Annotated in this window: 213 protein-coding genes, 6 tRNA genes and 1 pseudogene (2 of these 220 only partly in view); 137 read left to right on the top strand and 83 right to left on the bottom strand. The window is 65.5% G+C overall.

The features are described 5' to 3' along the window. The 5 genes from H292_RS0101620 to H292_RS0101595 all read left to right on the top strand — a co-directional run. A protein-coding gene (locus tag H292_RS0101620; protein ID WP_020110214.1) for a glycerol-3-phosphate dehydrogenase/oxidase crosses the window boundary here: on the top strand, window positions 1–1009 show its 3' portion. Its footprint begins 560 nt before the window's first position; the window shows 1009 of its 1569 coding nt (coding positions 561–1569); its start codon lies beyond the left edge, outside the window; its stop codon occupies window positions 1007–1009. A 22-nt stretch (window positions 1010–1031) separates the two neighbouring features. After that, window positions 1032–2180 carry a glycosyltransferase gene (locus H292_RS0101615; protein WP_027498550.1) on the top strand — a complete coding sequence of 383 codons (1149 nt, stop codon included), beginning with the start codon at window positions 1032–1034 and terminating at the stop codon, window positions 2178–2180. 23 nt (window positions 2181–2203) lie between these two features. Beyond that, entirely contained in the window at window positions 2204–2398 is a 195-nt protein-coding gene (locus H292_RS0101610; RefSeq protein ID WP_019664112.1) for a DUF3046 domain-containing protein, read from the top strand. 210 nt (window positions 2399–2608) lie between these two features. Further along, complete coding sequence (recA, locus tag H292_RS0101600; RefSeq protein WP_019664110.1) at window positions 2609–3643, top strand: recombinase RecA; 1035 nt, start codon at window positions 2609–2611, stop codon at window positions 3641–3643. A gap of 16 nt (window positions 3644–3659) precedes the next feature. Beyond that, the gene (locus H292_RS0101595; protein ID WP_019664109.1) at window positions 3660–4208 is read left to right on the top strand and encodes a regulatory protein RecX; all 549 of its coding nucleotides are present in this window, start codon (window positions 3660–3662) and stop codon (window positions 4206–4208) included. A 94-nt stretch (window positions 4209–4302) separates the two neighbouring features. On the opposite strand, the gene H292_RS0101590 is transcribed toward H292_RS0101595, so the two are convergent. The 4 genes from H292_RS0101590 to H292_RS0101575 form a co-directional block, all read right to left on the bottom strand. After that, complete coding sequence (locus H292_RS0101590) at window positions 4303–5184, bottom strand: amino acid ABC transporter permease (RefSeq protein ID WP_019664108.1); 882 nt, start codon at window positions 5182–5184, stop codon at window positions 4303–4305. Then, window positions 5184–5861 (bottom strand): amino acid ABC transporter permease, encoded by a 678-nt coding sequence (locus H292_RS0101585; RefSeq protein WP_026347608.1) that lies wholly within the window; start codon window positions 5859–5861, stop codon window positions 5184–5186. The genes H292_RS0101590 and H292_RS0101585 overlap by 1 nt, the downstream gene beginning before the upstream one ends. Window positions 5862–5943: 82 nt before the next feature. Beyond that, complete coding sequence (locus H292_RS0101580) at window positions 5944–6771, bottom strand: glutamate ABC transporter substrate-binding protein (protein ID WP_019664106.1); 828 nt, start codon at window positions 6769–6771, stop codon at window positions 5944–5946. Between the two features lie 98 nt (window positions 6772–6869). After that, window positions 6870–7598 carry an amino acid ABC transporter ATP-binding protein gene (locus H292_RS0101575; protein WP_196806149.1) on the bottom strand — a complete coding sequence of 243 codons (729 nt, stop codon included), beginning with the start codon at window positions 7596–7598 and terminating at the stop codon, window positions 6870–6872. Between the two features lie 237 nt (window positions 7599–7835). On the opposite strand from H292_RS0101575, the gene miaB reads away from it, so the two are divergent. Then, entirely contained in the window at window positions 7836–9359 is a 1524-nt protein-coding gene (miaB, locus tag H292_RS0101570; RefSeq protein ID WP_027498549.1) for a tRNA (N6-isopentenyl adenosine(37)-C2)-methylthiotransferase MiaB, read from the top strand. Next, window positions 9356–9964: an Rv2732c family membrane protein gene (locus tag H292_RS0101565; RefSeq protein WP_019664103.1), complete on the top strand. Its 609-nt coding sequence runs from the start codon at window positions 9356–9358 to the stop codon at window positions 9962–9964. The genes miaB and H292_RS0101565 overlap by 4 nt, the downstream gene beginning before the upstream one ends. A 182-nt stretch (window positions 9965–10146) precedes the next feature. Here H292_RS0101565 and H292_RS0101560 read toward each other — a convergent pair whose 3' ends face one another. Then, window positions 10147–11532, bottom strand: coding sequence for a DUF349 domain-containing protein (locus H292_RS0101560; protein WP_019664102.1), 1386 nt, complete (start codon window positions 11530–11532; stop codon window positions 10147–10149). 209 nt (window positions 11533–11741) lie between these two features. On the opposite strand from H292_RS0101560, the gene H292_RS0101555 reads away from it, so the two are divergent. The 5 genes from H292_RS0101555 (at window position 11742) to H292_RS0101535 (ending at window position 16980) form a co-directional block, all read left to right on the top strand. Continuing rightward, a complete protein-coding gene (locus H292_RS0101555) occupies window positions 11742–12476 on the top strand; it encodes a hypothetical protein (RefSeq protein ID WP_230594238.1) in 735 nt (244 codons plus the stop codon). Next, entirely contained in the window at window positions 12473–13399 is a 927-nt protein-coding gene (gene miaA / locus H292_RS0101550; protein WP_019664100.1) for a tRNA (adenosine(37)-N6)-dimethylallyltransferase MiaA, read from the top strand. Before H292_RS0101555 ends, miaA begins: the two co-directional genes overlap by 4 nt. A 10-nt stretch (window positions 13400–13409) precedes the next feature. Beyond that, window positions 13410–14279 (top strand): diaminopimelate epimerase, encoded by an 870-nt coding sequence (dapF, locus tag H292_RS0101545; RefSeq protein ID WP_020110208.1) that lies wholly within the window; start codon window positions 13410–13412, stop codon window positions 14277–14279. Between the two features lie 219 nt (window positions 14280–14498). Further along, complete coding sequence (gene hflX, locus H292_RS0101540; RefSeq protein WP_027498548.1) at window positions 14499–15947, top strand: GTPase HflX; 1449 nt, start codon at window positions 14499–14501, stop codon at window positions 15945–15947. A gap of 40 nt (window positions 15948–15987) precedes the next feature. Next, window positions 15988–16980, top strand: coding sequence for a hypothetical protein (locus H292_RS0101535; RefSeq protein WP_020110206.1), 993 nt, complete (start codon window positions 15988–15990; stop codon window positions 16978–16980). 4 nt (window positions 16981–16984) lie between these two features. Here H292_RS0101535 and H292_RS0101530 read toward each other — a convergent pair whose 3' ends face one another. From H292_RS0101530 to H292_RS0101515, 4 genes are read right to left on the bottom strand one after another with little or no spacing between them, the layout of a single operon-like run. After that, window positions 16985–17242 carry an HPr family phosphocarrier protein gene (locus tag H292_RS0101530; RefSeq protein WP_019664096.1) on the bottom strand — a complete coding sequence of 86 codons (258 nt, stop codon included), beginning with the start codon at window positions 17240–17242 and terminating at the stop codon, window positions 16985–16987. A gap of 55 nt (window positions 17243–17297) precedes the next feature. Continuing rightward, complete coding sequence (locus tag H292_RS0101525; RefSeq protein WP_020110205.1) at window positions 17298–19352, bottom strand: PTS fructose transporter subunit IIABC; 2055 nt, start codon at window positions 19350–19352, stop codon at window positions 17298–17300. A 10-nt stretch (window positions 19353–19362) separates the two neighbouring features. Further along, window positions 19363–20379, bottom strand: a complete 1017-nt coding sequence (locus H292_RS0101520) for a 1-phosphofructokinase family hexose kinase (RefSeq protein ID WP_019664094.1) — start codon at window positions 20377–20379, stop codon at window positions 19363–19365. Then, window positions 20376–21143, bottom strand: coding sequence for a DeoR/GlpR family DNA-binding transcription regulator (locus tag H292_RS0101515; protein ID WP_020110204.1), 768 nt, complete (start codon window positions 21141–21143; stop codon window positions 20376–20378). Before H292_RS0101515 ends, H292_RS0101520 begins: the two co-directional genes overlap by 4 nt. Before the next feature lie 188 nt (window positions 21144–21331). Between H292_RS0101515 and ptsP the strand changes: the two genes are divergently transcribed. The 3 genes from ptsP (at window position 21332) to H292_RS0101500 (ending at window position 25574) form a co-directional block, all read left to right on the top strand. Continuing rightward, window positions 21332–23041 carry a phosphoenolpyruvate--protein phosphotransferase gene (gene ptsP / locus H292_RS0101510; RefSeq protein ID WP_020110203.1) on the top strand — a complete coding sequence of 570 codons (1710 nt, stop codon included), beginning with the start codon at window positions 21332–21334 and terminating at the stop codon, window positions 23039–23041. A gap of 23 nt (window positions 23042–23064) precedes the next feature. Beyond that, window positions 23065–24330, top strand: coding sequence for a uracil-xanthine permease family protein (locus H292_RS0101505; RefSeq protein WP_020110202.1), 1266 nt, complete (start codon window positions 23065–23067; stop codon window positions 24328–24330). Between the two features lie 101 nt (window positions 24331–24431). Next, window positions 24432–25574, top strand: coding sequence for an acyl-CoA dehydrogenase family protein (locus tag H292_RS0101500; protein ID WP_019664090.1), 1143 nt, complete (start codon window positions 24432–24434; stop codon window positions 25572–25574). A 128-nt stretch (window positions 25575–25702) separates the two neighbouring features. On the opposite strand, the gene lexA is transcribed toward H292_RS0101500, so the two are convergent. Beyond that, window positions 25703–26401: a transcriptional repressor LexA gene (lexA, locus tag H292_RS0101495; RefSeq protein WP_019664089.1), complete on the bottom strand. Its 699-nt coding sequence runs from the start codon at window positions 26399–26401 to the stop codon at window positions 25703–25705. Between the two features lie 438 nt (window positions 26402–26839). Between lexA and H292_RS0101490 the strand changes: the two genes are divergently transcribed. Both H292_RS0101490 and nrdR read left to right on the top strand, forming a co-directional pair. Continuing rightward, entirely contained in the window at window positions 26840–27253 is a 414-nt protein-coding gene (locus tag H292_RS0101490) for a hypothetical protein (RefSeq protein WP_020110201.1), read from the top strand. A 127-nt stretch (window positions 27254–27380) separates the two neighbouring features. Next, entirely contained in the window at window positions 27381–27845 is a 465-nt protein-coding gene (gene nrdR / locus H292_RS0101485; RefSeq protein WP_026347603.1) for a transcriptional regulator NrdR, read from the top strand. An 11-nt stretch (window positions 27846–27856) separates the two neighbouring features. Here the strand turns inward: nrdR and hrpA are convergent, their stop codons facing one another. Then, a complete protein-coding gene (gene hrpA / locus H292_RS0101480; RefSeq protein WP_027498545.1) occupies window positions 27857–31756 on the bottom strand; it encodes an ATP-dependent RNA helicase HrpA in 3900 nt (1299 codons plus the stop codon). 84 nt (window positions 31757–31840) lie between these two features. Between hrpA and H292_RS0101475 the strand changes: the two genes are divergently transcribed. Together H292_RS0101475 and H292_RS0101470 are read left to right on the top strand one after the other, a co-directional pair. Continuing rightward, on the top strand, window positions 31841–32485 hold the full coding sequence (locus H292_RS0101475; protein WP_019664085.1) for a Pr6Pr family membrane protein: 645 nt from the start codon (window positions 31841–31843) through the stop codon (window positions 32483–32485). 10 nt (window positions 32486–32495) lie between these two features. Then, window positions 32496–33755, top strand: a complete 1260-nt coding sequence (locus H292_RS0101470) for an aminotransferase family protein (protein ID WP_019664084.1) — start codon at window positions 32496–32498, stop codon at window positions 33753–33755. Here the strand turns inward: H292_RS0101470 and H292_RS0101465 are convergent. Continuing rightward, on the bottom strand, window positions 33739–33963 hold the full coding sequence (locus tag H292_RS0101465) for a hypothetical protein (RefSeq protein WP_019664083.1): 225 nt from the start codon (window positions 33961–33963) through the stop codon (window positions 33739–33741). The genes H292_RS0101470 and H292_RS0101465 overlap by 17 nt on opposite strands. A 139-nt stretch (window positions 33964–34102) precedes the next feature. Between H292_RS0101465 and H292_RS0101460 the strand changes: the two genes are divergently transcribed. Further along, window positions 34103–34765: a hypothetical protein gene (locus H292_RS0101460; RefSeq protein ID WP_019664082.1), complete on the top strand. Its 663-nt coding sequence runs from the start codon at window positions 34103–34105 to the stop codon at window positions 34763–34765. Here the strand turns inward: H292_RS0101460 and H292_RS0101455 are convergent. Further along, window positions 34755–35432: a PhzF family phenazine biosynthesis protein gene (locus H292_RS0101455; RefSeq protein WP_020110199.1), complete on the bottom strand. Its 678-nt coding sequence runs from the start codon at window positions 35430–35432 to the stop codon at window positions 34755–34757. The genes H292_RS0101460 and H292_RS0101455 overlap by 11 nt on opposite strands. Window positions 35433–35510: 78 nt before the next feature. Between H292_RS0101455 and H292_RS0101450 the strand changes: the two genes are divergently transcribed. Next, entirely contained in the window at window positions 35511–36446 is a 936-nt protein-coding gene (locus H292_RS0101450; RefSeq protein ID WP_020110198.1) for a LysR substrate-binding domain-containing protein, read from the top strand. On the opposite strand, the gene H292_RS0101445 is transcribed toward H292_RS0101450, so the two are convergent. The 4 genes from H292_RS0101445 to sthA all read right to left on the bottom strand — a co-directional run bounded on the left by H292_RS0101445 (window position 36434) and on the right by sthA (window position 42838). After that, window positions 36434–38944, bottom strand: coding sequence for a DEAD/DEAH box helicase (locus H292_RS0101445; protein WP_020110197.1), 2511 nt, complete (start codon window positions 38942–38944; stop codon window positions 36434–36436). The genes H292_RS0101450 and H292_RS0101445 overlap by 13 nt on opposite strands. 60 nt (window positions 38945–39004) lie before the next feature. After that, window positions 39005–40042, bottom strand: coding sequence for an alpha/beta fold hydrolase (locus H292_RS0101440; protein ID WP_020110196.1), 1038 nt, complete (start codon window positions 40040–40042; stop codon window positions 39005–39007). Window positions 40043–40259: 217 nt separating this feature from the next. Next, window positions 40260–41237 (bottom strand): proteasome assembly chaperone family protein, encoded by a 978-nt coding sequence (locus tag H292_RS0101435; RefSeq protein WP_019664077.1) that lies wholly within the window; start codon window positions 41235–41237, stop codon window positions 40260–40262. Window positions 41238–41422: 185 nt separating this feature from the next. Next, window positions 41423–42838 (bottom strand): Si-specific NAD(P)(+) transhydrogenase, encoded by a 1416-nt coding sequence (gene sthA / locus H292_RS0101430; protein ID WP_019664076.1) that lies wholly within the window; start codon window positions 42836–42838, stop codon window positions 41423–41425. A 154-nt stretch (window positions 42839–42992) separates the two neighbouring features. On the opposite strand from sthA, the gene H292_RS0101425 reads away from it, so the two are divergent. The 4 genes from H292_RS0101425 (at window position 42993) to H292_RS0101410 (ending at window position 46823) form a co-directional block, all read left to right on the top strand. Next, the gene (locus tag H292_RS0101425) at window positions 42993–44078 is read left to right on the top strand and encodes an S-(hydroxymethyl)mycothiol dehydrogenase (protein WP_026347600.1); all 1086 of its coding nucleotides are present in this window, start codon (window positions 42993–42995) and stop codon (window positions 44076–44078) included. Further along, entirely contained in the window at window positions 44075–44701 is a 627-nt protein-coding gene (locus tag H292_RS0101420; protein ID WP_019664074.1) for an MBL fold metallo-hydrolase, read from the top strand. Before H292_RS0101425 ends, H292_RS0101420 begins: the two co-directional genes overlap by 4 nt. 216 nt (window positions 44702–44917) lie before the next feature. Then, a complete protein-coding gene (locus H292_RS0101415; protein ID WP_020110194.1) occupies window positions 44918–45562 on the top strand; it encodes a DUF5642 family protein in 645 nt (214 codons plus the stop codon). A 148-nt stretch (window positions 45563–45710) separates the two neighbouring features. Then, window positions 45711–46823 (top strand): DUF4192 domain-containing protein, encoded by a 1113-nt coding sequence (locus H292_RS0101410; RefSeq protein ID WP_020110193.1) that lies wholly within the window; start codon window positions 45711–45713, stop codon window positions 46821–46823. A 27-nt stretch (window positions 46824–46850) separates the two neighbouring features. Here H292_RS0101410 and galE read toward each other — a convergent pair whose 3' ends face one another. Together galE and H292_RS0101400 are read right to left on the bottom strand one after the other, a co-directional pair. Beyond that, complete coding sequence (gene galE, locus H292_RS0101405) at window positions 46851–47834, bottom strand: UDP-glucose 4-epimerase GalE (protein ID WP_020110192.1); 984 nt, start codon at window positions 47832–47834, stop codon at window positions 46851–46853. A gap of 14 nt (window positions 47835–47848) precedes the next feature. Then, window positions 47849–48535: a metal-dependent transcriptional regulator gene (locus H292_RS0101400; RefSeq protein ID WP_019664070.1), complete on the bottom strand. Its 687-nt coding sequence runs from the start codon at window positions 48533–48535 to the stop codon at window positions 47849–47851. Window positions 48536–48693: 158 nt separating this feature from the next. On the opposite strand from H292_RS0101400, the gene H292_RS0101395 reads away from it, so the two are divergent. Next, complete coding sequence (locus H292_RS0101395) at window positions 48694–49965, top strand: acetoin utilization protein AcuC (RefSeq protein ID WP_026347599.1); 1272 nt, start codon at window positions 48694–48696, stop codon at window positions 49963–49965. After that, entirely contained in the window at window positions 49958–52636 is a 2679-nt protein-coding gene (locus tag H292_RS0101390) for a bifunctional acetate--CoA ligase family protein/GNAT family N-acetyltransferase (RefSeq protein ID WP_020110191.1), read from the top strand. The genes H292_RS0101395 and H292_RS0101390 overlap by 8 nt, the downstream gene beginning before the upstream one ends. 120 nt (window positions 52637–52756) lie before the next feature. Here H292_RS0101390 and H292_RS0101385 read toward each other — a convergent pair whose 3' ends face one another. From H292_RS0101385 to H292_RS0101375, 3 genes are all read right to left on the bottom strand, one after another. After that, window positions 52757–53728 carry a sigma-70 family RNA polymerase sigma factor gene (locus tag H292_RS0101385; RefSeq protein ID WP_019664067.1) on the bottom strand — a complete coding sequence of 324 codons (972 nt, stop codon included), beginning with the start codon at window positions 53726–53728 and terminating at the stop codon, window positions 52757–52759. A 105-nt stretch (window positions 53729–53833) separates the two neighbouring features. Further along, complete coding sequence (locus H292_RS0101380; protein WP_020110190.1) at window positions 53834–55378, bottom strand: N5-glutamine methyltransferase family protein; 1545 nt, start codon at window positions 55376–55378, stop codon at window positions 53834–53836. Window positions 55379–55409: 31 nt separating this feature from the next. Continuing rightward, on the bottom strand, window positions 55410–55778 hold the full coding sequence (locus H292_RS0101375) for a DUF3099 domain-containing protein (protein WP_019664065.1): 369 nt from the start codon (window positions 55776–55778) through the stop codon (window positions 55410–55412). Between the two features lie 82 nt (window positions 55779–55860). On the opposite strand from H292_RS0101375, the gene H292_RS0101370 reads away from it, so the two are divergent. Further along, the gene (locus tag H292_RS0101370) at window positions 55861–56097 is read left to right on the top strand and encodes a DUF3039 domain-containing protein (RefSeq protein ID WP_019664064.1); all 237 of its coding nucleotides are present in this window, start codon (window positions 55861–55863) and stop codon (window positions 56095–56097) included. Here H292_RS0101370 and H292_RS0101365 read toward each other — a convergent pair. Then, entirely contained in the window at window positions 56070–57239 is a 1170-nt protein-coding gene (locus tag H292_RS0101365; RefSeq protein WP_371828077.1) for a YihY/virulence factor BrkB family protein, read from the bottom strand. The two genes, H292_RS0101370 and H292_RS0101365, sit on opposite strands and share 28 nt — an antisense overlap. A 205-nt stretch (window positions 57240–57444) precedes the next feature. Here H292_RS0101365 and H292_RS0101360 point away from each other — a divergent pair, with 205 nt between their 5' ends. Next, entirely contained in the window at window positions 57445–59181 is a 1737-nt protein-coding gene (locus H292_RS0101360; RefSeq protein ID WP_020110188.1) for a DEAD/DEAH box helicase, read from the top strand. 101 nt (window positions 59182–59282) lie between these two features. On the opposite strand, the gene H292_RS0101355 is transcribed toward H292_RS0101360, so the two are convergent. Then, the gene (locus H292_RS0101355; RefSeq protein WP_019664061.1) at window positions 59283–59477 is read right to left on the bottom strand and encodes a DUF7455 domain-containing protein; all 195 of its coding nucleotides are present in this window, start codon (window positions 59475–59477) and stop codon (window positions 59283–59285) included. 249 nt (window positions 59478–59726) lie between these two features. On the opposite strand from H292_RS0101355, the gene H292_RS0101350 reads away from it, so the two are divergent. Beyond that, window positions 59727–60086, top strand: coding sequence for a DUF952 domain-containing protein (locus H292_RS0101350; protein ID WP_019664060.1), 360 nt, complete (start codon window positions 59727–59729; stop codon window positions 60084–60086). A 30-nt stretch (window positions 60087–60116) separates the two neighbouring features. Here the strand turns inward: H292_RS0101350 and H292_RS0101345 are convergent, their stop codons facing one another. The 4 genes from H292_RS0101345 to ppgK form a co-directional block, all read right to left on the bottom strand. Further along, entirely contained in the window at window positions 60117–60758 is a 642-nt protein-coding gene (locus tag H292_RS0101345) for a response regulator (protein WP_020110187.1), read from the bottom strand. Beyond that, window positions 60755–62023 carry a sensor histidine kinase gene (locus tag H292_RS0101340; RefSeq protein ID WP_020110186.1) on the bottom strand — a complete coding sequence of 423 codons (1269 nt, stop codon included), beginning with the start codon at window positions 62021–62023 and terminating at the stop codon, window positions 60755–60757. The genes H292_RS0101345 and H292_RS0101340 overlap by 4 nt, the downstream gene beginning before the upstream one ends. A 123-nt stretch (window positions 62024–62146) precedes the next feature. After that, complete coding sequence (locus H292_RS0101335; RefSeq protein WP_019664057.1) at window positions 62147–63562, bottom strand: RNA polymerase sigma factor; 1416 nt, start codon at window positions 63560–63562, stop codon at window positions 62147–62149. Window positions 63563–63685: 123 nt separating this feature from the next. Continuing rightward, the gene (gene ppgK, locus H292_RS0101330) at window positions 63686–64525 is read right to left on the bottom strand and encodes a polyphosphate--glucose phosphotransferase (protein WP_020110185.1); all 840 of its coding nucleotides are present in this window, start codon (window positions 64523–64525) and stop codon (window positions 63686–63688) included. A gap of 234 nt (window positions 64526–64759) precedes the next feature. Here ppgK and H292_RS0101320 point away from each other — a divergent pair, with 234 nt between their 5' ends. Beyond that, the gene (locus tag H292_RS0101320; RefSeq protein WP_020110184.1) at window positions 64760–65656 is read left to right on the top strand and encodes an inositol monophosphatase family protein; all 897 of its coding nucleotides are present in this window, start codon (window positions 64760–64762) and stop codon (window positions 65654–65656) included. Window positions 65657–65733: 77 nt separating this feature from the next. Here the strand turns inward: H292_RS0101320 and cei are convergent, their stop codons facing one another. Next, entirely contained in the window at window positions 65734–66414 is a 681-nt protein-coding gene (cei, locus tag H292_RS0101315; RefSeq protein ID WP_027498543.1) for an envelope integrity protein Cei, read from the bottom strand. A 540-nt stretch (window positions 66415–66954) separates the two neighbouring features. Between cei and H292_RS0101305 the strand changes: the two genes are divergently transcribed. Further along, window positions 66955–67257, top strand: a complete 303-nt coding sequence (locus H292_RS0101305; RefSeq protein WP_019664051.1) for a DUF4193 domain-containing protein — start codon at window positions 66955–66957, stop codon at window positions 67255–67257. A gap of 93 nt (window positions 67258–67350) precedes the next feature. Here the strand turns inward: H292_RS0101305 and H292_RS0101300 are convergent, their stop codons facing one another. After that, complete coding sequence (locus H292_RS0101300) at window positions 67351–67821, bottom strand: DUF3093 domain-containing protein (protein ID WP_019664050.1); 471 nt, start codon at window positions 67819–67821, stop codon at window positions 67351–67353. A 226-nt stretch (window positions 67822–68047) separates the two neighbouring features. Here H292_RS0101300 and dut point away from each other — a divergent pair, with 226 nt between their 5' ends. Then, window positions 68048–68560 (top strand): dUTP diphosphatase, encoded by a 513-nt coding sequence (gene dut / locus H292_RS0101295; protein WP_027498542.1) that lies wholly within the window; start codon window positions 68048–68050, stop codon window positions 68558–68560. A gap of 2 nt (window positions 68561–68562) precedes the next feature. Then, window positions 68563–69417: a DUF3710 domain-containing protein gene (locus tag H292_RS0101290; protein ID WP_020110180.1), complete on the top strand. Its 855-nt coding sequence runs from the start codon at window positions 68563–68565 to the stop codon at window positions 69415–69417. A gap of 21 nt (window positions 69418–69438) precedes the next feature. Here the strand turns inward: H292_RS0101290 and H292_RS0101285 are convergent, their stop codons facing one another. Then, window positions 69439–70140, bottom strand: coding sequence for an alpha/beta hydrolase (locus tag H292_RS0101285; RefSeq protein WP_027498541.1), 702 nt, complete (start codon window positions 70138–70140; stop codon window positions 69439–69441). A gap of 175 nt (window positions 70141–70315) precedes the next feature. Between H292_RS0101285 and H292_RS0101280 the strand changes: the two genes are divergently transcribed. Together H292_RS0101280 and H292_RS0101275 are read left to right on the top strand one after the other, a co-directional pair. Next, window positions 70316–70693: an OB-fold nucleic acid binding domain-containing protein gene (locus H292_RS0101280; RefSeq protein WP_019664046.1), complete on the top strand. Its 378-nt coding sequence runs from the start codon at window positions 70316–70318 to the stop codon at window positions 70691–70693. 103 nt (window positions 70694–70796) lie between these two features. After that, complete coding sequence (locus H292_RS0101275) at window positions 70797–71393, top strand: DUF3159 domain-containing protein (RefSeq protein ID WP_230595733.1); 597 nt, start codon at window positions 70797–70799, stop codon at window positions 71391–71393. Window positions 71394–71411: 18 nt separating this feature from the next. Here the strand turns inward: H292_RS0101275 and H292_RS0101270 are convergent, their stop codons facing one another. Together H292_RS0101270 and H292_RS0101265 are read right to left on the bottom strand one after the other, a co-directional pair. Continuing rightward, window positions 71412–72080, bottom strand: coding sequence for a potassium channel family protein (locus H292_RS0101270; protein ID WP_019664044.1), 669 nt, complete (start codon window positions 72078–72080; stop codon window positions 71412–71414). A gap of 49 nt (window positions 72081–72129) precedes the next feature. Continuing rightward, window positions 72130–72795: a potassium channel family protein gene (locus H292_RS0101265; RefSeq protein WP_027498540.1), complete on the bottom strand. Its 666-nt coding sequence runs from the start codon at window positions 72793–72795 to the stop codon at window positions 72130–72132. A gap of 192 nt (window positions 72796–72987) precedes the next feature. On the opposite strand from H292_RS0101265, the gene H292_RS0101260 reads away from it, so the two are divergent. The 3 genes from H292_RS0101260 to H292_RS0101250 all read left to right on the top strand — a co-directional run bounded on the left by H292_RS0101260 (window position 72988) and on the right by H292_RS0101250 (window position 77325). Continuing rightward, window positions 72988–74991 (top strand): APC family permease, encoded by a 2004-nt coding sequence (locus H292_RS0101260; RefSeq protein WP_019664042.1) that lies wholly within the window; start codon window positions 72988–72990, stop codon window positions 74989–74991. Then, a complete protein-coding gene (locus H292_RS0101255) occupies window positions 74988–76268 on the top strand; it encodes a class I SAM-dependent RNA methyltransferase (protein ID WP_020110176.1) in 1281 nt (426 codons plus the stop codon). The genes H292_RS0101260 and H292_RS0101255 overlap by 4 nt, the downstream gene beginning before the upstream one ends. 67 nt (window positions 76269–76335) lie before the next feature. After that, window positions 76336–77325 carry an iron-siderophore ABC transporter substrate-binding protein gene (locus H292_RS0101250; RefSeq protein WP_020110175.1) on the top strand — a complete coding sequence of 330 codons (990 nt, stop codon included), beginning with the start codon at window positions 76336–76338 and terminating at the stop codon, window positions 77323–77325. A gap of 16 nt (window positions 77326–77341) precedes the next feature. On the opposite strand, the gene H292_RS28300 is transcribed toward H292_RS0101250, so the two are convergent. Further along, window positions 77342–77494, bottom strand: coding sequence for a hypothetical protein (locus tag H292_RS28300; protein ID WP_019664039.1), 153 nt, complete (start codon window positions 77492–77494; stop codon window positions 77342–77344). A 26-nt stretch (window positions 77495–77520) separates the two neighbouring features. Between H292_RS28300 and H292_RS0101240 the strand changes: the two genes are divergently transcribed. Beyond that, window positions 77521–78045 (top strand): CGNR zinc finger domain-containing protein, encoded by a 525-nt coding sequence (locus tag H292_RS0101240; protein WP_027498539.1) that lies wholly within the window; start codon window positions 77521–77523, stop codon window positions 78043–78045. An 8-nt stretch (window positions 78046–78053) separates the two neighbouring features. On the opposite strand, the gene H292_RS0101235 is transcribed toward H292_RS0101240, so the two are convergent. Then, window positions 78054–78890 carry an ABC transporter permease gene (locus H292_RS0101235; protein WP_019664037.1) on the bottom strand — a complete coding sequence of 279 codons (837 nt, stop codon included), beginning with the start codon at window positions 78888–78890 and terminating at the stop codon, window positions 78054–78056. Next, complete coding sequence (locus H292_RS0101230) at window positions 78887–79879, bottom strand: ATP-binding cassette domain-containing protein (RefSeq protein WP_170945344.1); 993 nt, start codon at window positions 79877–79879, stop codon at window positions 78887–78889. Before H292_RS0101230 ends, H292_RS0101235 begins: the two co-directional genes overlap by 4 nt. A gap of 125 nt (window positions 79880–80004) precedes the next feature. Here H292_RS0101230 and H292_RS0101225 point away from each other — a divergent pair, with 125 nt between their 5' ends. Both H292_RS0101225 and H292_RS0101220 read left to right on the top strand, forming a co-directional pair. Then, on the top strand, window positions 80005–80745 hold the full coding sequence (locus tag H292_RS0101225) for a sigma-70 family RNA polymerase sigma factor (protein WP_019664035.1): 741 nt from the start codon (window positions 80005–80007) through the stop codon (window positions 80743–80745). After that, entirely contained in the window at window positions 80742–81533 is a 792-nt protein-coding gene (locus tag H292_RS0101220) for an anti-sigma factor (RefSeq protein WP_019664034.1), read from the top strand. Before H292_RS0101225 ends, H292_RS0101220 begins: the two co-directional genes overlap by 4 nt. A gap of 33 nt (window positions 81534–81566) precedes the next feature. Here H292_RS0101220 and glsA read toward each other — a convergent pair whose 3' ends face one another. Further along, complete coding sequence (gene glsA / locus H292_RS0101215; protein ID WP_020110173.1) at window positions 81567–83393, bottom strand: glutaminase A; 1827 nt, start codon at window positions 83391–83393, stop codon at window positions 81567–81569. Window positions 83394–83647: 254 nt separating this feature from the next. On the opposite strand from glsA, the gene dxs reads away from it, so the two are divergent. Then, on the top strand, window positions 83648–85528 hold the full coding sequence (dxs, locus tag H292_RS0101210) for a 1-deoxy-D-xylulose-5-phosphate synthase (protein WP_027498538.1): 1881 nt from the start codon (window positions 83648–83650) through the stop codon (window positions 85526–85528). A 4-nt stretch (window positions 85529–85532) separates the two neighbouring features. On the opposite strand, the gene H292_RS0101205 is transcribed toward dxs, so the two are convergent. From H292_RS0101205 to H292_RS0101190, 4 genes are all read right to left on the bottom strand, one after another. Next, complete coding sequence (locus H292_RS0101205) at window positions 85533–85817, bottom strand: YciI family protein (RefSeq protein WP_020110171.1); 285 nt, start codon at window positions 85815–85817, stop codon at window positions 85533–85535. 20 nt (window positions 85818–85837) lie between these two features. Then, window positions 85838–87235, bottom strand: coding sequence for a sugar porter family MFS transporter (locus H292_RS0101200; protein WP_019664030.1), 1398 nt, complete (start codon window positions 87233–87235; stop codon window positions 85838–85840). A gap of 132 nt (window positions 87236–87367) precedes the next feature. After that, entirely contained in the window at window positions 87368–88111 is a 744-nt protein-coding gene (locus H292_RS0101195; RefSeq protein WP_020110170.1) for an SDR family oxidoreductase, read from the bottom strand. 52 nt (window positions 88112–88163) lie between these two features. Continuing rightward, entirely contained in the window at window positions 88164–89027 is an 864-nt protein-coding gene (locus H292_RS0101190) for a helix-turn-helix transcriptional regulator (protein WP_027498537.1), read from the bottom strand. Between the two features lie 103 nt (window positions 89028–89130). Here H292_RS0101190 and H292_RS0101185 point away from each other — a divergent pair, with 103 nt between their 5' ends. Further along, complete coding sequence (locus H292_RS0101185) at window positions 89131–90021, top strand: SDR family NAD(P)-dependent oxidoreductase (protein WP_231383729.1); 891 nt, start codon at window positions 89131–89133, stop codon at window positions 90019–90021. 70 nt (window positions 90022–90091) lie between these two features. Here H292_RS0101185 and H292_RS0101180 read toward each other — a convergent pair whose 3' ends face one another. The 4 genes from H292_RS0101180 to H292_RS0101165 all read right to left on the bottom strand — a co-directional run bounded on the left by H292_RS0101180 (window position 90092) and on the right by H292_RS0101165 (window position 95456). After that, entirely contained in the window at window positions 90092–92197 is a 2106-nt protein-coding gene (locus H292_RS0101180; RefSeq protein ID WP_020110167.1) for a 3-hydroxyacyl-CoA dehydrogenase NAD-binding domain-containing protein, read from the bottom strand. Then, on the bottom strand, window positions 92194–93453 hold the full coding sequence (locus H292_RS0101175; protein WP_020110166.1) for a thiolase family protein: 1260 nt from the start codon (window positions 93451–93453) through the stop codon (window positions 92194–92196). The genes H292_RS0101180 and H292_RS0101175 overlap by 4 nt, the downstream gene beginning before the upstream one ends. 70 nt (window positions 93454–93523) lie before the next feature. Then, the gene (locus H292_RS0101170; RefSeq protein WP_020110165.1) at window positions 93524–94795 is read right to left on the bottom strand and encodes a ribonuclease D; all 1272 of its coding nucleotides are present in this window, start codon (window positions 94793–94795) and stop codon (window positions 93524–93526) included. Between the two features lie 64 nt (window positions 94796–94859). Then, entirely contained in the window at window positions 94860–95456 is a 597-nt protein-coding gene (locus H292_RS0101165; protein ID WP_019664022.1) for a DUF3000 domain-containing protein, read from the bottom strand. A gap of 109 nt (window positions 95457–95565) precedes the next feature. On the opposite strand from H292_RS0101165, the gene hemE reads away from it, so the two are divergent. The 5 genes from hemE to H292_RS0101140 are packed head-to-tail and all read left to right on the top strand — an operon-like array spanning window position 95566 to window position 101699. Next, a complete protein-coding gene (gene hemE, locus H292_RS0101160) occupies window positions 95566–96645 on the top strand; it encodes a uroporphyrinogen decarboxylase (protein ID WP_020110164.1) in 1080 nt (359 codons plus the stop codon). Further along, window positions 96642–98003, top strand: a complete 1362-nt coding sequence (locus tag H292_RS0101155; protein WP_020110163.1) for a protoporphyrinogen oxidase — start codon at window positions 96642–96644, stop codon at window positions 98001–98003. Before hemE ends, H292_RS0101155 begins: the two co-directional genes overlap by 4 nt. 5 nt (window positions 98004–98008) lie before the next feature. Then, on the top strand, window positions 98009–98704 hold the full coding sequence (hemQ, locus tag H292_RS0101150) for a hydrogen peroxide-dependent heme synthase (protein ID WP_019664019.1): 696 nt from the start codon (window positions 98009–98011) through the stop codon (window positions 98702–98704). Beyond that, window positions 98701–99387: an HAD family hydrolase gene (locus tag H292_RS0101145; protein ID WP_020110162.1), complete on the top strand. Its 687-nt coding sequence runs from the start codon at window positions 98701–98703 to the stop codon at window positions 99385–99387. The genes hemQ and H292_RS0101145 overlap by 4 nt, the downstream gene beginning before the upstream one ends. An 11-nt stretch (window positions 99388–99398) precedes the next feature. Then, a complete protein-coding gene (locus tag H292_RS0101140; RefSeq protein WP_179276862.1) occupies window positions 99399–101699 on the top strand; it encodes a molybdopterin-dependent oxidoreductase in 2301 nt (766 codons plus the stop codon). Here the strand turns inward: H292_RS0101140 and H292_RS0101135 are convergent. The 6 genes from H292_RS0101135 to H292_RS0101110 form a co-directional block, all read right to left on the bottom strand. After that, window positions 101680–102138: a MaoC family dehydratase gene (locus H292_RS0101135; RefSeq protein ID WP_027498535.1), complete on the bottom strand. Its 459-nt coding sequence runs from the start codon at window positions 102136–102138 to the stop codon at window positions 101680–101682. The two genes, H292_RS0101140 and H292_RS0101135, sit on opposite strands and share 20 nt — an antisense overlap. Before the next feature lie 94 nt (window positions 102139–102232). Next, window positions 102233–103045: a polysaccharide pyruvyl transferase family protein gene (locus H292_RS0101130; RefSeq protein ID WP_143545126.1), complete on the bottom strand. Its 813-nt coding sequence runs from the start codon at window positions 103043–103045 to the stop codon at window positions 102233–102235. A gap of 100 nt (window positions 103046–103145) precedes the next feature. Next, window positions 103146–103583, bottom strand: coding sequence for a peptide-methionine (R)-S-oxide reductase MsrB (gene msrB / locus H292_RS0101125; protein WP_020110158.1), 438 nt, complete (start codon window positions 103581–103583; stop codon window positions 103146–103148). Window positions 103584–103598: 15 nt separating this feature from the next. After that, on the bottom strand, window positions 103599–104849 hold the full coding sequence (locus tag H292_RS0101120) for a glycosyltransferase family 87 protein (protein WP_019664014.1): 1251 nt from the start codon (window positions 104847–104849) through the stop codon (window positions 103599–103601). Between the two features lie 102 nt (window positions 104850–104951). Beyond that, complete coding sequence (locus tag H292_RS0101115) at window positions 104952–106517, bottom strand: alpha/beta hydrolase (RefSeq protein WP_020110157.1); 1566 nt, start codon at window positions 106515–106517, stop codon at window positions 104952–104954. Window positions 106518–106599: 82 nt separating this feature from the next. Then, window positions 106600–107391, bottom strand: coding sequence for a pyrimidine reductase family protein (locus H292_RS0101110; RefSeq protein WP_020110156.1), 792 nt, complete (start codon window positions 107389–107391; stop codon window positions 106600–106602). A 34-nt stretch (window positions 107392–107425) separates the two neighbouring features. Between H292_RS0101110 and zapE the strand changes: the two genes are divergently transcribed. Then, complete coding sequence (gene zapE, locus H292_RS0101105; protein ID WP_019664011.1) at window positions 107426–108442, top strand: cell division protein ZapE; 1017 nt, start codon at window positions 107426–107428, stop codon at window positions 108440–108442. Between the two features lie 2 nt (window positions 108443–108444). On the opposite strand, the gene H292_RS0101100 is transcribed toward zapE, so the two are convergent. The 9 genes from H292_RS0101100 to H292_RS0101055 form a co-directional block, all read right to left on the bottom strand. Then, window positions 108445–108975, bottom strand: coding sequence for a GNAT family N-acetyltransferase (locus tag H292_RS0101100; protein WP_019664010.1), 531 nt, complete (start codon window positions 108973–108975; stop codon window positions 108445–108447). Next, window positions 108972–109244 (bottom strand): hypothetical protein, encoded by a 273-nt coding sequence (locus tag H292_RS0101095; protein ID WP_019664009.1) that lies wholly within the window; start codon window positions 109242–109244, stop codon window positions 108972–108974. Before H292_RS0101095 ends, H292_RS0101100 begins: the two co-directional genes overlap by 4 nt. A gap of 55 nt (window positions 109245–109299) precedes the next feature. Further along, window positions 109300–109959, bottom strand: coding sequence for an alpha/beta hydrolase family protein (locus H292_RS0101090; RefSeq protein WP_019664008.1), 660 nt, complete (start codon window positions 109957–109959; stop codon window positions 109300–109302). Next, a complete protein-coding gene (locus H292_RS0101085; RefSeq protein ID WP_020110155.1) occupies window positions 109952–110188 on the bottom strand; it encodes a hypothetical protein in 237 nt (78 codons plus the stop codon). Before H292_RS0101085 ends, H292_RS0101090 begins: the two co-directional genes overlap by 8 nt. A gap of 123 nt (window positions 110189–110311) precedes the next feature. Beyond that, window positions 110312–110386, bottom strand: a tRNA-Val gene (locus H292_RS0101080). 16 nt (window positions 110387–110402) lie between these two features. Continuing rightward, window positions 110403–110474, bottom strand: a tRNA-Gly gene (locus tag H292_RS0101075). Between the two features lie 109 nt (window positions 110475–110583). After that, window positions 110584–110658 (bottom strand) — tRNA-Val (locus H292_RS0101065). Window positions 110659–110698: 40 nt separating this feature from the next. After that, window positions 110699–110769: transfer RNA gene (locus H292_RS0101060), tRNA-Cys, on the bottom strand. A gap of 84 nt (window positions 110770–110853) precedes the next feature. Continuing rightward, a tRNA-Gly gene (locus tag H292_RS0101055) sits at window positions 110854–110925 on the bottom strand. 253 nt (window positions 110926–111178) lie between these two features. Here H292_RS0101055 and H292_RS0101050 point away from each other — a divergent pair. The 9 genes from H292_RS0101050 (at window position 111179) to pdxS (ending at window position 119343) form a co-directional block, all read left to right on the top strand. Then, a tRNA-Val gene (locus H292_RS0101050) sits at window positions 111179–111250 on the top strand. A gap of 140 nt (window positions 111251–111390) precedes the next feature. Then, window positions 111391–111783 carry a TIGR02611 family protein gene (locus H292_RS0101045; protein ID WP_026347589.1) on the top strand — a complete coding sequence of 131 codons (393 nt, stop codon included), beginning with the start codon at window positions 111391–111393 and terminating at the stop codon, window positions 111781–111783. Window positions 111784–111917: 134 nt separating this feature from the next. Continuing rightward, on the top strand, window positions 111918–113972 hold the full coding sequence (thrS, locus tag H292_RS0101040) for a threonine--tRNA ligase (RefSeq protein ID WP_094620658.1): 2055 nt from the start codon (window positions 111918–111920) through the stop codon (window positions 113970–113972). A gap of 2 nt (window positions 113973–113974) precedes the next feature. After that, complete coding sequence (locus H292_RS0101035; protein ID WP_019664004.1) at window positions 113975–114517, top strand: HIT family protein; 543 nt, start codon at window positions 113975–113977, stop codon at window positions 114515–114517. A 25-nt stretch (window positions 114518–114542) separates the two neighbouring features. Further along, a complete protein-coding gene (pgsA, locus tag H292_RS0101030; RefSeq protein ID WP_019664003.1) occupies window positions 114543–115229 on the top strand; it encodes a phosphatidylinositol phosphate synthase in 687 nt (228 codons plus the stop codon). After that, complete coding sequence (locus H292_RS0101025) at window positions 115226–116131, top strand: phosphatidylinositol mannoside acyltransferase (RefSeq protein ID WP_020110153.1); 906 nt, start codon at window positions 115226–115228, stop codon at window positions 116129–116131. Before pgsA ends, H292_RS0101025 begins: the two co-directional genes overlap by 4 nt. Further along, window positions 116128–117252, top strand: a complete 1125-nt coding sequence (locus tag H292_RS0101020) for a glycosyltransferase family 4 protein (RefSeq protein WP_020110152.1) — start codon at window positions 116128–116130, stop codon at window positions 117250–117252. Before H292_RS0101025 ends, H292_RS0101020 begins: the two co-directional genes overlap by 4 nt. Beyond that, window positions 117252–118277, top strand: a complete 1026-nt coding sequence (locus tag H292_RS0101015) for an NUDIX hydrolase (protein WP_020110151.1) — start codon at window positions 117252–117254, stop codon at window positions 118275–118277. Before H292_RS0101020 ends, H292_RS0101015 begins: the two co-directional genes overlap by 1 nt. Before the next feature lie 118 nt (window positions 118278–118395). Then, entirely contained in the window at window positions 118396–119343 is a 948-nt protein-coding gene (gene pdxS / locus H292_RS0101010; RefSeq protein WP_019663999.1) for a pyridoxal 5'-phosphate synthase lyase subunit PdxS, read from the top strand. A gap of 4 nt (window positions 119344–119347) precedes the next feature. On the opposite strand, the gene H292_RS0101005 is transcribed toward pdxS, so the two are convergent. Beyond that, the gene (locus H292_RS0101005; RefSeq protein ID WP_020110150.1) at window positions 119348–119914 is read right to left on the bottom strand and encodes a hypothetical protein; all 567 of its coding nucleotides are present in this window, start codon (window positions 119912–119914) and stop codon (window positions 119348–119350) included. 121 nt (window positions 119915–120035) lie between these two features. Between H292_RS0101005 and H292_RS0101000 the strand changes: the two genes are divergently transcribed. From H292_RS0101000 to H292_RS0100945, 12 genes are all read left to right on the top strand, one after another. Then, window positions 120036–120887, top strand: coding sequence for an acyl-CoA thioesterase (locus H292_RS0101000; RefSeq protein ID WP_019663997.1), 852 nt, complete (start codon window positions 120036–120038; stop codon window positions 120885–120887). Next, window positions 120884–121486 carry a pyridoxal 5'-phosphate synthase glutaminase subunit PdxT gene (gene pdxT / locus H292_RS0100995; RefSeq protein WP_020110149.1) on the top strand — a complete coding sequence of 201 codons (603 nt, stop codon included), beginning with the start codon at window positions 120884–120886 and terminating at the stop codon, window positions 121484–121486. The genes H292_RS0101000 and pdxT overlap by 4 nt, the downstream gene beginning before the upstream one ends. Window positions 121487–121587: 101 nt before the next feature. After that, window positions 121588–122343: a YebC/PmpR family DNA-binding transcriptional regulator gene (locus tag H292_RS0100990; RefSeq protein WP_019663995.1), complete on the top strand. Its 756-nt coding sequence runs from the start codon at window positions 121588–121590 to the stop codon at window positions 122341–122343. Window positions 122344–122435: 92 nt separating this feature from the next. Next, the gene (ruvC, locus tag H292_RS0100985) at window positions 122436–123065 is read left to right on the top strand and encodes a crossover junction endodeoxyribonuclease RuvC (RefSeq protein WP_027498533.1); all 630 of its coding nucleotides are present in this window, start codon (window positions 122436–122438) and stop codon (window positions 123063–123065) included. After that, entirely contained in the window at window positions 123062–123670 is a 609-nt protein-coding gene (gene ruvA, locus H292_RS0100980; protein WP_019663993.1) for a Holliday junction branch migration protein RuvA, read from the top strand. Before ruvC ends, ruvA begins: the two co-directional genes overlap by 4 nt. Beyond that, entirely contained in the window at window positions 123667–124743 is a 1077-nt protein-coding gene (ruvB, locus tag H292_RS0100975; RefSeq protein WP_020110147.1) for a Holliday junction branch migration DNA helicase RuvB, read from the top strand. Before ruvA ends, ruvB begins: the two co-directional genes overlap by 4 nt. Window positions 124744–124893: 150 nt before the next feature. Beyond that, window positions 124894–125310: a preprotein translocase subunit YajC gene (gene yajC / locus H292_RS0100970; protein ID WP_019663991.1), complete on the top strand. Its 417-nt coding sequence runs from the start codon at window positions 124894–124896 to the stop codon at window positions 125308–125310. 143 nt (window positions 125311–125453) lie between these two features. Further along, window positions 125454–127211 carry a protein translocase subunit SecD gene (secD, locus tag H292_RS0100965; RefSeq protein ID WP_026347585.1) on the top strand — a complete coding sequence of 586 codons (1758 nt, stop codon included), beginning with the start codon at window positions 125454–125456 and terminating at the stop codon, window positions 127209–127211. Between the two features lies 1 nt (window position 127212). After that, entirely contained in the window at window positions 127213–128406 is a 1194-nt protein-coding gene (gene secF / locus H292_RS0100960) for a protein translocase subunit SecF (RefSeq protein WP_020110146.1), read from the top strand. Then, a complete protein-coding gene (locus H292_RS0100955) occupies window positions 128406–130118 on the top strand; it encodes an ABC transporter substrate-binding protein (RefSeq protein WP_020110145.1) in 1713 nt (570 codons plus the stop codon). Before secF ends, H292_RS0100955 begins: the two co-directional genes overlap by 1 nt. After that, entirely contained in the window at window positions 130115–130660 is a 546-nt protein-coding gene (locus H292_RS0100950; protein WP_019663987.1) for an adenine phosphoribosyltransferase, read from the top strand. The genes H292_RS0100955 and H292_RS0100950 overlap by 4 nt, the downstream gene beginning before the upstream one ends. 143 nt (window positions 130661–130803) lie before the next feature. Further along, window positions 130804–133173 (top strand): RelA/SpoT family protein, encoded by a 2370-nt coding sequence (locus tag H292_RS0100945; RefSeq protein ID WP_026347584.1) that lies wholly within the window; start codon window positions 130804–130806, stop codon window positions 133171–133173. A gap of 49 nt (window positions 133174–133222) precedes the next feature. Here the strand turns inward: H292_RS0100945 and H292_RS0100940 are convergent, their stop codons facing one another. After that, window positions 133223–134020: a peptidylprolyl isomerase gene (locus H292_RS0100940; RefSeq protein WP_027498532.1), complete on the bottom strand. Its 798-nt coding sequence runs from the start codon at window positions 134018–134020 to the stop codon at window positions 133223–133225. After that, complete coding sequence (locus tag H292_RS0100935; protein ID WP_019666419.1) at window positions 134017–134874, bottom strand: peptidylprolyl isomerase; 858 nt, start codon at window positions 134872–134874, stop codon at window positions 134017–134019. Before H292_RS0100935 ends, H292_RS0100940 begins: the two co-directional genes overlap by 4 nt. 220 nt (window positions 134875–135094) lie before the next feature. On the opposite strand from H292_RS0100935, the gene H292_RS0100930 reads away from it, so the two are divergent. Genes H292_RS0100930 through H292_RS0100920 form a run of 3 tightly spaced genes read left to right on the top strand, consistent with a single transcriptional unit; the run spans window position 135095 to window position 137677 of the window. Then, a complete protein-coding gene (locus H292_RS0100930) occupies window positions 135095–135787 on the top strand; it encodes an MBL fold metallo-hydrolase (RefSeq protein ID WP_019666418.1) in 693 nt (230 codons plus the stop codon). A 2-nt stretch (window positions 135788–135789) separates the two neighbouring features. Continuing rightward, a complete protein-coding gene (gene hisS, locus H292_RS0100925; protein WP_027498531.1) occupies window positions 135790–137061 on the top strand; it encodes a histidine--tRNA ligase in 1272 nt (423 codons plus the stop codon). Continuing rightward, window positions 137051–137677: a hypothetical protein gene (locus tag H292_RS0100920; RefSeq protein WP_019666416.1), complete on the top strand. Its 627-nt coding sequence runs from the start codon at window positions 137051–137053 to the stop codon at window positions 137675–137677. The genes hisS and H292_RS0100920 overlap by 11 nt, the downstream gene beginning before the upstream one ends. A gap of 3 nt (window positions 137678–137680) precedes the next feature. Here H292_RS0100920 and H292_RS0100915 read toward each other — a convergent pair whose 3' ends face one another. Then, window positions 137681–138148, bottom strand: coding sequence for a DUF3237 family protein (locus tag H292_RS0100915; protein ID WP_019666415.1), 468 nt, complete (start codon window positions 138146–138148; stop codon window positions 137681–137683). Between the two features lie 105 nt (window positions 138149–138253). Here H292_RS0100915 and H292_RS0100905 point away from each other — a divergent pair, with 105 nt between their 5' ends. Continuing rightward, entirely contained in the window at window positions 138254–139285 is a 1032-nt protein-coding gene (locus tag H292_RS0100905; RefSeq protein ID WP_020110142.1) for an Rv2578c family radical SAM protein, read from the top strand. A gap of 21 nt (window positions 139286–139306) precedes the next feature. Here H292_RS0100905 and ypfJ read toward each other — a convergent pair whose 3' ends face one another. Beyond that, window positions 139307–140233 carry a KPN_02809 family neutral zinc metallopeptidase gene (ypfJ, locus tag H292_RS0100900; RefSeq protein ID WP_019666412.1) on the bottom strand — a complete coding sequence of 309 codons (927 nt, stop codon included), beginning with the start codon at window positions 140231–140233 and terminating at the stop codon, window positions 139307–139309. Between the two features lie 178 nt (window positions 140234–140411). Here ypfJ and aspS point away from each other — a divergent pair, with 178 nt between their 5' ends. Next, on the top strand, window positions 140412–142223 hold the full coding sequence (gene aspS, locus H292_RS0100895; RefSeq protein WP_019666411.1) for an aspartate--tRNA ligase: 1812 nt from the start codon (window positions 140412–140414) through the stop codon (window positions 142221–142223). Window positions 142224–142286: 63 nt separating this feature from the next. On the opposite strand, the gene H292_RS28025 is transcribed toward aspS, so the two are convergent. The 3 genes from H292_RS28025 to H292_RS26665 form a co-directional block, all read right to left on the bottom strand. Next, on the bottom strand, window positions 142287–143456 hold the full coding sequence (locus tag H292_RS28025) for a hypothetical protein (RefSeq protein WP_143545125.1): 1170 nt from the start codon (window positions 143454–143456) through the stop codon (window positions 142287–142289). A 144-nt stretch (window positions 143457–143600) separates the two neighbouring features. Then, entirely contained in the window at window positions 143601–144599 is a 999-nt protein-coding gene (locus H292_RS0100885; protein ID WP_020110140.1) for a hypothetical protein, read from the bottom strand. Window positions 144600–144741: 142 nt separating this feature from the next. Next, entirely contained in the window at window positions 144742–145392 is a 651-nt protein-coding gene (locus tag H292_RS26665; RefSeq protein WP_027498529.1) for an RDD family protein, read from the bottom strand. Between the two features lie 206 nt (window positions 145393–145598). Between H292_RS26665 and H292_RS0100875 the strand changes: the two genes are divergently transcribed. The 13 genes from H292_RS0100875 (at window position 145599) to aroB (ending at window position 164181) form a co-directional block, all read left to right on the top strand. Continuing rightward, window positions 145599–148997 (top strand): transglutaminase family protein, encoded by a 3399-nt coding sequence (locus H292_RS0100875; protein WP_020110138.1) that lies wholly within the window; start codon window positions 145599–145601, stop codon window positions 148995–148997. Between the two features lie 48 nt (window positions 148998–149045). After that, window positions 149046–151781: a circularly permuted type 2 ATP-grasp protein gene (locus H292_RS0100870; protein ID WP_020110137.1), complete on the top strand. Its 2736-nt coding sequence runs from the start codon at window positions 149046–149048 to the stop codon at window positions 151779–151781. Continuing rightward, window positions 151778–152686 carry a transglutaminase family protein gene (locus H292_RS0100865; protein ID WP_020110136.1) on the top strand — a complete coding sequence of 303 codons (909 nt, stop codon included), beginning with the start codon at window positions 151778–151780 and terminating at the stop codon, window positions 152684–152686. Before H292_RS0100870 ends, H292_RS0100865 begins: the two co-directional genes overlap by 4 nt. Window positions 152687–152766: 80 nt before the next feature. Beyond that, window positions 152767–153945 carry a hypothetical protein gene (locus H292_RS0100860; RefSeq protein ID WP_019666404.1) on the top strand — a complete coding sequence of 393 codons (1179 nt, stop codon included), beginning with the start codon at window positions 152767–152769 and terminating at the stop codon, window positions 153943–153945. A 7-nt stretch (window positions 153946–153952) separates the two neighbouring features. Then, window positions 153953–155359, top strand: coding sequence for a replication-associated recombination protein A (locus H292_RS0100855; RefSeq protein ID WP_020110135.1), 1407 nt, complete (start codon window positions 153953–153955; stop codon window positions 155357–155359). Between the two features lie 55 nt (window positions 155360–155414). Further along, a complete protein-coding gene (gene alaS / locus H292_RS0100850; RefSeq protein WP_027498528.1) occupies window positions 155415–158084 on the top strand; it encodes an alanine--tRNA ligase in 2670 nt (889 codons plus the stop codon). A 2-nt stretch (window positions 158085–158086) separates the two neighbouring features. Further along, the gene (gene ruvX, locus H292_RS0100845; RefSeq protein ID WP_019666401.1) at window positions 158087–158659 is read left to right on the top strand and encodes a Holliday junction resolvase RuvX; all 573 of its coding nucleotides are present in this window, start codon (window positions 158087–158089) and stop codon (window positions 158657–158659) included. Continuing rightward, entirely contained in the window at window positions 158656–159981 is a 1326-nt protein-coding gene (locus tag H292_RS0100840; protein ID WP_020110133.1) for an endolytic transglycosylase MltG, read from the top strand. Before ruvX ends, H292_RS0100840 begins: the two co-directional genes overlap by 4 nt. Before the next feature lie 3 nt (window positions 159982–159984). Then, window positions 159985–160794: a shikimate dehydrogenase gene (locus H292_RS0100835; protein ID WP_020110132.1), complete on the top strand. Its 810-nt coding sequence runs from the start codon at window positions 159985–159987 to the stop codon at window positions 160792–160794. A gap of 115 nt (window positions 160795–160909) precedes the next feature. Further along, window positions 160910–161335 carry a prepilin peptidase gene (locus H292_RS0100830; protein ID WP_230594246.1) on the top strand — a complete coding sequence of 142 codons (426 nt, stop codon included), beginning with the start codon at window positions 160910–160912 and terminating at the stop codon, window positions 161333–161335. A gap of 13 nt (window positions 161336–161348) precedes the next feature. Continuing rightward, the gene (aroC, locus tag H292_RS0100825; RefSeq protein WP_026348018.1) at window positions 161349–162536 is read left to right on the top strand and encodes a chorismate synthase; all 1188 of its coding nucleotides are present in this window, start codon (window positions 161349–161351) and stop codon (window positions 162534–162536) included. Then, on the top strand, window positions 162533–163063 hold the full coding sequence (locus H292_RS0100820) for a shikimate kinase (RefSeq protein WP_019666396.1): 531 nt from the start codon (window positions 162533–162535) through the stop codon (window positions 163061–163063). The genes aroC and H292_RS0100820 overlap by 4 nt, the downstream gene beginning before the upstream one ends. A gap of 5 nt (window positions 163064–163068) precedes the next feature. Further along, complete coding sequence (gene aroB, locus H292_RS0100815) at window positions 163069–164181, top strand: 3-dehydroquinate synthase (RefSeq protein ID WP_027498527.1); 1113 nt, start codon at window positions 163069–163071, stop codon at window positions 164179–164181. 83 nt (window positions 164182–164264) lie between these two features. Here aroB and H292_RS0100810 read toward each other — a convergent pair whose 3' ends face one another. Further along, window positions 164265–164885: a B-4DMT family transporter gene (locus tag H292_RS0100810; protein WP_019666394.1), complete on the bottom strand. Its 621-nt coding sequence runs from the start codon at window positions 164883–164885 to the stop codon at window positions 164265–164267. A 73-nt stretch (window positions 164886–164958) separates the two neighbouring features. Here H292_RS0100810 and H292_RS0100805 point away from each other — a divergent pair, with 73 nt between their 5' ends. The 17 genes and pseudogenes from H292_RS0100805 (at window position 164959) to H292_RS0100725 (ending at window position 183208) form a co-directional block, all read left to right on the top strand. Next, on the top strand, window positions 164959–166062 hold the full coding sequence (locus H292_RS0100805; protein ID WP_027498526.1) for a M24 family metallopeptidase: 1104 nt from the start codon (window positions 164959–164961) through the stop codon (window positions 166060–166062). A 48-nt stretch (window positions 166063–166110) separates the two neighbouring features. Further along, window positions 166111–166674, top strand: coding sequence for an elongation factor P (efp, locus tag H292_RS0100800; RefSeq protein WP_019666392.1), 564 nt, complete (start codon window positions 166111–166113; stop codon window positions 166672–166674). Window positions 166675–166717: 43 nt separating this feature from the next. Then, window positions 166718–167206 carry a transcription antitermination factor NusB gene (gene nusB / locus H292_RS0100795; RefSeq protein WP_026348015.1) on the top strand — a complete coding sequence of 163 codons (489 nt, stop codon included), beginning with the start codon at window positions 166718–166720 and terminating at the stop codon, window positions 167204–167206. Window positions 167207–167337: 131 nt separating this feature from the next. After that, window positions 167338–167925, top strand: a pseudogene (pyrR, locus tag H292_RS26660) (bifunctional pyr operon transcriptional regulator/uracil phosphoribosyltransferase PyrR); the annotation flags it as partial. A 113-nt stretch (window positions 167926–168038) separates the two neighbouring features. Next, a complete protein-coding gene (locus H292_RS0100785; RefSeq protein WP_019666389.1) occupies window positions 168039–169010 on the top strand; it encodes an aspartate carbamoyltransferase catalytic subunit in 972 nt (323 codons plus the stop codon). After that, a complete protein-coding gene (locus tag H292_RS0100780; protein ID WP_019666388.1) occupies window positions 169007–170344 on the top strand; it encodes a dihydroorotase in 1338 nt (445 codons plus the stop codon). The genes H292_RS0100785 and H292_RS0100780 overlap by 4 nt, the downstream gene beginning before the upstream one ends. Continuing rightward, window positions 170344–170856 (top strand): PH-like domain-containing protein, encoded by a 513-nt coding sequence (locus H292_RS0100775; protein WP_019666387.1) that lies wholly within the window; start codon window positions 170344–170346, stop codon window positions 170854–170856. The genes H292_RS0100780 and H292_RS0100775 overlap by 1 nt, the downstream gene beginning before the upstream one ends. Then, window positions 170853–171989: a glutamine-hydrolyzing carbamoyl-phosphate synthase small subunit gene (gene carA, locus H292_RS0100770; RefSeq protein ID WP_019666386.1), complete on the top strand. Its 1137-nt coding sequence runs from the start codon at window positions 170853–170855 to the stop codon at window positions 171987–171989. The genes H292_RS0100775 and carA overlap by 4 nt, the downstream gene beginning before the upstream one ends. Beyond that, on the top strand, window positions 171989–175330 hold the full coding sequence (gene carB / locus H292_RS0100765) for a carbamoyl-phosphate synthase large subunit (protein ID WP_020110128.1): 3342 nt from the start codon (window positions 171989–171991) through the stop codon (window positions 175328–175330). The genes carA and carB overlap by 1 nt, the downstream gene beginning before the upstream one ends. Further along, window positions 175327–176151, top strand: a complete 825-nt coding sequence (pyrF, locus tag H292_RS0100760) for an orotidine-5'-phosphate decarboxylase (RefSeq protein WP_026348014.1) — start codon at window positions 175327–175329, stop codon at window positions 176149–176151. Before carB ends, pyrF begins: the two co-directional genes overlap by 4 nt. A gap of 160 nt (window positions 176152–176311) precedes the next feature. Next, a complete protein-coding gene (gene mihF, locus H292_RS0100755) occupies window positions 176312–176632 on the top strand; it encodes an integration host factor, actinobacterial type (protein ID WP_019666383.1) in 321 nt (106 codons plus the stop codon). Window positions 176633–176650: 18 nt separating this feature from the next. After that, window positions 176651–177247 carry a guanylate kinase gene (gmk, locus tag H292_RS0100750; protein WP_019666382.1) on the top strand — a complete coding sequence of 199 codons (597 nt, stop codon included), beginning with the start codon at window positions 176651–176653 and terminating at the stop codon, window positions 177245–177247. A gap of 64 nt (window positions 177248–177311) precedes the next feature. Then, window positions 177312–177617, top strand: coding sequence for a DNA-directed RNA polymerase subunit omega (rpoZ, locus tag H292_RS0100745; RefSeq protein WP_019666381.1), 306 nt, complete (start codon window positions 177312–177314; stop codon window positions 177615–177617). 22 nt (window positions 177618–177639) lie between these two features. Continuing rightward, a complete protein-coding gene (gene coaBC, locus H292_RS0100740) occupies window positions 177640–178914 on the top strand; it encodes a bifunctional phosphopantothenoylcysteine decarboxylase/phosphopantothenate--cysteine ligase CoaBC (RefSeq protein ID WP_020110127.1) in 1275 nt (424 codons plus the stop codon). A 99-nt stretch (window positions 178915–179013) separates the two neighbouring features. Continuing rightward, on the top strand, window positions 179014–180231 hold the full coding sequence (gene metK, locus H292_RS0100735) for a methionine adenosyltransferase (RefSeq protein WP_019666379.1): 1218 nt from the start codon (window positions 179014–179016) through the stop codon (window positions 180229–180231). Window positions 180232–180275: 44 nt separating this feature from the next. Next, window positions 180276–182264, top strand: a complete 1989-nt coding sequence (locus tag H292_RS0100730) for a primosomal protein N' (protein WP_020110126.1) — start codon at window positions 180276–180278, stop codon at window positions 182262–182264. Between the two features lie 92 nt (window positions 182265–182356). Next, entirely contained in the window at window positions 182357–183208 is an 852-nt protein-coding gene (locus tag H292_RS0100725; RefSeq protein WP_020110125.1) for a cyclase family protein, read from the top strand. Here the strand turns inward: H292_RS0100725 and H292_RS0100720 are convergent. Beyond that, a complete protein-coding gene (locus tag H292_RS0100720) occupies window positions 183124–184911 on the bottom strand; it encodes a GGDEF domain-containing protein (protein ID WP_020110124.1) in 1788 nt (595 codons plus the stop codon). The genes H292_RS0100725 and H292_RS0100720 overlap by 85 nt on opposite strands. Window positions 184912–185069: 158 nt before the next feature. Between H292_RS0100720 and H292_RS0100715 the strand changes: the two genes are divergently transcribed. The 20 genes from H292_RS0100715 (at window position 185070) to H292_RS28295 (ending at window position 205067) form a co-directional block, all read left to right on the top strand. Beyond that, window positions 185070–185708 carry a PadR family transcriptional regulator gene (locus H292_RS0100715; protein WP_081631833.1) on the top strand — a complete coding sequence of 213 codons (639 nt, stop codon included), beginning with the start codon at window positions 185070–185072 and terminating at the stop codon, window positions 185706–185708. An 87-nt stretch (window positions 185709–185795) separates the two neighbouring features. After that, window positions 185796–186719, top strand: coding sequence for a methionyl-tRNA formyltransferase (fmt, locus tag H292_RS0100710; RefSeq protein WP_027498524.1), 924 nt, complete (start codon window positions 185796–185798; stop codon window positions 186717–186719). Between the two features lie 41 nt (window positions 186720–186760). Continuing rightward, window positions 186761–188191, top strand: coding sequence for an RsmB/NOP family class I SAM-dependent RNA methyltransferase (locus tag H292_RS0100705; RefSeq protein WP_027498523.1), 1431 nt, complete (start codon window positions 186761–186763; stop codon window positions 188189–188191). Window positions 188192–188242: 51 nt separating this feature from the next. Continuing rightward, window positions 188243–188578, top strand: coding sequence for an MmcQ/YjbR family DNA-binding protein (locus H292_RS0100700; RefSeq protein WP_176458839.1), 336 nt, complete (start codon window positions 188243–188245; stop codon window positions 188576–188578). Window positions 188579–188641: 63 nt separating this feature from the next. Next, window positions 188642–189319 (top strand): ribulose-phosphate 3-epimerase, encoded by a 678-nt coding sequence (rpe, locus tag H292_RS0100695; protein ID WP_019666370.1) that lies wholly within the window; start codon window positions 188642–188644, stop codon window positions 189317–189319. Beyond that, window positions 189319–190341: a bifunctional diaminohydroxyphosphoribosylaminopyrimidine deaminase/5-amino-6-(5-phosphoribosylamino)uracil reductase RibD gene (ribD, locus tag H292_RS0100690; RefSeq protein WP_020110119.1), complete on the top strand. Its 1023-nt coding sequence runs from the start codon at window positions 189319–189321 to the stop codon at window positions 190339–190341. Before rpe ends, ribD begins: the two co-directional genes overlap by 1 nt. Before the next feature lie 28 nt (window positions 190342–190369). Continuing rightward, on the top strand, window positions 190370–190984 hold the full coding sequence (locus tag H292_RS0100685) for a riboflavin synthase (protein WP_019666368.1): 615 nt from the start codon (window positions 190370–190372) through the stop codon (window positions 190982–190984). 81 nt (window positions 190985–191065) lie between these two features. Continuing rightward, on the top strand, window positions 191066–192319 hold the full coding sequence (locus H292_RS0100680) for a bifunctional 3,4-dihydroxy-2-butanone-4-phosphate synthase/GTP cyclohydrolase II (RefSeq protein WP_019666367.1): 1254 nt from the start codon (window positions 191066–191068) through the stop codon (window positions 192317–192319). Next, window positions 192316–192813 (top strand): 6,7-dimethyl-8-ribityllumazine synthase, encoded by a 498-nt coding sequence (ribH, locus tag H292_RS0100675; protein WP_020110118.1) that lies wholly within the window; start codon window positions 192316–192318, stop codon window positions 192811–192813. The genes H292_RS0100680 and ribH overlap by 4 nt, the downstream gene beginning before the upstream one ends. Beyond that, window positions 192810–193265, top strand: coding sequence for a PH domain-containing protein (locus H292_RS26650; RefSeq protein ID WP_019666365.1), 456 nt, complete (start codon window positions 192810–192812; stop codon window positions 193263–193265). The genes ribH and H292_RS26650 overlap by 4 nt, the downstream gene beginning before the upstream one ends. A 41-nt stretch (window positions 193266–193306) precedes the next feature. Then, on the top strand, window positions 193307–195433 hold the full coding sequence (gene uvrC / locus H292_RS0100660; protein ID WP_080733959.1) for an excinuclease ABC subunit UvrC: 2127 nt from the start codon (window positions 193307–193309) through the stop codon (window positions 195431–195433). Window positions 195434–195489: 56 nt separating this feature from the next. Continuing rightward, window positions 195490–196416: an RNase adapter RapZ gene (gene rapZ, locus H292_RS0100655; RefSeq protein ID WP_442978513.1), complete on the top strand. Its 927-nt coding sequence runs from the start codon at window positions 195490–195492 to the stop codon at window positions 196414–196416. Continuing rightward, entirely contained in the window at window positions 196413–197411 is a 999-nt protein-coding gene (locus H292_RS0100650) for a gluconeogenesis factor YvcK family protein (RefSeq protein ID WP_019666362.1), read from the top strand. Before rapZ ends, H292_RS0100650 begins: the two co-directional genes overlap by 4 nt. After that, a complete protein-coding gene (gene whiA / locus H292_RS0100645; RefSeq protein ID WP_019666361.1) occupies window positions 197402–198385 on the top strand; it encodes a DNA-binding protein WhiA in 984 nt (327 codons plus the stop codon). Before H292_RS0100650 ends, whiA begins: the two co-directional genes overlap by 10 nt. A 157-nt stretch (window positions 198386–198542) precedes the next feature. Then, a complete protein-coding gene (gene gap, locus H292_RS0100640; protein WP_019666360.1) occupies window positions 198543–199562 on the top strand; it encodes a type I glyceraldehyde-3-phosphate dehydrogenase in 1020 nt (339 codons plus the stop codon). Between the two features lie 4 nt (window positions 199563–199566). After that, window positions 199567–200778 (top strand): phosphoglycerate kinase, encoded by a 1212-nt coding sequence (locus H292_RS0100635; RefSeq protein ID WP_019666359.1) that lies wholly within the window; start codon window positions 199567–199569, stop codon window positions 200776–200778. Between the two features lie 3 nt (window positions 200779–200781). Then, window positions 200782–201567 carry a triose-phosphate isomerase gene (gene tpiA / locus H292_RS0100630; RefSeq protein ID WP_019666358.1) on the top strand — a complete coding sequence of 262 codons (786 nt, stop codon included), beginning with the start codon at window positions 200782–200784 and terminating at the stop codon, window positions 201565–201567. 127 nt (window positions 201568–201694) lie between these two features. Next, complete coding sequence (secG, locus tag H292_RS0100625) at window positions 201695–201928, top strand: preprotein translocase subunit SecG (protein ID WP_019666357.1); 234 nt, start codon at window positions 201695–201697, stop codon at window positions 201926–201928. Between the two features lie 90 nt (window positions 201929–202018). After that, window positions 202019–204850, top strand: coding sequence for a phosphoenolpyruvate carboxylase (gene ppc / locus H292_RS0100620; RefSeq protein WP_037187859.1), 2832 nt, complete (start codon window positions 202019–202021; stop codon window positions 204848–204850). Window positions 204851–204914: 64 nt separating this feature from the next. Next, window positions 204915–205067, top strand: coding sequence for a hypothetical protein (locus H292_RS28295; RefSeq protein WP_020110115.1), 153 nt, complete (start codon window positions 204915–204917; stop codon window positions 205065–205067). A 45-nt stretch (window positions 205068–205112) separates the two neighbouring features. Here the strand turns inward: H292_RS28295 and pgl are convergent, their stop codons facing one another. Genes pgl through tkt form a run of 5 tightly spaced genes read right to left on the bottom strand, consistent with a single transcriptional unit; the run spans window position 205113 to window position 211547 of the window. Then, window positions 205113–205862: a 6-phosphogluconolactonase gene (gene pgl / locus H292_RS0100610; RefSeq protein WP_019666354.1), complete on the bottom strand. Its 750-nt coding sequence runs from the start codon at window positions 205860–205862 to the stop codon at window positions 205113–205115. Further along, entirely contained in the window at window positions 205855–206763 is a 909-nt protein-coding gene (gene opcA / locus H292_RS0100605; protein WP_026348006.1) for a glucose-6-phosphate dehydrogenase assembly protein OpcA, read from the bottom strand. The genes pgl and opcA overlap by 8 nt, the downstream gene beginning before the upstream one ends. Beyond that, window positions 206760–208316: a glucose-6-phosphate dehydrogenase gene (gene zwf / locus H292_RS0100600; RefSeq protein ID WP_019666352.1), complete on the bottom strand. Its 1557-nt coding sequence runs from the start codon at window positions 208314–208316 to the stop codon at window positions 206760–206762. Before zwf ends, opcA begins: the two co-directional genes overlap by 4 nt. Before the next feature lie 3 nt (window positions 208317–208319). Further along, on the bottom strand, window positions 208320–209444 hold the full coding sequence (gene tal / locus H292_RS0100595) for a transaldolase (protein ID WP_020110114.1): 1125 nt from the start codon (window positions 209442–209444) through the stop codon (window positions 208320–208322). Between the two features lie 3 nt (window positions 209445–209447). After that, on the bottom strand, window positions 209448–211547 hold the full coding sequence (gene tkt, locus H292_RS0100590; protein WP_019666350.1) for a transketolase: 2100 nt from the start codon (window positions 211545–211547) through the stop codon (window positions 209448–209450). A 293-nt stretch (window positions 211548–211840) separates the two neighbouring features. Between tkt and H292_RS0100585 the strand changes: the two genes are divergently transcribed. Then, the gene (locus H292_RS0100585; protein ID WP_020110113.1) at window positions 211841–212872 is read left to right on the top strand and encodes a heme o synthase; all 1032 of its coding nucleotides are present in this window, start codon (window positions 211841–211843) and stop codon (window positions 212870–212872) included. Between the two features lie 7 nt (window positions 212873–212879). Here H292_RS0100585 and H292_RS0100580 read toward each other — a convergent pair whose 3' ends face one another. Next, the gene (locus H292_RS0100580; RefSeq protein WP_027498519.1) at window positions 212880–213845 is read right to left on the bottom strand and encodes a quinone oxidoreductase family protein; all 966 of its coding nucleotides are present in this window, start codon (window positions 213843–213845) and stop codon (window positions 212880–212882) included. A gap of 73 nt (window positions 213846–213918) precedes the next feature. Between H292_RS0100580 and H292_RS0100575 the strand changes: the two genes are divergently transcribed. Beyond that, the gene (locus tag H292_RS0100575) at window positions 213919–214302 is read left to right on the top strand and encodes a hypothetical protein (RefSeq protein ID WP_019666347.1); all 384 of its coding nucleotides are present in this window, start codon (window positions 213919–213921) and stop codon (window positions 214300–214302) included. A 120-nt stretch (window positions 214303–214422) separates the two neighbouring features. Here the strand turns inward: H292_RS0100575 and H292_RS0100570 are convergent, their stop codons facing one another. Genes H292_RS0100570 through mptB form a run of 4 tightly spaced genes read right to left on the bottom strand, consistent with a single transcriptional unit; the run spans window position 214423 to window position 218871 of the window. Next, window positions 214423–215406: a COX15/CtaA family protein gene (locus H292_RS0100570; protein WP_033189746.1), complete on the bottom strand. Its 984-nt coding sequence runs from the start codon at window positions 215404–215406 to the stop codon at window positions 214423–214425. Window positions 215407–215462: 56 nt separating this feature from the next. Continuing rightward, window positions 215463–216263 (bottom strand): ABC transporter permease, encoded by an 801-nt coding sequence (locus H292_RS0100565; protein ID WP_019666345.1) that lies wholly within the window; start codon window positions 216261–216263, stop codon window positions 215463–215465. Then, the gene (locus H292_RS0100560) at window positions 216260–217192 is read right to left on the bottom strand and encodes an ABC transporter ATP-binding protein (protein ID WP_026348004.1); all 933 of its coding nucleotides are present in this window, start codon (window positions 217190–217192) and stop codon (window positions 216260–216262) included. The genes H292_RS0100565 and H292_RS0100560 overlap by 4 nt, the downstream gene beginning before the upstream one ends. Window positions 217193–217218: 26 nt before the next feature. After that, window positions 217219–218871, bottom strand: coding sequence for a polyprenol phosphomannose-dependent alpha 1,6 mannosyltransferase MptB (mptB, locus tag H292_RS0100555; RefSeq protein WP_230594255.1), 1653 nt, complete (start codon window positions 218869–218871; stop codon window positions 217219–217221). Window positions 218872–219140: 269 nt separating this feature from the next. Here mptB and H292_RS0100550 point away from each other — a divergent pair, with 269 nt between their 5' ends. The 7 genes from H292_RS0100550 to H292_RS0100520 are packed head-to-tail and all read left to right on the top strand — an operon-like array spanning window position 219141 to window position 225630. Further along, complete coding sequence (locus H292_RS0100550) at window positions 219141–219965, top strand: helix-turn-helix transcriptional regulator (protein WP_020110109.1); 825 nt, start codon at window positions 219141–219143, stop codon at window positions 219963–219965. A 35-nt stretch (window positions 219966–220000) separates the two neighbouring features. Continuing rightward, entirely contained in the window at window positions 220001–221407 is a 1407-nt protein-coding gene (gene sufB, locus H292_RS0100545; protein WP_441347086.1) for a Fe-S cluster assembly protein SufB, read from the top strand. After that, the gene (gene sufD, locus H292_RS0100540) at window positions 221408–222625 is read left to right on the top strand and encodes a Fe-S cluster assembly protein SufD (protein ID WP_020110108.1); all 1218 of its coding nucleotides are present in this window, start codon (window positions 221408–221410) and stop codon (window positions 222623–222625) included. It begins immediately after the preceding gene. Window positions 222626–222654: 29 nt separating this feature from the next. Beyond that, complete coding sequence (gene sufC, locus H292_RS0100535) at window positions 222655–223431, top strand: Fe-S cluster assembly ATPase SufC (protein ID WP_020110107.1); 777 nt, start codon at window positions 222655–222657, stop codon at window positions 223429–223431. Between the two features lie 2 nt (window positions 223432–223433). After that, entirely contained in the window at window positions 223434–224738 is a 1305-nt protein-coding gene (locus tag H292_RS0100530) for a cysteine desulfurase (protein ID WP_020110106.1), read from the top strand. Further along, window positions 224738–225229 (top strand): Fe-S cluster assembly sulfur transfer protein SufU, encoded by a 492-nt coding sequence (gene sufU, locus H292_RS0100525; RefSeq protein ID WP_020110105.1) that lies wholly within the window; start codon window positions 224738–224740, stop codon window positions 225227–225229. Before H292_RS0100530 ends, sufU begins: the two co-directional genes overlap by 1 nt. A gap of 11 nt (window positions 225230–225240) precedes the next feature. Then, on the top strand, window positions 225241–225630 hold the full coding sequence (locus tag H292_RS0100520) for a metal-sulfur cluster assembly factor (RefSeq protein WP_019666336.1): 390 nt from the start codon (window positions 225241–225243) through the stop codon (window positions 225628–225630). An 87-nt stretch (window positions 225631–225717) separates the two neighbouring features. Here the strand turns inward: H292_RS0100520 and ku are convergent, their stop codons facing one another. Genes ku through H292_RS0100505 form a run of 3 tightly spaced genes read right to left on the bottom strand, consistent with a single transcriptional unit; the run spans window position 225718 to window position 228616 of the window. After that, window positions 225718–226659: a non-homologous end joining protein Ku gene (gene ku, locus H292_RS0100515; RefSeq protein ID WP_020110104.1), complete on the bottom strand. Its 942-nt coding sequence runs from the start codon at window positions 226657–226659 to the stop codon at window positions 225718–225720. A gap of 53 nt (window positions 226660–226712) precedes the next feature. Continuing rightward, complete coding sequence (locus tag H292_RS0100510) at window positions 226713–227831, bottom strand: lycopene cyclase family protein (RefSeq protein ID WP_020110103.1); 1119 nt, start codon at window positions 227829–227831, stop codon at window positions 226713–226715. Beyond that, the gene (locus tag H292_RS0100505) at window positions 227828–228616 is read right to left on the bottom strand and encodes an SDR family oxidoreductase (RefSeq protein WP_019666333.1); all 789 of its coding nucleotides are present in this window, start codon (window positions 228614–228616) and stop codon (window positions 227828–227830) included. The genes H292_RS0100510 and H292_RS0100505 overlap by 4 nt, the downstream gene beginning before the upstream one ends. Window positions 228617–228782: 166 nt before the next feature. On the opposite strand from H292_RS0100505, the gene H292_RS0100500 reads away from it, so the two are divergent. Next, window positions 228783–230414, top strand: a complete 1632-nt coding sequence (locus H292_RS0100500; protein ID WP_019666332.1) for an ABC-F family ATP-binding cassette domain-containing protein — start codon at window positions 228783–228785, stop codon at window positions 230412–230414. A gap of 105 nt (window positions 230415–230519) precedes the next feature. Next, window positions 230520–230686: the 5' portion of a helix-turn-helix domain-containing protein gene (locus H292_RS28495; RefSeq protein ID WP_020110102.1), read on the top strand. The gene runs 79 nt beyond the window's last position; only the first 167 of its 246 coding nucleotides appear in the window; the start codon lies at window positions 230520–230522; its stop codon lies beyond the right edge, outside the window.

The raw sequence follows: 230686 nt of genomic DNA, 5'->3' as shown, positions 1-230686 counted from the left end.
GTTGGTCGACGACGCCCGACTCGTCGTGGCCGTTGCGCGTACAGCCGCGTCGTACGGGGCCTCCGTCCTGACCGGACTCGGCGCATCCGACGTGGACCGAACGTCGGCTCGGATCACCGATACCGAGTCCGGAGAGAGTACTCGCATCAGGGCGCGGATCGTCGTCAACTCCGCAGGGGTGTGGGCTGGTGAGATCGACTCCCGAATCACCCTGCGTCCCAGCCGCGGGACGCACCTGGTCTTCGACGATTCGACGTTCGGCGGGCTGAACTGTTCGCTCACCATCCCGATACCCGGTGAGCGCAACCGCTTCGTGTTCGCACTTCCAGCGCCGCTCGGCCGCGTGTACGTCGGATTGACCGACGAGGCGACCTCGGGCCCGGTACCGGATGTCCCCGTCGCCTCGGACACGGAGGTGGACTTCCTGCTCGCAGTTCTCGGCACCGTCGTCGACCCGGCGCCGACGCGCGCCGACGTCATCGGATCCTTCGCCGGGTTGCGTCCGCTGCTGGCCTCGGGTGACGGCGCTTCGGCCGACCTGTCCCGTCGGCACGCCGTGCTCGACGACGGTGCCGGACCCGTCGGTGTGGTCGGCGGCAAGCTGACGACGTACCGGTTGATGGCCGAGCAGGCCGTCGACGTGGTGGCGACGGCTCTCGGTGAGACGCTCGGACCTTCGCGCACGGCATCGATTCCGCTCGTGGGGGCCGCGACGCAGCAGACCCTCGATGCCATCGACGCCCCGGTGTCCGTGGTCCGGCGGTTCGGTGCCGACGCCATGCTCGTTCGAGCGCTCGCGGACCGGATGCCTGGTGGGTGGGCACCGGTAGCGGAGGGGATCGACATCTGTGAGGCGGAGTTGGCCTTCTCGGTGCAGTACGAGGGTGCTCGGTCCGTGGGCGATCTCCTCGACCGACGCACGAGGATCGGGCTGGTGGACGTCGATCGGGCGCGAGCCGTGGACTCCGCGGAGCGAGCGCTCGAGAAGTTCCTGCACACGCGTCGGTGAACATCTGTGGCACGCTGAACCCGTGCGCGTAGCGGTAGTGGCAGGCCCCGACCCAGGCCATGCTTTTCCTGCGATAGCTCTGTGCCTGAAGTTCGTCGAGGCGGGGGACGAGCCGGTGTTGTTCACCGGTTCCAGGTGGATCGACGGTGCGCGGGCAGCCGGAGTGGACACCCGGTTGCTCGAGGGTCTCGCTCCGCGGCCCGAGGACGACGACATGGACGCGGGCCAGCGAATTCACTCGCGCGCCGCATTCGTCGCGACGGAGTTTCTTCCGGATCTTCGGTCTGTATCGGCCGATCTCGTCGTCTCCGACATACTGACTGCCGGAGGCGGTATGGCGGCCGAGAAACTCGGTGTTCCCTGGGTGGAGCTCTCACCTCACCCGCTGTACTCGCCGTCGAAAGGGTTGCCGCCCATCGGAAGTGGTCTCGCGTGTGGCGTCGGATTCCGCGGTAGGCTTCGCGATCGGATGATGCGCGCCGCGACCGGACGGTCGATCGCACAAGGCCGAGCGCAGCGCAGTGCGGCTCGGGTCGGTATCGGACTTCCCGCGGAGGATCCGGGGCCGAAGGCCAGACTGATCGCCACGATCCCCGCTCTCGAAGTCCCGAGGCCGGATTGGCCGTCGGAGGCGCATGTCGTGGGCCCTTTGCACTGGGAGCCGACCAACGAGGTTCTCGAACCTCCGCCCGGCGACGGTCCGGTCGTGATGGTGGCGCCGTCGACGGCGTTCACCGGAGCGGTGGGAATGCTCGAGATGACGTTGGAAGGAATGCAGGGCAGCGGTACTCGCGTGGTGGCGTCGATACTCGACGACCCTCCGTCGTCGTTGCCGACGTGGGCCGTAGCTGGTCTCGGGCGTCAGGACGCGCTGTTGCGCGCAGCCGACGTCGTGGTGTGCGGTAGTGGGCACGGTCTCCTGTCGAAGGCTCTGATCCACGGTGTTCCGGTGGTCGCGGTCCCGGGCGGCGGGGATCAATGGGAGCTGGCCAACCGCGCCGAGCGTCAGGGAAGCGCCATCGTGGTTCGTCCGCCGACCCCGGAGTCGATCGGATCCGCCGTGCGGGCAGTGTTGGAGGGCCCGTCCTACGCCCGCGCTGCTGCTGACGCTGCGGCAGGCGCGCACGACGTCGACGATGCGGTCGAGGTGTGCCGCGCTGCTCTCGCCTGACACGGTTTCGGTACGGTTGTGCGGTGCGATTGACTGAATTCCGTGAACTGCTCGTCGAGGAGTTCGGCCAGATTCGGGGTGACTCGATCCTGGTCGATCACGTCATCACCGGAATCGACGGGCTCACCGGCGCCGAGGCGATAGAGGCCGGGGTCGATCCGCGTGAGGTCTGGCGCGCTTTGTGCAAGGAGTTCGACGTGCCGCGTAGTCGCTGGTGACAATTCTCGGCCTTTCCGCGTGTCGGATGACGCAATCGAACACGTGTTCGCCTATGCTGGGTGTCATTCGGTTGGGCTCGTCGAGTGCGGCTGGATCGAACGTGTCGGTGGGTGGCTCTACGGTTACCGACAACACGCTGAACTACGAACCACGCTGACAGACCGCACCGATACAGACCACACGGATACAGACCACTCAAGGAGATCACGATGCCTGCATACGATCGCGACAAAGCGCTCGATCTCGCACTAGCGCAGATCGACAAGAACTTCGGCAAGGGATCGGTGATGCGGCTCGGTGACGAGGTTCGTCAGCCGATCGCCGTCATTCCCACCGGGTCGATCGCCCTGGACGTAGCGCTCGGTATCGGTGGACTGCCGCGTGGCCGAGTCGTCGAGATCTACGGCCCGGAGTCCTCGGGTAAGACCACCGTTGCACTGCACGCAGTTGCCAACGCGCAGCGCAACGGCGGTATCGCCGCGTTCATCGACGCCGAGCACGCGCTGGACCCGGACTATGCACAGAAACTGGGCGTCGACACCGACGCACTGTTGGTCTCGCAGCCGGACACCGGTGAGCAGGCGCTCGAAATCGCGGACATGCTGATCCGCTCGGGTGCGCTCGACATTCTGGTCATCGACTCGGTCGCTGCGCTCGTGCCGCGCGCCGAGATCGAAGGCGAAATGGGAGACAGTCACGTCGGTCTCCAGGCTCGCCTCATGAGCCAGGCGCTGCGAAAGATGACCGGTGCGCTCAGCAATTCCGGCACCACGGCCATCTTCATCAACCAGTTGCGCGAGAAGATCGGCGTCATGTTCGGTTCCCCGGAGACAACCACCGGCGGTAAGGCACTCAAGTTCTACTCGTCCGTTCGCCTCGATGTTCGCCGTATCGAGACGTTGAAGGACGGCACCGACGCAGTCGGCAACCGCACACGTGTGAAGATCGTGAAGAACAAGGTTGCGCCTCCGTTCAAGCAGGCAGAGTTCGACATTCTGTACGGCAAGGGCATCAGCCGTGAAGGCTCGCTCATCGACATGGGCGTCGAGCACGGGTTCATTCGCAAGTCGGGCTCCTGGTTCACCTACGACGGCGATCAGCTCGGGCAGGGCAAGGAAAATGCTCGTAAGTTCATGCTCGAGAACCCGGACATCCGCGACGAAATCGAGAAGAAGATCATGGAGAAGCTGCAGATCGGGGCCGACGTCACGGCCACCGACGAAGCCGCGCCCGTCGAGTTCTAAGTCTGGGTAGTTGTCGGTGGATTCAGGCGAAGGTGGTGGCACCGAAGCGCAGGCGCAGGATGTCTGCCTTCGGCTGCTGACCGACCGAGCACGCAGCAGACATGAACTCGAAACGCGTTTGGCGAAGAAGGGATTCACCCCCGCTGTCGCAACGGCAGTGCTGGACAGGCTGACCACAGCAAAATTGGTCGACGATGCAGCGTTCGCGGAGCAGTGGGTGCATTCCCGGCACACGTATTCCGGCAAAGGCAAACACGTCCTGAGTCGGGAACTGCGCACCAAGGGCGTCAGCGACGACCTCGCTCGCATCGCACTCGATCAGATCGATGTCGAAGACGAGCGCGAGCGCGCCAGTGAACTGGTACGGAAGAAGTGTCGGACCATGTCTCTCCCGGAGCCGGGGAGTCCCGATGCGCGGTCCGAGCGAGACAAGGTGGTGCGCAGACTCGTTGGAATGCTTGCGCGTCGCGGCTACTCGCAGGGAATGGCATTTGCGGTCGTGAAGGAACAGCTCGACCGTCTGGGAGCCGAAACCGAAGACTTCGACGGTGATGATCTCGGGTGATCGTCCACCCGTGACCAGCGCGTCCCGTCGAACACACGAGGCCCGCAACACCGATGGTGTTGCGGGCCTCGTCTTGTATCCGATCGACGCGAGGTCAGGCGGCGCCTGCGGGTCCTCCGCCGAAGTCGGCCGCCGGTACGACGGTACCGCCGGTCTTACGCTTCTTCTGTCGCATCCGACCCTCGACCACGGTCGCGAGCTTCGTCAGCAAGGAGTTGATGACGATCATGATGATCGCGACGATGATCAGCGACGGTAGGTAGTTGCCGTAGAACGCACCGACCTGCTGGCCGGCACGGACGACCTCGACGTATCCGATCAGGTAGCCGAGAGCCGAGTCCTTCAATGCCACGACCATCTGGGAGATGATCGCGGGCAGCATCGCGGTGACGGCCTGCGGCAGCAGAATCAAACTCATGACCTGGCCCTTGCGCATGCCGAGGGCGGACGCCGCTTCGGTTTGACCCTTCGGCAGCGAGTTGACGCCTGCACGAACGATTTCCGCGATGACGGATCCGTTGTAGAGGGTCAGGCCCGTGACCACGGCGGCCAGTGCCAGGTACTTGACCTTGAAGACTTCGTACTCGGCGTAGACCGCATACAGAAAGATCATCAGGATCAGCACGGGAACGGCGCGGAACAACTCGACGATGACGCCGCTGATCACGCGTACCGAGCGGTGATCGGAGAGCCGCCCGATGCCGAGAACCGCACCGAGAATCAGCGCCAACACGATCGACAGCGCTGCGGCTACGAGCGTCCCTTGGATGCCCGGTAACAGGTAGGTCGTCCACGTGGTGGATTCGAGGAACGGGTCCCACTTGTCCGCGGTGAGCTGACCTTTGGAATCGAGCGCGAGATAGATCAGGTAGGCGATGCCCAGCGAGACCAGTAGGACGACACCGGACAGAATTCGGTACCGGAGTTTGGCCTTGGGGCCGGGAACATCGTAGAGAACGGCTACGGCGTCACTCATCACTTCACCGCCAATCGCTTGCTGAGGTAGCCGAACAGCAGTCCGGTCGGGAGCGTCAGGACGACGAACCCGAGGGCGAAGATTCCACCGACGACGAAGATGGCGGCCTCGTTCTCGATCATCGTCTTCATCAACAACGACGCCTCTGCGACACCGATGACCGACGCGATGGTGGTGTTCTTGGTCAACGCGATCAACACGCTGCCCAGCGGGCCGATCACCGCACGAAATGCCTGGGGTAGCACGATGATCGTGATGTTCTGGGTGAAGGTCATGCCGAGGGAACGGCCGGCTTCGGCTTGTCCGACCGGGACGGTGTTGATACCGGACCGGAGCGACTCCGCGACGAACGACGCAGTGTAGATGCTCAAACCGAGCACAGCCAGGCGGAAGTTGTTGTCCACGAGAAACGTCGGCGAATCCTGCGGAGCCAGGGCGACGCCCATGGTCTGGTACAGACCGAACGACGTGAACAGGATGATCAGCGTCAAAGGAGTGTTGCGGAAGACCGTGACGTAACCGGTCGCGATGGCACGCGCGATAGGAATCGGAGACACGCGCATCGCGGCGATGATCGTGCCGAGGATCAAGGCGCCGATCGCGGACAGAACCGTCAGTTTGATCGTCATGATGAACGCGTCGACGAGTTGATCGCCGTACTTGCTCAATAGGTTCAAGGCAGGGGTGTCCAATCGGCTGGAGCGGACTCACCTGCGGGTGCACCCGAACGATCGGATGCCCCCGCAGGTAGGTGGTGCGTCAGTAGCGGTCGACGGTGGGCGCGGCCGGAAGCGTGTACCCCGACGCACCGACGGTGTCGTTGAACGCCTGCTCCCATGCGCCGCTCGAGATCATCTCTTCGATGGCGTCGTTGATCTGATTACGGCCTTCGGTGTCGTCCTTGGCCAAGCCGATGCCGTAGTTCTCCGTCGTGAACGGCTCGCCGACGACCTTCAACTCACCCGGGTACTGGGCGGCGTAACCGGCGAGGATGATGTCGTCGGTGGTGACGGCATCGATCGCACCGTTGCGCAGACCCTCGACGCACGCGGAGTAGGTGTCGTAGTTCTGCAGCTGAACGCCGGGGTACTCGTCGGCGATGTTCTGTGCGGGGGTGGATCCGGACACCGAGCACAGACGCTTGCCCTCGAGCGATGCCGGACCGGTGATGTCGGTGTTGGCGTCCGTGACGAGCAGTGACTGTCCTGCAACGAAGTACGGTCCGGCGAAACCGACCTTCTCCTTGCGAGTATCGGTGATCGAATACGTGGCGACGACGTAGTCGACCTCGCCGTTCTGGATCAGCGTCTCGCGCTGAGCGGACGGGGCTTCCTTGAACTCGATGTTCTCCTCGGACACACCGAGCTGACCGGCAACGTACTTGGCGACCTCGACGTCGAAGCCGCTGAAAGTGCCGTCGGGGTTGCGCAGGCCGAGACCCGGCTGGTCGTACTTGATGCCGACGATGAGGTTGCCGTCCTCCGCGCTCGACGACACACTGCGCTCTTCGTTGCCGCCACATGCGGTGGCCACGACAGCGAGCGCTGCGATTCCTGCTGCGACGCGGAGTGTGCGATTGATTTTCACGACTGTGTTCCTCCAGAGGTTGGTACTGCGAAATGTTCCAGCAGAGAGAGCGTTTCGAGTCAAGATGTTTACGAGCGGAGTCGGTGTTTCGAATGAAGTCAGTGGCCGAGGATTTTGCCGAGGAAGTCCTTGGCACGTTCGGATTCGGGGGCGGTGAAGAACGTCTCGGGATCGGTGTCCTCGACGACGGCGCCGTCGGCCATGAAGATGACGCGGTCACCTGCTTTGCGGGCGAAGCCCATCTCGTGCGTGACGACGAGCATCGTCATGCCTTCCTTGGCCAGGGACGTCATCACGTCGAGAACCTCGTTGACCATCTCGGGGTCGAGCGCGGAGGTCGGCTCGTCGAACAGCATCACCTTGGGGTTCATTGCGAGCGACCGTGCAATGGCCACACGCTGCTGCTGTCCGCCCGAGAGTTGAGCGGGATACTTGTCGGCCTGATTGGCAATTCCGACACGCTCGAGAAGCGCCTGAGCGGACTTGCGTACCTCGTCCTTCTTGAGCTTGCGGACCTTCTGCGGGGCGAGCATGACGTTCTCGAGAATCGTCTTGTGCGCGAACAGATTGAAGGACTGGAACACCATTCCCACCTCGGCGCGCAGGGCAGCAAGAGCCTTCCCCTCGGAGGGAAGTACGGACCCGTCGACCTCGATGGTCCCCGAGTCGATGGGCTCTAGGCGGTTGATCGTTCGGCACAGGGTCGACTTTCCGGAACCGGACGGTCCGAGAACGATGACGACCTGTCCGGCGGGAACCTCGAGATCGATGTTCTTGAGAACGTGCAGATCACCGAAATGCTTGTCTACCGATTTCAGAGAGATCATGGGGGGTCGATCGGCAAGAGCACCGGAAGCCGGCGCGTCGGTGGCGTGCGTCATAGAGCAGAACCCTATTCGTAGTTTGCTCGTCTTCACCGGTTTTCACCCGCTGATTCGGATTATGTAATGGAAACTTTACTGATGGTCGGTATCGCCCCAGGTGCCGAGTGACGTGTGACATGGCCCGATGCGCGCCGGCGTCGCAGAGCACGAGGTACGGCGCTGTTAGTCTGGTGTGTGTCGATGTTGAACGAAGAAGCTACACGGTCCGAGGCTCGGAGCTACGAGGTACGAACGCACGGTTGCCAGATGAACGTGCACGACTCGGAGCGACTCGCCGGACTCCTCGAAGAGGCGGGCTACGTGCCGGCCGACTCGGGGACCGACGCAGACCTGGTGGTCTTCAACACGTGCGCAGTTCGCGAGAACGCGGACAACAAGCTCTACGGCAACCTGGGAATGCTTCGGCCCGCCAAGGGGCGCAACCCTCGGATGCAGATCGCCGTCGGCGGATGCCTCGCTCAGAAGGATCGCGACACGGTCGTCAAGAAAGCTCCCTGGGTGGACGTGGTGTTCGGCACCCACAACATCGGATCCCTCCCCGTCCTCCTCGAACGCGCACGACACAACGACGAAGCCCAGGTCGAGATTCTGGAATCGCTCGAGGCGTTCCCGTCGACCCTTCCGGCGAAGCGTGAGTCCCCGTACGCGGGATGGGTCTCGATCTCCGTGGGCTGCAACAACACCTGCACTTTCTGCATCGTGCCCGCGCTGCGTGGCAAGGAAATCGATCGACGGCCGGGGGACATTCTCGCCGAAGTCCAGGCTCTCGTCGACCAGGGCGTCCTCGAAGTCACACTGCTCGGTCAGAACGTCAACGCGTACGGCGCGTCGTTCGCCGATCCGGCTCTGGCCCGTGATCGCGGAGCGTTCGCCGCTCTGCTGAAAGCCTGCGGAGCCATCGACGGGCTGGAGCGTGTCCGGTTCACATCACCTCATCCGGCCGAGTTCACGGACGACGTCATCGAGGCGATGGCGTCGACGTCCAATATCTGCCCCACACTGCACATGCCGCTGCAGTCCGGATCCGACCGGATCCTCAAGTCGATGCGCCGGTCCTACCGCCAGAGCAAGTTCCTGGGAATCATCGACAAGGTGCGTGCAGCGATGCCTCACGCCGCGATCACCACCGACATCATCGTCGGATTTCCGGGCGAGACCGAAGAGGACTTCGAACAGACACTCGAGGTCATGCGCCGGGCGAAGTTCGCCAACGCCTACACCTTCCAGTACTCCAAGAGGCCGGGCACACCGGCCGCGGACATGGACGGGCAGATTCCCAAAGAAGTGGTGCAGGAGCGATACAACCGCCTGATCGCACTGCAGGAGGAGATCGTCCTCGGCGAGAACCGTGCGCTGATCGGCACCGGCGTGGAGATCCTGGTCGCGACCGGTGAAGGCCGCAAGAACGCAGCCACCCACCGCAAGAGCGGCCGGGCACGGGACGGACGGTTGGTGCACTTCAGCGGCGAAGCCGAACAGCTCGCCGCAATCCGCCCGGGCGACGTGGTGACGACCACCATCACCGCAGCCGCGCCCTATCACCTCATCGCCGACGCAGGCGTCGCATCGCACCGCCGGACCGCCGCGGGCGATGCCTACGAACGAGGAACCGTGCCGAAGACGGCACCCATCGGCGTCGGATTGGGGTTGCCGTCCATCGGCGCCCCCGCCCCGCTGCCCGCCACGACAGGATGCGCACTATGACCGACGCCGACAAGAACCCCGAGCACGCAACCGACGACTACCGGGCCCCGGACTACGACCGAGCCGAAAAGCAGATCGACTCGGAGATCGACCCGGGTGTGCGCGCCGTCGTCGTCGCCTCGCTGGTGATGCTTCTGTTGCTGTCGCTGGCCCTGCCCCACACCGGCGCCGTCAACGGATTCGACGTACTGTCCGGAAACGACGCCGCCGTCGCCGACGCCATCGCACTGCCCTCGCGGATCTACGTCTGGCTCGTGCTCGTGTTCGCCGTGGTCATGTCAGTCCTCGCACTCGTCACCCGAATCTGGGCCCTCGCCTGGATCGCACTGGCCGGATCCGGAGTGGCATCGGTCTTCGGCATGCTGTCCATCTGGTCTCGTCAGACCCTGCCCGCCGACTCCGTCGGCAGCGGCCCCGGAATCGGCCTCGTCCTCGGATGGATACTCGTCGTCGCCCTGACGTTCCATTGGCTCAAGGCTGTCTGGAACAAAACCACCGCCCAGCTCGACGCCCAGGAACGCCGCCGCGCCGCATCGGTCGAAGCGGAGGAGAACAACCGCTGGGACGGCCCCATCCTCGGGCGTCCGACCGACTACGAACGCTGACGCCCGTCCCCGTCCCTTCCGACCCCCCCTTTCGCGGGACGCCCTCCTTTTCGAGACCGAATGTGCCGTTCGGTCACTCCAAGTGACCGAACGGCACATTCGCTCCGGGAGGGGGGCGCTCCGGGAGGGGGGCGCTCCAGTAGGGGGTGCGCTTCGCGACGGTGCGTGCTCTCGGGAGACGGCTAGAGCTCGCCGACTGCGCCTTCGGCGGCGTCGGCCCATTCGCGCCACTGCTGAGCCTGTTCGAGGGCGCGCTTGGCGTCCTTGTCCTTGCCCGCGGCGGATGCTTTGGCGGCCTGCTCCTCGAACTGTTCGACGCGTTCGCGGAACTGGGCGGCGCGGGCGAGGGCTTCGGGGTCGGTCCGACGCCACTGCGCGTCGACGGCGTCGCGAACCGATTTCTCGATGGCGCGCAGCTTGCCTTCGAGTTCTTGCATCTTGTCCCTGGGCACTTTGCCCAGTGCGTCCCATTTCTCCTGCAGATCGCGGAGTGATGCGCGGGCTGCGTCGAGGTCGGCGGCGGGGTCGATGCCGGCGTACTTCTGGAGGAGCTCCTCCTTGGCGACTGCGTTCGCCTCGAACTCGGCGTCACGTTCGGACGCTGCCGCGTTGCGTGCGGCGAAGAACACGTCCTGTGCAGCTTTGAAGTTCTTCCACAGTGCGTCGTCGGCGTCGCGAGGTGCACGTCCGGCGGCTTTCCATTCGGTCAGCAGGTCTCGGAACGCTGCCGCGGTGGGTCCCCAGTCGGTGGACGACGACAGTGCCTCTGCCTGCGCTACCAACTCCTCCTTGCGTGTCTTCGCGGCGCCGCGCTCACGGTCGAGATCCGCGAAGTGTGCGCCGCGGCGACGGTTGAAGTTCTCGCGAGCCTTGGAGTAGCGCTTCCACAGGGCATCGTCGACCTTGCGGTCGACTCCGCGGATCGTTTTCCACTCGTCGAGGATCTCGCGTAGGCGATCGCCTGCATGCTTCCACTGGGTGGATTCGGTGCCGATCTGTTCCGCTTCGGCGGCGAGTTCTTCTTTGCGTGCCGTGTGTGCGGCGCGCTCGGCTTCCTTCTCGTGGCGGGCAACGGCGGCGGCAGTCTCGGAGTGTTCGACGACGAGTTGCAGTCGCTCGGCGAGCGCGTCGAGGTCGCCGATGACCGCGGCGGTCGGCAGCGTCTCGGCCAGTGCTTCCGCGGCGGCCTTGGTCTTCTTCGCGTCCCCGGATCCGGCGGTGAGCCTGGCCTCGAGCAGGGCGATCTCGGTGGACAGATCGTCGTACCGGCGACCGAAATGTGCGAGACCCTCGGCCGCGTCACCGGCCTGCCACGACCCGATCTGTCGTTCGCCGTCAGCGGTCTTGACCCACGCGGTGCCGTCGTCGTCGACCCGTCCGAATTTGCTCGGGTCGCTCGGCGCCGCGAGTGCGGGCGTCACGGTCGCGACGTGTGTCGCCACCGGATGAGGCTTGGGGCCGCCACCTGGCTTGGGGCCACCGGGTTTCGGGCCGCCGGGCTTGGGGCCGCCGGGCTTGGGAGCGCCTGGAGTGTTCTCCCCGCTGGTGTGGCCGTCGGTGTCGGTCATCGTTCCTCATCTCTGCCGCGCGTCACGGCTGCCTGTATCGCGCTGTATCGAGTGCTTCACCACCATCGGTCGGTATCGACCGATCGAACCATTCAAACAGGTGCGAGCGAGGTTGGTGTGCTCGTCCGGCGATTACGACGCCGAGTGTCTTCGCATGCGGTCGCTGCCGCGTCGTCCGGGCACCGCGTCACCGACTAGCGTTGGGTCCCGTGTTACGTGCCGTGGCCTTGGTGCCGTCCCCGCCCCTCCTGGTGCCCGAATTGACGGGAAGCGGAGCTGCCGACTCGATCGACGTCCGTGCGGCTGCCTGCGACGCTGCCTCGTACCTGGCCTCGGTCGCCGATACCTGGGTGGCGATCGGTGTGGCCGACGTCGCTCGTCGGATCACGCACCCCGCCGCTGGGTCGTTCACGGGGTACGGCGTCGATGTGCGCGTCGATCTGTCCGACGGTGACTCTGCGTCCGATCCCGACATGCCGTTGCCCGCGCTGATCGCGGGATGGCTCCGTGGGCAGGCGTCGGCGGGGGAGGTGTCGCGCGAGATCACGGTCGATGTGGAGTTGGTCGCGGATCGCGGTGTCGTGGACGATCACCGACGACTCGGGGCGAACCTGAGGGCCGAGTTCGACGGGCGGGGAACCGATTGGGGGTTGTTGGTCGTCGCCGACGGTGCGACCACGCTGACTCCCAAGGCTCCTGGTTCCTTCGACGATCGAGCCGAGTCCGTGCAGCGTGACATCGACGACGCTCTCGCCGCAGCCGATGCAGGAGCATTGACGCGGCTCGACCCCGTGCTCTGCGGCGAGGTCGGGGTCGGCGGATTGGCTGCCTGGCAGACTGCAGCCGGTGTCGTCGGGGACGACGTCGTCGACGTGCGCACGCTCTACCGGGGCGCTCCGTACGGGGTCGGTTACTTCGTCGGCACGTGGACCCTCCCGCGATGACAGGCGAACACACCGAACGCCTGCGTCCGATCGCGGTGATCGGGCCGACGGCAACGGGCAAGTCCGATCTGGGTCTCGATCTTGCGGAAACGCTCGGCGGCGAGGTCGTCAACATCGACGCGATGCAGCAGTACCGCGGCATGGACATCGGCACGGCCAAGCTGGCGCCGGACGATCGTCGCGGGATTCCGCATCACCGGTTGGACGTCCTCGACGTGACCGAGACCGCGACGGTGGCGAACTACCAGAGCGCGGCGGTACGTGACGTCGAGGACATCATCGCGCGCGGCAACGTTCCCGTCATCGTGGGTGGGTCGATGATGTACGTGCAATCTCTGCTCGACGAGTGGTCCTTTCCCGCAACCGATCCCGATGTTCGCGCCAAATGGGAGAAGGTGTTGGCCGACGGAGGTACCGAGGCGGTCCACCGTGAGCTCGCGCTGAAGGATCCGGAGGCCGCGGCGTCGATCCTCGCCACGGACGGTCGACGCATGGTGCGGGCACTCGAGGTCGTCGAGATCACCGGAGCACCGTTCGCGGCCTCGGCACCGACCATCGGCGAGCCCCGGTGGGGAACGCGCTTGCTCGGCGTCGACCGGGAGACCACCGAACTGGACGAGCGAATCGCGCGTCGTACCGATCTGATGTTCTCCGCGGGCCTCGTCGACGAGGTGCGCGCGCTGATCGACGTCGGGTTGAAGGACGGTGTCACCGCCTCGCGCGCGATCGGTTACGCGCAGGTCCTGGCGTTTCTCGACGGCACGAGCGACCTCGACCACGCACGTGAACGGACGTTCATCGGCACCCGCCGATACGTACGTCGACAGCGCTCGTGGTTCCGGCGCGACCCACGGGTCCACTGGCTCGACGGCGCGAACCCGTCCCTGCTGGCGTCCGCGCTCGAGGCTCTGTCGCGCGGATAGACTTCCCGGCATGCACTTCGCGAAAGGTCACGGAACGCAGAACGACTTCGTCGTGCTGCAGGACCCGGATGTCCAGATCGAGCTACTCCGGCCCCGGGTCGCTGCTCTGTGCGACCGTCGTCGCGGTCTCGGTGCCGACGGGGTACTGCGCGTTGCACGGGCCGGGCAGTTGCGCGACGCAGGAGTGCTGGACCGGCTGCCCGCGGGTGTGTCCGCCGAGGACTGGTTCATGGACTACCGCAACGGTGACGGCAGCATCGCCGAGATGTGCGGTAACGGGGTGCGGGTGTTCGCCCACTACCTGCGGGCCACCGGGCTCGCGACCGAGGATCGATTCGTCGTCGGTTCACGAGCGGGAGCCAGGCCGGTCACGGTCCATCGCTTCGACGACACCACCGCCGACGTCACCGTCGAGATGGGCGACGTGCATCTGATGGGGTCGAGTGCTGCCGTACTGGGGGGCCGCCGCTTCGAGGGCATCGGTATCGACGTCGGCAACCCGCACCTCGCGTGCGTGGACCCCGACCTGGACGTCACCGCGCTCGGCGGGATGGACTTCTCGTCGGCACCCGAACTGGACGGTGATTTCTTCACCGCAGGCGCGAACGTCGAGATTCTCACCCGACTGCAGTTCGGCCGGGTGGACATGCGCGTGTTCGAACGTGGTGTGGGGGAGACTCGATCGTGCGGGACCGGCACGGTCGCAGCCGCGGCCGCGGCGCTGTCCTACGAAGGGCTCGACTCCGGCCAGGTCGTGGTCGGTGTGCCCGGCGGCGAGGTCACCGTGTCGATCGACGATTCCGGCGCGACGCTTCGGGGCCCGTCCGTACTGCTGGCGAGCGGCGACGTCGACGACGACTGGTGGCGGCGCATCGCATGAGCCGTTGATTCGGCACGGGCGGGAAACTCGCGTGCACACGCTGGGGATTTCGTGGATCATGGATGACGTTGGACAGAGAAGTTGTTGTGACAACCGGAATCGTTCGATTCCCGGACCTAAGGATTGACGGAAATAACGGACACACAGAATCACGACCACGCCGATGCACAGAACGGGTCGGCCTGGACGCGCGAAGAGAGCGAAGCGTGGTCCAAGCGGATCGCGCGCTCCCCGCTTCCCACGTCGGATCAGGGTGACGGCAGCTCCGACAGCAGACCGTCGACGGGCGACATGCAGCTCGAGGAGCGCACCGCTCTCCGGCGCGTCGCCGGGTTGTCCACGGAACTCGCGGACGTCACCGAGGTCGAGTACCGCCAGCTTCGGCTCGAACGCGTCGTCCTGGTCGGGGTGTGGACGACCGGAACCGCAGCGCAGGTGGAGAGCAGCATGGCCGAGCTCGCCGCACTCGCGGAAACAGCGGGATCCGAAGTGCTGGACGCCTTGGTTCAGCGGCGTGACAAGCCGGACACCGCCACCTACATCGGCTCGGGCAAAGCCCACGAACTGAGGGATGTCGTGCTGTCCACCGGTGCCGACACCGTGATCTGCGACGGTGAGCTCACACCCGCGCAGCTCAACGCGCTCGAGAAAGTGGTGAAGGTCAAGGTCATCGACCGGACCGCACTGATCCTGGACATCTTCGCCCAGCACGCGACATCGCGTGAAGGCAAGGCGCAGGTCGCGTTCGCGCAGATGGAATACATGCTTCCGCGTCTGCGCGGTTGGGGTGAATCGATGTCTCGTCAGGCCGGCGGCCGCGCAGGCAGCAACGGCGGTGTCGGCCTTCGCGGACCCGGTGAGACCAAGATCGAAACCGATCGCCGACGGATTCGCGAGCGCATGGCGAAGCTCCGCAGGGAGATCAAGGGCATGAAACAAGCCCGCGACACCAAACGCGAGAGCAGGCTGAAGAGCACCACCCCCAACATCGCGATCGTCGGATACACCAATGCCGGCAAGTCGTCGCTGCTCAACTCGCTGACGGGCTCGGGTGTCCTGGTTCAGAACGCACTGTTCGCCACCCTGGATCCGACATCGCGAAAGTCCACGTTGGAAGACGGGCGAGCCATCGTCCTCACCGACACGGTCGGCTTCGTCAGGCATCTCCCGACGCAGCTGGTCGAAGCATTCCGTTCGACACTGGAAGAAGTCACCGACGCCGATCTGCTTCTGCACGTCGTCGACGGGTCGGATCCGCTGCCCACGGACCAGATCAAAGCCGTGCGGGAAGTCATCGTCGACGTCGTCAAGGAACGAGACTCGACGATGCCGCCGGAGCTGATCGTCGTGAACAAGATCGATGCCGCAGATCCGGTCCAGCTGACCCAGCTTCGCGGGCTTCTGCCCGGAGCACGGTTCGTGTCGGCTCGTACCGGCGAGGGAATCGACGAACTGCGTGGTCACCTCGGTGAGATTCTGGCGTGGCCCGAAGCCGAGATCGACGTCCTCGTTCCCTACACGCGAGGTGATCTCGTCGCACGCATTCACACCGAGGGACGGATCTCCAAGTCGTCGCACGAGAGCGACGGCACTCGGGTCGAGGCGCGAGTGCCGACGGCACTGGCCTCCGTCCTGGCCGAGTTCGCGTACGAACCGGCTGCTGTCTGACATCGGCCTGCGTCCGGGTGTTCTCGCGGTAGCCGTCGCAGTGGCGGCGCTGACCGTCGGTGCCGGCGCACCGACCGCCCAGGCTCGGCCGGAGGTGCGGCAGGAACCGTCGGACATCTACTGCACTCCGACCGACCCGGCTCTCGAGGAGCTGTCGGGGATGGCGTTCGTCGACGGTGTGCTCTACGCGATCGGCGACAGTGGGACCGATCACCGGGTGGCCGTCCTGGACGACGGTTGCGCCGTGACACGGTGGCTCGACGTTCCGGTCGACCCGTACGACGTGGAGGACATGGCGTCGTACGACGGCGACCTGTGGTTGTCCGATACAGGCGACAATCAGAGCAGGCGTGACACCGTCGCGTTGACTCGGATGGATCCCGTCACCGGGCAAGGCGAGCTACACCGGTTGATCTACCCGGACGGGCCGCACGACGCGGAGGCCCTGCTGATCGAGCCCGGTGGTCGTCCGGTCGTCGTCACGAAGGAGCCGACCGGGGTGAGCGGAATCTACGTCCCCGCGGGTGGCGAATCCGTGGCCGAGCTGGCGTCACCGGGGCCCACCGCTCTCACGAAGGCCGGGGAATCGACGTTCGAGCGGACCGACACGGCCGGGGGTCCGCCGTTCATCATCGGGTCGATTCTCGCGACCGGGGGAGCGGTGAGTGCGGACGGGACTGTCGCTGCCGTGCGCACCTATACCGACGCCTACCTGTTCGCGGTGCCCGACGGCGATGTCGTTCGAGCTCTGTCCGGTGAGCCGGAAGTCATAGCTCTTCCTGCCCAGCCCCAGGGTGAGGCACTCACATTCGATTCGAACGGCAACCTGTTGATCGCCTCCGAAGCCGCGGGTGGGCCGGTTCCCCCCATCGAGGTGCTGAGCAGCGCAACAAGTCTCGTCGACACGCCGACACCGGCGACGGAAGCTCCTCAGCAGCCTGGTGGCCGATGGCCGCTGGGTGCGCTCGCCGTCGCCGGTGTCCTGGCGATCGTGTCGATCTTCTACACCGTCGGGGCAGCCCGACGGCGTTGACGGGTCAGGCGTCGAGGTCGGACGCGACGAGCGCCGCAACCTTGTCCAGAGCCGCCTGGTCCTCGCTCTCGACGGTCACCTCGGTGCCCTTGGCTGCACCGAGGGTCATGATCATCAGCGCGGATCCGGCGTCCACCGGTTCCTCGCCGTCCACGGCGAGAGTGACGTCGACGCCTGCGTCGGCAACGGCCTCGGCGATGATCGCTGCGGGTCGCGCGTGCAGACCGATTGCGGATCCGACGGTGACTGTGGTGCTGGGCATGAAGTGCTCCTTCTTCGTTGGGTGGTCAGGCGGTGATGATCAGGGGGGGTGACGATCAAGCGGTGACGAGGTCGGGGTCGATGGCTGCTTCCGAGGGGGCGTTCTTGCCCTTGGCGAACTGCTTGGCCGCAATCACGAGCACGGCGGCGACGATCGTGCCGACTGCGAGGGCCAGCAGGAACCACAGGATGCCACCGACGGCGAAGAACACGAAGATGCCGCCGTGCGGAGCGCTGAGCGTGACGTCCATCGCCATGATGAGCGCACCGGTCACTGCGCCGCCCGCCATCATCGACGGAATCACGCGAAGTGGGTCGGCGGCCGCGAACGGAATCGCACCTTCGGAGATGAACGCTGCACCGAGGAACCAGGCGGCCTTGCCGTTCTCGCGTTCGGCTTCGGTGAAGATCTTCGGGCGTACGGCCGACGCGAGAGCCAGAGCGAGCGGCGGCACCATGCCGGCGGCCATCACGGCAGCCATGATGCGCAGCGATGCGGTGTCGGTGACCGACAGGCCTGCAGTGGCGAATGCGTACGCGGCCTTGTTGACCGGGCCACCGAGGTCGAAGCACATCATCAGTCCGAGGATGATGCCGAGGATGATGATGGAGCTACCCGACAGGCCGTTGAGCCAGTTGGTCAGTCCGCTGGTGATGGCGGCGAGCGGCTTGCCGAGCACGAGGAACATGATGCCGCCGACGATCAGCGTCGCGAACAGCGGAATGATGACGACCGGCATCAAGCCACGAAGCAGAGCCGGGATTTTCCACCTGCTGATCCACAGCGCGACGAAACCGGCGATCAGACCACCGACGAGGCCACCGATGAAGCCTGCGCCCACCAGGACGGCCACGGCGCCAGCCGTGAACCCTGGTGCAAGACCGGGCCTGTCGGCAATGGCGTACGAGATGTAACCGGCCAATGCGGGAACCAGGAAGCTGAAGGACAGCGCGCCGATCTGGAAGAGAACAGCTCCGAGGTAGATCTTCAGACCACCGTCGGGCAACGCGGTGAGCGAGTTGTTGACGACGATGTCCTCGGCGCTCTCGGAGATGGTGTACCCACCGAGCAGGAAGCCGAGTGCGATGAGCAGACCGCCCGCCGCAACGAACGGAATCATGTAACTGACACCGGTCAGCAGGATCTGCCGAATGCGTGTGCCCCATCCGAGTTCGCCTGCGCCGGAGGACGCGGTGCCCGGATCGGCTGCCGTGCCGGAGACACGGGCCGCGTTCGGATCGTTCGATGCGCGCAGAGCTTCCGTGACCATCACGTCGGGCTCGTTGATGGCGCGTTTGACTCCGGACGAGATCACCGGCTTGCCGGCGAAGCGCTCCTTACCCTTGACCCCGACATCCGTGGCGAAGATGACCGCTTCCGCGCTCGCGATCAGCGCCGGGTCGAGCGGCGTGCTTCCGCTCGAGCCCTGAGTTTCCACGTGCACCGTCACACCGGCACGATCACCGGCAGCGACAAGCGAATCCGCGGCCATGTACGTGTGGGCGATACCCGTCGGGCACGCCGTGACAGCGACGATGTGCTTGGGCGTATCCGCGGCGGCGGCGTCGGGAACCTCGGGAGCGGAGTGCTTGGCAGTACTCACCGTGGCCCCGGCAGCAGGGGCAGCGGCGGCCTTGGGCGCGGGGTTGATGACACCGTCGACGAGAGCGACGACGTCCGCGGCCGTCGGAGCCTCGCGCAGAGACGTCACGAACTCCGGCTTGACCAGCGCCCTGGCCAGGCTGGAGAGCAGCTTCATGTGCGCCGAACCCGCACCGGCCGGCGCCGCGATGAGGAAGACCAGATCGGCCGGGCCGTCGGGCGCACCGAAATCGACCTTCGGGTTCAGACGGGCGAATCCGAGCGACGCCGTCGTCACGGCCTCGGCGCGACAGTGGGGGATGGCGATGCCGCCCGGCAGGCCCGTCGCCGACTGCGCTTCGCGGGCCAGAGCGGCGTCACGCAGCGGTTCGGCGTCGGTGGCGCGCCCGGCGTCGGCGAGCACGTTCGAAAGCCGAGCGATGACAGCGTCTTTCGATTCACCGAGGTCCGCGTCGAGGACTATGAGGTCCTCCGCGATGATCGCGGGATCGTTGGTTGGTGTGGACATGACGTCGCTCCTACGAGGTGAGGGTCTTCGAGCTGGGGGAGGGCTGTGGGTCGAGTGAGTTCGGTGACTGCACTGCTTGGACGGTCACCGAGTCGGGACGAGTCTGTTCGGGGGTGGGAAGGGTGGTGCCGGGTAGAGCCGTCGCCGCGGTGCCGTACGCCACTGCTCGACGGATCAGGTCGGCGGGTGGGCATCGCTCTATATCGGCGAGGATGTAGCCGGCGAGGGACGAATCTCCCGCGCCGACGGTGCTGATCGCGTCGATCTTGGGGGGCGAGGCGAACCACGCGCCCTCCTGGGTCACCAGGACCGCTCCCGCGCTGCCCAAGGTGGCGAGCACCGCACCGACGCCGCGCTCCAACAGGATTCGACTCGCGTCGATCGCCGCGGTCGGATCCCCCGCGGCTGCCGCACGCTCGAGGTTCTCGGCATCCGCTCCGGTGAGCTGCGAGAGCTCCTCGGAGTTGGGCTTGATCAGGTCCGGCGCGGAATGGGGGAACGACGCAGCGAGCGCGAGAAGCGGTGCATCCGAGGTGTCCACGGCAACCTTGCACGCCGTCGTGGACTTCAGTGCTGCTACGAGTTCCCCGTACCAGCCGACAGGTATGCCCGGGGGAAGCGATCCCGACAGTGCCACCCAGGTTGCATCTCGTCCCAGGTCGACGACCGTCTCGAACAGTTCTGTCCTGGCGGCCTCGGACAACTCGGCGCCCGGCTCGTTGATCTTGGTCGTGACGCCACCGGGCTCGCTGACGGTGATGTTGGTCCGAGCGAGCGCGCCCGTCGGGACGGCGCAATAGCGGACGCCCCGGGCGGACAGAGCCTCGAGCAACGGGTCGTGCTCGGATGCGGGAAGCACCGCCATGGCCTGCACGCCGGAAGCGGTGAGCACCCTGGCCACGTTGACGCCTTTGCCTCCCGGATCGCTCACCGACGCGCGCGCTCGATGTACGCCACCGCGCGCGAGCTCGGTATCCAACACCACCGTGCGGTCGATACTGGGGTTGGCGGTCAGTGTGACGATCATGCGATCACCACCTCGATTCCGTTGTCGGTCAAACTCTTACGATCGGATACCTCGATCTGGGCGTCCGTCACCACGACGTCGATGTTCTCGAGCCGGGCGAAGCTGACCAGATGCTCGCGGCCGATCTTGGACGAATCGGCAAGGACGACCACATGATTGGCAGAGCGCACCATCGCACGTTTCACGGCGGCCTCGTCGCTGTCCGGGGTCGACAGGCCGTGCCCGAGACTGAGTGCGTTCGTTCCGATGAACGCCACGTCCACCCGCAGCCACTCCAGCGATGTCAGTGCTTCCTCGCCGACGGCCGCCTGTGTCGCACCTCGAACTCGGCCCCCCAGCATACGAAGGCTGATTCCGGACAGGGGTGCAACTCTCGCTGCGATCGGAACGGAGTTGGTGACCAGGGTGAGCTCACGGTCGGGGCCGATCAACGCGGCCAATCGGCCCGTTGTGGTTCCGGCGTCCATTACGACGCTGCCTCCCGAACCCGGGAGGTACTCGACCGCGGCGGCAGCGATCGCATCCTTCTGTTCGGCTCGCGTGTATTCACGTTCACCGACGCCGGGTTCGGTGACCGTCAGAGCCGACGCGGGCACCGCACCGCCGTGAACGCGCCGAACGACACCGAGGCGATCCAGCATCGCCAGGTCCCGGCGAACGGTCTCCGTGGTGACCCCGAACGAGGTGGACAGATCGGCCACCGAGACACGTCCACGACTGGTGATCAGCTCTGCAATCGATTGTTGACGTTCCTCTGCGTACATCCGTTCCTCCTCTCCGTCGTGCGTACGGGCTGGGCTCTGATCCGATTACGTGTTGGTTTATGTTGTTTTACGCCCGTATCTGTTGACATGTCAAGAGCAAAGAGTAATCTGAGTCACAACAAGTCGATAACAGCGGATACGGACACACGCCCACTTCGCCGCGCGCACTTTTCGTTCAAGGAGGACACATGACGGGATCGCACCTCGCCGAGAACCGGGAGACCGGAGCAGCACTGGCCGGTTCGGCGGTTCTGACCGGCACGCCCGTCGTACCCGGAGTCGGCTACGGCCCGGTGATCAGGCCCGGCGGCCGGCCGGACGTGCCCGTCGACGACACGGTGCTGGACGAGCAGGCGCGCGGGCCCGAACTCGAGAAGTTCCGTGAGGCGACGTCCGTGGTGGCCGGTCGGCTTCGGGGCCGGGCAGAGTTGGCCACCGGAGCGGCATCGGAGGTGCTCTCGGCCAACGCGGCCATGGCTCAGGACCGCGGCTGGCTGAAAGCTGCCGAGAAGCACATCGCTGCGGGATCGTCCGCGACGTCGGCGACCAATGCCGCGACCGAACAATTCGTATCGATGTTCACCAAGCTCGGCGGCCTGATGGCCGAGCGCGTCACCGACCTGCGTGACGTCCGTGATCGGGTCGTCGCGCAGATACTCGGATCGCCGGAACCGGGCGTGCCGGCCCCGACGGTTCCGTCCATCCTTCTCGCCGACGACTTGGCGCCGGCCGACACCGCCGGGCTCGACCCCGACTTCGTCGTCGGGCTCGCGACGTCACTCGGCGGACCGACCAGTCATACCGCGATCATCGCCCGCCAGCTCGGAATCCCGTGTGTCGTAGCCGTGTCCGGTCTCGACGACGTGGCCGAGGGCACGCCCGTGGTGGTCGACGGCATAGCCGGCAGGATCGTGCTCGACCCGGACGCGGCGCTGGCGACACAGGCCGTCGCCGACGCGCGGGCAGAACTGGATCGTGTGTCGCGGTGGGCCGGACCGGGTTCGACATCGGACGGACACCTCGTGGACATCCTCGCCAACGTCCAGGACGGTGCCGGTGCCCGCGCGGCTCGCCGGACCGCGGCCGAAGGCATCGGACTGTTCCGCACCGAACTCTGCTTCCTCGACCGCGACGTGGAGCCGACGGCCGAGGAGCAGGCGGAGATCTACGGTGAGGTGCTCGACGCCTTCGCCGGCCACAAGGTGGTCGTCAGAACCCTCGATGCGGGCTCGGACAAGCCGTTGCGGTTCGCGAACCACGCCGACGAGGCCAACCCTGCCCTCGGAATCCGCGGTATTCGAATCGCCGCGCAGGACAGGGGAATTCTGCTTCGCCAGCTCGACGGAATCGCCGCCGCCGCGACAGCGACGGGGTCGACGCCGTGGGTCATGGCCCCGATGATCGCGACCGCGGCCGAAGCGGCAGCGTTCGCCGACGACGTGCGGGCACGCGGGTTGAAGCCCGGTGTGATGATCGAGATTCCCGCCGCGGCGTTGATGGCCGAGCACATTCTCGAACACGTCGACTTCCTGTCGATCGGTACCAACGACCTCGCGCAGTACACGATGGCTGCGGACCGGATGTCGCCGCAGCTGGCCGACCTCACCGATCCGTGGCAGCCGGCGGTCATCGCGCTCGTCGCCCACACGGCGAAGGCGGGTGCCGCAGCGGGCAAGCCCGTCGGGGTGTGCGGTGAGGCCGCGGCAGACCCACTGCTGGCGTGTGTGTTGGTGGGTCTGGGGGTCACCTCGCTGTCCGCGGCGTCCGCCGCCGTGGCGCACGTCGGGGCGAAATTGTCCTCCGTCACGCTCGACCAGTGCCGTGCCGCTGCCGACGCCGCCCTGAAAACGGACAGCTCGGCCGCGGCTCGTGCGGCGGTCACCGCGCTTCTGGCGTGAATGCCCTCTAGGATTCACTGCTTGTGAGTCGAAACTTCGGATGGACCCTGCACGGCGACGGAAAGACGCCCTCCGCGGGCGCAGTCGTGGCGCCCGACGAGCGGCTGTCATGGCCTCGCACGGTGGGTATCGGCATGCAGCACGTGATCGCGATGTTCGGCGCGACACTGCTGGTGCCGACGGTGACCGGGTTCCCGGTCACGACGACGCTGCTGTTCTCCGGAATCGGCACCGCCTTGTTCCTGATCATCACGCGGGGCCGGATCCCCAGCTACCTCGGTTCGTCGTTCGCGTTCATCGCACCGCTCAGCGCAGCGCAGGCGGATGGTCCGGCAGCTCAGCTCGGCGCCGTCATGTCCGTCGGAATCGTTTTGGCCGCAGTCGGATTCGTCGTGAAATTCGCAGGCGGGCGAGTGATCGAAGCAGTCATGCCGCCCGTCGTGACGGGTGCCGTGGTGGTGCTCATCGGCCTGAACCTCGCCCCCGCGGCGACATCGTCCTTCGAGGCGCAACCACTTGTCGCGGCAGTCACCCTGATCGCCATTCTCGTGGTGACCGTGGCCGGTCCAGGACTCCTCGGCCGCCTGGGCATTCTCGTCGGAGTCGTCATCGGCTGGGTGTTCGCGGCGGTGGTCGGACAGATCGACGCAGCGAAACTCGACGCCATGAAGGCCGCCTCGTGGATCGGAATGCCCGAGTTCCGTGGACCCACGTTCGAGCTGTCCGTCGTTCTGATCGCCCTGCCCGTGGTCATCGTTCTCGTCGCCGAGAACGTAGGCCACGTCAAAGCAGTGTCCGCGATGACGGGGAAGTCGCTCGACGACCTCGCAGGAGACGCACTCATCGCCGACGGGCTGGCCACGACGCTCGCGGGCGCCGCGGGAGGTTCTGGAACGACCACCTACGCCGAGAACATCGGGGTCATGGCCGCCACCCGCGTGTACTCCACAGCCGCGTACTGGGTCGCAGCCGTCACGGCAATCGTGCTCGCGTTCTCCCCGAAGTTCGGCGCACTCGTGTTCACGGTTCCCGACGGCGTCATCGGCGGCGCCACGCTCGTCCTCTACGGACTCATCGGCCTACTGGGAGTCCGGATCTGGTCCGACAACAAGGTCGACTTCACCGACCCGGTCAACCTCACCGTCGTCGCGGCCGCACTGGTCGCGGGAATCGGCGATTTGACCTTGACCATCGGATCGGTCGACCTCGGCGGCATCGCATGGGGCTCGGTGGGCATCCTCGTCGGCTATCCGGCTCTGCGCGCACTCAGCCGGCTCGCTACCCGCTAGTTCGGTCACCGATCCTGCGCGGCTCGGTCATCGACCGAGGTCGGGCGCGGTCGTAGTGTCGAGGGAACGCACGACAAGTGTCACCCTCGAAGGAGTAACCCGTGGACCGCACCCTGTTCGAACCCGAGCACGACCTCTTCCGCGAGTCGTACCGAAAGTTCCTGGACCAGCACGTCGCCCCCAACCATGCGCGCTGGGAAGAGCAGAACATCGTCGACCGTGACGTCTGGGTGGAAGCTGGCAAGCAAGGCTTCCTGGGAACGGCAGCGCCCGAGGAGTTCGGCGGCGGCGGGGTCAAGGACTTCCGGTACAACGCCATCGTCACCGAGGAAACCACCCGCGGCGGATACAGCGGAATCGGGTTCACCCTGCACAACGACGTCGTCGCGCCCTACTTGATCGAGCTCACCAACGACGAGCAGAAACAGCGCTGGCTCCCCGGATTCTGCTCAGGCGAACTCATCACCGCGATCGCCATGACCGAGCCCGGTACCGGCAGTGATCTGCAGGGAATCAAGACCCGCGCAGTTCGCGACGGGGACGAGTGGGTCCTGAACGGATCCAAGACCTTCATCACCAACGGCATCAACGCCGACCTCGTCATCGTCGTCGCGTGTACCGACCCGGAGAAGGGTGCGCAGGGCTTCAGCCTGCTGGTCGTCGAACGCGACATGCCAGGCTTCGAACGCGGACGCAACCTCGACAAGATCGGCATGAAAGCCCAGGACACCGCCGAGCTCAGCTTCACCGACGTTCGAGTCCCCGCAGCCAACCTCCTCGGCGAAGAAGGCATGGGCTTCATCTACCTGATGCAGAACCTGCCGCAGGAGCGCCTGTCGATCGCCGTCGTCGCAGCCGCAGCCATGGAATCCGCGCTGGACATGACCATCCAGTACTGCCGGGACCGCAAAGCGTTCGGCAAGTCCATCGGCAAATTCCAGAACACCCGCTTCGTGCTCGCCGAACTGGCCACGGAAACGACCGCGACACGCATCATGGTCGACAAGTTCATCGAACTCCTCAACGCCGGCACGCTCACCGTGCAGGAAGCCGCCATGGCGAAATGGTGGACAACCGAGAACCAGGTCAAGCTGATCGACAGATGCCTACAGCTGCACGGCGGCTACGGATACATGAAGGAATACCCGATCGCCAAGGCCTACATGGATTCTCGTGTGCAGACCATCTACGGTGGCACCACGGAAATCATGAAGGAGATCATCGGCCGAGGACTGGACCTCTGACCCCGTCGTAACCCCGAGCGCGCGCCGCCGCACCCCCTGAACGGAGCGAACGTGACGTTCGGTCACTTGAAGTGACCGAACGCTACGTTCGCTCCGTGTCGGTACGGGGGTGGTGGAACGAGCGCTGTTCAGAGCTTGCGCATCACGGTGACGACCTTGCCCAGGATCGCTGCGTCGTTGCCGGGGATGGGCTCGAACAAGGGGTTGTGCGGCATCAACCAGACATCACCCTTGGTTCGTTTGAACGTCTTGACGGTTGCTTCGCCCTCGATCATGGCCGCGACGATGTCGCCGTTGTCCGCGACGCTCTGCTGACGCACGACAACCCAGTCTCCGTCGCAGATCGCGGCATCGATCATGGATTCGCCGACGACTTTCAGCAGGAACAGGGACCCCTGGCCCACCAGTTCGCGGGGGAGCGGGAACACGTCTTCGACGGCTTCCTCGGCGAGGATGGGTCCACCCGCGGCGATTCGTCCGAGAACGGGCACGAAAGTCGGCGTGGGCAGCTGGTCCTCGGACGGAGCAGAACCGTCGGCGACTGCAGCCGCGTGATCCGCTTGCACCTCGTCGAGCCCCCGCACATCGACGGCCCGAGGACGATTGGCGTCTCGGCGGAGGAAGCCCTTGCGCTCGAGCGTGCGCAGCTGGTGTGCCACGGACGATGTGGACGTGAGCCCGACGGCATCGCCGATCTCGCGGATGCTCGGTGGATATCCCCGCTCGGTGACCGACGCCCGGATCACCTCGAGCACTTTGCGCTGACGCTCGGTGAGTCCGGCGTTGATATCCGTTCCCTCGCCCTCGAACGCCTTCGCCGTCGGCACGGCAGCAGGCTTGCCCGCCGCAGCCTTGCCGGCCGCACTTTTCGTCGCCGCGGTTTTCGGCGCAGCGGGCTTCCCAGCAGTCTTACCGTTCGACCCCGTGCCATTCGACCCCGTGCCATTCGACCCCGTGCCATTCGACCCCGTGCCATTCGACCCAGTAGAGGTCTCGTCTTTCATTCGTGCGTCCTCCTGCGTGATGCGTGCGTGTGCCGGAACTCGAACGTGCTCGAAGACCAGAACGCGTGGGATGGATGTGACGTGTGGTTTCTGACACGAACTTAGCCCGTAATCGCTGTTGGATCAAACATCTGTTCGATCCGTGTCGCGTTTTCTACTGACTTTGTCGGAGGTGCGTGATAGAACTTTCGAACAAGCGTTCATCGAACGCCTGATCGAATAGCGTTCGAATCCACGTCTCGTTCGACACCGGAGGTTCCGATGAGCATCACCACCGAGCGGCCCGTCCGTACGGAGCAGCACCAGCAGACTCGCCGTGCTGTCAGTACCCGTCAGACTGCGTCGCAGCGTCGTGCGGCGATGCAACGTCGGCGTCGTGTCGGCGCGTCCGCGGTGCGCGGCGGCCAGCACGACCGGCGGGCCGAGGGGTGCGCGGACCAGGCGCATCGTAGCCAGCGCATCACCGTGCTCGGCGCGGTGGCGGGAGTGGTGGGGACCGCACTGGTGCTGTTGGCGCTCGTCGGAATGGCGAACCTGCGCGCATCGTCGCTCGAATCGGTTTCTGCGCCTTCTGTTGCCACGGTCCAGGTCCAGAGCGACACGGTATTGGGCGACACGGTATCGGGCGACACGGTCTCGAACGGCACGGTCGTCAGCAGCACAGTAGGTCCGTAGCGCTGTGTTGTGTCTGCCTCGTCTGTCAGGGGACGGAGCCGGTTCGGTTCCGCTCCGAGTATCCTCGAAGCCTGCGCCTCCTGTGTGCCGTTCGGGGGTGCGTGACGGCTACGACGGAGGCTCAACCATGCATTGCCCGTTCTGCAGGCACCCCGACTCGCGCGTGGTGGATTCGCGGGAAGCAGACGAGGGCCAGGCTATTCGTCGTCGTCGTTCGTGCCCGGAATGTGGACGTCGGTTCACCACGGTGGAGACGGCGGTGCTGGCGGTGGTGAAGCGCAGTGGGGTGACGGAGCCCTTCTCTCGGGAAAAGGTAGTCAAGGGTGTGCGACGCGCATGCCAGGGCCGCGATGTCGACAACGATGCGTTGAATCTTCTGTCGCAGCAGGTCGAGGACGCGGTTCGAGCGTCGGGATCGGCCGAGATCCCCAGCCACGAGGTCGGTCTGGCCATTCTCGGCCCCCTGCGTGACCTCGACGAGGTCGCGTACCTGAGGTTTGCGTCGGTGTACCGCTCGTTCAGCTCAGCCGAGGATTTCGAAAAGGAAATCCTCGATCTTCGTGCGCACCGGCAGGCTGCGGCGGTCGACTGACGCTCGCCGGGTCACGATCGTGCCGCGACCTCCATGGCCCGCACGAGACGCTTCTCCGACACCGGATAGGCCGTGCGGATGCTCTGCGCGAACAGGCCGACTCGCAGTTCTTCGATCATCCAGAACACATCCTGCACCGCTGAAGTGTGGTGTTTGGTCTCCGGTAGCGAGCGGAGCATCCTGTCGTATGCCTCGTACACGCGGTCGAGGACGTCCATCCCTGCATCGTCACGTCCGGCACTGCTCGGCAGAGATTTCAGGCGTGCCGTCGCGGCGTCGAGATAGCGCGGGATATGGACGAGGCGCGTCGATCCGAACTCGAACACGAAACCGTCGAACACCAGTGAGGACAGCTGTTCTCGTACATCGTCGGCCGCGTCGCCCTGTAGAGGATCCAGTACGGAACGCAGTTCCAGTGCTGCGGTGAGAATCGGCCGGACCAGTCCGAGTATCTCGCTGGTTCGTCGAGCGGTGTCGGCACCGACCGCGGCGGCGAGAGCCGCGAACTTCTCGGGAGACCGGACAGGACCTCCGTGCGCGGTCATCGACTCGTCGACAGCAGTTTTCCTGCAGTCGTCGAGCAGGCTTTCGATGCTGCCGTAGGGGTTCTGGCCGAGGGCCAGTCGTTCACGCGTCGGGATGCCGGCAAGCAACGCCTTCGTGCCTCGTGGTGCCGACTCCAGAAGAAGTGCGCGCGTCCCTTCCCGCATCGCGGCGCGCTGAGCAGCTGGGGTGCTGAGAACACGGACGGCCACGCCGCCGTCCTCCCGGATGAGGGCGGGATATCCGGTCACCGTCTGTCCCGCGACCGATGTGGAGACCGTTGCGTCCAAGGTTCCCAGTGTCGACGACGTCCATGCCAGGGTCGCCGGTCGCTCGGCTGCACCCACCGCGCTCGCGACTTCACGATCGACGCGGGGCGCCAGTGCTTTTCGCAGTGCAACCAGGTCCTTGTTCGATCCGAGCGTCTTGCCGTCGGTGTCGACCGCAACGAACGTCATCCTCAGATGTGCGGGCAGAGAACCCAGATCGACATCGTCCGGGTCGATGCGTGTGGACCCCAGCCGCGAGAGTTCACGAGCCAGTGCTGTCACGATCGGCTCCGAGCGCGGTTTCATCGACGCCAGAGCGGCAGAGGCGAAGTCGGGTGCAGGAACGACGGTGCGCCGTTGGGCCTTGGGGAGAAGTTTGATCAAGGCCGTGACCAGTTCTGCGCGCATACCGGGCACGAGCCAGTCGAACCCAACCGGCTGGACCTGTGCGAGAAGTGCGATCGGGATCCTGGCCGTGACACCGTCGGCTTCGGACCCCGGTTCGAACTGATAGGTGAGGGGGAAGAGGATCTCTCCCTGTCGCCACGCATCGGGGTAATCACCGCCGAGAACCGACGCCGCGTCAGCATTCACCACCGTCTCGGTGGTGAAGTCGAGAAGATCGGGTGTACTCCGGCGAGTTTTCTTCCACCAGGTGTCGAAGTGACGAGCGGACACGGCCTCCGCGCCGATCCGTGCGTCGTAGAAGTCGAACAGTGCATCGTCGTCGACGACGATGTCGCGGCGGCGGGCCTTGTTCTCCAACTCGCCTGCGTCGTCCAGCAACTCACGGTTCCTGTGGAAGAACGGGTGCTGAGTCTTCCACTCACCTTGTACGAGTGCGTGCCGGATGAACAGCTCGCGTGACGCCTCCGGGTCGACGGTGTGATAGTTGACGGGCCTGCCCGCGACCAGTGGGATGCCGTAGAGGGTGACGCGCTCGTAGGCCATTGCGGATTGGCGTTTGGTGGACCAGTGCGGTTCCGAGTACGTGCGCTTGACCAGATGCGGTGCGAGCCTCTCGGCCCACTCCGGTTCGATTCGCGCTGCCATTCGGCCCCACAACCGTCCGGTCTCCACGAGTTCGGCCGCCATCACCCAGCGCGGAGGGTTCTTGAACAGTCCACTGCCGGGGAACACCGCGAAGTGAGTGCCGCGCGCACCGAGGAATTCTCGTTTGTCACCCTCGCGAAGGCCGATGTGCGACAGCAGACCCGAGAGAAGAGACTGGTGCAGAGCTGTCGGGGTCGACGGCGAATCGGGGATGCTCCACCCCATCCCTCGGGTGATCTGCCGCAGTTGACCGTGCAGGTCCTGCCATTCCCTGATGCGCAGGTAGTGCAGGAACTCGGCGCGGCACATTCTGCGGAACTGGTTGGAGGACAGATCGGTTCGCCGGTCCCGAAGGTACTTCCACAACTCGACGTACGCCAGGAAGTCCGAATTGGGGACGGCGAAGCGCGCATGCTGTTCGTCGGCGGCCTGCTGGTGTTCGGTGGGACGCTCCCGTACGTCCTGGATGGACAATGCCGACACGACGACGAGAGCATCGGCGAGTGCCCCGGTGTTGTTGGCTTCCACCAACATCCGACCCATTCGAGGATCCACGGGCAGAGCCGCGAGCTCGCGCCCGATGGGCGTGAGCTCCGATTCGCCGGTTCCGCTGGACGGTTTCAGCGCACCGAGCTCCTCGAGCAGGCCGATTCCGTCGCGAATGCTGCGGGGGTCGGGCGCTTCGACGAACGGGAACTCCTGGATCTTCCCCAGACCGAGGGACGTCATCTGCAGGATGACCGACGCCAGGTTGGTCCGCAGGATCTCCGGCTCGGTGAACTGGGGACGGGACTCGAAGTCGTCCTCCGAATAGAGCCGGATGCAGATTCCGTCGGCGACGCGTCCACACCGGCCTGCCCGCTGCCTGGCGGACGCCTGGGAGATGGGCTCGATCGGCAGCCGTTGGACTTTGGTCCGTAGTGAATAGCGGGAGATGCGTGCTGTTCCAGGGTCCACCACGTACCGGATGCCCGGAACCGTCAACGACGTCTCCGCGACGTTGGTGGACAACACGACTCGTCGGCCCGTGTGCTGGGTGAACACTCGATGCTGCTCGGCCGCCGACAGGCGCGCATACAGTGGCACTATCTCGGTTCCGCGGAACTGTCTCTCGCGCAGCGCATCCGCGGTGTCACGAATCTCGCGCTCGCCGGAGAGGAACACCAGGATGTCGCCGTCGCCCTCGCCGATCAGCTCGGCGACGGCGTCGCACGTGGCGTCGACGGGATCGAGATCCACGGTGCTGTCGTCGACATCGATGGACAGCGGACGGTACCGCATCTCCACGGGGAACGTGCGGCCGGACACTTCGACGATGGGCGCCGCAACGCCGTCCCGTGCGAAGTGCTGGGCGAACCGTTCCGGGTCGATGGTGGCGGAGGTGATGATCACCTTCAGATCCGGGCGGCGGGGGAGGAGCTGAGCCAGATAGCCGAGGATGAAGTCGATGTTGAGGCTGCGTTCGTGTGCCTCGTCGATGATGAGCGTGTCGTACTGCCGCAGAAGACGGTCACGTTGGATCTCGGCCAGCAGAATGCCGTCCGTCATGAGCTTCACGAGCGTCGAATCCGACGACTGATCGGTGAACCGGACCTTGTAGCCCACCGACTCACCGATCGATTCGCCGACTTCCTCGGCGATGCGTTCGGCGACGGTCCGTGCTGCGAGACGACGAGGCTGCGTGTGCCCGATCGATCCTCTGATGCCGCGTCCCAGTTCCAAGCAGATCTTGGGTATCTGTGTCGTCTTGCCCGATCCCGTTTCACCGGCAACTATCACGACCTGGTTGTTCGCGATGGCGTCGGCGATGTCGTTCTTGCGGAGACTGACAGGCAGTGACTCGGGATACTCGATACGGGGCAGCGCCGCGCGCCGGTTCGCGACCACCGCTTCCGCCTTCGCGACCTCACGTTCGACGGTGTCGACGGCGTCGGGTGTGCGGGCGCGGTCGAGTCTGCGACGCAGCCGGTGTTCGTCCCGAATCGAGACGTCGGCCAATCTGGTCGACAGTGCGCGACGACGTTCTGCGGTGGATGAGGTAGACATGCTGGCACAAGGATAGTTGCTGCAGCGTCCGCGGTGTCGGCGCGGTACACACCGATGGGTCGTCGGCCTGTGCAAAGATCGGCTATGCCTACCGATTCCACGTCGATAGTAATCAGAATTGCGAGGGTCGGGTTCGCTCTTCTGACAGCCGCAGCCCTGGCGACGATTCTCGCGAAAGGTGTCGGGACCGAAGGTTTCTCGGTCGCGAACTATTTCAGTTACTTCACCGTCCTGAGCAACGTGCTGACCGTCGTGGTGCTGGGTATCGGCGGCATCGTCGATCCTCCAGGCGAGGGATGGCAGTTGTTCCGGGGTGCCGTGACGCTGTACATGGTGATCACCGGGATCATCTATGCCGTTCTTCTGGCGAACATCGACGTCGGTGTCGCGGATCCGTGGACCAACAACGTGGTGCACAGAATCATGCCGGTGGTCCTGCTTCTCGACTGGGTGATCGTTCCCGCACGCAAGCGGATCTCGGAGGCGCGGTCTCTTCTGTGGCTGCTGTTTCCCCTCGTCTACGGGATCTACAGCCTGATTCGAGGCCCGATCGTCGACTGGTACCCCTACCCGTTCCTCGACCCCCGAGGGCAAGGTTATGTCGCGCTCGTCATCGGACTGGTGGTGCTGACCGTGGCATTCGTGTTGATGGCACTCGCCGTGAACGCCGTCGGCCGACTCGGCAGCAGATGGCGACTCGGCAGTGGCGCGGACGACCGCAGTGACTAGGCTTCGGAGCATGTCTTCCGCGACCGAACCGAGTTTCGAATCCAGACACTCCGCGCTGTGGCACGGTTTCGCCGACATGGGCGCAGTCACCGCGTCCGGGCCGTTCGTCGTCGCCCGCGGTGACGGCGCCTACATCTACGACCGCGACGGTAACGAGTACCTCGACGCCACCGCCGGACTCTGGTTCACCAACGTCGGGCACGGTCGTCGCGAGATCGCCGACGCGGTCGCGACCCAACTGTCTTCTCTTGCGCACTACTCCAACTTCGGAGACTTCGTGCCGGAGACCACGTCGGTCCTCGCCGAGCGTCTCGCCGAGATCGCACCGGTCGCAGGCAGCAAGATCTTCTTCACCTCGGGCGGATCCGACTCGATCGATACCGCGGCCAAGCTGGCTCGGCGCTACTGGCACGAGGTGGGCAGGCCCGAGAAGACGCTGATCGTGGGGCGGCAGAAGGCATATCACGGTATGCACGTCGCAGGTACCTCTCTCGCCGGCATTCCGGTCAACCACGAGAACTACGGCACGCTGATGCCCGACGCCAGGACTGTCGCGTGGGACGACGCGAAGAGCCTGTTGGCGCTGATCGAGGAAGTGGGGTCCGACAAGGTCGCTGCCTTCTTCTGCGAACCCATCATCGGCGCCGGTGGCGTCTACCTGCCGCCGGACGGCTACCTGGCGGAGGTCAGGCAGATCTGCCGAGACAACGACGTGCTGTTCGTCGCGGACGAGGTCGTCACCGGGTTCGGCCGGATCGGCGGATCGTGGTTCGCGTCCTCTCGGTTCGATCTCGCACCGGATCTGATGACCACCGCCAAAGGGCTCACCTCGGGATACGTTCCGATGGGCGCAGTGTTCATCGCCCCACAGATCGCCGAGCCGTTCTTCGCAGGCGGAGCCTGGTGGAGGCACGGGTACACCTACGGCGGCCACGCCGGTGCGGCCGCCGCGGCCCTCGCCAACCTCGACATCGTCGAACGCGAGAACCTCCTGCAGGAATCCGCCCGCCTGGAGTCGTCGTTGCACACCTACCTCGCGCCGCTCGCCGATCACCCGCGTGTTCAGGAAGTGCGCAGTGGGCTCGGTGCGGTGGCGGCGATCCAGCTCGCCGATCCAGCCGAAGCATTGCCGTTCGTCAAGACACTCCGCGAGCACGGAGTGTCCGGCCGCGCAGCCGGACAGGGAGCCATGCAGATCTCGCCGGCGTTCGTCATGACCGACGCCCAGGTGCAGGAGCTCGCGACTCGAATTCTCAGCGCGCTCGGCTGAATTTCGCCCGAAGGCGCTGCCCGCGAGTCGGTGTGGGCAGCGGCGGCGGCGGTTCGGTTTCCGCAGCCTCGGCGAACCGACGGTGCAACTGCGCGCGCACCTCGTCCGGTGCGTAGGCGCGGCGAGTGCGCTCCGACTTCACGACGAGTGCTCCGGTTGCCGCAACACCGACGACGCCCGCAAGGCCGAGTACCTTCCACAGCTTCATCGCCTCACCGTACTGGGATCGGGGGCCGGGAGTGGAGCCGGCAGGAACGACCCAGGAAGGCCGGGAGTGGAGCCGGCAGGAACGACCCATGAAGGCCGGGAGTGGAGCCGACAGGAGCGATCCCTTTACGCTGGGTCTCATGACTGTTTCGTCGATTTCGCTCGACACTGCTGTCGATGCCACTCGGACCGGTGACATCTGGATCTTCCGTGGGCATTCGGCGGCCGATCGTGCGATACAGACGTTGACCAACAGTCCGGTGAACCACGTCGGAATGGCCGTGGTCGTCGACGATCTACCCCCGCTGATGTGGCATGCCGAGCTGGGGAAGACGCTGCAGGACATGTGGACGGGCAACTTTCAGCGCGGGGTCCAGTTGCACGACCTACGGGCGGCGGTGCTGCAGTGGTCCGACAAGTACGCGCAGCGATGCTGGCTGCGGCAGTTGAGTGAGCCCGTGACCCGCGAGCAGGAGGATGCGCTGATGCGCACCATCGCGCGGATGGACGGAACAGCGTTCCCGACGACGGCGAAGTTGGCGGGCAGTTGGTTCAAGGGACGGGTACCGACGTTTCGTCGCCGATCCCGCGAGGACGAGGCCGCCGGATCCGCGGCCCTCGAAACCGCGTATTGCGCGGAAGTGGTTGCGATGACGTACGACTCGATGGGGTTGCTGACGGGCAACAAGAAGGCGAACTGGTTCGACCCCGGAAAGTTCTGGAGCGGCGATCGACTCCCTCTCGTGCCCGGCGTCACGCTGGGCGACGAGATCTTCGTCGACGTGTCCGCCGTCACACGCTGATGGTGTTCTCCGAAACGGTGCGGCCGCCCAGCTCGATCCAGTCCCCGTCGCGACCGGTGACGAGAACGGAACCGCGTCCCTGAGCGACGACGAGTCCTCGTCCGAGTACTCCGGTGATCCAGACTGCCGCCGAGCCGGTGGCCTCGTCCTCGGCAATTCCCATGCTGGGTGCGAACATTCGTGACCTGATGTGCCCTGCGCCTTCGTCCGTCCAGGCCCAGGCGTAGTGGTGATCGTCGGTGAACGACGCGGCATCGAGTTCGTCGACGTCGGCAGCGGAGTCCAGGTGATGCTCGACGAAGTGGGGCGTCCACTCGGGCTTGGCTCTGACCCAGGACACGTCACCGTCGTAGCGGACCGCGAGATCGGAAGCGGGTACGGTCAACACGTCGATCGGGGTGCCCTGTGCGCGCAGCCACCACGACAGTCCGACCGTGGGATGCCCGGCGAACGGCAGTTCCTGCGCCGGGGCGTAGATGGTCGCCTCGGCGCGAGCCGGATCGCTCGAACTACGGCTGTAGAAGATGGTTTCGCTGAATCCCAATCGATGCGCCAGTGCCTGTCGTTCGTTCTCGGGGACGTCCTGGGCGTCGACGATTCCCAGGGGATTGCCGTGGTTGCCGTCCTGATCGGTGAACACTCGCACTACCGACACGTCGATACCCATGGCGGCAGAGTCTACGCGAGCGCCGACGAGGACTCCGGGCGAAAGGTGTTGCCGATGAGTTGGCCTAGACTGATCGGTATGTCCGATCAGAGTTATCAGCCGACGCTGTCGCAGTTGCGCGCATTCGTGGCGGTGGCCGAGCACCGTCATTTCGGTACCGCGGCCGCACGGCTGAAGGTCAGCCAGCCGACGCTCTCGCAAGCGCTCGCATCGCTGGAGCAGGGACTCGGCGTCCAGCTGGTCGAGCGCAGCACGCGAAAGGTTCTGGTGACCACTGCAGGCAATCAGCTCCTGGGGCGGGCACGCGCCACTCTGGAAGCGGCCGACGGCTTCGTCACCGAAGCGTCCGGCTTGGGCAGCACGTTGGCGGGCCCGCTCAGGTTGGGCCTCATTCCCACCGTCGCGCCGTACGTTCTGCCTGCCCTGCTGCCGGCGATCGCCGCCGAGTATCCGGATGTCGTGCCGTTCATCGTGGAGGACCAGACCGAACGACTGCTCGCCTCGCTGCGGAGCGGTGCGATAGAGGCTGCCGTCGTCGCCTTGCCGACCGAAGAGAACGGTCTGGTCGAAATCCCTGTGTACACCGAGGACTTCGTCCTGGTCGTGCCGCCTGCCCACGACCTTGCGGGCCGAACCGGGCTCGCGCTGAACGTACTCGCGGGGCAGCCCATGTTGCTCCTGGACGACGGGCACTGCCTTCGCGATCAGACACTCGATCTGTGTCGATCCGTCGACAGCGCGCCGATGTCGAGCGACACGAGAGCCACGTCTCTGGCCACCGTCGTGCAGTGCGTCGCAGGCGGTCTCGGCGTGACACTCGTCCCGCGTTCGGCGGTGCACGTGGAAACGGGCAGGGGAGCACTCGGTATCGGAGAGTTCGCGGACCCCAAGCCCGGTCGCACCATGGGACTGGTTCACCGAGCCTCGAGTGCGCGCGGCGACGAGTATCGAGCGATCGCAAACCTCATCTCTCGCATCGGTGCTCGGGTAGCCGGCCCGAATCAGCCCGCCTGAACCACTATCTCGTCGAACACGATCTCACCCGCGGCATTCGATTCCTCGAGGTCGATCGTCCCGACGAGCGACCATCCCTGGTCCCCGTTGGGATCTTCGATGATCTGTCGCACCGTCGTCTCGTCCTTGCCGACGACGAGATCGAACAGGGCCGGGCCCCGCGCCGACGGGCCGGTGCCCATCTCGCCGTACTCCTCGAAGTACGGCTCCAGATCGAATTCCCAGTCGGGGCCGTCGTCGAGCTCGTCGAGAGCATTCCATCGGCGCCCGGCAGCGAGTTCGATGCGCTTGAAGACGGCGTTGCGGACCATGACTCGAAAAGCCCTGGGGTTGGCGGTGATCGGTTTCGGAGAATCCCCGCCGTACGCCTCCGGCCTGGTCTCCGGTTCCTCACCGGGGTCGGTCAGGTTCTCCCATTCGTCGAGCAGGCTGGAGTCGACCTGACGGACCAGCTCGCCCAACCATTCGGTGATGTCCTGCACCTCCTCGGTCCTGGCCTCGGGGGGAACCGTCTGGCGCAGTGCCCGATAGGCATCGGCGAGGTAGCGGAGAACGAGTCCCTCGGAGCGGCTGAGCCCGTAGTGACTGATCAGTTCCGCGAACGTCATGGTCCGTTCGATCATGTCGCGGACGACGGATTTCGGTGACAACGCAACGTCGTTCAACCAGGGGTGGCCTCCCCGGTAGATCTCGAACGCGGGGACGAGGAGCTCGGCCAAGGGCTTGGGCCACGTCACCTCTTCGAGGAGTTCCATCCGCTCGTCGTACTCGATGCCGTCGGCTTTCATCTGCGCTACTGCCTCACCGCGTGCGGCGTGCTGCTGAGCCATCAAGATCTGGCGTGGGTCGTCCAACGTCGATTCGATGATCGACACGACGTCGAGGGCGTGTGTTGCGGATTCCGTGTCGAGCAGTTCGAACGACGCCAGCGCGAACGGAGACAGCGGCTGATTGAGCGCGAAGTCCGGTTGCAAATCCATCGTCAAGCGGGCGTACTTCCCGTCGGCATCCGGCTCGGCCGATTGCTCGACGATCCCGGCGGCAACGAGCCCCCGGTAGAGGGTGATCGCCCGAAGGATGTGTTTGCGTTGGGCGGGGCGAGTCTCGTGACTGTCCTCGAGCAGATGGCGCATCGCGGTGAAGCAATTGCCGGGCCGAGCAATGACATTGAGAAGCATGGAGTTGTTCACCGAGAATCGGGACGTCAGCGGTTCGGGGCTTGCCGCGACGATTCGCTCGAACGTCGGCTCGCCCCAGGACACGAACCCGTCCGGTGCCTTCTTGCGTTGAACGCGCTTGAGCTTCTTGGGGTCGTCACCGGCTTTGGCGACCAAACGTGCGTTCTCGATGTCGTGTTCCGGCGCCTCGACGACGACGGTACCGAGGGTGTCGTATCCCGCGCGGCCCGCGCGGCCTGCGATCTGATGAAACTCGCGGGCGCGGAGTTGGCGGGTGCGAATTCCGTCGTACTTGGTCAGCCCGGTGAACAGCACCGTTCTGATCGGGACGTTGATGCCGACGCCGAGAGTGTCGGTCCCGCAGATGACCTTGAGCAGGCCGTCCTGAGCGAGTTTCTCCACGAGTCGTCGATACTTGGGGAGCATCCCTGCGTGGTGGACCCCGATGCCGTGGCGGACCAGCCGAGACAGCGTCTTGCCGAATCCCGTCGTGAAGCGGAACTGGCCGATCGCATCGGCGATCTGGGCCTTCTCCTGCTTGGACGCGACGTTGACGGACGTCAGAGCCTGAGCGCGTTCGAGAGCAGCTGCTTGTGTGAAGTGGACGACGTACACCGGGGCGAGGTGTGTCTCGACGAGTTCCGCGATGGTCTCGCTGATCGGTGTGGTGACGTACGAGAACATCAGGGGCACCGGTCGTTCCGTCCCGGACACCACCGTGGTGACACGGCCGGTGCGCCTCGTCAGATCGTCCCGGAAGAACGAGACGTCACCGAGGGTGGCGGACATCAGAAGAAACTGTGCGTTCGGGAGTTCGATCAGGGGGACCTGCCAGGCCCAACCGCGATCCGGCTCGGAGTAGTAGTGGAACTCGTCCATGACGACCTGCCCGATGTCCGAGTCCGCGCCCTGGCGCAGCGCCAGGTTCGCGACGATCTCCGCGGTGGCGCAGATGATGGGCGCTCCCGCGTTGACCGAAGCGTCACCTGTCATCATCCCGACGTTCTGAGCTCCGAAGATGTCGCAGAGCGCAAAGAATTTCTCACTGACGAGAGCTTTGATGGGAGCGGTGTAGAACGTTCGCCGCCCCGCTGCCACGGCCGCGAAGTGAGCACCGACGGCGACCATGGACTTGCCCGATCCGGTAGGCGTGGCCAGGATGACGTTGGATCCCGACACCAGCTCGATCAGCGCCTCTTCCTGCGCCGGGTACAGCGTCAGGCCGCGCTCGGCCGTCCACTCCTGAAAGATGTCGAACAGGGTGTCCGGATCCTGCGCCTCGTCGGTGGTGGGATCGGGGACGAGATCGAAGAGGAGCACCCCTACAGGTTATGGGTCGACGGGGACGTCGATGTCACCGGAGTCCTTCGAGCCCGGCCGTCACGTGGCGCTGCGCTCGTCCGAGCCCATCGCGCCGAGCACGGCCAGACGCGTACTCGCACTACCGGAAATCATGTCCTCTCCGACCCCGGTCGCGAGAAGGTGTCGCCACCGCGCCTCGTCGAACTCGAGCGTCGTCGTCTCCTCGAAGAACGCTTCGAGGACGCGGAGAAATCGAATGGGGTCGTCCCGAAACGGGAAGTGACCGGATCTGCGGAACACTTCGAGCTTCGACCCGGGCATCGCTGCGTGAGCGAGGCGCGCGTGGCTGATCGGAATCACCGAATCCTCGTCACCCCAGACCAGGAGGACAGGCAGGTTCTCGGTGAGATAGCAACGATCGAGCATCGTCACCACCTGTCCTCGCCAGTCGACGACAGCGCGAAGGGTGCGTAGATACGCCTCGGACGCAGTCGGATCCGGGAGTCCGCTCAGTACACGGACGAGGTCCGGTGTGTCGTGCAGCAGCCCGCCCGGTCGAAGCGGTGATCCGTTGACTCGGCCCACGACCGACCCCGCGAGCTTCACCAGCGACAACGCACCGGGGATGCGCAACAGCTTCACGGCCTCGCTGACGAGGGGGAGCGACGCGATCCTCAGGATCGGATGCACGTCCTTCGTCACGCCCCCGGACGCCACCAGGACGAGACGGTCGACCATGTGAGGGAACTGGTACGAGAACTGCATAGCGACGCCGCCGCCGAGCGAATGCCCGACCACCGTCACGTGCTCGATGCCGAGCACCGACAGGAGATCCCGCATTCCGTTGGCGTACGCGGCGACCGAATAGTCCGCGCGCGGTTTGTCCGATCGACCGTGCCCGAGCAGATCGGGTGCGATGACGGTGTAACTCTGAGCGAGGTGGGGGATGACGTCGTTCCACGTCTCGGAGTTGTCGCCGATGCCATGAATGAGCAACAGCACCGGGCCCTCGCCCGCGATCCGGTAGGCGCGCCTGTATCCGTGCACGGTGCGGAAGGCGAGCCGCGGTGCAGTGTCCGGCACCGGACGCAGCTTGCGTGTGCGCGGATTGCTCATCTCGCCTCCTTCGTCCGACGAACTCCGTCCTGCCGGGGCAGGGATGTCGCTTAAGACTCTCGCACGAGTTCGCGGCATCGGCGAGATATCGAGCGGATTTACAGTTACAGGTATGTTTCGGCTTGTCGGGGGCTGTTCGTTACACCGAAAAGGGCGGCGTCAGGCGTGAAACATCACACCCGACACCGCCCATGAAGAATCGATCACCGACAACCGGTCAGGGGTTGTCGTGGCCCTCGTCCGAGGAGTCCGCGTCGGTCGGGGAGCCGGACTCGGTGCCGAAACCGGTCTGCTCGGCGAGGAACTTCTCGAATTCCGCACCCAGTTCGTCACCGCTCGGAAGGTCCTGATCCTTCGCCAACAACGTCGACTGCTGCTCCTGGGCTGCGACGTACGTGTCGTACTGACGCTCGAGCGCGTGGACGACCGACTGGACTTCCTCGTTGCCGGTGATGTGCTCGTCGACCTGTTCCTTGACGCGAGCCGCAGCCTGCCCCAGCGCGACGAGGGGGAGGTCGAGCTCGCCGGCGGTGCTGACGTTCTCGAGCAAGGTCTCCGCGGCCGCCGGGTAATCCGTCTGCGCGAGGTAGTGCGGAACGTGAACGGAGAAGCCCATGGACTCGTGACCGTGCTGGGCCATCCGTAGTTCGAGCAGCGAGGAGGCGCTACCGGGAACCTGCAGCTCACCGGACCAGCTCTGATCCTCGGGAACCAAATCCTTGTTGGACGAATGGGCCGTCACACCGAGCGGGCGGGTGTGCGGGATCGCCATCGGGATCGAACCGAGACCGATGGTGCGACGGACCCCGAGTTGCTCGGCAAGAAGGCGTACCGCAGTGGTGAACTTCTCCCACCGCAGATCCGGCTCCATCCCGGACAACAAAAGGAACGGCGTGCCGGTGTTGTCCTTGACGGCGTACAGATTGAGCTCGGGAGCGTCGTAATCCGAGAAGTGATCGGACTTGAAGGACATCGTCGGGCGCCGCGACCGATAATCGATCAGCTCGTCCACATCGAACGACGCGACCAACTCCGTTTCCAGCGTCTCCCGCAGATGCTTCGTCGCCAACTTCACCGCATGACCGGCGTCGGAGAATCCTTCGAGACCGTGGACCAGGATCGGCCCCACTCCGTCGCTGGAAGAGATCTGTGGAGCCGGAAACTCCAGCTCGTACATACTCGACTTCTCGTCCATGCCGGACCCCTTTCGCTAGTTCGTTCGAGGCCCGGTGCGCGAGGAGGACGCCGAAACCGACTTCGAGACAGGATACTCGTGCGGTTCGGGCGGTAGCACCGGAAGTCGCTTTCACGACACCCACTCCCCAATGAACACCTCCCGTCGTGTCGTTCATTCCCTGTGACCGCTGGATGAGACTTCGGTCAGCCCCCGAAACTCTCGAGCGCGCGGATCTTGTTGGTGACGTCCAGGGCCGCGACCTTGTACGCCTCCGACAAGGTGGGGTAGTTGAACACGGCGTCGACCAGGTAATCGACGGAGCCACCGCACCCCATGACTGCTTGGCCGATGTGGATCAGGTCGGTGGCTCCCGAACCGAAGATGTGCACCCCCAGCAGCGACCTGTCCTCCGTCGACACGAGCAGCTTGAGCATGCCGTAGGAGTCGCCGGCTATCTGGCCTCGCGCCAGCTCCCGATAGCGCGAGACACCTACCTCGTACGGGACGGAGTTTTTCGTCAGCTCCACCTCTGTGGCGCCTACGTAGGAAACTTCGGGAATCGAGTAGATTCCGATCGGCTGTAGGTCCATCAGCCCTTTGCTCGGTTCACCGAACGCGTGGTACGCGGCCAGTCGTCCCTGATCCATCGATGTAGCGGCCAATGCAGGAAACCCGATGACGTCCCCGACCGCATAGATGTGATCGACCTTCGTCTGAAAGTTGTCGTCGACGAAGATGCGGCCCCGCGCGTCGGCTTCGAGTCCCGCGTTCTCCAGTGACAGTGCATCGGTCAAACCCTGGCGTCCCGCCGAGTACATAACGGCCTCGGCCGGTATGCGTTTTCCGCTGGCCAGTGTGGTCACCGTGCCGGACGGTCCGACGTCCACTGCCGTGACTGCTTCACCGAAACGGAACGTCACCGCCAGATCACGCAGATGGAACTGCAGCGATTCCACGATCTCGCGGTCGCAGAAGTCCAGCATGGTGTCTCGTTTCTCGACGACGGTCACCTTCGTGCCGAGTGCCGCGAACATCGACGCATATTCGATACCGATGACACCCGCACCGACCACGACCATCGAAGCGGGTATGAACTCGAGGTTCAGAATTCCGTCGGAATCGAGGACTCGGTAGTCGTCGAACTCGATGTCCGCGGGACGCGCCGGGGCGGTGCCCGTGGCGATCACGACATTCTTCGCCTTGACGGTGATCCGCTCGCCACGTTGGTCGTCGTCGATGTCGACGGTGTGGGCGTCCAGGAAGCGACCCGTGCCGGTGATCAGTTCGATTCGGTTCCGCAGCAGCTGCGAGCGGACGACCTCGATCTCCTTGCCGATCACGTGGGCCGTGCGAGCAAGCAGATCCGCCGGAGTGATGTTCGCCTTGACACGGTAGCTGGCACCGTACAGCTCTCTCTGATTCATTCCGGTGAGGTACAGAACGGCCTCGCGCAGAGTTTTCGACGGGATGGTCCCGGTGTTCACACAGACACCGCCGAGCATCTTTCCCTTCTCCACCATGGCAACCCGTTTGCCGAGCTTTGCCGCCGCGATGGCGGCCTTCTGCCCACCGGGTCCCGAGCCGATCACCACGAGGTCGTATTCCATCGATGCAGACATGGATCATGAATACTCCGCGTGCGCGAAGTTCGGATGCCGCTCCGGTCACAAGCACGTGAACACCGACCAGTTCGGCATGTACGAATGTCGCTACTCCTGCATGGGTTGTGGAAGTGTGATGTCAGGACATTTCAACCCGAGTGTGGAGGAAGCAATGCCGCAAACAGTGCGTGCCGTGGTCGCGAAGGCGAAGGGTGAGCCGGTCTCGATCGAGCAGGTCACCATTCCTGATCCCGGGCCCAACGATGTCGTGGTGAGGATCGCCGCGTGCGGGGTGTGTCATACCGATCTGCATTACCGCGAGGGCGGGATCAACGACGAGTTCCCGTTTCTGCTCGGCCACGAGGCTGCAGGCACCGTCGAGACGATCGGGGACGCGGTCACCCACGTGGAGGTCGGGGATTTCGTGGTGTTGAACTGGCGTGCGGTGTGTGGTGAATGCCGGGCCTGCAAGAAGGGCAAGCCCTGGTACTGCTTCGATACGCACAATGCGTCGAAGAAAATGACCCTGGCCGATGGCACGGAGCTTTCGCCGGCGTTGGGTATCGGTGCTTTCGCGGACAAGACGTTGGTGCACGAAGGGCAGTGCACGAAGGTGAATCCGGAGTCCGATCCTGCGGTGGTGGGGTTGCTCGGGTGCGGTGTGATGGCCGGGCTCGGTGCGGCGATGAACACCGGCAACGTCTCGCGTGGTGATTCGGTGGCGGTCATCGGGTGTGGTGGTGTCGGTGATGCGGCGATCGCGGGTGCGAAGTTGGCGGGGGCGACGACGATCATCGCTGTCGATCGGGACAAGGGAAAGCTCGAGTGGGCGAAGGATCTCGGTGCCACGCACACCGTCGATGCGTCGGCGGTCGATGCGACGTCGGCGGTGCAGGAGCTCACCGGTGGGTTCGGTGCGGATGTGGTGATCGATGCGGTGGGTCGTCCGGAGACGTGGAGGCAGGCGTTCTATGCGCGTGATCTGGCGGGGACGGTGGTGTTGGTGGGGGTTCCGACGCCGGAGATGACGCTGGAGATGCCGTTGATCGATTTCTTCTCCCGTGGTGGGTCGCTCAAGTCGTCGTGGTATGGCGATTGTCTGCCGGAGAGGGATTTTCCGTTGTTGGTGGATCTGTACGAGCAGGGTCGGTTGCCGCTGGAGAAGTTCGTGACCGAACGGATCGGGATCGAGGACATCGAGGCTGCGTTCGAGAAGATGCACAAGGGCACCGTCCTGCGATCGGTGGTCGAACTGTGAGCCTGCGTATCGACAAGGTGGTGACCTCGGGAACCTTCGCTCTCGACGGAGGTGAATGGGATGTCGACAACAACATCTGGCTGATCGGCGACGACAGCGAAGTGGTGATCGTCGATGCGGCTCACGACGCTCGCCCGATCATCGAGGCCGTGGCGGGCCGGACGGTGAAGGCGATCGTGTGCACACACGGCCACAACGATCACGTCACCGTGGCGCCGGAGCTCTCCCGCGAGCTCGACGCGCCGATCCTGCTCAACCCGGCCGACGACGTGTTGTGGGAGCAGACCCATCCCGGACTCGCGCACTCCACGCTCGAGGACGGTCAGCGAATCTCCGTGGCAGGTACGGAGATTCTGGCGCTGCACACACCGGGACACTCGCCGGGCTCGACGTGCCTCCATGTGCCCGAGGCACGTCAGTTGTTCTCCGGGGACACCCTGTTCTCCGGCGGGCCCGGCGCCACGGGGCGGTCGTACTCCGATTTCCCGACCATCATCGGCTCGATCCGGGATCGGTTGTTCGCGCTGCCCGCCGACACCCGTGTGAACACCGGACACGGTGACGGAACGAGCATCGGCGACGAGTCCCCGCACCTCGAGGAATGGATCAAACGCGGAAGCTGAGCCCCCGCCGTGTTCGCCCGGGTATCTCGGCGGACACGGGCGTGCCTTACGTCCGGTTCCACCCTCCGAATGAGAGGGTGGAACCGGACGTCTTGCCTGAGGTGAACCGGCGAGATTTCCGGTACTTTCCGTGGCCAAAGTCTGGAGGCTCTTCCCGTGGTGCGTCGTAACGCAGGACATCGACCGACTCTTCTCGGGATCGGCATCTGCGCCGCCGTGACGCTGGCTGCGTGCGGGTCCGACGTGTCCGGTACCCCCGAGCCGGCCGGCACCAGCGGGTCACCGTCGGTATCGGCCGAGGCCACGGACCTGAACGCGCTGTTGGTCGATCCGTCGGTGTTCCCCGCCCCGTACGAGGCCATCGTCCTTCCGCCACAGGCGATTGCGCAGGCATCACCGGACCTGACGGGAATCCCCGTCGGCGCCGAGGTGAGTCCGGCCGGTTGCAAACCGAAGGAAGTCCGACCGGGCGAAGCCGCCCTGATCGTCGGCACCGACAACACCGATCGCGCCACGATCTCGGTGGAACTGACCGCAACCGACGAGCCGTTGTCGGTACGGGAATCGCAACTTGCCGAATGCGCCGAGGTCCAGGCAACGAAATCCGGTGCAACGTCCACCATCCGCTCGACGGTCGTCCCAGCCCCGCCGATCGACGCCGACGACACCCTCGCTGTCCGCCAGACAGTGTCGTCGGGAACGGGTTCGGACACGGTGACACAGTCGATGTTGACGTTGCTCGCCCAGGTCGGAGACGTCAGGATCGCAGCGACCTACATGTCCTTCGAGCAGGGCGCGACCGACGGCGCGACGTTGGACGAGGTCTTCACCGCAGCGGTGCAGAAGGTGAAGGCCGGCTAGCACATCCCACCGACGTCACCCGTGCCGTCCCTTCTCGGATTGGCCGTCGACGCAGGTGGTTGTCCACAGGGTGCCCGTCATCCACAGGCTGTCTTCCGCCCCAGGTCGGAACCGAGACTCGGAGTTCGGCCCGGGCACGCTGTGCAGCATGACAACCGACTCCGGAACCCACCGACACCCGCCGATACCCGAGCGCATCCTCGGGCCGGGTGAACTCATCGCCGCGATCCCGGCCTTCCTTGGATTCACGCCCGAGCGTTCGCTGGTGTTGATGTGCCTCGACGTTCTTGCCGGGTCGACCCTGGAAGTCCAGACCGTGATGCGCCACGACCTGACCCTGCCGGACCGTTCCGAAGGGCAGTCGCTTTTCGAGTCGGGTGTGACCGAGGACATGCAGAGCGTTATCGAGCACTTCGCCGAGATGTGTGCCCAGTATCAGGTCAGGGCCGCACTGGCAGTCATCGTCGACGATCGCGGTGTCACCGTGGACGGACGGTTCAGGGGCCTCGCACATCGATTGTCCGACCAGCTGCGAGTTCGGGGGGTCGAACTCACCGAGGTGTACCTGATCGCAGAGGTGACCCGGGGGAGCCGGTGGAGGTCCGCGATCGGCGTCATGGAATACGGGTACCTCACCGACCCCAGAACATCGCCCGTTGCACTGGCATACATGCTCCAGGGTCGCGGAGTACACGAATCCCGCACCATGCTGGCAAGAACCGTTCGGCCGGTGGACGATCCGCTGTCGCGGACAGTCGCACGGACACTGGCGTCGGGCGCTGTCGTCGACGTCGGCAGCGACCGCGGACGTCTCCACTCGATCGTCGAACAACTGGAGGAATGGTCGGGGTACTCTCCCGACAACCCTGCCGTGGTCACTCTGCCGCCGGAACGGATCGCGGAGTTCGGAGCGGCGGTCCAGCACGTCATGGTGCGCGACAGCGTCCTCGCACTGGCGCTCACCGGTGTCGCCGGGCTGGCCGAACAGTTGTGGACTCTGCTGATGCGCACGTTGCCCGCGCCGGAACGGGCATGCCCGGCAACGCTGTTGGCGTTCAGTGCCTATACGCGGGGCGAAGGCGCGCTGGCGTCCGTTGCGCTCGACATCGCCCACCAGGCGGACGAGAACTACTCGCTCGCTCACCTGCTGAGCCGCTCGCTCGCCGCAGGCGCGCGGCCCTCGATGATCCGGGAGGTGGCGCTCAGCGGATATGCAGTGGCCGAGCTGTGCGGAGTCGCGCTCCCGCCGCCGGTGGACTGACCTGTACCGAAATGCCCCTACCGGATGCTACGGCCGTGCCGAATGCGCTCGATCGCCCAACTTCTGGAGGAAGTTCCACGCATCGGCGACGATGACATCGAGGTCGGTCCTTTGCGGCGACCACCCGAGTTCGGTGGTGGCGCGTTCGCTCGAAGCGATGAGAACCGCCGGATCACCTGCCCGGCGCGGCGCGTTCTCCACCGCAATGGGCAGTCCGGTGACGCGCTCGCAGGCGTCGATGACCTCGCGTACCGAAAAGCCTTGACCGCTGCCCAGATTGAAGATCGTGTGCGATCCCGGCGTTGCCGACTCGAGTGCGAGGATGTGGGCATCGGCAAGATCGAGGACGTGGATGTAGTCACGCACCGCGGTGCCGTCGGCAGTCGGCCAATCCGTTCCGAACACCGAGATCTTGGCCCGCTGACCGAGGGCGGTCTGCAGAACCAGCGGAATCAAATGCGTTTCCACGACTCGGTTCTCGCCGAAACCCGCATACGCGCCCGCGACATTGAAGTACCGCAGGCTGGTCGCGGCCAGGCCGTAGGCGTTCGAGTACGACGTGATGGCGTGGTCGATGGCCAGTTTGGTTGCGCCGTACGGATTGGTGGGCGCGGTAGGCATCGACTCCGTGATCGGAGTTCGCTCCGGCTCACCGTACGTCGCGGCCGTGGACGAGAAGACGAGCTTCGGTGTGCCCGACTCCCGGATCGCCTCGAGCAACGCGAGCGTGGTCACCACATTGCCCGACCAGTACCGATCGGGCGCCACCACGGACTCTCCGACGAGAGACTGCGCAGCGAAGTGCAGAACTCCGTCGAACCGGCCGTCGCCGAGAATCGACGACGCGACATCCTTGATGTCCGCCTCGACGAACTCGGCGCCTGCCGGAACCGCATCCCGATTGCCGGTCGACAAGTTGTCCACCACCACGACCTCGTGGCCGCGTTCGATCAGGACGGCAGCGCACACGCTGCCCACGTACCCGGCTCCACCGGTCACCAACAACTTCACGTCCGTGACTCCGCTCAGACCTGCTTCACCTGGACGGCGTGAGCCATCTCCTCGGAAATATCGATGCCGTCGTGGCCCGGGACCGTGATCGTCACCGTGCCGGGCTTGGCCTCCACCGTCACACGCGCGTCGGGCACGACGCCTGCATCGCGCAGCTGCGCGATGACCTCGGGGTCGGACTGGACGTGCTCCGCGAGGCGACGGACGACCACGGCCGTTGCGTTCCCGTGGGGCAGATCGGTCAACCTGATCAGGTCCTCCGGCGCGGCAGCCGGCTGACCGAGCCCGAGTTCGGCCAAGCCGGGGATCGGATTCCCGTAGGGCGAGGTCGTCGGGTTGTTCAGCACGGCCACGAGCCGACGCTCGACTTCCTCGCTCATGACGTGCTCCCAGCGGCACGCCTCGGCATGGACGTCTTCCCAGCGCAGACCGATCACATCGACGAGCAGCCGCTCGGCGAGCCGATGCTTGCGCATCACTGCGACGGCAAGGCTGCGGCCCTTCTCCGTCAGTTCCAGGTGGCGGTCACCCGCGACCGAAAGCAGCCCGTCTCGCTCCATTCGAGCGACGGTCTGGCTGACGGTGGGACCGCTCTGTTCGAGGCGTTCGGCGATACGTGCCCGCAGCGGTACGACGCCCTCTTCTTCCAAGTCGTAAATCGTCCGGAGGTACATCTCCGTGGTGTCGACCAGATCCTTCACACTCAACCCCTTCGTCGCAACGGATTCTACCGTTGATCGGCGCATAGTGGCGCCGTAGGCCATGTGCCCGCGTGCCGCGAATTCGTACCCGCCGGTAACCGACTACAACACCGAGGGACGCTCGCACAGTCCCGGCGGGACAAGTAGCGTTGCGTTTCATGGCAGATCAGGCGACGGCATCGCCACCACGAACTCCGGTGGCAGGCGACGACATCGTCGTCTGGAGCGCGGATTACCTCTCCTATCGGTGGAGTGCGGATCATCCGATGAACCCCACGCGTCTGGATCTGACGATGCAGCTCGCGCGACAGATCGGTGTTCTGGACGGAATAGAACTCGTCGAACCCACTGCGGCTCCGGACGAGGAGCTGCTCCGAATTCACACACCCGCCTACATCGAGGCGGTCAAACGTGCGCCGGAGAAGGGTACGGCGTTGGTGGACCCGGATCACGTGGAACACGGACTGGGATCGGACGACAACCCGGTGTTCGAGAAGATGCACGAAGCATCCGCGATGCTCACCGGTGGTTCACTGACCGCGGCACGGGAAATCGCGGCCGGACGGGCACGGCGGGCCGTGAGCATCGGCGGCGGCATGCACCACGCCATGGCCGACTGGGCGTCCGGATTCTGCGTCTACAACGACGCTGCGGTCGCCATTTCGTGGTTGCTCGACAACGGTTTCGACCGTATCGCCTACATCGACGTCGACGCCCACCACGGTGACGGTGTGCAACAGGCGTTCCTCGGTGATCCCCGAGTGCTGACGGTGTCTCTTCATCAACATCCCGCGACGCTGTGGCCCAACACCGGATGGTCGAGCGAAGTCGGCTCGGGACCGGCCGAAGGGACCGCGATCAACATTCCGCTGTTGCCTGGAACCGGAGACCGGTTGTGGCTGCGCGCGTTTCATGCGATCGTGCCGGGGGCCATCTCGGCGTTCCGCCCGCAGATCATCGTCAGCCAGTGCGGTGTGGACAGCCACCGGGAGGACCCGTTGGCCGACCTGGCGTTGACCGTCGACGGTCAGAATGCGGCATTCCTCGCCATGCGTGACCTCGCGGACAGGTACTCCGAGGGACGGTGGCTCGCGGTCGGCGGAGGTGGTTACGGTCTCGTGCGCGTCGTGCCCCGTGCATGGACGCATCTGATCGCTGCCGCTCTGGGCCGAAGCATCGACCCCGGCCTCGCTCTGCCCGAGCAGTGGCGTGACCGTGTGCGCGCCATCGCTCCGAGTGTCGATCTACCGCAGGTGATGGGAGACGGTGGCGACATCGACTATCCACCGTGGGACGGCCCGGGCGGCGCCGTGGCGGGGAGCGTCGAGGCCGCCGATCGTGCGCTCGAGCGTGTCGACTCGGCGATCATCGCCACCCGGCGAGCAAGCTTTCCCCTGCTCGGCCTCGACCCGGAGGACCCTCGTGACTGAACCCACCGCCAAAGAGCGCGAACGAGAACGTGCCGAGACATCCTTTCCCAAGCACTGGGTCGCCGACGTGTTGGCATCCGACGGGGGAGTGGTCCACCTGAGGCCGATCGTCCCGTCGGACGCGGATGCTCTCGTCGCCTTCCATGGGCGCCTCTCCGAACGCACGCGCTACCTGCGTTACTTCGGCCCCTACCCGACGATGCCGCAGCGAGACGTTCTCAACTTCACGACGGTCGATCATCACGCCCGAGTCGCGTTCGTGGCGATTCTCGGTGACGACATCATCGCCGTCGGTCGCTACGAGCGTCTGCCCGAAGGTGACGGCAATTCCGCCGAGGTCGCCTTCGTCGTCGCCGATTCCCACCAGGGCCGCGGACTCGGACCGATTCTGTTGGAGCATCTCGCCGGAGCGGCGGCCGAGAACGGAGTGACGATGTTCGTCGCCGAGGTTCTCGCCGAGAATCGAAACATGGTCACGGTGTTCCGTGAGGCCGGGTACCAGGTCTCACGCAGCTTCGAAGGCGGCGTTCTGCGGCTCGAGTTCGCGATCGACCCCAGTGAAGCTCTTCTCTCCGTGCGAAATTCACGCGAGCGAGCAGCCGAAGCGCGCAGTGTGAGAAACGTGCTGAGCCCGACGTCCGTTGCCGTGATCGGCGCGTCGACCGACAGTTCGAAAGTCGGCAACGCGGTGCTCGCGAACCTGCTCGCCGGCGGCTTCACCGGGCCGGTCTACCCGGTCAACGCCGACCACCGATCGGTTCGCGGAGTTCGGGCCTATCCGACGGTCCACGACATTCCGGATTCGGTGGACCTGGCGATCGCTGCGGTGCCTGCGGATTCGATCGACGAGGTGCTCGACGACTGTCTCGACAAGGGCGTGAAGGCGCTCGTGGTCGTATCCGCCGGATTCGGAGAGTCCGGTCCGGAAGGGCAGGAGAACGAACGTCGGCTCGTGCGCTCCGCGCGGGCCCACGGCATGCGGCTGGTCGGACCGAACGCTCTCGGTGTCGCCAACACCGACCCCGAATTCGCGCTGAACGCGACGCTCGCACCGTCCCTTCCCATGCCGGGTCACGTGGGGTTCTTCTGCCAATCGGGCGCACTGGGAATCGCTATTCTGGATCAGGCGACGAAACGCAGTCTGGGGTTTTCCACCTTCGTCTCGGCAGGAAACCGTGCCGACGTCTCCGGTAACGATCTACTCCAGTACTGGGATTCCGATCCAGCGACGGAAGTCGTTCTGCTGTATCTCGAAAGCTTCGGTAATCCACGGAAATTCACCCGAATCGCGCGGCGGGTGGCGCGGTCCAAGCCCATCGTCGCCGTCAAGAGCGGGCGCGGCGCGATCCCCCCGGCACTCGCCACCGGCCCCGACATCGACGATTCGATCGTGAAAGCGCTGTTCGAACAGGCAGGCGTCATCCAGGTCGACACCATTGCGCAGCTGTTCGACTGCGCAATCCTGTTCGGTTTCCAGCCTCTGCCCACCGGGCCACGTGTTGCGGTCGTCGGCAACTCCACCGCGCTCGGTGTCCTCGCCGTCGATGCTGCACGAGCCGAAGGACTGCACGCGGGAGCGCCCATCGATGTCGGACCTCAAGCTGGCCCACAGGAGTTCGCGGCGGCTGTGTCCGGCGCGCTGCAGGCGGGAGACGTCGACTCGGTGATCGTGGTCTTCGTGCCTCCGGTCGCGGTGACCGTCGAGCCCTTCGCCGAAGCGCTGGGCGACGCCGTCCGCGGCGCAGACAAGCCTGTCCTGACGACTTTCCTTGCAACCGAAGGTATTCCCGACGTGCTGGCGGTCCGAGGAGAGCAGGGGCAACCCGTGCGGGGATCGGTTCCGTCGTACTCCAGCCCGGAGCGTGCCGTGACAGCACTCGCGAAGGCGTGGCGCTACAGTGCGTGGAGAAGTAGGCCGGCGTCCACGCCGATCCGACCGAACGGCATCGACTCCGAACGCGCCTCGGCGTTGGTCCGTGGCTGGATGTCCGCCGACAAGGATCGATGGCTGTCGGATTTCGAATCTGCAGAACTGCTGTCCTGCTACGGAATCGAGGTCGTGGATTTCCGATCCGTCACCGACGAGGCCGAGGCGGTCGCCGCAGCAGAAGAACTCGGCTATCCCGTGGCCGTCAAGGCAACCGGGGAACTGTGGAAGCACCGGCCGGACCTCAGCGGAGTTCGTCTCGATCTTGCCGGCGCGGACGCGGTGCGTATCGCGTACCACACCCTCGCGCACGAGACGGGCGAACCACTCCTGCAGGTGCAGCGTATGGCGCCCAAGGGAATCGGCTGCGTGGTGCAGGTTCAGGACGACCCCAGCTTCGGGTCGCTCATCTCCTTCGGGCTGGCCGGCGTCATCTCGGACCTGCTGGGAGACCGTGCGTATCGCGTGCTCCCACTGACCGAGGACGAAGCCGTACAACTGATCGACGCGCCCAAAGCCGCGCCCCTGCTGTCCGGTTACAGAAATGCGGTCCCCGTGAACAAGAGCGCGCTCGTCGACCTCGTTCAGCGGGTCTCGGCAATGGCCGACGACATCCCCGAACTGCGGGAACTCGTCTGCGAGCCGGTCCTGGCGTCGGCGCGCGGGGCGGAGATCATCGACACACGACTGCGCGTCGGACCCGAACCCACCCGAGCAGATCTGGGCCCGCGTCGCCTGCGGTGAACACCGCGAGGTGAACACAAGCAGTAGCCGCCCCGAATGCACGAGCATTCGGAGCGGCCACTGCTTTGGGTGAGTCAGCGGGGCGACTCACCGCTGCACCACCTGACTTGGGGCTGGAGATCAGCTCGCGTAGGAGCGCAGCTTCTCGGCACGGTCTCCTTGACGCAGTTTCACCATGACCTCACGCTCGATCTGGCGAACACGCTCCCGCGAGAGACCGAAAAGCTTACCGATCTGGTCGAGAGTGCGCGGCTGACCGTCGTCGAGGCCGTAGCGAAGCCGAATGACCTGCTGCTCGCGTTCGTCGAGCGTTCCCAGCACAGTCCGCACGTCGGTGTGAAGGAGCCCGGCGATGACAGCGTTCTCGGCCGACGTGGCCTCGGAATCTTCGATGAAGTCGCCGAGTGGCGCCTCCTCGTCGGTACCGACCGGCATGTCCAGGCTGACCGGGTCACGGCTGTGATCGAGAAGGTCTGCGATCTTCTCCGCGGGAATTCCGGACTCGTTCGACAGTTCCTCGTCGGTAGCCTCGCGGCCGAGCTGCTGATGCAGCTCGCGCTTGATCCGGGCCAGCTTGTTCACCTGCTCCACCAGGTGAACAGGAAGCCGGATCGTGCGGCTCTGATCAGCCATGCCGCGCGTGATGGCCTGGCGGATCCACCACGTGGCGTACGTGGAGAACTTGAACCCCTTGGCATAGTCGAACTTCTCCATCGCTCGAATCAGTCCCAGGTTGCCTTCCTGGATGAGGTCGAGCAGAGGCATACCGCGTCCGGTGTATCGCTTGGCGAGCGACACGACCAGGCGGAGATTGGCCTCCAGAAGGTGGCTACGGGCTGCACTTCCGTCGCGCACGATGATGGCGAGATTCCGCTTCTTGGCGGCGGTCAACCGCTTGGTGTTCTCCAGCACGTTCTTCGCGTACAACCCCGCCTCGATCCGCTTGGCGAGATCCACTTCCTCATCCGCGGTCAGCAGAGCTGTGCGGCCGATTCCGTTGAGGTAGACGCGGACCAAATCTGCGGCCGGGCTCTGGGCGTCGAGGTCGGCATCGCTGGGGCGCGGGCGGGTCGTGGTGCTGGGGCTGGTCATGACTTGCCTCCTGATCGGTGGTGTCTCATAGTGCTCAACGTCCGGAAGACTTCGATAAGTTCCCGCGCTCCACCCTCTGATACCCGCCTGACCAGGCTCTATCCATTACTCGTCCTGAGAAGTTGCTGAGAAGCTTCTCTCGGTCGGAACTTGCCCCGACACGGCCCGAAAGCCTCGGGGCCTGATCAGGCCGTGACGAAAGAGATCGACCACCAAAGCCGTGGCTGCAGGCGTCAGGTCCTCCGGTTCCGCGTCGTGCGCGATCGCGAGCAGTTCGACCAACTCGGCCAGCGGCAATCCGCCCGGTGACATTCCAGCGAGCAGGGCAGCGCCCAGGTCGTCGATCTCGTGTTGCCAGTTGGGTCCGTTGCCGCGGTGCACGCGGGTCACCACCGGCGACCACCCCTCGTCTCCGGGCAGCGACACCTTCTCCAGTGCCGTCGCCGGATCCAGCTCGAAGACGGCAGTCTGGACGTCGTTCTCGCGTAGCCACGTCAATCGAGCGAAGTAGTCGATCGCCTCGTCGCCCAGCGGATCGTCGAACGCGTGCCGCAGGTCCTCGGCGAGAACATCGGTGGGAAGGTCGGTTCGGCGTAGATAGACGAACCCGAACCCGATGCCCGTCACGTCGGCCGATTCGAAGTGATCGAGCCACGCCTCGGCCTGGACCGCTCCGGCTCCGTCTCGCGGATCGACGCCGCCGTCCTTCATCCACGTCCCCACGTACAGAGCCGGATCGGCGACGTCACGTTGGAGGATCCACGCGTCGACGCCGTGCTCGGGCAACCAGGACGCCACCCGCCGTCGCCAGTCCTCGCCGTCGACGTGAATCCACGACGCGAGGACGGCAGCCGTGCCTCCGATGACGAGATGCGTCGGGGCCTGCTCGATCATGAGCCGGCTCGCGCCGTCCAGGTCGATCCCCGAGTCCCGATAGCTGTGGCTGACCGTGCCGAGCCCGACGACGAACGGCGGATTGGCGACGATTCGATCGAAGACACGTCCCTTCACCGGTTCGAACCACGACCCGCTAAGAAGCTCGACATCCATGTCGTTGAGAGCGAACGTGGCCGCGGCCAACAACATCGACCTTTCGCTGATATCGGTCCCGGTCACCGAGTCCGCATAGTGTGCCGCGTGGACGGCCTGCACCCCGCAGCCTGTTCCGACATCCAGAACCGACGGGACCGGTGTCGTCGGAGTCCCGCGCAACAGGGACAGAGACGCCTGGCCGACTCCGAGGACGTGGTCGGGTGCAGTCGGGGCGTCTCGCATGCTGCCGTCGAGATCGGACACGACCCAGCGGGTGCCCGATCCGGTGTCGAGCGGCCTGATGTCCACGGCAGCCCGAACCAGACCCGGGCCGCTGCGCCCGACGATCCCCGCCGCGACAGCGTCGTCCAGCGGCAGTGGTGCCAGTGCCGCCGACGCATCCGCCTCGGGAACGTCGTCGACGAGAAGAAACAGACGAATGAGCACGCCCAGATCCCCGAGCGCACGGGACGCCCGCCGAACCGGAACCGGCTCACTGCGACCGAGTGCGGAGTGAGGGTCGACGCCGAGGGCGTCGAGCAGGGCATCAGCGGAGTACCCGACCCGCAGGAACGCGTCGCGCAGCGGTGGGCAGGCCGAGAGCAGCGGTGCAGTCACATCGCTCAGTCTCTCAGGACGGAGCGAGCGTTCAGTCCTCGCCTGCCTCGATCACGTGGTGCGCGCGCGCCTCGATCGCGGGGTCCTCCTGTCGGCGGCCGTCGTAGCGACTCACCTCGTCCTTCGTGCGAGGCGGTCGATCGTTGGCGATCAACACCGCCATCCACGGAAGCGGGATGGACACACCGACGATCGCCATGGCAATCCACGGGTTGGCCCAGATGCTGTAGGAAACGGCGGCGAGCACCAGCGCGGGGATCCGAAACGACATGATGAACATGTACTTCTTCACGCGAGCACGATGCTGTTCTTCCACCGACGTTCGTGCTTCGGTGATCAGTGCGGGGTGACGGGCCGAGCCGCTGTCCGCCGGGTCGGAGAACCCGGATGTTCGCGTCATACCTCCACTGTGTCACTACGTTGCTCGGATTGCACTGAACGGTAGGTGGTCGTGGCTCGCTCCGGTGCGGAATAATCGGGGCATGAGCACTCAGACCAAGGAACGTCCCGATATCGCGCCGGACGAGACCACCGACGACGACCGGCCCAAATTCTTCCACTACGTCAAGAAGAACAAGATCGCCGAGAGCGCGGTCATGGGGACCCACGTGGTCGCGCTGTGCGGCGAGGTGTTTCCCGTCACCAAGTCGGCCAAGCCTGGTTCGCCGGTGTGCCCCGACTGCAAGAAGGTCTACGACGGTTTGAAGAAGGGCGACTGATCCGACCTTTCCGACCCACCGTTCTGCTGTGCAGACGGATGGGTCGGGCCGGTCTCGGGCGAGTCCGCGTGCGGCTCGGGTTCTGCTTGGGAGAACCCGGCCCGCTTGGGTCGTGACCGGTCGCCGGTCAGGCGGATGGGACCGGTGGCGAGACGCCAGGCGACGGCGGACACTGCCCCCGACTCCTCGTAAGCGGCCTGTGCGGCGAGCCACTCCCTCATCTGCTCGATCCTGGTGGCGCGCGCCGGAAAGAACTCCTGGATGGTCGCGTTGAATTCGGCGCCGAGCACCACGGCGAAGCCGAGAAAGAACGTGAAGAGCAGGAATGCGATCGGGGTCGCCAGCGCGCCGTAGGTGTAGCCCGTCCCGGTGACCCAGGTGAGATAGAACCGCAGCACGGCGCTCGCGATCATGAAGAAGACACCGGCCAGCAACGCGCCGCCCAGAAGTCGATGCCAGGGCAGAGACGTGTGCAACGCGACCTTGTACAGCGTGGTCAGCCCGGCGATCAACAGCAGGCCGACTGCCGGGTAGTAGAGGATGTCGATCAGTTCGCTACCGATCTCGAACCACGAATCGGGTAGCAACGCTTGAACGTACGTCGGCCCCAGTGCAACGAGCGGAAGCACGAACACCGCGACGATCAGGAAGGCGACGTACAGCAGGAGCGCGAAGATGCGCTGCCACACCGGATTGCGGGCGTCCTGCTGACCGTGGGCCTCGACGATGGAATCGACGAACGTCGAGATGGCCGACGACCCCGCCCACAGCGACAGAACGAAACCGCCCGAGACGATCTCGCCCCGACCTTGCTGCAGAATGTCCTGCACGGTCGGTTCGATGATGCCGTCGACGACGCTGTCGCTGAACAGCGTGCTGCTGAACGTGATGATCTTGGACTCGATGATGTCGATGGTGTTCGGACCGAACCATCCCGCGACGAATCCGAGACTTCCCAGGACGCCGAGCAGCAGGGGCGGCAGAGACAGGGTCTGCCAGAAGGCCGCGGTCGCGGACTTGCTGAATATCGAGTCGTCCCATGCCTTGCTCAGTGTGCGCAAGGTCACCACCCACACCAGCCGCACGGGGTGGCGAGCCGACAACTGCTCGGTCGGCGAGGGGGAAGCCGTCGATTCGCTCATGGTCACTCCAGCATTCCTGACGCCGGGCACGAGCGCTCGTTCCACCCCGCCCGCAGCCCTTCGGCGTGTCGTACGACTCCCTCTAGCTCGGCGATGAGGAATCGGTCGGTGCCGAGAGTTAGGCTCCACGGCGGACACTGCAAGGCGAGGCGAGAGCGCGAGGACATTCATCGATGCCAGGAATCGGCGGCCAGTGAGCGCTGACATGACCGACACGACAGACCCGATCGACGCCTCGACGGCACCCGCAGCAGGTGGTGCGCCGCTGCGCGCGTGGCAGAGGCGTGCTCTGACGAAATATCTGGTGTCCTCTCCGAAGGACTTCTTGGCGGTCGCGACGCCCGGTGCAGGTAAGACGACGTTCGCGCTGCGTGTGGCATCGGAGTTGCTCGCTCACCGGACGGTCGATCAGGTGACCGTCGTCGCACCGACGGAGCATCTGAAACATCAGTGGGCCGAATCCGCGGCACGAGTCGGCATCGCGCTGGACTCGCGGTTCTCCAACTCGACCGGTCAGACGTCGAGCGATTACCACGGTGTCGTCGTCACGTACGCGCAGATCGCGTCGCACCCGTTCAGGCACCGGGTCCGCACGGAGAGTCGTAAGACGCTCGTCATCCTCGACGAGATTCACCACGGCGGCGATGCGAAGAGTTGGGGTGAGGGCATTCGGGAGGCGTTCGGTGACGCCACTCGTCGCCTCGCGCTGACCGGAACTCCGTTCCGCAGCGACGACAGCCCCATCCCGTTCGTGAACTACGAGCCGGATCAGGACGGTCTGATGCGCTCGCGCGCGGACCATGCGTACGGCTACTCGGACGCGCTCGCCGACGGCGTCGTGCGGCCCGTGGTGTTTCTGGCGTACTCGGGCGAGGCGCGGTGGCGCGACAGCGCGGGCGAGGAGTACACAGCCCGTCTGGGCGAGCCTCTGAACGCCGAGCAGACCGCTCGTGCGTGGCGTACCGCGTTGGATCCTCAGGGTGACTGGATGCCTGCGGTCCTGCTGGCGGCCAACACTCGTCTCGGCCAGTTGCGCGCCGGTGGCATGCCCGACGCGGGCGGCCTGGTGATCGCGACGGATCAGACGGTCGCTCGCGCGTACGCGAAGTTGATCGAGGTCATCACCGGCGAAACTCCGTGCATCGTGCTGTCCGACGACCCGACTTCTTCCGCTCGGATCGCGGAATTCGGCAAGAGCGATCAGAAGTGGATGGTTGCGGTGCGGATGGTGTCCGAGGGCGTGGACGTTCCGCGTCTTGCCGTCGGGGTGTACGCCACCAGCGCGTCCACGCCGCTGTACTTCGCACAGGCCATCGGTCGATTCGTGCGATCCAGGCGGCCGGGGGAGACGGCCAGCGTCTTCCTCCCCTCGGTGCCTGTTCTCCTCGATCTGGCGAGCCAGCTCGAGGCGCAACGTGACCACATCCTGGGCAAGCCGCACCGCGAGAAGGACGGTCTCGACGACGACCTCCTGGCGGACGCGAACAAGCAGAAGGACGAGCTCGGCGAGGAAGAGAAGGCCTACACGTCACTCGGCGCCGACGCCGAGCTGGACCAGGTCATCTACGACGGATCCTCGTTCGGGACGGCGACGTTCTCCGGCAGCGACGAGGAAGCCGACTACCTCGGGCTTCCCGGATTGCTCGACGCCAAGCAGATGCGAGATCTGCTGCGGCAGCGGCAGCAGGAACAGATGGAGAAGCCGGCGGCTCCGGTTCCGGCGGTCCCACCGCCGGTCGTGTCGGACCGTGTGTCGACGGCGGGGCAGCTGGCCGCGCTGCGGCGCGAACTCAACTCTCTGGTTGCGGTGTACCACCACCGCACCGGGAAGCCGCACGGCGTCATTCACGGCGATCTACGACGTGTGTGTGGTGGCCCTCCGACGGCCATGGCCACGGCGGATCAGTTGAGCGAGCGGATAGCCCAGTTGCGCAAGATGTGACGGGACCGGTGAACCTGCGACCTGGACAGAGAAGAACGGGTGGCCGCTGATGCGGCCACCCGTTCTCGGTGTCGATGTTGTTGTCGGCAGGTTTACCGGCCCTACACCGTGGAGCCCGATTCGGTCATCACCGTTGCGTTCACTTCACGCAGACGGTCTTCGTGCTCCTTGGCGTGGTGACCGCAGAAGAGAAGCTCTCCTCCGGTCGCGAGCACAACACGTGCGCGAGCCCCTGCACCGCACCGGTCGCACCGGTCGGCAGCTGTCAACTGTGGGCTGGTCAATGTTCCGGGCATGACTCCTCCGTACTGGCGTTCGGTGTCACCCGATTGCCTGGGGCCGGTCCGCCGCGTCGGTATGGCGCGGTCCGTACACTCTTTCAGACGATTGGCAGTCACGTGTTGTTCCCGCGCGCGTTTCTTTGTGTTGTCACTAACACGAAACACGAGGAAACCTGCTGGCCGTGCGTGTGCAGCCTCGGACTGTTCGCTCACAGCTGATTTCGGTACCCCGCAGAACGGCCGCGCCTGGAACAATCGTCGATCGTGAGTGACACCTCGGAAACCTTGCTGCACATCTGCACTCTGGCGGACTGGCTGTCGGTTCGAGAGTCGCCGGGGATCGAGCCGGAGTCGCTGTCGGCCGTCGGTTTCGTGCACCTGTCGACGCCCGCACAGGTGCACTTGCCGGCGAACCGACTGTTCGCCGGCCGAGACGATCTGATTCTGCTCGTTCTCGATCCGGCACGACTGGGGTCACCGGTGCGCTGGGAGCCGGGCGTCCCGGGTGACCCGGACGCCATGGTCTTTCCTCACCTGTACGGGCCGCTGCCCACGTCGGCCGTGACCTCCGTCGTCGAATACCTGCCGGGCGACGACGGCACCTTCACACCGCCGCACCTGTAGATCTACCGGACCAGGGAATCACTGCGCCGTTCACCGTGGCCGTGACCGGGCGAGGATTGCAGCCTGCACGCGCGAGGTGACTCCCAGCTTGGTGAGCACTCTCGACACGTGCGTCTTGACCGTGGTCTCCCCGATGAAGAGCTCACGGGCGATCGCCGCATTGGACATGCCGTCGCCGAGGCACCGCAGCACATCGTGTTCGCGCTCGGTCAGCTCGGTCAACCCAGGAGGTCCGACCTTCGGAACATCGCGGCCGCCCGCTGCGAACGCGTCGATCACCGTCCGAGTGACTTCGGGCGCCAGCACACCGTCGCCGGCGTGAACGGCAGCGATGGCGTCGAGCAACGCGTCGGCGGACACCGATTTCAGAACGAAGCCCGACGCGCCCGCCTCCAGAGCACGGAACACGTAGTCGTCGATGTCGAACGTCGTGAGGACGAGAACACGGGCTAGATCGTTTCCGACGACGGCGGCGGTTGCCTCGATCCCGTCGATGCCCGGCATTCGAATATCCATCAGCACGACATCCGGCGTGTGCGCCCGCGCCTGGTCGATGGCGTCCTGTCCGTCGACTGCTTCGCCGACCACCGTGTATCCGGGCGCGGAGCCCACGATCATCGCCAGGCCCGAGCGAATTGCGGCATGGTCGTCGGCTATCAGTACTCGGATCACGGTGTCGACACCCCGGGCGTGGTCGACAGGGGCAGGACGGCTTCGACGACCCACCTACCGCCGTTCGAGCCGGCACGGAGATCACCGCCGAGAAGTTCGGCCCGCTGTGTCATGTTGGTCAGCCCCGCTCCAGTGTGTCCGGTCGTGTGCGTCGATGCTTCGGCCGTGGACGGTAGCGCGTTGACGACTTCGATTCGGAGTCTGCCGTGGTCGCACCGGAGGTCGAGCTCGGCCGGTTGGCCCGGCGAATGAACCACCGCGTTCGTCAACGCTTCCTGCACGATTCGAAACGCGGCGTGATCGACCGCCGCCGGAACGGACAGTGATGATGGTGCGCCCGGTGCGAAGTCACCGCTGACGGTGACCTCGGTACCACTGGCACCTGCGGAGGCGACGAGCCTCCCCAACTCGGCAATCCGTCCGGGGGAGCGGGTCTCGTCCACGCCTTCACCCCCGTTTCGCAGCAGTCCGATCATCGCTCGCATCTCGGTCAACGCATCGGTGCTGTTGGACCGGATGGACGACACGACGTCCGCAACACTGTGGTCCGCGACACCGTGGCTAGAGCCGGTGGAGACCACGGGCGAGTCGGCACAGCCTCGAGCTGCGACGACGCGCAGGGCTGCCTCGGACTGGATCGCGATAGCCGACAGATGCCCCGCGACGACGTCGTGCAGATCACGGGCCATCCGCGAGCGTTCCGCGTCGATCGCCGCGCGCCTGTCCAACTCCGCGATGACGGTCATGGCCTCGGCTCGCTCGCGTTCACTGTGCGCGATCTCCTTGTGCTGGCGGATGTTCAACGCCCACCCGAGCGGCGTGCCGAGGAACACCGCAGCGCCGCCCAGGGCGATGACGACCTCACGCCAGTCCGTCGTGAGGACGAGAACGACGGTGCACACCACCACGGTCAGAAGCACGGACAAGCGGACGATCCACACCGCCTGGCGTCTGCTGCCGTAGAGCGCGACGCAGTACACGAGGTCGGTCATGATCAGCCAGATCGGCAGCGACGCTCCCACGAGCAGATCCAGCGTGAACGGAAGCGTGGCCGTGCCGAGCGCGAGAACGGGTGCACGCCCCCTCCAGAGCGTGCACACACACAGCAAGGCGAGGATGCCGACCCTGACCCACAGCGGTGGAGGGTTCTCGACCGGAAGGAAGCTGAAGATGTTCGCCCAATACAGGACGATACCCACCGACAGGTACGCCGCCACGACGAGCACGTCTTTGCTCGTCGCCGATAGTTCCGACCAGCGAAGCATCACACCATCACAGCACACTCACCGCGCATCCACGTCCGACGAAGGGATGACCTTCGGTCGCCGGAACAAAGACGAAGCCGCCGTTCCCGAACGGGGAACGGCGGCTTCGTGGAAGGCGAACTGTCAGTCGAGGTAGTCGCGGAGAACCTGCGACCGCGACGGATGACGAAGCTTCGACATCGTCTTCGACTCGATCTGCCGGATACGTTCACGAGTGACGCCGTAGACCTGACCGATTTCGTCGAGCGTGCGGGGCTGTCCGTCCGTCAGGCCGAAACGAAGCCGAACGACACCGGCCTCGCGCTCGGACAGGGTCTCGAGGACGGACTGCAGCTGGTCCTGAAGAAGGGTGAACGACACCGCGTCGACGGCCACAACGGCCTCGGAGTCCTCGATGAAATCACCGAGTTGGCTGTCACCCTCGTCGCCGATCGTCTGATCGAGCGAAATGGGTTCACGCGCGTACTGCTGGATCTCCAGCACCTTCTCCGGCGTGATGTCCATTTCCTTGGCGAGCTCCTCGGGAGTGGGCTCGCGGCCCAGGTCCTGAAGCAGCTCACGCTGGATACGGCCGAGCTTGTTGATGACTTCCACCATGTGCACCGGAATACGGATGGTGCGTGCCTGGTCGGCCATGGCGCGCGTGATGGCCTGACGGATCCACCACGTCGCGTAGGTGGAGAACTTGTAGCCCTTGGTGTAGTCGAACTTCTCGACGGCACGGATCAAGCCCAGGTTTCCCTCCTGGATCAGATCCAGGAACGCCATTCCCCGACCGGTGTAGCGCTTCGCGAGCGATACCACGAGGCGAAGGTTGGCTTCGAGCAAATGGTTCTTGGCGCGGTTACCGTCCCGGCAGATCCACGTGAAATCGCGACGTGCCGCAACGGGGAGCTTCTCGCCCTTCTCGGCGAACTCGCGCATCTTCTCGGTGGCGAACAAGCCTGCCTCGATGCGTTTGGCGAGCTCGACCTCCTCCTCGGCGTTGAGGAGCGCGACCTTACCGATCTGCTTGAGGTAGGCGCGAACGGAGTCGGCCGACGCCGTCAGCTCCGCATCCTTTCGTGCCTGGCGAAGAGCCTCGGACTCCTCCTCGTCCCAGACGAAGTCGCCGGACGCCTTGTCCTCGGCGGTCGGCTCGGAGGTGGCGTCGTCGTCGGCGTCGTCTCCGGCTGCCACGACCTCGACCACATCGTTGGCGGCCGCAGCGATGTCGCCGTCGGAGATGTCGATGTCATCGATGCCGGGAGCGTCGTCGTCCCCGTCGGCGACCGGTGCTGCGTCGCCTGCCTTCTTGGCTGCGGCCTTCTTCGCCGGAGCCTTCTTGGCGGCCGCGCGCTTCGCGGGAGCCTTCTTCGCCGCAGCTTTCTTGGCCGGAGCCTTGGTTGCCGGCGCTGCCGGTGCCGCTTCTGCAGGGGCAGCGGTCGCGGAAGCGACGGCGGCCTCTCTGACGGTGCCGTTCGGTGCCTCCGCAGCAGGTGCAGGGTTCGCAGACTCTGTTGCTGAATCTACGGTCTGACGGATATCGGTGGCTGCCACGTACGCCCTTTCGTGACGGTGTCGTGCGGCGTCACGCCAGAGTGGTTTCCGGCGGAGAGGTCTTGTCGATTGTGCCGGCGTGCAGACCGGCATCAACCATTGTAACGACCCGTCGGGAGTTTGTTACCGAGCCAGTGCCGTATCGGCTGCTGTGTCGGCCGCGAGAGCTGCACCGACGATTCCCGCGGTGTTCAACAAAGTGGCCGCCACCACGGGCGTTCTGTTGGTCAGGTGCGGAATCCACTTCTCGCTCTTGCGGCTGATTCCGCCTCCGGCGATGAACAGATCCGGCCACAGCAGCGCTTCGAACGTCGCGAGAACCTTCGAGACCTCCTTGGCCCACTCCTTGTACGACAGGTCCTTGTTCTCCTTCACGGACGATGCCGCTCGGTGCTCGGCTTCCTTGCCGTCGACCTCGAGGTGACCGAACTCGGTGTTCGGCAGAAGTACCCCGTTGTGCAGAACTGCGGAGCCGATGCCCGTGCCGAACGTCAGCAGAATCACCACGCCGTTCTTGTCCTTGCCTGCGCCGTATCGGTCCTCGGCGACACCCGCGGCATCCGCGTCGTTCAGCACGACCACATTGCTGTGCCCCAACGCCGACGCGAACAGCGACTTCGCGTCGGTATCGATCCACGACTTGTCGATGTTGGCTGCGGAACGTGCAATTCCTCCGGTCACGACGGCAGGCAGCGTGACGCCCACGGGCCCGGTCCACTCGAAGTGACCGGCGATCCGGGCAACCACCTCCGCCACTGCCTCCGGCGTCGACGGTTGCGGCGTTTCGATCTTGTACCGATCGCCGACCAATTCACCGGTGACCAGATCGACGATTCCGCCCTTGATGCCACTGCCGCCGACGTCGACGCCGAAACCCTGCCGCTGCCGCGCGTCCGTCGGCGTGATGACGGATCCGGGTTGGATCACCGGATCGGTCTGTGTGTGCGGGCCTGACTGAGTCATGTGGAGTTCACTCCTGATCATCGGGGCATCTACTCGTGCACGTGCGGTGAAAAGCGTAGCCAAGCTGCGTACATCGACACTAGTGCCGCGACGGTGATTCGGCGGGTGTGACGCAGTCCGCACCGGCGACCGAGTGGTGCGATTCCCGCACACTGTGATCCGATGGAGAGCGTGCCGACTGCATCCGATGACGCCTTCCATCCGACCTCGACGTCCGCTGCGCCCACCCCTCGGGTGCCCGACTCACGCGTATCGGAGGCGGATCTGACTGCACTGTCGACGGTGGCACGTGACGTGGCTCGCGCAGCGGCGGCGCATGTTCGGACTCGGCGACCGCAGGTGTTCGGGCCGGGTGCACCCGCGGAGACGTCCGATTCCGGACACTCCGTCCACACGAAGAGCACTCCCACCGACCCGGTCACCGTCGTCGACACCGAGACGGAACAGCTTCTGCGGTCTCTGCTCGCCGAGTTGCGGCCGGACGACACCATTCTCGGCGAGGAAGGCGGTGGCCAGTCCGAATCGGTCGCTGGAGTTCGATGGGTGCTCGATCCCATCGACGGCACCGTCAACTTCCTCTACGGCCTCCCCGCATACTCGGTGTCGGTCGCCGTCCAGATCGACGGTGTGAGCGTCGTGGGGGTCGTCGTGGACGTCGCCCGTGACGTTCTCTACAGCGCATCACGGGGACACGGCGCCACGGCGGAGTACTCGGACGGCTCGGTGGAACAGCTCACGTGCAACCCCACCTCGGACGTCGCACTGGCGCTCGTCGCAACAGGTTTCGGCTACGGCGCGGCCAGGCGACGGGTGCAGGGCGCGATCATTGCGGAACTACTCCCGCGTGTCCGCGACATTCGCCGCGTCGGTTCGGCTGCACTGGATCTGTGCATGGTTGCCTCCGGCGCCGTGGATGCTCATTTCGAACACGGTCTGAGCCCATGGGACTGGGCCGCAGGATCGCTCATCGCCGAAGAGGCGGGCGCGACGGTGATCGCGCCGAGTCCGACGTCGACATCACTCGACGGCGCAGTGACCGTCGCCGTCGCACCGGGAATCGCACGAGAATTCGTGGCTGCACTCGGCGACGTGGGTGCGTTGGACGCGATCTCCGGCGCCGACGACGCCTGATCTGCGACGGACCGAGCGGCGAAAGACGCTGCGGCAGTCGAGATCCGCTCGGTCGGCGGACGCCGAGCGGATCCGGCTCAGCAGCGCGCGGTGCGCGCTGCTTCGAGCAGGCTGATGTCCAGCGGTGCAGGCGTCGAGCCCGGCGTCACGCCGGCCAGCGACTGCAGGACCGACTCGGCGTCGCCGTTGGGCTGCAGATTCTTGAAGTACGTTCCGAGCGCGAGATCGACGGTGTCGTCGGCGCGTGAATCCTGAATCAGTTCCGCGCAGGGGGCTGCGAGCCACACGGCACTGGCCGCTGCTCTACCGTTCTCGCCGAACCGAATCTGGCCCTGGCACTGCATGTTCTGATCGACGTACACGGGATCGTTGCCGACCTGTACGTCCGGTGCACTCGCGAACCCGTACTCGCTCAAGTCGGCGGCGACGGTCGCGGCCTGTCCGCGCTCGCCGTTCGCGTTGAACACTCGGACCTTGGTGGCGGACAGGGCTGCGGGCTCGGTGTCCAGAAGCGTCTCGCGATCGATTCGCTCGCCCAGTGCCACCGGGACTGTTCCGTCGTCGGCAGGGGCCGTCGACGGTTCGTTGCACTCGACGGTGGTCGCGACGGTCTCACCGGAGGTGAACACGCGGATCCACGTGAACACGCCGAGTAGTGCCAGTACGGCGAGCACCGCGACGATCGGCAGTGCTCGGCGTCGCCGGAAGGGCCGCCCACGATCGTCGAACGATGAGCCCTCGGTGATCAGTGAAACCACGGTGTCGATGCGCCTTTCGTTCGCGAGGATCGAACGCGCGGGCACACGAGGGTTCGGACCCGTGCTTGCGCGCGCCAGCCCACTGTAGTGCTCACCCGAGGAAATGGTCCCTCGCAGGCATGGAATGCCCGGCGTGTCCGAGGTGTTCAAGGGGTTTGTCAGGTGATTGTGGAGGAAGACGGTGAGGCGGTTTCGTCGATGTCGTTCGCTTCGGCTATTGTCTGGCGGCCCCGGTGCTGAGAAATCCGAGCAGTCACCGTGGTGGACGGCAGCGCTGTGTCGATGTCTCGATCGTGTTTCAACCTGGGACGTTCGGGCATTACCCGGGTAGTTTCTCGGGCACCTTGCATCGAGGTCGTCCGTTGTAGAGCAGTACCAGCGGTGTTCGGCCTGCATGTCCGGGCGAGCAGCACCCACAAATGAAGAGAACAGCCGCAGAGAATCAGACACGGTGGAGGCGGCTCGGGAGCAGGCCGAAGGCAACGATCGGCACGTGTCCACCCGCACAACACGCACGAGGACGAGGGGTAACAGAAGACAATGGCAACCGACTACGACGCACCGAGAAGAACAGAATCCGACGATGTGTCGGAGGATTCGCTCGAGGAGCTGAAGGCACGCCGCAACGAGGCGCAGTCCGCGGTGGTCGACGTGGACGAGTCGGACACGGCGGAGTCGTTCGAACTCCCGGGTGCCGACCTGTCCGGCGAAGAGCTGTCGGTCCGGGTGGTTCCGAAGCAGGCCGACGAGTTCACCTGTTCGAGCTGCTTCCTGGTCCACCACCGGAGCAGGCTTGCGAGCGACGCCAACGGCGTTCTCGTCTGCCGTGACTGCGCAGCGTGATTTCGGACGACAGGAATCGAACGACCTAGCTGAACCACGCCGACCGACGAGGTCACATAAATCAGGTGGTGCAGACGATGCGGCCGAGAGCGCTCAGGCGTGATCTCCGGGGGTGGGCCGCGTCAGAGCCGATACCAGCGCGTCGGGGCGTGAGGTACTGACCAACCAATAAGGTGTGGGATCGTCCGGATCATCGAGAACGACGAGAACCATCTGTTTGACCCAAGTGCGGTGTTGAACGAAGGCGAGAGGATCCAACTGCCTTCCCAGTGCCGCACTTTTTGCTGTCGCGGGCACGACAGCCGCGCGTGCGATCACGTCCAGCGGTAGGTGTGCCTTTCCGACGCGGAGCTCGCCGTCTCCTGCTGCGTCCCTCTCGACCTCGACCCGCATGCGGCTGAGCCAGATCAGAGCCCAGATCGGAAACGGTAGGACCAGGACGTACGGGAGCCAGGCCCTGAGACCCGGGGCGCCCATGTGCACCTCGGCAGCCAGCAGGACCCCGACGGCCACGGCAACCGGCCACCACCACAGCGGCACCCACAGTTTCTCGGAGTGCACCACGCGCCGACCGTCTCCGCGGTCGGGCGAAGCGTCGGGATGCAGGTCGCGGCGTGAGTTCTGTGACACGTACTCCAGAGTAGCTGGCGCCCGTACGGCGAGCGGTCGGTGCTCCGCTCGGGAAAGTTCCGCCGGAAGACGTACGAGGCCGAGTTCGGTCCGGGGTCGGCGCGTAGTCTCAGTGCACGTGAGTGACGATTTCAGCAGTGACGGCACGTTCGGTGCCGCGATGTCGGCGGATGCGCCCCTCGGGTCGGTCCGAGTGGTCCGTCTGGACAAAGAGTTACCCCTTCCGGTTCGCGCGCACGCAGGCGATGCGGGGGTCGACCTGCACATCACCGCAGACACCTCGATCGCGCCGGGGGAGCGTGTGGTCGTCGGCACCGGTATCGCGGTCGCACTCCCGTTCGGCACAGTCGGTCTCGTTCATCCCCGTTCGGGTTTGGCTGCGCGGTCGGGGCTGTCCATCGTCAACGCGCCGGGCACCATCGATGCCGGTTATCGAGGCGAGATCAAGGTCTGCCTGGTGAACCTGGATCCGCGCGAGGCGATCGACCTGGTCCGCGGTGATCGCATCGCCCAGTTGTTGGTGCAGCGCGTCGAACTCGTCACCTTCGCCGAGGTCGAGTCTCTCGACGAGACCAGTAGAGGTGACGGAGGCTACGGGTCGAGTGGTGGTCATTCCAGTCTGACGACCTCCGCGCCGACGGCAGACACATCGAGTCGAGAGGGAGTGAGCTGATCATGTTCGGACGTCGCAAGAAGGACGCAGACGCGGCGGGTGCCCCCAACGAGAACACCCGGGCCGACGACGCAGCGAGCGGCGCGGGCGGTCGAGATGCCGACGAGGCACTCGATCCACAGGATCGTGCCGCCGATCAGGGTCCGTTCGACCTCGAGGAACTCGACGAGGACCGCGAGACCCTTGCGGCGACTCGGTTGGACCTCGGTTCGGTTCTGCTGCCACTTCCGGCCGGCGGTCAACTTCAGGTGGAGATGACGCAGGCCGGTGCGCCGCAGGCCGTCCACGTGGTAACCCAGTACGGCCGCATCACCATCGCGGCGTACGCCGCCCCCAAGTCGCCGGGACAATGGCGCGAGGTCGCCGCGGACCTCGCAGGTTCGCTGCGAGGAGATCAGTCGGTGGTCTCCGTCGAGACCGGCCCCTGGGGACGGGAACTACACGGCGTCACCGCGAACGCGGACCTGCGTTTCATCGGCATCGACGGGTACCGGTGGATGGTTCGTTGCGTTCTTGCAGGCCCGTCGGGCGCTGTCGGTGCCGATTCGCCGCTCGTGGCGATCGCTCGCGACGTGCTGTCGCAGACGGTCGTCGACCGAGGCAGCGATCCCCATCCGGTTCGCACACCCCTCCCGGTAGTTCTCCCTCAGGCTCTGCTGGCGCAGTTGGCGGCCGCTCAACAGCAACAACAGGCCGCCGCACAGCAAGCAGGGACACAGCAAGCAGGGGCACAGCAAGCAGGGGCACAGCAAGCAGGGGGCCGAGTGGCGCCGCAGGCCGAGCCGCCGAACCCTGTCGGACCCACGGAAGGTCCCCGGCGTGGTACCTCCGGATCGGCGATGCAGCAGTTGGGTTGACGGAACGGTCGGTGGAGCGGCTCACACGCCGAGGGCCGACAGCCCCTCCACCGCCCGTCGACCGAGAACGGACGGATCCGCACCGATCTCGGTCAGCGTGACCGTCGCCAGCGACGATCGGGCGATGGCGCCGTGCCAGGCGATCGCCACGTCGTGTGGATGAACTGGATCGTCGACGGCCGCCACGATGGACGTTCTGATCGTCGATCGGGCGAGTTCGGACAGGTCCGGCGCCGTGTAGACAGCCGCTTCGTCGAGCGCCGACGGCAGATCCGGCCACTGCGAGGTCCACGACCGGCGCAGTGTCGAAGCGAGCCACGCGGGAGACGTGGCCGCCATGGCGTCGATGACAGCGCCGAGTCCGTCGTTCCGCAGCGCTGTCGCGGTGTACACCGCGCTGAGGGCGGCGGGCGCACCCTGCGCCGAACCGAGCCACGGAGGTAGCGCCGCCAGGATCCCGAAGACGTGCTCGGGATTGCGCAGAGCCCACGACGCCGCCACCGCAGCACCGATCGACACACCGCCGACGATGATGCGGCCGTACTGCAGGGCGGCCTCGTCGAGAGCGGCTTCGTACGACTCGACGACCCGGGTCGGGTCCGGTTCGATGGCGGTGCTGCGCGTCCCGGCGAGGGCGAGCGCGTCTGCGAACGCCTCGGCAGCGAATGCTGCGTCGGAACCGGTGCCGGGCAGGACGACGGCGTGCGCGGGCCAGGTATCCATGAATCGGAATTGTCCACGTCCGTCCGACATTGTCGACTCCCGAGGGGGCCGCGCGAGTCGTGAGCCCGAACGCAGCGCCGCGCGCTTGGACTTAATCGGCGCGCCGGGGTTACAGTGGCCAGGAGCCACGCCGCATGACGTGGCACAACTTCGTAGATGCTTTCAGGAGCGCACCATGGCACCCGCTGCCGCAGGGTATTTCCGCAAACTCACCCGGAAATTGACCGAGGACGTCGACAGCCTCGACGCACAGGAGATGGCGGAGTCGTCGGAAGCGTCCGGCGCTCAGCGCGCGTGTGATTGTTCCCGCGGTGACGAAGTCACCATGCTCGGACGTCTGCGCAGTGTGGAGGCCTGCTCCAAGGCCGCGAACGCCAACATCGAGGCGGAGTTCTTCGACGGAACCGACCCGGTGACGCTCGTATGGATCGGTCGTCGGAAGATCCCGGGCATCGAGCCGGGCAAGACCGTGCTGATCCGCGGCAGGGTAGGGGTTCGCGACGGCCGAAAGATCGTCTACAACCCGTACTACGAACTGCGCGACGACTCCTGACGCCCTTGCCGCCGTGCGCAGCGGACGGTGTGGCACCCTCGACATCGTGACCGAGAGCGACAGGCCAGAAGCCGAGGAACGCAAGCAGACCATCCTGGAACAGATGGGTGGGCTCAGTGGCCTGGTGGCGTCGACGCTGCCCGTCATCGCCTTCGTCCCGGCCAACAGCTTCTTCGATCTGACGGTGGCCATCTGGACCGCGCTGGGCGTTGCGCTCGCCGTCATGGTGTGGCGACTGGCCACCAAGGCGCCGGTTCAACCCGCGATCTCCGGATTCTTCGGGGTCGGTATCTGCGCGTTCATCGCGTACCGAACCGGAGATGCCAAGGGCTACTTCCTGTTCGGCATCTACACTTCACTTGCCTACGCCGGTGCATTCGTGCTGTCGATGATCGTCCGGTGGCCGCTCGTCGGCGTCGTCTGGGGGTATCTGAACGGCAAGGGCACCGCGTGGCGTCGCAGCAGTCGCGCCGTGGTCTCCTACGACATCGCGACGTTCGCCTGGGCGGTGGTGTTCGGCGCGCGGTACCTCGTGCAGTCGCAGCTCTACGACGCCGACCAGACGGGGTGGCTCGCAGCCGCCCGTATCGGCATGGGCTGGCCGCTGACAGGCGTCGCGCTGTTGGTGACGTTCTGGGCCGTGCGCCGGGCCGACAGGGCGCTCGACGACGAGTCCGCCGAGCACCGAGAGATCAAGTAGCTCAGCGGTAGTGGCGCGTCATCCCAACTTGGACAGGCCCACGGCGACACGCAACTCGTCCTCGACTTCCTTGGACGCGACGAACAACAATTCGTCGCCTCCCTCCAGCGGGTCGTCCTGCTGCGGAACGATGACTCGGCCTCCGCGCAGAATGGTCACCAGTGCGGCGTCGCGGGGCAGCGAGAGCTTGCGCACCGGCTTACCGGCGAGCGCCGTGTTCTCCGGAAGCGTGACCTCCACCAGGTTCGCCTGACCTTTTCGGAACGTCATCAGGTGAACAAGATCGCCCACCGACACCGCTTCCTCGACCAGCGACGCCAGCATTCGCGGGGTGGACACCGCGACGTCCACGCCCCACGATGCGTCGAACAGCCATTCGTTACGAGGATCGTTGACCCGCGCGACAACACGGTTGACGCCGAACTCCGTCTTCGCCAGCAGGCTCAGGACGAGGTTTGCCTTGTCGTCGCCCGTGGCCGCGATGACGACGTCGTACTGCTCGAGACGTGAGGCCTCGAGCAGCGCCAGTTCGCAGGCGTCGGCGAGAACCCATTCCGCCTCGGGAATCGCGTCGCGGTCGAGGTGATCGAGTTTGCGTTCGAGGAGCATGACGCTGTGCTCACCGCGAATGAGTTCGCGAGCAATGGATCTGCCGACAGCTCCGGCGCCGGCGATGGCAACTCTCATGGTGTCCTCAGTATCGGTGTCGTGTCGAGGGCGAATGTGGGGTGAGGCGTCAGTCGTCGGACGGTGGGGGATTGGACGCGAGCGCAATGGCTTCGGCGACCGTTCCGGACACCGCGGCCACGTAGATCTCGTCGTCGGACTGGATGACGGTCTTCTTGTCCGGTAGCAGTCCGGTGCCGAACCGAATGATGAACGCAGCCCGCGACCTCGTCGACTCCTCGAGGACGGATACTTTTCTCCCGATCCACCCCTCGTGGAAATCGAGCAGCACGACGGCGACGTTGCCCGACGGGTCACGCCATTTCGTCGTCGGATCGTCCCGCAGGAGGTTGTGCAGGAAACGGTCGGTCGCCCACGGGACGGTGGCCACCGTCGGAATCCCGAGCCGCTCGTACACCGCGGCGCGTTTGGCGTCGTAGATCCGTGCGACGACCCGCTCGACACCGAATGTCTCACGGGCCACGCGCGCGGAGATGATGTTCGAGTTGTCGCCGGACGACACTGCGGCGAACGCCTCGGCCCTCTCGATGCCTGCCTTCGTCAGAACGTCGCGGTCGAAGCCCATTCCGATGACTCGATGGCCGTCGAACGCGGGATCGAGTCTGAGAAACGCCGTCTCGTCACGGTCGATGACGGCCACCTCGTGGCCGATTCTCTGCAGAGCACCGGCCAGCGACGCGCCCACCCGCCCGCATCCCATCACCACTACGTACACAGATCCAACTCCATTCGGATTCTTCTTCTCGGCGCTCGCTCTGCACCAACGTAACGGTCGGGGACGCACGGATCGAGCGTCGGGATGCATCGGCCGTCGCCGAGTTGGACAAATCGGGTTGCGTGTCGAGCAATTCGGCGAGTTCGGGTGCACCGATGTCGTGATTCGATTCGGACGGCTTACGCTTTCACGGTGTCCAAGCTCTCGACCGCCGCGAAGCGGCTCGTGCTCGGTAGACCGTTCCGAAGCGACAAGCTCGGTCACACCTTGCTCCCCAAGAGGATCGCGCTGCCGGTGTTCGCCTCCGACGCCATGTCGTCGGTGGCGTACGCACCGGAGGAGATCTTCCTCGTGCTGTCGGTCGCCGGCATCTCCGCGTACGCCTTCACTCCGTGGATCGGGCTCGCGGTGTGCGTCGTCATGGCCGTCGTCGTCGCGAGCTACCGACAGAACGTGCATGCCTATCCGTCGGGCGGTGGCGACTACGAGGTCGCGACGGTCAATCTCGGGCCGACCGCCGGACTCACGGTGGGAAGCGCGCTGCTCGTCGACTACGTGCTGACCGTCGCGGTATCGGTGTCGGCGGCAGCGTCGAACATCGGCTCGGCCATCCCGTTCGTGGCCCAGCACAAAGTACTGTTCGCGGTTCTGGCGATCGTGCTGATCACGTCGATCAATCTGCGCGGCATCCGCGAGTCCGGAGCCGCGTTCGCTGTGCCGGTCTACGCGTTCATGATCGGAATGTTCGTGATGCTCGGATGGGGCCTGTTCCGCGTCTACGTGCTCGGGGACGAACTGCACGCCGAATCCTCGGGCTTCGAGCTGAAAGCCGAGGATTCCCACCTCTACGGCATCGCGTTCGCGTTTCTGATCGCCCGAGCCTTCTCGTCGGGTTGCGCGGCGCTCACCGGAGTCGAAGCGATCAGCAACGGTGTGCCTGCCTTCCGCAAGCCGAAGTCACGCAATGCGGCGACGACGTTGCTCATGCTCGGCGGGATCGGCATAGCGCTGTTGATGGGAATCATCCTTCTGGCCGAGAAGATCGGCATCAAGTACGCGCTCGAGCCGAGCGAACAGCTCGTCGGAGCGCCGGACGGCTACCAGCAGAAGACCCTGATCGCACAGCTCGCCGAAGCGGTCTTCCACGGGTTCCCGATCGGGTTCTTCTTCATCACGGTCGTGACCGCACTCATTCTCGTTCTGGCCGCCAACACCGCGTTCAACGGATTTCCGGTGCTCGGTTCGGTTCTCGCCCAGGATCGGTATCTTCCGCGCCAGTTCCACACCCGGGGTGACCGGCTGGCGTTCAGCAACGGAATTCTCTTCCTGTCCGCTGCCGCGATCGCGTTCGTCGTCGTGTTCGACGCCGAAGTGACCAAGCTCATCCAGCTCTACATCGTGGGTGTCTTCGTGTCCTTCACCCTGAGCCAGACCGGCATGATCCGGCACTGGACGCGGTTGCTGCGTGTGGAACAGGATCCCGAACAGCGTCGCCGGATGTTCCGTTCGCGCATCGTCAACAGTGTCGGCCTCGGGCTCACCGCCACGGTCCTCGTCATCGTGCTCATCACCAAGTTCGCGGCCGGAGCGTGGATCGCCATCGTCGCCATGTTCGCGGCGTTCGGACTGATGAGCCTGATCCGCAAGCACTACGACACGGTCGCCCGTGAACTCGAGGACGAGGAATGGGACGGTGTGCTGCCCAGCCGCACGCATTCGATCGTGCTGGTGTCCAAGCTGCACATGCCGACCCTTCGTGCGTTGGCGTACGCCCGCGCGACCCGCCCGGACACCCTGGAAGCGATCACCGTCAACGTCGACGAGCCGGACACCCGTCAACTGGTCAAGGAGTGGGAGGCCAGCGATGTCACCGTGCCACTCAAGGTGGTCGAATCCCCGTACCGGGAAATCACCAAGCCGGTCCTCGACTACGTCAAACGCGTACGACGCGACTCGCCGCGCGACGTGGTGACGGTGTTCATACCCGAATACGTCGTCGGTCACTGGTGGGAGCAAATTCTGCACAACCAGAGTGCACTGCGCCTCAAGAGCCGGCTGCTGTTCCAACCGGGAGTGATGGTGACGAGCGTGCCCTGGCAGCTGCAGTCGTCGGCGAAAGCGAAGCGCGAGAGCATCGAGAACGCGCCCGGCGCGTCGCGCCGCGGATACGAACCCCCGAGCGGACACGGCCGATGACCGACAGCTGGTTCGGCTCGACTGTCGAGGTCACTCTCGGTGCACCCGGGCACGGAGGATTCTGTGTGGCCAGGCACGACGGACGCGTGATGTTCGTCCGACACGGCCTGCCCGGGGAGATCGTGCGGGCGAAGGTCACCGAGGATCGGGGTGGGTCCTACTGCCGCGCCGACGCCGTCGAGATACTTGCCCCGTCGGCCGATCGCATCACTCCGCTGTGTCCCATCTCCGGTCCCGGCGGCTCGGGATGCTGCGACTGCTCCCACATCGACCAGTCCGCGTCGCGGGCCATGAAATCGGCCGTGGTGGAGGAACAACTGCGTCGGATCGGCGGTATCGACCGTGCAGTGACCGTCGAGGAACTGCCGTACACCGGCGACGGCACCGGCTGGCGGAGTCGTGTCCGACTGGCCGTCGACGCGGGCGGCCGCCCCGGCTTCCATCGATACCGCAGCGCCACCGTCGTCCCTGCCCTGAGCTGTCCGCAGGTCGTCGCAGGCGCATTCGACGGTCTCACCGACTCGACATGGCGTCCGGGCTCGGAGCTCGTGGTTGCCGTCGGCAGCTCGGGAGAGCGGCACGTCGTCGAGATATCACCTGCATCCGTGTCGCGCACGGGTCGACGATCCCCCGGCCGACGTGGCGCATCTGCCCGGCGGGCTGCATCATCGGCCCCACGTCCGGAGCGGGCCGTGGTCGGTAGCGGACGAGTACACGAATCTGTGTCCGGTCGTGACTGGGAACTGGACGCAACCGGATTCTGGCAGGCGCACCGAGGCGCCGCGCAGGTCTACTCCGACGTGGTGACCGAGTGGGCCGACGCCAGGCCCGGTGAGGTCGCGTGGGATCTGTACGGGGGAGTCGGAGTCTTCGCGTCGAGCCTGGCGACAGGAGTCGGCGCCACCGGCCAGGTCGTCAGTGTCGAGTTCTCGCGTAAGGCCTCGGCGGACGGAGCCCGTGCGCTCGCCGATCTCGAGCAGGTGCGATTCGTGCCCGGACGAGTCGAACGCACCGTCCGTGCGCTTCCCGCGCCGAACGTCGTCGTGCTCGACCCACCTCGATCGGGAGCGGGCAAAGAGGTCGTGGCAGCAGTCGCGGCATCGGCACCCGGCCGCGTGGTGCACATCGGCTGCGACCCTGCATCCTTCGCCCGCGATGCCCGGCTGTTCGTCGACGCCGGATATCGACTCGAACAGGTGCGTGCGTTCGACGCATTTCCTCTCAGCCATCACGTGGAGTGCATCGGCTTGCTCGTGCGAGAAGGTGGCACACCGTAGAGGTCGTGGGCTCGGTAGATTGAGCCGCGTGAAAAAGCGCCTCTCTCGTTTCCGTTGTGCCCGTACCGTGTCGATCATCGCCGCCGCGGCCGTTGTGGGTCTTGCCGTGTCCTGCTCGTCGACAGCAGACGACGCGGCGACCACCCCTGCGGCAGCGGGCGCTGACGAGGCGTTTCCGGTGTCGATCGACACCAAGTTCGGTGACGTCACCGTGCCCGAGCGTCCGCAGCGTGTCGTTGCCTTGGGATGGGCCGACGCGGAAACCGCGCTTGCACTCGGCGTGCAGCCGGTGGGCGCGAGCGATTGGCTGGCGTTCGGAGGCGACGGTGTAGGCCCGTGGGCCGACGGGCTGTACGACAGTTCCCCCGAGATCATCGGCACCCAGGAGCCGTCCTACGAGGCGGTCGCGGCTCTCGAACCGGACCTGATCCTGGACACCAAGAGCTCCGGCGATCAGGATCGGTACGACAAGTTGACCCGGATCGCGCCGACGGTGGCTCTTCCCGACGGCGCGGACAACTACCTGACCACCGTCGAGCAGCAGGTGACCATGGTGTCGGCGGCGCTGGGTGAATCGGAGAAGGGCGCCCAGCTGTTGGCCGACCTGGACGGTCGGTTCCAGACCGCAGCGGCGGAGCATCCGGAATTCCAGGGCAAGACCATCACGGTCGGAGCCTTCAGCGGAACCGGATACGGGGCGTACATCTCCGACAGCACGAGAGTCGTGTTCATGAAGAAGCTCGGTTTCGTGTCGAACCCCACGGTCGACGCGTTGACGGCGACGAGGACCGGCTCGACCGGATTCTCGGTGCCCGTATCGGACGAGGAACTGAACACGCTCGACGCCGACGTCGTGGTGATCTTCCCGGTACAGCGATCGGCCGACGACGTGACTAGTAATCCTCTCTTCCAGCAGATCCCTGCCGTTCGGGACGGACGCTCGCTGGTGTTCGACGATCCCGACGTGGCCAAGTCCTACTCGACCAATTCCATTCTGTCGGCGACGTACGCCCTCGACACTGTTGTTCCGTTGATCGCGGAGCGGGCCGAACGCTGACCGGACGGAGCTCCGGTCACCGAGCTTCGACGACGGCGACGGACGTGGCTGCGGCGGGTTTCGGGGCGCGGATGCGCTGGGAGCCGCAGGTGCACCGCTGGTAGGTGACGGTGCCTTCGCTGGTGTTGTGGCTGCTCTCGGTGGTCCAGGTGTGGGTGTGTGCGCTCATACCGTCAACTGTGCTGTAATGGTCTTGTGCATATCAACCCTTACGGAACGTATGCGGTGCAACTGGGAGTCGACCTGCTCAATTCGCCGCCGACGTCGGCGGACGAGCTCGGGCATCGGTGCATCGAGGGTGGACTCGTCCTCGACGCACCGGCAACCGATGCGGACGTCACCGCCACCGTTGCGTTTCTCCGCGAGTGGGAGGCGGTGATCGACGCCGATACCGAACAAGCACGGGCGGGCATCCTCAACGGACTGCTCGCGCAGGCGTCGGCGTACCCGCGCTTGACCAACCATGCGGGCGACGGATGGCACATGCACTACCGCGACCCGGACATCGATCTCGGGTCGGTGGTGCGGGCGTTGGTCAGCGTCGGGACGGCACTGCATCTGACCGGTCGCGGAATGAACAGGCTGGGCAGGTGCGCGGCGGAGGACTGCGTACGAGTGTTCGCCGACGTGTCGCGGACCGGCAGGCAACGGTACTGCGGCACTGTGTGTTCCAACCGAGACGCCGTACGTCGACACCGAGCTAAGACCGCCCCCGCATGACGAGCAGATCAGGTCTTGCGGTTGTACAGACGCATCGTGATCGGCCCGAACACGAGTAGGAAGCCGCCGCACATCGCGGCAGTGACCGCGAGCTTGGTGGCGTCCGGTTCCCCCGACATCAACGACCGGATGGACGTGACGAGGAAGCTCACCGGATTGACCTCGACGAACGCGCGGAGCCACCCCGGCATGGTCTGGGGGTCGACGAAGATGTTGCTGGCGAACGTCAACGGAAACAGGATGAACATCGACACGCCCATGACCGCGGCCTCGGTGCGCACGATCATCGCGATCATCGTCCACACCCAGGAGAGACAGAACGAGAAGATCAACAGCAGTGCGATCGAGGCGACGACGCCGAGGAGACCGCCGTCGGGCCGAAACCCGATCACGAGACCGAGGATCAGCACGATGACCGACGCCAGTGAGTAGCGGACGACGTCACCGAGGAGCGCGCCCACCAACGGTGACGGGCGCCAGATGGGTAGCGATCGGAACCGATCGAACACGCCCTTCTCGATGTCCTTGTTCAACGTCACGCCCGTATACATCGTGATCATCACGACGGTCTGCACCAGAATTCCCGGCAACAGGAACTGGATGTAGGCGGTGGTGGATCCGGCGAGAGCGCCTCCGAACAGATACGTGAACAGCAACGTGAACATGATCGGGAACATCGTCACGTCGAACAGTTGCTCGGGGACGTGCTTGATCTTGAGGAGCGCTCGCCACCCGAAGGACAGTGAGCTGGCGACGGCGTTCGGCCGCGGGGGTCGTGTTGCGCCGCTTCGTAGTACGTCCGCGACCGCGGCCTGCTCGGACGCGTCCTTCGACAGCGTTGTCATGATGATGTCTCTGTTCTCTCGGTGGCGTTCGTGCGGGCGGACTCGTCGTCCGCGGGGTGGCCGGTCAGCGCGAGAAACACTTCGTCGAGGCTGGGTTGGCCGATGGCGAACGAGGCCACCGCGATTCCCGCGTCCTCGAACGCGGGCAGAGCGGCAGCCACCGACGACGTCCGGTCCAGCCGAGCCGACAGCGCGACCGGATCTGCTTCCTCGGTCACCGACTCGGACAGAATCGTGCGAAGAATCGCTGCGGCCTCGGAGCGTCGAGCGGGATCCAGCACTCGCACGTGCAGCGAGCCCGCGCCGACCGACGCCTTCAGTTCGCCGGTGGTGCCTTCCGCGATGACCTTGCCGCGGTCGATGACCGCGATCCGTCCGGCCAGTTGATCGGCTTCGTCGAGGTACTGAGTGGTGAGCAGAACCGTCGTGCCGCCACCGACGAGAGCGCGGACGATGTCCCACACCTGATTGCGGCTGCGAGGGTCCAGGCCGGTCGTCGGCTCGTCGAGGAAGATCAGCTCGGGAGTGACGATGATGCTCGCAGCGATGTCGATCCGACGCCGCATACCGCCCGAGTACGTCTTCACCTGGCGAGACCCGGCGTCGGCGATCCCGAACGCGGTGAGCAGCTCGTCCGCTCGCGACCGCGCCGCCGGACGCGAGTATCCGTAGAGCCGGGCCAGCAGGATCAAATTCTCGGTACCGGTCAGATCCTCGTCCAGCGAGGCGAACTGGCCGGTCAGCGAGACTTTGCCGCGAATGGCGTCCGCCTCGGAGGCGACGTCGTGGCCGAGGACGCGCGCCGACCCGCCGTCGATCGGAAGGAGGGTCGCGAGCATTCGGATCGTGGTCGTCTTGCCTGCTCCGTTGGGGCCGAGGACACCGTATACACCTCCACTCGGAACCGACAGGTCTATTCCGTCCACCGCAGTGTTGTCGCCGAAGCGTTTGATCAGGCCCGATGTCTCGATCGCAGGCATGTGTCCCATTCCTCCAAGATTGTCCGAATCGACCTCGAAGTGCAATCGATTATCCCGCGCAGCCATCCGCGGCGCAGGGTGTACCGAATATGTTGTGCGGCGGGAAAACGCGGAGGTTTCGGTGTGAGAGCAACATGAGCACTACTCTCTTGATCAATGAACGCGATCAGAGTCGAATTCGTTGGGACATCGTCACGGTGAGCACGGACCCCACGCCGGGCTCGCAGTACCAGGGGCCACCGGATTCAGAAGACGACCCGTCGGCAGAACAAGGTGCGGCCTGTGCTGTGCCCAGTGCGCAGTTGCGCAACCTGCGAGCAGACGAGATGGAGCGGCTCCGCCGGCTGATGGCCGCGGTCGCCGGTGGTGACCAACGCGCCTTCGGCGAGTTGTACGACGCCACCAGCGCACGTGTCTACGGCATGGTGCTGCGTGTCCTTCGCGACCCGGGGTACAGCGAGGAGACGACGCAGGAGGTGTTCCTCCAGATCTGGAAGTCGGCACCCAACTACGACCCCAACCAGGGAAGCCCCCTGGCGTGGATCATGACGTTGGCGCACCGGCGCGCGGTGGACCGCGTGCGGTCCGAGCAGTCCGGGACCGACCGTGAAGCTGCGTACGGGGCGATCAGCCACACCCCGGAACACGACGAGGTGCTCGAGGCCGTCACCCAGCGACTGGAATCCGACGCCGTGGTTGCGTGCCTCGACACACTGACCGATACGCAACGCGAGTCGGTACGAATGGCTTATTACAGCGGTTGGACATACCGCGAAGTGGCGGAGCGGCTCGGGGTCGCGGTTCCGACGATCAAATCGCGAATACGGGACGGACTGATCAAGTTGAAGACATGTCTGGGGGTGACACCCTCATGAGCGAAGCAACGCGACAGCGGCTGCTCGACGCCGCCGAGGTGTACGCCCTCCATGCGGTGAGCGCCGCCGAGGAAGCCGACATCGAACGTGACCGTGCGGCGGTGGACGACACCGCCCGTGTGCAGTTCAACATCCTTGTCGGCGAGATACAGGAAACTCTTGCGCTGGTGTCCGTCCTGGATGCCGCGGAACCCCCGGCTCAGCTGAGAGATCGCGTGCTGCAAGAAATTCCGCGCATCACGCAGGACGTCGCCGAACCCGCACCCGCGACGGTGACCACTCTGCGCGGACACCGAGATCGCCGCGCCAAGCAGGAGCGGAGGGGGCGGAACGGCCCAGGGGCAAGTCGGTGGCGTACCACGATGCTCGCCGCAGCGGCAGCAGTCGTCGTGGCCGTCGGCGGCGGAGTGGTCGCCACCCAGGTACTGGGCAACGACCCGGCACCGACCCAGGCGGAACAGATCGTGGCAGCGCCGGACGCACGTGAGACCACCGCCGAGTTCCCCGGTGGCGGCACGGCGAACATCTCCTACTCCCGTGAGTCGGGTTCGCTCGTCGTCACGCTCGACGGCGTTTCCGCACCCGCGGCAGGCCAGGACTACCAGATGTGGTTCGTCGACGGCACGCCTCGGTCGGTCGGTCTGGTGACGACCGAACAGTTGGCCGACGGCGACGGCACTGTAATCGACGGCATGGGCGCGGCAACGAACTTCGCGTTCTCGCTCGAGCCCGCAGGCGGATCTCCGCAGCCGACAGAGGTTCTGACGATGGTGACACTCGACGCGTGACGCGTCGACGCCGGTCGAGTTCGATGTGGGGCCTCAGCGCCCCACATCGAACTGCCCGAGAGATTTGATCGCGGTGTTCATCTGCATGTACGCACCGGTCGCGAGGGTGGTGAGAAGCTCGAGCTTCACCGACGGTGCCGACTCGGACAACGCTTCGAAGTCTCGAACCGACATCACGGCGACCGACAACGGGGTGTCCGCCCGGAAATCGAGCAGGAACTCCGTTCGGGCCAGAAGGGGCATCTCGCCGAAACTCATCCCAGGCGACAGCGTCGAGATGCGGTGATGTCGGCCTCCCGGTGAGGTGAACGACGACGACACCTGCCCGGCCAGTACGAGAAACAACCCGGCGGCCGGTTGTCCGCTGGTCACGACGGTGTCGCCCCTTGCGTAGGTGTGCACGGTGAAGGCGGGTTCGACAGCGGCGTATTCGGCCGGGGTCAAGCCGTCGAGCACCGGGTGGTCCCGCAAGGCGATACGGTCGGGTTGGCGAGGTCCGACGCAGTACTTGTCGAGCAGAATCTCCTCGGCCCATTGAATGGCGGAACCCAGGTCGGCGAAGACGCGGCCGGATGCGCCGCCCGGATCGATGCTCGAACTGGTGCGACCCAGAACACCCGCAGGGTCGACGAGCGAGGCCCTGCAACCATGCTCGGACAGGTGACCGAGCACGCTGTCGAACATTCCGCGCGCCACGTCACTGACCTCGTCGACGCCGCGGACGTCGATGACCAACGCATCGAGCTGTTCGTCGAGGTTTCCGATCTCGCGAACCGCGGTCTCCGCCCCGGAGAACAACAGATCGCCGTGCAGCTCGTACACCCGAGCGCGGCTGCCGAACCGAGCGAGAGCGGCCTGCTCGACGTCGCTTCGTCGGCGACGCGACGGGGCCTCACCGACGGTGTACTTGCCGCGGATCGCGGACCGGGCCGCGCGCGTGACGTGCAGGAAGTGAAGTTCGAGCTTGCGTGACAGTTCTCGGCACGCCGCGACGCCGCGCACGCTGTTTCCGTGCGGGTCGAGCCGGGGGGAGTAGACCGCGATTCCCATCTGACCGGGCAGGACGGCCAGAATGCCGCCGCCCACCCCGCTCTTCGCCGGCATCCCCACTCGCGCGACCCAGTCGCCCGCACCGTCGTACATCCCGCACGTCGTCATCACACTGAGGACGCGCTCCACCAACGCCGGTGCGAGTGCACGTTCCTTCGTGCGCGGGTTTGAGCCGTTGTTCGCCATGGTGGCAGCCATCATGGCGAGGTCGACCGCGGTGACGTCGATGGAGCACTGGCGGAAGTACAGATCCACTGCGGCGTCGGGATCGTCGGTGATGATGTCGAACGAGCGCAGCATGTATCCGATCGCACGGTTCCGGTTGCCGGTGCGGGCCTCGGAGCGGTACACCGATTCGTTGAACGTCAGCGAGCGACCCGCGTACCGGGAGTAGGCCTGACGGATTCGTTCGAACCGATCCGCGGCCGACTTCCCGGCGATCAGCGACGCCGAGGTGATGGCTCCCGCATTGATCATCGGATTGCGTGGGCGTTCGGTGATCGGATCGAGACTGATCTCGTTGAACGGTTCACCCGACGGCTCGATGTCGATCTTCTGCGCGACGGCGTCCTCACCCCGGTCGGCGAGGGCCAGTCCGTAGGTGAAGGGCTTCGAGATCGACTGGATCGTGAACAGCGTCGACGTGTCGCCCACCTCGTACACGTACCCGTCGCTCGTCGCCAGGGCGATCCCGAAACCGTCGGGCGCGACCGCGGCGAGTTCGGGGATGTAATCGGCGACGCTGCCCGAGGTGTCGTCTCGGCACGCGTCGAAGACGTGTTGGAGTATTCGATCCACGACGCTCGACATGAGGCAACCCTATGCTCCGACCTCGGGGTTCGGTGTGATCATCGACGCGTGGGCGTGATGGTCGTGTTGCCCGGAGGTCACAGTATTGTCGGAGTCGGTACATGATTCTGCGGTGGTCGCGGTACGGCATCGGCGGTGTCGGTACGGCGTCTACGTTTCGCTACGTAGACTGTTCTGATCGAAGAAGTGTCGAGCCATCGACATCGAAGTACCGCACGTGTTGCCGAAGTTTCCGGCCGGAGGGAGCGATCTCGTTGGGTGTTCTAGCGCGCGTTCAGTCGCCTGAGGACCTGCGCCGTCTTTCGCCGGCGGAGGTGGTGGATCTGGCCGAGGAGATCCGTGAATTCCTCGTCGAGACGGTGTCGGCCACCGGAGGTCATCTGGGTCCCAACCTGGGTGTCGTCGAGCTGACGTTGGCCGTCCACCGCACGTTCGATTCTCCGCGTGACCCGATCATCTGGGACACCGGCCATCAGGCGTACGTGCACAAGATGGTCACCGGCCGCACCGCCGAGTTCGCGTCGCTCCGCAAGCAGGGCGGACTGTCCGGCTACCCCTCGCGCGCCGAGAGCGAACACGACTGGGTCGAGTCCTCGCATGCGTCGGCGTCCTTGTCCTACGCGGACGGGCTGGCCAAGGCTTTTCAGCTGACCGGGCAGAGCGACCGCCACGTCGTCGCCGTCGTCGGTGACGGTGCGCTGACGGGCGGGATGTGTTGGGAAGCACTCAACAACATCGCGGCGGGCAAGGATCGTTCCCTCGTGATCGTCGTCAACGACAACGGTCGCTCCTACGCTCCCACCATCGGCGGATTGGCCGAACATCTTGCCGCCCTACGCCTGCAGCCGGGCTACGAGCGCATTCTCGACAACGGACGCCGCATCGTCCGCAAGATTCCGTTGTTCGGCAAGACGGCGTACGCGATGCTGCACGGCATGAAAGCGGGCGTCAAGGACGCCATCAGCCCTCAGGTCCTGTTCACCGACCTCGGCATCAAATACCTGGGACCGGTCGACGGTCACGACGAGCAGGCCATGGAGTCCGCCTTGCGCCGAGCCAAGGCATACGGCGGCCCGGTGATCGTGCACGCAGTCACTCGCAAGGGTATGGGGTACGCCCACGCCGAGAACAACGTCGCCGACCAGATGCACGCCACCGGCGTCATCGATCCCCTGACCGGGCTCGCCCGCAAGCAATCGGCTCCCGATTGGACGTCCGTGTTCTCGGCCGAATTGATCGACCGTGCGGCCGAGCGTGAGGACATCGTCGCGATCACCGCGGCCATGGCGGGTCCCACCGGCCTCGCGGCGTTCGGGGAGAAGTACCCCACCCGTATGTTCGACGTCGGGATCGCCGAACAGCATGCAATGACGTCGGCGGCAGGCCTTGCGCTCGGTGGCCTGCACCCCGTCGTCGCCGTGTACTCGACGTTCCTCAATCGCGCCTTCGACCAACTACTGATGGACGTTGCGCTGCTGAATCTGCCGGTCACTCTCGTTCTGGACCGCGCCGGTGTCACCGGTGCCGACGGTGCCAGCCACAACGGCATGTGGGACATGTCGTTGCTCGGGATCGTTCCCGGCATGCGGGTTGCCGCACCACGCGACTGCGCCTCTCTCCGTGAGGAACTCGGCGAGGCACTCGCGGTGAGTGACGGGCCCACTGCCCTCAGGTTCCCGAAGGGCGCTGTCACGGAGGACATCCCGGCGCTCCGACGTCTCGACGGTGTCATCGACGTGTTGGCCGAGCCTGATTCCGCGGGCCGAGACGTGCTCATCGTGGCCGTCGGCGCCTTCGCAGGACTGGCGCTCGAGACGGCTGCCGCTCTGGCCGAGCACGGTGTGTCGGTGACCGTAGTCGATCCACGATGGGTGCTTCCGGTCCCGGAGGCCCTGCTGAAATTGGCCGAGGAGTACAAACTCGTCGTGACCCTCGAGGATTCGGGGGTGCACGGAGGCGTCGGATCGACGGTGTCCGCGGCGGTCCGGGCAGTCGGTGTGGACACCGCGTGCCGCGACATCGGAGTTCCGCAGCGATTCCTGGATCACGCGTCACGCGAGCAGATCCACCGTGAACTGGGGCTCACGCCGGAAGACCTGACGCGCCGCATCGCCGGGTGGCTCGGGTCGAACTGAGGCGTCAGTCGGCGTGTTCACCGATGGTGGGCGCCCACTGACTGATCCGCACGTCGGCCACCAAGCCGGCACGGTTGAACGGATCGTGTGCGAACAACCGGGCGACGGCGTCGCGGTCGGGGCATTCGACGATGAACATTGCGCCACTGTGGTCGGCCAGCGGCCCGGACGACCTGATGGTTTTTCGGCGAGCCATCTCGTGGATCCACGCTCGGTGGTCGGTTCGGTGGTCGTCTCGGCCGCCCGACGTTTCCGGCGTGTACGTGTATTCGACGACGAACATCGGCATGACGCGCCTCCTGACCGGAGTTACAGAACCATGTCCTCGAGCTCCATGCCCTTCGTTTCGCGGATCTTGAACTTGACGAAGAAGAAGGACACCAGCGCGAAGAACGCGAAGAACGAGTAGATGAAACCGAGGCCGATCGACTGAGTGAGCGGCGGGAACGCCAACGTGATCGCGAAGTTCGCTACCCAGTTGGCTGCAGTGCTGATACCGAGAGCAACCGCACGCATGTTGTTGGGGAACATCTCTCCCAACATCACCCACATGATCGGACCCCAGGTGGCGGCGAAGAAGATGACGAACAGGTTGGCGCCGATCAGCGCGATCGTTCCCCACGGCGTCGGGAGTGTCAGGTCGTCTCCGGTGCCGACGGCCTGAGTGAACGACACCGCAGCGAGCACCAGTCCCACGAACATTCCGACGGAACCGATCTGAAGCAAGTTCTTACGGCCGAATCGGTCGACGAACAGGATCGCCACGAACGTCATGGTGACGTTGATGACGGATGTGATCACCGAGGTGACGAACGACTGATTCTCGCTGAAGCCCACGGACTTCCACAGTGTCGTCGAATAGTAGAAGATCGCGTTGATGCCCACGAACTGTTGCAGGACCGCCATCGTGATGCCGACCCAGACGATCGGCTGCAGACCGAACTTCGGTCCGCGAATGTCGCCAAACGACGACTTCGCTTCGCGCCGCAGCGTCAGCCGGATTTCCTTCACGCGCTCGTTCGGGTTCACCTCGCCGGAGATCTCCCCGAGAATTCGGGCTGCTTCCTCGTCGAGGTGCTTGCCGACCAGATAACGAGGGGACTCGGGGATGAGCGTGGCCAGAAAACCGTAGACGAGCGCGGGTACGACGCCGACGAGGAACATCCATCGCCACGCCTCCATACCGAACCACAGATCGTTCGACGGCCCACCCGCGGCGTTCTGCAGCACCGCGTCGGACAGCAACGCGGCGAAGATGCCGACGGTGATGGCCAACTGCTGCAGCGACGCGAGACCACCGCGATAGCGTGCGGGCGCGATCTCGGAGATGTAGGCAGGCGCGATGACCGATGCGATTCCGATTCCGAGTCCGCCGAGCACTCGCCACAACATCAGGTCGGGGATGGAGAAAGCGAAACCGGAACCCACCGACGAGATGGTGAACAACGCCGAGCCCAACAGCATGACGCGTTTGCGTCCCCAACTGTCGGCGAGCCGTCCGGCGAACCACGCACCGACTGCGCATCCGAGCAGCGCGATCGCGACGGCGAATCCGGTGACGAACGAACTGAGGCCGAAGTTCTCCTGGATCGAGTCGACCGCGCCGTTGACGACCGACGAATCGAAACCGAAGAGGAAGCCACCGACCGCTGCCGCGACGGTGACTCCGATGACTTTCGCGGTATGGCGTTCTGCAGGTTGCGTCATGACGAACCCAGCTTTCTGACGAGCCAGCGTCGGTGGTGGTCATCGACATCATGGACCTGCTCCAGCCGGTCGGTGGCTGAAATCAGCGGATTTCATCCGAAGGGTTACCCCAGCGCGGAGGGTCGGGTTCCTTCAGCCGAGTCGATCCGCGAAGGTGGTCGACGCGTGGTCGGCATCGGCTCCCGGCACGAGGGTGCCGTCGCGCATGGCTCTCCCGTAGGCGCCTGGCACGGGGACCTCGACAACCCAGTGTCTGCCGTGGAGTGTGGCCACGTTGGTGCGGACCATGTCCACCATGCGTTCCTCTCGTGGTCCGCCGAGGTCCGGGACTTTGCCTGCGGGTGTGCCTTCGGCCAGTTCGACGAGTGTCCGCGCAACGTCTCGTGCCGCGACGGGCATGCACCGCATACGTGGTACGACGACGAGCGGACCGAGCGTGGTTCGCTCGACGAGTTGCTCGGCGAATTCGTGAAACTGCGTTGCGCGCAGGATGGTCCAGGGAATGTCGCCGTCTCGAATCGCTTGTTCCTGCGCGACTTTTCCCGCGTAGTACGAGTACGGCGCCTCGTCGACGCCGACGATGGAGAGCGCCACGTGATGCCGCACGCCCGCATTGTGCTCCGCCCGAAGGAGATGTGCGGTAACGCTCGTGAAGAACCGGACGGATTCCTTGGCAGACATTGTTCGCGTCGAGGCAACGTCTACGACGACGTCGACCCCGGCGAGAGCGTCGTCGAGGCCGGTTCCGTCGACGAGGTCCACGCCGTTGGAGCGGGTGAGCACGAGAACGTCGTGACCGCGTCCTCGTGCGAGGTCGACCACGTGCTTGCCGACGACGCCGGTTCCACCTGCAACTGCGATCTTCAGTGTGTTCATGTCCCTCTCGACGGCACAGCCCGCCGAAATGTATCGCGACGTGACGGCAATCTCAGTGCTCGGCTACGGCGACGCCTGCCGCGACCCGAAGAAAGTCGAGCTTGTCTGCATCTGCCGTGCCCGTCGCAGCGGTGTAGACGACAAGCCGGAGGTCGGTGCCGGGTGCGGTGAGAACGTCGCAGTCGAGGGTGATGTCCCCGACGGTTGCATGGTGGATCGTCTTGCGATCGGTGGCATGCTCGGCGGCGGTCCCCGAGCGCCACAGTGCATCGAAATACGAGTTCTGCGTACGTAATTCGGTGATCAACGCAAGCAGCGGTGCGTCGCGTGGGAACCGGACGGCTGCGATTCTGAGGTCGGCGACGAGTGCCGTCGCGAGATGCTCCAGGTCTGCCGTCGACGACGCGGGTGGATAGGCGGCTCGGCCGCGATCGTCGCTCCCGAACATCACCCGGACCAGGTTTCGGTGCGTCACGTCGATCGCCGTCGGATTGCCTTGCAGTGCGCTCCACATCGGGTTCCACGTCAGAAGGTCCCAATCCGCCGCGAACACGGCCACAGGCGTGTCCGCCAGGCGGCCGACGAGGCGCGCAATGCCGGGACCGACGTGTCGATCGATGCTTCCCGGGCCCGGTGGCAACAGGCCAGCGCAGCGGTACAGGTGATCTCGCTCGGCGCCGTTCAACTGCAAGGCTCGTGCCAAAGACGCGGTGACCTGCGCGGACGGCGTCGTGGCGCGGCCTTGTTCGAGTCGGACGAGGTAGTCGACGGACACTCCGGCCAGCTGTGCCAACTCTTCACGGCGTAGACCCTCGGTCCGCCGCCTCGGGCCCGTCGGCAGGCCTGCATCGACAGGTGAGAGTCTGTCCCTCCATCCGCGCAGGACTTCACCGAGGTCGGATGCCGTGTCGCTCATCGGTCCATCATCTCTCGCTTCGGCGGATGCATCCTGGTACTGCTGATCCCACCGTCTCACCGGGTGCTGGTTGTACTCCTGTGCCGGTGACAGCGTGGGTGCCATGACCCACAGTTCCGCACACACCATTGTCATGACCGGAGTCAGCCAGGGGATCGGCGCCGTAGCAGCCTCGAGGTTGCTTGTTGACGACCCTCATGCACACCTCGTCGTGGTCGGTCGAGGACCTGGCCCGACCTCTCCTCGGGTCACGTTCGTGGACGCCGACCTCGCTGACGTCGAGGCGACGAGAACGGCGGGCCGTCACATCGGCGCGCTGGTGCAGAACGGTTCGATCCCGAAACTCGACAGGTTCGTCGGAAACGCGGGCATCCAGTACACCGATGCCGTCACGACGACGGTCGACGGTCTCGAAGCGACCTTCGCGGTCAACGTAGTTGCCAACCACGTACTTCTGACCCAGCTCCGGTCCCACCTGACGGATTCCTCGCGCATCGTGATCACCGTCAGCGACACGCACTTCGGGGATCTCCGGCACAATCTCGCGCTGGTTCCGGCGCCCGTGTGGTCGGCTCCGGACGTCCTCGCGCGTCCCGGTGCCTTCGCCGAACCGGAGTCGGCCGCAGCCGGGAGAACCGCGTACTCGACCAGCAAACTTGCGGCGGTCCACCTCGTTCATGCATGGGCTGACGCCCTCGAACCGGGCGTCGACATCATCTCGTTCAACCCCGGTCTGGTCCCGGGGACCGGCCTGGCCAGACATGCAGGCAGGGGAGCGCAGCTGATGATGCGAGCGCTGGGTCCAGTGCTTAGTCTGACGCCACTGGCCACCACGTCCACGCAGGCAGGTGCGGCACTCGCTGACCTGGTGTCCGGCCGAACGCTCGCTCGCAGCGGCGACTACGTCGACCGCAACCGCGTTGTGTCGTCTTCCGCGGAGTCCTACGACCCCGCACGCGAATCTGAGCTCATGGCTTTTCTGGGCACGCTGTAACGCCGGCGAGATCGAAGTTGTGTACATGGTTCACGGTGACGACGTACACAACTTCGATCTCGGACTTCCGTCAGACGTTCGCGACGCCGTCGGCGAGGAATCGCCTGCCGGTCACCGCTTCCGAGGTGCCGGTTCGATCGAGGTACGGAGTGATTCCGCCGTTCCAGAATCCGAAGCCGCCGCCGAGGAGCAGGCAGAGGTCGATGTCCTCCGCCGCGGCTACGACGCCTTCCTCCAACATGATGTTGATCTCGTCGGCGAACGCTCGGCGGGTTCGATCCAGAACCTGCTCCGCCGTCGACGGTGAATCACCCTGCGGCCACAGCGCTGCCACCTCGGGGTCGACGATCTGGCCTTCGGGTCCGTAGGTCCAGACACCGGGCTTCTTGGCGTCGACGAGTGCGCGGAATCCGGCGGAGTCCTTGAACCGCTCGGGGTACGCCTCGGCGAGGGTCTCCGCGGTGTGCAGGGCGACGGCCGGTCCGACCAATGCCAGCAGGGTGAGCGGGCTCATCGGCATGCCGAGCTCGGCGACCGCCCCGTCGGCGACGTCGAAGGGCGTGCCCTCGTCGATCGCGGCGATGATCTCTCCGGAGGCGCGGGTGACGAGCCTGTTGAAGACGAATCCGGGCAGGTCGGCAGAGAGCACGGCCGACTTCTTAAGAGTCTTGGCCGTGGCGAATGCCGTTGCCAGCGTGGCATCGTCGGTCTTCTCGCCCTTGACGACCTCTAGTAGCGGGAGGACGGCGACGGGGTTGAAGAAGTGGAAGCCCACCACGCGCTCGGGGTGCTTCAGATCGGCTGCCATTTTCGTGATCGACAGCGACGAGGTGTTGGTGGCGAGAATCGTGTCGGGAGAGACGAATTCCTCGACCTCGGCGAACACCTTCTTCTTCACGTCGAGATTCTCGAACACGGCCTCGATGACGAAGTCTGCCTGTGCGAACGCCGCCTTGTCGATGGAGCCGGAGACCAGTGCTTTCAATCGGTTGGCGGCATCCGGGGACAGACGCTTCTTGCCGAGCAGCTTGTCGATCTCACCGTGAACGTAGCCGACGCCCTTGTCGATGCGCTCCTGGTCGATGTCGGTGAGGATCACCGGAACCTTCAGCTGCCGGACGAAGAGCAGAGCGAGCTGGCTGGCCATGAGACCTGCCCCGACGATACCGACGCCGGAAATCTTGCGCGCCAACGACTTGTCCGGTGCACCTGCGGGTCGCTTGGCCCGCTTCTGTACGAGATCGAATGCATAGAGGCCTGCACGCAGTTCGTCTTTCACGAGCAGAGTGGACAGTGCCTCGTCCTCGGCAGCGAATGCGGCGTCCAGCGAAGCCGAGTCGTTGATGTCGGTGTTCTTGGCGAGCTCGATCAGCTCGACAGCAGCGACCGGACCGGGAGCGAAGTTACCGGTCTTGCCCGCGACGATGCCCTTGGCGCGGGCAACGGCGTCATCCCAGGCCTGGCCACGGTCGATCTCGGGACGGGCGGGAGTGATGTCGCCCTTGATGACCTGGGCTGCCCATGCCAGCGACTGCTCGATGAAGTCGGCGCCGCCGAACACGGCGTCGGCGATACCGAGATCGAGCGCCTGCTGCGGCTTGAGGGTTCGGTTCTGGTTGAGCGAATTCTCGATGATCACCGTCACGGCGTTCGATGCGCCGATGATGTTGGGCAGCAACTGAGTTCCGCCCCATCCCGGAACGAGTCCGAGGAACGCCTCGGGCAATCCCAGTGCTGCCGCGTTGTCGGCGACGGTGCGGTAGTGCGAGTGCAGGCCGACTTCGAGGCCGCCGCCGAGAGCAGCACCGTTGATGAATGCGAACGTCGGGATCTCGGATTCACGCAGGCGCCGGAACACCTTGTGGCCGAGCTGACCGATCTGGAGCGCCTCGTCCTTGGTCTTGATGTTCGGTACACCATTGAGGTCGGCACCGACCGCGAAGATGAACGGCTTGCCGGTCACTGCGATCGCGACCGGGTTCGCGGCGAATGCCTCGTCGAGTGCGGCGTCGAACTGCGTGAGGCCGCCGGGGCCGAACGTCGACGGCTTGGTGTGGTCGTAGCCGTTGTCCAGCGTCACGAGGGCGATCGAGCCTTCGAGGCCGGGGACGGAGACGATCTTGGTGAATGCGTTCGTGACTACCTCGTCGGTGAACGCAGTGGTGATGTCGCTCATTTGGCTGCTCCTGCCGTCTGGGTCGTTCCTGCAGGCTTCACTCCCGCGTAGTCGGAGTGGTTCGGGTTCTCCCAGATGACGGTGCCGCCCATACCGAGGCCGATGCACATGGTCGTCAAGCCGTAGCGGACGTCGGGACGCTGCGCGAACTGACGCGACAGCTGTGTCATGAGGCGCACGCCGGAGGATGCGAGCGGGTGGCCACACGCGATGGCGCCGCCCCACTGGTTGACGCGGGGGTCGTCATCGGCGATGCCGTAGTGCTCGAGGAACGCGAGGACCTGGATGGCGAAGGCTTCGTTGATCTCGAACAGGCCGATGTCGGAGATGCTCAATCCGGTTCGGCCGAGCAGCTTTTCGGTCGCCGGGACCGGTCCGATGCCCATGACGGCGGGGTCGACGCCTGCGAACGAGAAGCCGACCATCCGCATGCCGATGTTCAGTCCGAGCTCGTGCGCAGTGTCTTCACCTGCGAGAATCGCGGCGGTGGCACCGTCGTTGAGACCTGCTGCGTTTCCGGCGGTCACGCGGCCGGCCGGACGGAACGGAGTCTTGAGCTTCGCCAGGTCTTCGACGGTGGTGCCCGGACGAGGTGGTTCGTCCTCGGTGGCCAGACCCCATCCGGCGGCAGATTTGGTGGCGACCGGGACGAGGGTGTCGGCGATGTAGCCGGCCTTCTTGGCGGCGTCGTACTTCTCCTGGCTCGCCACGGCGTAGGCGTCGGTGCGGTCCTTGGTGATCGACGGGAAGCGGTCGTGGAGGTTCTCGGCGGTGTTGCCCATGACGAGAGCACTCGGGTCGACGAGCTTGTCCGCGAGGAACCGCGGGTTCGGATCGACGCCCTCGCCCATAGGGTGACGACCCATGTGCTCGACGCCGCCTGCGATCACGACGTCGTACTGGCCGAAGCCGATGCCTGATCCGGTGGTGGTCACCGACGTCATGGCGCCCGCACACATGCGATCGATGGCGAAGCCGGGCACGCTGCGGGGAAGACCTGCCAGCAGGGCGGACGTGCGGCCGATGGTCAGGCCCTGATCGCCGGTCTGTGTGGTCGCGGCTATGGCGACCTCGTCGATCCGCTCGGGAGGAAGGTTGGGGTTCTTGCGGAGCAGTTCGCGGATGGCTTTGACGACGAGGTCGTCGGCGCGAGTGTCGGCGTAGATGCCCTTGGGGCCTGCCTTGCCGAACGGTGTGCGGATGCCGTCGACGAACACGACATTCCGCTGTGAGCTGGTGGACGCGGGTACAGACACGCTTCGATCCTCCCGACAGATGCGGACATGGACCCGACCGACGCCGGGTTGACGCCCACTGTAGCGGGTATTACCCGTCGGTAACTTGAGGAGGGGTCAATGCGGCCGTGAGCACTGGGACGACGAGCTCACGCTGCCAGGGACGGGCCCCGCCGTCGGCCAGCTCGTGCTCGATCGCACCCGCGGCGTCGGTCGACGTCAGCGGCTTCCAGTCCCACACGAGCCGGCGCAACAGATCGGGAAGCAGCAGATTCTCGACGGGAACCGACACGCGCTCGCTGAGTTCCGTCATTGCCGCTCGCGTCGCGGCGAGCCGATCGGCGGCATCCTGGTCGCGGCGAGCCCACCGATTCACCGGGGGAGGACCGTCGAACGGTGCTGCCTTGGGCGGCAGGTCGGAGGCGGGCAGTGCGCGTGCCCGGCTGAGCGCGCCCAGCCATACTTTCGCGGACCGGCGCTGGCGGGGGCCGCCGAAGACAGGTAACGCCTTCAACTCGTTCTCGTTCTTCGGATCAGAGGTGGCGGCGGCGACGATGGCCGAGTCCGGCAGAACCCGTCCCGCGGCGATGTCGCGGCGGCGAGCGATCTCGTCGCGCGCCTGCCACAGTTCACGCACCGCCGCGAGGACACGCTGAGATTTCACCGCATGGATACCCGATGTCCGGCGCCAACGGTCGGTCTTCGGCTTCGGGGGACCGAGGGTCAGAATGTGTGCGAACTCCTGCGCCGCCCACTCCGTCTTGCCTTGGCTCTCGAGTTCGGCGGCCATCGCGTCACGCAGCTCCAGCAGTACTTCCACATCCAGTGCGGCGTAGTTCAACCACGTGTCCGGGAGTGGCCGCGTCGACCAATCGGCGGCGCCGTGTCCTTTCTGCAACGAGAGGCCGAGCGTTCTCTCGACGATCGCGCCGAGTCCGACGCGCTCGAAGCCCGCCAGACGGCCGGCAAGTTCGGTGTCGTACAGCGTCGTCGGGACGAGGCCCAGTTCTTCGAGGCCGGGAAGATCCTGGTCGGCCGAGTGCAACACCCACTCCAACGGGTTGATCACCTCGGCCAAGGCGGTGAGCTGCCCGGTGACCGGTATCGGATCCAGCAGGACCGTTCCCGCACCGCGGCGGCGAAATTGCAGCAGGTACGCACGCTGGGAGTAGCGAAAACCCGACGCCCGTTCGGCGTCCACGGCGAGCGGACCGTGACCGCCCGCCAGTGCAGCCGCGGCCTCGGCGACGCCGGCGACGGTGTCGACGACCGGGGGGACACCGTCGGCGGGCGCGAGCAGAGGAACGGCAGGCGGAGGACCGTCCGTTACATCCGACGGTTCACTGGAACTTGTCGCTGACATGAGAGGTGACTCTAAGCCCAAACGAGCGGACCGCGTGCGAACTCACGATCCAGTTCGGGTCGCGTCACCGTTTCTCGGCTGTGCTCCGTAACTCGGTGATCCCGGCCGGAGGCAATCCGGCGGCGTAGGCCAGGACCTCGCAGAACGCCTCCACGTGTGACGCGAGCTCCACCGATCCCGCCGTCCACGACGCGCGGAGCTCGAGTTGATGCGCCTTCGGGGGCCCGGCGATGTCCCCGTACCTGACGGAACTGGTCGATGTGACAGTCCCACCCAGCGCGGTCACCGGCTCGGCACGACTACCGAGAGCATCGACCAGCCAGCTCCACCCGACCTCGGGAAGCAGTGGGTCCGACGCGAGGGTCTCGTCGACGTCGGCCTGGATGTAGGCGACGAGGCGCATGGTGCCGTTCCATGCCTCGTCACCGTCCGGGTCGTACAACAAGATCAGTCGGCCGAATGCGTCACCGTCGGACTGCTCGCCGACGTCCTCACCGACAGGATGCTTGACCTCGGCGCCCACCGCATAGCTGTACGGCGCGAGACGCTGCGGCGGTCTGATCGGGCCGACTTCGATCGAGGGGTGCACGACTGCCCGGTGCATCGCCTCGACAGCCGATCGAAACGGCGCAGGCTCGGCAGCGGATCCGGGTGTGGTCACGTCACCGGACGTTAGACTTCTCACGTTCCCGTTCGTCGGAGGCGCGCCGAAGTACCAGCACGGACCTGCGTACAGGCGTCGACCGTGAGGCGTGGCAGCATGGACTGCAATGAACACCGTCACGCCCAGCACCGACACGCCGTCCTCGCGTCGCCACCTTCCCGACGCGCCCCTGTTGGCCGCCGCCGCGGGCCGCGTCCCGACGCGCCGACCCGTGTGGTTCATGCGTCAGGCCGGGCGTTCTCTACCCGAGTACCGCACGATCCGGGCCGGGATCGGAATGCTGGAATCCTGCTTCGACGCAGAGCTGGTCACCGAGATCACGATGCAACCGGTCAGGAGACACGGCGTCGACGCCGCAATTCTCTTCTCGGACATCGTCGTGCCGCTCAAGGCCGCGGGCATCGACCTCGACATCGTCGCCGGTACGGGCCCGGTGGTGGCGAATCCGGTGCGATCGCGTGCCGATGTCGATGCACTACCGCAGCTGAGTGCCGAGCAGGTACAGCCGGTTGCGGACGCCGTTGCTCTGCTGACGAAGGAGCTGGGCGAGACAGCGCTGATCGGCTTCGCCGGCGCCCCGTTCACGCTCGCCTCGTATCTGGTCGAGGGCGGGCCCAGCCGAAACCACGAGAAGACGAAGGCGTTGATGCGGTCCGACCCGCAGACCTGGCACACGTTGCTGGACACACTTGCGGACACCACCATCACGTTCCTGACGGCACAACTCGCGGCCGGAATCGATGCACTCCAGCTGTTCGACTCCTGGGCGGGGGCACTCTCACTCGCCGATTACCGTGAATTCGTCCTTCCGCACTCGACCAAGGTGTTCGACGCGGTGAGCTCGGCCGGTGTCCCGAAAATTCACTTCGGAGTCGGTACGGGGGAACTGCTCGGCGCAATGGGCGACGCGGGTGCCGACGTGGTCGGCGTCGACTGGCGGATCCCACTCGACGACGCGGTCACCCGCGTCGGGGCAGGAAAAGCTCTGCAGGGCAACCTCGACCCGGCTGTGCTGTTCGCGGGTTGGGACGCCGTCGAGACCGAGGTGAGGCGAATCGTTGCGGAGGCGGATCGTGCGCTCGCGGCGGGGGCCACCGGGCACGTGTTCAACCTCGGCCACGGAGTCCTGCCGGACACCGACCCCACGATCCTCACCCGTGTCGTGGAGCTGGTGCATTCGCTGTGACGGTGTCGGCGCCTCGCGCCGCGGTGGTCGGCGGCGGAATCACCGGACTGGTCGCTGCTTACCGACTGCGCTGCAGCCTGGGCCCGGACGCGGAGATCACCGTCGTCGAGGCATCCGAGCGGCTCGGCGGAACGTTGCGGACGGCACGCATCGCCGGTGGTTCACTCGACGTGGGTGCGGAGGCCTTCATCGGGCGACGGCCCGAGGTTCCCGCTCTGCTGGACGAGCTCGGCCTGTCCGAGCAGTTGGTGCATCCGGCGGGTAGGCGACCACTGTTCTACGCGGGCGGTGCGTTGCATCCGATGCCACCGGACACCTTGATGGGAATCCCGTCCGACGCTGTCGCGCTACGCGGAATGGTCGACGACGAGACCGTGCGGAGGATCTCCGCCGAATCCGACTCGCCGATGACCTGGAACGTGGGCGAAGACGTCAGCGTCGCCGAGTTGGTGGGTGGTCGGTTCGGCGATCAGGTGCTTCGTCGATCCGTCGATCCCTTGCTCGGCGGGGTGTACTCCGGACTGTCGGACTCGATCGGCGTACGGGCCGCGCTGCCGACGTTGGCCGCAGCACTCGACGCAGGAGCGAGCAGCTTGACGGCTGCCGTGAAGCGGGCACTGCCCCCGCCCAGCTCCGGACCGGTGTTCGGTGCACTCCGCGACGGGTACGGAGTACTGGTCGACGCGCTGGTATCGGCGACGAACGCTCGAACTGTCATGGGTACCGAAGTCGTGTCGATCCGGGGAGAGCGGCGTGGCTGGCGCGTCGACCCCATCGGTCACGTGGACGTCGTGGTTCTCGCCGTACCTGCCCCGGCTCTCGCACGCATCCTCGCGGACACAGTTCCTGACGCCGCGGACGCCGCCGCGGACATCGAACTCGCGTCGTCCGTCGTGGTGGCCATGTCTCTACCACCGGGGACCGCACTGCCGGACAACTCGGGTGTCCTCGTCGCCACCGACGCAGGACTCTCGGTGAAAGCGTTCACTCTCTCGAGCCGGAAATGGACGCACCTGGGGGAGCGGGAAACACCGCTGCTGCGTGCGTCTCTCGGCCGTTTCGGCGACACTGCAGCGCTGGAGATGACCGACAGGGAACTCGTCGACATCGCCACGCAGGATCTGCGTACGGTCACCGGCCTGGACGTCGCACCGGTCGAGACCGTGGTGCAGCGCTGGCGAGGCGGGCTACCGCAGTACGCGCCGGGGCACGTCGAGCGAGTCGCCGAGATCGACGCCGCCGTCCGTGACGTCCCCGGGCTCGCCGTCGCCGGTGCCTGGAGCCACGGCGTCGGAGTCCCCGCTTGTGTCGCATCCGCCACCAGAGCGGCCGCCGCCGTCTCCGAGGTGGCACGATAGGGCGCATGGCACGCCTCGACTACTCAGCGCTCAACTCCACACTTCGCTACCTGATGTTCTCGGTGTACAAGGTCACCCCAGGAGTCCTGGGCGACGACCGCGCCGCCGCATCGAAGGAAGCCCGGGTGTTCTTCGAGAGCCAGGAAGAGAAAGGCGTCGCAGTACGCGGCGTCTACGACATCGCCGGGATGCGCGCCGATGCCGACTTCATGGTCTGGACGCACGCCGAGCGCATCGAGGACCTGCAGGCCACGTACTCCGACTTCCGTCGGACCACCGCGCTGGGGAAGGCAAGCACCCCGGTGTGGAGCAACTCCGCACTGCATCGCCCGGCCGAGTTCAACAAGAGTCACGTACCGGCGTTCATCGCCGGTGAGGACCCGGGCGCCTACATCTGCGTCTATCCGTTCGTCCGCTCCATCGACTGGTACCTGCTGCCCGACGAGGAGCGTCGTACGATGCTCGCCGATCACGGCATGGCCGCCCGCGGCTACAAGGACGTCCGCGCCAACACCGTGCCGTCCTTCGCCCTCGGGGACTACGAATGGATTCTCGCCTTCGAGGCACCGGAACTCGACCGCATCGTCGATCTCATGCGCGACCTGCGTGCCACCGAAGCACGGCGCCACGTACGCGAGGAGACACCGTTCTTCACCGGACCACGCGTCGACGTCGAGGCACTCGTGGCATCCCTGCCATGATCGAGGCGGTCATCTTCGACTTCTCCGGCACCCTCTTTCGGCTGGACGAGGACGACTCGTGGTTCGACGGTGTCACCCACTCGGACGGCGCTCCGGTGGACGGGCATCACGCGGCGGAGTTGATGCGCCGTATGACCGCACCGGTCGGGGAGGTCGTGCAGTTCGACGACATCACCCGCCACGCGTGGCGGAACCGCGACCTGGACCCGGCACTGCACCGGCAGGCATATCTTCACGTTCTGAAGGAATCCGGAATAGACCGACCGGAGCAGGCGGAATCCGTGTACGGCCGCGTCGTCGACGCAGCCAGCTGGACGCCGTATCCCGACACGGCCGAGGTGGTGAAAGCCCTTGCCGCGAGGTCTATCTCGGTCGGTGTCCTGAGCAACATCCCCTTCGACATCAGGCCGGCGTTCGCGCAGCTCGGCATCGAAAAGTACGTCGACAGGTTCACGCTGTCCTTCGAGGTCGGAGTCGTCAAACCGCAACCGGAGATCTTCCGCATCGCCGTCGACGGTCTCGGGGTCGACCCGACACGAACCCTGATGGTCGGGGACAGTGAAGAAGCCGACGGCGCTGCACGCGCCATCGGATGTTCGTTCGCGCTCGTCGACCCCGTTCCGACGACCGAGCGACCCACTGCATTGCTGGATGCTGTGAGAAGCCGCGGCATCGACCTGTGAGTGCACAGCACATGGCCCACTGGGGCATGTTCCGGGCCGACGCGGCGCACGGTGAGATAACCGGGATCACGCCCGACGCAGGCGATTCGAGCCCGTCGCCCGTTCTGGGGAATCTTCCCGGATCGGTACGTCACCGCTCGCGCGTCACCGGACCGGCCGTGCGACGAGGGTGGCTCGAAGACGGGCCGGGTCCGAGCGAGCATCGCGGAAGCGATCAGTTCGTCTCCGTCACCTGGGACGAGCTCACCGACCTCCTCGCCGACGAACTCCGGCGGGTCATCGACCGGTACGGAAACACTGCGATCTACGGTGGGTCCTACGGGTGGGCCAGTGCCGGGCGCTTCCATCACGCCCAGTCCCAGGTTCATCGCTTCCTGAACTGCCTCGGTGGTTACACCCGGTCCGTGAACAGTTACTCCACCGGCGCCACGTCCGTGGTCATGCCGCACGTCGTCGGAGCGCACTGGAAGTTGTTCTCACGGTCGACATCCTGGAAAGTCATCGCGCGCGAGACCGACCTTCTGGTCGCGTTCGGCGGAGTGCCGGTGAAGAACACGTCCGTCAATCACGGCGGTACATCGACTCACCCCACCGAATCCGCACTCGCGGAACTCCGGGCTCGCGGCGGAAAAATCGTCACCGTCAGTCCGCTACGAGACGACATGTCGGGCGCTGCAACGTGGCTCGCGCCGCGTCCAGGCTCGGATGTTGCAGTGATGCTCGGGCTGGCTCACGTACTGGCGACCGAGAACCTGCTCGACCGAGAATTCCTGGACGAGTACACCACGGGATACGACGCGTTCGAGCACTACCTCCTCGGTGACACCGACGGCACACCGAAATCCCCCGCATGGGCGTCCGAGAAATCCGGGCTGGCCCCCGAGGTGATCACCGAACTCGCCAGGTCGATGGCGTCGCAACGCACCTTGCTGACGGTCACCTGGTCCCTGCAGCGAGTGCGAAGCGGTGAGCAAGCCCCGTGGATGGGATTGACGCTGGCATCGATGCTCGGCCAGATCGGCATCCCGGGTGGGGGATTCGGCCACGGCTACGGCTCGATGAACGAGCCGGGTCTCGCACCGGTGCCGTACCCGTTGCCGACCCTTCCGCAGGGGCTGAATCCGGTCACGTCCTTCATTCCGGTGGCCGCGGTCTCGGACATGCTGCTCCGGCCCGGTGCCGAGTTCGACTACGACGGCAGGCGACTGACGTACCCCGACATCAAGCTCGTGCACTGGGCGGGGGGCAACCCGTTCCATCACCACCAGGACCTGGGACGACTGCGGCGCGCACTGGCACGTCCGGACACCATCGTCGTGCATGATCCTTACTGGACGCCGATGGCCAAACACGCGGACATCGTCGTTCCGTCGACCACGTCGCTCGAACGTGAGGATCTGAGTTGCACCCGCAACGATCCGCTGCTCGTGGCCATGCACCGCGCCGTACCTCGATACGCCGATTCGCGTGACGACTACGACACTTTCGCGGCGTTGTCCGAGAAGCTGGGCGTGGCAGAGACATTCACCGAAGGTCGGTCGTCCCGGCAGTGGGTCGAGCATCTCTACGACCAGTGGCGCGGTTACCTACGCGCAGCCGGCGTCGACACCCCGGAGTTCGACGACTTCTGGCACACCGGTTCGTTCCGGATGACCACCGAGGACGACCTCACCCTGCTCGCCGACTATCGGGCGGACCCTCGACGGAACGCCCTGCGTACACCGAGCGGGAAGATCGAGATCTTCTCCGAGACGATCGCGGGCTTCGATTACGCCGACTGCATCGGACACCCGGCCTGGTTCGAACCGGACGAATGGTTGGGCGGCGCACGAGCTGCGACGTATCCTCTGCATTTGATCGCCAATCAGCCCCGCGCTCGATTGCACAGCCAACTGGATCACGGTGCTACCAGCCAGGCGTCGAAAATCGCAGGGCGAGAGCCGATTCGGATCCATCCCGCCGCGGCTGCCGCGCGAGGGATCGCCGCGGGCGACGTGGTGAAGGTGTTCAACGACCGCGGAGCCTGCCTGGCCGGTGTGATCATCGACGACGCCATGATGGACAGCGTCGTACAACTGTCCACCGGTGCGTGGTACGACCCGCTCGACCCTGCCGATCCCGTCACGCTGTGCAAACACGGCAACCCGAACGTGCTGACGCCCGACGTCGGCACATCCTCGCTCGCACGAGGATCGACGGGTCAGCACGTTCTGGTGCAGATCGAACTCTACGACGGTGACCTGCCGCCGATCACCGCGTTCGATCCTCCCGAACTACTCGACAGAGCAGCAGTCAGAACACGATCCGACTGATCGTCTCCGCCACGAGCGCAGGCTTCGCCTCACCCTCGATCTCCAGCGTGCTGGTGGCGACGACCTGCAGAGCCCCACCGGACACTTCGTCCACCGATGTCAGCGTCGTCTGCAAGCGGACGTGCGAACCCACCTTCACCGGATTGACGAACCGAACCTTGTTGGAGCCGTAGTTGATTCCGAGTTTCGTGTTCTCGATGGTGTAGATCTGCCAGTTGAGCAGCGGAACGAGAGACAAACTCAAGTAACCGTGGGCGACCGGCGCACCGAACGGGCTTTCCTTCTTCGCGCGTTCGACATCGACATGGATCCACTGATGATCACCCGTGGCATCGGCGAACGTGTTCACCCGTTCCTGCGTGATCTGCAGCCAGTCACTGCTACCGAGGTCCTCGCCGACCGCTGCCTTCAATTGCTCAGGTGAAGTAAAAGTGCGCATGGTCACAGTATGCACGCGAGGGGACGTACTCCGCGTGTCACCTCGGTACGTAGCTGTCGGAAGCCGATCGCCGCCGCACTTCGTTTGTGTCAGGTCATCGTACGTCGACTGCGGCGTATGGAAATGCAGCGACGAGATTGTCCTGAATCTCTGCGAGATTGGGAATCGGACGATACTCGGTGCGAAGGGCCTCGATGTGCTCCGCATCCCATGCGAGGTCGGACGAATGCTGAACCGCTTTTCCATCGAATGCGGAGTAGTAGTCCTCGAACTTGTAGCCCTTGCCGCCTATCTCCTGCGTCAGCTCGATCCACGCATTCGGGATACCGTACGAGTCCGCGACGATGAGTCCGTGCAGGCTCGTGGACATCACGAACTCACAGGACGTGATGTCCGCGACGACCTTGGACGGCTTCCTCGACGGATCGATCAGCATGATGTTTCCCTCACGTGCGAGGGTCTGAACGACTGTGTCGCTCTTGTGCATCCAGTGATAGACGAGGCCGACTCGACCGGGCACCTGTTGCGAGGGCGGGTAGACCCTGCTTGCCAGAAGGCCCGGATCTCCGACTGCGATATCGCGGTCCTGGTCGACACGCCCCAGGGTGAGTTGCCCCCGTACGGCGTAGATATCGTACCCAGGATTGCTGAAGTTTCTCTCGGTGGTTCCCTCGCGCACTCCGAAACCGGAACCCCATATCTTCAACGTCTTCGGCGCGTTCATGAGCTGGACCATCTCCAGCGTCGAACCGGCGCCGGTGAACTCGCTGCCCTTCGGCCGTCTCCACGCACATTTCCGACCGAACAGAGACTTCACCAGCCCCGGAGTCAACTCGTCCCCGAAGTTCGGTCGAAGGCCGGTGAGTTTGAGCTGACGCCACCAGAATGTCTTGATCGCCGCAGTCATAGCGAAAAGATACCGCAGAGTTTTCAAGGCCGTGCGGTACTCGATCCGGCTGTAGTCGGCTTCGCGGCGTGAGCCGAACTCGGGCACGAATCCCGCGCGCCTACCGTGCGTCGGCTGCTGGGCTGAAGGTCAGCGAGATGGAATTGATGCAGTAACGCTGATCGGTGGGCGTCGGGTAACCCTCGCCCTCGAAGACGTGTCCGAGGTGACTGTGGCAGTTCTTGCAGATCACCTCGATGCGACGCATTCCGAGCGAGTTGTCCTCGTTCAGAATCACGGCGTCGCTGTCGGCCGGGTCGAAGAAGGACGGCCAGCCGCAGTGGGACTCGAACTTCTCGGTACTGCGGAACAGTTCCGCGCCGCATGCGCGGCATTCGTAGATACCTTCGGTGGTCGTGTCGGTGTATTCGCCGACGAAGGGGCGCTCGGTCCCGGCTTGCCGCAGAACCGCGTACTCCTCGGGGGAGAGTTTCTCTCGCCACTGCGCGTCGGTGAGCTGTACTGCTGGGGCAGGATTCTTGTCCGTCGCTGAACTCATGCCTTCACGCTAATACTATCCGCCGGACTTCGTCGTCTCCGCAGGTCGCGGGTCGTCCAGTGGATACTCTGGTTCGATTCCCCGGTCGAGTCGGCCGTCCTGCCTTGCGGCGTAGTAGCGCCCGACGAGCACGCCGAAGATGACGATGATCAGGAGGCTCCATCCGAAGGTGGTGCGCATGTAGTCGAATGCTCGTCCCGTGGTGTAGAACCGGCCGGACAGCCAGCGGTCGTAGCAGGTGAAGCCGTAGATCGCGAGCCAGGCAGGCCAGTTCCGGAGCACCGAGTTCTTCAGGACGACCGTCATCAGAAGCGGGAACAGCATCATCGAGTAGTACATCTGGCCCAGCGAACCCAGAAGCCAGTGTGCGGTGAGGACAAGGCCGGACGTGGTGGCGACGAAGAACAACCGGTCCTCGCGGCAGTACTTGTAGAGAATCCACAACGAGGCCAGAACCATCAGTCCGAGAACGCCGCGGATTCCGAAGATCAGTACCTCGGGCAGACCGTAGTAGCGACCGTTTCCGACGACGGCGCTGTTGAAGTAGTCCCTGGACTCGAGCAAGTACGGGACGGTGCGGTTCACGAAGTCCATGGGGTCGACGGACAGCGGCCACGCGATCGCGGTGAAGACGAGAGGGATGGCGATTGCGGTGACGAACACCTTCCACTGTCTGGTCATCAGCGGAATGATCAGCAGGGGAACGAGAATGGGCTTGACCACGATCGTGAGACCGATCGCGACGCCTGCCCACAGGTCTTTCCGCTTCAACAGGAAACCGATGAACGCGACTTCACCGAGCAACACGAAACCGTTGAAGTTGGTGAACACCAGAGTGTTCGTCACTGTTTCGCTGGCGAATGCGGCGAAGAGCAGGACCGGCGCGACGACGGAGTTCAGGCCGTAGCCGAAGATGCGCAGCAGAATGTACAGAGCAATCAGGATTGCGATGGTGCTGGCGAAGATGAACAGCCACCGCGAGCGTTCCGGGTCGATCACAGCGACGGGGGAGAGCAGCATCGTGGCCCCGGGCGGGTACAGGTAGTGCGGATCCACCGAATCGAAGTTCGCCGTGTAGACCGGCTGCCGGTTGAGAAACGCCAGTGCCGCGCGATACACCGGGGTGAAGTCGTCGGTGATGTCGCCGTTGATCGCTCGAACCAGGACCCGGTTGAGCACCGTCATGACGGCCAACGGCCACAACGCAAACTTGACTACTTCTGCGGTGGACCGGCCGGTTCGTGGCTCGAGGAAGCTAAGTGACACCTACGGAACGGTACATTGACCGCCCTGTCGGACCGACGTCAGACACCCCGGCCGTGACAACCCCCTCGGGCCTTGTTCCCGCCCTCGACCGCCCACGGCGTCTCATGCAGGGCACACGCTGCCGTCCGGCGGCAGGGCCGCGTCGGCGACGTAACCGGCGACCGCGGACTGAGCGCACGCCGAACCACCTACCGTGGGGTGACCCGCGCCCTGCCATGTCATCGACGCCGCCTGCGTACCCGTCGTCGCGATCATTCCGGAGACTGCAGCGAAACCTCCGTTGCCGACGACGGGATCCGCCGCGCCGCTGAGCAACAGCACCGGAATCGGTAGTTCCGAGGGCAGCGGCGCTGCGGGAGCCGTCGGCCAGGACGCACAGGCGAGTGCGGCCAGAGCCGCGTCGGTGCCGAAGACGGGATACAACTCCGACCATGATCCGGTGGCGTCGCGCACCGCCTGGGGCGACGGCCACTGCTGTCCGTCGGTGCAGCGGGCGACGAACTGCCCGTCCGTGCCGTAGGCGTCGGCAGCTCGGTCGGCCAACTGGGTCAGGGCTGCGGTGTCACCGGAACGTGCAGAGGAGAGTGTGGTGGACAGTGCGAGTGCGCGCTGCGTCGGATCGCCCGCCGACGATGCGAGGGCATAGGCGATTCCGTCGAGCAGCGCGTGGGTGGACAGCGGCCTCAGGGCCCCCGATCGTGCGCGCTGCACCAGCTCGGCAACGGCCGCACGGGGATCCGGGCCGAGCGAACAGTCGAGCGCGACGCATCGCCCGGCGAAGGCGGTGAAGGCAGCTTCGCGTCCCTGGGTCTTCTGTTCGGCAACGGTCATCTGATCCGCGCCGAGTCCGGTGGGCGAGTCGAGTACGAGTCGGGAGAGGCGGTCCGGGTACTGCGCGGCGAATGCCAATGCGGTGGACGCACCGTTTCCGGTGCCGATGAGTCCGATGCTGTCCACGCCCCACGTGAGTCGCAGCCGTTCCAGGTCGTCCGCTGCATACGACGTCGCGAAGGCCAGTTCCTGTGGTTGCAGAAGGTCGGTGCATTCGATGGTCGCGTCCCGGCCTGCGGTGACGGCTCGATCGACGGTGTCACCGCCTGCTCCGGCGAACTGTCCCAGATCCGCCAGGGCTGCGCGGGCGTCGAACTTGGTGCAGTCCACCGCAGTGGATCGGCCGATGCCGCGTCGGTCCACCGCGACCACAGGATTGGTTGCCAGAAGGGTCGCGCCCTGCCCTGCTGCCATGTCGGCAAGCGTCTCGATCGACGCGCGGTCCGCCCCTGACGTCAGCACCATCGGGGGAGCGTCGGCAGGCGTCCGATCCAGGCGCGCACGCAGCGCACCGACGGAGAAGGACCCGAACATCTCACCGGACGCGTCGACGGGCGCCTCGAAATCCGCGCATTCGAGGATCAGGCCGGGGGTACGAGGTGCGTAGCCGTATCGACCGAGGGTGTCCGACGTGCAGTCCTGCCAGGACAGATCCGTCACCGGAACCTGCAGTGCAGGAGGCTCCGGCGCGGGGTCCTCCGATTCGGTGTCGGCGGGCTGGCCCGGTGAGTTCTGCTCGACCGCCACGTCGGGTCGACCGGACGGCCCGGCCCCGCACCCGGCCGCGAACAAAGACAGACACACGACGAACACCAGCAACGATCGATTCTGCGTCACGCTGCGAGGCTATCTAGTTCCCGCACCGCGCGGTCGGCGACCCATCCGACCAGGCGGTCGGCGACACATCCGACCAGGCCGGTCAGTGTTCGGTTCGGTGCTTGACCCACCTGGTCAGCAGTGTGCCGTCGTCGTCGGCGACGACGTGCGCCCTCGTCATGCGCCGGACCGCGCCGGATGCGGAGTGCGAGATCCTGCCGGCAGACCCCGCCACGAGGAGAGGCGACACCGTGAGGCAGACGTCGTCCACGGCGTCGTCGGCGATCAGCTGGCCGAACAGTCCCGGGCCACCCTCGCACAGGACGCGGTGAAGACCGAGACCGTCCAGCGCGCCGAGTAGGTCGCCGGTCGTCACGGTCGTCTCACCTGCCTCGACGATCCGGGCTCCGGCGTCGGACAGTGCCTTCTTCTTGTCGGCGGACGCGGCTGCAGTGGTCACGACGATCGGAGTGACGGTGGTGTCGGTGAACACTCGCGCGTCGGGGTCGAGTTCGGCGGAGGCCGTCACGACCACGACTGGGGGGAGTTCGTCCAACCCGCGGTCGACGCGGGCCCGGCGGGTGTCGTCGGGCAGGGAGACGCCTCCGTAATTTTCGGCGCGCACGGTTCCGGCGCCGACGAGGACCGCGTCGGTCAAGGACCGTAGGACCCCGAAGACTGCCTGGTCGGCGGGCGACCCGAGGCCGGCGGACACGCCGTCGGCCGTCACTGCTCCGTCGATGCTGGCCACGAAGTTCGCCCGAATCCACGGGCGCCGGGGTCGAGGGGGATAGGCGTACAGGCGCGACAGGTCGGCCTCGTCCAGCCGGCCCTTCGCGACGCGTGACACATCGCTCTCGGATGTGAAGTAGGTCGCAATATCCAGTAGCTGCATAAGGTAGATAACACCACGTCGCTACGCTCGTTCAATGCCTGCACGTCTTGTCGATCGAAACCCCGTCGTTCCATCCGATCAGTTGATCGCTCAAATGGTTCCGCCGGCCATGTTCGACGACGTCAGCTTCTCGTCGTACATTCCCGATCCGAACGAGCCGAGCCAGGCCGAGGCGGTCGCGAAAGCCGAGGCGTTCGCGCAGAAGGTCACCAAGATCCGCGGAAAGGGTGGCAAGCGCGGCCTCTTCGGCAAGAAGACCCCGGCAACCGGCGCGGGCCTGTACCTCGACGGCGGGTTCGGCGTCGGCAAGACCCACCTTTTGGCGTCGATCTTCCACAGCGTGCCCGAGCCCAAGGCATTCGGAACGTTCGTGGAGCTGACACATGTGGTCGGGGCGCTCGGCTTCAACCAGGCACTCGATCAGCTGTCGAACCACAGTGTCCTGTGCATCGACGAGTTCGAACTCGACGACCCGGGTGACACCATGCTGGTGTCCCGTCTGCTGTCCGAGCTCTCCGCACGTGGAGTGTCCATCGTCGCGACGTCGAACACTCTCCCCGGACAGCTGGGCGAGGGCAGGTTCGCTGCCGAGGACTTCATGCGCGAGATCAAGAAGCTCGGGTCGATCTTCGAGTCGATTCGTGTCGACGGCCCCGACTACCGACACCGCGACCTTCCGCCTGCTCCCGATCCCACCTCCGAGTCCGAACTGGTCGAGCGCGCGAACCACGTCGAGGGCGCAACGCTCGACGATTTCGACGAGTTGCTCGCACACCTGAGTACGTTGCACCCGTCGCGGTACGGCAAGCTGCTCGACGGCGTCGAGGCGGTCTTCTGGAAGAACGTGCACCCCGCTGCCGACCAGGCGGTCGCACTCCGACTTGTCGTGTTGGCCGACCGCCTGTACGACGCGAGCATCCCGGTGACGGCGTCCGGCGGAAAGCTCGACGAAATCTTCACCGAGGAGATGTTGGCAGGCGGGTATCGCAAGAAGTACCTGCGTGCCACCTCGCGCCTGCTCGCATTGTCTCGTTTCGCAGCCGTCGGCTGACGTCAGAGGACTCGTTCGAACACGAAATCGTCGTGTACCTCGGCACCGACGGTGAACGTCTTGGTGCCCACACGGTGGAACCCGTGCTTGGCGTAGTAGCGCTGAGCTCGCGCGTTCTGCTGGTTGACGCCCAACCAGATTCCAGCGCAGCCGAAGTCGACCGCCAACGCCACGGTCGCCGCCATCAGTGCCGCCGACACTTCGCTGCCGTGATGACCCGGTAGGACGTACATCTTGGACAGTTCCATCGTCGGCGATGTCGACAGGACGGCGCTGATCGAGGGGTCGGCCGGCTCGCCGCGAATCAGCATGGCGTACCCGACGATCGAGTCGTCTTCACGCGCGGCGAGAATCGTCCGATCCGGATCGTCCAGGTAGTCGGCGAACCGTTCGTGGGAGAGCACCTCGCCGATGAAGGCTTCGATCGACTCCTGGGTCGACCCGGGTGGACAGGCCAGCGGAAACGTCACGGCGGCGACGTCGGCGAGTTGTTCGGCTTCCCAGATTCCGGCTCGGCCCACGATCACGGTCACAGTCGGTCCACCGCCTCTTTGGCTTCGCGCAGCGGCAACCCGGTGCGGGACCGCAGGAGTTTGATCGCTGCGAGCGAGTTTCCCTCGTGTTTGAGCGTGCGAAGCGTCGGTTCGATGTCGGCCCACAGGACCCCTGTCGATGCGAGCGGCGCCGGGGGTTTCGTCGAATCCGTGCGCTTGCCCGGACGTTTACGAGCCAGCAGCCACGCAGCGAGAACCGCTGCGTCGATCAGAACGAGTGCAACGACGAACCATCCCCAGGTGGGCATGAGACAAGTAGAACATTCGAGCAGTTTCCTACCGCACGGGGACTCGCCGACGCGATTACCGGGCTGTGCCGAACAAGGGTGACGCGTGCTCGAACGATCGCTCGGCGACGCGGTGCTTGGCTGCGGACAGGTCGTGTCCTGCACCGTCGATCTCGAGCAACTCCGTCGGGCCGGGGATCGATGCGATTGCCAGCCTCAGCTCGTCGGGTGTGCCGAATGGATCCTTCGTGCCCGAGACGAACAGGGTGGGGATATCTATTCCGGGTAGGTGCGCGGTACGTGCCTTGTCGGGTTTGCCCGGCGGATGCAACGGATAGGACAACAGCAGCGCACCGACGGCGGAGAGCCCCTCCGACACCGTCATCGATGCCTGGCGGCCTCCATAGGAGTGTCCTCCCACCACGAGAGGCGCTGCGGTGAGGCTGCCGAGATATTCGACCGCGAGCACCACACTGTTTCGATCGGCCGCGGACTTCGACGGATGCGGTGGGCCGGACGGCTTCGCCTGCCGGAACGCCAGATCGAACCGCAGAACCGTCACCCCGTGCGCGGACCATGTGGTGGCGACGTCGACGAGGAACTTGGCCGAGCAGTCACCGCCGGCCCCGTGCGTCAGTGCGAGTGCGGCCACCTCCGGCCCGTCGGACCGATGAAGATACCCACGAACTCCGTCGACACCGTGCACTTCGTGGGTGTCGGTGGGCGCCTCAGGCATCCGGCGTCGAGTCCTCCTTCAGGCCGCCGTTGTCGTCGACCATGTCTGCGAATGCCGTCCCGGACACCATGCCGTCCGTTCCGGGCAGCGTGACTGTCGGCCGTGCGCCGGGTTCGTACTGGGCATCGATCTCCGCCGCGTCGGACTTCGCCCTCTCCTCGGTGCTCGGATCCGTGGTCGGTGTGACACCTTCGGCGCCACTGTCTGCCTCGTTCGTACGGTCGGCCATCGGTGGGGTTCCTTCCGGTCGGGGATGTCCCTCCAGAGTGCACGTGTATGACCTGAATCACCACCCCTGCACGGGTCCAGACCACAAATGCCCTCCAGCACGGGGCTGAAGGGCATTCTCGGATGGTGCGCGATACTGGGATTGAACCAGTGACCTCTTCCGTGTCAGGGAAGCGCTCTCCCGCTGAGCTAATCGCGCAGGCGAACATCGAACGAGCGGATGACGGGATTCGAACCCGCGACCCTCACCTTGGCAAGGTGATGCGCTACCACTGCGCCACATCCGCATGTGCATCGAACGCTGCATCCGAGGACGGATCCAGCGGGCGATGCGGTGAAACCACCGACATTCAGTCGGACGAAAAGAACCCCGGCACAAGACCGGGGTTCTTCGCGTGGTGCGCGATACTGGGATTGAACCAGTGACCTCTTCCGTGTCAGGGAAGCGCTCTCCCGCTGAGCTAATCGCGCAGGTACTTGCATCGAAGACGGCTGCCTCCGACACACTGCGAGGTGGAGACGGGAATCGAACCCGTGTGCACGGCTTTGCAGGCCGTTGCCTCACCACTCGGCCACTCCACCATGGGCCAGGCGTTCTCTCGATTGCCCTTGATCCGAATCGGCACAAGCTCTCGCTGATTCGGCCCTGAGATTGTTCCAGCCTCGAGCGGATGACGGGATTCGAACCCGCGACCCTCACCTTGGCAAGGTGATGCGCTACCACTGCGCCACATCCGCGTGCCCCGCGGAACCGTTACCGTCTCCGTGGTGCGGTGAAAACACTAGACCAACTTCTGGCGAACTCACAAATCGCCTTGTCAGTGCCGCTGTCGGTTGCTCGAGTGGCGTCACTGTCGGGTCGGGGGCGAGCGCCGACACGGGGAAGAGTCTGTACGGAACGCTCGACGAACAGGGCGATTCGAGTATCCCGCGGTACGCATGTTAATGTTCTGCCTCGTTCGAGAGGCGTACATCGCTGTCGGACGATGACGGTCCCGTGGCTCAGTGGAAGAGCGTCCGCTTCACACGCGGAAGGTCGCTGGTTCGATCCCAGCCGGGACCACTGGAAGCAAACAACGAGCCCCCGCGCCAAGCCCCACGCACCGAGCGTGGGGCTTGTGTTGTCTCACGCGCCGGTAACCTGATGCGGTGACTGCAGACGATCGCGCCGAAACCGCGCACGACGACGGCGTATTCGACCGGGTGTCGGAACGACGACGCCAGTTCCGTGCCAAGATCAGAGCCAATCCCACTCTCGATCTCGCGTACCGAATCACGGTCGGCGTGGTCGGGCTGATCGTGCTGGGGCTCGGAATCCTGGCGATTCCGTATCCGGGTCCCGGGTGGCTGATCGTCTTCGCGGGCCTCGGCATTCTCGCGTCGGAATTCACGTGGGCGCATCGGCTCCTGAAGTTCGCGCGCAAGCACTACGACCGATTCATGGAGTGGTTCTCGCACCAGTCCGTGTTCGTCAAAGGGCTCGGTGTACTGCTGACCACGGCCGTCGTGCTGGTGACGTTGTGGTTGCTCGGTACGTTCTCGCTCATCGGCGGGTGGTTCGGTCTCGACTGGAGTTGGCTGTCCAGTCCACTGTGACGACGCGTCCGCGATGTGACGGCGAACGTGCACCCGAGAGCCGATAGGCTGTCCTCGGTCTCACCGACCGCCGCTATCCACTTACACCGGGATCTTCCCTGCGAGGATCGACCAAGGAGTACATCGCCGTGACCATGCCCGTAACCGCCGTCTCGCCCGCCCGCATCATGGTGCCGGCCGGAACGACTGCCGGAACGGCACTTCGGGACACGGGCTTGCCCAACAAGGGACCTGACGCGATCGTCGTCGTGCGTGACGCCGACGGCAAGCTTCGCGATCTGTCCTGGGCTCCCGACGGTGATGCCGAGGTCGAGCCGGTGGCCGCGAACACCGAGGACGGCCGCAGTGTCATCAGGCATTCCGCCGCGCACGTCCTGGCGCAGGCGGTCCAGGACCTGTTTCCCGGTGCGAAGTTGGGCATCGGCCCGTTCATCAAGGACGGCTTCTACTACGACTTCGACGTCGAGCAGCCGTTCACTCCCGAGGACCTGACCGCGCTCGAGAAGAAGATGAAGCAGATCGTGAAGGCCGGCCAGCGATTCTCGCGTCGCGTCTACGACTCGATCGATCAGGCCCGAGAGGAACTGGCGAACGAGCCGTACAAGCTGGAACTGGTCAACGACAAGTCCGGCATCGACGATCCCGAGATCATGGAGGTCGGCGGCGGCGAGCTGACCGCGTACGACAATCTGAATCCGCGGACGGGGGACCGAATCTGGGGCGACCTGTGCCGCGGCCCCCATATACCGACCACCAAGTACATCCCTGCGTTCAAGTTGACCCGCAGTTCCGCCGCCTACTGGCGCGGCAACCAGGACAACGCCGGTTTGCAGCGCATCTACGGAACCGCGTGGGAATCTTCCGAGGCTCTCGATCGCCACCTGGAGCTGCTGGCCGAGGCGGAGCGCCGCGACCACCGCAAGCTCGGGTCGGAGCTCGACCTCTTCAGCTTCCCGGACGAGCTGGGATCCGGGCTCCCGGTGTTCCACCCCAAGGGCGGCATCATCAGAAACGAGCTGGAGAACTATTCCCGGCAGAGGCACATCGAAGAGGGATACGACTTCGTCAACACCCCGCACATCACCAAGGGGCACCTGTACGAGGTGTCCGGCCACCTGGACTGGTATCGCGACGGGATGTTCCCGGCCATGCATCTCGACGCCGAGCTCGACGAGAGCGGTGCTGTGCGCAAACCCGGCCAGGATTACTACCTCAAGCCGATGAACTGCCCGATGCACAACCTGATCTTCCGCTCGCGGGGGCGCTCGTATCGTGAACTGCCCTTGCGGTTGTTCGAGTTCGGAACCGTGTACCGCTACGAGAAGTCCGGAGTCATCCACGGACTCACCCGCGTTCGAGGTCTGACCCAGGACGATGCCCACATCTTCTGCACTCGTGCGCAGATGCGCGACGAATTGACCACGACGCTCGAATTCGTTCTCGGTCTGCTCAAGGACTACGGGCTCGACGACTTCTATCTGGAGTTGTCCACTCGCAACCCGGACAAGTCGGTCGGCAGCGACGAAGTGTGGGAGGAAGCGACCAACACGCTCGCCGAGGTGGCAGCCGCGTCCGGTCTCGATCTGGTTCCCGATCCGGGTGGCGCGGCGTTCTACGGCCCGAAGATCTCGGTTCAGGCGAAGGACGCACTGGGTAGGACATGGCAGATGTCCACCATCCAGCTCGACTTCAACCTGCCCGAGCGCTTCGAGCTCGAGTACACCGCTACCGGGGGAAGCAAAGAACGCCCGGTGATGATTCACCGAGCACTGTTCGGCTCGATCGAGCGGTTCTTCGGTGTACTCACCGAGCACTACGCGGGTGCGTTCCCGGCGTGGCTGTCCCCAGTGCAGGTCGTCGGTATCCCGGTGGCAGAGGTGCATCAGGATCATCTGTTCGCTGTGGTGGCCGAACTGAAGAAGCGCGGAATTCGGGCAGAGGTCGATGCGTCGGACGACCGCATGCAGAAGAAGATCTTCAACCAGACCGCGCAGAAGGTGCCGTTCATGCTCCTCGCCGGCGAACGTGACGTGGAAGCCGGAGCGGTCAGCTTCCGGTTCCGCGACGGCACTCAGGTCAACGGAGTCGCGACCGACCGAGCTGTCGAGCTGATCGCGGACTGGATCAGCTCGCGCAACAACGCATCTCCCACCGCAACCCTCGTCGCCGAGACCTCAGGAGTGAGCTGACCATGCCCGACAAGGACGCGGCGATCGTCGACACCGGTTTCGGTGACCCCGATCGACTCCAACGTCTGTGGACGCCGCACCGCATGTCCTACATCACCGAAGCTCCCGGTGAGAACAGCAAGTCCAGCGAACCGTTCTCGGACATTCCGAAGATGAGCGACGAGGACGGGCTCGTGGTCGCGCGAGGCGAGCAGGTGTACGCGGTGCTCAACCTCTACCCGTACAACCCCGGGCACACGATGGTCGTCCCGTACCGGCGCGTCGCTGCGTTGGAGGATCTGACGCCCGCCGAGAGCGCCGAGCTCATGTCGTTCACTCAGCACGCCATCAGGACCATCAAGCGCGTGTCCAACCCGCACGGTTTCAACGTCGGACTGAACCTGGGTGCGGCAGCCGGAGGATCGTTGGCCGAGCATCTGCATCAGCACATCGTTCCCAGGTGGGGCGGCGACGCGAATTTCATCACCGTCGTCGGTGGAGCGAAGGTCATGCCGCAGCTGCTGCGTGACACGCGGGCTCTGCTGGCGTCGGCCTGGGCCGAATGAACATACGTCGAAAGGGGGGTTCGCGGTGCTGAGCATTCTCGGTAGGACTCCGATGTCCAAGGTGACGGCACCGCTCGGTCGAGCGCTCAACGCCACCGGACTGACTCCCAATTCGGTCACGCTGATCGGCACCGTCGTGACGGTGGCTGCCGCCGTGACGATGTTCCCGGCCGGGTACCTCTTCTGGGGCACGATGGTGATCACGCTGTTCGTGCTGTTCGACATGCTCGACGGTGCGATGGCGCGCGCACGCGGTGGCGGAACGAAGTACGGAGCGGTACTCGACGCGACCTGTGACCGCGTCGCGGACGGCGCGATCTTCGCCGGCCTCGCCTGGTGGGCGGTGTACAGCGAGCAGGACAAGCTGCTGCTGATCGCAACTCTGGTGTGCCTCGTGACGTCGCAGGTCATCTCCTACGCGAAGGCGCGCGCGGAAGCCAGCGGTCTGTCGGCGGACGGTGGATGGATCGAACGGCCCGACCGCCTGGTCATCGTTCTGGTCGGTGCAGGACTGACCGGAATCGGTCGGCACTACGACGTTCCCTGGCTCGACAGCCTCATCTACCCGGCAATGTGGGTTCTCGCCGTGCTCAGCGTGGTCACGGTGTTCCAACGAGTGCTTGCCGTGCGCCGCTCCGAGGGCGCCAGGGACATCATCAGCAAGGAACCTGCGGCCACGACCGACGGCGACGCGAAGACCGATACGCCGTGACTCTCGGCGAGCGCGTCGGCGACGCGGGGTACGCCGCGGGCTGGCGCCTGGTGAGATCGCTTCCGGCCGGGCTGGCGACCCGACTGTTCGACGCCGGAGCGGACGTCGCGGCCCGTCGGGGCGGCGGCCCGGCTCAACTCCGTCGAAACCTCTCACGCGTGCTGGGCACCACAGCGGACCAGGTGCCCGACGAGCTAATCCGTGCGTCGTTGCGCTCCTACGCCCGATACTGGCGAGAGGCATTCCGCCTTCCATCGATGGACCTCGATGAGTTGGCGGCGTCGCTCGATTCGAGCATCCACGGCCAGGAACACCTGAACGCTGCGCTCGCCGACGGTCGCGGCGCGGTGCTCGCGCTGCCGCACAGCGGAAACTGGGACATGGCCGGTGTGTGGCTGGCACGGACTCACGGCACCTTCGCGACCGTCGCGGAACGGTTGAAACCCGAATCGCTCTACCAGCGGTTCGTGGCCTACCGAGAAAGCCTCGGTTTCGAGATCTTCCCGCTCAGCGGAGGGGAGGTGCCGCCGTTCGCGGCGCTGTCGGAACGTCTGCGGGAGAACAAAGTCGTCTGCCTGCTGAGCGAACGCGATCTGGCCAGGCACGGTGTGCCCGTCACGTTCTTCGGGGAGCCGACACGAATGGCGGCGGGCCCGGCTCGCCTCGCGATCGACACAGGCGCGCACTTGCTGCCCGTGCACTGCTACTTCGACGGCGATGCCTGGGGCTTCTCCATCTCACCGCGCATCGACGTGGGCGAGGGAGTCGAGACCGCCACGCAGCAGCTCGCCGACCGCTTCGCCGACAACATCGCGACCTATCCCGCCGACTGGCACATGCTCCAACCTCTGTGGATGGACGACCTGTCCGATTCGCGGCGAGCACGGATCGAGGGCACGTGAAGATCGGGATGGTCTGTCCGTACTCCTTCGACGTGCCGGGTGGAGTTCAGGCACACGTGCAGCAGCTCGCCGAGGTGTTCATCGAACGGGGTCACCGAGTGAGCGTCCTCGCACCGGCGTCCGACGACACCGAACTACCCGACTTCGTCGTCTCCGCGGGTGAGGCCCTGGCCATTCCGTACAACGGCTCGGTGGCGAGGCTCCGGTTCGGGCCGGTCACGTACTCGCGCATTCGGAAGTGGATCGCCGAGAACGACTTCGACGTCCTGCACATTCACGAACCGAATGCCCCGAGCCTGTCGATGCTGGCACTCAAGGCCGCCGACGGCCCGATAGTGGCGACCTTTCACACTTCCACCACGAAGTCGTTGGTACTCAGTACGTTTCAGGGTGTTCTCCGTCCCTACCACGAAAAGATCAGCGGACGGATCGCGGTATCCGAACTCGCCCGCCGGTGGCAGGTCGAGGCACTCGGCAGCGATGCCGTCGAAATCCCCAACGGTGTCGACGTACCGGCCTTCCGACGCGCAACGCTGCTTCCCGGGTATCCCCGAGCCGGCGGCACCGTACTGTTCCTCGGCCGCTTCGACGAACCACGCAAAGGCATGGCGGTGCTGCTGCGCGCGCTTCCGACACTCGTCGAGCGACACCCCGACGTCGAGATACTCGTCGTCGGACGCGGTGACGAGGACAAACTACGAAAGGAAGCGGGCGCGGCAGCGTCGCATCTGCGGTTCCTCGGGCAGGTCGACGACGAGGAGAAGGCGTCGGCGATGCGGAGTGCCGACGTGTACTGCGCCCCCAACCTCGGCGGCGAGAGCTTCGGGATCGTGCTCGTGGAGGCGATGGCGTCGGGTACCGCTGTGGTGGCCAGTGAGCTCGACGCGTTCCGGCGGGTCCTTCGCGACGGCACCGCCGGCCTGTTGGTGCCGATCGACGACGACGTCGCCCTCGCCGATGCCGTCGACGCGGTGCTGTCCTCGGACGATGTCAGGGACCGTGTGGTGCAGGCGGCGACCCGGGCTGTGGCGGAATACGATTGGCCGGTCGTCGCCGAGCAGATCATGCGGGTCTACGAGACCGTGACCGTCGGGGGACAGAAAGTGCGGGCGGCGAGCTGATGACACTGTCCGCGTTGACGATTCTGATCGTCGGTCTCGTCGCGGTACTGGTCCTGGTGATCGGGCTGTGGGCCTACGCGACGGCCAACCGCCTCGATCGGCTGCACGTCCGCTCGGACCTGTCGTGGCAGTCGCTCGACTCCGCACTGGCGCGCCGCGCCGTGGTGGCCAGAGCCGTGGCGTCGGCGACCAGGGCCCAGCTGGAGGACAGTCGGCGATTGGCGGCGCTGGCCGACGCCGCCGAACGCGCCGACCGCGCACATCGTGAGGCGGCCGAGAACGCGGTGTCGGTGGCGCTGGCGGCGCTCGATCCTGCCGATCTGCCCCCGCAACTGGTAGCCGAGCTCGCCGACGCCGAAGCCCGGGTGCTGATCGCGCGCAGGTTCCACAACGATGCGGTGCGAGACACGTTGGCGCTGCGCACGACCGCGGCGGTTCGTGCACTGCACCTGGGCGGAACTGCGCCCCTGCCGACGTACTTCGAGATTGCCGAGCGGTCGGCGTCCGACACCTTCGGGTCCGAGGGGCGAGCGGTGCAGCGCACCTCGGCGAGAGTCGTTCTCGTCGACGAACGAGGCCGGGTGCTTCTTCTGCGCGGCCACGATCCGACGGTTCCCGACGTGTATTTCTGGTTCACCATCGGTGGCGCCGTCGAGTCCGGCGAGAACCTCCGCGAGGCCGCTGTCCGTGAGGTCCGGGAGGAAACGGGTCTGGGCGTGGCGTCGACCGAGTTGAAGGGGCCGATGTGGCGGCGGGTGGCCACGTTCCCGTTCAACGGAGTGCTCCTGCGGTCCGAGGAGCTGTTCTTCGCGTCGAGGACTCAGGAGTTCGAGCCCGAACATTCGGGATTCACCGACTTCGAGCGTCGAACGGTGACGGGCCACAAGTGGTGCACCGAGGACGACATCAGGTCACTCGCGGCGATCGGCGAGACGGTGTATCCGCAGGATCTCGCCGAACTGCTCGACGAGGTCAACATCGTGCTTGCGCGTAGAACCGAACCGGACGTACGCGCTATCCGCTGAGGCCGACGGACACGGCGGAACGGAGCGCTCGGTCAGGGGTCCAGCAATTCTCGACTGGCTATGGGAACGAATGCCAGTTCGGTCTACTCTCGGGCACGCCTCGCTCCGAGGTAGTCCCGTGTTCCCTCAGCTGCAGGAGAGTCCTTTGAGTACGCCCATCGTTCCCGCATCAGACGTCGAAGACAACGGCCGGGGGACAGCACGCGTCAAGCGCGGCATGGCCGAAATGCTCAAGGGCGGCGTGATCATGGACGTGGTCACCGCCGATCAGGCCAAGATCGCCGAGGATGCAGGGGCCGTGGCGGTCATGGCGCTCGAACGTGTTCCGGCGGACATCCGCGCGCAGGGTGGTGTGTCGCGGATGAGCGATCCGGACATGATCGACAGCATCATCGCCGCGGTGTCCATCCCCGTCATGGCGAAGGCGAGGATCGGCCACTTCGTCGAAGCGCAGATACTCCAGAGTCTCGGCGTCGACTACGTCGACGAATCCGAGGTGCTGACCCCGGCGGACTACGCCAACCACATCGACAAATGGAACTTCACCGTCCCGTTCGTGTGCGGCGCAACCAATCTCGGCGAAGCGCTGCGTCGGATCACCGAAGGCGCAGCGATGATCAGGTCCAAGGGCGAGGCGGGTACCGGCGACGTGTCCAACGCGACCACGCACATGCGCAAGATCCGCGACGAGATTCGCCGACTCACGTCGCTGCCCGAAGACGAGCTGTACGTCGCGGCAAAGGAACTTCAGGCTCCCCACGACCTGGTCGTGGAGGTCGCACGTGCGGGCAAGCTGCCCGTGACCCTGTTCACGGCCGGCGGCATCGCTACGCCGGCTGACGCTGCGATGATGATGCAACTCGGTGCGGAGGGCGTCTTCGTCGGATCCGGAATCTTCAAGTCCGGCAACCCGAAGGAGCGTGCCGAGGCGATCGTCAAGGCGACGACCTTCCACGACGACCCCGACGTCCTCGCCAAGGTCTCGCGTGGCCTGGGTGAGGCCATGGTGGGCATCAACGTCGACGATCTTCCGGTTGCTCACCGTTTGGCCGAACGCGGCTGGTGACGTCTCAGGCCTGGAGTATCGCGGGCCGGTCCGGGTGATCCCAGCGGACCACGACGTCCGCAGTCGGTGCCTCGTCGTAGAACTCGAGCAGCGGTGCAACCGTCCATGCGTCGGCCTCGGGGGTCCGGCGCCGCATGGTGGCTTCGCTGATCTTCAGGTGCACCGTCACCGCTGCATCGGGAATGCGTCCGAGGGCCGTCGGACCGGCGATCAGCAGAACATGGTCGGGAGCCGCGTCGACGAGGCTCGCCCTCGCGGACCGATCGGCCACCTCGTCCCAGAGCCGGGGTAGGAACGTTCCTCGGCCTCCGGGACGCATCGGGGCAACGACCTCACGCTCCACCGCGGCGAAGTCGAACCAGGCTGTCCGATAGGTCAACTCGTCGGTCCGAGAGTACTCGAATCGCAGTGAGGCGGGCCGCACGTAATCGTGGAGATCGATCACGTCACAACGCCGTCCGGACGCGCCCACGAGGTCACGGACCGTCCCGGCGAAATCGACCGGACCAGCAGCGTCGACGCCGTCGATCACACCGATTGCGCGGCGGCCGTGGGGAATTCGATCGGCCACTGCCCGGGCGAGTAGTTCCGGGAAAATCGGCACAGGCGTCGGCAGGTCTCGGTTCGGCACCGGTTCATCTTGCCTGTTTCCGCGCTTGTTAGCCTTCACCAGCAGCGACGAGAGGTGAACAATGGCCAGTATCGAGGACATTCTCGAATTGGAACGTATCGAGAACGACATCTTCCGTGGTCGAACCTTCCCGAGCATGTTGCAGCGGACGTTCGGCGGGCAGGTCGCCGGGCAGGCTCTGGTGTCGGCCGTCAACACAGTCGCCGACGACTACCGCGTGCACTCGTTGCACGGTTACTTCATCCGGCCGGGCAACCCCACGGAGCCGACCGTCTACATGGTCGAGCGCATCCGTGACGGCAGGTCCTTCTGTACGCGCCGTGTCACCGGAATTCAGGACGGCAAGGCGATCTTCACCATGTCCGCGTCGTTCCACGTCGACGACGACGGCATCTCGCACCAGGACACGATGCCCCGCGTCGTCGATCCGGAGACCTTGCCGGACCCGCGCACCCTTCCGGAGTTCGACAATTCGTTCTACGAGGAGTGGAAGGAATGGGACATACGCAAGGTCCCCGATGAGCAGACCGAGAAATACCCGAGCCTCGCCGCCCAGCAGCGAGTGTGGTTTCGTTACCGCGATCGGTTGCCGGACAATCAGGTGTTCCACGTCTGCGCGCTCGCGTACATGTCCGACATGACCCTGATCGGCTCGGCGAAGGTCCCACACCCGGGCGTGGCGACTCAGACGGCGTCACTCGATCACGCGTTGTGGTTCCTGCGCCCGTTCCGCGCCGACGAATGGCTGCTGTACGACCAGACGTCGCCGTCCGCGGACTTCGGGCGTGCGCTGGCACAGGGCCGAATTTTCGACCGGCAGGGTCGCATGGTCGCCGCCGTAGTGCAGGAAGGTCTGATGCGCTTCGAGCGGGATCGAACGAAATCGGCCACCGATCCGTTCAAGCCCAGGTGACCGGGCCTCGCATCGGTGTACTCGCGTTGCAGGGCGACGTCCGAGAACACCTCGCTGCGCTGAGCTCGAGCGGCGCCGAGGCAGTCGCGGTACGCCGGCCCGCGGAGTTGGACGGCGTCGACGGACTCGTCGTTCCCGGCGGCGAATCGACGACGATGAGCAGGCTTCTGACGGTCTTCGAACTGCTCGAACCGCTGCGTGCCCGGCTGCGTGACGGACTACCCGCTTACGGATCGTGTGCGGGAATGATCATGTTGGCGAGTGAAGTTCTCGATACCAGAGAGGACGCCCAGCATCTCGACGCCCTCGACATCACCGTGCGGCGCAATGCCTTCGGTCGTCAGGTCGACTCCTTCGAAACCGATCTCGAGTTCGCTGGAATCGACGGCGACCCCCTGCGCGCGGTGTTCATCCGAGCGCCGTGGGTGGAACGCGTCGGCGACGGCGTGGAGGTCCTCGCCACCGTTCCCGACGGTCCCGCCGCGGGTCGCGTCGTCGCGGTGCGCCAGGGGCCCGTCATGGCCACCAGCTTTCATCCCGAGGTCACCGGTGACCGTCGCGTACACGGACTCTTCGTCGACCTCGTGCGTGGGGTCTGAGCGGCGACGTTCGCACGTTTGCGGACGTGTATGGAGTCGGTGCCGGTCGAGCACGCGTAAACTACGAACACTTGTTGTAAGTACGAAAGGGGCTCCATCGCATGAGCGGCCACTCCAAATGGGCCACCACCAAGCACAAGAAGGCGGTGATCGACGCCAAGCGTGGCAAGTCGTTCGCCAAACTCATCAAGAACATCGAGGTGGCGGCCCGCACCGGTGGTGGCGATCCCACAGGTAATCCGACGCTGTTCGACGCCATCCAGAAGGCGAAGAAGACGTCGGTTCCCAACGACAACATCGAGCGTGCGCGCAAGCGCGGCGCGGGCGAGGAAGCCGGCGGCGCCGACTGGCAGACCATCATGTACGAGGGCTACGGACCCAACGGTGTGGCGGTGCTCATCGAGTGCCTCACCGACAACCGCAACCGCGCCGCGGGCGAGGTTCGGGTGGCGATGACCCGCAACGGCGGCAACATGGCGGACCCGGGATCGGTGTCGTACCTGTTCTCGCGCAAGGGTCTGGTGACGTTGGAGAAGAACGGTCAGTCCGAGGACGACGTCCTGATGGCGGTTCTCGACGCCGGTGCCGAGGAAGTCACCGACAACGGCGACACCTTCGAGATCGTCAGTGAGCCAACCGATCTCGTTGCAGTCCGAACGGCGCTGCAGGAGGCCGGGATCGACTACGATTCGGCCGAGGCCAGCTTCCAGGCGTCGGTGAGCGTTCCCGTCGACGTCGACGGTGCACGCAAGGTGTTCAAGTTGATCGACGCGCTCGAGGACAGTGACGACGTTCAGAACGTCTACTCCAACGTCGAACTGTCGGACGAGGTTCTCGCGCAACTCGACGAGGACTGACCCGTCGGCGGCCGGTCGGGTGTCGCACACGCCCGCTCGGCCTGCCCTCCGCTACGCTATCGAACAACAGTTCGTAAGCGGAAGGTGAACACGTGCGAGTGATGGGCGTCGACCCAGGCTTGACCCGGTGCGGGTTGAGTTTGATCGAGGGCGGTTCGGGGCGCAGTGTCATCGCATTGGACGTCGATGTCGTGCGCACTCCGGCGGACATGGATCTGGCTCAGCGTTTGCTCCGAATCTCCGAGGCCGCGGAGTATTGGCTCGATACTCATAAGCCTGACGTCGTCGCCGTCGAGCGCGTGTTCGCGCAACACAACGTGCGCACCGCGATGGGCACGGCGCAAGCCGGGGGAGTGATCGCGCTCGCCGCAGCCCGCCGAGGCATCGACGTCTGCTTTCACACTCCCAGCGAGGTGAAAGCCGCGGTCACGGGCAACGGTAGTGCGGACAAAGCGCAGGTCACAGCCATGGTCATGCGGATTCTCGGACTGCAGACCGCACCGACTCCCGCCGACGCGGCCGATGCTCTCGCTCTGGGTATCTGTCACTGCTGGCGCGCGCCGATGATCGCGAGGATGGCGAAGGCCGAGGCGATGGCCAAAGAACAGCGGCGCAAGTACGAGGTACGGCTGGCCGAGGAGCGTAAAGCACGGACAGCCGCGGCGAAGAAGAGCGCCCGAGCCGTAGCGGCTCGGGCTGTCGGAGAGGCGGGCGTCGGATGATCGCATCCATCCGCGGGGAAGTACTGGACATCGCGCTCGACCACGCAGTCCTCGAAGCGTCCGGGGTCGGATATCGAGTCAACGCGACACCCTCGACACTCGCGTCGTTGACTCGGGGATCCGAGTCCAGACTGCTGACGACCATGATCGTCCGCGAGGACTCGATGACCCTCTACGGGTTCTCGGACACCGAGTCACGGGACCTGTTCGTACTGTTGCTGACGGTGTCCGGTGTCGGGCCTCGTATCGCGATGGCCACCCTCGCCGTGCTCGATCCGGCGGCGTTGCGGACCGCCTTGGCGGACGGCAACGTCACTGCGTTGACGCGTGTACCCGGGATCGGAAAACGCGGTGCCGAACGGATGGTCGTCGAACTGCGGGACAAGGTCGACGCCATCGTCGGCGGAGGGGGAGCGTCCGCGACGCCGACCGCAGGCGCGAGCGGCGGCGCGGTGCACGATCAGATCGTCGAAGCCCTCACCGGACTCGGATTCGCGGTCAAACAAGCCGAGGACGCGACAGCATCCGTACTGGCCGCTCAGCCCGACGCGTCGACGTCGGCTGCGCTACGCTCCGCGCTCGCGTACCTGGGTAAGACGAGATGACCGACGACGCCGACCTCGAGGACTCACAGGTGACCGCGGAGGTCACCGCGGACGACGTCGACGTCGAGACCAGTCTGCGCCCGAAATCGCTGACGGACTTCATCGGTCAGCCGCGAGTGCGTGAGCAACTCCAACTCGTCCTGACCGGTGCGAAGCTTCGTGGCGGCACACCCGATCACATCCTGATGTCGGGCCCACCCGGGCTCGGCAAGACGTCGATGGCGATGATCATCGCCCAGGAACTGGGTACGTCGTTGCGACTGACGTCGGGGCCCGCGCTCGAACGGGCAGGTGATCTCGCCGCCATGCTCAGCAACCTCGTCGAGGGCGACGTGCTGTTCATCGACGAGATCCACCGAATCGCGCGCCCGGCCGAGGAGATGCTGTACCTCGCCATGGAGGACTTCCGTGTCGACGTGGTGGTGGGCAAGGGGCCGGGCGCCACCTCCATCCCTCTCGAAGTCGCGCCGTTCACTTTGGTCGGAGCCACCACCCGATCGGGCGCCCTCACCGGACCGCTGAGGGATCGCTTCGGCTTCGTCGCGCACATGGACTTCTACGAACCCGAGGAACTGCAGCGGATACTCGTGCGCTCGGCAGGCATCCTCGGCGTGCCGATCGACGCGGCAGGATGCGCCGAGATCGCCGGACGCTCGCGCGGTACCCCACGTATCGCGAACCGCCTGCTTCGCCGAGTGCGCGACTACGCCGAGGTGCGTGGGGACGGCACCGTGACCAAACAGACGGCGCAGGAAGCGCTCGTCGTCTACGACGTCGACCAGTTGGGTCTGGACAGGCTGGACCGAGCGGTTCTCAGCGCGTTGATCCGGAGCTTCGGAGGCGGGCCCGTCGGCGTGTCGACACTCGCGGTCGCCGTCGGAGAGGAACCGTCGACGGTGGAAGAAGTGTGTGAGCCGTTTCTGGTACGCGCGGGCATGGTTGCACGGACTCCCCGTGGACGGGTGGCGACGGCAGCAGCGTGGCAGCATCTCGGTCTCGTGCCCCCACCGGACCTCGCCATCGGCGGTATTTCCGTGCGAACGAACGAAGCTCAGCAGGGATTATTCGAGTAATTGCCCGGCAAAGCTCAGGAGCCGGACAAGTCGGCAGTGAGGTAATGGCACACTGGACCCGACGCACGGCACTCCGAATGCGCGCGACGCGCTCGCTATCGGACGCCGACACGACAAGAACAACGACACCTCTTAGGACTGACGTAGAAGATGGAACTGCTATTTCCGCTGCTGATCGTGGCGCTGCTCGTACCGATGTTCCTCAACGTGCGCAAGCAGAAGAAGGTCCTCGCCGACACCCAGGCATTGCAGGACTCGCTGAAGGTCGGTGACGAGGTCGTGACGACCGCAGGCCTCTACGCCCGCGTCGCGCTGGTGGAAGAGGACACCGTCGACCTCGAGATCGCCGACGGCATCATCACCACCTGGTCCCGGGCAGTCGTCCGTGAGGTTCTCCCACCGGAGACCGACGACGAGTTCGACGATCGTTCAGGCGACGCGATCACCGCACCCGACGACCTGTCCGGTGTGGAAGGTGCAGGACCGTCGCTCGACAAGACCGTGTCGTCGCAGCCCTCCGCCGACGACACCGTCGAACAGAGCACGCGTCGCCTCGACAAGGAGTGACTTCGCGATGATCTCAGCCGCTGTCGGACACGGTCCGGCAGCGGTTTCGCGTGCAAGGGTCCAGGCGCCCGGTATGCCCTGAACCTCCCGCGAGTCACCTCTCGTCACCTCACCCTCAAACGCCAAGAGGAGAATCACACACCGTGGCACCTTCAAGCGGATCGGTGCATCCATCCCGCTATCTCGCCGTGTTCGGCGTCCTGATGGCCGTTGTGTACGCCTTGGTCTTCTTCACCGGAGACAAGTCCCCCGAGCCCAAGCTCGGTATCGACCTCGAAGGCGGTACCCGTGTCACGTTGACGGCGCGGACGCCGGACGGCAGCGCGCCGAGCCGTGAGAGCCTGATCCAGGCACAGCAGATCATCACCACTCGCGTAGACGGTCTCGGTGTCGCGGGCTCGGAGGTGCTCATCGACGGCGAGAACCTCGTCATCACCGTTCCCGGTGACGACAGCTCGCAGGCACGCACTCTCGGCCAGACCGCGCGGCTGTTCATCCGCCCGGTGATTCAAGCTGCACAGCCCGCGGCAGGCGCCCCCGCGGGAGGAACCGAGCAGGCCCCGGCAGGTGGAACACCCGCCGAGACGCCCGCTGCCGACACTCCTGCGCCGTCCGGAGATGCGGTGCCTCAGGGTCGCCCGTTCCCGGCACAGGATCCCAGCGCGGTCGATCCGACACCCGCGCCCACACCCGCCGACCCCGCCGAGGATCCTGCTGCGGAGGACCCGGCTGCGGACGAGCCCGCGGGCACCGAGGCCGAGCAGGCCGCCGACCAGATCGCCGAGGCGAAGGCGCTTCGTCAGAGCGAGGACCCTCAGGTCCAGCAGGCTGCCCTCGCGACGATCGACTGCAACGCTCCCGACCCGTTGCAGGGCAACGACGACCCGGCCTTGCCGTTGGTCGCATGCTCCACCGACGGTGCCGCCGTGTACGTCCTCGGGCCGAGCATCATCGACGGTCAGCAGATCTCCGATGCGACCTCCGGATTCAACTCCCAGCAGTCGCGTCACGAGGTCAGCCTGAGCTTCGATTCCGAAGGCAGCAACACGTGGGCGCAGTTCACCGGAGCCAACATCGGCAGCCAGGCTGCGTTCACGCTCGACTCCAAGGTCGTCAGCGCGCCGGTGATCCAGGGCGCGACGCCGGCCGGTAGCGCAACGTCCATCACCGGACAGTTCACCGCCCAAGGTGCATCGGACCTCGCGAACACCTTGAAGTACGGATCGCTTCCGCTGTCCTTCGCGTCGTCGGAAGCCGAGACCGTGTCCGCGACGCTGGGGCTGGCTTCGCTCGAAGCGGGTCTGCTCGCCGGAGCGATCGGCCTCGCGCTCGTGTTGGTCTACTGCCTCGTGTACTACCGTGCGCTCGGATTTCTCACCGCACTGTCGCTGGTGCTCGCGGGTGCGATGGTGTACGGAATTCTCGTTCTGCTCGGCAGATGGATCAACTTCACCCTCGACCTTGCCGGCATCGCCGGTCTGATCATCGGCATCGGCATGACGGCCGACTCGTTCGTCGTGTTCTTCGAGCGCATCAAGGACGAGATCAGGGAAGGCAGAAGCTTCCGATCCGCCGTTCCGCGAGGCTGGACGCGTGCACGCAAGACGATTCTGTCCGGTAACGCCGTGAGCTTCATCGCCGCCGCGGTGCTCTACGCCCTGGCCGTCGGTCAGGTGCAGGGCTTCGCGTTCACGCTCGGCCTCACCACGATCCTCGACGTCATGGTGGTCGTCCTGGTCACCTGGCCGCTGGTCTACCTCGCGTCGAAGTCCAAGTTCTGGTCCAAGCCCGGCGTGAACGGGCTCGGCGCCGTCGCGCAGATCGCGCAGGAACGCAAGCGCGCCGCCGCACGTGCCATGGCAAGCAAATCCGCATCCGATGCTGCGACGAAGGGGGCCTGAGATGTCCGATTCATCCGAGAACACCGAGGGCACCGGGTCGGTCCTGCTGCAGGACTCCGGCGTCGATCAGAGCGCGCAACCCGCGCGTGGTTGGCTGTCGAGGCTGTACACGGGAACGGGCGCGTTCGAGGTCGTCGGTAGGCGCCGGTTCTACTACATCCTCACCGCGGCGATCGTCCTGGTGTGCCTGCTCAGCATGGTCTTCCGGGGGTTCACCCTCGGAATCGACTTCGAAGGCGGAACCAAGATTCAGGTTCCCGCCGACGGCGGTGTCACCTCCGAGCAGGTGGAGACGGTGTTCACCGACGCTCTCGGGTTCGGCCCCGAAGCAGTGCAGACCGTCGGCTCCGGCGCGGCTGCCACGGTGCAGGTGCGTTCCGAGGCACTCGACGCAGGACAGGTCGACCAGGTGCGTCTTGCACTGTTCGACGCCTTCCAGCCGGTGGACAGCACTGGAACGGCGAGCCCCAACGCCATCAGCTTCTCCGACGTCAGCGAGACATGGGGTGGGCAGATCACGCAGAAGGCACTGATCGCGCTCGTCGTGTTCCTTGTCATCGTCAGTATCTACATCGCGATCCGATACGAGAGGGACATGGCGATAGCAGCACTCGCCGCACTGTTCTTCGACCTGCTGGTCACCGCCGGTGTGTATTCGCTCGTCGGGTTCGAGGTCACGCCCGCGACGGTCATCGGCCTCCTCACCATCCTCGGGTTCTCGCTGTACGACTCCGTCGTGGTCTTCGACAAGGTCGAGGAGAACACGCGCGGAATCCTTCACCTGGGCCGGAAGACCTACGCCGAGCAGGCCAACCTGGCCGTCAACCAGACCCTGATGCGGTCGATCAACACCACCGTCATCGGCGTTCTGCCGGTGTTGGCGCTGATGGTCGTCGCCGTCTGGCTGCTCGGTGTCGGCACACTCAAGGACCTCGCGCTCGTCCAGCTCGTCGGCATGATCGTCGGCGCGTACTCGTCGATCTTCTTCGCGACGCCGTTGCTGGTGTCCATCAAGGAGAAGTGGGGTCCCGTCGCGGCCCACACCAAGAAGGTGTTGGGCAAGCGTGCCGAGGCCGCGAAGCGCGTAGGGTCGGACACTCCGGTCGTAGCAGGGTCGGGCACAGTCCCCGACGCGCCGGTGACCCCTCGGGTGGGCTCGCGGCCTACCGGAAAGCGTGCCAAGAAGAGGCGTTGATGAACGTGCGAGTCCAGAGGTCGCGGACGACGGCAGCGGTGGCGGTCGTCGCCGTCACAGCAGGCGCTCTCGCAGGGTGCTCGACGGCAGAGGACCAGGTCCCGTCCATCGGATACGCCGTCGACACGGTATTGACCACGTACAACGCCAATACGGTCGACGGCGCCGCATCGGCGGCCCGGCAGGCGTTCCCTCGGGTCCAGACCGGCTTCGGCTACGTCGGACCCGAAGGCGAAGCGCTCTCGGACAACGACGTGGGCGGGGTGTCGGTCGTACCGGCCGACGTCCTCACGGTGTCGTACACGATCGCGCCGCAGGCGACGTACTCCGACGGCGTCCCGATGACGTGCGACGACCTGGTGCTGACATGGGCAGCGAACAGTGGGCGCTTCGTGGCGGGGGAGAACGACCTGCCCCTGTTCGACGCTGCGTCGAGCGCGGGATACCGAGACATCGAACGAGTCGACTGCATCCCGGGAAGCAAGGACGCCACGGTCGTCTACCGTCCGGGTCGGAACTACGACGGCTGGCGGTCCTTGTTCGGCGCAACCGATCTTCTGCCCTCCCATGTGGCAGCTCGCGTCGCCGGGGTCCCCAATGTCGTCGACCCGATCCTGTCCGGCGACCTCGCGGCCGTCGGGAGGATCGCCGAGTTCTGGAACACGGGCTGGAATCTCGTTCCAGGACAGATCGACACGTCCCTGCTGCCGTCCAACGGGCCCTACCGCGTCGACTCCTACACCCAGGAGGACGGCCTCGTACTCGTCGCCAACGAGTCGTGGTGGGGGGTTCCGCCCGAGACCGACCGCATCGTCGTATGGCCGAAGGGAACCGACGTCGCCGCACGCGCAACCGAGGGCGACCTCGAGGTCGTCGATCACGGTGCAGGCGGCGACATCCCATCGGACGGCTTCGAGCGCACCGACTTTCCGTCCCACGGCGTGGAGCAATTGACGTTCGCGACGAGCGGTTCGCTCGCGGCGTCCGCTGCGCGCCGCGCAATCGCAGCGTGTGTGCCGCGGGAGCAACTGTTCGACGGCGTCGGCCACCCCGGATACGACGAGTCCGCAGGCATCGGCTCGGCCGTCGTCGATTCCCGACTCGTCCGTCCGAGCGCGCTGCTCTACGGACCGGTGGCCGCCACCGCGGACGGCCGTTACCGGCAAGCGGACGTCGCGGCGTCGACGACCGAGCGAAACAACGCCGATCTGGACAGCCTCACCGTTCGAGTCGGCTACCTCGCACCCGATCCACGGCGCGCACGGATCGTCGCCGACATCGCGTCCGCATGCGCGCCCGCCGGGATAACCGTCACCGACGCAGGGTCTCCGGACTTCTCGCCGAGTGCACTACGCACGGGGGCGGTCGACGCCGTTCTCGGAGCCACTGCGTCGGCCTCGGGACCGTCGGGAGCGGTGTCCGAGGAAGCGGCGCGCTACAGCGTGCACAGCGGGAACGGCAGCAACGTCGGTGGATTCACCAACGGCAGAATCGATGCGATCGTCAACGAGCTGGCGACGGCGCCGTCGGATGGGACCGTGCTGTCTCTCGCGACCGAAGGGGAACGGATCCTCTGGAACGAGATGCCCTCGCTTCCACTGTTCAACCAGCCTCGAACGTTGGCCGTGGCGGACGGTATGACCAACGTCGTCGTGAATCCGACGGTGGCGGGTGCAGGGTGGAACATGGATCGTTGGATACTGCTCAGGTGAACAGAGTTTCCGAAGAGAGAGCGTCGATCGCGTCGGACCACATCGACCGACTCACCCGATGGGCCGACGATTTCCCGGTCGACGGGGTGCGGTTCGCCGATCTGACGCCGGTGTTCGCAGATCCAGACGGTCTGAAGTCCGTGGTAGCGGCACTGGCCGAGGCCGGTTCGGGAGCCGACCTCGTTGCGGGAATCGATGCGCGCGGCTTCTTGCTGGGCGCGGGTGTCGCGTTGGAACTCGGCACCGGCATTCTCGCGGTCCGCAAGGCAGGCAAGCTCCCGCCACCCGTGGTGGCGCAGAGCTACGAACTGGAATACGGGTCGGCGGAACTCGAGATCCCGGCCGACGTCGACATCTCGGGCCGGAAGGTCCTGATCGTCGACGACGTCCTCGCCACCGGTGGCACCATCGCGGCCACCGCAGAGTTGTTGCGGGCCTGCGGCGCCGAGGTCGTCGGTGCTGCGGTCGCGCTCGAGATCGCGGTCCTCGAGGGTCGAGGCAAGTGCGAGGGCTACCCGCTTGTCTGCCTTCGGCAGGTCTGAGGACTAAAGTTGGTGAACACTGCTGTTGTCGAAGATCCGTAACCGAGGTCGGTGTCGGTCGACCGAGGGGCCATGAGCCAAGCGAACGAGAGCAGACCACGCGGCAGGAGGCGAACATTGTGACCCGTTACCTCGACCAACCCTTGCCGGATCGACCTGCGTCCGAATCGGAATCGGGAAAGGCGGCTACTGCGGACACTCCGCAGGCGACACCGGACTCCGCTCCGCTGGTCGTCGGAAAGGGCTCGGCACCCGCCGTCCCGACGTCCGCGTCCCGACGCGTCCGCGCCCGCTTGGCCAGGCGCATCACGGCCGGCCGCAACGCCGCGGTCAAGCCTGTCCTCGAACCGCTGGTGAGTCTGCACCGTGAGCTTTATCCCAAAGCGGATCTCGCGTTGCTTCAACGGGCATACGACGTCGCGGACGAGCGCCACGCCACCCAGATGCGCAAGTCCGGGGACCCGTACATCACGCACCCGTTGGCGGTGGCGAACATTCTCGCCGAACTGGGCATGGACACCACGACGCTGGTCGCGGCTCTCCTGCACGACACCGTCGAGGACACCGGCTACTCGCTGAAACAACTCACCGACGAGTTCGGTGAGGAAGTAGCGCACCTCGTCGACGGGGTGACCAAGCTCGACAAGGTGGTTCTCGGCACCGCGGCCGAGGGCGAGACCATCCGCAAGATGATCATCGCAATGGCCCGCGATCCTCGCGTTCTGGTCATCAAGGTGGCCGACCGCCTGCACAACATGCGCACCATGCGCTTCCTGCCGCCCGAGAAACAAGCACGAAAGGCGAAAGAAACCCTCGAGGTCATCGCGCCACTCGCACACCGTCTCGGCATGGCGACGGTCAAGTGGGAACTCGAAGATCTCGCATTCGCGATTCTGCACCCCAAGAAGTACGACGAGATCGTTCGACTCGTCGCCGATCGTGCACCGTCCCGCGACACGTACCTCGAAAAAGTGCGCGCCGAGATCAACGCGTCGCTGTCGGCCTCCCGCATCAGTGCGGCCGTCGAAGGACGACCCAAGCACTACTGGTCGATCTATCAGAAGATGATCGTCAAGGGTCGCGACTTCGACGACATCCACGATCTGGTGGGCGTACGCATTCTGTGCGACGAGATCCGCGACTGTTACGCCGCCGTGGGCGTCGTGCACTCGCTGTGGCAGCCGATGGCCGGCCGGTTCAAGGACTACATCGCGCAGCCTCGCTACGGCGTCTACCAGTCGCTGCACACCACGGTCGTCGGCCCCGAAGGCAAGCCGCTCGAGGTGCAGATCCGCACGAGGGACATGCATCGCACGGCCGAGTTCGGCATCGCCGCGCACTGGCGGTACAAGGAGACGCGCGGCAAACACGGCAACGACAACGCCGAGGTCGACGACATGGCGTGGATGCGCCAATTGCTCGACTGGCAGCGTGAGGCAGCGGATCCGGGCGAATTCCTGGAATCGTTGCGCTACGACCTGGCCGTCAAGGAGATCTTCGTCTTCACACCGAAAGGTGACGTCGTCACGCTGCCCGCGGGGTCGTGTCCCGTCGACTTCGCGTACGCCGTGCACACCGAGGTGGGCCACCGCTGTATCGGAGCCCGCGTCAACGGTCGGCTGGTGGCGCTCGAACGCACGCTCGAGAACGGCGAGGTCGTCGAGGTGTTCACCTCGAAGGCCGTCACCGCCGGGCCGAGCCGCGATTGGCAAGGCTTCGTCGTCTCGCCCCGCGCGAAGACGAAGATCCGCCAGTGGTTCGCCAAGGAGCGCCGCGAGGAAGCACTCGAAGCGGGCAAGGACGCCATCGCGAAAGAAGTGCGCCGCGGCGGACTACCGCTGCAACGGTTGATGAACGCCGAGTCGATGTCCACGATCGCGCACGAACTGCGCTACGTCGACGTCTCGGCGCTGTACACCGCGGTCGGCGAGAGTCACGTGTCCGCGCAGCACGTGGTGCAGCGGTTGGTTGCTCACCTGGGCGGCGTCGGAGACGTGGAAGAGGAACTGGCGGAGCGGTCCACACCGTCCACCATCCCGACTCGTCCGCGTCAGGTCGGTGACGCCGGTGTGCTGGTGTCCGGCACCGAAGGGATCGTCGCGAAGCTGGCCAAGTGCTGCACCCCGGTGCCGGGCGACGAAATCCTCGGGTTCGTCACCCGCGGCGGGTCGGTCAGTGTCCACCGAACCGACTGCACCAACGCGAAATCGCTGGGCGAGCAGTCGGAACGGTTCATCGACGTCGAATGGGCCCCGTCGGCATCCTCGGTGTTCCTCGTCGCGATTCAGATCGAGGCGCTGGATCGGCATCGCCTGCTCTCGGACGTCACCAAGGCACTCGCGGACGAGAAGGTCAACATTCTGTCCGCGTCCGTGGCCACATCGGGGGACCGGGTGGCGATCAGCAAGTTCACCTTCGAGATGGGTGACCCGAAGCACCTGGGCCACGTCCTGAACGTCGTGCGCAACGTCGAAGGGGTGTACGACGTCTATCGCCTGACGTCGGCTGCCTGACCCCCACGTGAGTGGAAATGTAGGTCAGGACCTACATTTCCACTCACGGTCACTGAGCGGCGACGACCGACTCGACGGTGACCGCCGCGTTGGGTGGTCCGTCGTTGCCCGGTGTGGAGACTCCGGCCGCTGCCACCGCGTCCAGCGTCGCCAGTCCGGCGTCGTCGATGGTTCCGAAGACGGTGTACTGCGGAGGAAGGACGGAATCCTCGTAGACCAGGAAGAACTGGCTGCCGTTGGTATCGGGTCCTGCGTTCGCCATGGCGACGGTGCCGCGGGGGTAGACGACCGGGCTGGACAGCGCCGCGTCGCCGGCCGGGAACGCCGTCGTCGGGTACTCGTTGGCGAACTCGTAACCGGGGCCACGGTTTCCCTGTCCGGACGGATCCCCGCACTGCAGGACCTGTAGCCCTTCGGTGGTGGTCAGCCGGTGACAGACGGTGTCGTCGAAGTACCCCTGCGTGGCAAGTGACGTGAAACTGTTGACGGTGCAGGGCGCTTCGGCGCGGTCGAGCGACAGGCCGATGGGGCCCTGGCTCGTCGTCACCGCAACGTCGACCAGCCCGACGGTGGACACTCCGTACTGCTGCGGCGCGGTGTTCTCGCGAATCGCGGGCGTCGCCTCCGGGTACTCGCAGGTGGTGCTCGACACCTCCTGCGCAGGAACCGGGGGGAGGACTCCGAACAGGCTCAGATCCAGCGGCGGCTGAGTGGTCGGGGCCGCGGCACTGGTCGTGGCCGACGCGGACTCGGTCGTCGCTGCGGTACCGGAGTTGTCGGACGAGCAACCTGCCACGAGGAGGACGGACGCGCCCGACGCGGCGAGCACCGCTAACGTGCGCTTCACAGGTCGCTCACGACACTGGTGATGTCCACCGGAAGTGCAGGCTTGCCGTCCGCGGCTCCACCTTCGACGCCCGCCGCAGCGACCTTGTCCAGTGTCTGCAGACCGGTCTCGTCGATGGTGCCGAACACCGTGTAGGCGGGCGGCAGCGTGGAGTCGCCGTAGACGAGGAAGAACTGGCTGCCGTTCGTGCCGGGTCCCGCGTTGGCCATCGCGATCGTTCCGCGTGGGTAACTGATCGGCTCGTCGGCGGCCGGGTCGCCTTCGGCGTACTGATCGGCCGGGAACTCGTCGGCGAACTGGTAGCCCGGTCCGCCCATGCCGGTGCCTGCGGGATCGCCACATTGCAGAACCTGCAAACCAGCGCCTGTGGTGAGTCGGTGGCACTGCGTGCCGTCGAAGTAGCCCTGGTTGGCGAGAGAGACGAAACTGTTCACCGTGCACGGTGACTGCGGATTGTTCAGCGTCAGGCCGATGTTGCCCTGCGTCGTCTCCATGCTGTAGCTGAGTGCTTCGTCACTCGTCGGCACGCCGTCGGTGCGCGGAGGAGTGTTCTCCTTCGCGGCGGGCTGTGCGGCCGCGGGGTAGCTGCAGTCGACGGTCTCGGGGAGCGGCTCGGCGCGGCCGTCGGCGATCAGTGTGTCGCCGTTGGGCGTCGACGACGCCGTCGTCTCGGGCCCGTCTCCGCCGCGAGTGAGGGCGAACACGACGGCAACCGCACCGACCACGACCACCACACCCAGCACCGATCCGGCGATGGTCAGCTGTTTACGCTTCTTCGCTCGTTCGGCTCGGCGTTCGAGTTGTCGCTCGAGCTTTCTCTTCGCTGCCTCGCGCCGCTGCTCGTTGCTGGGCAATTGCGTGTCCTCCCGCTTGTGTCGTCCGCCGGCTCGGCCTACGTCTCTTCCCGCCGGTCGGCGAGCCGAAACCGACCGTGAGTGAGTGTGCCATTACATCCTGAGAAGTTTCCGACTGGCATGGCGGCGTCGTTCCGGGGGCGGACTGCGCACACGCAGGTGGACACGGTCCAACTAGGGTGGAACGGACCTTGGCGTACGAAAACTAGGAGCGGCAGCTGTGCTCGTCACCGGATTCCCGGCGGGAATGTTTCAGACGAACTGTTACGTGCTCGCCCAGGAGGGCTCGTCGGACTGCGTCGTGGTGGATCCCGGGCAGGATGCGACGGAACCGCTCCTGCGGTTTCTGGGCGAATCCGGGCTCACTCCCGAAGCGGTGTTGCTCACCCACGGTCACCTCGACCACACCTGGTCCGTGGAACCGGTGTGCGAGAAGTTCGGTATTCCTGCCTACATCCACGACGAGGACAGGTTCATGCTGTCCGATCCACTGCGTGGCACCGGCCCGACCCTCGCCGCTCTGCTCGGCGACGCGGAGTTCCACGAGCCCGAACGTGTGGTCGACCTGAACGGTGGGACCTCTCTCGAACTGGCAGGCATCGAGTTCGGTGTGCTTCACACGCCCGGCCACACGCAGGGGTCGGTCGTGTTCACCATCGACGTCGAGACACCGGACGGCACACTAGCGATCGCGTTGACCGGCGACACGCTGTTCGCGGGGTCCATCGGGAGAACCGATCTTCCCGGAGGTGACCACGAACAGTTGCTTCGCTCGATCGCGACGACGCTGCTGCCGCTCGACGACGCCACCGTGGTGCTGCCGGGACACGGCGGGCAGAGCACCATCGGCCAGGAACGCGCCTCCAATCCCTTTCTCGTTGGACTCGCAGGCCCCGAACAAGGAAAACTGTGACCGTGAGCAAGCCGAGTACCTTTTCTGCGCCCAAGGGCATTCCCGACTACGTCCCCCCGAATTCCTCGGAGTTCGTCGCCGTCCGTGAGGGGTTGCTGACCGCGGCTCGCAACGCCGGGTACGGGCACATCGAACTGCCCATTTTCGAGGACACCGGGCTGTTCGCACGCGGTGTCGGCGAGTCGACGGACGTCGTGAGCAAGGAGATGTACACCTTCGCCGATCGGGGCGACAGATCCGTCACCCTGCGTCCGGAGGGAACTGCAGGCGTCATGCGCGCCGTCATCGAGCACGGCCTCGACCGGGGAGCTCTCCCGGTGAAACTTGCCTACGCAGGGCCGTTCTTCCGCTACGAACGCCCGCAGGCGGGACGCTATCGACAGTTGCAGCAAGTCGGGGTCGAAGCCATCGGAATGGATGATCCTGCGCTGGACGCCGAGGTCGTCGCCGTGGCGGACAACGGTTTTCGGTCGCTCGGTCTGACGGACTTCAGGTTGGAGATCACGTCGCTGGGGGACGACACCTGCCGCCCGCAGTATCGAGAATTGTTGCAGGAGTTCCTCTTCGGCCTTCCGCTCGACGAGGCCACCCGCACGCGCGCTCGGATCAACCCGCTTCGAGTCCTCGACGACAAACGTCCGGAAGTGCGCGAGATGACGTCGGACGCCCCGCTGATGCTCGACCACCTGTCCGACACTGCGCGGGCGCACTTCGACGAGGTGCTCGCACACCTCGACGCGTTGAAGGTTCCGTACGTCGTGAACCCGCGGATGGTCCGCGGACTCGACTACTACACGAAGACGACGTTCGAGTTCGTCCACGACGGACTGGGCGCGCAATCCGGAATCGGCGGCGGTGGCCGATACGACGGGTTGATGGCGCAACTGGGTGGCCAGGAACTGTCCGGCATCGGATTCGGGCTCGGCGTCGACCGAACCATGCTTGCCCTCGCAGCCGAGGGGAAGTCGGCCGGATCTCCCGCGCGCTGCGCCGTGTTCGGCGTTCCGCTGGGATCGGACGCGAAAGCGCGCATCGTGGCGATCGCAGGCGAACTGCGCGGCAAGGGAATCAGCGTCGATCTCGCCTACGGCAATCGTGGTGTCAAGGGCGCCATGAAAGCCGCCGATCGTTCCGGCGCACAGTTCGCCTTGGTTCTCGGCGACAAAGAGCTGGCCGACGGTAACGTCGTGGTCAAGGAATTGTCGACCGGGGAGCAGCACGACGTGGCACTGTCCGAGATCGTGTCGCACCTGGAGGCTCGACTTGGCCGGTGACGAGCGCGTCGACCTGGATCTGATACCTACCGAGCTGATCGTTCCCCGGCTCAGGAAGGTCGCGATCGGTGCGCTGGTGTTCGGTGTCCTCGTCGCCGTGATCACCTCGTTCTTTCTGCCTACCACCGTTGCGGTCGTCCTCGGCGTCGTCGTCGGAATACCGGCTGCGGCGTCGGCGTGGGTGGGCATCCGACGTCGAACATGGCTCGACGGCAACATCGTTCACGCTCGCGGCGGGGTGCGTACTCGCGCTCTGTCGGTGCCGAACTTGGTGTCGGCGGAGCTGCAGGTCAGAACGGCGCGGATAGATCAGATCTCGCTGCGCCTGTACGACGGCAACGTGAAACTGACTCTCGCGTTGGCGCTCTACACGAACGGCGGGGGCCGTGAGCTCCCCATTCTGTCGCTCCGCAAGCTCGCCGACGCATTGTGGACGAGTGAACTGGTGCCGGCTGCAGCGATCGCCTCGCTTCTCGTCGACCAGTTGAAAGCGGAAGCCCGCGACGCCGGGCTGGGGGAGCGGCCGCTCTATCGAGCGGCGGAGCTCGTCAAGGCGGCGGGCAGAACCCCTCTCGCCACCCTGACCGACCGTGAGGTCGCCGAGCTGGGCAACTAGCGGCTACGTGACCAGGAACGCATCGAGGACGACAGATTCTGCGGAGCGGGTGCCCGACGTGACGACCAGGGCGCGGTTCAGGTAGGTGAATTGCGGTACCGCCGTGGAGATTTCGAGAGTGCCACGGAAGTAGTAGGTCGCGGGGTCGACTTCTTCGGTTCCGGCGAGCGACTCGATGACCTCGGCCGGGCCGAACTGAAGACCGCGGAACGACAACGCGAGGTGACCGCCCTCGGCGAGCTCGAGAGTGATGTCTGCGGCGAACTCGGTGCGGCCGTCGACGCGCGTCACCCCGGCAAGGGACGTCGAAACAGCAACCGTCCCTTCGATGTCCGGTCCTGGAGCGGCGCCGCCGAGGATGGGCGTCACCACTCGTTCGCCGTCGGGTACCGAGCCGACGGCGATGGGGCTTCCCAGGCTGAGTCCGAGGCGGAGGATGGGTTCGAGTGTGGGAACGATCGGTGCGGTCACGCCTCCACCGTAGCGGCAGCCCCGATGCTGCCGTCCGCGTGACGCTCGTTCTCGGCGGCGCCGACCCGCTTGACACCGATGTAGAACACATGTTCGACTGTGTGCATGCGATGGGCGGGACAGACACTCGGCGCCGCGGACGACGGCGCACTGCCCGGTCTCGAGCGTGCCGGCCTGGTTCGCAGCGTGCAGACGCCCGAATTCGAGGGCATCACGTTCCACGAGGTGCTGTGCAGGAGTGCGCTCAACAAGATCGACGGTGATTCGCTTCCGTTCTCGTGGACGGTCAATCCTGCGCGCGGGTGTTCCCACGCGTGCACGTACTGCTTCGCCAGGCCCACCCACGAGTACCTCGACCTCGACGCCGGCAGCGATTTCGATTCGCAGATCGTCGTGAAGACGAACATTGCCGCGGTGCTTCGCAGAGAACTCGCGCGTAAATCGTGGAAGAGGGAGCCGGTTGCATTGGGCACCAACACCGATCCCTACCAGCGCGCCGAGGGGCGATATCGGCTGATGCCCGGCATCATCGGCGCACTCGTGGAATCCGGCACGCCGTTCTCGATCCTGACGAAGGGAACGCTGCTGCGGCGGGATCTGCCCTTGCTCGCCCTTGCCTCTCGCCAGGTCGACGTGCACATCAACATCAGTCTGGCCATTTTCGACGCCGGCCTGCAGAAGCAGATCGAGCCGGGCACGCCGAGCCCCAAGGCTCGTCTCGAGCTGATCAGAGCAGTCCGCGACGCAGGGTTGCCGTGTGGTGTCCTGGTGGCACCGGTGATTCCGTTCCTCACCGACGGGGCACGGCAGCTCGAGTCCCTCGTCGAAGCGCTCGCCGACGCAGGAGCGACCTCGGTGTCCGCGACGCCGATGCACCTGAGGTCGTCGACGAAGGACTGGTTCATGTCGTGGTTGGCGGAACATCACCCAGCGTTGGTTCGTCGCTACCGTCAGCTGTACGGGCACGGCGCATACGTGACACCCGAGTACAAGGCGTGGCTGCGAGGACGTATCGATCCTATGTTGGAGCGCCACGGATTCGATGTCGGCGACGCACGTTCCATGCCCAAGAACGTTCCCGTCGAACCGGATTCGCCTGCGTCGGAGGCGCGCGACCCGGCGCTCACCCTGTTCTGAGAACGCTCGTGTCTCGGGCTGTCACCGTGTGAGGGCGGCCGGACTGTTCAGGTCGCGGGCGGAGAACGTGTCGCAGGCACCGACCTGCCCGGTCCTGTACCCCGCCACGAACCACGCCTGACGCTGCTCCGAGGACCCATGGGTCCAGCCCTCCGGGTTCACCCGACCGCTCGACGCCTGCTGGATCCGGTCGTCACCGACCGACGACGCTGCCGACAGCGCATCGCGAACATCGGTGTCGGTGAGAGGTTCCAGGAAGGGTTGGCCGGTGTTCGGGTCAGGGATCAGCGCGGCGTGATGTGCCCAGACACCGGCGTAGCAGTCGGCCTGCAGCTCCACCCGAACCGCACCGGATTCGGCGCCCTGCGGATCGGCCTGTGCTCGTCCGATGTCGCCCAACTGATTCTGAATGTGATGGCCGACCTCGTGGGCGACGACGTATTCCTGCGCCAGCGGGCCACCGCTGGATCCGAACCGGTCGACGAGGACCTGGAAGAAGCTGGTGTCGAAGTACGCCGTCGAGTCGGCGGGGCAGTAGAACGGTCCGACCGCACTGGTCGCATTGCCGCAGCCGGTGTTGATCGAGCCGCTGAACAGTCGTACTGCGGGCTCGACGTAGTCCACTCCGGTCTGGGTGCCGAGCTCGGACTGCCAGACATCGTCGAGGCTCCCGATCGTCCCGACGATGCGGCAATCGACGTCACTGTTGGCGTCGGCCCCTGTCTGGCACTTGTCGAGCGAACCGTCGGTCCCGGCGGATTGCGACGAACTGTCCGTTCCGTCGGTCAGCTGCCCCAGGATCGATCCCGGGTCTCCGCCGAACAGCAGCGCCAGCACCAGAATCACCAGACCGCCCGCACCTCCTCCGAGCGCGATCTTGCCGCCTCGGCCACCGCCACCGGAGGACACACGCTTCGAGTCGAGTCGAGCGCCTTCTCTGAACGTCATGCCTCGTCATCCTTCCAGGAAGAACGTCCCCCCGGGCGAGTTGCACGGCCCGATCCGACGTTTGTCGAACTGCAGCTTCCCATGCCTGAAGCGGTATCGCGTTTCCTGTCCGGACGTCGCCTCCGTAGGATTGGTGACCGACGAACACGCTTTGTTCCATTTTTGTGAAAGGACACCAGTGCTGCGCACCCACCTCGCCGGCTCACTTCGATCCGAGCACGTCGACCGAACTGTCACCCTGACGGGGTGGGTTGCGCGTCGCCGCGATCATGGCGGTGTCATCTTCATCGACCTTCGTGACGCATCGGGCGTCGCCCAGGTCGTGTTTCGCGAGGGCGATGTGGCCGAGAAGGCACACCGCCTGCGCGCCGAGTACGTCGTGAAGGTCACCGGCAAGGTCGAGGGTCGCCCCGAAGGCAACCAGAACTACGAAATCCCCACCGGTGCGGTCGAGGTCGATGCCACCGACATCGAGGTTCTGTCGGAAAGCGCGCCGCTTCCTTTCCAGCTCGACGATCAGCCGGGTGAGGAAGCGAGGCTGAAGTACCGCTACCTGGACCTGCGTCGAGAAGGACCCGGCCACGCAATCCGGCTGCGATCGCAGGTCAATGCTGCGGCGCGTGGTGTCCTGGCGCATCACGAGTTCGTCGAAGTGGAGACACCGACGCTGACGCGGTCGACGCCCGAAGGCGCCCGCGACTTCCTGGTCCCTGCACGCCTTCAGCCCGGTAGTTTCTACGCGTTGCCGCAGAGCCCGCAGCTGTTCAAGCAGCTGCTGATGGTCGGCGGTATCGAGCGGTACTACCAGATCGCCCGCTGCTACCGCGACGAGGACTTCCGCGCCGACCGCCAGCCGGAGTTCACTCAGCTCGACGTCGAGATGAGCTTCGTCACCCAGGACGACGTCATTCTGCTCGCCGAGGAGATCCTCGCCGCGCTGTGGAAGCTCGTCGGACACGACATCACGTCGCCCATTGCGCGCATCACGTATGCCGACGCGATGCGTCGCTACGGTTCGGACAAGCCCGACCTGCGGTTCGACATCGAACTGGTCGAATGCGCGGACTTCTTCTCCGCCACGGAGTTCCGCGTGTTCCAGGCGCCGTACGTCGGCGCCGTCGTCATGCCGGGCGGGGCGTCGCAGCCGCGCAAGCAGTTGGACAAGTGGCAGGAGTTCGCGAAGCAGCGCGGGCACAAGGGTCTGGCCTACGTTCTGGTCGGCGAGGACGGGACTCTGGGCGGACCGGTCGCGAAGAACCTCACGGACGAAGAACGGGACGGAATTGCCGCCCATGTAGGCGCGAAGCCCGGTGACGCGATCTTCTTCTCCGCCGGCGCCGTCAAGTCCTCGCGAGCTCTCCTCGGCGCTGTCCGAGGCGAAATCGCGCGCAAGCTCGACCTCATCGATCCGAAGGCATGGGCGTTCGTGTGGGTCGTCGACGCACCGCTCTTCGAGCCGACGTCCGACGCCACCGCGAGCGGCGACGTCGCGGTCGGCTCGGGTGCCTGGACCGCGGTTCACCATGCATTCACATCGCCGAAGCCGGAATCCATCGATACCTTCGACACCGATCCGGGCTCGGCCCTGGCGTACGCGTACGACATCGTGTGCAACGGAAACGAGATCGGCGGCGGAAGTATTCGTATCCACCGCAAGGACATTCAGGAACGAGTGTTCGCGATCATGGGCATCGGCCACGAGGAAGCGCAGGAGAAGTTCGGCTTCCTGCTCGACGCGTTCAGCTACGGCGCGCCTCCGCACGGCGGAATCGCGTTCGGGTGGGACCGCATCACCGCGCTCCTGGCAGGCGTCGACTCCATTCGCGAGGTCATCGCCTTCCCGAAGTCCGGCGGTGGCGTGGACCCGTTGACGGATGCCCCGGCACCGATTACCCCGTTGCAGCGCAAGGAATCCGGCATCGATGCCAAGCCGGAGAAGATTGCACAGGAGAAGAAGGACGACACTACGGACGCGCCCTCCGCGGAATAGAAGCCCACCGCAGCAGAAACCCCCGCAGCCGCCGGAGCTGCGGGGGTTTTTCTGTTCGAAGGCCTACGCCGGCGAGACAGCTCCCGCGGACAGGACGCGGTACGCGTAGGTCACCGCGATCACGCTCGTGGGAACGGTGAACAGAAGCCCCAGCCCACAGGGCACTGCTCCGACGATGTTGATTCCGGCCACCGCAAGGTACAGCAGGACGAGCTTCCCCGGGCTGACACCGAGCAACCTGATGTTGGCGGTCAACGCGATCACCACCGATGCACCACGGTCGATGATGAAATGCGGACCGAACCAGATCAAGATCCCGAGAAGCAGACTGATCGACAGGGATGCCAGGGTGGGCAGCGACGGGGCCACGGCACTGATCAACGAGACGACGACTCCGAACAGGGTCAGCTGCACCAGGTTGGGCAGACGCCAGAACTCGCCGAAGCCGGGCCTCGCACCGTCCAATTCCAGCAACGCGCCCCGGATGAGCAGGGCCCCGGCGAAGAATCCGATGACGCCGGCCACGAATGTGATCACGAGCAGGCCGACCGAGAATCCTCCGTCGGGGGTCGGAGCGAACATCGTGTTCTCGTACTCGGTCGAGCTCGAGATACTGGCGATGATGATGGCGAACAACACGACGTAGCCCAGGACGGTCACCGCCGCGAAGACCCCCATGAAGCCGAGCCACACGCCGATGTTGGCACCGAACTTCTTCCAGCCGTAGCTCAGAGCCGCGCCGACACCCAGCGACGTCGGTGGCGTGTAGTGCGGGTGCGAGAAGGGCAGCGATGCGTAGGGCCCTTGCGCGTACGGCGGTGGAAATTGGGACCCACCCCAGGGTTGTGTCGACGGGTACGTGGGATAGCCACCGCCGGACGGTCCGTAGTCAGGCTGTTGGCCGTACGCGGGCGGCGGCCCGTAACCCGGTTGCGACTGGTTGTATTGAGGCTGGCCTGGATACGTGGGCTGGCCCTGATACGGGGGCTCCCCTGGGTACTGGGGCTGCCCTGGATACGGGGTCTGTCCTGGGTACTGGGGCTGCCCTGGATACGGGGGCGGTGTCGGATTTCCGGGCTGCTGAGGGTAGCCGCCGAGGCCCTGCTGCCGAGGGTCGTACGGTTGCTGGGTGTACCCCTCTTGCGGGTTCTGATCCTGCGGTGCGCCCTGCTCTGGATCCGGGGCGCCGCCCCCGGTGTTGCTCGTACCGCCGCCGTCGTGGTCGTTCAACATCTCCCTCTCGCCGGAATCTTCCTGTCTGTCGTCGCCTGGACCGGCCCGTGTTCGGACGGTGGACCCAGGCGACGACAGAACAATACGGCGAGTGACCGACGATTTCGATACCGAGCAGTCTGATGCTCGAAATCGCGCCGGGATCTAGACCGCAGCCGTGCGGGACACGATGCGATACGCGTAGGTCGACGCGATGGCGGAGATCGGGATGGTCACGAGCAACCCGAGGAAGCACGGGATGGCTCCGAGGATGTTGATCCCGATGATGGCGAGGGCCAAGAGGAACAGTTGTCCTGCGTTCGAGGAGATCGCTCGGAAACTGGACTTGATGGCGGCGACGGCGTCCTCGTTGCGGTCGATGACGAATTGCAGTGTCCACCACGACAGGAAGGTCAGAACGAGACCCGGGATGACGAGCAGGACGAACCCGACCAGAACCATGATGGCGACGAGAACACTGGCGATGATGATCGAGGCGACGTTGGCGAACTGGAAGAAGGACCCGATGGCGGGCTTGTTGCCGTCGACCTCGTGCAGAGCGCCACGGATGAACGCGGCATTGATGATGTACCCCACGATCGCCGAGACGACGGTGCCGATGATCGACCAGATGCCGAACAACGCGGACACGTCACCCGAATTCCCCGAGCGACCGAAAACGAGGTTCAAGATCACCTGAACGACTGCGGCGATGACGACGATGCCGATCCAGACGCCTGCATTGTCCTTGAACTTGTTCCAGCCGAACGAGAGCGCATCACCGACGTTCAGCGTGGGCGGCAGGCCGACGCCGTGTCCGCCGTAACCCTGTCCGCCGTAACCCTGTCCGCCGTAACCCTGTCCGCCGTAACCCTGGCCGCCGTAACCCGGGGATGGCGGATAGTTGCCGGGCGGTGGTGGGTAGTTGCCGGGCGGCGGGGGATAGCTGCCCGGAGGTGGCGGGTAGTTTCCGGGCGGTGGTGGGTAGGCGCCGGACGGTGGCGGATAGTTTCCGGGCGGCGGGGGATAACTACCCGGAGGCGGTGGGTAATTGCCCGGAGGCGGTGGGTAATTGCCCGGAGGCGTGTTACTGCCCGGGTGACCGGACTGCTCGGGATCGTTGTCCTTGCCGTCCTGGGGTCCGTTCGGTGGGTTCTCGCTCACGATGTCTCCTCATCAGTGGTCGATCGATTGTGCCGCACCGATCCGCGTCTGCGGACCGAACCGGCAGGTGAATCGAAGGGTGAAACGCAGCGAGCGGGCCCGCCGATGTGGAGGCGGGCCCGCTCGCTGATCGTTCAGCGGGTCACTTCGTGGTGATGACCTGGGTTCCGCCGGCGATCTCGTCGTGCTTGCCCTGCTTGGTCGGGCTGGAATTGATGGTCACCGCGATGACGATGTATGCAATGAACACCAGGAGTCCGCCGAGAAGGGGGACGACATTGAGAAGCATGAAGGCGTTGCGTTTCGCAGCCTCTGCCTGAGTTGGGTTGCCTCCGGCGACTCCCACCGTGCGCAGTCCCAGCAACTGCTTGCCGAAGGTTTGTCCGCGGGACGATTCGAGGAAGACGAAATACGAGAATCCGAGGACTGCGGAGATGATTCCGAAGAGGAGGCTGCCGACGAACCCGGATGGAAGAATCACGTAGAAGACCGCGAGCACGATTCCGACGATGATGCCGTCGATGAGACGTGCGCCGAAACGTAGTCCGAGGCTCCCTGGTTGCCCGCCTCCGGGCAACTGTGAACCGGACCCGTATGCGGCGTTACCGCCGACCGGCGGCGGCGGGTAGTTGCCCGGAGGTGGTGGGTAGTTGCCGGGGGGAGGGTAGCTACCGGGAGGCGGATATCCACCGGCGTTTCCGGGAGGCGGGTACCCGCCGGCTGGGTTCTGGGGATACTGAGGCTGATTCGGATCCGAACCGTACTGAGGTCCGTTGGGCGGGTTCTCGCTCACTGATGTTCCCCTCGACTGACGTGATGTTGAGTCGTTGACAAATGTCTGGATTTCGACGCTGAGCGAACCGCACCCGGGGGTGCGTGTCAAGCACTACGCGCCCACCGCCCGTTTGGTTTCGTCGTCGATTCTTCACCGAGCGGGCACAGCTGAGGACCTCTAAGGTTGGTGGTTCTTACCGATTCGAAATTTGTGAGGGGCTCGCCGTGGGCATCAAGGTCGCTCTGGAACATCGAACAAGTTACTCGTTCGACCGCACGGTCCAAGTGTTTCCGCACGAGATCCGACTGCGGCCTGCGCCGCATTCTCGGACACCGATCGAAGCGTATTCGCTGAAGATCGAACCTGCCGAGCATTTCGTGAATTGGCAGCAGGACGTGTTCGGAAACTTTCTGGCACGCGTCGTTTTTCCGGAACGAACCGATCACATGTCGATCACTGTCGGGCTCGTCGCCGACATGGCCGTCATCAACCCGCTCGACTTCTTCGTCGAGGACTGGGCGGAGCATTTCGGTTTTCAGTACGACAAGGCGGACCTGCCGGATCTGGAGCCGTATCTGCGGCCCGTCGACGAGGACGAAGAAGGAAGTGGCCCAGGGCCGGTCGTGTCCACGTGGGTGGAGAAGTTGGAGGCGGCGGCACGCGAACGCGGTGACACGCTGCGCACCATCGATTTTCTGGTGATGGCGAACCAAGCCGTCCTCGGCGACGTCGGCTACTCGGTGCGGATGGAACCGGGTGTGCAGAGCCCGGACCACACGCTGACCACAGCTGTCGGTTCGTGTCGAGACTCGGCGTGGTTGCTGGTGTCCGTTCTGCGCCAGATGGGATTGGCCGCGCGGTTCGTGTCCGGGTACCTCGTGCAGCTCGCGTCCGACGTGAAGTCTCTCGACGGTCCGTCCGGGCCTGCAGCCGACTTCACGGACCTCCACGCGTGGACGGAGGTCTACCTCCCGGGTGCGGGGTGGGTCGGGATGGACCCGACCTCCGGATTGTTCGCGGGCGAAGGCCACATCCCTCTGTCGGCGACGCCGCACCCGTCCACGGCTGCAGCCATTTCCGGCGCCACGAGCAAATGCACTGCAGAGCTGGACTTCTCCAACACCGTGGTTCGGGTACACGAGGACCCGCGCACGACACTGCCGTACACCCAGGAACAGTGGGACGCCATCCGGCGGACTGCATCGACGCTCGATGCCCGCATGAGTGCGCAGGACATTCGATTGACGGTGGGAGGTGAGCCGACGTTCGTCGCCATCGAGAATCAGGACGCGCCCGAATGGAACACCACCGCCGACGGTCCGCACAAGCGAATCCTGGCCAGCGCACTCGCCGAGCGTCTGCGCACCATCTACGCACCCGACGGGTTGGTCCAACGCAGCCAGGGCAAGTGGTACCCCGGTGAGCCGTTGCCGCGGTGGCAGGTCGGTCTGTATTGGCGGACCGACGGTGAATCGTTGTGGAGCGACTCCGATCTGATCGCCGATCCGTGGCTTCCTGCCGACGAGCGGCCCGCCGACGTCGACAACTCCGCGTCCCGGGCTCTGGTGGAAAAACTGGTGGAAGGCCTGGGATTACCGGCAGAGCAGGCACGACCGGCGTTCGAGGATCCGTTGGTGCGGCTACTCGACTACGTCCGGCAGCCGTACGGCGATCCGCCCGTCGACGCCGACATCGAACCCGGCACCGACACCCCGGACGCCCGTGCGGCGTTGCTGGCGAAGCTCGAGTCCAGTACCGACGAACCAGCGGCGTTCGTTCTGCCCATCGGCAGAACTCCCGACGGCACGGGGTGGCGCAGCGCGGATTGGACTCTCCGCCGTGGTCGCATCGTGCTTCTCGAGGGCGACTCGCCTGCAGGCTTGCGGCTTCCGCTCAGTGCCATCTCGTGGACCGGTGGTCCGCCGGAGAATCCGTCGGACCCGACCGACCGCAAGGATCCGTTGCCTGCGCGTCAGATGACGCAGCGTCCACCTCGGCCCGTCGACCCGGCCGAGGCGCGATACGCGCGACTCGCACTGGCGAACGAGTCGAATCGGGGCGTCGTCGGCGGCAACGGCGTGACGGCGCTCGTCGCCGAAGTGCGGGAGGGCGTCCTGCATGTGTTCATGCCTCCCGTGGACCGGTTGGAGGACTTCGTCGATCTGGTCGCTCGGGTGGAGGACGCCGCGTCGGCGATCGAGACGCCCGTCGTCATCGAGGGCTACGGACCTCCGTCGGATCCACGCGTGCAGACATTGACAGTCACCCCCGATCCCGGCGTCATCGAGGTGAACGTTCAACCGTCGTCGTCCTGGGCGGAACAGAACGAGCTGATGGAGACGCTGTACCGCGAAGCACGCCGATCACGGCTGAGCACGGAAGGATTCGACAACGACGGCACGACGCGGGGGACCGGCGGCGGCAACCACATCACTCTGGGTGGCGTCACGCCGTCGGATTCGCCGATTCTGCGCCGACCGGACCTGCTGGTGTCGCTCCTGACTCACTGGCAGCGACATCCGTCGTTGTCGTATCTGTTCTCGGGTCGCTTCATCGGAACGACGTCGCAGGCGCCGCGCGCCGACGAGGGCCGCGAAGAGGCGCTGTACGAACTGGAGGTCGCGTTCAGTGAAATCCAGAGGTTGACGGGGTCGGACCGGACGGCGTCGCCATGGGTGGTGGATCGCGCGCTTCGCCATCTGCTGACCGACATCACCGGCAACACACACCGTGCGGAGTTCTGCATCGACAAGCTCTACAGCCCGGACAGCACACGCGGCCGATTGGGTCTCCTGGAACTGCGCGGATTCGAGATGCCGCCGCACCACCAGATGGCGATGGTGCAGTCGCTGCTCGTGCGGTCGATGGTGTCGAGGTTCTGGGACACACCGCTCGACGCGCCGCTGATTCGGCACGGGTCGAACCTGCACGGCCGATACATGTTGCCGCACTTCGTGATCAGCGACATCGGCCGAGTCGCGGAGGACCTGAGAGAGCACGATATCGAATTCGACACCAGCTGGCTGGACCCCTTCACCGAATTCCGGTTTCCGCGGTTGGGGACCACCGTGATCGGTGATGCGGAATTGGAACTGCGCGGCGCGATCGAACCGTGGAACACACTGGGTGAGGAGTCGACGTCGTCCGGCACCGCCCGGTACGTCGACTCGTCCGTCGAGCGGCTTCAGGTGAAGATCGCCGGTGCGGACGACGGCAGATACATGGTCACGTGCAACGGGGTTCCGGTGCCGATGCTGCGGACCGAACGGCAGGACGTTCAGGTCGCCGGCGTCCGCTACCGGGCGTGGCAGCCGCCGAGTGCACTGCACCCGACCATCGAGGTACAGAGTCCGCTTCGGTTCGACCTCGTGGAAAAGCAAACGGGACGAGCAGTCGGAGGCTGCACCTACCACGTGGTTCATCCAGGTGGGCGGTCCTACGACGGGCCGCCGGTGAACTCGGTCGAGGCCGAGGCGCGCCGCAACGGTCGATTCGAGGAGGGCGGGTTCACCTCCGGCAAGGTGGACGTAGCAAGATTGCTCGAGTTGCAGGCGCGCCAATCGATCGACGTGACGGCGCCTGGCATGTTGGATCTCCGGCGTACGGGTGTCTACGCCGGCTAGTGGCCCGCGCGGCCACCCGCGACGCCCGACGGAAGGAATGACGACTCGATGGTGCCCGTGGATGCGACACCGAGCAGCGTGGCCCCTGTCGGCGCGTCGCCCGAGTCGGTGACGTCGTCGGGTGCGCCCGGTTCGGCGGTCGGATTCGCGTCGACGGAAGCGGTCGAGGCGTATCGCAGCCGTCGGCGCGGGTTGCCGGGCTCGGACGACCGGTACGACGAACTGCTGAGTGACGGCGCCGGCGAGAGAGACGGGAAAGTCTCGGGCCTCCGTCGGCAGTGGTCGGAACTGATCGTCGGGCTCGATCGGGCCGGTCGCGGAGGCGAACGCGCCCTGCAGAATCGAGTTCGCAGCCTCGTCGACGAGCACGGGATCACGTACAACCCCGTGTCGGTGGGGGCGTCCGAGGCGCTCACGACTCCGGTGAGGTGGGGCCTCGACGGCATCCCGCTGGTGCTGGCCGCCGAGGACTGGGATGTTCTCGAGGCCGGACTGATCCAGCGCGCGCGTCTGCTCGATGCAGTTCTCACCGATCTCTACGGCGACATGCGCACGGTCACCGACGGTGTGATTCCTCCGCAACTGGTGTTCGGCGACCCCGGGTACGTCCGTGAGGCGCACGGGATCACCGTGCCAGGTCCACGGCAACTGTTCTTCCACGCCGCCGACGTGGGCCGGGCATCCGACGGTCGGTTCCGAGTGGTCGCCGATCGAACACAGGCGCCGTCGGGAATCGGGTACGCGCTCGCGGACCGCCGTGTGATGTCGCGGGCGACGCCCGAGTTGTTCCAGGACACGAATCCGCGCCCGTTGTCGACGTTCGCTCGCGCCGTCCGGTCTGCGCTCATCGACGCCGCCCCCGCGGCTGCCGAGGACCCCGTCGTCGTGGTCCTCAGTCCCGGATCGCACTCGGAGACGGCTTTCGACCAGGCGTACCTCGCTACTGTGCTCGGGTTCCCGCTGGTGGAGAACGCCGATCTGGTGGTGCGCGACGGATGCCTGTGGATGCGTTCGCTCGGCAAACTTCGCCGGGTGGACGTGGTCCTGCGGCGCGTCGACGCCGAGTTCACCGACCCGTTGGATCTGCGTCCCGATTCGCGGTTGGGTGTCGTGGGGCTGGTCGAGGTTCTACGTCGCGGTGCAGTCACCGTGGTCAACACCCTCGGCAGTGGTGTGCTCGAGAATCCGGCACTTCCTTCTCTTCTGCCCGCGCTGAGTCGCGCGTTGCTCGACGAGGACCTGCTGCTCGAGTCGACGCCGTCGATCTGGGGCGGGGAGCGGCACGGGGTCTCGCGTCTGACGGCAGGCGTTCGCTCGTTGATCTTCCGATCCGTGACGACTCGTGACACCGTCGTCGGCCACGACCTGACCGATGCCGCGGCAGGCGAATTCGTCGATCGTCTGCGTGCCGAGCCGTGGACGTGGGTCGGTCAGGAAGTCCCCGAGTTCTCCAGTGCACCCGCCGGGTCGGGTTTCGGCGGCACGATCGGTGCCGCCGAAGTGGGGATGAGGCTGTTCAGCGTCGCCCAGCGAACGGGATACACGCCGATGACGGGCGGCCTGGGGCAGGTCCTGGTCACCTCGCCCGTGGCGGACCCGCTGATCACGGTGGCGTCGAAGGACGTGTGGGTGCGTTCCGCCGAGCGGGTGACCACGGCCGATTCGGCTGCCCACACGCCGCCCGCCTCGGTCGAGGAGTTGCCGCAGTACGCGGCGACCGAGAACGTCGACGTCGTCAGCTCGCCTCGCGTGCTCGGCGATCTGTTCTGGTTCGGGCGCTACAGCGAACGCGCCGAGGACATGACACGTCTGTTGATCGCGGCGCGCGAACGACACCAGGATTACCGCTCGATGCCGTGGCTGGACGGCAGCGACAGCCTGCCCATCCTGCTGCAGGCCGTGACGAAGGTGTCTCGTACCGGCCCCGGCTTCTTCGACGAGGACGTCTGCGCCGACGCGGTCGCCGAGCTTCGGTCGCTGATGCTCGACGTGGACCGACTCGGCTCGGTCGCACAGTCGGTGGATCGTCTGCAGCAAGCCGCGCGAGGTGTCAGGGATCAGCTGTCGAACGACACCTGGGCTGTTCTGAGCCGGATCGAGGCAGCGCTGGGCGAGCTAACCGACACCGACACCGCCGACGGCGCACAACTGGCGGCGTCGCAGTCTTCGGTGCTGCGCGGTCTGCTGTCACTGTCCGGTCTGGCGTCCGAGTCGATGGTGCGTGACGCGGGCTGGTACCTGATGGACTGCGGCCGCCGGATCGAGCGCGGGCTTCAGCTGACGGCACTGCTGTCCGCCACGCTGAGCCATGCGTTGACACCGTCGACCGAGCAGGCGGTCATCGATTCCGTGCTCAGCGCGGCGGAATCGTCGGTGATCTATCGTCGTCGCAACCGGGGCCGTGCACGCCCCGCCGCCGTCGCGCAGCTGCTGTTGTTCGACGAATACAACCCACGATCGTTGGTCTATCAGTTGGATCGAGTCAAGGACGATCTCGGAGCGCTTCCCGACGCGTCGGGCACGTCGCGGGCGGAACAACTCGTCGAACAGATCGCGGTGCGGCTGCGACGCGTGGATCCGGGCGACCTCGAAAGCGTCGACGCCTCGGGTAGGCGGGTGGACCTCGTCGAATTGGTGGACGGCATTCACGATCAGCTCGAGGAACTCTCTCGTGTGGTGCTGGCGACGCACATGGTGCTTCCCGGCGGGACTCAGCCGCTGTGGGGGACGGTCGGCGGTAACCTCTCGCAACGTCAGACGACGGGAAGTGGTGATTTCCGATGAGCAGGCGGTACAGAATCCGGCACATCACCACCTACACGTATTCGGATCGCGTGACCTCGTCGTACGGACGCGGGTTTCTCGCTCCGCGGGAGTTCGAGGGTCAACGTTGCCTCGAGAAGTCGGTCGAGGTGCTGCCGGCGCCGACGGATCAGTCCTACGGCGTCGATGTCTTCGGAAACGAGGACGTGTACTTCCACGTGACGAGCGACCACGACAGACTGGTCGTGACCGCCGATTCGCTCGTGGAGGTCGACGAGCCGTCCACTCGGGACCTGGAGTCGGGTGCGACGGAACCGTGGGAGACGGCCAGGCCGCAGGCACCGGGGGAGTACACCGCGTCCGGTGCACGTGCCACGGCCGTGGAGTTCGTTCTCGACCTCGTCACGCCGGAGATCACCGACGGCGTCGTGGAGTACGCGGAGGCGAGCTTTCCGGCAGGTCGGCCACTCCGAGAGGCGATCGTCGATCTGACGCACCGCATCTTCACCGATTTCACCTACCAGTCCGGCTCCACGACGGTGTCGACGAAGGTCGCGGACGTGCTCGAGGCGCGATCGGGCGTGTGCCAGGATTTCGCCAGGCTCGCGATCGCGTGCCTGCGGGCGAAAGGTCTTGCTGCTCGATACGTGTCCGGCTACCTGGCTACCGAACCCCCACCGGGCAAGGAACGGATGATCGGGGTGGACGCCACCCACGCCTGGGCTGCCGTGTGGACCGGCGCGGCTGGATGGCTCGCCTTCGACCCGACCAACGACCAACTCGTCGACGAGCGGTACACGACGGTGGCGTGGGGCCGTGACTACGCCGACGTTCCGCCACTACGAGGCGTCATCTACACCGAGGCGGAGGAAAGCAGCATCTCGGTGTCCGTGGACGTCGCTCCGGTCGGTTTTCCTGCGTCGTGACGAAATCGGTACGTAGGTTCCTCCAGTAGGTGCCGTCAGGCGCCACAGTCTGTCGGAACTACCGGGTATCTTGGTAGCCGATGACCGCGACATTGGCAGACCCTGTATCCGAGGTGGTGGCCGCCGCTCAGCACCTGCTGACGAGGCGCACCGGCGCACCTGTCAGGCTGGTGGACCCAGTCGATCTCGGAGGCAGTGGTCAAGCAACCGTCCTCCGAGTTCGGGTGGCGGAAAACCCCTTTCAGCTGCCACGCACTCTCGTGATCAAGCAGGTCAGGGAAGCGTCTGCCGATCTCGGTCCCGAGGTCGACTCGGCGGCCGACACCGAGTCCGGTGGCCCCTCCGCGTTTCTTCGGGAAGCCGCGTCGTACCAATTCGCCACGGCACTCGCCACCGACAGCAGGCCAGGTCCGGATCTGCTCGCCTACGATCTGGGTGCACGTCTGCTGATTCTCAGCGATCTCGGCGACGCGAGCCCCATCACGGCGCTACTGAAGCACTCCGATGCAGCGTCGGTCACCAACTCGCTGATGGCCATGGCGCAGGCGCTCGGGCGTATGCACGCTGCGACGGTGGGCCGAGAAGACGATTTCGCGGCACTGCTCCGTCGGGCCGGTGTACCGACCAGTGCCGACGGTATCTCGGCGCAGATCCCCGACGCGCTCGTCGCCGTCCCCCGGATGCTCGAGGAGGACCTCGGCATCACCGACACTCCGGACGCTGTGCGTGAACGTGTCGAGCGCAGCGGCCGCCTGTTCGCCCACGGTGCGTTTCGTGCTTTCAGTCCGTCCGACCTCTGCCCGGACAACATCCTCGTCAACGAGGAAGGTGTCCGCTTCCTGGACTACGAGTGGGGTGGCTTCCGCGACGCCACACTGGACATCACGTACGCGCTGGCGTCGTTCCCCGGCTGCCTGTGCCACTTCGAGCTGTCCGCCGACCGAGCGCAGGCCATGATCGACGCGTGGCGCGCCGAGGTCGTCGGCATCTGGCCGCATCTGGCCGACGACGGTGTTCTGGCGTCGAAGATCCTGGATGCGCAGCTCATCTGGGTCTGGTTGACGACGTACTGGTTCCTCCCGAACGACCACACCCGTATCGCTGCTGCGCGCGCGCATCATCTGTCGGTGCCGCGTTCGGATGCGCTCATCTCTCGATGGAACGTCCTCGTCGACCAAGCAACTCGGACGGGTGACACCGATGTCGCCGCGTTCGCCCTCCGCGTCGTCACGGCGCTGGAGAGCAAGTGGGATCGCTGATCGGGGAATGAACGCGAGTTTCGGCTCCGGTCTGGACGACAACGACGACCACGGTCTGTTCGACGCGCCGACCGACGAGCCATCCACCCCGGGTGAGCTGGATTCGGTCCCCGAACAGTCGTTTCAGGCGCGTCCGTACACGCCACCCGAGGCGCCGTTGGCGGTGCGGATGCGCCCCGTCACGCTGGACGAGGTCGTCGGCCAGAGCCATCTGCTGAAGCCGGGAGCACCTCTGCGGCGGCTCGTCGACGGTTCCGGCGCGTCGTCGGTCATGCTCTACGGACCTCCGGGGACGGGCAAGACCACGCTCGCCTCGCTCATCTCGGGCGCAACCGGACGCAAGTTCGAGGCCCTGTCCGCGTTGTCGGCCGGTGTGAAGGAAGTCCGCGGGGTCATCGATCTCGCGCGACGTCGACTGACGGCGGGTGAACAGACCGTCCTCTTCATCGACGAGGTGCACCGGTTCTCCAAGACACAGCAGGACGCGTTGCTCGCCGCGGTGGAGAACCGCATCGTGCTTCTGGTCGCTGCGACGACGGAGAATCCCTCGTTCTCGGTGGTGTCACCGTTGCTGTCGAGGTCGCTCGTGCTGCAGTTGCAGCCTCTGGCGTCGTCGGACATCGAGATGTTGCTGACCCGCGCTGCGAACGATCCACGCGGACTCGACGGTGCCGTGTCCATCGACGAGGACGCGATGGAACATCTCGTCAGGCTCGCTGCAGGTGATGCCCGACGCGCACTGACCGCGCTGGAGGCAGCGGCGGGTGCGGCTACCGGGCCGGTGCTGGATCTGGCGACCGTCGAAGCGAGCGTGGACAAGGCGGCGGTCAGGTACGACCGCGACGGAGACCAGCACTACGACGTCATCAGCGCGTTCATCAAATCGATTCGTGGGTCGGATGTCGATGCGGCACTGCATTATCTGGCACGGATGATCACGGCAGGGGAGGACCCTCGGTTCATCGCCAGGCGACTCGTCGTTCATGCGAGCGAGGACGTCGGTATGGCAGACCCCACTGCGCTTCAGACCGCGACGGCCGCCGCGACGGCGGTGCAGATGATCGGTATGCCGGAGGCGCGGCTGGCGCTGGCCCAGGCCACCATCCATCTGGCGACGGCACCCAAATCGGGTGCTGTGATCGCTGCACTCGGTGCGGCCATGGCCGACGTCGCGGCAGGCAAGTCCGGCACCGTCCCTCCTCATCTTCGTGACGGCCACTACAAGGGCGCCGAGGCGCTCGGCAACGCGGTCGGATACAAGTACCCGCACAACGATCCCGGTGGGGTTCTTCGTCAGCAGTACCCGCCCGACGAGCTGGTCGGGGTGAACTACTACGAACCCACCGATCACGGAGTCGAACGGGAGATCGGCACACGCGTCGGCAAGCTCCGCAGGATCGTGCGCGGTGGATGACGCGCAGGTCGCGGCGCATGCGCGGGCGCTGTGGTTCTCCGGTTAACCTGTACCAGTGCAAACCCATGACATTCGCAGGCGTTTCCTCGACCACTTCGTGAAGGCGGGGCACACCGAAGTGCCCAGTGCCTCGCTCGTGCTCGACGACCCCAACCTGCTGTTCGTCAATGCGGGCATGGTGCAGTTCGTTCCGTACTTCCTGGGTCAGCAGACTCCGCCGTACGCAACGGCCACCAGCGTCCAGAAGTGCGTCCGCACACTGGATATCGAGAACGTCGGGATCACGACGCGCCACAACACCTTCTTCCAGATGGCCGGCAACTTCTCGTTCGGCGATTACTTCAAGCGTGACGCCATCAAGTTCGCGTGGTCGCTGCTGACAGGAAGCGTCGAGGACGGTGGCTACGGGTTCGATCCCGAGCGCATCTGGGTGACGGCGTACCTCGACGACGACGAGGCCATCGCGCTCTGGAAGGAACTCGCCGGGATTCCGGACGAGCGGATCCAGCGTCGCGGCATGGCGGACAACTACTGGTCGATGGGCATCCCCGGGCCGTGCGGTCCGTGCTCCGAGATCTACTACGACCGTGGCCCCGAGTACGGAGTCGACGGTGGTCCCGAGGCCGACGAGGATCGCTACATCGAGATCTGGAACCTCGTCTTCATGCAGAACGAGCGCGGCCAGGGGATCAGCAAGGACGACTTCGAGATCCTCGGTCCGCTGCCGAAGCAGAACATCGACACCGGCATGGGCGTCGAGCGTGTCGCGTTCCTGCTGCAGGGCGTCGACAACGTGTACGAGACCGACTTGGTACGTCCGGTCATCGCCAAGGCCGAGGAACTCAGCGGACGCACGTACGGCGTCGATCACACCGACGATGTTCGTTTTCGTGTCATCGCGGACCACGCCCGCACGGCAGCACTGCTGATCTCCGACGGAGTCAACCCCGGCAACGACGGACGCGGTTACGTACTGCGGCGTCTGCTGCGCAGAATCGTGCGGTCCGCACGTCTGCTCGGTGCACCAGATCGGACGATGGCTCAGCTGATCACCGTCGTCCGAGACACGATGGCCGAGTCGTACCCCGAGTTGGTCACCGGGTTCGACCGCATCCTCAACGTCTCGGTCGGCGAGGAGACGGCGTTCCTGAAGACCCTGACTTCGGGGTCCAAGCTGTTCGACACGGCCGCGGAGACGGTCAAGTCCTCGGGCAGGAAGACGATCGGCGGTGCCGAAGCGTTCGCGCTGCACGACACCTACGGATTCCCGATCGACCTGACGCTCGAGATGGCGTCGGAGGCGGGGCTGACCGTCGACGAGGACGGGTTCCGGTCGCTCATGGCCGAGCAACGTCAACGCGCCAAGGACGACGCCCGGGCCCGCAAGCATGCGCACACCGACCTGTCGGTGTACAAGGATTTCGTCGATCGTGGGCCGACCGAGTTCACCGGGTTCGACGAGTTGTCCTCGGAGGCGAACGTTCTCGCCCTGATCTCCGGCGGCGTCCGTGTCCCGACGGCCACTGCCGGGGAATCTGTCGAGGTGATCCTCGACCGGAGTCCGCTGTATGCGGAGTCCGGTGGTCAGATCGCGGACATCGGCACCATCACGGCGCCTGGACTGTCGGTCGAGGTCGACGATGTGCAGAAGATCGCCAAGAAGGTGTGGACGCACAAGGTGACGGTGCAGACAGGGCAGATCACCGAAGGCGACGTGGTACGTGTGTCCGTCGATCCGGCGTGGCGCAAGGGCGCGACGCAGGGCCACTCGGGTACGCACATGGTGCACGCCGCACTCCGACAGATTCTGGGCCCCAACGCAACTCAGGCCGGTTCGCTGAACAAGCCCGGCTATCTGCGGTTCGACTTCTCGTGGCAGGGTGCGCTGACGGAATCGCAGCGAAGCGACATCGAAGCCGTCGCGAACGATGCGATCGGCGCCGACTTCGCGGTCAACACGTCCGTGACTGATCTCGCGAGTGCCAAGGCGATGGGCGCGATGGCGCTGTTCGGTGAGAACTACGGCGACGAGGTGCGTGTCGTGGAGATCGGTGGGCCGTTCTCGATGGAGCTGTGCGGCGGCACGCACGTCGAGCATTCCTCGCAGATCGGGCCCGTCACATTGCTGGGAGAGTCGTCGGTCGGGTCGGGTGTGCGCCGCGTGGAGGCATTCGTCGGACTCGATTCGTACCGGTACCTGGCGAAGGAACGTGCGCTTCTCGCGGGAGTCGCGTCGTCCCTGAAGGTTCCGAGCGAGGAAGTGCCGGCCCGAATCGAGACGCTGGTGGAGAAGCTCCGCGTGGCGGAGAAGGAGCTCGAGGCCGTCAAGGCTGCTGCGGTTCTGTCCTCGGCCGGGGATCTGGCCGCCGGCGCGGAGCGGATCGGCAGCGTTCGGGCGGTCATCTCTCGGGCACCGGACGGTGTGGGCGGAAACGACCTGCGGACCCTCGCGACCGACGTACGAGGCAGGCTCGGCAGTGACCCGACGGTCGTCGTGCTGTTCGGCTCGGTGGACGGCAAGGTGCCGTTCGTCGTCGTCACCAACAAGGCCGCTCAGGACGCAGGCGTGAAGGCAGGCGAACTCGTCGGCAGTTTCGGTCCGGCGATCGGCGGACGTGGCGGCGGTAAAGCCGATTCCGCGCAGGGTTCCGGATCCGATCCGGACGGCATCGCCCAGGCCCTCGTGGCCGTCCGTGCTCGTATCTCCGAAGCAGTCGACGCCTGATCGTGAGTGAATCCACAGCCCGATCCGGCGCCGGTCGGACGCCGGATCGGCCAGGGTTCGACGACCCGGGACCAGGGAGACGGCTCGGGATCGACGTCGGCAGTGTCCGTATCGGTGTCGCATCGAGCGACCCGGGATGCGTACTGGCCACACCGGTCGAGACCGTGGCCAGAGCCAAGGCGAAAGGCGCGGACGCATCCGATGTCGCTCGTGTCGTCGAGCTCGCCCGCGAATACGAGGTCGTCGAGATCGTCGTCGGGTTGCCGCGGACGTTGCGCGGCGAGAGCGGCTCCGCCGTCAAAGCAGCCCAGGGTTTCGCTCGCGTACTCGCACGGCACATACCGGACGTTCCGATCCGTATGGCCGACGAACGACTCACCACGGTGACGGCGTCGCGTGCGCTGCGCGACAGCGGCGTTCGCGCGAAAGCCCAACGCGGCGTGATCGATCAGGCCGCGGCCGTCGCAATCCTTCAGGGATGGCTGGACGAACGTTCGGCGCATCTCGCTCGGCAAGAACACCCAGTTTCCACCCCGTCGGAAGAGCAGAGTCGCATCCCGGAGGTCGGCGAGTGAACTACAGGCAGCACGAGGACGAGGCCCACACCGATCCGATCGGCTACCCGACCGGGGAGGGCAGCGAGTTCCACCGTGCCGTACACGAGGGCGCTGCCCCCAGAGGCCTGCCGCAGGAGGTCGGCCGGAGCAGGGCGCAGACAAGGCACGCACGCAAAGCCGGTAGCCGGCGCAAGCGCGGCCGCATCATCGGGGCCACACTCGGCCTCGTCCTGATTCTCGTGCTCGCGGGCGGAGGCTACTTCGTGTACGACCGGTTCTCCGGTGGCGCTGTCGTCGCGGAGGATTACCCGGCCGGTGCCCGCGGAGACTCCGTCGTCGTCCGGGTCCATCCCGGTGACACGGCGCAGCAGATCGGCGGCGAGGCCGTCGCCAAGGGAGTCGTCGCCAGCGAGGGGGCGTTCATGGGCGCCGCAGTCCAGAACTCCGCGATGGCGTCGGTGCAGCCGGGTTACTACCTGCTGCCCAGCAATGTGCCGGCATCCGAAGCCGTCGCCACTCTGGTGGACCCGGCGTCGCGCGTCGGAAGTGTGGTGATCTCCGAGGGACGCCAGCTGCACGACTCGCGTGACGTCAACACCGACGCGGTCAAGAAGGGCATCTACACGCTGTTGTCCGAGGCCAGTTGCGTCGACGCGACGGGAAGCGGAACCCCCACCTGCATCTCGTACGAGGACTTCAACGCCGCGGGTGGCGTCGACGACCCGACTGCGTTGGGGGTCCCGGCATGGGCAACCGATCAGGTACGTGGGGTCCCCGATCGTGATCGTCAACTCGAAGGACTCATCGCGGCAGGCAGCTGGGACATCGATCCCACCGCCACGCCGGGCGAGATCCTGAGTCAGCTCGTGTCCGAGAGCGCCACGACGTACGAGAGCACCGGAATCCTGACCGCCGGAACCAATTCCGGCCTCGATCCGTATCAGACTCTGGTCGCCGCATCCCTCGTCGAACGTGAGTCGTTGCCTGCGGACTTCAGCAAGGTCGCGCGGGTGATCATCAACCGCCTGGCCGAGCCTCAGAAGCTGGAGTTCGACTCGACGGTCAACTACGCGCTCGACACCACCGAGGTCGCGACGACCGACCTCGACCGAGCGACCGTGACTCCGTGGAACACCTATGCGATGGAAGGACTCCCGGCCACTCCGATCGCCGCGCCGAGCGTCGCGGCGGTGGAAGCGGTCGAAGCGCCGGCCGACGGTGACTGGCTGTACTTCGTCACCATCAACGCGGCGGGCGACACGCTGTTCACCCGCAGCTACGACGAGCACCTCGCGAACATCGGACTGGTCGAGGACGGCTTCCTCGAGAGCGGCCGCTGATCGGTGCATGCTGCTGTTCTGGGGAGCCCCATCGGGCACTCGAAGTCTCCGCTTCTCCACCGTGCTGCGTACGCCGCCCTCGGGTTGACCGACTGGACGTACGAGAGAATCGAATGCACGGGGGAGCAGCTTCCCGGGCTCGTCGACGGGCTCGCCTCCGACTGGATCGGTCTGTCGGTGACGATGCCGGGCAAGGTCGCGGCCCTCACCTACGCCGACGAACGCACCGAACGTGCTGTGCTCGCTGGATCGGCCAACACGCTCGTTCGCGTCGACGGGCACTGGCGAGCTGACTGCACCGACGTCGACGGTGTGCTCGGGGCGTTGAGGGAAGCCGGGACCGACGATCTGACGGGAACGGCCGTCACCGTCGTCGGAGCCGGTGGCACGTCACGGCCGGCGATCGTCGCCCTGGCCGAATTGGGCGCGACATCGGTCACCGTCGTCGCACGCTCGCGTGAGAGAGCACAGGACACCCTCGACTGCGCGGCGGCGTCGGGAGTGCGCGCAGCTTTTCTGGCCGTCGACGATCCCGAACTGGCCGACACTGCGGCTGCGTCGTCGGTGTTGGTCAGTACCGTTCCGGCGAACGGCGCCGCACCGTACGCACACGCGATGGCGCAGGCTCCCGTCGTCCTCGACGCGATCTACGACCCGTGGCCGACTCCGTTGGCCGACGCAGTCCGCGGCGCAGGCGGCACCGTCGTCTCCGGTCTGGCCATGCTGCTGAACCAGGCGTACGGGCAGGTCGAGCAGTTCACGGGTCGGCCCGCACCCAAGGACGAGATGCGCGCCGCCCTCGCCGCGCCGTAGCGCCGTCCGGTGAACAGCCTGCGCGTTGTCCACAGGTCGGCGGTTGTGCACAGGGCAATGTCCGAGCTGGGACGTCGCGTCGGCTCCCTCGGGTGCTCGGTCCAGAGTGATTCCCGTGACGTGGTGCGCTCTGTTCGTCCTGTGGTGCGTGGTGTCCAGCGCGGTCGACCTCGCGACTCGCAGGCTCCCGAACCTCCTCACCGGCGTCGGGGCGGCCGGACTGATCGGATGGGCTGTCACCGGTGACGAGTACGGTGCGACGTTCGCGGGCGCCGGTGCATTGTTCGGGTGTTATCTGGTGGTGCACCTGGCGGTGCCACGCGCGTTCGGTGCCGGTGACGTCAAGTTGGCGTTCACCGTCGGAGGCGTCGCGGGACAGTTCGGTGTGGACGCGTGGGCCATGGCGGCCGTGACTGCGCCGCTGCTCACCGGGGCGGCCGGGATGGCCTGTGTCCTCGCCGGGCGACGCCACGTCGCAGTGCCCCACGGCCCGGCGATGTGCGCGGCGACCCTGCTGGCGATCACCGTGGCCCCGACGTGAAAAGATGGTCGCTGTGCTGCGCTGGATAACTGCCGGAGAATCCCACGGTCCCGCTCTCGTATCCATTCTCGAAGGAATGGTGGCGGGCGTCGAGGTGAACTCCGAGGACATTGCCACTCAACTCGCTCGTCGCCGTCTTGGGTACGGCCGAGGTGCGCGGATGAAGTTCGAGGCGGACAAGGTCACCATCACCGGCGGTGTGCGGCACGGTCGTACCCTCGGTGGCCCCATCGCCATCGAGGTGGGTAACACCGAGTGGCCGAAGTGGGAGCAGGTCATGTCGGCCGATCCCATCGATCAGAGCGTCCTGTCGGATCTCGCACGCAACACACCGCTGACACGCCCACGGCCGGGCCACGCCGACTACTCGGGCATGCTCAAGTACGGATTCGACGACGCCCGCCCGGTTCTCGAGCGCGCGAGTGCGCGTGAGACCGCGGCTCGTGTCGCGATCGGCACCGTCGCCCGTCGATTCCTGAAGCAGGCATTCGGTGTCGACGTCGTCTCGCACGTCATCTCCATCGGTGCCTCCGACCCTTACGTCGGCCCGCCGCCGCACGGTGACGACCTCGACGCCATCGACGCAAGTCCGGTGCGGGCGTTCGACAAGGCGGCCGAGGAATCGATGATCGCCGAGATCGAAGCAGCCAAGCGAGACGGCGACACCCTCGGCGGAATCGTCGAGGTCGTCGTGCACGGGTTGCCCGTGGGTCTCGGGTCCTTCGTCAGCGGCGAGAGGCGGCTCGACGCACGGCTCGCTGCCGCACTCATGGGGATCCAGGCCATCAAGGGTGTCGAGGTCGGCGACGGCTTCGAGACTGCCCGTCGACGCGGCAGCGCCGCGCACGACGAGATGACACCCGGGCCCGACGGCATTCTCCGTTCCACCAACCGCGCCGGTGGGCTCGAGGGCGGAATGACCAACGGTGAAGCCATCCGCGTCCGCGCGGCCATGAAGCCCATCTCCACGGTGCCTCGTGCTCTCGCGACGGTCGACATGAGTACCGGCGACGAAGCCGTCGCCATTCACCAGCGTTCCGACGTGTGCGCCGTGCCCGCCGCGGGGGTCGTCGCCGAGACCATGGTGGCTCTCGTCGTCGCGCAGGCAGCGTTGGAGAAGTTCGGTGGAGATTCGTTGGCGGAGACGGTCAGCAACGTCGATCACTACGTGAAGGGCACAGCTGCCCGACCTCCGCGATGACTCCGTACGCGGTGCTGGTCGGCCCGCCCGGCGCCGGCAAGTCCACGATCGGTCGACGGGTCGCCGCGGCGCTGGAGCTCGAGCTTCTGGACACCGACGTGGCCATCGAACGGACCACGGGGCGCACGATCGCGGACATTTTCTCGCAAGATGGGGAACCGGCCTTCCGAAGCATCGAGGAGACCGTCGTCGCAGAGGCGTTGGCGACGCACTCCGGCGTCGTCTCCCTCGGAGGTGGTTCGGTGTTGTCCGAACGGACCCGAGCACTTCTGGCGCCGTTGCCCGTCGTGTACCTCGAGATCAGTGTCGCCGAGGGCCTGCGGCGCACCGGCGCGAACACCGCCCGGCCACTGTTGGCCGGGCCCGATCCACGCGCGAAGTACCAACATCTGATGCGAACACGTCGACCTCTCTACCGCGGAGTCGCGTCCATTCGAGTACGTACCGACGGTCGAAGTCCGGCGCGGGTCGTCGGGCAGGTCGTCTCGAAACTGACCCAGTACCACGAGCAGAAAAGTGTGAGGTGACCGATATGACCGAGCCTGTGCGCGTCATGGTCGAAACGGCTGCTCCCTACCCGGTGATCATCGGACGGGGATTGTTGAACGATCTGGTCGACGAACTCGCCGGTGTGGCGACCGTTGCCATCTTCCATCAACCTCCGCTGTCCGAGACCGCCGAAGTGGTACGAGAATCGTTGGCGGCGAAGGGAATCGATGCTCACCGCATCGAGATCCCCGATGCCGAGGACGGCAAGGAACTTGCCGTGGCCGGCTTCTGCTGGGAGGTTCTCGGACGAATCGGACTGACGAGATCCGACGCTGTGGTGAGCCTCGGCGGCGGTGCCGCCACAGATCTGGCGGGTTTCGTCGCTGCGACGTGGATGCGCGGCGTGAAGATCGTCCATGTCCCGACGACGCTGCTTGCGATGGTCGACGCTGCCGTCGGCGGCAAGACGGGCATCAACACCGAGGCCGGCAAGAACCTCGTCGGGTCGTTCCACGAGCCGTCGGCGGTCCTGGTCGACCTGGCCACACTGGAAACGGTCCCGCGCAACGAGATCGTCGCGGGTCTCGCCGAGGTCATCAAGACGGGCTTCATCGCCGACCCGGTGATCCTCGACCTGATCGAGGCCGACCCGGAGGCTGCGCTCGACCCGTCGGGCACCGTGCTGCCCGAGCTGATTCGGCGTTCCGTCGAGGTGAAGGCACGCGTGGTGGCCGCGGACCTCAAGGAGTCAAACCTCCGAGAGATCCTGAACTACGGGCACACCCTCGGCCACGCGATCGAGCGACGTGAACGGTACCGCTGGCGCCACGGCGCAGCAGTCGCGGTGGGCCTGGTGTTCGCAGCCGAACTGGGCCGGCTCGCGGGCCGCCTGGACGACGCGACCGCGGACCGTCATCGCAGTGTGCTCGAAGCAGTGGGACTTCCCGTGGGCTACGACGGCGACGCCTTCGGCGACCTGCTCAAGGGAATGCAGTCCGACAAGAAGAACCGTGCGGGGCTGCTGCGCTTCGTTGTGCTCGACGGGCTGGCCAAGCCGGGTCGTCTCGAAGGACCGGACCCGTCCCTGCTGGTGGCGGCCTACTCGGCCATCGCGAAGGACAACTCGGGTTCGTCGTCCACCGGCATCCTGCTCTGACCGACCTGCTCTGACCCGTCCGCTCTGACCAGTGAGGGCATGTGTGCACGTGCACACATGCCCTCACCGGTCAGTTCAGGGGACTACCTGTCTTTCTCGACCGCCGGGAAGACCTCGGTGTCGGAGTTGTCTCCCGACCATTGCGATTGCTCTCGGCCCGCCTGATCGCGACCGGACTGATGCCGTCCGGACTGCTGAGGAGCACCTGCGGTGCTGTCCACCGGATGGCGGTCGTGCCGTTCCTTGGCGTGCTCCTCGTCCGCGGCCGCAAGTTTCTTGTTGGCTTCTCGCCCCGCCAGGAGCCGACCCAGGAAGACCGCGATGGTGGCAGGAATGAAGATGACCAACACCGTGAACGCGGCCCCGGAGGTCAGTTCGAAGAAGAGGGTGTTCTGACCGACGCTGAAGTCGACGATGAGCTGGACCAGCCAGGTCACCAGACCGGCAGCCAGGCCGCCCAATGCCGCAGCCTTGAGCCAGACCATGGTCAAGTCCTCGCCGTAGTCCGGATCGGGATTCTTCCGCCGGTCCCGAATGCCGTCCAGCCCCGCCCAGACGACGACGGCGATCAACACCACCGCGATGCCCAGCCACCGGAGTTGCGATCCGTGCAGAGGCCACTGAGTCACAGTGACGCCGAGAAGAATTCGCACCCCCACGTTGATCAAGCACATGCCGATTCCGCGTACCACCCACCCTGTCATGGGGGACAGCCTAGCCCTACGCGCCGGTAGGTGTGTCCGACCCCACAGAACTGTCCGGCGGTAGTTTGTAGGAATGCCTGTAGATCACAGCGGCAGACGCGCCGCTCTTCGGCGAAGCATGGAAGCGAACGATCTCGAATCCCTGCTCGTCACCGACCTTCTGAACATTCGCTACCTCACCGGATTCACCGGGTCCAACGCCGCGTTGATCGTGTCGATTCACGATTCGCCGGGCCGCGAGGACAACACGGTCGTCTGCACGGACGGGCGTTACGTGACCCAGGTCGCCGATCAGGTGCCGGACCTGCGAGCCGTGATCGACCGCGCGTCGGCGTCGTACCTCCTGGGCGGCGAACTCGCGCCCAGGAACGCATCGATCGGCTTCGAATCCCACGTCGTCACGGTCGACCAGCACCGGGCGTGGACGAGCCTCGACTCCGCCCTGAATCTCGTTCGTAGTCCCGGTCTGGTGGAGGACCTGCGGATGGTCAAGGACGAGCACGAGGTAGCCCTGCTGCGCGATGCATGCCGGGCAGCGGACGACGCGTTCGCGGTGCTGGTGGAGCGTGGATCCATCGCTGCTGGACGTACCGAACTCGAGGTCGCCCGAGAACTGGAATCGCTGATGATCGAGCACGGAGCCGACGGAATCTCGTTCGAGACCATCGTGGCAGCCGGGCCCAACTCGGCCGTTCCGCATCACCGCCCGACATCCGCGGTCCTGGCGACCGGTGACTTCGTGAAGTTCGATTTCGGAGCGCTGGTCGGGGGCTATCACTCGGACATGACGCGCACACTCGTCATCGGCGCTCCGCAGGACTGGCAGAAGGATCTGTACGCGTTGGTGTTGCAGTCGCAGACGGCAGGCAGGGACGCCCTTGCACCTGGTGTGAGCACGGCGTCCGTCGACGCAGCGTCGCGCTCGGTGATCGAGGAGGCCGGTTACGGCGAGTTCTTCCTCCACGGGCTCGGCCACGGCGTCGGACTGGAAATCCACGAAGCGCCGGGAATTGCCCGCACCAGCACCGGTACACTGCTGAGCGGTGCAGCTGTGACCGTCGAGCCGGGAGTGTATTTCTCGGGACGCGGTGGCGTCCGGATCGAAGACACACTCATCGTCCGTGACGGCGGTCCCGAGCTGCTGACCATGACCAGCAAGGAACTTACTCTCGTGTGACGCACGGCAGTTCCTGAACACGAGAAACACGAGGAGACGTAAGAGCCAGTGGCTTCCACAAGCGATTTCAAGAACGGTCTTGTCCTCAGCATCGAGAACCAGCTGTGGTCGATCATCGAATTCCAGCACGTCAAGCCGGGCAAGGGCCCCGCGTTCGTGCGCACCAAGCTGAAGAACGTCCTGTCGGGCAAGGTCGTCGACAAGACCTTCAACGCGGGCGTCAAGGTGGACACCGCAACCGTCGACCGCCGCGACATGACGTACCTGTACCACGACGGTTCGGACTTCGTGTTCATGGACGGCGACACGTTCGACCAGATCTCCATCAGCGAGGCCACCGTCGGCGAGAGCTCACGATTCCTCCTGGAGAACATGAAGGTCCAGGTCGCGACGCACGAGGGTGCACCGCTGTACGTCGAGCTGCCCGTCACGGTCGAGCTCGAGGTCAAGCACACCGATCCCGGCCTCCAGGGAGATCGCTCCACCGGCGGCACCAAGCCCGCCACCCTCGAGACCGGCGCCGAGGTGTCGGTTCCGCTGTTCGTCAACACGGGCGACAAGCTGAAGATCGATTCGCGTGACGGCAACTACCTCGGGCGTGTGAATTCCTGACGTGTCGTCGAAGAAGAACCATTCGGCCGGCAAAGGTGAGCCGGTGAAGAAGCTCGGTGCACGCCACAAGGCCCGCAAGCGGGCCGTGGACTTCCTGTTCGAAGCCGAGGCTCGGGACACCGATCCTGTGAACCTGGCGAAGGAACGCATCGAGCTCGCTCGCGGCGACGATTCGATCGCGCCGGTCAGCGAGTACACCGAAACTCTCGTCGGCGGGGTAGCGGAGAACCTGGACCGGCTGGACAGTGTGATTTCCGATCACCTGACCGACTGGACCCTGAACAGGCTTCCCGCGGTGGATCGGGCGATCCTTCGTGTCGCGGTGTGGGAACTGTTCCACGCCACCGACGTGCCTCCCGTCGTCGCTGTCGACGAAGCGGTCGAACTGGCCAAGCAGCTGTCCACCGACGATTCACCGTCGTTCGTCAACGGTGTTCTCGGCCAGATCGTTCTCGTCGCCCCACAGGTCCGCGCAGCTGCTGCTGCGGTGTCCTCTCGGGACGACGCGAACAGCAGCACCGACAGCGAGTAATACCGCTCACGCGACGCTCCCCGAATTACGCCGTCGGGGAGCGTCGTTGCTAGGCTGTTACACCGTCAGACATCCTTTAACGATCCGTCCAGAGAGGCGGAGAAGGAGGTCGTAGTTTGCCTGCGTCCGTTGTGCCCCCCGATCCCTCGACGCCTGATCCCTCGTCACCCGGCTCGTCGCGTGAGCTTCTCTCCGCCGCCGACGTTGGTCGGACCGTGTCTCGAATGGCACACCAGATCATCGAGAAGACGGCACTCGACTCCGCGGATGCGCCCCGCGTCGTCCTCCTCGGTATCCCGACTCGCGGGACCACGTTGGCCGAGCGCCTCGCCGAGCGGATCGGAACGTTCACCGGCGTCCGCCCGCCCGTCGGTTCGCTGGACATCACCCTCTACCGCGACGATCTTCGCGGCAAGCCGCATCGCCCCCTCGAACGTACGTCCGTCCCCTCGGGCGGCGTCGACGACGCCCTCGTGGTCCTCGTCGACGATGTCCTCTTCTCCGGCCGCACGGTCCGCTCGGCCCTGGATGCACTGCGCGACCTCGGTCGACCGCGTGCCGTTCAACTGGCGGTCCTCGTCGACCGCGGTCACCGCGAACTACCCCTCCGGGCGGACTACGTCGGCAAGAACGTACCGACCGCGCGTACCGAGGACGTGTCGGTGCAGTTGGTCGAGCACGACGGCCACGATCGCGTCAGCATTTCGGACGGGAGCGGAGCCCGCAGGAGTGACCCGGAAGTGGACGGGAGCGGAGCCCGCAGGAGTGACCCGGAAGTGGACGGGAGCGGAGCCCGCAGGAGTGACCCAGAGGAAGACGGGAAGGACGCTCGGTGAAGCATTTGTTGTCGGTTGCGGATCTGAGCCGTGAGAGCGCGACCGAACTGCTCGACGACGCGGACCGGTTCGAGCAGGCGTTGCTGGGCCGGGAGGTGAAGAAGCTTCCGACGTTGCGGGGACGCACGGTGATGACGGTGTTCTTCGAGAACTCGACCCGGACGAGGGTGTCGTTCGAGGTGGCGGGCAAGTGGATGAGTGCCGATGTCATCAATGTCAGTGCCAGCAGCTCGTCGGTGTCCAAGGGTGAGTCTCTTCGTGACACGGCGATGACGTTGCGGGCGGCGGGCGCGGATGCGTTGATCGTTCGTCACCCAGCGTCGGGTGCTGCGCACCAGATCGCGAAGTGGACGGCTGGGCTGGGAACCGGTGGGTCCTTCGACGCTTCCGCATCCGGCGGCCCGTCGGTCATCAATGCAGGCGACGGTACTCACGAACACCCGACGCAGGCGCTTCTGGATGCGTTGACGTTGCGGCAGCGGCTCGGCGACATCGAAGGCAAGCGCATCGGAATCGTCGGGGACATTCTGCACAGTCGTGTGGCGCGGTCGAATGCGATTCTGCTGTCGACGCTGGGGGCCGAGGTCGTGCTCATCGCGCCGCCCACGTTGCTTCCGGTCGGAGCGTCGACGTGGCCGGTTCGGGTGTCTCACAGCATCGACGCCGAGTTGCCCGCGCTCGATGCGGTGCTGATGTTGCGGGTGCAGGCGGAGCGTATGAACGGTGGGTTCTTCCCGTCGCCGAAGGAGTACTCGATCACCTACGGGTTGTCGCAGAAGCGGCTCGATCTTCTGCCCGAGCACGCTGTCGTTCTGCATCCCGGTCCGATGCTGCGCGGAATGGAAATTGCGTCGTCGGTGGCGGATTCACCGCGGACTGCTGTATTGCAACAGGTTACGAACGGAGTTCATGTGCGCATGGCGGTGCTGTTCCGATTGCTCGTCGGCTCGGACGGAGGTGCGCTGTGAGCGTTCTGCTCCGCAACGTCCTCGTCTACGGGGAACAACCGGCCACCGACGTTCTAGTGTCCGACGGCCAGATCGCCGCGATCGGAACCGATCTCGACGCCGGCGATGCCGAGGTCGTCGAGGGGAGCGGGCAGATACTGCTTCCCGGATTCGTGGATCTGCACACACATCTGCGTGAGCCGGGTCGTGAGGACACCGAGACCATCGACAGTGGATCTGCTGCCGCGGCACTGGGCGGATACACCGCAGTGTTCGCGATGGCCAACACCGCGCCTGTCGCCGATTCCGTCGTCATCACCGACCACGTGTGGCGTCGCGGGCAGGAAGTCGGCTTGGTCGACGTGCATCCCGTCGGAGCGGTGACCGTCGGGCTCGGTGGTACTCAGCTCGCCGAGATGGCGACCATGGCCGGTGGTGTCGGCAAGGTGAAGATGTTCTCCGACGACGGCAAGTGCGTCGACGACCCGTTGATCATGCGCCGGGCACTCGAGTACTCGAGCTCTCTGGGTGTTCTCGTCGCGCAGCATGCCGAAGAGCCTCGGTTGACCGTCGGAGCCGTGGCGCACGAGGGCCCGACTGCGGCTCGGCTCGGGTTGACCGGGTGGCCACGCGCCGCTGAGGAGTCCATCGTCGCCCGGGACGCGTTGTTGGCGCGCGATGCGGGTGCGAAGGTGCACATCTGCCATGCGTCCACTGCCGGAACGGTCGAGATCCTGAAGTGGGCGCGGGGGCAGGGGATTTCGATCTCCGCCGAGGTGACGCCTCACCACCTTCTGCTCGACGATTCGCGGCTCGAGACGTACGACGCGATCAACAAGGTCAACCCACCGCTCCGGGAAGCATCGGATGTCGACGCTCTCCGGCGAGGACTGGCCGACGGCACGGTCGACTGCGTCGCGACCGACCATGCACCGCATGCGGAGCAGGAGAAGTGCTGCGAATTCTCCCAGGCACGTCCAGGAATGCTGGGCCTCGAGACCGCGCTTGCGATCGTTGCGCAGACGATGGTGGACACCGACCTGCTGGACTGGCGCGGTGTTGCCAGGGTGATGAGCGAGCGTCCGGCCGAGATCGTCGGCCTCCCGGATCAAGGACGACCCGTGGAAGTGGGGGAGGTCGCCAACCTCGTCCTCGTCGATCCCGCTTCGCCGTGGACGGTGCGAGGCAAGGGCTTGGCCAGCCTGTCGCACAACACACCGTTCGAGGAGATGACCTTCTCCGCCAAGGTCACCACCACGCTGCTGCGCGGTCGAATCACCGCTCGCGACGGTGTGGTTCGACGCCCCGACCGTCTCGGACTCGGCAGTGTCGATGACCGGAAGGTGAGCGAGTAATGGACAGAGTTCTCATCGTCATCGCGTTCATCGTGTTCTGGATCGCGATGATCGGCCTCATCTTCTGGGGTTGGCGAGGCAGGCAGAAGCGTCAAGCCGACTCGATCGGCTCGTTCCCACCGGTCCCGGACGACCTCGGCGCGACACTGATCGAACCCTCCACCGGGCTGTACGTGGGCAGCACCATCGCCCCCAGCTGGCAGGACCGCATCGCCGTCGGCGACATCGGCCACCGCGCGACCGGTGAGCTGTCCCGACACGAGCGAGGAATCCTGCTCGAGCGTTCCGGGGAGTCCACAATCTGGATTCCGCAGGAGTCCATCTCGGTGATCCGAACCGAACGCGGGCTCGCGGGCAAGGTCATGAGCAAGGACGGACTGCTCGTCATCCGCTGGACGCTTCCCACCGGCACCGAGATCGACACAGGCTTCCGCGCCGACGACAAACTCGTCTACCCCATCTGGGTGGACACCGATACCGATCGACACGATTCGAAGGAGACAACGGCGTGAGCAGCGCAGTTCTTGTTCTGGAGGACGGCCGGACCTTCCGCGGCACCACCTTCGGTGCACAGGGCCGGACGCTCGGAGAGGCCGTGTTCTGCACCGGCATGACCGGCTACCAGGAGACACTGACCGATCCCAGCTACCACCGCCAGATCGTCGTCGCCACGGCGCCGCAGATCGGCAACACAGGCTGGAACCAGGAGGACGGCGAAGCGGCCAGCGCTCAGGATCCCAACAAGATCTGGGTTGCCGGCTACGTCGTTCGAGACCCGGCTCGGCGCACGTCGAGTTGGCGCGCGACCGGTTCGTTGCAGGATCAGCTCGAAGCACAGAGCGTCGTTGGCATCGCGGGGATCGACACCAGAGCACTGGTGCGTCACCTGCGTACACGCGGATCCATGCGTGCGGGCGTCTTTTCCGGGGACGCTCTGGGCACCCAGGACGAGATGCTGCAGCAGGTCCTGGATCAGCCCTCCATGCTCGGCGCCGACCTGGCGGGTGAAGTCACCACGAAGTCCGGTTACGTCATCGAGCCGACGGGCGGCGACGCCCGCTACACCGTCGTCGCAGTGGACCTGGGAATCAAGACCAACACCCCACGGATGTTCGCCGAGCGCGGTATCCGCGTGCACGTCGTCCCGTCGGCCACGTCGATCGAGCAGATTCTGGAACTGAAACCGGACGGGGTGTTCCTGTCCAACGGACCGGGCGACCCGGCAACGGCCGACGCCAACGTTGCGCTCACTCGCGAGGTGCTGGAGAGGAAGCTGCCGCTCTTCGGCATCTGTTTCGGTAACCAGATCCTCGGACGCGCGCTCGGGCGTAGCACGTACAAGATGAAGTTCGGCCACCGCGGCATGAACATCCCGGTCGTCGAACACACCACCGGACGTATCGCCATCACCGCCCAGAACCACGGGTTCGCTCTCGAAGGCGAAGCGGGCGAGGAATTCGACACCGACTTCGGTCGGGCTCGTATCAGCCACACCTGCGCCAACGACGGGACGGTCGAGGGCGTGGAGCTGCTGAGCGGCACCGCGTTCTCGGTCCAGTACCACCCGGAGGCAGCGGCAGGCCCGCACGACGCCGCCTACCTGTTCGATCGGTTCACATCCACCCTCGAGGGAGCTGACAAGTAATGCCACGCCGCTCAGATCTGGGACACGTCCTGGTCATCGGATCGGGACCGATCGTCATCGGACAGGCCTGTGAGTTCGACTACTCCGGAACCCAGGCTTGTCGGGTGCTCCGCGAGGAAGGACTGCGCGTCAGCCTCGTCAACTCCAATCCGGCCACCATCATGACCGACCCCGAGTTCGCCGACGCCACCTACGTCGAGCCGATCACGGCCGACTTCATCGAGAAGATCTTCGCTCGCGAAGCTCTGCAGGGGAACCCGATCGACGCCGTGCTGGCGACGCTCGGCGGCCAGACGGCGCTCAACGCCGCGGTGGCACTGCACGAGCAGGGAATTCTCGAGAAGTACGACGTCGAGCTCATCGGTGCCGATTTCGACGCCATTCAGCGCGGTGAGGATCGGCAGAAGTTCAAGGACATCGTCGCCAAGGTCGGGGGAGAGTCGGCTCGTTCGGCTGTCTGCTACACGATGGACGAGGTTCGGGCGACGGTCGCCGATCTCGGATTCCCCGTCGTCGTCCGCCCGTCCTTCACGATGGGTGGCCTCGGCTCGGGTATGGCCTACAACGACGAGGACCTTGCACGCATCGCCGGCGGCGGACTCGCCGCGTCGCCGACGGCCAACGTGCTCATCGAGGAATCCATCCTCGGATGGAAGGAATACGAGCTCGAACTGATGCGCGACGGCCGCGACAACGTGGTCATCGTCTGCTCCATCGAGAACGTCGACCCGGTCGGTGTGCACACCGGGGACTCGGTCACGGTTGCTCCCGCCATGACGCTGACCGACCGCGAGTACCAGAAGATGCGTGACCTCTCGATCGACATCCTTCGTGAGGTCGGCGTGGACACCGGCGGCTGCAACATCCAGTTCGCCATGGACCCGACCGACGGACGGCTCGTCGTCATCGAGATGAACCCCCGCGTGTCGCGGTCGTCGGCTCTTGCATCGAAGGCGACGGGATACCCGATCGCGAAGATGGCAGCCAAGCTCGCCATCGGCTACACGCTCGACGAGATCGTCAACGACATCACCAAGGAAACACCCGCCTGCTTCGAGCCGACGCTCGACTACGTCGTGGTCAAGGCACCTCGGTTCGCGTTCGAGAAGTTCCCCGGCGCCGACGGCACCCTGACGACGACGATGAAGTCCGTCGGCGAGGCGATGTCGATCGGGCGCAACTTCACCGAAGCCTTCGGCAAGGTCATGCGTTCGCTCGAGACCAAGCGCGCGGGCTACTGGACCGGCCCCGAGGTCGAAGCCGAGAGCCTCGAGGCTTTGCTGGAGGACATCTCGGTCCCGAAGGACGGCCGGATGTACGGCATCGAGAAGGCCTTCGCGCTCGGTGCGACTCTCGAGCAGTTGTTCGACGCCACGAAGATCGACCCGTGGTTCCTCGATCAGATCCAGCAGATCCACGAGCTGGGCAACGAACTGCGTGCCGCCGAGAAGTTCGACGAGACGCTGTTGCGACAGGCCAAGTACCACGGGCTGTCGGACCGCCAGATCGCTGCGCTGCGTCCGGAACTCGTGGACGAGGACGGTGTTCGCGCGCTGCGCGACGAGCTCGGCGTCCATCCTGTCTACAAGACGGTCGACACCTGTGCGGCGGAGTTCGAGGCGAAGACCCCGTACCACTACGGAACCTACGAACTCGACCCCGAGGCGGAGTCCGAGGTAGCCGAGCAGCGTGAACGTGACAAGGTGCTCATTCTCGGCTCGGGCCCGAACCGAATCGGACAGGGCATCGAGTTCGACTACTCGTGTGTCCATGCGGCACAGACGTTGTCGGAAGCCGGGTACGAGACCGTCATGGTCAACTGCAACCCCGAGACCGTCTCCACCGATTACGACACCGCCGATCGGCTCTACTTCGAACCGTTGACGTTCGAGGACGTACTCGAGGTCTACCGCGCCGAGGCTGCGTCGGGAACCGTGCGCGGCGTCATCGTGCAGCTCGGCGGTCAGACGCCCCTGGGCCTTGCCAAGCGACTGAAGGCCGCCGGTGTGCCGATCGTCGGTACCAGTCCCGAGGCCATCGATCTCGCCGAGGACCGCGGTGAGTTCGGACGCGTCCTCACCGAAGCAGGGTTGCCTGCACCGAAGTTCGGCACCGCGACCACGTTCGACGGTGCCCGCGACATCGCCGGCGGAATCGGATACCCCGTGCTGGTGCGTCCGTCGTACGTCCTCGGCGGACGCGGCATGGAGATCGTGTACGACGAGGCATCCCTCGCCGACTACATCTCGCGCGCCACCGAGATCTCGCACGACCGCCCGGTTCTCGTCGACCGCTTCCTCGAGGATGCCGTCGAAATCGATGTCGACGCATTGTGCGATGGCAGCGAGGTCTACCTCGGCGGCGTCATGGAACACATCGAGGAAGCCGGAATCCACTCCGGTGACTCCGCGTGTGCGCTGCCGCCGATCACGTTGGGCCGAGCGGACATCGAGAACGTGCGCCGCTCGACGGAGTTGCTCGCCAAGGGCATCGGCGTCAAGGGTTTGCTCAACGTTCAGTACGCCCTCAAGGACGACATCCTGTACGTCCTGGAGGCGAACCCCCGCGCGAGCCGCACGGTGCCGTTCGTGTCCAAGGCGACGGCAGTGCAGTTGGCGAAGGCGTGCGCCCGCGTCATGCTCGGTGAGTCGATCGCGGACCTGCGCGCCAGCGGCATGCTTCCTGCGGAAGGCGATGGGGGAACGACGCCGCTCGACGCACCGATCGCGGTCAAGGAAGCCGTGCTTCCGTTCAACCGCTTCCGTCGTGCCGACGGAACGGGCGTGGACACGCTCCTGAGTCCCGAGATGAAGTCCACCGGTGAGGTCATGGGCATCGACGCGGACTTCGGTACCGCGTTCGCCAAGAGCCAGACGGCGGCGTACGGCTCACTCCCGGCCTCGGGCGCCGTGTTCGTTTCCGTGGCCAACAAGGACAAGCGTTCGTTGATCTTCCCGGTCAAACGGCTCACGGACCTGGGCTTCACGATTCTCGCGACCGAAGGCACTGCAGAGGTGCTGCGACGCAACGGGATTGCGTGCGAACAGGTCTACAAGCAATCGGGCGAGGACGTCCCTGCGGGCGAATCGACCATCGTCGATCGCATTCTCGCCGGCGACGTGGCCATGGTGATCAACACCCCGTACGGCAATTCGGGCCCTCGCGTGGACGGTTACGAGATCCGAAGCGCGGCCGTTGCGCAGAACATTCCGTGCATCACCACTGTGCAGGGCGCGTCCGCCGCGGTGCTGGGGATCGAGGCAGGTATCGCGGGCGGTATCGGCGTGCGTTCGCTGCAGGATCTGCACGCGGCGCTCGCAGGCGGTGCCGGGGCGTCATGAGCCACCACGGGTGGCTCGGACGGCTCCGCCGTGCGATCGAGCACCGCGGACGACTGTGCGTGGGGATAGATCCTCACCCTGCACTGCTCGAGCAGTGGGGACTGTCGGTGGACGCCGAGGGGCTCGAGGTGTTCGCGGAGAAGTGCGTGGAGGCGTTCGTCGGCGAGGTCGCTGTCGTGAAACCTCAGGTCGCATTCTTCGAGGCCTACGGGAGTGCGGGATACGCGGTTCTGGAGCGCACCATCTCGGTACTGCGGGATGCCGGGACTCTCGTGATCGCCGACGCGAAACGGGGCGACATCGGCACGACGATGAGCGCGTACGCGCAGACGTGGCTCGGGGAGGGGACCGACCTGTCGTCGGACGCGGTGACCGTCTCGCCGTACCTGGGTTTCGAGTCCCTGCAGGACACGATCTCGCTGGCTCGACGAGGTGGCAGGGGAGTGTTCGTTCTGGCGCGCACCTCGAACCCCGAAGGCGCAGCCCTGCAGAACGCCGCGGCGGGTTCCTCGACGGTCGCGCAGTCGATCGTCGACGGTGCAGCGGCAGCGAACGGCGACGGCTCGGCGACGGTCGGCCTCGTCGTCGGCGCCACCCGTGATCACGGACTGGATCTGTCGTCCTTCGACGGCCCGATTCTCGCGCCCGGGCTCGGCGCGCAGGGTGCGACAGTGGCCGATCTGGCGCAGATCTTCGACGCCTCGACAGCGCTGCTGCTTCCCAGCTCCTCGCGTGGTGTTCTCGCTGCCGGGCCGTCGGTCGCTGCTCTCCGAAGCGCTGCGGCGACGCTCCGCGACGAAGTCGAGGCGGGTCTTTCATAGCCGATAGGACCGACCTCGTCGGCCACGGGGTGAGTTAGCGGCGCGGCCCGCACGTCGGTACCGTCGCTGTCGTTGCTGGTTACCGCTGGTCTGTCAGCAGCGACGTGCACCGGGAGACCACAGGTGCACGGTTCATCGACGAACGAGTTACGGAGGAATCGTGGCGCTTCCCCAATTGACGCCGGAGCAGCGTGCCGCCGCGCTAGAGAAGGCGGCTGCAGCCCGAAAAGTACGTGCCGAGCTCAAGGAGCGGCTCAAGCGAGGCGGGACCGATCTGAAGCAGGTTCTCGCGGATGCGGAGACCGACGAGATCCTCGGCAAGATGAAGGTCTCGGCCCTGCTGGAGGCGTTGCCGAAGGTGGGTAAGGTCAAGGCTCAAGAATTGATGACCGAGTTGGAGATCGCACCGTCGAGGCGCATCCGGGGCCTCGGTGATCGTCAGCGTAAGGCTTTGTTGACCAAATTCGATTTCGAAGCGTGATCTACGGAGGTACGGCACGTGTCCGACAGTGACGCGTCACCGCACGGGAGGGGCCGGCTGATCGTTCTGGCCGGTCCCTCCGGTGTCGGCAAATCCAGCGTCGTTCGCGTGTTGCGACGTGAACTTCCGGAACTGTGGTTCAGCGTGTCGGTGACGACGCGGGATCCGCGGCCCGGCGAGATCGACGGCGAGGACTACCACTTCGTCACAGCGGCCGAGTTCGACCGGATGATCGAGGCAGGCGAGTTGCTCGAGTGGGCGAGTGTGCACAGTGGTCTGCATCGTTCCGGTACGCCTGCCGCGCCGGTGGAGGCGGCGTTGGAGGACGGCAAGCCCGTTCTGCTCGAGCTCGATCTGGCTGGGGCACGCGCGGTACGTGTGTCGAAGCCGGAGGCAACTCTGGTGTTCATGGCCCCGCCCACGTGGGACGATCTGGTCCAGCGCCTGACCTCGCGTGCGACGGAGGATCCGGCGGTCACCGCACGTAGACTCGAGACGGCGAAGGTCGAATTGGCTGCGCAGGAGGAGTTCGACACGGTGGTTGTCAATACCGATGTCGACCATTCTTGTGCTCAGTTGGTATCCTTGTTGGTCGGTAGGTCGTCGGTCGGTTGACCCCGGCCTGCAATCGACGAAAGCGCTCCGCAGCACACACGATGTACAACTCAGGAGATTCATAGTGAGCAGTAGTTCTCTGGCCGGTTCCGACTTCGACGCGCGTAGCGCACTTCCGGCTTACGACACGCCGCTCGGAATCACCAACCCTCCCATCGACGAGCTCCTCGCTCGCACGTCGTCCAAGTACGCACTGGTCATCTACGCGGCCAAGCGTGCACGCCAGATCAACGACTACTACAACCAGCTCGGTGACGGAATCCTCGAGTACGTGGGCCCGCTCGTCGAGCCGGGTCTGCAGGAGAAGCCGCTGTCGATCGCGCTCCGCGAGATCCACGAAGATCTGCTCGAGCACACCGAAGGCGAATGACAATCGAATAGGACCGGGTCCGTTGCGCGTAGTCGTCGGGGTAGGCGGGGGAATCGCCGCCTACAAGAGCTGTTCCATCATTCGTAGCTTCACCGAGGCAGGTCATCACGTTCGTGTGGTGCCCACGGAATCGGCGTTGGAATTCGTCGGTCGCGCAACGTTCGAGGCTCTGTCCGGCAGCCCGGTTCACACCGGCGTCTTCGCCGACGTGCCCGAGGTGCCGCACGTCCGGCTCGGCAAGGAAGCCGATCTTGTCGTCGTCGCGCCCGCAACGGCGGATCTGATGGCTCGACTCGCCGGCGGCCGTGCAGACGATCTCCTGACTGCAACTCTGCTCACCGCTCGGTGTCCCGTGCTGCTCGCTCCAGCGATGCACACCGAGATGTGGGAGCACCCGGCAACCGTCGCCAACGTCGACACGCTGCGCAGTCGGGGCGTCACCGTCCTCGAACCCGCATCCGGTCGGCTGACCGGACGCGACACGGGGGCAGGCAGACTCCCCGACCCAGACGAAATCTACGGTCTCGCGCTTCTGCTCGCCGAGCGCGCGGACGCGCTTCCTCGTGACTTGACCGGTCGCACGCTCGTCGTCACGGCGGGCGGTACGCGCGAACCTCTCGATCCTGTTCGGTTCCTCGGGAACAGGAGTTCCGGCAAGCAGGGGTACGCGCTCGCGCGAGTCGCCGCTCAGCGTGGGGCGGATGTGACCTTGATCTCGGGCTACACCGCAAATCTGGCGGACCCCGCCGCTGTCGATGTCGTCGAAGTCAAGACGGCGCAGCAGATGCAGGCCGCGGTTCGCAAGTTCGCTCCCGACGCGGACGCGATCGTCATGGCTGCCGCCGTAGCGGACTTCCGTCCGGCCAGCGTGGCCGGCAGCAAGATCAAGAAGGGCGCGAACGAGCCCGATTCGATACCTCTGGTCAAGAACGACGACATACTCGCCGGCCTCGTCGACGCCCGTCGAGCAGGCGAAATCCCCGCCTCCACCGTCATCGTCGGGTTCGCGGCGGAGACCGGTGACGAGAACGGCGACGTTCTGACCTACGCGAGGGCCAAGTTGGCCCGCAAGGGATGCGACCTACTGGTGGTCAACGCCGTGGGCGAAGGCAAGGCGTTCGAGGTCGACCACAACGACGGATGGTTGCTCGGCGCCGACGGATCCGAGTCCGCACTGGGTGAGGGATCCAAGTCCTTGCTCGCAGGCCGCGTCCTCGACGCGGTCGGCACGATACTGTCCGCAGGTTCGACACAGCGCACGGAATCGACACATCGCAAGGGTTCGAATCAGCCGTGATTGCAAGGGTGCACAGGCATCCTGTGCACGACTAGTGTCGAATATTTGTAGATACAGCTTGGCTGAAGTGAACGCTTTTGACACGTCGAGAGGAAACACGTGAGTAAGTCCGGTAGTCGGCTCTTCACCAGTGAGTCGGTAACAGAGGGCCACCCCGACAAGATCTGTGACGCGATCAGCGACTCGATCCTCGACGCGCTGCTGACGGAGGATCCTCGTGCACGCGTGGCCGTCGAGACGCTCGTCACGACGGGCCAGGTTCACGTTGCCGGCGAGGTCAACACGACGGCGTGGGCGGACATCCCCAAGATCGTGCGCGACAAGGTGCTCGAGATCGGGTACGACTCGTCGGCGAAGGGCTTCGACGGCAACTCCTGCGGAGTCAACGTGGCGATCGGCGCACAGTCGCCCGAGATCGCGCAGGGCGTCGATCACTCGCACGAGGCGCGTGTCGAGGGGTTGTCCGACGACGAGATCGACCGTCAGGGCGCAGGCGACCAGGGATTGATGTTCGGGTACGCCAACACCGACACTCCTGAGCTCATGCCACTGCCGATTGCTCTGGCGCACAGGCTTTCTCGACGACTCACCGAGGTGCGGAAGAGCGGCGTCCTGCCGTACCTGCGTCCCGACGGCAAGACTCAGGTCACCATCGAGTACGACGGTGACAACGCAGTCCGTCTCGACACGGTGGTCGTGTCCACGCAGCACGCCGCGGACATCGATCTCGACAACCTGCTGACGCCGGACATTCGCGAGAAGGTGCTCGGATCGGTCCTGGCGGAACTGAACGTCCCGTCCCTCGACACCTCCGACGTCCGGCTGCTGGTCAACCCCACCGGCAAGTTCGTTCTCGGCGGGCCCATGGGTGACGCAGGCCTGACCGGACGCAAGATCATCGTCGACACCTACGGCGGCATGGCCCGGCACGGCGGTGGCGCGTTCTCGGGCAAGGATCCGTCCAAGGTGGACCGCAGCGCCGCGTACGCGATGCGCTGGGTAGCCAAGAACGCGGTGGCGGCAGGTCTTGCGGACCGCATCGAGGTACAGGTCGCCTACGCCATCGGCAAGGCTGCACCCGTCGGTCTGTTCGTGGAGACCTTCGGAACCGAGAAGACCGATCCTGCTCGCATCCAGGCCGCGATCTCGGAGGTGTTCGACCTACGTCCGGGCGCCATCATCCGCGATCTGGATCTGCTTCGACCGATCTACGCGCAGACCGCCGCGTACGGCCACTTCGGCCGAACCGACATCGACCTGCCGTGGGAGTCGACGGACCGCGCAGACAAGCTCCGCGCCGCCGCGGGACTCGCCTGAGCAGCGCACCGAAAGCGGCAGCACCCGAGCTACCCGTAGCTCGGGTGTTGCCGCTTCTCCCGCTCCCGCATCTCGACCGCGAATTCGACTACCTCGTTCCGGCGGAGCTCTCGGAGGATGCGAATCCCGGTGTGCGAGTGCGTATTCGCTTTGCCGGCCGGCTGGTCGACGGCTACATCGTGGAGCGTGTCGCCACGAGCGACCACAGCGGCAAACTCGGCTTTCTCGATCGCGTCGTCTCACCCGAACGTGTCCTTACCTCGGAGATCGCGACGCTGGTCGACGCTGTTGCGCACCGCTACGCAGGAACGCGCGCCGACGTGTTGAGGCTCGCCGTCCCGCCGCGTCACGCCAAGGTCGAATCGGAGCCGCTGCCGGATGTCTCCGCCGTCTCCACCGCTGCCGACCACCCAGTTGTCGACGCCTCTGTGTGGGACAGGTACACACACGGCGCTGCGTTCGTCGATGCTCTCAGGGCGGGCCGTGGACCCCGAGCGGTCTGGCAGGCGCTGCCGGGTGAGGACTGGGCACGGCGGATCGCGGAGATAGCGGCCGTGACGGCAACGTCGGGTCGCAGTGCCGTCGTCGTGGTGCCGGACCAGCGGGATCTGGACCGAGTGGCGTCGGCGTGTCAGGCCGTCCTCGGCGACGACCAGGTGGTGGCACTGTCGGCCGGGCTCGGCCCGGCGAAACGCTATCGACGCTGGCTCGCTGCGCTACGGCGCGACGTGTCCGTAGTGGTCGGGACCAGGAGTGCCGTGTTCGCCCCGGTGCAGAACCTCGGCCTGATGGTGCTGTGGGACGACGGCGACGACGGGTACGCCGAACCACGTTCGCCCTATCCCCATGCGCGCGAGGTGGCGCTCCTCCGAGCGCACGGCACCGGGTGCGGCGTCGTCCTCGCCGGGCATGCGCGCACCGCCGAGGCCGAAGCCCTCGTCGACTCGGGCTGGGCTCACGACCTGTTGGCGTCGCGTGAGACGGTGCGGGCCGCGCAACCGCACATCGTCGCGCTGGCGGACAGTGATCATGCGCTGGCACGTGACCCGGGGGCGCGTGCTGCGAGACTGCCGGCCATCGCGTTCGACGCCGCGAGGACCGCTCTGAAGAACGACACGGCGGTGCTGGTTCAGGTTCCGCGCGGCGGGTACGTACCGTCGCTCGCATGCGCGAAGTGCCGCAACCCCGCTCGATGTCGACGGTGCAACGGACCGCTCGCGTTGCCGTCCGCGCCGGGTGCCGACGGAGCAGGTAGCCCGACGTGCCGGTGGTGCGGAGCTGCGGACACCAACCACAAGTGCGCTGTGTGCGGATCGAGGGCCCTGCGTGCGGTCGTGATCGGCGCGCACCGCACCGCCGAGGAGTTGGGCCGCGCCTTCCCGGGTGTTCCGGTGCGCACGTCCGGTGGAAGCGCTGTCCTGGACTCGGTGGATGCCGGTGCGTCGCTGGTGATCTCGACGGTGGGTGCGGAACCGACGATCAGCGGCGGGTACGGGGCGGCGCTGCTGCTCGACGGATGGGCACTGCTCGGGCGTGCGGACCTCCGAGCGGCCGAGGAAACCCTCAGACGATGGATGACGGCGTCGGCGCTGGTACGCCCCGGTGCCGACGGCGGCAGGGTGGTCGTGGTCGCGGAATCCGAGCTGCCCACCGTTCAGGCGTTGGTGCGGTGGGATCCGGTCGGCCACGCCCGAAGCGAGTTGGACGAGCGCGTCGACGTTCGCTTTCCTCCCGCCGTCCACGTCGCGGCGGTCGACGGAACGACAGCCGCGATCACGGCGCTCGTCGAATCCGCGGAACTTCCGGCCGAGACCGAAGTCCTCGGGCCCGTGGAACTGCCCGACGGGCAGCGTCTGCCCGCGGGCGGGGGAGAGGACCGACTTCCCGGCGACGTACAGCGAATACTGCTCCGCGTGCCTCGTCGTGCAGGCGGAGCGCTGGCGCGTGCTCTCGCCGACGCGCAAGCCGCGAGCAGCGCCCGGAAGAACACGGAAGCGGTTCGCGTACAGATCGATCCGATCCGCATCGGTTGACGCTCCCATCAGCACCCCTCAGCGCCTAGAGTCCATACCGACAGTCGAGTCGGACTGGACATCGAGTCGTACATCGGAGCGGGGTCGGGGAAATGAAACGTAGACAGTTGATCAGACGTGTCGCGACGGGCTTGGCCGTCGTCGCAGGTGCGAAACTCGCCGGGCCTGCGGTCGCCCAGGCGGCACCGGGGTCGGGGTCGTCGAATCTGCCGGGGTTCGGAATACCGCTGGACCGTCTGCTGAAGATCGTGTCGCTCTCGCACGTGAACGACCCGGCGACGACGCCGATCTTCCCCGGCGATCCGGAGTTCGTGCTCGAGACGGCTGCGACGGTGGCCGAGGACGGCTATTACCTCCAGAACGTTCGTGAGGGTGAGCACACCGGATCGCATTGGGGTGCACCCGCTCATTTCCAGGACGGTGGCCTGACGGCAGATCAGCTCGTTCCGGAGGATCTGTTTCTCCCGGCGGTGAAGATCGACATTCGGGAGAAGGCGGCGGCGAACGCCGACTACGCGGTGACGATCGCCGATCTTCAGGAGTGGGAGGCGTCCAACGGACGAATTCCGTCCGGTGCCGCCGTCGTTCTGTGGACCGGGTGGGAATCGCGTTGGGGGACAGACGCGTACGTGAACGCCGACGCCGACGGTGTCACTCACCAGCCGGGATTCTCCGTCGATGCAGTGCAGTGGCTCATCGACACGGGTCGTCTCGCGGAACGAGGTGCGTTGGGAACCGACACCTTCGGGCCCGACCTCGGCAACGACGACACCTATCCGGTGTCGGTGAAGCTGTACGACAGGCATCGCATCAGCCTCGAGAATCTGCGCAACCTGGAACAGCTGCCCACCACCGGCGCCTACGTTCTGGTCGGTGGTCCGATCAATCGGGCTGGATCCGGTTCGCCGGCAACGATATTCGGACTGGTTCCACGGCTGCCCTGAGCGTCCGCAGCGGAGCGCCCGTGACCGAACCAGTCGAACGGCGCGCCCTGCACCGACAGGTTGTAGACCATACGGAGGGTTCCGTCGGAGTCGTACGCGAACACTCCGGCCTTGCCGTTCTTCTTGGCCTCGTACATCGCTCGATCGGCGTTGCGTAGCAGGGCGTCAGCGGTGACGGAGTGCTCGAACACGTCGAGTTCCACGACGCCGACGCTGGCACCGATGGAGACGACGTGGCCCTCGATGTCCTGTGGTTCTCGCAGCGAGTCCACTATCGATCGGGCCGTGGTGCAGCCGGCATCGATGGATGCCGGGATGAGCACGGTGAACTCGTCGCCGCCGAATCGGGCGACGACTCCGCCGTGTTCTCCAGCGTTCACCGAATCCACGAGTCGACCCGACAGAGTCTTCAGCGATCGATCGCCTGCTCCGTGACCGAGCCTGTCGTTGATTGCTTTGAAGTCGTCCAGGTCGACGAGCAGAAGTACTCCGACATCGCCGTTGTCGTTGTGACGTTCGATGGCGGCGGCGAGGTGTTCGTCGAAGGCGGAGCGATTGAGCAGACCGGTCAATCCGTCGTGGTGCGCGCGATAGGTCAGCTCGTTCTGAGTCGAGTACAGCGTGCGCAGGAGCGCGTCGTTCTGTACGAGCGTCATGACCTGCCGCACCACCGCGAGCACGATCACGCCGAGAAACAGACCGAAGACGACAGGGTCCACGGTCCCGTTCGTGAACCGCTGCAGCGCCACGGCCACTCCGGTCAGAGCCATCAGCGCGTACGGCACCAGGAGCTGGGTCCGGTCGTGCCCGGATCCGGGCAGCGACTCGGTGGGCTCGAGTGGCCGGGTGGGCCCGGGTGATCGGATGGGCGCGGGTGATCGGATGGGCGCCGGTGTTGGGGCGAACTCGGGGTCCGTGCTCGTCGCGACGACCGACGGCGCCGAGGCCGCCAGCGCGATCAGGACCGGTCCGGCGATGAAACCGGCGTCGGCGATCAACGGCATCTCGTTTGCACCCGATGCGACCAGGTACGCGTACAGGCTGTCGGAGACGGCCAGCGATGTCAGACCCCCACCCAGCAGGGTGAGCTGAGCCCGGTAACGCCGCAGGACGCGGGGTATCACGGCGAGCAATCCGACCATGGCCAGGAGGACGAGGTCGGTGATGGGGTACATGAGAGCGATGAGGAACTGCAGCGAATCGGATCGGTCCGAGCGGGCGACCTGACCGAGCACCGTCGCCCACGAGATCACGAACAACGAGCCGACGACGACGAGACCGTCCAGAACCGACGTGAGCCACTGGTAAGTGCTGCCCGACTCCGTGCGATGGGGCGCGCGTCGCATCACGGACAGGAGTGCGGGCACCGCGAAGATGGGGAAGAGGAAGAAACCGATGTCCGCGTAGGACGGCGATGGCAAGGGCACATCCAGCACCGATCGGTAGAGGGCCCAGATCACCATCCCGCCGGTCCAGCACGCCATGCCGGCGGCCATCAGCAGGCGCCACCGACGCTGTGCGCCGGATCGGCGTCCACCGGTGCGCCAGCACACGACGGTGGCAGCGATCCCTCCGGCGAGTTGGCCTGCGTCGTCGAGGGCGACCGACGCGGCGTCGGGGAGAAGTCCGGAACTCGCGAGCGCCACGACGAGGGCGACCGCACCGAGGGAAGCGATCACGCGCTTCCTCAGTGAGTTCGCCATGGTGCCCCCTCGTATCGACACGAACCTCGGTGCGAACAGGCTAGCCGCTCGTGGCAGCTGTCGGCCGCCGTCCAATGAACTGCTCGACCGTCACTCTTGCCGAGAACGTATTGTCGATATATCGTCAATACGTCCAAACGATACAGAAGGAGACGGACATGGAAAATTTCTACGAACATGAGCACGTCCACGGACACGCACGGCGCGGGGGACCGCATCACCGGGGCGGTCCCCATCATCGGGGCGGTTTCAGTCCCGGCGGTTTCGGTCCCGGCGGTTTCGGGCCTGCGGGCAACCTCGGCCGCGGCCGCGGCCGCGGAGGACGAGGTCGTCGCGGTGACGTTCGAGCTGCAGTCCTGCTGATCCTGGCCGAGTCGCCGATGCACGGGTACGAGCTGATCCAGCAGATCGTCGCGAAGAGCGAGGGCGCGTGGAAGCCGAGCCCGGGGTCCATCTATCCCGCGCTCTCACAGCTCGAGGACGAGGGGCTCGTCCTGATCGAGAAGGTCGACGGTCGCAAGACGGCTCGCCTGACCGAGACCGGCCGGACGTTCGTCGACGAACACCGGGAGGAGCTGGGTTCTCCGTGGGACGACGTACGCGGAACGGTCGGAGGTGATGCGATGGACCTGCGGGGTCTGATCGGATTGCTGATGGGTGCCGCAGGTCAGGTCGCTGCGGTCGGGACGCCGGGTCAGGTCGCGGCCGCAAGCGAGGTTCTCGTCGATGCGCGCAGACGCCTGTACCGAATTCTGGCCGAGGAGGAGACACCGCACGCCGGTGAGTCCGACGCATGATCGACGGGCGTGCTCGTGCCCGGTGGGTGGTCCCTAGAATGGGTGGTTCGTGAGAAATCCGTTCTACCTATTCGTGGGAGCCCTCTGGTGCGCGTTGTGTTCGCAGGTACGCCCGACCCGGCAGTTCCGTCGCTGGCGCGACTGATCTCGTCGGATCGGCACGACGTGGTCGCGGTGATCACGCGTCCGGATGCGGCCGCAGGTCGTGGACGCAAGATCGGACGCTCGCCCGTCGGACTGCTGGCAGACGAACACGGGATCCCGGTGTTGACGCCGCAGCGCCCGTCGGAGCCGGAGTTCCTCGACGCTCTCACCGCGCTCGAACCCGACGTGTGCCCGGTCGTCGCATACGGAGCACTGCTGCCGCGGCCGGTGCTGAACGTACCGAAGTTCGGATGGATCAATCTGCACTTCTCGCTGCTCCCCGCGTGGCGGGGCGCGGCCCCGGTTCAAGCAGCGATCTCCGCGGGCGACGACGTGACGGGCGCATCGACGTTCCTCCTCGAGGAAGGCATGGACACCGGCCCGGTCCTGGGCGTCGTCACCGAAACCATCGGGTCGACCGACTCGGCGGGCAACCTGCTGGGCCGCCTCGCGCTCAGTGGTGCGGTACTGCTCGAAGCGACTCTCGACGCGATCGAGGCCGGTGAGGCCTCCGCAGTTCCGCAACCGGTAGACGGCGTGTCCTACGCACCGAAGATCACCGTCGACTCGGCGCGCATCGACTGGACCTCCTCGGCGGCGTCGATCGACCGGCACGTCCGCGCGGTGACCCCGTCGCCCGGTGCGTGGACGACGATCGGAGACGTGCGGCTGAAAGTAGCCCCGGTCGCAGTGTCGGACGTGGACCTCGAAGCCGGGCACGTCCTGGTCCGCAAGGACGGGGTGTTCGTCGGGACTGCAACGACCGCAGTAGCTCTGGGCGACGTCCAACCCCAGGGCAAGAAACTCATGAAAGCACTCGACTGGGCGCGCGGTGCCCGGCTGACGGAAACGGCGGTTGCCCTGTGAGCTCCGAGAAGAACCAGGGCCGAGCAGGCCGACGCGGCAACGTGAACAACGGGCCGACGCGCACCTCGGGATCCCGCCGGGGGGCGGGCAACCGGCCGAATCGTGGGGGAGGGCCGGGGTCGACCCCGCCTGTCGACCCTGCGCGACTCGCCGCCAGAGACGTACTGAAGGCGGTACGCGAGCGGGATGCCTACGCCAACCTCGTGCTCCCGGGGCTGCTGCGCGAGCGCAAGCTCGACACGCGTGATGCTGCCCTGGCGACCGAACTCGCCTACGGAGCGTCGCGAGCCCGAGGATTCCTCGACTCGGTCATCGAAAGCGGTTCGGGTCGTGCGATTTCGGAGATAGACGGTGGTCTGCTCGACATCCTGAGGCTGGGTGCTTACCAACTGCTTCGTACCCGCGTGGCGCCCCACGCTGCCGTGGCGACGTCGGTCGATCTGACCAGGGCCGAGTTCGGCAGCGGCAAGGCAGGATTCGTCAACGCCGTGCTTCGGCGAGTGTCGGAGAAGTCCGCCGATCGATGGGTCGACGAGCTCGCTCCCGCAGCAGACAAGGATCCCGTCGGACATCTGGCGTTCGAGTACGCGCATCCCAAGTGGATCGCGCAGGCCTTCGCCGACGCGCTCGGGGCGGACGCCGCAGAACTGGCGGATGTGCTGGCCGCCGACGATGCCAGGCCCGCAGTCCATCTCGTCGCACGACCGGGGGAGATCTCCGCCGAGGAGCTCGCCCTCGTCACCGGAGGTGAAGAGGGCAAGTACTCACCGTACGCCGTCTATCTCGACGGCGGTGATCCCGGCAAGCTCGACGCAGTCCGAGACGGCCTGGCCGGTGTGCAGGACGAGGGCAGCCAACTGGTGGCGCGCGCGCTGACGCTGGCACCGATCGAGGGCGAGGACGGCGGACGCTGGCTGGACCTGTGTGCAGGTCCCGGAGGCAAGGCGGCTCTGCTCGGGGCGATCGCCGAGATCGACGGCGCCCGTGTCGACGCCGTCGAACCGACCCCGCACCGTGCCGACCTCGTGTCGAAGACGACGAAGGGGCTCCCGGTCACCGTTCACGTCGTGGACGGCCGGGACCCGGGTCTCGACGGCGGATACGACCGCGTCCTGGTCGATGCGCCCTGCACCGGACTCGGAGCGCTGCGCCGGAGGCCCGAGGCGCGGTGGCGTCGCACGCAGTCCGACCTGGCGGGGCTGGTGGCGTTGCAGAAGGAACTGCTCGCCTCCGCACTGAAGCTGGTACGGCCGGGCGGCGTCGTCGTGTATTCGACCTGTTCGCCGCACCTGTCCGAGACCACGGCCGTCGTCGCGGACGCGGTGCGCCGATACGGCGCTCGGCAGCTGGACACCCACCAGCTCCTGCCCGACGTTCCACAGCTCGGTGACGGTGCGTCGGCGCAGCTGTGGCCGCACCGCCACGGAACGGACGCGATGTTCCTCGCTGCGCTTCGTCGACCGTTGGACTGACGCTGCGCATTCCTCCAAGTGCCGCGGCCGGACATGGTCGACACTGTTCCCATGGCACTTGCATGGGAAGACCTCGTCTCGTTCGCCGCGACCCTTCCGGAGACCGAGGAGTCGACGTCCTACAACACTCCCGCGTTGAAGGTGGCGAACAAGTTGATAGCCCGTCTACGGGCCGAAGCAGAGGGCGGCGTGGTCGTCATGTGCAGCCTCGAAGAGAAAGAAGCTCTGCTGGCCGCGCCCGGCTCCGCGTACTACACCACGGATCACTACGACGGGCACGGCTCGATCATCGTGGACTTGGACCGGGCGGACGCCACTGAAGTGCAGGAGCTGCTCACCGAAGCGTGGCGAGCGAAGGCCCCCAAGCGGGCCCTGAAGCGGCTCTGAATCGGGCACGGAGAAATCACGCGCCGCGGGAGCCCGGCGGCCGACCCTTTAAGCTGTCTCATCGTGGCAGCTCCGATGATCGCTCCGTCCATCCTCTCCGCCGACTTCGCCCGTCTGGGGGAGGAAGCAGAGGCCGTCGCAGGCTCCGACTGGCTCCACGTCGACGTCATGGACGCGCATTTCGTTCCCAATCTGACGCTCGGCCTTCCCGTCGTCCAGAGTCTCGTCAAGGCCACCGACATACCCCTCGATTGCCATCTGATGATCGAGGATCCGGCTCGGTGGGCGCCGCCGTACGCGGAGGCGGGTGCCTACAACGTCACGTTCCACGCGGAGGCGACGGACGATCCCATTGCCGTCGCGAAGGACATCCGTGCAGCGGGAGCCAAAGCAGGCTTGAGCGTCAAGCCCGGCACCCCGATCGAGCCGTACCTCGAGATACTTCGGCATTTCGACACGCTGCTCGTCATGAGCGTCGAGCCGGGCTTCGGCGGACAGTCGTTCATGCCCGAGGTGCTGAGCAAGGCTCGCACGGTACGCAATCTCGTCGACTCCGGCGAACTGACCTTGGTCGTCGAGATCGACGGCGGCATCAATGCCGACACCATCGAGCAGGCCGCGGACGCCGGCGTCGACTGCTTCGTCGCCGGGTCCGCCGTGTACGGCACAGCCGATCCCGCAGCGACCGTGCGCGCGTTGCGCGACCGTGCAGCCGGGGCGTCGCACCACCTCGCACACTGATGACATCCGGCGCCGCTGTGAGCGAGACCGCCGCCATGGCGCTCGCCATCGCCGCGTCGGAAACGGCCAGGGGGTCGACCAGTCCCAATCCGCCGGTCGGAGCCGTCATCCTCGACGCCGACGGGGTCGTCGTGGGGACCGGGGTGACGCGGCCGCCCGGGGGTCCGCACGCCGAGGTGGTCGCTCTTGCGGAAGCCGGTGAACGCGCACGCGGCGGAACGGCAGTGGTCACGCTCGAACCGTGCAATCACACCGGTCGGACCGGTCCGTGCTCGCAGGCGCTGATCGCGGCAGGCGTTCGTCGTGTCGTCTATGCGGTGGCCGATCCCAACCCTCTTGCCGAAGGGGGAGCAGGCACGCTCGCCGAGGCAGGCGTCGACGTCTCGTCCGGGTTGGAGTCCGACGCCGTGAAGCGCGGTCCACTGCGCGCGTGGCTACACAAGCAACGGACCGGACGCCCCCACATCACGTTGAAGTACGCGGCAAGTCTCGACGGCCGCAGCGCAGCGCAGGACGGCACGAGTCAGTGGATCACCGGACCCGACGCTCGCGCGCACGTACACGCGCAGCGCGCGACTCTGGACGCAATCGTCGTCGGGACCGGAACCGTGATCGCGGACGATCCGCTGCTCACAGCCCGGCTTCCCGACGGAAGCTCCGCACCGCACCAACCCGTCCGCGTCGTCGTCGGCCATCGTGACATCCCTCCCGAGGCGCGCATCCGCGGCGACCACACACGCACGATCTTCGTCCGATCGCACGATCCGCACGACGTCGTCGACGCGCTCGGCGAGTACACCGACGTCCTGGTCGAGGGTGGGCCGACCCTGGCCGGCGCTTTTCTCGCCGCAGGTGTCGTCGACCGCATCGTGGCGTACATCGCTCCCGTCGTACTCGGTTCGGGGACCTCGGCGGTGGAGAATGCAGGCGTCGGAACAATTTCCGACGCCCTGCGGTTCTCGATCGAGAGTGTCGTCCCACTGGGAACCGACGTGGTCGTCAGCGCGGTGAAGCTGCAGTAGTGACCGGAAACGAGAGAGTGGAGATCTGATGTTCACTGGGATTGTCGAGGAACTCGGCGAGATCGTCGGCAAGGACGATCTGACCGATGCCGCCCGCTTCACGGTGAAGGGTCCGATCGTCACGTCGGATGCAGGGCACGGTGATTCGATCGCCGTGAACGGTGTGTGCCTGACGGTCGTCGACGTGCTGGCCGACGGCGCGTTCACGGCCGACGTGATGCAGGAGACGTTGAACCGGTCCAGCTTGCAGCGCTTGACGGTGGGCAGCCGGGTCAATCTGGAACGTGCGGCAGCACTGAACAGCAGGCTGGGTGGTCACCTGGTTCAGGGTCATGTCGACGGCACCGGGACGGTGGTGAACCGATCTCCTTCGGAGAACTGGACGGTCGTCCGGATCGCAATGCCCACCTCGGTCGCGCGGTACGTCGTCGAGAAGGGCTCCATCACCGTCGACGGGGTGTCGCTGACGGTGTCGGCGCTCGGTCGCGACGACGACGGCGGGCACTGGTTCGAGATCTCGCTCATTCCGACGACGCTCGACCTGACGACGCTGGGTAGTTCGGACGTCGGGACGCCGGTGAACCTCGAGGTCGACGTGATCGCCAAATACGTCGAACGGCTGCAGACCCTCGCCGCCGAGTAGGAATGCCGGAAAGTTACTGTTGACGAAGTATTCATGCCTGAATTCGTCTGGGGTGTGAACAAGACGTATGGAGCGTAGGACGTGACAAGGTTCGACAGTATCGAGCGCGCGGTTGCGGACATCGCCGCAGGTAAAGCTGTGGTCGTGGTCGACGACGAGGATCGCGAGAACGAGGGCGACCTCATCTTCGCGGCCGAGAAGGCGACGCCGGAACTCGTCGCGTTCATGGTGCGGTACACCTCGGGGTACCTCTGTGTACCGCTGTCCGGTGACGATTGCGACCGCCTGGGTCTTCCTCCCATGTACGCGACCAACCAGGACAAGCACGGCACGGCCTACACGGTGACGGTCGACGCCCGGGAGGGCATCGGGACCGGAATCTCGGCCTCGGACAGGGCTGCGACCATGCGGCTGCTGGCGGATCCGACGACGGGCGCGGGCGATTTCACCCGGCCGGGACACGTGGTTCCGCTTCGCGCGAAGGACGGCGGAGTCCTGCGTCGACCGGGTCACACCGAAGCGGCCGTCGACTTGGCACGAATGGCCGATCTGCGGCCTGCGGGAGTCATCTGCGAGATCGTCAGCCAGAAGGACGAAGGCTCGATGGCGCAGACCGACGAGTTGCGGGTCTTCGCGGACGACCACGACCTCGCACTCATCTCCATCGCCGATCTCATCGCGTGGCGCCGCAAGCACGAGAAGCACGTCGTGCGCGTCGCGGATGCTCGGATTCCCACCGCTCACGGCACTTTCCGCGCCGTCGGATACCAGAGCGTCTACGACGAGGTGGAGCACGTCGCCCTGGTGTGCGGAGATATCGCCGGACCGGACGGTGACGGCAGCGACGTCCTGGTCCGTGTGCACTCGGAGTGCCTGACCGGCGACGTCTTCGGTTCGCTGCGGTGTGACTGCGGTCCTCAGCTCGATGCTGCGCTCGACATGATCGCCACCGAGGGCCGAGGCGTCGTGCTGTACATGCGAGGGCACGAAGGCCGCGGTATCGGACTGTTGCACAAGTTGCAGGCGTACCAGCTGCAGGACGCAGGTTCGGACACCGTCGACGCAAACCTTCAGCTCGGACTTCCAGCCGATTCGCGGGACTACGGAATCGGTGCTCAGATTCTGGTGGATCTCGGCATCTCCTCGATGCGCCTGCTGACGAACAATCCAGCCAAGCGAGTCGGTCTCGACGGATACGGACTGCACGTCACCGAGCGCGTCCCGATGCCGCTGCGGGCGAACGCGGAGAACCTGACCTACCTACGCACCAAGCGCGACCGCATGGGCCACGACCTGGCCGGACTCGACGAATACGAGAAGGGGCAGCATTCATGAGCGGGGAAGGCGAACCACAACTACAACTCGAGGGCGCAGGTGATCTGAAGGTCGCCATCGTTGCCGGTCAGTGGCATCGCACCATCTCCGAGGCTCTGCTCGACGGCGCACGCAAAAAGGTCGAGGAAGCCGGTGTCACCGAGGTCACCGTCGTTCGAGTGGCGGGGGCGATCGAGCTTCCGGTCGTCGCGCAGACCTTGGCCCGTGACCACGACGCGGTGATTGCTCTCGGCGTGGTGATCAGAGGCGGAACACCGCATTTCGAGTACGTGTGCGACGCCGTCACGGCCGGTCTGACGCGGGTGTCGCTCGACGAGAGCACTCCCGTGACCAACGGAGTGTTGACGACGGACGACGAGCAGCAGGCTCTCGATCGGTCCGGGCTTCCCGGGTCGAAGGAGGACAAGGGCGGGCAGGCCGCTGCGGCGGCGATCGACACCGCGCTGACCCTGAAGCATCTGCGGCAACCGTGGACGAACCAGGAATTTCGATGACGGAGAACGCAGGCTGGGATCTCGAGGTCCGGTCCAAGAAGTCCGCGCGCTACGCGATTGCTGCCGCTGTTCTGCTGGTGGTGGCACACACCACCGTGGCGATCCTGCTGCGGATCTCGCCCACCGGGGTGTACTTCCGCACTGCCGATCAGCTGGCGTTGGCCGGCATCGGTGTGTTGTTGGCCGGTATCGCACTGTTGTTGACGCGCCCACGCGTGCGGGTCGGCAAGAAGGGCGTTGCGGTCAGGAACATCCTGTCCGAGCGTCTGATCGAATGGGACCTCGTTCGCGGTCTGTCCTTCCCCGACGGGGCGATGTGGGCGCGGGTGGACATCCCGGACGACGAGTTCATTCCGGTGATGGCCATCCAGTCGAACGATCGGGATCACGCGGTCGCCGCGGTCCGGTCCTTCCGCAGCCTGGAAGCGAAGTATGCGGGCTCGGACCGCTAGCTCGCCGAAGCCGGTCGGTGGCTGCGGCTAACCTGGACACCGTGTCCGACCCAGCTACATATCGCCCGGCAACCGGAACCATCCCGGTGGAGCCCGGCGTGTACAAATTTCGTGATCCTCACGGACGCGTGATCTACGTGGGCAAGGCCAAAAGCCTTCGAAGCCGCCTCAATTCGTACTTCGCGGACGTCGCGTCCCTGCACCCGCGCACTCGCCAGATGGTCACCACGGCGGCATCCGTCGAATGGACCGTGGTGACGACCGAGGTCGAGGCGCTGCAGCTCGAGTACAACTGGATCAAGGAGTTCGATCCTCGATTCAACGTTCGGTACCGCGACGACAAGAGCTACCCGATGCTTGCGGTCACGATGAACGAGGAGTATCCGCGTCTGTTCGTCTACCGCGGACCGAGGCGCAAGGGCGTCCGATACTTCGGTCCCTACGCACACGCGTGGGCAATTCGCGAGACTCTCGATCTGTTGTTGCGTGTGTTCCCGGCCCGTACCTGTTCGGCAGGAGTTCTCAAACGGCACAAGCAGATCGGCCGCCCGTGTCTGCTCGGCTACATCGACAAGTGTTCCGCGCCGTGCACCGGACGCGTGTCGGCCGACGAGCACCGACGCACCGTCGAGGACTTCTGTGACTTCCTGTCCGGCAAGACGGACAAGCTGGTTCGGCAGCTGGAGAAGAAGATGCAGGACGCGTCGGAGAATCTGGACTTCGAATCCGCTGCTCGACTCCGCGACGACGTGGGCGCCTTGAAGCGGGCGCTGGAGAAGCAGGCTGTGGTGCTCGGTGACGGAACCGACGCCGACCTGGTGGCCTTCGCGACCGATCCGCTGGAGGCTGCGGTGCAGGTCTTCCACGTACGCGGCGGCCGAGTCCGCGGACAGCGCGGATGGGTCGTGGAGAAGGCGGGTGAGGTCATCGAGACGGTGGCCGACGATCAGTCCGACCTTCCGGCTCTGGTCGAGCAGTTCCTCACCCAGTTCTACGGCCAGGAAGCAGCGTTGTCCTCGCGCACTCCCGGCGTCGACGACGCGGGAGCCAACGCGGTCCCGAAGGAAGTGCTGGTCCCGGTGCTACCGGGCAACGCGGACGAGGTGCAGCAGTGGCTGAGCGAGCTGCGCGGATCGAACGTGCAGCTGAGGGTTCCGCAGCGAGGAGACAAGAAGGCGCTCGCGGAAACCGTCGAACGAAACGCGAAAGAAGCTCTGCAACAGCACAAGTTGAAGCGAGCCGGTGACTTCACATCGAGATCCGCTGCGCTGCAGGGTATTCAGGAGGCGCTGGATCTGGATTCCGCGCCGCTGCGCATCGAGTGCATCGATATCTCGCACGTTCAGGGCACCGATGTCGTCGCGTCGCTCGTCGTCTTCGAGGACGGGTTGCCGCGCAAGAGCGATTACCGGCACTACGCGATCAAGGAAGCCGCAGGAGACGGGCATTCCGACGACGTCGCGAGCATCGCCGAGGTCACCCGCCGACGATTCCTGCGCCACAGCTCCGATGCCTCGGGCAACGAATCGGGGGGCGACCTGTCGCCGGAGGCCGCGTTGGATCCGCAGACCGGGCGTCCGCGACGGTTCGCGTATCCGCCCAACCTGTTCGTCGTCGACGGCGGAGCACCGCAGGTCGCTGCCGCGTCCGAGGTACTCGACGAGTTGGGTGTGACCGACGTCGCAGTGGTCGGCCTGGCGAAGCGTCTGGAGGAAGTGTGGGTTCCCGGCGAATCCGATCCGGTGATCCTTCCTCGAACCAGCGAGTCGCTGTACCTGCTCCAGCGGGTTCGGGACGAAGCGCACCGGTTCGCCATCACGTTCCACCGCAGCAAGCGGTCCAGAAGGATGACCGCGTCGGCGCTCGATTCGGTGAAGGGTCTCGGCGAGACCAGACGGACGGCGCTGGTGACGCACTTCGGCTCCGTCGCGAAACTCAAACAGGCGACGGTGGAGGACATCGTCGAGGTCCCGGGAATCGGAGCCACCACCGCCAAGGCAGTCCTGGACGCACTGGGGGCAGGTGACGCCGACGCCGGCGTCACCGCGACGGGGGCAGCCGCAGGCGAAGGGTCGTCGGCCGAGGTCGAGGGCGATATGTCGGCATCGACGGCGCCGGTGGGGGAAGATCGGCAGGAGACGACTTCGACAGGGCAGGTTGTGACGTGAGCGAACCGGATGTTCGGCAGGACGACGACGTTCACGAAGCGGACCCGGTTGGAGACGTGGACGCACGACCGGACGCGATTCCAGCCACCGCAGTTCGAGCGACCGCAGTTCATGATATCGAGGTTGCGCTCGTGACCGGTCTGTCCGGTGCGGGTCTGCGCACGGCCGCGAAGGTGCTCGAGGACCTGGGGTGGTATGTGGCGGACAACCTGCCACCCGAGTTGATCTCGAAGATGATCGACGTGGCGCTCGCCTCTGAACCTCCGCTCGAACGCCTCGCACTGGTGATGGACGTCCGCAGCCGACTGTTCACCGGTGACCTCGGATGGGTCGTTCGTGAACTGAACTCGCGGGGCATACGGAACCGAGTCCTGTTCCTGGAGGCCGCGGATGCGGTGCTGATCCAACGGTTCGAATCCAACCGCCGAAGCCACCCACTACAGAACGACGGCCAGGACGGCACCCTGTCCGAGGGGATTCACGCCGAACGTGCCCGGCTCGCCGAGGTGAAATCCGTCGCGGACGTCGTCGTGGACACGACATCGCTGTCGGTGCATCAACTACGTCGCCGAGTGGAGGCGTCGTTCGGAGGAACCGACATCGCGGTGATCGGTGTGACCGTCCAGTCCTTCGGCTTCAAATACGGTCTGCCGATCGATTCCGATCTGGTGTGCGACGTGAGATTTCTGCCGAATCCGCACTGGGTTCCCGAGTTGCGAGAACATACTGGCAAAGAGCCTGCAGTGCGTGATTACGTCCTGGGTCAAGACGGTGCCCAGGACTACCTGCAGACCTTTCGGCACTTGTTGCACTTGACCGTCGACGGGTATCGCAGGGAGGGCAAGAGCTACATGACCGTCGCGGTCGGGTGTACGGGTGGCAAGCATCGAAGTGTGGCAATGACAGAAGCGCTGGCAGACATGCTGGCGCGAGAGAAAGACCTGTCGGTGCGGGTGCTGCACCGAGACGCGGGCCGCGAATGAGCGACATGAAAGTCGTCGCCCTCGGCGGTGGACACGGTCTGTACGCAACGCTCAGCGCCGCACGCAGGCTCGCATCGCACGTGACAGCAATCGTCACCGTCGCGGACGACGGTGGGTCCTCGGGCCGGCTCCGCGCGGAGCTCGGGATGGTCCCGCCGGGCGACCTCCGTATGGCGCTGGCAGCGCTGTCGTCGGAGGAACAACGCACGCGCATGTGGGCGGACGTCATGCAGCATCGGTTCGGTGGATCGGGTGCGCTCGCGGGCCATTCCGTCGGGAACCTGATCCTCGCGGGCCTGACGGAGGTTCTCGGTGACACGGTGCTCGCGTTGGACGAAGCAGCGCGCCTGCTCGGAATCGAGGGCCGCGTCGTGCCGATGGCACCGATCCCGCTGGACATCGAGGCCGACGTCTCGGGCTTGGAGGACGATCCAAGGGTGTCGCGCGTCATCCGCGGACAGGTCGCCGTCGCGACGACACCGGGCAAGGTCAGGCGCGTACGACTCCTACCGTCGGATCCGCCCGCGACGCCCGAAGCGGTTCGCGCCATCGACGAGGCCGATCTGGTCGTACTCGGACCGGGGTCGTGGTTCTCGAGTGTGATTCCCCACGTACTCGTCCCGGATCTGCTGGCCGCATTGGCACGGTCGTCCGCGGTCAAGGTGCTCGTACTCAATCTGGCACCGGAATTGGGGGAGACGACCGGATTCTCCGCCGAGCGGCACCTGCACGTACTGTCCCAGCACGCACCGGATTTCAGGGTCGACCACATCGTCGTCGACTCCGCGTTCGTCCCGGCCGGTGGCGAACGCGAGCATCTCGCCCGAGCGGCAGCACGGTTGGGAGCCGACGTCGTCTACGTGGACGTCGCGGAACCGGGCACCCACGCACATCATTTCGGAAAGTTGGCTGCGGCCCTCGGTAGCATCGTCTCCTCGCAGGAGAACGACGCGTCCGACGGGCCGCGCAGAGAGGGGATCACTTCGTGGCCATGACAGCTGAGGTGAAGGACGAGCTGAGCAGGCTCGCTGTCACCCAGGTGAGCTGCAGGAGGGCCGAAGTGTCGGCGCTGCTGCGTTTCGCCGGCGGGCTTCACATCGTTGCCGGACGAGTAGTCGTCGAGGCGGAAGTCGACCTCGGTTCGACAGCACGCCGACTGCGCCGCGAGATCCTGGACCTCTACGGGTACACGTCCGACGTCCACGTTCTCAGCGCCGGTGGTCTGAGGAAGAGCTCGCGGTACGTCGTCCGAGTGGCCAAGGACGGCGAGGCACTCGCCCGCCAGACCGGACTTCTCGACATGCGTGGACGTCCCGTCCGAGGGCTGCCCGCTCAGGTGGTCGGCGGCACGGTCGGTGACGCCGAAGCAGCGTGGCGCGGGGCGTTCCTGGCTCACGGTTCTCTGACGGAGCCGGGTAGGTCCTCGGCACTCGAGATCAGCTGCCCCGGTCCCGAGGCCGCACTGGCACTTGTCGGTGCAGCTCGCCGCCTCGGCGTCGTCGCCAAGGCACGGGAAGTGCGAGGCACCGACCGAGTCGTCGTGCGGGACGGAGAAGCCATCGGCGCGCTGCTCACACGCATGGGAGCGCAGGACACCAGGCTCGTCTGGGAAGAACGGCGCATGCGTCGTGAGGTGCGTGCCACCGCCAACCGGCTGGCCAACTTCGACGACGCCAACCTGCGCCGGTCGGCGAGAGCCGCCGTGGCCGCGGCGGCGCGGGTCGAACGTGCGCTGCAGATTCTCGGCGAAGACGTGCCGGATCATCTGGCTGCGGCCGGGTCGCTGCGCGTCCAGCATCGACAGGCATCGCTCGAAGAACTCGGCCAACTCGCGGACCCACCGATGACCAAGGATGCGGTCGCCGGACGTATCCGCAGGTTGCTGTCCATGGCGGATCGAAAGGCGAAGGACACCGGCATTCCGGACACCGAGTCCGCCGTCACCGCCGAGTTGCTCGACGAGGCCTGAGGCAAGGGCGAGAGCCGACGACGCGACTGCTCGGATAACTGCAGGTGGAGGGTGATGCGCGCGCGAATGCAGTGCGCACACTAGGGTGGAAAACGCACGTAGGGACTTGCCCCATGCGCGAAATACGACAATCGGTTCAACAACTTAGGAGCGAACAGTGACGATCCGGGTAGGCGTGAACGGCTTCGGCCGCATCGGACGTAACTTCTTCAGGGCAGTCGATGCGCAGAAAGCTCTGGGCACCACCGACATCGAGATCGTGGCTGTCAACGACCTCACCGACAACGCATCCCTGGCGCACCTGTTGAAGTACGACTCGATCCTGGGCCGTCTGCCGCACGACGTCAGCCTCGAAGGCGACGACACCATCGTCGTCGGCGATCAGAAGATCAAGGCGTTGTCGCTGCGCGAGGGACCGTCGGCTCTCCCGTGGGGTGACCTGGGCGTCGACGTCGTAGTCGAGTCCACGGGTATCTTCACCGACGCCTCGAAGGCCAAGGGCCACCTCGACGCAGGCGCCAAGAAGGTCATCATCTCCGCACCTGCCAAGGGTGAGGACATCACGATCGTCATGGGCGTCAACGACGACAAGTACGACGGCAGCCAGAACATCATCTCCAACGCGTCGTGCACCACCAACTGCCTCGGCCCCATTGCCAAGGTCCTCGACGACGAGTTCGGCATCGTCAAGGGGCTCATGACCACGGTGCACGCGTACACGCAGGACCAGAACCTGCAGGACGGCCCGCACAGCGACCTGCGTCGCGCACGCGCAGCGGCCCTCAACGTCGTCCCCACCGGCACCGGCGCGGCAAAGGCCATCGGCCTGGTGCTCCCGCAGCTTCTCGGCAAGCTCGACGGATACGCACTGCGGGTGCCGATCCCGACCGGCTCGGTCACCGACCTCACGGCGAACCTGAAGAAGTCGGCATCCGTCGACGAGATCAACGCCGCCATGAAGGCAGCAGCGGAAGGCCCGCTGAAGGGCATCCTGAAGTACAGCACCGACCCGATCGTGTCCTCGGACATCGTCACCGACCCGCACTCGTCGATCTTCGACGCACCGCTGACCAAGGTCATCGACGACCAGGTCAAGATCGTGTCCTGGTACGACAACGAGTGGGGCTACTCCAACCGCCTGGCCGACCTCATCGGTCTCGTCGGAAAGTCCCTCTGATCGCATGGCAGTCAAGACTCTGCAGGACCTGATCGACGCCGGCGTGTCGGGTCGCCCGGTTCTGGTGCGCTCGGACTTCAACGTGCCGATCGAGAACGGTGTCATCACCGATCCCGGTCGCATCGTCGCATCGCTTCCGACGTTGAACGCACTGCTCGACGCCGGTGCGAAGCTCATCGTCACCGCACACCTCGGCCGGCCGGACGGCAAGCCCGAGGCGAAGTACTCGCTCGCGCCGGTGGCGTCGAAGCTCGGGGAACTGCTCGGTCGCCACGTTCAGTTGGCGGGCGACGTCGTCGGCCAGGATGCTCAGGCTCGTGCCGAAGGGTTGACCGACGGCGACGTACTGCTGCTGGAGAACATCCGGTTCGATCCGCGTGAGACCAGCAAGGACGAGGCCGAGCGTGCTCAGCTGGCAGCCGAGTTGGTCGCGCTCACCGACGGTGAGGGTGCTTTCGTGTCCGACGGCTTCGGCGTCGTGCACCGCAAGCAGGCTTCGGTGTACGACGTGGCGAAGCTGCTTCCGTCGTACGCAGGTGGTCTGGTGGCCACCGAGGTCGACGTGCTGGCCAAGTTGACGGAGGATCCGGCACGCCCGTACGCGGTCGTGCTCGGCGGGTCGAAGGTCTCGGACAAGTTGGGTGTCATCGAGGCGCTCGCACCCAAGGTCGACACTTTGGTCATCGGCGGCGGCATGGCGTTCACTTTCCTTGCCGCACAGGGCTACTCGGTCGGTTCTTCGCTTCTGCAGGAAGACCAGATCGACGTCTGCAAGGACCTGCTCGAGCGGTTCGGCGATGTCATCCACCTGCCGGTCGACATCGTCGTGGGTGACTCGTTCTCGAAGGACGCCGAAGCCAAGACCGTTGCCGCATCCGAGATCCCGGACGGTTGGATGGGACTGGACATCGGGCCGGAGTCCGTCAGCCGATTCACCGTCGTGCTCGCGAACGCGAAGACGATCTTCTGGAACGGCCCGGCCGGTGTCTTCGAGTTCGAGAAGTTCTCCGCAGGAACGCGGGGCATCGCCGAGGCAATCGTCGGTGCCACCGAGAAGGGCGCGTTCAGCGTCGTCGGCGGCGGGGACTCCGCAGCCGCCGTCCGTGCACTGGGACTGTCCGACGACGGCTTCTCGCACATCTCGACCGGAGGCGGTGCATCTCTCGAATACCTCGAGGGCAAGCAGCTTCCCGGCATCGCAGCGCTGGAGGGATGAACCATGGCACGTAAGCCGCTCATCGCAGGCAACTGGAAAATGAATCTGAACCACCTCGAGGCGATCTCGCTGGTGCAGAAGATCGCGTTCTCGCTGCCCGCGAAGTACTTCGACAAGGTGGACGTGACGGTCATTCCGCCGTTCACGGACATCCGCAGTGTGCAGACGCTCATCGAGGGCGACAAGCTCCTGCTCACCTACGGCGCGCAGGACGTCTCCGCACAGGAGTCCGGCGCATACACCGGTGAGATCAGTGGGTCGATGCTCGCGAAGCTCGGTTGCACGTTCGCTGTCGTCGGGCACTCCGAGCGTCGAACCCTGCACAGCGAGGACGACGCCGCGGTCGCAGCCAAGACCAAGGCTGCACTGAAGCACGGACTCACACCGATCGTGTGCATCGGTGAGGGCCTCAACATCCGTGAGGCTGGCGAGCACGTCTCGTACAACATCACGCAGCTTCGTGGTTCGCTGGCCGGGTTGTCGGCCGAGGACATCGCGAAGGTCGTGGTCGCCTACGAGCCGGTGTGGGCGATCGGCACCGGTCGAGTGGCCAGTGCCGCGGACGCGCAGGAAGTGTGCTCGGCAATCCGCGAGGAGCTGAAGACGCTCGCCTCCGCAGAGGTGGCGGCGGGCGTGCGGGTCCTCTACGGCGGCTCCGTCAACGCGAAGAACGTGGGCGAGATCGTCGGCCAGCCCGACGTCGACGGTGCGCTCGTCGGTGGAGCCTCCCTCAAGGCGGACGAGTTCGCCACATTGTCGGCAATCGCCGCGGGTGGCCCTCTGCCCTGATCGCAGCAGCTGGTCGAGCCGTACATCGGACATTGCCGTGTCACCGCCACCGAGGCGGTGACACGGCAATGTGCGTCGTGCAGGTAGGCTGTCACGGGTTGTGAGCTGAGACTATTGTGAGGCGGACATGGAACTGTTCCTGGATATTTTGCTGGTGGTCACCAGTTTGGCGCTGATTCTTCTGGTGCTGCTGCACCGGGGCAAGGGTGGCGGCCTGTCCAGTCTGTTCGGCGGCGGTGTCCAGTCGTCTCTGTCGAGCTCGACGGTCGTGGAGAAGAACCTGGATCGGTTGACCATCTTCACCGGCGTCGTGTGGCTGATCGCAATCCTCGGAATCGGCCTGGAGATCAAGTTCTCCTGATCGGGTTTGTCCTTACATATCATGTGTCGGTGCCGGGCCCGAACAGGACCTCGGGCTGCATGACACCGGTGGGTGCACGATAATCGGGGGATGAGCGAAACCCCTTTGGAGTCGTCAGGATCTCCCGCCTTCGTCACACCCACGACGCAAGGTCGTGAGTTGACCGAGCCGCTGCGGGAAGACATTCGATACCTCGGTGGAATTCTCGGTGACATCATCCGCGAGCACGAAGGACCCGCCGTGTTCGACCTCGTCGAACGTGCCCGCGTCGAATCCTTCGCCGTCCGCCGCTCGGAGGGCGAGCGCGACGATTCACTCGGGATCTACGCAGATCTCGACGTGTCGCAGGCAGTTCCGCTCATTCGTGCGTTCAGTCATTTCTCGCTGCTGGCCAACCTCGCCGAGGACCTGCACCGCGAGCGCCGTCGCGCAATTCACCTCGATCGCGAGGATCCGCCTCAGGACAGCAGCCTCGACGCGACGTGGATCAAACTCGATTCCGCCGACCTCACCCAGCAGCAGGTGGCCGACGCGCTGACCGATGCACTGGTGGCCCCGGTCATCACTGCGCATCCGACGGAAACGCGTCGACGGACGGTGTTCGATGTTCAATCCAGGATCACCGAGCTCATGCGACGGCGCGAGGTTGCCTCGTCCGCGGCGGCGAACAAGGCGTCGAGTGCCGCCAAAGAGCTTGCTGCGGTGGACATTCAGATCCGTCGCCAGGTTCTGACGTTGTGGGAGACGGCCTTGATCAGGTTGTCACGGCTCCGAATTCAGGACGAGATCGAGGTGGGCCTCCGCTACTTCGAGACGTCACTGTTCGACGTCATTCCGGCGCTCAACGCGGACGTCCGTGCGGCCCTTCGGCAGAGGTGGCCGTCGAGCGACCTGCTGCCGCAGCCCATTCTTCGTCCCGGTTCGTGGATCGGCGGAGACCGCGACGGTAATCCGAACGTCACGGCCGAGGTCGTGCACACCGCGACCCATCAGGCCGGGTACACCGCGTTCGCTCATTACCTGGACGAGCTCGTCGCGCTCGAGAAAGAACTGTCGATGTCCGTGCGTCTCGTCGCGGTCAGCGACGAACTGCTGACGTTGGCGGCAGAAGCAGGCGATCCCGCCGACAACCGCAACGACGAGCCGTATCGCGTTGCGGTGCGCGGGATCCGAGCACGCCTGACGGCCACCGCCGCCCGGGTTCTCGACTCCGTTCCCGTCGCCGGACTCGACGTCGGATCCACCCCGTATGCCGCGCCCCAGGACGTATTGAACGATCTCGACACGATCGACCGGGCGCTGCGCGCCGACGGTGATGCGCTCATCGCCGACGATCGTCTGCTGGCGCTGCGTCAGGCCGTCGAGACGTTCGGATTCCACCTGCAGGCTCTGGACATGCGCCAGAACTCGGAGACGCACGAGGAAGTCGTCGCCGAACTCCTGTCCTGGGCCGGCGTGCACCCCGATTACGCCTCGCTCGACGAGAACGAGCGGGTGGCTCTTCTGTCCCGCGAGCTGACCACTCGTCGTCCCCTCGTGGGTCCGACAGCTCAGCTGAGCGAGCTCGCGACCAAGGAGCTCGGTATCGTGCGCGCCGCGAAGGTGGCCATCGATCACCTCGGGCCCGACACGATCCAGAACTACATCATCAGCATGTGCCAGTCGGTGAGCGACATGCTCGAGGCAGCCCTGCTGCTGAAGGAGGCCGGGATCTTCGACCCCGGCACCGACGGATCCGCCCCGACGTCGACGGTGGGCGTCGTGCCCCTGTTCGAGACCATCGAGGACCTGCAGCAGGGTGCGGCCACGCTCGTGGCCACCCTCGACGTTCCGGTCTACCGGGCTCTCGTCGCGGGCCGCGGGATGAACCAGGAAGTGATGCTCGGTTACTCGGACTCGAACAAGGACGGCGGATACCTCGCCGCCAACTGGGCGTTGTACCGCGCCGAACTGGATCTGCTCGAGGCGTCGCGGAAGACCGGAATTCGGTTGCGGCTGTTCCACGGTCGTGGCGGCACCGTCGGTCGCGGCGGCGGTCCGAGCTACGACGCCATCCTCGCGCAGCCTCCGGGCGTCGTGCAGGGGTCGCTGCGTCTGACCGAGCAGGGCGAGATCATCGCCGCCAAGTACGCCGAGCCGTCCATGGCGCGCCGCAACCTCGAATCGCTGGTGGCGGGCACGCTCGAATCGACCCTCCTCGACGTGGAAGGTCTCGGCGACGGTGCCGAGCCTGCCTACGAGGTGCTCGACGACCTGGCTGCGAAAGCCCGCGCTGCGTACGGCCGGCTCGTGCACGAGGAGCCCGGATTCGTGGAGTACTTCCGCATGTCCACTCCGGTTGCGGAGGTGGGAGAGCTCAACATCGGAAGCCGCCCCGCGTCACGCAAGCCGACCAATTCGGTGTACGACCTGCGCGCGATCCCATGGGTGATGTCCTGGAGCCAGTGCCGTGTGATGCTGCCCGGCTGGTACGGAACCGGTACGGCGTTCGAGGAATGGGTCGGCGGCGACGACGACAAGCTGGCGGTACTGACGGACCTATATCGGAAGTGGCCGTTCTTCCAAACGGTACTGTCGAACCTCGCGCAGGTCATGGCCAAATCGGATCTGGGGATCGCTGCTCGTTACTCCGAACTCGTCCCGGATACGGAACTGCGCACCAGGATCTTCGGAATGATCGAAGCAGAGCATGCGAAGACCATCGAGATGTACCTCTCCATCACCGGACACTCGAGGTTGCTCGAGGACAATCCGGCCCTGGAACGGTCGGTCCACAACCGGTTCCCGTACCTCGAGCCCCTCAATCAGATGCAGGTCGAGATGCTGCGCCGCTACCGCGCCGGTGACGAGGAAGAGCGCGTCAAACGCGGCATCCTGCTGACGATGAACGGTTTGGCGACTGCTCTGCGCAACAGCGGGTAGTCACCTGCGGTTCCGCCGTCGTCGACTCGGGAACCGTCGCCGTGCCGGCTGCGTCTGACTAGGTATGAGGCAGTGCACATCCGATGCCAAATCCTGGCGCGACGGCTCGGCGTACCGTTCTGCGCAGTCGAGGCGGCGGACACCGCCCGTGGAGAAGGACGCCGACGAGACGGCGACCACACGCGACACCGACGCCGACGGCGCCGGTACCCTGTGAGGAATCGGGTACCGGCGCCGCCGGACAGTCGGTCGTGGCTCGAATCTAGTTGCTGTTCTCCAGCTTCGACGCCGCGCCTGCATCGAGGAACCACACGGTCGATTCGGATCCGACGGCGCCCGCCGACGGGACGTCATCGGAGTCGGCGCCGCCCACTGCAGCGGCCACCGCGTCGGCCTTGGCGTCCCCGGACACCAGGAGCCAGACGTGCTTCGCACGTCGGACAGCGGGCAACGTGAGCGTGATTCTCACCGGCGGCGGTTTCGGTGAATCCTCGACGGCCACCACGTACCGGTGCTGTTCGCGAACGGCGTCGGTGTGCGGGAACAGCGAATTGATGTGTCCCTCACCGCCCATGCCGAGGAGATGCACGTCGAATTCCGGTGTGTGCTCACCGTTCGAGCGGGCACCGAGGATCTGCGCGTACGTTGCCGCAGCCACCTCGGGATCACTGCCGTGCGGCCCGTCCGACGCCGCCATGCGAAACACGCGGTCCGGGTGCACACCCACGTGCTCGAGCAGTGCCTCCGATGCCTGCACTTCGTTGCGTTCGGGATCGCCTGCGGGAAGGAACCGTTCGTCGCCGAAGTAGATGTCGACCTGTCCCCAGTCGATGGCCCCGGAATCCGCGCGGAGGGCCTCGAGAAGCGCGACGCCGGTGCCGCCGCCGGTCAGCACGACCGATGCGACGCCGCGTTCGGCCTGAGCGGCCACGACCACGTCGACGAAGCGGGATCGAGCTGCGTCGACCAATGACTGCGCGTCGAGAAACTGCAGGACGGATTTCTTACTCATAGCTCACCTTCGACAGACCTTTCAAGGCCAGTTCGTAGATTTCGTCGGTATCGAGGCGCCTGAGCTCCTCGGCCAAGCACTCGCGGGTTCCACGTCGAGCAAGCGCGACCTCCGCGTCGGGTTGGCCGGTTCTGCGCAGCGTGGCGGTTTTTCCGGTCTGCGGGCGGGTGATGGAGATGCTGGTGGTCTCGCGATCCAGCACGACCTTCAGCTCACCCGTTCGACGATGCACCGGAACCTCCAGCTTGGCCGCGAGCCAACCGGCGAGGATGTCCAGCGCCGGCTCCTCGGCCAGACCGGACACCACCGCGGAGACGACGGATTCGTGCGGTGCCTGATCCAGTGCCGTGGCAAGAAGCCCACGCCAGTAGGTGATTCGGCTCCACGACAGGTCGGTGTCTCCGTCGGTGTAACTGGACAACCTGCTCTTGATCGCAGCCGTCGTGTCCGGTGCGTTGGTCGCATCGGTGATACGGCGAATCGCGAGGCGCCCCAGGGGATCCTGAGCAGGAACGGCAGGTGCTTCGTTGGGCCACCAGGCGACGATCGGTGTGTCCGGCAGCAGGAACGGTATGACGACGCTGTGCTCGTGATCTGCCAGTTCGCCGTTCAGGCGAAGGACGACGACCTCGGACGCTCCTGCGTCACCTCCGACACGAATCTGTGCGTCTAGGCTCGACTCCGCGGACCGGTCACCGTGGATGAGCACGATGACGCGGCACGGATGCTCCCGGGATGCCTCGTTCGCCGCAGCTATCGCGGTCTCCGCTTTCGTGGCGTCCTTGCTGACGACGATCAGCGTCAACACACGCCCGATGGTCACGGCACCGCCGGACTCCCGGAGCGAGACCAGTTGCTTTCCCACCTCGGCTGTCGTCGTCGAGGGAATGTCGACAATCACGGCCTTCTCCATTCGCGTCCGGTACGTTGCATCATCTCGTCGGCGGTCGCCGGACCCCAGGTGCCTGCCTCGTACGGTTCAGCGGTGCCGCCCGACGCCCAGAAGTCGAGGATCGGATCCAGGATCTTCCAGGACAACTCGACCTCGGCATTGACGGGGAACAGCGACGGTTCCCCGAGCAGAACGTCGAGGATGAGCCGTTCGTACGCCTCCGGCGAAGATTCGGTGAAGGCCTGGCCATAGCTGAAGTCCATGCTGACGTCGCGAACCTGCATGCTCGACCCGGGCACCTTCGAACCGAATCGCATGGTCACGCCCTCGTCGGGCTGGACCCTGATCACGAGCGCATTCTGACCGAGCTCCTCGGTCATGGTGGCGTCGAACGGCAGGTGTGGCGCACGTTTGAACACCATGGCGATCTCGGTGACCCTGCGGCCCAGAGCCTTTCCGGTCCGCAGATAGAACGGAACTCCGCCCCAGCGTCTCGTGTCGACCTCGAGTGTGATGGCGGCGTAGGTTTCGGTGCTCGACTCGGGGTCGAATCCCTCTTCCTCCTTGAGCCCCTTGACCTTCTGGCTGCCCTGCCACCCGGCTGCGTACTGACCCCTGGCGGTGGTCTCGGCGAACGGTTCGGCGGGTTTGGTGGCGGAGAGAACCTTGATCTTCTCCGATTGCAGCTCGGACGGGCTGAAGCTGACCGGCTCTTCCATCGCCGTGATCGCCAGCAACTGCAGCAAATGGTTCTGGATGACGTCCCGGGCCGCGCCGATACCGTCGTAATACCCTGCGCGACCGCCCAATCCGATGTCCTCGGCCATCGTGATCTGCACGTGGTCGACGTAGTGGGCGTTCCAGATGGGATCGAACAACTGGTTCGCGAAGCGCAGAGCCAGAATGTTCTGGACGGTTTCCTTGCCCAGGTAGTGATCGATGCGGAAGACGGTGTCCTCGGGGAACACTCGGTTCACGACAGCGTTGAGTTCCTTGGCGCTGTCCAGATCGTGACCGAAAGGCTTCTCGATGACGACTCGGCGCCACTTGCCTTCCTCACGCTGGGCGAGTCCGGAGCGAGAGAGCTGTTCCAGAACGACAGGGAAGGCGCCGGGGGGAATCGACAGGTAGAAGGCGTGATTGCCACCCGTGCCACGAGTTTCGTCGAGTTCGGCGAGCGTGGTCGACAGGGTGTCGAACGCTGCGTCGTCGTCGAACGATCCCTGAACGAAGCGGAATCCCTCGGCGAGGGTGTTCCACACCTCCTCGCTGAACGGCGTACGGGCGTGATCGCGGACCGCGTCGTGCACGATCTGCGCGAAGTCCTCGTTCTCCCAATCACGCCGCGCGAAACCGACGAGGGCGAAACCGGGGGGCAGGAGCCCCCGGTTCGCCAGGTCGTACACCGCAGGCATGAGCTTCTTACGGGCGAGGTCGCCGGTGACACCGAAGATCACGAGGCTGCAGGGACCCGCGATCCGTGGAAGACGCTTGTCACGTGGATCGCGAAGTGGATTGTGCCACTCCGCGGAATCCTTCTGATCGGTTTCTGCGGTGGCCACGTCTCAGCTCTTCTGGCCTGCTTGACGCAGCTGCTCGCCGGTGGCCTCGAGCAGCTCGCTCCAGGACGCCTCGAACTTCTGCACGCCCTCGTTCTCGAGGGTGAGGAACACGTCCGTCACGTCGATTCCGATCGCGGACAGCCGGTCGAAGACTTCCTGTGATTCGGGACCCTTGCCGGAGATGGTGTCTCCCGATACCTCACCGTGGTCGGCGACGGCGTCCAGAGTCTTCTCCGGCATCGTGTTGACGGTGTTGGGGGAGACCAGGTCGGTCACGTACAGCGTGTCGGGGTAGGCGGTGTTCTTGACCCCGGTGGATGCCCACAGTGGCCGCTGCGGACGAGCTCCCGAGCCTGCGAGCTCGTGGAAGCGAGGCCCGACCTCGAACGCCTGCTGGTAGGCGACGTACGCCAGGCGAGCATTGGCGAGCGCAGCCTTGCCCTTGAGCGCCTCGGCGTCGGGCGTGCCGATCTTGTCCAGCCGGGCGTCGATCTCCGTGTCGACGCGCGAGACGAAGAACGACGCCACGGAATGGATCTTCGACAGGTCGTGGCCGGCCGCACGTGCAGCTTCCAAGCCCTCCAGGTACGCGTCGATGACGGCCTCGTAGCGTTCGACCGAGAAGATCAGCGTGACGTTCACGCTGATGCCCTCGCCGATGACCTTGGCAATTGCCGGAATGCCTGCCTCGGTCGCGGGGATCTTGATCAGGACGTTGGGTCGGTCGACGATCTTCCACAGCTCGACGGCCTGCGCGATCGTCTTTTCGGTGTCGTGGGCCAGACGCGGATCGACCTCGATCGACACGCGTCCGTCGACGCCTGCCGAGGACTCGTAGATCGGAGCGAAGATGTCGCAGGCGTTGCGCACGTCGTCGGTGGTGACGGTGCGGATCGTCGCGTCGACGTCCGCTCCGCGCTCGGCGAGCTCGGTGACCTGGGCGTCGTAGGCGTCGCCCTTGCTCAGTGCCGCCTGGAAGATCGACGGATTGGTGGTGACGCCGACGACACTCTTGCTGTCGATGAGCTCCTGCAGGTTGCCGGAGGTGATGCGGTCACGGGACAGATCGTCGAGCCAGACGGATACGCCTGCTGCGGACAGATCTGCGAGGTTCTTGTTCTGGGTCATGGGTTATCCCTTCACGTTGGTGATGGAGCGCTGCGCGGCGGCGACCACTGCGTCGGCCGTGAATCCGTACTCGCGGAAAAGGGTCTTGGCGTCGGCGGATTCTCCGTAGTGCTCGAGCGAGATGATCTCGCCGAAGCCGCCGACGATCGGGTACCACGGCATCGCGATGCCCGCTTCGATGGAGACGCGAGCCTTGACCGTGGGCGGAAGAACCTGGTCGCGGTAGTTCTGGTCCTGGCTGTTGAACCACTCGACACACGGCATTGACACGACCCGTGCGGCGATTCCCTGTGCTTCCAGCGTCTTCTGTGCCTCGACTGCGTACTGGAGCTCGGAACCCGTTCCGATCAGGATCACGTCCGGAGCAGCCTTCGACGACTCGACGAGGACGTAGCCGCCCTTCGAGACCCCCTCGTAGCTGGTGCCCTCGAGGACCGGGATGCCCTGACGGGTCAGTGCCAGGCCGACGGGTCCGCTGCTGCTGGAACGCGCGAGCGTCGACTGCCAGGCGTACGCCGTCTCGTTGGCATCGCCCGGACGGACGACGGACAGGTTGGGGATGGCGCGCAGTGCGGCGAGGTGCTCGACGGGCTGATGCGTCGGGCCGTCCTCGCCGAGGCCGATGGAATCGTGCGTCCAGACGTAGATCGGGTCGATGTCCATCAGCGACGCGAGCCGGACTGCGGGGCGCATGTAGTCACTGAACTGCATGAACGTTCCGCCGTACGCCCGGGTCGGCCCGTGCATGACGATGCCGGACAGGATCGAGCCCATCGCGTGCTCACGGATTCCGAAGTGCAGAGTCCGTCCGTAGGGCTCGGCATCCCAGTCGTCGGTGGAGATGGACGTGGGCCCGAAGGACTTCGCGCCCTTGATGGTGGTGTTGTTGCTGCCGGCGAGGTCGGCGGATCCGCCCCACAGTTCGGGAAGAACGGGTCCGACGGCACTCAGAACTTCGCCGGACGCGGCGCGGGTCGCGATCGCCTTGCTGCCGGGCTCCCACGTCGGCAGGACGTCGGTCCAGCCCTCGGGGAGATCGCCCGCGGTCAGTCGATCCAGCAACTTCTTGCGCTCGGGCTCACGCGCAGCCCACGCGTCGAATTCCGTGTTCCATTCCGCGTGCGCCTTGCGGCCGCGCTCCTGCAGTCCGCGCGTGTGGGCGATGACCTCGTCGGTGACCTCGAACTTCTTTTCCGGGTCGAAGTCGAGTGCCTTCTTGACCTTGGCGATTTCCTCGTCGCCGAGGGCTGCACCGTGAACTGCGCCGGTGTTCATCATCGTCGGCGCCGGGAACCCGATGATGGTCCGCAGCACGATGATCGACGGCTTGTCGGTCACGGCCTTCGCGGCCTCGATGGCTTCCTCGATGGCCGTGACGTTCTCACCGCCCTCGACGACCTGCACGTGCCAGCCGTATGCCTCGTAGCGTGCGGCGGTGTTCTCCGACAAGGCGATGTCGGTGGCGTGCTCGATCGAGATCTTGTTGTCGTCGTAGAACAGGATGAGGTTGCCGAGCTGCTGCGTGCCGGCGAGCGAGGACGCCTCCGACGTCACACCTTCCTCGATGTCGCCGTCGGATGCGATGACGTAGATGAAGTGGTCGAACGGGCTCGTCCCGAGCGCGGGCTCGGGATCGAACAGACCGCGCTCGCGACGCGAGGCCATGGCCATGCCGACCGCGGAGGCCAAGCCCTGGCCGAGAGGTCCGGTGGTGATCTCCACACCGTCGGTGTGGCGGAACTCCGGGTGGCCCGGAGTCTTGGACTTGAACGTGCGCAACGACTCGATGTCGACCAGTTCGAGACCGAAGCCACCCAAGTACAGCTGCAGGTACAGCGTCAGGCTCGAGTGCCCGCAGGAGAGAACGAATCGGTCGCGCCCGATCCAGTGCGTGTCGTTCGGGTCGTGACGCATGGTCCGCTGGAAGAGGGTGTAGGCCAGGGGCGCGAGACTCATCGCGGTGCCGGGGTGGCCGTTGCCGACCTTCTGCACTGCGTCGGCAGCGAGGACTCTGACAGTGTCGACCGCCCTGGTGTCCAGGTCCGTCCAGTCGCTGGGGTGGTGCGCTGTGGTGAGGACGTCAATATCGTCTGTGATCGACACGAGCAGAGATCTCCTGACATTGGTACGAGTGAGGCAGAACGCGCTCGATCTGGCGCAGATCGAACACGTCGACCACCAGCCTAGTTCCGTCCGGGTCGGCTGTCGTGCCTTCCCCCCGGTCGAGCCCGGGCTGTGTCGTCACAGGGCTCCGTCTCTTCACTTTGGGTGCCCTGAGAATTGGAGTGCAGGTGGTTCACGTCTACCATCGCTTGTAGTAGTGCGCTCGCCTCAGGTTTCTGTGCCGGTGTGCGTGCTGCTCGTTCATGAGTGTCGAGCCCGTGCAAGGAGACGTAGTGCGAATTGGGCAGCAGCCGGGCGGCCACGGATTCGCAGGCGGCCCCAGCCATCCCGAGCACGACGGATCCGCTGGTGGACCCGAGGACGGGCATCGGGCCGGTGCAGCCGAACCGCCGAAGTCGGCTCCTCGGCGGGCGCTTGCGCTCGTCATGGCATACGTCGCGCTCACCAAGCCGCGTGTGATCGAACTTCTGCTCGTCACGACGATCCCGGCGATGCTTCTCGCAGATCGAGGCCAGGTGCAGCCCGGTCTGATCCTGACTACGTTGTTCGGTGGAATGCTCGCCGCCGCGTCGGCCAACTGCCTGAACATGGTCGCCGACGCCGATATCGACAAAGTGATGGCCCGCACGGCCAAACGCCCGCTCGCACGCGGCGCGATGCCGGTGTCCCACGCGTTCGTGTTCGGTGTCACCCTGGGTGTCGTCTCGTTCTTCTGGTTGTGGTTCACGACCAACCTGCTGAGCGGCATCCTCGCGGTCGTCACCATCTGCTTCTACATCTTCGTCTACACCCTCGTCCTCAAGCGCCGTACGTCACAGAACGTCGTCTGGGGCGGCGCTGCAGGCTGCATGCCCGTGATGATCGGCTGGTCCGCCGTCACCGGGACAATCGGCTGGCAAGCAGTCGTCATGTTCCTGGTCATCTTCCTGTGGACTCCGCCACACACCTGGGCCCTCATGCTCCGGTACAAGGAGGACTATCAGGCGGCCAACGTCCCGATGCTTCCTGCCGTGGCATCGGAAACCAAGGTGACCAAGCACATCGTCCTGTACGCGTGGGCCACTGTCGGCGCGACGTTCGCTCTGGCGCCCGGTTCGGGAGTCATCTACGCGGCGGTGGCCCTGGCGTCGGGCATCTGGTTCCTCGTCGTGGCGCACCGGCTGTATGCCGGAGTACGCGCAGGCACTCCGGTCAAGCCGTTGAAGTTGTTCATTCTGTCCAACGAGTACCTGGCGTTGGTGTTCTGCGGCCTGGCCGTGGACTCGGTCGTCGGGTGGGACACCCTGAGCCAGCTCCTGTCCTGATCCGGTCTCAGGGAACGAGTACCACCGAGCCCGTCGTGCGGCGCCCCTCCAGCTCGGTATGAGCCGTGGCTGCCTCCGACAGCGGGTGCACCGCACCCACTCGAATGTTCAGAATTCCGTCGGCGATCGCCTTGAACACCTCGCCCGCACGCCACTCGAGCTCACGTCGATCACGAATGTGATGAGCCAGCGTCGGCCGAGTGAGAAACAATGACCCCGCTCCGTTGAGCCGCTGCGGGTCGAACGGCGGTACCGGACCGCTGGCGGCGCCGAACAGTGCGAGCGTCCCGCGGATCCGTAGCGAGGCGAGACTCTGCTCGAACGTCGCGGCGCCCACACCGTCGTACACCGCGTGTGCGCCCTCCCCGTCGGTCAGTTCCCGTACCCGCGCTGGGACGTCGTCGGTGTACTTCAGTACCTCCGAGGCACCCGCTTGCCGGGACAGCTCGGCCTTGGCGTCCGTCGATACGGTCGTGATCACACGAACACCCGCCGCGACGGCGAGTTGGGTGAGGATGAGCCCGACGCCACCCGCACCCGCGTGCACGAGCACGGTGTCGCCCGCAGCGGCCGGGTAGGTCGACTTCAGGAGGTAGTGGGCCGTCATGCCCTGCAGAAGTGCGGATGCGGCCTGTTCGGCTGGAACACCGTCGGGTACCGCTACCGCGGCCGACGCCGGAACGATCACTTTCTCGGCGTAGCTACCCGGCGCGGTCGCCCAGGCAACGCGCTGACCGACGACGAACTCGCCGACCCCGTCGCCGACGGACTCCACCACCCCCGACCCCTCGTCTCCTGGCACGTACGGCAGTTCGCGTTTGTACAGGCCGGTGCGGAAGTAGGTGTCGATGTAGTTGACGCCTGCGGCTTCGAGCCGCACGAGCAACTGGCCGGGGCCGGGAGTCGGCTCGGCGATGTCGACGGGGACGAGGACCTCCGGTCCACCATGTTCACGGATCTCCAGTGCACGCATGGTGTCTTTGTACACCTGCCGATTTCCAGGGGTTCTGGCCACACGAAGTTACCGAGCGGTATCGTCTTCGAGTATGGCGACCGAAACAGAGACAACATCGCGTGAGACCGACGCGGCCGAGCCGAAGGTCGAGGTGCCTGCAGGTGCCCTCTCGGCAGTCAAGGCGTTCGTCGGAGAGCACGGCGGAACCGGCAATGTCGTGATCCAACCGATCGGACGTGCCGGAACGCGCGTCACCCTGGTCGGTGCCGACGGCGTGTTGGGCGATCAGGTCGTGGAGAACAACGACGTCGCACACGCCCTCGTCGCCGCCGTCGACGGTTTGACCGAATCGGAGTGGGATCGCGAACTCGTCAGTGCAGTCACCCCTGCGCCCGGGCATTACCGCAAGATGGCGGGATGGGTTGCTCGCCAGACTAAATTCCCGAAGGCGCGTAACGCGGCTCTGGAGAAATAGTTCGAAAGATTTTCGGTGGAGGTGGAACCGATCGGGGTTCGGGTCCGTCAAATCTAAGTGGGAGAGGTAGTCGGTCGTCTGAGGGGGAGACCGGCTACCTCTCCTCTCGTGTCTCTCCGGTCAGGAGGGGCTGACCTTCTCGGCGTGTTCGGCCGTGTCGTCGGATGCAGGTATCCGCTTTCGGCACGCTGCCCAGACAGCAGCGGTGGCCGCGGTCGTAGCGCCTGCTCCTGCCACGTGAATGGCCACGAGTGCAGCGGGTACGTCGGTCAGATACTGCACGACTCCGACGAGAGACTGCGCCACCACCACGGCGACCAGTACCTTCAACCTCGTCGTGACGTTCTGCGTCGCCTTGACCGCGTACAGGCCGAACCCGAGACCCACCAAGAGCGCGAGGTACGCCACGAGGAGCTGTGCGTGCAGATGCACGAGCGTGACGATCTCCACCTCGAAGCGAGGGACGGGCTCGTCGATGCTCTTGTCGCCGGCATGCGGACCGGCGCCGGTCAACATCGTTCCGGCTACCAACACACCTGCCATGACGACACCGGACAGTGCGGTCAACAGGCGGAGCGGTTCGGGGACCGTCTTGACGACTACGGAGTCCTCGTCGGATTCGGCCACCTTGAAGTACAGGAGAGTTGCGAGCCACACCATGGCCATCGAGGCCAGGAGGTGGATTGCCACTGTCCACCACAACAGTCCGGTCAGCACGGTGATGCCGCCCAGGATCGCCTGAACGACCGTTCCCAACGGCATGAACCACGCGAACAAAATCACGTTGTTGCGCCTGCGGGCGCGGGTGACAGCGAGGACGACGGCAGCTGCGGCGAGCACGACGACGAACGTCAGAAGGCGGTTGCCGAATTCGACGGCCTGGTGCAGGACCGGTACTTCCGAGACTCCGACGGGTGTGAAACTACCGGGAAAGCACTGCGGCCACGTCGGGCAGCCCAGGCCCGACGCGGTGACGCGGACGATGGCACCGGTCACGGCGATGCCGCCCTGAGTCAGAATGACGACGAACGCCAGGATCTTCTGCGCTCGGACCGAAGGCAACGGCAAGCGGTCGACAATGCGCAAATACGCTCGATACAGCACGTAGCGATGGTAGACGGCGATCAACTACACGCTGTCGTTGACCCCGGCGGTGTCGGTCAGGTGAAGCGGAACGAGCGGCTCGCGAGCACGCCGCACAGTCCTGCCCAGCCGAGAAGAACGGCAATTCCGAACCAGTCGACGGAACCGGTGACCGCCTGACCGAGTGCCTCTGCCAGCGCACCCGACGGCACCAGTCGAGCGATCGTGTGCAGGGTGGTCGGCAGATCGTCGGCCAGTACGACGAGAGACCCGATACCCAGCATCACGAACCAGAGGATGTTCGCGAGGGCCAGGACGATCTCGGCCTTGAGGGTGCCGCCGAGCAGCAGACCCATGGTGGCGAACGTCGTCGTACCCAGCGCGATCACGACTGCGCCGAGCAGCAGGCCGGTGACCTCCGGCCGCCAGCCGAGGGCCAGTCCGATTCCGCCGAGAACCACGGACTGCAGAATCACCACGAGCAGAACGGCGATGGACTTCCCGGCGATGATTCCCCACTTGGGCAGTGGGGTCGCGCCCAACCGTTTGAGTGCGCCGTAGCGGCGATCGAATCCGACGGCGATGGCCTGGCCGGTGAACGCCGTGGACATCACCGCGACCATCATCACCGCGGGCACGACCTGATTCACGGGGTCGTCGCCCATGGCGCCCAGTGGCAGCAGCGTGAGGCCGATCAACAGGGTGATCGGAATGAACATCGTCAGCAGCAGTTGTTCGCCGTTGCGCAGCAGCAACTTCAGCTCGAGCATCGACTGGGCGGACAACATCGTGACCGGAGAGCTGGGCTCGGGTTTCGGTGCGAACAGGCCGTCGGCGAACCTGTTGCTCGCGAGCCGCACGTCTTTGCGAGCCGTCATTTCCTGAGCTCCCTGCCGGTCAATTCGAGGAAGACGTCTTCCAGCCTTCGCTGGTCCACCTGCAGTTCCGTCGCCAGTACGTTCTGTTCGGCGCACCACGACGTCACCGTCACCAGTATGGACGGTTCGATCACGCCCTCGATCGCGTACGACCCGGCACTTTCCTCGACCGGGTGATAGCCGGCCGGAAGGGCCGCGTCGAGCAGCGACAACTCGAGTCCGGCGGGCGCACTGAATCGCAGTCGTCCCTCCGCCCCCTGCTTCGTCAGTTCCGATGCCGTCCCGGACGCGACGATCTTGCCGTTGTCGATGATGACGAGTTCGTCGGCGAGCTGCTCCGCCTCGTCCATCAGATGTGTGGTCAACAAGACGCTGACCCCGTCACGGCGTAATGCATCGACGAGCTCCCAGACGAGCAGCCGAGCCTGCGCGTCGAGCCCGGCCGTCGGCTCGTCGAGAAACACCAGTTCCGGCCGGCCGACGATGGCGCACGCCAACGCCAGACGTTGCTGCTGACCGCCGGACAGCCGCCGGTACGGGGTTCTCGTCGCCTGTGTGAGGCCAAGGCAGTCCAGCAGCCAGTCGGGGTCCAGCGGATCGTTGGAGTACGAGGCGACGAGCTTCAACATCTCGCCCGCTTTCGAACCCGGGTAGGCGCCGCCTCCCTGCAGCATCACGCCGATGCGGGGCCGCAGCTGCGCGGACTGGGTGATCGGATCGAGGCCGAGCACACGCACCGAGCCGGACTCGGGGGCGACGAAGCCCTCGCACATCTCCACCGTCGTCGTCTTGCCCGCACCGTTGGGTCCGAGGAGGGCGAGTACCTGGGCGCGCTCGACGGTGAAGCCGAGCCCGTCCACGGCAACGGTGCCGTCGTACGTCTTGGTCACGTCTGTCAGCTGCACTGCGGGCTGCGTCGAGTTCGACACCCCGCTTCTCGTCTGCGCACCGGCGATCACGAGGAACCAGCGTATTCCCCGACCGGCCGACCGGGTTCCGGTGGTCCGGTCTCGCCTCGCCACGGCAATCGTGATCGGGTGAGCAGGAACAGGATGCCGATGGTCAGGATGGTCATCAGCGCAGCCTGAACGATCTGGAACGGAAGGTACTCACTGCCGTTCGGCATCAGAATGACACTGACGATCGACGAGAAGACGATGGCGGGACCGCGGAACGCCCGCGTCGTCGCCCACGCGGCGAGGGGAGTGACCGCCCACAGCAGGTACCAGGGTTGAACGACCGGAAACAGCAGCACGAGCGCGCCGAGCGAGACACCGAGGGCGCCGACCGGATGCAGGCGTCCCTTCAACACGGCAACGAGCATTCGCAGTGCGATGAAGCCGGCGACGAGGGCGGCGATCGGTCTCGTGAGGCTGAGCACCGCGGTGGTGTGATCACCGAGCCCCAGAAGTACGCCGACGAACCCGGTGCCCAGGCCGAGGATGGTGGGAATGGACATCCAACTCCGCACGACCCCCGCGGTGCCGAGGGTGTGCACCCAGCCGAATCCGAGACCACTGACGGCGCTGACACCGACGATGATGACGATGCTCACCGCTCCGAGCAGAGCGGCAGCCGCCGCGACCGCCCGAAAACTGCCTCCCCATCTGCGGGCGAGGGCCATGCCCACGAATCCCAGCGCGATGAGAGAGGGAATCTTCACCGTCGAGGACAGTGCGATCAGAGCGGCGCCGGACAACAACAGGAGCAGAGATGTCTTCTTCAGTGGATCCGCGGATTCGATGGCGCGCAATGCGAGCTCGGTACCCGCCAGCATCAAACCGATCATCAGCGCTTCGTTGTGGATACCGGCCACCAGGTGGAAGAGCAGGAGAGGGTTCGCGGCGCCCAGCCATAGAGCGCTCACCGCAGCCACACCGCATCGTTTCGCGAGCCTGGGCAATGCCCACACGATCAGCGCGACACCGGCGATCGCCAGTAGGCGGTGCAGGAAGATCCCGGCCACGATGTTCTCACCGGTCAACCACGTGATCCCGCGGCCCATCCAGAGAAACAGCGGACCGTACGGCGCAGGCGTCTCGCGCCAGATGTTGGGGACCGTTCTGGTGAGAACGTTGTCCACGCCCAGGGCACCGGCAGGGCCGATCTCGTAGGGGTCGAGGCCTCGAGCAGTGATCTCGCTCTGCGCGAGATACGAATAGACGTCGCGGCTGAACATCGGCGGAGCGACACACAACGGAAGAATCCACAGCAGCAGAGTTCTGTCCAACTGCGACCGCGTCAGGCGCCGCGGAGCTGTGCCCCCTCGCAGGCGCCCCACGGCGAATCGGCCGAGCAACAACCACGCCAACACCACCATCACCGTGCCGGTCATCGTCACCGTCAGTGCAGTGGTGGCCATTCGCGACGGCAGGCTGAGAATCCGAACGCCGACAACCGGGTTCTGCAGTACCGGCTGAGCACCCGCGCCGAGAGCACCCACGGCCATCAGAATCGCGCCGGCAGCGCCGAACCTGCGAATACTCCGGAGCTGTCCGGTCTCGGTGGAATTCAGGCCAGGTGACTCGGCCTCGTCCCCGTGAAGGATCGACACACTCGACTCGCGCTGATCGGCGTCCAGTCCGACCAGGCGACGCAGTGGCCGCACGACGCGTCGCTCGACACCGGATACCGGAGGCACGACGTCGACGGAAGAGGCCGCGGACTTCGGTTCGATGTTCTGCTCGTCAGCGGGCGGTGGCACCAAAAGAGCGTAGCGGTGCCCCGCGGCCGAGATGCACGCCACTGGCTCGAGGTCGGCCTCTCGGATGACCGCCCCCAACACGAGCACACCGCGCGATATTCCCTGGTGACGCCACCGGGTGAAGAAGGGCACCCTTGCTGGACCAGTGCAATCAATTCCGTCACACTGGTGTTGTGAAAACCACGACTACCGCGGCGCGCGCAGGCGAAAGCGCCGGTAACGGCACACTCGCCCCTGCTCAGACGCCCGCCGGTGGTGTCGGGGCTTCCGGTGTCGGCCACGACGGTCACACCCGAAGCGCTGTGGTGACCCTACTTCTCGAAGAGGGCCCGATCACCGCGTCGGACATCGGCACCAGGCTCGGTCTGAGCGCGGCCGGTGTTCGTCGTCACCTCGAAGCCCTGATCGACAACGGAGAAGCTCGGGTCGCACCCGCCGCTTCCCTCCGGCAACGAGGCCGAGGCCGCCCCGCCAAGCACTTCCAGTTGACGGCGGCCGGGCGGAACAAGCTGGGCCACACCTACGACGACTTGGCCGGTGCCGCGATGCGGCAGCTGCGCAAGATCGGCGGAGACGCAGCGATCGAAACTTTCGCGCGCCAGCGAGTCGACGCGATCGTCGCGGACCTCGAACCGATCAGCGGCGACGAGCCGTCGGACATCGAGGAGGCCGCAGATCGCATCGCCGACGCGTTCACCGCTGCCGGATTCGCCGCATCGACGCGGGTCGTGGGCAACGGCGTGCAGATCTGCCAGCACCACTGCCCGGTGTCGCACGTGGCATCCGAATTTCCCGAGTTGTGCCACGCCGAGCGCGAGGCCTTCGCCGAGCTGCTCGGTACTCACGTGCAGCGTCTGGCCACCATCGCCAACGGTGACTGCGCCTGCACCACGCACGTACCCCTGACCAATCCAGTCGACCTGTCCACCCCCTCCACCCCGTCCGGTGCTCAGCCCAGCACCGGAAATCGCACAAGCCTCCGGAAGGAGCTCGCATGACCGTCACACCAGATCAGGTGACACCAGCAGTGCCGATGACTCAGGACGAGACCATTGCCTCGCTCGGCAACTACGGCTACGGCTGGTCGGACTCGGACGTCGCAGGCGCGAGCGCGCAGCGAGGCCTGTCCGAGGCCGTAGTGCGGGACATCTCCGCGAAGAAGAGCGAGCCGGAGTGGATGCTGGAGGCTCGGTTGAAGGCGCTCAAGACCTTCGACCGCAAGCCCATGCCCAACTGGGGTTCCGACCTCGACGGCATCGACTTCGACAACATCAAGTACTTCGTGCGTTCGTCCGAGAAGCAGGCAGCCACGTGGGACGACCTGCCCGAGGACATCAAGAACACGTACGACAAGCTCGGCATCCCCGAGGCAGAGAAGCAGCGCCTCGTGTCCGGTGTCGCAGCGCAGTACGAGTCCGAGGTCGTGTACCACTCGATTCGTGAAGATCTCGAGGCTCAGGGCGTGCTGTTCCTCGACACCGACACGGCATTGAAGGAGCAGCCCGAGCTGTTCCGTGAGTACTTCGGCACCGTGATTCCTGCCGGTGACAACAAGTTCTCCGCGTTGAACACCGCAGTGTGGTCCGGCGGATCGTTCATCTACGTGCCGCCCGGCGTGCACGTCGACATCCCGCTGCAGGCCTACTTCCGCATCAACACCGAGAACATGGGGCAGTTCGAGCGGACGCTGATCATCGTCGACGAGGGCGCGTACGTGCACTACGTCGAGGGATGCACGGCGCCGATCTACAAGTCGGACTCCCTGCACTCGGCGGTCGTGGAGATCATCGTGAAGAAGGGTGGCCGTTGCCGCTACACGACCATTCAGAACTGGTCCAACAACGTGTACAACCTGGTCACCAAGCGCGCCAAGGCAGAAGCAGGTGCGACGATGGAGTGGATCGACGGCAACATCGGCTCCAAGGTCACCATGAAGTACCCGGCCGTGTGGATGACCGGCGAGTACGCCAAGGGTGAGGTTCTGTCGGTCGCGTTCGCCGGACCGGACCAGCATCAGGACACCGGTTCCAAGATGCTGCACCTCGCGCCGCACACGTCGTCGAACATCGTCAGCAAGTCGGTGGCTCGCGGTGGCGGACGTACCTCCTACCGCGGTCTGATCCAGATCAACAAGGGTGCGCACGGCTCGCGTTCGACGGTGAAGTGCGACGCGCTGCTGGTCGATACGATCTCGCGCTCGGACACCTACCCGTACGTCGACATCCGTGAAGACGACGTGTCGATGGGCCACGAGGCGACGGTGTCGAAAGTCAGTGACGACCAGCTCTTCTACCTGATGAGTCGCGGTCTCACCGAAGACGAGGCCATGGCGATGGTGGTCCGCGGCTTCGTGGAGCCGATCGCCCGCGAACTACCCATGGAATACGCGCTCGAGCTCAACCGGCTCATCGAGCTTCAGATGGAAGGATCGGTCGGTTAAGTGAGCAACCCAGCGGTACCCGCGAACGGTGTGATCGACGCAGTGACGTCGGAGAACCCGGCTCGCGAAGACAAGTCCAAGCTGGTCGCCAACAAGGGCGCCCAGTTCACCTCCTACGACGTGAACGCGTTCGAGGTTCCGTCCGGTCGTGACGAGCTGTGGCGGTTCACGCCGCTGCGACGCCTCCGTGGGCTCCACGACGGCTCGGCGGTGTCCACGGCAGGCGCGAACATCGCGGTGTCCGACGCGGCCGGCGTGACCGTCGAGACCGTAGCCCGCGACGACGCTCGGATCGGTGTGGCCGGTGTGCCCGCCGATCGCATTGCAGCGCAGGCGTACTCGTCGTTCTCCGACGCGACGGTCGTGACCGTCGCCTCGGAGAACGAGGTCGCCGAGCCCATCGAGATCACCGTCACCGGCCCCGGTGCCGACGCGATCGCCTACGGGCATTTGCAGATCCGGCTCGAGAAGTTCGCCGTCGCGACCGTCGTCATCGATCAGGTCGGTAGTGGAACGTACGCCGAGAACATCGAATTCGTGGTCGACGACAGCGCGAAGCTCACGGTCGTGCTGATCCAGGACTGGGAATCCGACGCAGTGCACGTCGCGGCACACCACGCCCGCCTCGGTCGTGACGCAGTGCTGCGGCACTTCAACGTCAGCCTCGGCGGCGATCTCGTCCGAGTCAGCCCGACGGTGCACTACGACGCTCCGGGCGGCGACGCCGAGCTACTGGGTCTGTACTTCGCCGACGCCGGACAGCATCTCGAGCAGCGGCTGCTGGTGGACCACACCGCGCCGAAGTGCAAGTCCAACGTCCTCTACAAGGGCGCCCTGCAAGGTGAAGCAGGACCGGGGAAAGTCGACGCACACACCGTCTGGATCGGCGACGTCCTCATCCGCGCCGAAGCCGAGGACACCTCGACGTTCGAGTTCAACCGCAACCTCGTGCTCACCGACGGTGCACGCGCCGATTCGGTTCCCAACCTCGAAATCGAGACCGGCGAGATTCTCGGTGCCGGGCACGCAAGCGCCACTGGACGTTTCGACGACGAGCAGCTGTTCTACCTACGCGCTCGCGGAATCTCCGAGGATGCCGCACGACGCTTGATCGTGCGCGGGTTCTTCCACGAGATCATCAATCGCATTCCGGTTCCTGCGGTCCGCGAGCGTCTCGACGCCGCGATCGAGACCGAACTCGCCGTCACCGGCGCCTAGTCATTCAACGAACTTCGTAAGGAAATTTCATGTCCACGCTCGAAATCCGCGACCTCCACGTCAGCGTCGCGAACTCCGATGCCACCGCAGAGCCGATCGACATCCTCAATGGTGTCGACCTCACGGTGCGTTCCGGTGAGACGCACGCCATCATGGGTCCCAACGGATCCGGGAAGTCGACGCTGTCCTACGCCATCGCTGGACACCCCAAGTACACCGTCACGTCGGGAACGATCACTCTCGACGGCGAGGACGTTCTCGAGATGAGCGTCGACGAGCGTGCTCGCGCCGGGCTCTTTCTCGCGATGCAGTACCCCGTCGAGGTTCCCGGCGTCTCGATGTCCAACTTCCTGCGCACCGCGGCAACTGCCGTGCGCGGTGATGCACCCAAGCTCCGCCACTGGGTCAAAGAGGTCAAGACCGCGATGGGCGAACTCGAGATCAAAGAAGAGTTCGCCGAGCGCAGTGTCAACGAAGGATTCTCGGGCGGCGAGAAGAAGCGCCACGAGATCCTGCAGCTCGGCTTGCTCAAGCCCAAGATCGCGATCCTCGACGAGACCGACTCCGGGCTCGACGTCGATGCGCTCCGTGTCGTCTCCGAGGGCGTGAACACGTACAAGGAGCGCGAGGACGGTGGTGTGCTGCTGATCACTCACTACACCCGCATCCTGCGCTACATCAAGCCGGACTTCGTGCACGTGTTCGTCGGCGGCAAGATCGTTCAGTCCGGTGGGGCAGAGCTCGCCGACGAGCTCGAGGCCAACGGTTACGCAGGGTTCACTCAGGCTGCACCGACAGGAGCGTGAAAATGGTCGCGCCGGCTGCTCTGAAAGACAGCGCTTTCGACGTCACGTCGATCCGCGCGGATTTTCCGATCCTGGCGAGGACCGTTCGTGACGACAAACCGTTGGTGTACCTGGATTCCGGCGCTACGTCGCAGCGCCCGGTGCAGGTTCTCGACGCGGAGCGGGACTTCCTCGTCACGTGCAACGCGGCCGTACACCGCGGCGCACACCAACTCGCCGAAGAAGCCACCGATGCGTACGAGGGTGCTCGCGCGCTGATCGCATCCTTCGTCGGTTCCGACGTGGACGAGGTCGTGTTCACGAAGAACGCGACCGAGTCGTTGAATCTGGTGACGCACGTGCTCGGTGACGACCGCTTCGACCGCCGAGTCGGTCCTGGCGACGAGATCGTGATCACCGAGCTCGAGCACCACGCCAACCTCGTTCCATGGCAGGAACTCGCACGACGAACCGGTGCGACACTGCGGTGGTACGGCGTGACCGACGACGGTCGTATCGACCTGGATTCGCTGGAACTGACCGAGCGCGTGAAGGTCGTCGCGTTCACCCACCAGTCCAACGTCACCGGCGCGGTAGCGCCGGTCGAGGAGTTGGTGAGGCGAGCGCGAGCCGTGGGTGCGCTCGTCGTACTCGACGCGTGCCAGTCGGTTCCGCACATGAGCGTCGACTTCCACGCGCTCGACGTGGATTACGCGGCGTTCTCCGGGCACAAGATGCTCGGTCCGTCCGGGGTCGGTGTGTTGTACGGCAAGCGTGAGCTCCTCGATGCCATGCCGCCGTTCATCACCGGCGGCTCGATGATCGAGACCGTGACGATGGAGAAGACGACCTACGCGCCTCCGCCACAGCGGTTCGAGGCGGGCGTGCCGATGACATCGCAGGTCGTCGGACTCGGCGCGGCAGTGCAGTACCTCGAGCGCATCGGAATCGACGCCATTGCTGCACACGAGAAAGCGCTGGTGGCAGCCACATTGGCCGAGTTCGCCGCGATCGACGGTGTGCGCGTGATCGGGCCGACCGAGAACGTGAACCGGGGCTCTGCAGTGTCGTTCGTCGTCGACGGGATCCACGCCCACGACCTGGGGCAGATCCTCGACGACGAGGGCGTTGCCATCAGAGTCGGTCATCACTGCGCTTGGCCACTGCACCGTAGGTTCGGTGTCGCCGCAACCGCACGAGCATCCTTTGCTCTGTACAACACCGTCGACGAGGTCGCTGTGCTGGCCAACGCAATCCGCCGGGCGCAGACGTTCTTCGGGGTGGGAGCGGAGCATGCAGGAGTGACCCGAGAGGCTGGGGGTGCTTGATGCGTATGGAGCAGATGTATCAAGAGGTGATCCTCGATCACTACAAGCATCCGCACGGCCGCGGCCTACGTGAACCGTTCGGTGCCGAGGTGCATCACGTCAATCCGACGTGTGGCGACGAGGTGACACTTCGCGTGCACATCTCCGACGACGGCACCGTTGCCGATGTGTCCTACGACGGGCAGGGATGTTCGATCAGTCAGGCGTCGACGTCCGTGCTGACCGATCAGGTCGTCGGGCAGTCGGTGGGTGACGCGCTGAAGATCGTCGAATCGTTCAACGAGATGGTCGGCAGCCGGGGTACCGTCGAAGGTGACGAAGACGTCATCGGTGACGGAATCGCTTTCGCTGGTGTGTCGAAGTATCCCGCGCGCGTGAAGTGCGCGTTGTTGGGATGGATGGCTTTCAAGGACGCGGTTGTTCGAATAGTGGACGAGAGCCCGACAGTGAACGAGAAGACAGCGGGACCTGCTGAACCCGCACGATCGTAGGGACGACAAGAATGACCGAAACTGACACCACCGTGACAGAGACGACGGAGAGCGCCCAGGCGCCTGCGCCGTTGACCCCCGAGGAGATCAAGGTCCTCGAGGATCTCGAAGAAGCGATGCGTGACGTCGTGGACCCCGAACTGGGCATCAACGTCGTCGACCTGGGTCTCGTGTACGACATCAAGATCGACGACGAGGAAATCGTCACGATCGACATGACGCTGACGTCGGCGGCCTGCCCGCTGACCGATGTCATCGAGGATCAGGCGCGGGGTGCGCTCGTTCGCAGCGGCCTGTGCTCGGACCTGAAGATCAACTGGGTCTGGATGCCGCCGTGGGGCCCGGACAAAATCACCGACGACGGTCGTGAGCAGCTCAGGGCACTCGGCTTCACCGTGTAGCGACAGAGCTCTCAAACACAGAGCTCTCAAACACAGAGCTCTCAAACACAGAGCTCCCACAAACAGAGCTCACGGAGCAGGAGGTACTCAGGCGCCCTTGCGTGCCTGAGTACTTTTGGCGGCAGTCTTCTTGGCTGCCGCCTTTTTTGCGGGTGCCTTCTTGGCTGTGGCTTTCTTGGCCGGCGCTTTCTTTTCGGCCGTCTTCTTCGCGGGTTCCGAGGAACCGCCGGAACTCTTCGCGTTCTTGCCCGCGGCTTCGACACTCCGCTGTAGCGCGGCGACCAGGTCCACCACCTCGGCGTCCTCACCGTCGTCGGACGACGATTCGTCGGTCTGAATCACCTTCTCGCCACCGTTGGCGATCGTGTCGTCGATGAGTTTGCGGAGTTCGATCTGGTAGTCGTCGGTGAACTCGGTCGGATCGAAATCCGACGACATGCTTTCCACCAGCGACGTCGCCATCTTCACTTCCTGTGGGCGCGCGCCGGGGGCGTCTTCGAGCGACGGGAACTCGGCGGCGCGAACCTCGTCGGGCCAGAGCAGGGTCTGAATCACCAGTACGTCGTCGCGTACGCGCAGAGCGGCCAAACGCGTCTTCTGCCGGAGAGTGAAGTGCACGAGCGCTGTTCGCTCGGTTTCCAGCAAAGTCTGGCGCAGCAACACGTAGGCCTTGGGGGACGACGAATCGGGTTCGAGAAAATAACTCTTGTCGAAGAGAATCGGATCGATCTGGTCCGTCGGAACGAACTCGAGCACGGGTATCTCGTGTTTCTCCGCGGCAGGCAATTTGTCGAAGTCCTGGTCGGTGAGAATGACGCGTTCCCCGTCGGGAGAGTCGTAGGCCTTGTCGATGTCCGCGAACTGCACCGAGTTACCGCACTCCGAACACACCCTGTCGTACTTGATGCGGCCGCCGTCCTTCGCGTGCACCTGGTGGAACCTGATGTCGTGTGTCTCGGTCGCCGAGTAGACCTTCACCGGGACGTTGACGAGCCCGAAGGCGATCGATCCCTTCCAAATGGAACGCATGGGGTTCATGATTCACGAGATACGTGCGTCAGTCGACCCCAATGGGCAGAAAACTATCGGCCTGCAACTGTTCGCGCAATGGCAATCCTGGCCGCGGTGGGCAGCGTCGGAAACATGCGGGTCATCGCCAGTGCGGTGCCCTTCGGATCTGCCCGACCGGACAGGTAGGCGCGCTGCAGCGGAACCGGCAGATCGAAGAAGCTCGCGAAGAAGTGTGGAACGAGCTCCGGTTCGAGTCCGAGGGCGGTTCGAAGTCCGAGGTTGCGCAGCTTCTGTACCGCCCAGATCGACAGCGAGCCCATTCGCTCACCTCGCCCGATGAAGTCGACCACCTCGTCTGCGGCGCTGAGCGAAGCCGCGACGCTGTAGCCGGTGGCAGGATGCATCATCGACGACCTGGCTCCGAAACGAACCACTCCACGTTCAGCGCCGTTCCTCGGTGGCGGCTGGACGGGAAATCGGACCCGCTCGACCGGCTCGGCGCCCGAGACGATCACCCCTCTGTTCCGCAGCCGAGTCCTCAGGCGCTCCGCGAGGACAGCGAAGCTCAGTGCCGGCCTTCCCACCAGGCAGGTCTCCTCGAGCAATACGGTCTCGGCGTCGAGTGACACCGCGTAGAGAAAGCTGGGGACATCGGTCGGTGCCGCACCGTTGTCGCGGCGCCAGTCCATGAACCATGCGTCGACGCCGTCGAGCGCGGGCGATGCGACATCTCTCGGCACCATGATGCCGAACGCTGTCTGTTCGGCGAGGCCCACCTCGCCGATCGTTCCACGAGCGTCGACGACCGTTCCGGCGCGTAATACCGTGCCGTCGGCGAGGGTCGCCGCATTCGCGCTGACGGACTCGGCGTGTGCCTGCACCTCCTGCACGCCGTCGGACCGGAGACTGCGCTGCAGCGCAGGCGTGTCGAGTACGCAATACGGCCGCTCGATCGACAGGCGAGCCGTGGTGAACACGGTGGGGCTCGACGTTCTGGTGGCCACGACGTCGGGGGACAGCCACCCTGGAAGCTCGTCCGACCACGCGGAGTAGGTCGGCGTCCACGCCCTCTCGGGATGGGGGTCCACAGCGATCACCGTCATGCCCGCCGCAGATGCTCGCGTACTCAGCGCACGACCGGCCGGCCCGAGTCCGATCACCACGACATCGGCGGAACGAGAGGCGTTCACAGCCCTCCGGTGGCCAGGAGACCTCCGTCGATCCGCACGGTCTCGCCGGTGATCCACGACGATTCGTCCGATACGAGAAACGCGACCAACGACGCCACGTCCTCGGGGACTCCCAAACGCCTCAGCGGGTACGCGGCCGACGCGGTGTCCTCGCCGCCGGCGACCAGTGCTTCGGCGAATTTCGTCTTCACCACGCCGGGGGCGACCGCATTGACGCGAATTGTCGGTCCCAGCTGCCAGGCAAGTTCCTCGGTCAACCTGATCAGTGCGGCCTTCGACGCCCCGTACGCCGCGATGACACCGGTCGACCGGATACCGGCGACACTGGCGAGGTTGACGACGGCGCCGCCGTGCTCCTTCATCCAGGCTCGGTACGCCTCCTGCACGAACCCGAGAGTCGCGACGACGTTGGTGTCGAAGATCTTCTTGACGCCTGCGAGGTCCGCTTCCATCAACGACCCGTACACCGGATTGATGCCGGTGTTGTTGACCAGAATGTCCAAGGACCCGAGTTCGGCGACGGTCCGATCGACTGCGTCTCGACGGGAATCCGCGTCACCTGCGTTACCGGCGATGGTCAGCACCTTCGCGCCATCGGGTGCCGCGGCCTGCAGTTCGCCGGCGGCGTCGGCGAGCGGTTCCGGTTTGCGGGCGGTGATCGCAACGTTCGCACCGCGCCCGAGCAACTCGGCGGCGATTGCCTTGCCGATTCCCCGGCTGGCGCCGGTCACCAGAGCGGTTCTTCCGGTCAGATCCTTGCGTGGTGCAGTGTTCGCGGCTGTCATGGGCGAGACGTTACCGGTGTCACTGTCGCGGGTGGTCGGAGCACGCCGTTCGACGGTCTAAAATGAGTGGTTGCTCTGTCTTCGAGTCCTCGCCGTGCACATGGTGCGGGGGAACAACCGATCGACTTGCATGCCCTGTTGTCTTCCCAGTCCAAGGAGCCCACGCGTGATCACCGCCACCGACCTCGAAGTTCGTGCCGGTGTCCGCACGTTGCTCTCGGCGCCAGGACCAGCCCTTCGCGTACAGGCCGGCGACAGGATCGGGCTCGTCGGTCGTAACGGTGCAGGCAAGACCACGACCTTGCGCATCCTGGCCGGCGAGGGCGAGCCGTACGCGGGCTCCGTCGTACGTACCGGTGAGCTGGGCTATCTACCGCAGGACCCGAAAGAGGGAGACCTCGACGTTCTCGCGAAGGATCGAGTGCTGTCCGCGCGCGGACTCGACACGCTGCTGCACAAGATGGAGAAGCAGCAGGCGTTGATGGCCGAGACGGCCGACGAGGATCGCCTGGACCGCGCGGTACGCAAGTACGGCGAGCTCGAGGAACGATTCGCTTCGCTCGGCGGCTACGAGGCCGAGAGCGAAGCTGCCCGAATCTCCAACAGCCTGGGGTTGCCGGATCGCATCCTCGGCCAACCGCTCCGCACGCTGTCCGGAGGACAGCGCCGTCGCGTGGAGCTCGCCCGCATTCTGTTCGCCGCGTCGGACGGTAGCGGCGGCCGCTCCACCACCACACTTCTGCTCGACGAGCCCACAAACCACCTCGACGCCGATTCGATCACGTGGCTCCGCGGTTTTCTGCAGAACCACGAGGGCGGGCTGATCGTGATCAGTCACGACGTGGAACTGCTCGGCGACGTGGTCAACCGTGTGTGGTTCCTCGACGCGGTGCGCGGCGAAGCGGACATCTACAACATGAACTGGAAGAAGTACCTCGACGCGAGGGCAACGGACGAACAGCGTCGTCGTCGCGAACGTGCCAATGCGGAGAAGAAGGCGGGTGCCCTACGCGTACAGGCCGCCAAGATGGGCGCGAAAGCCACCAAAGCCGTTGCAGCGCAGAACATGGCGAAGCGCGCTGACAAACTGTTGGCCAATCTGGACGCCGAGCGGGTATCGGACAAGGTTGCGCACATTCGCTTCCCGGAGCCCGCGCCCTGCGGAAAGACTCCGCTGATGGCCAAGAACCTCACGAAGATGTACGGATCCCTCGAAATCTTCGCCGGCGTCGATCTCGCCATCGACCGAGGAAGCCGTGTGGTGGTACTCGGGCTGAACGGCGCAGGCAAGACAACTCTTCTCCGTATCCTCGCCGGCACGGAGAAAGCCGACACGGGCGACATCGAACCGGGCCACGGCATGCGCGTCGGATATTTCGCTCAGGAACACGACACCCTCGACGACAACGCGTCGGTGTGGGAGAACATTCGGCACGCGGCTCCGGACACGGGCGAGCAGGAACTTCGTTCGCTGCTCGGTGCGTTCATGTTCACCGGCCCTCAACTCGAGCAGCCCGCGGGGACTCTGTCCGGCGGTGAGAAGACCCGTCTGGCACTGGCCGGTCTGGTCTCGTCGGCGGCGAACGTACTTCTGTTGGACGAGCCCACCAACAACCTCGATCCGATCTCGCGCGAGCAGGTGCTCGACGCCTTGCGGAGTTACAAGGGTGCCGTCGTGCTCGTCACGCACGATCCGGGTGCTGCCGAAGCGCTGTCACCGGAACGCGTCATTCTTCTTCCCGACGGCACCGAGGATCACTGGTCACAGGAGTACCTGGAGCTGATTCAGCTCGCGTGATCGAGTTCGACGCGTTCGGCCATGCCGGGCGTCCTCTGTCCTCTACCCTGAATCCGCGGGGGAATTTCGGTGAGCGAGCACATTCGTGGCTGACTGGAGGATCCCATGGCCAAGGAACGAGCCCGAAAGTCCACGTACGTGAAAGGTGCTCGTATAACCGGGGATTCGCGTGATCGATTGCAGTCCTCGCTGAAGGAGCAATACGAGGCCGGGGCGAGTATTCGATCTCTGGCCGTGCGAACGGGCAGATCGTACGGGTTCGTGCACAAGGT

The sequence above is a fragment of the Rhodococcus sp. 114MFTsu3.1 genome, from assembly GCF_000383555.1.
Lineage (GTDB): Bacteria > Actinomycetota > Actinomycetes > Mycobacteriales > Mycobacteriaceae > Rhodococcoides > Rhodococcoides fascians_E.
Note: the sequence above shows the minus strand (reverse complement) of the source record. Positions and strands in the feature narration are given on the sequence as shown.

What these genes read in the sequence shown, in the direction of transcription:
- recA (WP_019664110.1), top strand. Translation starts at nt 2,609, where the DNA reads ATGCCTGCATACGATCGCGACAAAGCGCTCGATCTCGCACTAGCGCAG.
- H292_RS0101590 (WP_019664108.1), bottom strand. Translation starts at nt 5,184, where the DNA reads ATGAGTGACGCCGTAGCCGTTCTCTACGATGTTCCCGGCCCCAAGGCC.
- H292_RS0101575 (WP_196806149.1), bottom strand. Translation starts at nt 7,598, where the DNA reads ATGATCTCTCTGAAATCGGTAGACAAGCATTTCGGTGATCTGCACGTT.
- miaB (WP_027498549.1), top strand. Translation starts at nt 7,836, where the DNA reads ATGTTGAACGAAGAAGCTACACGGTCCGAGGCTCGGAGCTACGAGGTA.
- H292_RS0101565 (WP_019664103.1), top strand. Translation starts at nt 9,356, where the DNA reads ATGACCGACGCCGACAAGAACCCCGAGCACGCAACCGACGACTACCGG.
- H292_RS0101560 (WP_019664102.1), bottom strand. Translation starts at nt 11,532, where the DNA reads ATGACCGACACCGACGGCCACACCAGCGGGGAGAACACTCCAGGCGCT.
- miaA (WP_019664100.1), top strand. Translation starts at nt 12,473, where the DNA reads ATGACAGGCGAACACACCGAACGCCTGCGTCCGATCGCGGTGATCGGG.
- dapF (WP_020110208.1), top strand. Translation starts at nt 13,410, where the DNA reads ATGCACTTCGCGAAAGGTCACGGAACGCAGAACGACTTCGTCGTGCTG.
- H292_RS0101530 (WP_019664096.1), bottom strand. Translation starts at nt 17,242, where the DNA reads ATGCCCAGCACCACAGTCACCGTCGGATCCGCAATCGGTCTGCACGCG.
- H292_RS0101525 (WP_020110205.1), bottom strand. Translation starts at nt 19,352, where the DNA reads ATGTCCACACCAACCAACGATCCCGCGATCATCGCGGAGGACCTCATA.
- H292_RS0101520 (WP_019664094.1), bottom strand. Translation starts at nt 20,379, where the DNA reads ATGATCGTCACACTGACCGCCAACCCCAGTATCGACCGCACGGTGGTG.
- H292_RS0101515 (WP_020110204.1), bottom strand. Translation starts at nt 21,143, where the DNA reads ATGTACGCAGAGGAACGTCAACAATCGATTGCAGAGCTGATCACCAGT.
- ptsP (WP_020110203.1), top strand. Translation starts at nt 21,332, where the DNA reads ATGACGGGATCGCACCTCGCCGAGAACCGGGAGACCGGAGCAGCACTG.
- H292_RS0101490 (WP_020110201.1), top strand. Translation starts at nt 26,840, where the DNA reads ATGAGCATCACCACCGAGCGGCCCGTCCGTACGGAGCAGCACCAGCAG.
- nrdR (WP_026347603.1), top strand. Translation starts at nt 27,381, where the DNA reads ATGCATTGCCCGTTCTGCAGGCACCCCGACTCGCGCGTGGTGGATTCG.
- hrpA (WP_027498545.1), bottom strand. Translation starts at nt 31,756, where the DNA reads ATGTCTACCTCATCCACCGCAGAACGTCGTCGCGCACTGTCGACCAGA.
- H292_RS0101475 (WP_019664085.1), top strand. Translation starts at nt 31,841, where the DNA reads ATGCCTACCGATTCCACGTCGATAGTAATCAGAATTGCGAGGGTCGGG.
- H292_RS0101470 (WP_019664084.1), top strand. Translation starts at nt 32,496, where the DNA reads ATGTCTTCCGCGACCGAACCGAGTTTCGAATCCAGACACTCCGCGCTG.
- H292_RS0101465 (WP_019664083.1), bottom strand. Translation starts at nt 33,963, where the DNA reads ATGAAGCTGTGGAAGGTACTCGGCCTTGCGGGCGTCGTCGGTGTTGCG.
- H292_RS0101460 (WP_019664082.1), top strand. Translation starts at nt 34,103, where the DNA reads ATGACTGTTTCGTCGATTTCGCTCGACACTGCTGTCGATGCCACTCGG.
- H292_RS0101455 (WP_020110199.1), bottom strand. Translation starts at nt 35,432, where the DNA reads ATGGGTATCGACGTGTCGGTAGTGCGAGTGTTCACCGATCAGGACGGC.
- H292_RS0101450 (WP_020110198.1), top strand. Translation starts at nt 35,511, where the DNA reads ATGTCCGATCAGAGTTATCAGCCGACGCTGTCGCAGTTGCGCGCATTC.
- H292_RS0101440 (WP_020110196.1), bottom strand. Translation starts at nt 40,042, where the DNA reads ATGAGCAATCCGCGCACACGCAAGCTGCGTCCGGTGCCGGACACTGCA.
- H292_RS0101435 (WP_019664077.1), bottom strand. Translation starts at nt 41,237, where the DNA reads ATGGACGAGAAGTCGAGTATGTACGAGCTGGAGTTTCCGGCTCCACAG.
- sthA (WP_019664076.1), bottom strand. Translation starts at nt 42,838, where the DNA reads ATGTCTGCATCGATGGAATACGACCTCGTGGTGATCGGCTCGGGACCC.
- H292_RS0101425 (WP_026347600.1), top strand. Translation starts at nt 42,993, where the DNA reads ATGCCGCAAACAGTGCGTGCCGTGGTCGCGAAGGCGAAGGGTGAGCCG.
- H292_RS0101410 (WP_020110193.1), top strand. Translation starts at nt 45,711, where the DNA reads ATGACAACCGACTCCGGAACCCACCGACACCCGCCGATACCCGAGCGC.
- H292_RS0101395 (WP_026347599.1), top strand. Translation starts at nt 48,694, where the DNA reads ATGGCAGATCAGGCGACGGCATCGCCACCACGAACTCCGGTGGCAGGC.
- H292_RS0101385 (WP_019664067.1), bottom strand. Translation starts at nt 53,728, where the DNA reads ATGACCAGCCCCAGCACCACGACCCGCCCGCGCCCCAGCGATGCCGAC.
- H292_RS0101375 (WP_019664065.1), bottom strand. Translation starts at nt 55,778, where the DNA reads ATGACGCGAACATCCGGGTTCTCCGACCCGGCGGACAGCGGCTCGGCC.
- H292_RS0101370 (WP_019664064.1), top strand. Translation starts at nt 55,861, where the DNA reads ATGAGCACTCAGACCAAGGAACGTCCCGATATCGCGCCGGACGAGACC.
- H292_RS0101365 (WP_371828077.1), bottom strand. Translation starts at nt 57,239, where the DNA reads ATGAGCGAATCGACGGCTTCCCCCTCGCCGACCGAGCAGTTGTCGGCT.
- H292_RS0101360 (WP_020110188.1), top strand. Translation starts at nt 57,445, where the DNA reads ATGACCGACACGACAGACCCGATCGACGCCTCGACGGCACCCGCAGCA.
- H292_RS0101355 (WP_019664061.1), bottom strand. Translation starts at nt 59,477, where the DNA reads ATGCCCGGAACATTGACCAGCCCACAGTTGACAGCTGCCGACCGGTGC.
- H292_RS0101340 (WP_020110186.1), bottom strand. Translation starts at nt 62,023, where the DNA reads ATGCTTCGCTGGTCGGAACTATCGGCGACGAGCAAAGACGTGCTCGTC.
- ppgK (WP_020110185.1), bottom strand. Translation starts at nt 64,525, where the DNA reads ATGACTCAGTCAGGCCCGCACACACAGACCGATCCGGTGATCCAACCC.
- H292_RS0101305 (WP_019664051.1), top strand. Translation starts at nt 66,955, where the DNA reads ATGGCAACCGACTACGACGCACCGAGAAGAACAGAATCCGACGATGTG.
- dut (WP_027498542.1), top strand. Translation starts at nt 68,048, where the DNA reads ATGTCGGCGGATGCGCCCCTCGGGTCGGTCCGAGTGGTCCGTCTGGAC.
- H292_RS0101290 (WP_020110180.1), top strand. Translation starts at nt 68,563, where the DNA reads ATGTTCGGACGTCGCAAGAAGGACGCAGACGCGGCGGGTGCCCCCAAC.
- H292_RS0101285 (WP_027498541.1), bottom strand. Translation starts at nt 70,140, where the DNA reads ATGGATACCTGGCCCGCGCACGCCGTCGTCCTGCCCGGCACCGGTTCC.
- H292_RS0101280 (WP_019664046.1), top strand. Translation starts at nt 70,316, where the DNA reads ATGGCACCCGCTGCCGCAGGGTATTTCCGCAAACTCACCCGGAAATTG.
- H292_RS0101275 (WP_230595733.1), top strand. Translation starts at nt 70,797, where the DNA reads ATGGGTGGGCTCAGTGGCCTGGTGGCGTCGACGCTGCCCGTCATCGCC.
- H292_RS0101270 (WP_019664044.1), bottom strand. Translation starts at nt 72,080, where the DNA reads ATGAGAGTTGCCATCGCCGGCGCCGGAGCTGTCGGCAGATCCATTGCT.
- H292_RS0101255 (WP_020110176.1), top strand. Translation starts at nt 74,988, where the DNA reads ATGACCGACAGCTGGTTCGGCTCGACTGTCGAGGTCACTCTCGGTGCA.
- H292_RS28300 (WP_019664039.1), bottom strand. Translation starts at nt 77,494, where the DNA reads ATGAGCGCACACACCCACACCTGGACCACCGAGAGCAGCCACAACACC.
- H292_RS0101235 (WP_019664037.1), bottom strand. Translation starts at nt 78,890, where the DNA reads ATGACAACGCTGTCGAAGGACGCGTCCGAGCAGGCCGCGGTCGCGGAC.
- H292_RS0101230 (WP_170945344.1), bottom strand. Translation starts at nt 79,879, where the DNA reads ATGGGACACATGCCTGCGATCGAGACATCGGGCCTGATCAAACGCTTC.
- H292_RS0101225 (WP_019664035.1), top strand. Translation starts at nt 80,005, where the DNA reads ATGAGCACTACTCTCTTGATCAATGAACGCGATCAGAGTCGAATTCGT.
- H292_RS0101220 (WP_019664034.1), top strand. Translation starts at nt 80,742, where the DNA reads ATGAGCGAAGCAACGCGACAGCGGCTGCTCGACGCCGCCGAGGTGTAC.
- glsA (WP_020110173.1), bottom strand. Translation starts at nt 83,393, where the DNA reads ATGTCGAGCGTCGTGGATCGAATACTCCAACACGTCTTCGACGCGTGC.
- H292_RS0101205 (WP_020110171.1), bottom strand. Translation starts at nt 85,817, where the DNA reads ATGCCGATGTTCGTCGTCGAATACACGTACACGCCGGAAACGTCGGGC.
- H292_RS0101200 (WP_019664030.1), bottom strand. Translation starts at nt 87,235, where the DNA reads ATGACGCAACCTGCAGAACGCCATACCGCGAAAGTCATCGGAGTCACC.
- H292_RS0101195 (WP_020110170.1), bottom strand. Translation starts at nt 88,111, where the DNA reads ATGAACACACTGAAGATCGCAGTTGCAGGTGGAACCGGCGTCGTCGGC.
- H292_RS0101190 (WP_027498537.1), bottom strand. Translation starts at nt 89,027, where the DNA reads ATGAGCGACACGGCATCCGACCTCGGTGAAGTCCTGCGCGGATGGAGG.
- H292_RS0101185 (WP_231383729.1), top strand. Translation starts at nt 89,131, where the DNA reads ATGACCCACAGTTCCGCACACACCATTGTCATGACCGGAGTCAGCCAG.
- H292_RS0101180 (WP_020110167.1), bottom strand. Translation starts at nt 92,197, where the DNA reads ATGAGCGACATCACCACTGCGTTCACCGACGAGGTAGTCACGAACGCA.
- H292_RS0101170 (WP_020110165.1), bottom strand. Translation starts at nt 94,795, where the DNA reads ATGTCAGCGACAAGTTCCAGTGAACCGTCGGATGTAACGGACGGTCCT.
- hemE (WP_020110164.1), top strand. Translation starts at nt 95,566, where the DNA reads ATGAACACCGTCACGCCCAGCACCGACACGCCGTCCTCGCGTCGCCAC.
- hemQ (WP_019664019.1), top strand. Translation starts at nt 98,009, where the DNA reads ATGGCACGCCTCGACTACTCAGCGCTCAACTCCACACTTCGCTACCTG.
- H292_RS0101145 (WP_020110162.1), top strand. Translation starts at nt 98,701, where the DNA reads ATGATCGAGGCGGTCATCTTCGACTTCTCCGGCACCCTCTTTCGGCTG.
- H292_RS0101140 (WP_179276862.1), top strand. Translation starts at nt 99,399, where the DNA reads ATGGCCCACTGGGGCATGTTCCGGGCCGACGCGGCGCACGGTGAGATA.
- H292_RS0101135 (WP_027498535.1), bottom strand. Translation starts at nt 102,138, where the DNA reads ATGCGCACTTTTACTTCACCTGAGCAATTGAAGGCAGCGGTCGGCGAG.
- H292_RS0101130 (WP_143545126.1), bottom strand. Translation starts at nt 103,045, where the DNA reads ATGACTGCGGCGATCAAGACATTCTGGTGGCGTCAGCTCAAACTCACC.
- msrB (WP_020110158.1), bottom strand. Translation starts at nt 103,583, where the DNA reads ATGAGTTCAGCGACGGACAAGAATCCTGCCCCAGCAGTACAGCTCACC.
- H292_RS0101110 (WP_020110156.1), bottom strand. Translation starts at nt 107,391, where the DNA reads ATGCAGCTACTGGATATTGCGACCTACTTCACATCCGAGAGCGATGTG.
- zapE (WP_019664011.1), top strand. Translation starts at nt 107,426, where the DNA reads ATGCCTGCACGTCTTGTCGATCGAAACCCCGTCGTTCCATCCGATCAG.
- H292_RS0101095 (WP_019664009.1), bottom strand. Translation starts at nt 109,244, where the DNA reads ATGCCCACCTGGGGATGGTTCGTCGTTGCACTCGTTCTGATCGACGCA.
- H292_RS0101090 (WP_019664008.1), bottom strand. Translation starts at nt 109,959, where the DNA reads ATGCCTGAGGCGCCCACCGACACCCACGAAGTGCACGGTGTCGACGGA.
- H292_RS0101085 (WP_020110155.1), bottom strand. Translation starts at nt 110,188, where the DNA reads ATGGCCGACCGTACGAACGAGGCAGACAGTGGCGCCGAAGGTGTCACA.
- thrS (WP_094620658.1), top strand. Translation starts at nt 111,918, where the DNA reads ATGCCCGTAACCGCCGTCTCGCCCGCCCGCATCATGGTGCCGGCCGGA.
- H292_RS0101035 (WP_019664004.1), top strand. Translation starts at nt 113,975, where the DNA reads ATGCCCGACAAGGACGCGGCGATCGTCGACACCGGTTTCGGTGACCCC.
- H292_RS0101015 (WP_020110151.1), top strand. Translation starts at nt 117,252, where the DNA reads ATGACACTGTCCGCGTTGACGATTCTGATCGTCGGTCTCGTCGCGGTA.
- H292_RS0101000 (WP_019663997.1), top strand. Translation starts at nt 120,036, where the DNA reads ATGGCCAGTATCGAGGACATTCTCGAATTGGAACGTATCGAGAACGAC.
- H292_RS0100990 (WP_019663995.1), top strand. Translation starts at nt 121,588, where the DNA reads ATGAGCGGCCACTCCAAATGGGCCACCACCAAGCACAAGAAGGCGGTG.
- ruvA (WP_019663993.1), top strand. Translation starts at nt 123,062, where the DNA reads ATGATCGCATCCATCCGCGGGGAAGTACTGGACATCGCGCTCGACCAC.
- ruvB (WP_020110147.1), top strand. Translation starts at nt 123,667, where the DNA reads ATGACCGACGACGCCGACCTCGAGGACTCACAGGTGACCGCGGAGGTC.
- yajC (WP_019663991.1), top strand. Translation starts at nt 124,894, where the DNA reads ATGGAACTGCTATTTCCGCTGCTGATCGTGGCGCTGCTCGTACCGATG.
- secF (WP_020110146.1), top strand. Translation starts at nt 127,213, where the DNA reads ATGTCCGATTCATCCGAGAACACCGAGGGCACCGGGTCGGTCCTGCTG.
- H292_RS0100955 (WP_020110145.1), top strand. Translation starts at nt 128,406, where the DNA reads ATGAACGTGCGAGTCCAGAGGTCGCGGACGACGGCAGCGGTGGCGGTC.
- H292_RS0100905 (WP_020110142.1), top strand. Translation starts at nt 138,254, where the DNA reads ATGCGATGGGCGGGACAGACACTCGGCGCCGCGGACGACGGCGCACTG.
- ypfJ (WP_019666412.1), bottom strand. Translation starts at nt 140,233, where the DNA reads ATGACGTTCAGAGAAGGCGCTCGACTCGACTCGAAGCGTGTGTCCTCC.
- H292_RS28025 (WP_143545125.1), bottom strand. Translation starts at nt 143,456, where the DNA reads ATGTTGAACGACCACGACGGCGGCGGTACGAGCAACACCGGGGGCGGC.
- H292_RS0100870 (WP_020110137.1), top strand. Translation starts at nt 149,046, where the DNA reads ATGGTGCCCGTGGATGCGACACCGAGCAGCGTGGCCCCTGTCGGCGCG.
- H292_RS0100865 (WP_020110136.1), top strand. Translation starts at nt 151,778, where the DNA reads ATGAGCAGGCGGTACAGAATCCGGCACATCACCACCTACACGTATTCG.
- H292_RS0100860 (WP_019666404.1), top strand. Translation starts at nt 152,767, where the DNA reads ATGACCGCGACATTGGCAGACCCTGTATCCGAGGTGGTGGCCGCCGCT.
- H292_RS0100855 (WP_020110135.1), top strand. Translation starts at nt 153,953, where the DNA reads ATGAACGCGAGTTTCGGCTCCGGTCTGGACGACAACGACGACCACGGT.
- H292_RS0100820 (WP_019666396.1), top strand. Translation starts at nt 162,533, where the DNA reads ATGACTCCGTACGCGGTGCTGGTCGGCCCGCCCGGCGCCGGCAAGTCC.
- aroB (WP_027498527.1), top strand. Translation starts at nt 163,069, where the DNA reads ATGACCGAGCCTGTGCGCGTCATGGTCGAAACGGCTGCTCCCTACCCG.
- H292_RS0100810 (WP_019666394.1), bottom strand. Translation starts at nt 164,885, where the DNA reads ATGACAGGGTGGGTGGTACGCGGAATCGGCATGTGCTTGATCAACGTG.
- H292_RS0100805 (WP_027498526.1), top strand. Translation starts at nt 164,959, where the DNA reads ATGCCTGTAGATCACAGCGGCAGACGCGCCGCTCTTCGGCGAAGCATG.
- H292_RS0100775 (WP_019666387.1), top strand. Translation starts at nt 170,344, where the DNA reads ATGGACAGAGTTCTCATCGTCATCGCGTTCATCGTGTTCTGGATCGCG.
- carB (WP_020110128.1), top strand. Translation starts at nt 171,989, where the DNA reads ATGCCACGCCGCTCAGATCTGGGACACGTCCTGGTCATCGGATCGGGA.
- pyrF (WP_026348014.1), top strand. Translation starts at nt 175,327, where the DNA reads ATGAGCCACCACGGGTGGCTCGGACGGCTCCGCCGTGCGATCGAGCAC.
- H292_RS0100725 (WP_020110125.1), top strand. Translation starts at nt 182,357, where the DNA reads ATGAAACGTAGACAGTTGATCAGACGTGTCGCGACGGGCTTGGCCGTC.
- H292_RS0100720 (WP_020110124.1), bottom strand. Translation starts at nt 184,911, where the DNA reads ATGGCGAACTCACTGAGGAAGCGCGTGATCGCTTCCCTCGGTGCGGTC.
- H292_RS0100715 (WP_081631833.1), top strand. Translation starts at nt 185,070, where the DNA reads ATGGAAAATTTCTACGAACATGAGCACGTCCACGGACACGCACGGCGC.
- H292_RS0100700 (WP_176458839.1), top strand. Translation starts at nt 188,243, where the DNA reads ATGGCACTTGCATGGGAAGACCTCGTCTCGTTCGCCGCGACCCTTCCG.
- ribD (WP_020110119.1), top strand. Translation starts at nt 189,319, where the DNA reads ATGACATCCGGCGCCGCTGTGAGCGAGACCGCCGCCATGGCGCTCGCC.
- H292_RS0100685 (WP_019666368.1), top strand. Translation starts at nt 190,370, where the DNA reads ATGTTCACTGGGATTGTCGAGGAACTCGGCGAGATCGTCGGCAAGGAC.
- ribH (WP_020110118.1), top strand. Translation starts at nt 192,316, where the DNA reads ATGAGCGGGGAAGGCGAACCACAACTACAACTCGAGGGCGCAGGTGAT.
- H292_RS26650 (WP_019666365.1), top strand. Translation starts at nt 192,810, where the DNA reads ATGACGGAGAACGCAGGCTGGGATCTCGAGGTCCGGTCCAAGAAGTCC.
- H292_RS0100650 (WP_019666362.1), top strand. Translation starts at nt 196,413, where the DNA reads ATGAGCGACATGAAAGTCGTCGCCCTCGGCGGTGGACACGGTCTGTAC.
- H292_RS0100635 (WP_019666359.1), top strand. Translation starts at nt 199,567, where the DNA reads ATGGCAGTCAAGACTCTGCAGGACCTGATCGACGCCGGCGTGTCGGGT.
- tpiA (WP_019666358.1), top strand. Translation starts at nt 200,782, where the DNA reads ATGGCACGTAAGCCGCTCATCGCAGGCAACTGGAAAATGAATCTGAAC.
- secG (WP_019666357.1), top strand. Translation starts at nt 201,695, where the DNA reads ATGGAACTGTTCCTGGATATTTTGCTGGTGGTCACCAGTTTGGCGCTG.
- ppc (WP_037187859.1), top strand. Translation starts at nt 202,019, where the DNA reads ATGAGCGAAACCCCTTTGGAGTCGTCAGGATCTCCCGCCTTCGTCACA.
- H292_RS28295 (WP_020110115.1), top strand. Translation starts at nt 204,915, where the DNA reads ATGAGGCAGTGCACATCCGATGCCAAATCCTGGCGCGACGGCTCGGCG.
- pgl (WP_019666354.1), bottom strand. Translation starts at nt 205,862, where the DNA reads ATGAGTAAGAAATCCGTCCTGCAGTTTCTCGACGCGCAGTCATTGGTC.
- tal (WP_020110114.1), bottom strand. Translation starts at nt 209,444, where the DNA reads ATGACCCAGAACAAGAACCTCGCAGATCTGTCCGCAGCAGGCGTATCC.
- H292_RS0100580 (WP_027498519.1), bottom strand. Translation starts at nt 213,845, where the DNA reads ATGCGTGCACTGGAGATCCGTGAACATGGTGGACCGGAGGTCCTCGTC.
- H292_RS0100575 (WP_019666347.1), top strand. Translation starts at nt 213,919, where the DNA reads ATGGCGACCGAAACAGAGACAACATCGCGTGAGACCGACGCGGCCGAG.
- H292_RS0100565 (WP_019666345.1), bottom strand. Translation starts at nt 216,263, where the DNA reads ATGACGGCTCGCAAAGACGTGCGGCTCGCGAGCAACAGGTTCGCCGAC.
- sufB (WP_441347086.1), top strand. Translation starts at nt 220,001, where the DNA reads ATGACTCAGGACGAGACCATTGCCTCGCTCGGCAACTACGGCTACGGC.
- sufC (WP_020110107.1), top strand. Translation starts at nt 222,655, where the DNA reads ATGTCCACGCTCGAAATCCGCGACCTCCACGTCAGCGTCGCGAACTCC.
- H292_RS0100530 (WP_020110106.1), top strand. Translation starts at nt 223,434, where the DNA reads ATGGTCGCGCCGGCTGCTCTGAAAGACAGCGCTTTCGACGTCACGTCG.
- sufU (WP_020110105.1), top strand. Translation starts at nt 224,738, where the DNA reads ATGCGTATGGAGCAGATGTATCAAGAGGTGATCCTCGATCACTACAAG.
- H292_RS0100520 (WP_019666336.1), top strand. Translation starts at nt 225,241, where the DNA reads ATGACCGAAACTGACACCACCGTGACAGAGACGACGGAGAGCGCCCAG.
- ku (WP_020110104.1), bottom strand. Translation starts at nt 226,659, where the DNA reads ATGCGTTCCATTTGGAAGGGATCGATCGCCTTCGGGCTCGTCAACGTC.
- H292_RS0100505 (WP_019666333.1), bottom strand. Translation starts at nt 228,616, where the DNA reads ATGACAGCCGCGAACACTGCACCACGCAAGGATCTGACCGGAAGAACC.